This window comes from Gloeomargarita sp. SRBZ-1_bins_9 (assembly GCA_039794565.1).
Classification (GTDB): domain Bacteria; phylum Cyanobacteriota; class Cyanobacteriia; order Gloeomargaritales; family Gloeomargaritaceae; genus Gloeomargarita.
Genome location: JAUQVX010000001.1, coordinates 1 through 221,079 on the forward strand (window position 1 = coordinate 1; position 221,079 = coordinate 221,079).

The 221,079-nt window shown below is 60.4% G+C and carries 242 protein-coding genes, 4 tRNA genes, 1 pseudogene and 1 riboswitch (1 of these 248 only partly in view); of the genes and pseudogenes, 132 read left to right on the plus strand and 115 right to left on the minus strand.

Annotated elements, in window-relative coordinates; all coding sequences use genetic code 11:
* Positions 1-166: 166 nt before the first annotated feature.
* Positions 167-430 carry a hypothetical protein gene (locus Q6L55_00005; protein MEN9257099.1) on the minus strand — a complete coding sequence of 88 codons (264 nt, stop codon included), beginning with the start codon at positions 428-430 and terminating at the stop codon, positions 167-169.
* Between the two features lie 72 nt (positions 431-502).
* Here Q6L55_00005 and Q6L55_00010 point away from each other — a divergent pair, with 72 nt between their 5' ends.
* Positions 503-1,225, plus strand: a complete 723-nt coding sequence (locus Q6L55_00010; protein MEN9257100.1) for a WecB/TagA/CpsF family glycosyltransferase — start codon at positions 503-505, stop codon at positions 1,223-1,225.
* Positions 1,226-1,372: 147 nt separating this feature from the next.
* On the opposite strand, the gene Q6L55_00015 is transcribed toward Q6L55_00010, so the two are convergent.
* From Q6L55_00015 to Q6L55_00035, 5 genes are all read right to left on the minus strand, one after another.
* Positions 1,373-2,572 (minus strand): NAD(P)/FAD-dependent oxidoreductase, encoded by a 1,200-nt coding sequence (locus Q6L55_00015; GenBank protein MEN9257101.1) that lies wholly within the window; start codon positions 2,570-2,572, stop codon positions 1,373-1,375.
* Between the two features lie 39 nt (positions 2,573-2,611).
* Positions 2,612-3,211, minus strand: coding sequence for a heme-copper oxidase subunit III (locus Q6L55_00020; protein ID MEN9257102.1), 600 nt, complete (start codon positions 3,209-3,211; stop codon positions 2,612-2,614).
* Positions 3,212-3,223: 12 nt separating this feature from the next.
* A complete protein-coding gene (gene ctaD / locus Q6L55_00025) occupies positions 3,224-4,858 on the minus strand; it encodes a cytochrome c oxidase subunit I (GenBank protein ID MEN9257103.1) in 1,635 nt (544 codons plus the stop codon).
* Between the two features lie 23 nt (positions 4,859-4,881).
* Positions 4,882-5,754 carry a cytochrome c oxidase subunit II gene (locus Q6L55_00030; GenBank protein MEN9257104.1) on the minus strand — a complete coding sequence of 291 codons (873 nt, stop codon included), beginning with the start codon at positions 5,752-5,754 and terminating at the stop codon, positions 4,882-4,884.
* Between the two features lie 179 nt (positions 5,755-5,933).
* Positions 5,934-6,007: transfer RNA gene (locus Q6L55_00035), tRNA-Pro, on the minus strand.
* A gap of 101 nt (positions 6,008-6,108) precedes the next feature.
* Here Q6L55_00035 and eno point away from each other — a divergent pair.
* Positions 6,109-7,407 carry a phosphopyruvate hydratase gene (gene eno, locus Q6L55_00040; GenBank protein ID MEN9257105.1) on the plus strand — a complete coding sequence of 433 codons (1,299 nt, stop codon included), beginning with the start codon at positions 6,109-6,111 and terminating at the stop codon, positions 7,405-7,407.
* Here eno and Q6L55_00045 read toward each other — a convergent pair.
* Together Q6L55_00045 and Q6L55_00050 are read right to left on the minus strand one after the other, a co-directional pair.
* Positions 7,404-7,541 carry a photosystem II reaction center protein K gene (locus tag Q6L55_00045; GenBank protein MEN9257106.1) on the minus strand — a complete coding sequence of 46 codons (138 nt, stop codon included), beginning with the start codon at positions 7,539-7,541 and terminating at the stop codon, positions 7,404-7,406. The two genes, eno and Q6L55_00045, sit on opposite strands and share 4 nt — an antisense overlap.
* A 44-nt stretch (positions 7,542-7,585) precedes the next feature.
* Entirely contained in the window at positions 7,586-8,473 is an 888-nt protein-coding gene (locus Q6L55_00050) for a pentapeptide repeat-containing protein (protein MEN9257107.1), read from the minus strand.
* 397 nt (positions 8,474-8,870) lie between these two features.
* On the opposite strand from Q6L55_00050, the gene Q6L55_00055 reads away from it, so the two are divergent.
* On the plus strand, positions 8,871-9,998 hold the full coding sequence (locus Q6L55_00055; GenBank protein ID MEN9257108.1) for a response regulator: 1,128 nt from the start codon (positions 8,871-8,873) through the stop codon (positions 9,996-9,998).
* Here the strand turns inward: Q6L55_00055 and Q6L55_00060 are convergent.
* Complete coding sequence (locus Q6L55_00060) at positions 9,995-10,315, minus strand: phasin family protein (protein MEN9257109.1); 321 nt, start codon at positions 10,313-10,315, stop codon at positions 9,995-9,997. The two genes, Q6L55_00055 and Q6L55_00060, sit on opposite strands and share 4 nt — an antisense overlap.
* A 35-nt stretch (positions 10,316-10,350) precedes the next feature.
* Between Q6L55_00060 and Q6L55_00065 the strand changes: the two genes are divergently transcribed.
* Positions 10,351-10,818, plus strand: coding sequence for a L,D-transpeptidase (locus Q6L55_00065; protein MEN9257110.1), 468 nt, complete (start codon positions 10,351-10,353; stop codon positions 10,816-10,818).
* On the opposite strand, the gene Q6L55_00070 is transcribed toward Q6L55_00065, so the two are convergent.
* A complete protein-coding gene (locus tag Q6L55_00070) occupies positions 10,808-12,079 on the minus strand; it encodes a valine--pyruvate transaminase (GenBank protein ID MEN9257111.1) in 1,272 nt (423 codons plus the stop codon). The genes Q6L55_00065 and Q6L55_00070 overlap by 11 nt on opposite strands.
* A gap of 68 nt (positions 12,080-12,147) precedes the next feature.
* Positions 12,148-12,654, minus strand: coding sequence for a DUF2808 domain-containing protein (locus tag Q6L55_00075; protein MEN9257112.1), 507 nt, complete (start codon positions 12,652-12,654; stop codon positions 12,148-12,150).
* 165 nt (positions 12,655-12,819) lie between these two features.
* On the opposite strand from Q6L55_00075, the gene Q6L55_00080 reads away from it, so the two are divergent.
* Both Q6L55_00080 and Q6L55_00085 read left to right on the plus strand, forming a co-directional pair.
* On the plus strand, positions 12,820-14,331 hold the full coding sequence (locus tag Q6L55_00080) for a serine/threonine-protein kinase (protein ID MEN9257113.1): 1,512 nt from the start codon (positions 12,820-12,822) through the stop codon (positions 14,329-14,331).
* 61 nt (positions 14,332-14,392) lie between these two features.
* Positions 14,393-15,946 carry a TolC family protein gene (locus Q6L55_00085; GenBank protein MEN9257114.1) on the plus strand — a complete coding sequence of 518 codons (1,554 nt, stop codon included), beginning with the start codon at positions 14,393-14,395 and terminating at the stop codon, positions 15,944-15,946.
* On the opposite strand, the gene asnB is transcribed toward Q6L55_00085, so the two are convergent.
* Genes asnB through Q6L55_00115 form a run of 6 tightly spaced genes read right to left on the minus strand, consistent with a single transcriptional unit; the run spans position 15,930 to position 21,975 of the window.
* A complete protein-coding gene (asnB, locus tag Q6L55_00090; GenBank protein ID MEN9257115.1) occupies positions 15,930-17,840 on the minus strand; it encodes an asparagine synthase (glutamine-hydrolyzing) in 1,911 nt (636 codons plus the stop codon). The genes Q6L55_00085 and asnB overlap by 17 nt on opposite strands.
* Positions 17,841-19,424, minus strand: a complete 1,584-nt coding sequence (locus tag Q6L55_00095) for a glycosyltransferase family 39 protein (GenBank protein ID MEN9257116.1) — start codon at positions 19,422-19,424, stop codon at positions 17,841-17,843.
* A 7-nt stretch (positions 19,425-19,431) separates the two neighbouring features.
* The gene (gene argC, locus Q6L55_00100) at positions 19,432-20,490 is read right to left on the minus strand and encodes an N-acetyl-gamma-glutamyl-phosphate reductase (protein ID MEN9257117.1); all 1,059 of its coding nucleotides are present in this window, start codon (positions 20,488-20,490) and stop codon (positions 19,432-19,434) included.
* A gap of 54 nt (positions 20,491-20,544) precedes the next feature.
* The gene (locus Q6L55_00105; GenBank protein ID MEN9257118.1) at positions 20,545-20,937 is read right to left on the minus strand and encodes a hypothetical protein; all 393 of its coding nucleotides are present in this window, start codon (positions 20,935-20,937) and stop codon (positions 20,545-20,547) included.
* A complete protein-coding gene (locus Q6L55_00110) occupies positions 20,934-21,569 on the minus strand; it encodes a cofactor assembly of complex C subunit B (GenBank protein MEN9257119.1) in 636 nt (211 codons plus the stop codon). The genes Q6L55_00105 and Q6L55_00110 overlap by 4 nt, the downstream gene beginning before the upstream one ends.
* A 7-nt stretch (positions 21,570-21,576) precedes the next feature.
* A complete protein-coding gene (locus Q6L55_00115) occupies positions 21,577-21,975 on the minus strand; it encodes an ATP-binding protein (GenBank protein ID MEN9257120.1) in 399 nt (132 codons plus the stop codon).
* 92 nt (positions 21,976-22,067) lie between these two features.
* Between Q6L55_00115 and Q6L55_00120 the strand changes: the two genes are divergently transcribed.
* The 4 genes from Q6L55_00120 (at position 22,068) to Q6L55_00135 (ending at position 25,383) form a co-directional block, all read left to right on the plus strand.
* Positions 22,068-23,138 (plus strand): ParM/StbA family protein, encoded by a 1,071-nt coding sequence (locus tag Q6L55_00120; protein ID MEN9257121.1) that lies wholly within the window; start codon positions 22,068-22,070, stop codon positions 23,136-23,138.
* A 2-nt stretch (positions 23,139-23,140) separates the two neighbouring features.
* Complete coding sequence (locus Q6L55_00125; protein ID MEN9257122.1) at positions 23,141-23,620, plus strand: hypothetical protein; 480 nt, start codon at positions 23,141-23,143, stop codon at positions 23,618-23,620.
* Positions 23,621-23,731: 111 nt separating this feature from the next.
* Positions 23,732-24,532, plus strand: coding sequence for a phosphate ABC transporter ATP-binding protein PstB (gene pstB, locus Q6L55_00130; GenBank protein ID MEN9257123.1), 801 nt, complete (start codon positions 23,732-23,734; stop codon positions 24,530-24,532).
* Between the two features lie 38 nt (positions 24,533-24,570).
* Positions 24,571-25,383, plus strand: coding sequence for a thiazole synthase (locus Q6L55_00135; protein MEN9257124.1), 813 nt, complete (start codon positions 24,571-24,573; stop codon positions 25,381-25,383).
* Between the two features lie 419 nt (positions 25,384-25,802).
* Here the strand turns inward: Q6L55_00135 and Q6L55_00140 are convergent.
* The 3 genes from Q6L55_00140 to Q6L55_00150 form a co-directional block, all read right to left on the minus strand.
* A tRNA-Thr gene (locus Q6L55_00140) sits at positions 25,803-25,874 on the minus strand.
* Between the two features lie 13 nt (positions 25,875-25,887).
* On the minus strand, positions 25,888-26,907 hold the full coding sequence (locus tag Q6L55_00145; protein ID MEN9257125.1) for a long-chain acyl-[acyl-carrier-protein] reductase: 1,020 nt from the start codon (positions 26,905-26,907) through the stop codon (positions 25,888-25,890).
* A 54-nt stretch (positions 26,908-26,961) separates the two neighbouring features.
* A complete protein-coding gene (locus Q6L55_00150) occupies positions 26,962-27,648 on the minus strand; it encodes an aldehyde oxygenase (deformylating) (protein ID MEN9257126.1) in 687 nt (228 codons plus the stop codon).
* A 1-nt stretch (position 27,649) separates the two neighbouring features.
* Between Q6L55_00150 and Q6L55_00155 the strand changes: the two genes are divergently transcribed.
* Entirely contained in the window at positions 27,650-28,414 is a 765-nt protein-coding gene (locus tag Q6L55_00155) for a hypothetical protein (GenBank protein MEN9257127.1), read from the plus strand.
* On the opposite strand, the gene Q6L55_00160 is transcribed toward Q6L55_00155, so the two are convergent.
* The gene (locus tag Q6L55_00160) at positions 28,415-28,990 is read right to left on the minus strand and encodes a pyridoxamine 5'-phosphate oxidase family protein (protein ID MEN9257128.1); all 576 of its coding nucleotides are present in this window, start codon (positions 28,988-28,990) and stop codon (positions 28,415-28,417) included.
* Positions 28,991-29,386, minus strand: coding sequence for a cytochrome c (locus Q6L55_00165; GenBank protein ID MEN9257129.1), 396 nt, complete (start codon positions 29,384-29,386; stop codon positions 28,991-28,993).
* A gap of 199 nt (positions 29,387-29,585) precedes the next feature.
* On the opposite strand from Q6L55_00165, the gene rplI reads away from it, so the two are divergent.
* Entirely contained in the window at positions 29,586-30,056 is a 471-nt protein-coding gene (gene rplI, locus Q6L55_00170) for a 50S ribosomal protein L9 (protein ID MEN9257130.1), read from the plus strand.
* Positions 30,057-30,286: 230 nt separating this feature from the next.
* On the opposite strand, the gene Q6L55_00175 is transcribed toward rplI, so the two are convergent.
* Together Q6L55_00175 and purM are read right to left on the minus strand one after the other, a co-directional pair.
* On the minus strand, positions 30,287-31,675 hold the full coding sequence (locus Q6L55_00175) for a TldD/PmbA family protein (protein ID MEN9257131.1): 1,389 nt from the start codon (positions 31,673-31,675) through the stop codon (positions 30,287-30,289).
* Positions 31,672-32,706 carry a phosphoribosylformylglycinamidine cyclo-ligase gene (gene purM, locus Q6L55_00180; GenBank protein ID MEN9257132.1) on the minus strand — a complete coding sequence of 345 codons (1,035 nt, stop codon included), beginning with the start codon at positions 32,704-32,706 and terminating at the stop codon, positions 31,672-31,674. The genes Q6L55_00175 and purM overlap by 4 nt, the downstream gene beginning before the upstream one ends.
* 141 nt (positions 32,707-32,847) lie before the next feature.
* On the opposite strand from purM, the gene Q6L55_00185 reads away from it, so the two are divergent.
* From Q6L55_00185 to Q6L55_00195, 3 genes are read left to right on the plus strand one after another with little or no spacing between them, the layout of a single operon-like run.
* Positions 32,848-33,753, plus strand: a complete 906-nt coding sequence (locus Q6L55_00185) for a septal ring lytic transglycosylase RlpA family protein (protein ID MEN9257133.1) — start codon at positions 32,848-32,850, stop codon at positions 33,751-33,753.
* A 2-nt stretch (positions 33,754-33,755) separates the two neighbouring features.
* Positions 33,756-35,261, plus strand: a complete 1,506-nt coding sequence (locus tag Q6L55_00190; protein MEN9257134.1) for a bifunctional pantoate--beta-alanine ligase/(d)CMP kinase — start codon at positions 33,756-33,758, stop codon at positions 35,259-35,261.
* A 30-nt stretch (positions 35,262-35,291) separates the two neighbouring features.
* Positions 35,292-36,374 (plus strand): PIN/TRAM domain-containing protein, encoded by a 1,083-nt coding sequence (locus Q6L55_00195; GenBank protein ID MEN9257135.1) that lies wholly within the window; start codon positions 35,292-35,294, stop codon positions 36,372-36,374.
* Positions 36,375-36,760: 386 nt separating this feature from the next.
* Here the strand turns inward: Q6L55_00195 and Q6L55_00200 are convergent, their stop codons facing one another.
* Both Q6L55_00200 and Q6L55_00205 read right to left on the minus strand, forming a co-directional pair.
* Positions 36,761-37,057, minus strand: coding sequence for a hypothetical protein (locus tag Q6L55_00200; GenBank protein MEN9257136.1), 297 nt, complete (start codon positions 37,055-37,057; stop codon positions 36,761-36,763).
* A 5-nt stretch (positions 37,058-37,062) separates the two neighbouring features.
* Complete coding sequence (locus tag Q6L55_00205) at positions 37,063-37,659, minus strand: DUF3177 family protein (GenBank protein ID MEN9257137.1); 597 nt, start codon at positions 37,657-37,659, stop codon at positions 37,063-37,065.
* 104 nt (positions 37,660-37,763) lie between these two features.
* On the opposite strand from Q6L55_00205, the gene Q6L55_00210 reads away from it, so the two are divergent.
* Positions 37,764-38,975, plus strand: a complete 1,212-nt coding sequence (locus Q6L55_00210) for a GNAT family N-acetyltransferase (GenBank protein MEN9257138.1) — start codon at positions 37,764-37,766, stop codon at positions 38,973-38,975.
* Here Q6L55_00210 and Q6L55_00215 read toward each other — a convergent pair.
* Both Q6L55_00215 and ahcY read right to left on the minus strand, forming a co-directional pair.
* On the minus strand, positions 38,972-39,499 hold the full coding sequence (locus Q6L55_00215) for an FKBP-type peptidyl-prolyl cis-trans isomerase (protein MEN9257139.1): 528 nt from the start codon (positions 39,497-39,499) through the stop codon (positions 38,972-38,974). The two genes, Q6L55_00210 and Q6L55_00215, sit on opposite strands and share 4 nt — an antisense overlap.
* Before the next feature lie 11 nt (positions 39,500-39,510).
* Entirely contained in the window at positions 39,511-40,788 is a 1,278-nt protein-coding gene (ahcY, locus tag Q6L55_00220) for an adenosylhomocysteinase (protein MEN9257140.1), read from the minus strand.
* A gap of 79 nt (positions 40,789-40,867) precedes the next feature.
* On the opposite strand from ahcY, the gene Q6L55_00225 reads away from it, so the two are divergent.
* Positions 40,868-41,812 (plus strand): GDP-L-fucose synthase, encoded by a 945-nt coding sequence (locus tag Q6L55_00225; GenBank protein MEN9257141.1) that lies wholly within the window; start codon positions 40,868-40,870, stop codon positions 41,810-41,812.
* Positions 41,787-41,942, plus strand: a complete 156-nt coding sequence (locus tag Q6L55_00230) for a DUF2256 domain-containing protein (GenBank protein ID MEN9257142.1) — start codon at positions 41,787-41,789, stop codon at positions 41,940-41,942. Before Q6L55_00225 ends, Q6L55_00230 begins: the two co-directional genes overlap by 26 nt.
* Here the strand turns inward: Q6L55_00230 and Q6L55_00235 are convergent.
* The 3 genes from Q6L55_00235 to Q6L55_00245 form a co-directional block, all read right to left on the minus strand.
* The gene (locus tag Q6L55_00235; protein ID MEN9257143.1) at positions 41,924-42,832 is read right to left on the minus strand and encodes an ABC transporter ATP-binding protein; all 909 of its coding nucleotides are present in this window, start codon (positions 42,830-42,832) and stop codon (positions 41,924-41,926) included. The two genes, Q6L55_00230 and Q6L55_00235, sit on opposite strands and share 19 nt — an antisense overlap.
* A 4-nt stretch (positions 42,833-42,836) precedes the next feature.
* Positions 42,837-43,292, minus strand: a complete 456-nt coding sequence (locus Q6L55_00240) for a hypothetical protein (GenBank protein ID MEN9257144.1) — start codon at positions 43,290-43,292, stop codon at positions 42,837-42,839.
* 764 nt (positions 43,293-44,056) lie between these two features.
* Positions 44,057-44,136: transfer RNA gene (locus Q6L55_00245), tRNA-Leu, on the minus strand.
* A gap of 38 nt (positions 44,137-44,174) precedes the next feature.
* Between Q6L55_00245 and hisF the strand changes: the two genes are divergently transcribed.
* Together hisF and Q6L55_00255 are read left to right on the plus strand one after the other, a co-directional pair.
* Positions 44,175-44,948, plus strand: a complete 774-nt coding sequence (gene hisF, locus Q6L55_00250) for an imidazole glycerol phosphate synthase subunit HisF (GenBank protein MEN9257145.1) — start codon at positions 44,175-44,177, stop codon at positions 44,946-44,948.
* A gap of 52 nt (positions 44,949-45,000) precedes the next feature.
* The gene (locus Q6L55_00255) at positions 45,001-46,014 is read left to right on the plus strand and encodes a response regulator (GenBank protein MEN9257146.1); all 1,014 of its coding nucleotides are present in this window, start codon (positions 45,001-45,003) and stop codon (positions 46,012-46,014) included.
* Here the strand turns inward: Q6L55_00255 and Q6L55_00260 are convergent.
* On the minus strand, positions 45,977-46,834 hold the full coding sequence (locus Q6L55_00260; GenBank protein MEN9257147.1) for an ABC transporter permease: 858 nt from the start codon (positions 46,832-46,834) through the stop codon (positions 45,977-45,979). The genes Q6L55_00255 and Q6L55_00260 overlap by 38 nt on opposite strands.
* 65 nt (positions 46,835-46,899) lie before the next feature.
* Here Q6L55_00260 and Q6L55_00265 point away from each other — a divergent pair, with 65 nt between their 5' ends.
* Positions 46,900-47,079, plus strand: a complete 180-nt coding sequence (locus tag Q6L55_00265; protein MEN9257148.1) for a hypothetical protein — start codon at positions 46,900-46,902, stop codon at positions 47,077-47,079.
* Here the strand turns inward: Q6L55_00265 and Q6L55_00270 are convergent.
* The 3 genes from Q6L55_00270 to Q6L55_00280 are packed head-to-tail and all read right to left on the minus strand — an operon-like array spanning position 47,062 to position 48,674.
* Complete coding sequence (locus tag Q6L55_00270; protein ID MEN9257149.1) at positions 47,062-47,817, minus strand: 7-carboxy-7-deazaguanine synthase QueE; 756 nt, start codon at positions 47,815-47,817, stop codon at positions 47,062-47,064. The two genes, Q6L55_00265 and Q6L55_00270, sit on opposite strands and share 18 nt — an antisense overlap.
* Positions 47,814-48,104 carry a DUF3011 domain-containing protein gene (locus Q6L55_00275; protein MEN9257150.1) on the minus strand — a complete coding sequence of 97 codons (291 nt, stop codon included), beginning with the start codon at positions 48,102-48,104 and terminating at the stop codon, positions 47,814-47,816. The genes Q6L55_00270 and Q6L55_00275 overlap by 4 nt, the downstream gene beginning before the upstream one ends.
* A gap of 45 nt (positions 48,105-48,149) precedes the next feature.
* Positions 48,150-48,674, minus strand: a complete 525-nt coding sequence (locus Q6L55_00280) for a pentapeptide repeat-containing protein (protein ID MEN9257151.1) — start codon at positions 48,672-48,674, stop codon at positions 48,150-48,152.
* 91 nt (positions 48,675-48,765) lie between these two features.
* Here Q6L55_00280 and Q6L55_00285 point away from each other — a divergent pair, with 91 nt between their 5' ends.
* On the plus strand, positions 48,766-49,857 hold the full coding sequence (locus tag Q6L55_00285; GenBank protein ID MEN9257152.1) for a quinone-dependent dihydroorotate dehydrogenase: 1,092 nt from the start codon (positions 48,766-48,768) through the stop codon (positions 49,855-49,857).
* On the opposite strand, the gene Q6L55_00290 is transcribed toward Q6L55_00285, so the two are convergent.
* The 4 genes from Q6L55_00290 to psaM are packed head-to-tail and all read right to left on the minus strand — an operon-like array spanning position 49,854 to position 51,456.
* Entirely contained in the window at positions 49,854-50,180 is a 327-nt protein-coding gene (locus Q6L55_00290; GenBank protein ID MEN9257153.1) for a LapA family protein, read from the minus strand. The two genes, Q6L55_00285 and Q6L55_00290, sit on opposite strands and share 4 nt — an antisense overlap.
* A gap of 42 nt (positions 50,181-50,222) precedes the next feature.
* Positions 50,223-50,792, minus strand: coding sequence for an NUDIX hydrolase (locus tag Q6L55_00295; GenBank protein MEN9257154.1), 570 nt, complete (start codon positions 50,790-50,792; stop codon positions 50,223-50,225).
* A gap of 2 nt (positions 50,793-50,794) precedes the next feature.
* Positions 50,795-51,352 (minus strand): glutathione S-transferase family protein, encoded by a 558-nt coding sequence (locus Q6L55_00300; protein MEN9257155.1) that lies wholly within the window; start codon positions 51,350-51,352, stop codon positions 50,795-50,797.
* An 8-nt stretch (positions 51,353-51,360) separates the two neighbouring features.
* Entirely contained in the window at positions 51,361-51,456 is a 96-nt protein-coding gene (gene psaM / locus Q6L55_00305; protein MEN9257156.1) for a photosystem I reaction center subunit XII, read from the minus strand.
* Positions 51,457-51,558: 102 nt separating this feature from the next.
* Between psaM and Q6L55_00310 the strand changes: the two genes are divergently transcribed.
* Genes Q6L55_00310 through dnaB form a run of 4 tightly spaced genes read left to right on the plus strand, consistent with a single transcriptional unit; the run spans position 51,559 to position 55,205 of the window.
* Positions 51,559-52,266 carry a hypothetical protein gene (locus Q6L55_00310; GenBank protein ID MEN9257157.1) on the plus strand — a complete coding sequence of 236 codons (708 nt, stop codon included), beginning with the start codon at positions 51,559-51,561 and terminating at the stop codon, positions 52,264-52,266.
* Complete coding sequence (locus tag Q6L55_00315) at positions 52,266-53,381, plus strand: RsmB/NOP family class I SAM-dependent RNA methyltransferase (GenBank protein MEN9257158.1); 1,116 nt, start codon at positions 52,266-52,268, stop codon at positions 53,379-53,381. The genes Q6L55_00310 and Q6L55_00315 overlap by 1 nt, the downstream gene beginning before the upstream one ends.
* Positions 53,308-53,787 (plus strand): hypothetical protein, encoded by a 480-nt coding sequence (locus Q6L55_00320; GenBank protein ID MEN9257159.1) that lies wholly within the window; start codon positions 53,308-53,310, stop codon positions 53,785-53,787. Before Q6L55_00315 ends, Q6L55_00320 begins: the two co-directional genes overlap by 74 nt.
* A gap of 50 nt (positions 53,788-53,837) precedes the next feature.
* A complete protein-coding gene (gene dnaB / locus Q6L55_00325; GenBank protein MEN9257160.1) occupies positions 53,838-55,205 on the plus strand; it encodes a replicative DNA helicase in 1,368 nt (455 codons plus the stop codon).
* Here dnaB and gmk read toward each other — a convergent pair.
* From gmk to Q6L55_00350, 5 genes are read right to left on the minus strand one after another with little or no spacing between them, the layout of a single operon-like run.
* A complete protein-coding gene (gene gmk, locus Q6L55_00330) occupies positions 55,177-55,764 on the minus strand; it encodes a guanylate kinase (GenBank protein MEN9257161.1) in 588 nt (195 codons plus the stop codon). The two genes, dnaB and gmk, sit on opposite strands and share 29 nt — an antisense overlap.
* Positions 55,740-56,264, minus strand: coding sequence for a CDP-diacylglycerol--glycerol-3-phosphate 3-phosphatidyltransferase (gene pgsA, locus Q6L55_00335; protein ID MEN9257162.1), 525 nt, complete (start codon positions 56,262-56,264; stop codon positions 55,740-55,742). Before pgsA ends, gmk begins: the two co-directional genes overlap by 25 nt.
* The gene (locus Q6L55_00340; GenBank protein MEN9257163.1) at positions 56,228-56,605 is read right to left on the minus strand and encodes a hypothetical protein; all 378 of its coding nucleotides are present in this window, start codon (positions 56,603-56,605) and stop codon (positions 56,228-56,230) included. The genes pgsA and Q6L55_00340 overlap by 37 nt, the downstream gene beginning before the upstream one ends.
* A 36-nt stretch (positions 56,606-56,641) precedes the next feature.
* Positions 56,642-57,766 (minus strand): geranylgeranyl reductase family protein, encoded by a 1,125-nt coding sequence (locus tag Q6L55_00345; GenBank protein ID MEN9257164.1) that lies wholly within the window; start codon positions 57,764-57,766, stop codon positions 56,642-56,644.
* Positions 57,763-58,728, minus strand: a complete 966-nt coding sequence (locus tag Q6L55_00350) for a sirohydrochlorin chelatase (GenBank protein ID MEN9257165.1) — start codon at positions 58,726-58,728, stop codon at positions 57,763-57,765. The genes Q6L55_00345 and Q6L55_00350 overlap by 4 nt, the downstream gene beginning before the upstream one ends.
* A gap of 3 nt (positions 58,729-58,731) precedes the next feature.
* Positions 58,732-58,874: riboswitch (adenosylcobalamin (AdoCbl) riboswitch) on the minus strand.
* Between the two features lie 89 nt (positions 58,875-58,963).
* Here Q6L55_00350 and petE point away from each other — a divergent pair.
* From petE to speE, 4 genes are all read left to right on the plus strand, one after another.
* Positions 58,964-59,359, plus strand: coding sequence for a plastocyanin (gene petE, locus Q6L55_00355; protein MEN9257166.1), 396 nt, complete (start codon positions 58,964-58,966; stop codon positions 59,357-59,359).
* 5 nt (positions 59,360-59,364) lie between these two features.
* Complete coding sequence (locus tag Q6L55_00360) at positions 59,365-59,526, plus strand: hypothetical protein (GenBank protein ID MEN9257167.1); 162 nt, start codon at positions 59,365-59,367, stop codon at positions 59,524-59,526.
* 278 nt (positions 59,527-59,804) lie between these two features.
* Positions 59,805-60,197: an adenosylmethionine decarboxylase gene (gene speD, locus Q6L55_00365; GenBank protein ID MEN9257168.1), complete on the plus strand. Its 393-nt coding sequence runs from the start codon at positions 59,805-59,807 to the stop codon at positions 60,195-60,197.
* 5 nt (positions 60,198-60,202) lie between these two features.
* Entirely contained in the window at positions 60,203-61,084 is an 882-nt protein-coding gene (speE, locus tag Q6L55_00370) for a polyamine aminopropyltransferase (GenBank protein MEN9257169.1), read from the plus strand.
* Between the two features lie 287 nt (positions 61,085-61,371).
* Here the strand turns inward: speE and Q6L55_00375 are convergent, their stop codons facing one another.
* Positions 61,372-62,292, minus strand: coding sequence for a CHAD domain-containing protein (locus tag Q6L55_00375; GenBank protein ID MEN9257170.1), 921 nt, complete (start codon positions 62,290-62,292; stop codon positions 61,372-61,374).
* A 63-nt stretch (positions 62,293-62,355) separates the two neighbouring features.
* Positions 62,356-63,150 carry a phosphoadenosine phosphosulfate reductase gene (gene cysH / locus Q6L55_00380; GenBank protein ID MEN9257171.1) on the minus strand — a complete coding sequence of 265 codons (795 nt, stop codon included), beginning with the start codon at positions 63,148-63,150 and terminating at the stop codon, positions 62,356-62,358.
* 77 nt (positions 63,151-63,227) lie between these two features.
* Here cysH and Q6L55_00385 point away from each other — a divergent pair, with 77 nt between their 5' ends.
* Positions 63,228-64,967 (plus strand): NADPH-dependent assimilatory sulfite reductase hemoprotein subunit, encoded by a 1,740-nt coding sequence (locus Q6L55_00385; protein MEN9257172.1) that lies wholly within the window; start codon positions 63,228-63,230, stop codon positions 64,965-64,967.
* 142 nt (positions 64,968-65,109) lie between these two features.
* Positions 65,110-66,729 (plus strand): DUF4070 domain-containing protein, encoded by a 1,620-nt coding sequence (locus Q6L55_00390; protein MEN9257173.1) that lies wholly within the window; start codon positions 65,110-65,112, stop codon positions 66,727-66,729.
* On the opposite strand, the gene cydB is transcribed toward Q6L55_00390, so the two are convergent.
* The 8 genes from cydB to Q6L55_00430 all read right to left on the minus strand — a co-directional run bounded on the left by cydB (position 66,726) and on the right by Q6L55_00430 (position 73,962).
* Positions 66,726-67,766: a cytochrome d ubiquinol oxidase subunit II gene (gene cydB / locus Q6L55_00395; GenBank protein MEN9257174.1), complete on the minus strand. Its 1,041-nt coding sequence runs from the start codon at positions 67,764-67,766 to the stop codon at positions 66,726-66,728. The genes Q6L55_00390 and cydB overlap by 4 nt on opposite strands.
* 17 nt (positions 67,767-67,783) lie before the next feature.
* Entirely contained in the window at positions 67,784-69,223 is a 1,440-nt protein-coding gene (locus Q6L55_00400; protein ID MEN9257175.1) for a cytochrome ubiquinol oxidase subunit I, read from the minus strand.
* 85 nt (positions 69,224-69,308) lie between these two features.
* The gene (gene hemF / locus Q6L55_00405; GenBank protein ID MEN9257176.1) at positions 69,309-70,313 is read right to left on the minus strand and encodes an oxygen-dependent coproporphyrinogen oxidase; all 1,005 of its coding nucleotides are present in this window, start codon (positions 70,311-70,313) and stop codon (positions 69,309-69,311) included.
* Between the two features lie 81 nt (positions 70,314-70,394).
* The gene (bioB, locus tag Q6L55_00410; protein MEN9257177.1) at positions 70,395-71,396 is read right to left on the minus strand and encodes a biotin synthase BioB; all 1,002 of its coding nucleotides are present in this window, start codon (positions 71,394-71,396) and stop codon (positions 70,395-70,397) included.
* A gap of 72 nt (positions 71,397-71,468) precedes the next feature.
* Positions 71,469-71,984, minus strand: a complete 516-nt coding sequence (locus tag Q6L55_00415; GenBank protein ID MEN9257178.1) for a hypothetical protein — start codon at positions 71,982-71,984, stop codon at positions 71,469-71,471.
* 2 nt (positions 71,985-71,986) lie between these two features.
* Positions 71,987-72,760: a DUF4115 domain-containing protein gene (locus tag Q6L55_00420; protein MEN9257179.1), complete on the minus strand. Its 774-nt coding sequence runs from the start codon at positions 72,758-72,760 to the stop codon at positions 71,987-71,989.
* A gap of 30 nt (positions 72,761-72,790) precedes the next feature.
* Positions 72,791-73,522, minus strand: coding sequence for a pseudouridine synthase (locus Q6L55_00425; protein ID MEN9257180.1), 732 nt, complete (start codon positions 73,520-73,522; stop codon positions 72,791-72,793).
* The gene (locus tag Q6L55_00430) at positions 73,519-73,962 is read right to left on the minus strand and encodes a peroxiredoxin (GenBank protein MEN9257181.1); all 444 of its coding nucleotides are present in this window, start codon (positions 73,960-73,962) and stop codon (positions 73,519-73,521) included. Before Q6L55_00430 ends, Q6L55_00425 begins: the two co-directional genes overlap by 4 nt.
* 144 nt (positions 73,963-74,106) lie before the next feature.
* Between Q6L55_00430 and Q6L55_00435 the strand changes: the two genes are divergently transcribed.
* The 3 genes from Q6L55_00435 (at position 74,107) to Q6L55_00445 (ending at position 77,810) form a co-directional block, all read left to right on the plus strand.
* A complete protein-coding gene (locus Q6L55_00435; protein MEN9257182.1) occupies positions 74,107-74,610 on the plus strand; it encodes a tRNA (cytidine(34)-2'-O)-methyltransferase in 504 nt (167 codons plus the stop codon).
* A gap of 337 nt (positions 74,611-74,947) precedes the next feature.
* Positions 74,948-76,276, plus strand: a complete 1,329-nt coding sequence (locus tag Q6L55_00440) for a peptidoglycan DD-metalloendopeptidase family protein (GenBank protein MEN9257183.1) — start codon at positions 74,948-74,950, stop codon at positions 76,274-76,276.
* Between the two features lie 136 nt (positions 76,277-76,412).
* On the plus strand, positions 76,413-77,810 hold the full coding sequence (locus tag Q6L55_00445) for a folate/biopterin family MFS transporter (GenBank protein ID MEN9257184.1): 1,398 nt from the start codon (positions 76,413-76,415) through the stop codon (positions 77,808-77,810).
* Here the strand turns inward: Q6L55_00445 and Q6L55_00450 are convergent.
* Positions 77,807-78,046, minus strand: a complete 240-nt coding sequence (locus Q6L55_00450) for a NifU family protein (GenBank protein ID MEN9257185.1) — start codon at positions 78,044-78,046, stop codon at positions 77,807-77,809. The genes Q6L55_00445 and Q6L55_00450 overlap by 4 nt on opposite strands.
* A gap of 93 nt (positions 78,047-78,139) precedes the next feature.
* Between Q6L55_00450 and glyA the strand changes: the two genes are divergently transcribed.
* The 3 genes from glyA to Q6L55_00465 are packed head-to-tail and all read left to right on the plus strand — an operon-like array spanning position 78,140 to position 81,458.
* The gene (gene glyA / locus Q6L55_00455) at positions 78,140-79,414 is read left to right on the plus strand and encodes a serine hydroxymethyltransferase (GenBank protein ID MEN9257186.1); all 1,275 of its coding nucleotides are present in this window, start codon (positions 78,140-78,142) and stop codon (positions 79,412-79,414) included.
* Complete coding sequence (locus Q6L55_00460) at positions 79,414-80,463, plus strand: MraY family glycosyltransferase (protein MEN9257187.1); 1,050 nt, start codon at positions 79,414-79,416, stop codon at positions 80,461-80,463. The genes glyA and Q6L55_00460 overlap by 1 nt, the downstream gene beginning before the upstream one ends.
* Positions 80,433-81,458 carry a Gfo/Idh/MocA family oxidoreductase gene (locus Q6L55_00465; GenBank protein MEN9257188.1) on the plus strand — a complete coding sequence of 342 codons (1,026 nt, stop codon included), beginning with the start codon at positions 80,433-80,435 and terminating at the stop codon, positions 81,456-81,458. The genes Q6L55_00460 and Q6L55_00465 overlap by 31 nt, the downstream gene beginning before the upstream one ends.
* Here the strand turns inward: Q6L55_00465 and secG are convergent.
* Positions 81,376-81,723, minus strand: coding sequence for a preprotein translocase subunit SecG (gene secG / locus Q6L55_00470; GenBank protein MEN9257189.1), 348 nt, complete (start codon positions 81,721-81,723; stop codon positions 81,376-81,378). The genes Q6L55_00465 and secG overlap by 83 nt on opposite strands.
* Positions 81,724-81,960: 237 nt before the next feature.
* Between secG and pyk the strand changes: the two genes are divergently transcribed.
* A complete protein-coding gene (gene pyk, locus Q6L55_00475; protein MEN9257190.1) occupies positions 81,961-83,391 on the plus strand; it encodes a pyruvate kinase in 1,431 nt (476 codons plus the stop codon).
* Here the strand turns inward: pyk and Q6L55_00480 are convergent.
* Entirely contained in the window at positions 83,388-83,969 is a 582-nt protein-coding gene (locus tag Q6L55_00480; GenBank protein MEN9257191.1) for a GerMN domain-containing protein, read from the minus strand. The genes pyk and Q6L55_00480 overlap by 4 nt on opposite strands.
* A gap of 117 nt (positions 83,970-84,086) precedes the next feature.
* On the opposite strand from Q6L55_00480, the gene dapB reads away from it, so the two are divergent.
* Positions 84,087-84,905 (plus strand): 4-hydroxy-tetrahydrodipicolinate reductase, encoded by an 819-nt coding sequence (dapB, locus tag Q6L55_00485; GenBank protein ID MEN9257192.1) that lies wholly within the window; start codon positions 84,087-84,089, stop codon positions 84,903-84,905.
* Positions 84,906-84,907: 2 nt separating this feature from the next.
* Complete coding sequence (locus Q6L55_00490) at positions 84,908-85,954, plus strand: SUMF1/EgtB/PvdO family nonheme iron enzyme (GenBank protein MEN9257193.1); 1,047 nt, start codon at positions 84,908-84,910, stop codon at positions 85,952-85,954.
* On the opposite strand, the gene Q6L55_00495 is transcribed toward Q6L55_00490, so the two are convergent.
* The 4 genes from Q6L55_00495 to Q6L55_00510 all read right to left on the minus strand — a co-directional run bounded on the left by Q6L55_00495 (position 85,951) and on the right by Q6L55_00510 (position 89,993).
* Positions 85,951-87,708 (minus strand): ABC transporter substrate-binding protein, encoded by a 1,758-nt coding sequence (locus Q6L55_00495; GenBank protein ID MEN9257194.1) that lies wholly within the window; start codon positions 87,706-87,708, stop codon positions 85,951-85,953. The two genes, Q6L55_00490 and Q6L55_00495, sit on opposite strands and share 4 nt — an antisense overlap.
* Positions 87,709-87,796: 88 nt before the next feature.
* Complete coding sequence (locus tag Q6L55_00500; protein MEN9257195.1) at positions 87,797-88,129, minus strand: hypothetical protein; 333 nt, start codon at positions 88,127-88,129, stop codon at positions 87,797-87,799.
* 3 nt (positions 88,130-88,132) lie between these two features.
* Complete coding sequence (locus Q6L55_00505) at positions 88,133-89,422, minus strand: 4-vinyl reductase (GenBank protein MEN9257196.1); 1,290 nt, start codon at positions 89,420-89,422, stop codon at positions 88,133-88,135.
* The gene (locus Q6L55_00510; protein ID MEN9257197.1) at positions 89,394-89,993 is read right to left on the minus strand and encodes a hypothetical protein; all 600 of its coding nucleotides are present in this window, start codon (positions 89,991-89,993) and stop codon (positions 89,394-89,396) included. Before Q6L55_00510 ends, Q6L55_00505 begins: the two co-directional genes overlap by 29 nt.
* A 159-nt stretch (positions 89,994-90,152) precedes the next feature.
* Between Q6L55_00510 and Q6L55_00515 the strand changes: the two genes are divergently transcribed.
* The 4 genes from Q6L55_00515 (at position 90,153) to Q6L55_00530 (ending at position 92,448) form a co-directional block, all read left to right on the plus strand.
* On the plus strand, positions 90,153-90,557 hold the full coding sequence (locus tag Q6L55_00515) for a DUF2358 domain-containing protein (GenBank protein MEN9257198.1): 405 nt from the start codon (positions 90,153-90,155) through the stop codon (positions 90,555-90,557).
* Positions 90,558-90,591: 34 nt separating this feature from the next.
* A complete protein-coding gene (locus Q6L55_00520; protein MEN9257199.1) occupies positions 90,592-90,924 on the plus strand; it encodes a thioredoxin domain-containing protein in 333 nt (110 codons plus the stop codon).
* A 4-nt stretch (positions 90,925-90,928) separates the two neighbouring features.
* Positions 90,929-92,107 (plus strand): LL-diaminopimelate aminotransferase, encoded by a 1,179-nt coding sequence (locus Q6L55_00525; protein MEN9257200.1) that lies wholly within the window; start codon positions 90,929-90,931, stop codon positions 92,105-92,107.
* A gap of 77 nt (positions 92,108-92,184) precedes the next feature.
* Positions 92,185-92,448: a Uma2 family endonuclease gene (locus Q6L55_00530; GenBank protein MEN9257201.1), complete on the plus strand. Its 264-nt coding sequence runs from the start codon at positions 92,185-92,187 to the stop codon at positions 92,446-92,448.
* A 43-nt stretch (positions 92,449-92,491) separates the two neighbouring features.
* Here the strand turns inward: Q6L55_00530 and nadA are convergent, their stop codons facing one another.
* Positions 92,492-93,454 (minus strand): quinolinate synthase NadA, encoded by a 963-nt coding sequence (nadA, locus tag Q6L55_00535; protein ID MEN9257202.1) that lies wholly within the window; start codon positions 93,452-93,454, stop codon positions 92,492-92,494.
* Between the two features lie 152 nt (positions 93,455-93,606).
* Between nadA and cobA the strand changes: the two genes are divergently transcribed.
* From cobA to glmS, 6 genes are all read left to right on the plus strand, one after another.
* Positions 93,607-94,323: a uroporphyrinogen-III C-methyltransferase gene (cobA, locus tag Q6L55_00540; protein MEN9257203.1), complete on the plus strand. Its 717-nt coding sequence runs from the start codon at positions 93,607-93,609 to the stop codon at positions 94,321-94,323.
* A gap of 31 nt (positions 94,324-94,354) precedes the next feature.
* On the plus strand, positions 94,355-95,581 hold the full coding sequence (locus Q6L55_00545) for an SPFH domain-containing protein (GenBank protein ID MEN9257204.1): 1,227 nt from the start codon (positions 94,355-94,357) through the stop codon (positions 95,579-95,581).
* Positions 95,582-95,584: 3 nt separating this feature from the next.
* The gene (locus Q6L55_00550; protein MEN9257205.1) at positions 95,585-96,769 is read left to right on the plus strand and encodes an 8-amino-7-oxononanoate synthase; all 1,185 of its coding nucleotides are present in this window, start codon (positions 95,585-95,587) and stop codon (positions 96,767-96,769) included.
* Positions 96,762-97,838, plus strand: a complete 1,077-nt coding sequence (gene cbiD, locus Q6L55_00555) for a cobalt-precorrin-5B (C(1))-methyltransferase CbiD (protein ID MEN9257206.1) — start codon at positions 96,762-96,764, stop codon at positions 97,836-97,838. The genes Q6L55_00550 and cbiD overlap by 8 nt, the downstream gene beginning before the upstream one ends.
* A 30-nt stretch (positions 97,839-97,868) precedes the next feature.
* Positions 97,869-98,348 (plus strand): CBS domain-containing protein, encoded by a 480-nt coding sequence (locus Q6L55_00560; protein MEN9257207.1) that lies wholly within the window; start codon positions 97,869-97,871, stop codon positions 98,346-98,348.
* 125 nt (positions 98,349-98,473) lie between these two features.
* Complete coding sequence (gene glmS / locus Q6L55_00565; protein MEN9257208.1) at positions 98,474-100,303, plus strand: glutamine--fructose-6-phosphate transaminase (isomerizing); 1,830 nt, start codon at positions 98,474-98,476, stop codon at positions 100,301-100,303.
* Between the two features lie 254 nt (positions 100,304-100,557).
* On the opposite strand, the gene lpxD is transcribed toward glmS, so the two are convergent.
* Together lpxD and Q6L55_00575 are read right to left on the minus strand one after the other, a co-directional pair.
* Entirely contained in the window at positions 100,558-101,583 is a 1,026-nt protein-coding gene (lpxD, locus tag Q6L55_00570) for a UDP-3-O-(3-hydroxymyristoyl)glucosamine N-acyltransferase (protein MEN9257209.1), read from the minus strand.
* A gap of 17 nt (positions 101,584-101,600) precedes the next feature.
* Complete coding sequence (locus Q6L55_00575) at positions 101,601-103,367, minus strand: ARC6/PARC6 family protein (GenBank protein ID MEN9257210.1); 1,767 nt, start codon at positions 103,365-103,367, stop codon at positions 101,601-101,603.
* A gap of 215 nt (positions 103,368-103,582) precedes the next feature.
* Here Q6L55_00575 and Q6L55_00580 point away from each other — a divergent pair, with 215 nt between their 5' ends.
* The 6 genes from Q6L55_00580 to Q6L55_00605 all read left to right on the plus strand — a co-directional run bounded on the left by Q6L55_00580 (position 103,583) and on the right by Q6L55_00605 (position 107,899).
* Positions 103,583-103,762, plus strand: coding sequence for a DUF4278 domain-containing protein (locus Q6L55_00580; GenBank protein MEN9257211.1), 180 nt, complete (start codon positions 103,583-103,585; stop codon positions 103,760-103,762).
* 86 nt (positions 103,763-103,848) lie between these two features.
* Entirely contained in the window at positions 103,849-104,595 is a 747-nt protein-coding gene (locus Q6L55_00585) for an SIMPL domain-containing protein (GenBank protein ID MEN9257212.1), read from the plus strand.
* On the plus strand, positions 104,595-105,350 hold the full coding sequence (locus Q6L55_00590; GenBank protein MEN9257213.1) for a TIGR00297 family protein: 756 nt from the start codon (positions 104,595-104,597) through the stop codon (positions 105,348-105,350). The genes Q6L55_00585 and Q6L55_00590 overlap by 1 nt, the downstream gene beginning before the upstream one ends.
* 96 nt (positions 105,351-105,446) lie before the next feature.
* Positions 105,447-106,025: a class I SAM-dependent methyltransferase gene (locus Q6L55_00595; GenBank protein ID MEN9257214.1), complete on the plus strand. Its 579-nt coding sequence runs from the start codon at positions 105,447-105,449 to the stop codon at positions 106,023-106,025.
* A 66-nt stretch (positions 106,026-106,091) separates the two neighbouring features.
* Positions 106,092-107,474, plus strand: a complete 1,383-nt coding sequence (locus Q6L55_00600) for an NAD-dependent succinate-semialdehyde dehydrogenase (GenBank protein ID MEN9257215.1) — start codon at positions 106,092-106,094, stop codon at positions 107,472-107,474.
* A 245-nt stretch (positions 107,475-107,719) separates the two neighbouring features.
* Entirely contained in the window at positions 107,720-107,899 is a 180-nt protein-coding gene (locus Q6L55_00605) for a hypothetical protein (protein ID MEN9257216.1), read from the plus strand.
* A 203-nt stretch (positions 107,900-108,102) separates the two neighbouring features.
* On the opposite strand, the gene Q6L55_00610 is transcribed toward Q6L55_00605, so the two are convergent.
* The 4 genes from Q6L55_00610 to Q6L55_00625 all read right to left on the minus strand — a co-directional run bounded on the left by Q6L55_00610 (position 108,103) and on the right by Q6L55_00625 (position 111,195).
* Complete coding sequence (locus Q6L55_00610) at positions 108,103-108,885, minus strand: sigma-70 family RNA polymerase sigma factor (GenBank protein MEN9257217.1); 783 nt, start codon at positions 108,883-108,885, stop codon at positions 108,103-108,105.
* A gap of 138 nt (positions 108,886-109,023) precedes the next feature.
* Positions 109,024-109,878, minus strand: coding sequence for a photosystem II manganese-stabilizing polypeptide (locus Q6L55_00615; GenBank protein ID MEN9257218.1), 855 nt, complete (start codon positions 109,876-109,878; stop codon positions 109,024-109,026).
* Between the two features lie 27 nt (positions 109,879-109,905).
* Positions 109,906-110,676 carry a serine protease gene (locus Q6L55_00620; protein ID MEN9257219.1) on the minus strand — a complete coding sequence of 257 codons (771 nt, stop codon included), beginning with the start codon at positions 110,674-110,676 and terminating at the stop codon, positions 109,906-109,908.
* Positions 110,677-110,679: 3 nt separating this feature from the next.
* Entirely contained in the window at positions 110,680-111,195 is a 516-nt protein-coding gene (locus Q6L55_00625; GenBank protein ID MEN9257220.1) for a COP23 domain-containing protein, read from the minus strand.
* A 147-nt stretch (positions 111,196-111,342) separates the two neighbouring features.
* Between Q6L55_00625 and glgB the strand changes: the two genes are divergently transcribed.
* Together glgB and Q6L55_00635 are read left to right on the plus strand one after the other, a co-directional pair.
* A complete protein-coding gene (glgB, locus tag Q6L55_00630) occupies positions 111,343-113,634 on the plus strand; it encodes a 1,4-alpha-glucan branching enzyme (protein ID MEN9257221.1) in 2,292 nt (763 codons plus the stop codon).
* 7 nt (positions 113,635-113,641) lie between these two features.
* Complete coding sequence (locus Q6L55_00635; GenBank protein ID MEN9257222.1) at positions 113,642-113,884, plus strand: hypothetical protein; 243 nt, start codon at positions 113,642-113,644, stop codon at positions 113,882-113,884.
* On the opposite strand, the gene Q6L55_00640 is transcribed toward Q6L55_00635, so the two are convergent.
* Genes Q6L55_00640 through Q6L55_00655 form a run of 4 tightly spaced genes read right to left on the minus strand, consistent with a single transcriptional unit; the run spans position 113,832 to position 117,969 of the window.
* A complete protein-coding gene (locus Q6L55_00640) occupies positions 113,832-114,467 on the minus strand; it encodes a lysophospholipid acyltransferase family protein (protein ID MEN9257223.1) in 636 nt (211 codons plus the stop codon). The two genes, Q6L55_00635 and Q6L55_00640, sit on opposite strands and share 53 nt — an antisense overlap.
* A complete protein-coding gene (locus Q6L55_00645) occupies positions 114,467-115,039 on the minus strand; it encodes a tetratricopeptide repeat protein (protein ID MEN9257224.1) in 573 nt (190 codons plus the stop codon). The genes Q6L55_00640 and Q6L55_00645 overlap by 1 nt, the downstream gene beginning before the upstream one ends.
* 21 nt (positions 115,040-115,060) lie before the next feature.
* Positions 115,061-116,815 (minus strand): arginine--tRNA ligase, encoded by a 1,755-nt coding sequence (gene argS / locus Q6L55_00650; GenBank protein MEN9257225.1) that lies wholly within the window; start codon positions 116,813-116,815, stop codon positions 115,061-115,063.
* Positions 116,816-116,823: 8 nt separating this feature from the next.
* On the minus strand, positions 116,824-117,969 hold the full coding sequence (locus tag Q6L55_00655) for an NDP-sugar synthase (protein MEN9257226.1): 1,146 nt from the start codon (positions 117,967-117,969) through the stop codon (positions 116,824-116,826).
* 95 nt (positions 117,970-118,064) lie between these two features.
* On the opposite strand from Q6L55_00655, the gene folD reads away from it, so the two are divergent.
* The 8 genes from folD (at position 118,065) to ftsH (ending at position 128,399) form a co-directional block, all read left to right on the plus strand.
* The gene (folD, locus tag Q6L55_00660) at positions 118,065-118,961 is read left to right on the plus strand and encodes a bifunctional methylenetetrahydrofolate dehydrogenase/methenyltetrahydrofolate cyclohydrolase FolD (protein MEN9257227.1); all 897 of its coding nucleotides are present in this window, start codon (positions 118,065-118,067) and stop codon (positions 118,959-118,961) included.
* Between the two features lie 57 nt (positions 118,962-119,018).
* The gene (gene psbU, locus Q6L55_00665; protein MEN9257228.1) at positions 119,019-119,405 is read left to right on the plus strand and encodes a photosystem II complex extrinsic protein PsbU; all 387 of its coding nucleotides are present in this window, start codon (positions 119,019-119,021) and stop codon (positions 119,403-119,405) included.
* Between the two features lie 7 nt (positions 119,406-119,412).
* On the plus strand, positions 119,413-120,996 hold the full coding sequence (gene nadB, locus Q6L55_00670) for an L-aspartate oxidase (protein ID MEN9257229.1): 1,584 nt from the start codon (positions 119,413-119,415) through the stop codon (positions 120,994-120,996).
* Positions 120,997-121,068: 72 nt separating this feature from the next.
* A complete protein-coding gene (cphA, locus tag Q6L55_00675) occupies positions 121,069-123,690 on the plus strand; it encodes a cyanophycin synthetase (GenBank protein ID MEN9257230.1) in 2,622 nt (873 codons plus the stop codon).
* Positions 123,687-124,583, plus strand: coding sequence for a GTPase Era (gene era, locus Q6L55_00680; protein ID MEN9257231.1), 897 nt, complete (start codon positions 123,687-123,689; stop codon positions 124,581-124,583). Before cphA ends, era begins: the two co-directional genes overlap by 4 nt.
* 8 nt (positions 124,584-124,591) lie before the next feature.
* A complete protein-coding gene (locus Q6L55_00685; protein ID MEN9257232.1) occupies positions 124,592-125,785 on the plus strand; it encodes a dihydroorotase in 1,194 nt (397 codons plus the stop codon).
* Positions 125,786-125,855: 70 nt separating this feature from the next.
* A complete protein-coding gene (locus Q6L55_00690) occupies positions 125,856-126,521 on the plus strand; it encodes a Crp/Fnr family transcriptional regulator (protein ID MEN9257233.1) in 666 nt (221 codons plus the stop codon).
* 21 nt (positions 126,522-126,542) lie between these two features.
* Positions 126,543-128,399: an ATP-dependent zinc metalloprotease FtsH gene (gene ftsH / locus Q6L55_00695; GenBank protein ID MEN9257234.1), complete on the plus strand. Its 1,857-nt coding sequence runs from the start codon at positions 126,543-126,545 to the stop codon at positions 128,397-128,399.
* Here ftsH and Q6L55_00700 read toward each other — a convergent pair.
* Positions 128,385-129,581, minus strand: coding sequence for an aspartate aminotransferase family protein (locus tag Q6L55_00700; GenBank protein MEN9257235.1), 1,197 nt, complete (start codon positions 129,579-129,581; stop codon positions 128,385-128,387). The two genes, ftsH and Q6L55_00700, sit on opposite strands and share 15 nt — an antisense overlap.
* 98 nt (positions 129,582-129,679) lie before the next feature.
* On the opposite strand from Q6L55_00700, the gene Q6L55_00705 reads away from it, so the two are divergent.
* Positions 129,680-130,132 (plus strand): Uma2 family endonuclease, encoded by a 453-nt coding sequence (locus Q6L55_00705; GenBank protein MEN9257236.1) that lies wholly within the window; start codon positions 129,680-129,682, stop codon positions 130,130-130,132.
* 29 nt (positions 130,133-130,161) lie between these two features.
* On the opposite strand, the gene nadC is transcribed toward Q6L55_00705, so the two are convergent.
* Positions 130,162-131,034, minus strand: a complete 873-nt coding sequence (nadC, locus tag Q6L55_00710) for a carboxylating nicotinate-nucleotide diphosphorylase (protein MEN9257237.1) — start codon at positions 131,032-131,034, stop codon at positions 130,162-130,164.
* A gap of 67 nt (positions 131,035-131,101) precedes the next feature.
* Between nadC and secY the strand changes: the two genes are divergently transcribed.
* From secY to Q6L55_00770, 12 genes are all read left to right on the plus strand, one after another.
* Positions 131,102-132,406: a preprotein translocase subunit SecY gene (gene secY, locus Q6L55_00715; protein MEN9257238.1), complete on the plus strand. Its 1,305-nt coding sequence runs from the start codon at positions 131,102-131,104 to the stop codon at positions 132,404-132,406.
* A 28-nt stretch (positions 132,407-132,434) separates the two neighbouring features.
* Positions 132,435-132,998, plus strand: coding sequence for an adenylate kinase (locus Q6L55_00720; protein ID MEN9257239.1), 564 nt, complete (start codon positions 132,435-132,437; stop codon positions 132,996-132,998).
* Positions 132,999-133,044: 46 nt separating this feature from the next.
* Positions 133,045-133,269: a translation initiation factor IF-1 gene (gene infA / locus Q6L55_00725; GenBank protein MEN9257240.1), complete on the plus strand. Its 225-nt coding sequence runs from the start codon at positions 133,045-133,047 to the stop codon at positions 133,267-133,269.
* Between the two features lie 68 nt (positions 133,270-133,337).
* On the plus strand, positions 133,338-133,451 hold the full coding sequence (rpmJ, locus tag Q6L55_00730) for a 50S ribosomal protein L36 (GenBank protein MEN9257241.1): 114 nt from the start codon (positions 133,338-133,340) through the stop codon (positions 133,449-133,451).
* An 18-nt stretch (positions 133,452-133,469) separates the two neighbouring features.
* Positions 133,470-133,853 carry a 30S ribosomal protein S13 gene (rpsM, locus tag Q6L55_00735; GenBank protein ID MEN9257242.1) on the plus strand — a complete coding sequence of 128 codons (384 nt, stop codon included), beginning with the start codon at positions 133,470-133,472 and terminating at the stop codon, positions 133,851-133,853.
* A gap of 40 nt (positions 133,854-133,893) precedes the next feature.
* A complete protein-coding gene (gene rpsK / locus Q6L55_00740) occupies positions 133,894-134,283 on the plus strand; it encodes a 30S ribosomal protein S11 (GenBank protein MEN9257243.1) in 390 nt (129 codons plus the stop codon).
* A 24-nt stretch (positions 134,284-134,307) separates the two neighbouring features.
* Complete coding sequence (locus Q6L55_00745; protein MEN9257244.1) at positions 134,308-135,240, plus strand: DNA-directed RNA polymerase subunit alpha; 933 nt, start codon at positions 134,308-134,310, stop codon at positions 135,238-135,240.
* Positions 135,241-135,255: 15 nt separating this feature from the next.
* Complete coding sequence (gene rplQ / locus Q6L55_00750; protein ID MEN9257245.1) at positions 135,256-135,606, plus strand: 50S ribosomal protein L17; 351 nt, start codon at positions 135,256-135,258, stop codon at positions 135,604-135,606.
* Positions 135,607-135,608: 2 nt separating this feature from the next.
* Positions 135,609-136,433 carry a tRNA pseudouridine(38-40) synthase TruA gene (truA, locus tag Q6L55_00755; GenBank protein MEN9257246.1) on the plus strand — a complete coding sequence of 275 codons (825 nt, stop codon included), beginning with the start codon at positions 135,609-135,611 and terminating at the stop codon, positions 136,431-136,433.
* Between the two features lie 17 nt (positions 136,434-136,450).
* Complete coding sequence (gene rimP, locus Q6L55_00760) at positions 136,451-136,921, plus strand: ribosome maturation factor RimP (GenBank protein MEN9257247.1); 471 nt, start codon at positions 136,451-136,453, stop codon at positions 136,919-136,921.
* A gap of 32 nt (positions 136,922-136,953) precedes the next feature.
* Positions 136,954-138,171 (plus strand): transcription termination factor NusA, encoded by a 1,218-nt coding sequence (gene nusA, locus Q6L55_00765; protein ID MEN9257248.1) that lies wholly within the window; start codon positions 136,954-136,956, stop codon positions 138,169-138,171.
* Positions 138,172-138,179: 8 nt separating this feature from the next.
* Positions 138,180-138,533, plus strand: coding sequence for a YlxR family protein (locus Q6L55_00770; protein ID MEN9257249.1), 354 nt, complete (start codon positions 138,180-138,182; stop codon positions 138,531-138,533).
* On the opposite strand, the gene Q6L55_00775 is transcribed toward Q6L55_00770, so the two are convergent.
* Positions 138,418-139,152, minus strand: a complete 735-nt coding sequence (locus Q6L55_00775; GenBank protein ID MEN9257250.1) for a DevA family ABC transporter ATP-binding protein — start codon at positions 139,150-139,152, stop codon at positions 138,418-138,420. The genes Q6L55_00770 and Q6L55_00775 overlap by 116 nt on opposite strands.
* A gap of 120 nt (positions 139,153-139,272) precedes the next feature.
* Between Q6L55_00775 and Q6L55_00780 the strand changes: the two genes are divergently transcribed.
* The 4 genes from Q6L55_00780 to Q6L55_00795 are packed head-to-tail and all read left to right on the plus strand — an operon-like array spanning position 139,273 to position 144,115.
* Positions 139,273-140,040: an MBL fold metallo-hydrolase gene (locus Q6L55_00780; GenBank protein MEN9257251.1), complete on the plus strand. Its 768-nt coding sequence runs from the start codon at positions 139,273-139,275 to the stop codon at positions 140,038-140,040.
* Positions 140,041-140,044: 4 nt separating this feature from the next.
* Positions 140,045-141,382 (plus strand): aminopeptidase P N-terminal domain-containing protein, encoded by a 1,338-nt coding sequence (locus tag Q6L55_00785; protein MEN9257252.1) that lies wholly within the window; start codon positions 140,045-140,047, stop codon positions 141,380-141,382.
* Position 141,383: 1 nt separating this feature from the next.
* Positions 141,384-142,328, plus strand: coding sequence for a DUF3445 domain-containing protein (locus Q6L55_00790; GenBank protein MEN9257253.1), 945 nt, complete (start codon positions 141,384-141,386; stop codon positions 142,326-142,328).
* A gap of 47 nt (positions 142,329-142,375) precedes the next feature.
* Positions 142,376-144,115 carry a diflavin flavoprotein gene (locus Q6L55_00795; GenBank protein MEN9257254.1) on the plus strand — a complete coding sequence of 580 codons (1,740 nt, stop codon included), beginning with the start codon at positions 142,376-142,378 and terminating at the stop codon, positions 144,113-144,115.
* On the opposite strand, the gene Q6L55_00800 is transcribed toward Q6L55_00795, so the two are convergent.
* Genes Q6L55_00800 through Q6L55_00815 form a run of 4 tightly spaced genes read right to left on the minus strand, consistent with a single transcriptional unit; the run spans position 144,109 to position 147,819 of the window.
* Positions 144,109-145,455 carry an SPFH domain-containing protein gene (locus Q6L55_00800; GenBank protein MEN9257255.1) on the minus strand — a complete coding sequence of 449 codons (1,347 nt, stop codon included), beginning with the start codon at positions 145,453-145,455 and terminating at the stop codon, positions 144,109-144,111. The genes Q6L55_00795 and Q6L55_00800 overlap by 7 nt on opposite strands.
* A gap of 41 nt (positions 145,456-145,496) precedes the next feature.
* Positions 145,497-146,090, minus strand: coding sequence for a pentapeptide repeat-containing protein (locus Q6L55_00805; GenBank protein ID MEN9257256.1), 594 nt, complete (start codon positions 146,088-146,090; stop codon positions 145,497-145,499).
* Entirely contained in the window at positions 146,074-146,571 is a 498-nt protein-coding gene (locus Q6L55_00810) for an HNH endonuclease (protein MEN9257257.1), read from the minus strand. Before Q6L55_00810 ends, Q6L55_00805 begins: the two co-directional genes overlap by 17 nt.
* 54 nt (positions 146,572-146,625) lie before the next feature.
* Complete coding sequence (locus tag Q6L55_00815; GenBank protein ID MEN9257258.1) at positions 146,626-147,819, minus strand: MFS transporter; 1,194 nt, start codon at positions 147,817-147,819, stop codon at positions 146,626-146,628.
* A gap of 122 nt (positions 147,820-147,941) precedes the next feature.
* On the opposite strand from Q6L55_00815, the gene Q6L55_00820 reads away from it, so the two are divergent.
* The 6 genes from Q6L55_00820 to kaiC all read left to right on the plus strand — a co-directional run bounded on the left by Q6L55_00820 (position 147,942) and on the right by kaiC (position 153,801).
* Positions 147,942-149,408 (plus strand): leucyl aminopeptidase, encoded by a 1,467-nt coding sequence (locus Q6L55_00820; protein MEN9257259.1) that lies wholly within the window; start codon positions 147,942-147,944, stop codon positions 149,406-149,408.
* A 7-nt stretch (positions 149,409-149,415) separates the two neighbouring features.
* On the plus strand, positions 149,416-150,432 hold the full coding sequence (locus tag Q6L55_00825; protein ID MEN9257260.1) for a hypothetical protein: 1,017 nt from the start codon (positions 149,416-149,418) through the stop codon (positions 150,430-150,432).
* 209 nt (positions 150,433-150,641) lie between these two features.
* Positions 150,642-151,532, plus strand: coding sequence for a tRNA pseudouridine(55) synthase TruB (gene truB / locus Q6L55_00830; protein MEN9257261.1), 891 nt, complete (start codon positions 150,642-150,644; stop codon positions 151,530-151,532).
* A gap of 9 nt (positions 151,533-151,541) precedes the next feature.
* A complete protein-coding gene (locus Q6L55_00835) occupies positions 151,542-151,922 on the plus strand; it encodes a hypothetical protein (protein ID MEN9257262.1) in 381 nt (126 codons plus the stop codon).
* Positions 151,919-152,254 (plus strand): circadian clock protein KaiB, encoded by a 336-nt coding sequence (gene kaiB / locus Q6L55_00840; GenBank protein MEN9257263.1) that lies wholly within the window; start codon positions 151,919-151,921, stop codon positions 152,252-152,254. The genes Q6L55_00835 and kaiB overlap by 4 nt, the downstream gene beginning before the upstream one ends.
* A complete protein-coding gene (gene kaiC / locus Q6L55_00845) occupies positions 152,251-153,801 on the plus strand; it encodes a circadian clock protein KaiC (GenBank protein MEN9257264.1) in 1,551 nt (516 codons plus the stop codon). The genes kaiB and kaiC overlap by 4 nt, the downstream gene beginning before the upstream one ends.
* Here kaiC and cobU read toward each other — a convergent pair.
* Positions 153,761-154,342: a bifunctional adenosylcobinamide kinase/adenosylcobinamide-phosphate guanylyltransferase gene (gene cobU, locus Q6L55_00850; GenBank protein ID MEN9257265.1), complete on the minus strand. Its 582-nt coding sequence runs from the start codon at positions 154,340-154,342 to the stop codon at positions 153,761-153,763. The two genes, kaiC and cobU, sit on opposite strands and share 41 nt — an antisense overlap.
* Positions 154,332-155,852, minus strand: a complete 1,521-nt coding sequence (locus Q6L55_00855; GenBank protein MEN9257266.1) for an NAD(P)H-hydrate dehydratase — start codon at positions 155,850-155,852, stop codon at positions 154,332-154,334. The genes cobU and Q6L55_00855 overlap by 11 nt, the downstream gene beginning before the upstream one ends.
* Before the next feature lie 45 nt (positions 155,853-155,897).
* On the opposite strand from Q6L55_00855, the gene Q6L55_00860 reads away from it, so the two are divergent.
* Positions 155,898-156,437, plus strand: coding sequence for a peroxiredoxin (locus Q6L55_00860; protein MEN9257267.1), 540 nt, complete (start codon positions 155,898-155,900; stop codon positions 156,435-156,437).
* A gap of 50 nt (positions 156,438-156,487) precedes the next feature.
* Entirely contained in the window at positions 156,488-157,573 is a 1,086-nt protein-coding gene (dprA, locus tag Q6L55_00865) for a DNA-processing protein DprA (GenBank protein MEN9257268.1), read from the plus strand.
* A gap of 24 nt (positions 157,574-157,597) precedes the next feature.
* Here dprA and sufR read toward each other — a convergent pair.
* Positions 157,598-158,203: pseudogene (gene sufR, locus Q6L55_00870) on the minus strand (iron-sulfur cluster biosynthesis transcriptional regulator SufR).
* Positions 158,204-158,349: 146 nt separating this feature from the next.
* Between sufR and sufB the strand changes: the two are divergent.
* The 4 genes from sufB to Q6L55_00890 all read left to right on the plus strand — a co-directional run bounded on the left by sufB (position 158,350) and on the right by Q6L55_00890 (position 162,793).
* A complete protein-coding gene (gene sufB / locus Q6L55_00875; protein ID MEN9257269.1) occupies positions 158,350-159,804 on the plus strand; it encodes a Fe-S cluster assembly protein SufB in 1,455 nt (484 codons plus the stop codon).
* Between the two features lie 29 nt (positions 159,805-159,833).
* Positions 159,834-160,145 (plus strand): DUF3181 family protein, encoded by a 312-nt coding sequence (locus Q6L55_00880; GenBank protein ID MEN9257270.1) that lies wholly within the window; start codon positions 159,834-159,836, stop codon positions 160,143-160,145.
* A 101-nt stretch (positions 160,146-160,246) separates the two neighbouring features.
* A complete protein-coding gene (gene dnaK / locus Q6L55_00885) occupies positions 160,247-162,133 on the plus strand; it encodes a molecular chaperone DnaK (protein ID MEN9257271.1) in 1,887 nt (628 codons plus the stop codon).
* A gap of 426 nt (positions 162,134-162,559) precedes the next feature.
* Complete coding sequence (locus Q6L55_00890; protein ID MEN9257272.1) at positions 162,560-162,793, plus strand: chlorophyll a/b-binding protein; 234 nt, start codon at positions 162,560-162,562, stop codon at positions 162,791-162,793.
* A gap of 792 nt (positions 162,794-163,585) precedes the next feature.
* On the opposite strand, the gene Q6L55_00895 is transcribed toward Q6L55_00890, so the two are convergent.
* Positions 163,586-163,777, minus strand: a complete 192-nt coding sequence (locus tag Q6L55_00895) for a DUF2839 domain-containing protein (protein ID MEN9257273.1) — start codon at positions 163,775-163,777, stop codon at positions 163,586-163,588.
* Between the two features lie 111 nt (positions 163,778-163,888).
* On the opposite strand from Q6L55_00895, the gene Q6L55_00900 reads away from it, so the two are divergent.
* From Q6L55_00900 to thiL, 5 genes are read left to right on the plus strand one after another with little or no spacing between them, the layout of a single operon-like run.
* Positions 163,889-164,338, plus strand: a complete 450-nt coding sequence (locus Q6L55_00900) for a DUF3592 domain-containing protein (GenBank protein ID MEN9257274.1) — start codon at positions 163,889-163,891, stop codon at positions 164,336-164,338.
* A gap of 15 nt (positions 164,339-164,353) precedes the next feature.
* Entirely contained in the window at positions 164,354-164,836 is a 483-nt protein-coding gene (locus tag Q6L55_00905; GenBank protein MEN9257275.1) for a DUF3592 domain-containing protein, read from the plus strand.
* Positions 164,837-164,841: 5 nt separating this feature from the next.
* Positions 164,842-165,708, plus strand: coding sequence for a metal ABC transporter permease (locus Q6L55_00910; protein MEN9257276.1), 867 nt, complete (start codon positions 164,842-164,844; stop codon positions 165,706-165,708).
* On the plus strand, positions 165,687-166,283 hold the full coding sequence (hisB, locus tag Q6L55_00915; GenBank protein ID MEN9257277.1) for an imidazoleglycerol-phosphate dehydratase HisB: 597 nt from the start codon (positions 165,687-165,689) through the stop codon (positions 166,281-166,283). Before Q6L55_00910 ends, hisB begins: the two co-directional genes overlap by 22 nt.
* Positions 166,274-167,257 carry a thiamine-phosphate kinase gene (gene thiL / locus Q6L55_00920; GenBank protein MEN9257278.1) on the plus strand — a complete coding sequence of 328 codons (984 nt, stop codon included), beginning with the start codon at positions 166,274-166,276 and terminating at the stop codon, positions 167,255-167,257. The genes hisB and thiL overlap by 10 nt, the downstream gene beginning before the upstream one ends.
* On the opposite strand, the gene Q6L55_00925 is transcribed toward thiL, so the two are convergent.
* Positions 167,232-168,554, minus strand: coding sequence for a CHAT domain-containing protein (locus tag Q6L55_00925; protein MEN9257279.1), 1,323 nt, complete (start codon positions 168,552-168,554; stop codon positions 167,232-167,234). The genes thiL and Q6L55_00925 overlap by 26 nt on opposite strands.
* A gap of 114 nt (positions 168,555-168,668) precedes the next feature.
* On the opposite strand from Q6L55_00925, the gene Q6L55_00930 reads away from it, so the two are divergent.
* Positions 168,669-169,655 carry a hypothetical protein gene (locus Q6L55_00930; protein MEN9257280.1) on the plus strand — a complete coding sequence of 329 codons (987 nt, stop codon included), beginning with the start codon at positions 168,669-168,671 and terminating at the stop codon, positions 169,653-169,655.
* A 3-nt stretch (positions 169,656-169,658) separates the two neighbouring features.
* On the opposite strand, the gene Q6L55_00935 is transcribed toward Q6L55_00930, so the two are convergent.
* Positions 169,659-171,014: an Ig-like domain-containing protein gene (locus tag Q6L55_00935; GenBank protein ID MEN9257281.1), complete on the minus strand. Its 1,356-nt coding sequence runs from the start codon at positions 171,012-171,014 to the stop codon at positions 169,659-169,661.
* A 168-nt stretch (positions 171,015-171,182) separates the two neighbouring features.
* Between Q6L55_00935 and Q6L55_00940 the strand changes: the two genes are divergently transcribed.
* From Q6L55_00940 to Q6L55_00950, 3 genes are all read left to right on the plus strand, one after another.
* Positions 171,183-171,770, plus strand: a complete 588-nt coding sequence (locus Q6L55_00940; GenBank protein MEN9257282.1) for a 4Fe-4S single cluster domain-containing protein — start codon at positions 171,183-171,185, stop codon at positions 171,768-171,770.
* Between the two features lie 11 nt (positions 171,771-171,781).
* A complete protein-coding gene (locus tag Q6L55_00945; GenBank protein MEN9257283.1) occupies positions 171,782-172,132 on the plus strand; it encodes a carboxymuconolactone decarboxylase family protein in 351 nt (116 codons plus the stop codon).
* An 87-nt stretch (positions 172,133-172,219) separates the two neighbouring features.
* The gene (locus Q6L55_00950) at positions 172,220-172,756 is read left to right on the plus strand and encodes a fasciclin domain-containing protein (GenBank protein ID MEN9257284.1); all 537 of its coding nucleotides are present in this window, start codon (positions 172,220-172,222) and stop codon (positions 172,754-172,756) included.
* A 63-nt stretch (positions 172,757-172,819) separates the two neighbouring features.
* On the opposite strand, the gene Q6L55_00955 is transcribed toward Q6L55_00950, so the two are convergent.
* Positions 172,820-173,254, minus strand: coding sequence for a nucleoside deaminase (locus tag Q6L55_00955; GenBank protein MEN9257285.1), 435 nt, complete (start codon positions 173,252-173,254; stop codon positions 172,820-172,822).
* A gap of 36 nt (positions 173,255-173,290) precedes the next feature.
* On the minus strand, positions 173,291-174,178 hold the full coding sequence (gene lipA, locus Q6L55_00960; GenBank protein ID MEN9257286.1) for a lipoyl synthase: 888 nt from the start codon (positions 174,176-174,178) through the stop codon (positions 173,291-173,293).
* 60 nt (positions 174,179-174,238) lie between these two features.
* Between lipA and Q6L55_00965 the strand changes: the two genes are divergently transcribed.
* Together Q6L55_00965 and Q6L55_00970 are read left to right on the plus strand one after the other, a co-directional pair.
* Positions 174,239-174,700, plus strand: coding sequence for an EVE domain-containing protein (locus Q6L55_00965; GenBank protein ID MEN9257287.1), 462 nt, complete (start codon positions 174,239-174,241; stop codon positions 174,698-174,700).
* 54 nt (positions 174,701-174,754) lie between these two features.
* Positions 174,755-176,401: a bifunctional metallophosphatase/5'-nucleotidase gene (locus tag Q6L55_00970; GenBank protein MEN9257288.1), complete on the plus strand. Its 1,647-nt coding sequence runs from the start codon at positions 174,755-174,757 to the stop codon at positions 176,399-176,401.
* Here Q6L55_00970 and Q6L55_00975 read toward each other — a convergent pair.
* Positions 176,398-176,601 carry a TatA/E family twin arginine-targeting protein translocase gene (locus Q6L55_00975; protein ID MEN9257289.1) on the minus strand — a complete coding sequence of 68 codons (204 nt, stop codon included), beginning with the start codon at positions 176,599-176,601 and terminating at the stop codon, positions 176,398-176,400. The genes Q6L55_00970 and Q6L55_00975 overlap by 4 nt on opposite strands.
* 49 nt (positions 176,602-176,650) lie before the next feature.
* Positions 176,651-176,845 (minus strand): photosystem II reaction center protein PsbH, encoded by a 195-nt coding sequence (psbH, locus tag Q6L55_00980; GenBank protein ID MEN9257290.1) that lies wholly within the window; start codon positions 176,843-176,845, stop codon positions 176,651-176,653.
* 71 nt (positions 176,846-176,916) lie between these two features.
* On the opposite strand from psbH, the gene psbN reads away from it, so the two are divergent.
* The 3 genes from psbN to Q6L55_00995 are packed head-to-tail and all read left to right on the plus strand — an operon-like array spanning position 176,917 to position 178,717.
* Entirely contained in the window at positions 176,917-177,048 is a 132-nt protein-coding gene (psbN, locus tag Q6L55_00985) for a photosystem II reaction center protein PsbN (GenBank protein MEN9257291.1), read from the plus strand.
* A gap of 39 nt (positions 177,049-177,087) precedes the next feature.
* Positions 177,088-178,221 carry a cob(I)yrinic acid a,c-diamide adenosyltransferase gene (locus tag Q6L55_00990; GenBank protein ID MEN9257292.1) on the plus strand — a complete coding sequence of 378 codons (1,134 nt, stop codon included), beginning with the start codon at positions 177,088-177,090 and terminating at the stop codon, positions 178,219-178,221.
* Positions 178,222-178,276: 55 nt separating this feature from the next.
* Positions 178,277-178,717: a pentapeptide repeat-containing protein gene (locus Q6L55_00995; protein MEN9257293.1), complete on the plus strand. Its 441-nt coding sequence runs from the start codon at positions 178,277-178,279 to the stop codon at positions 178,715-178,717.
* Here Q6L55_00995 and Q6L55_01000 read toward each other — a convergent pair.
* Positions 178,692-179,465 carry a slipin family protein gene (locus tag Q6L55_01000; GenBank protein MEN9257294.1) on the minus strand — a complete coding sequence of 258 codons (774 nt, stop codon included), beginning with the start codon at positions 179,463-179,465 and terminating at the stop codon, positions 178,692-178,694. The two genes, Q6L55_00995 and Q6L55_01000, sit on opposite strands and share 26 nt — an antisense overlap.
* 82 nt (positions 179,466-179,547) lie before the next feature.
* Here Q6L55_01000 and xth point away from each other — a divergent pair, with 82 nt between their 5' ends.
* Positions 179,548-180,345 (plus strand): exodeoxyribonuclease III, encoded by a 798-nt coding sequence (gene xth / locus Q6L55_01005; protein MEN9257295.1) that lies wholly within the window; start codon positions 179,548-179,550, stop codon positions 180,343-180,345.
* Here the strand turns inward: xth and Q6L55_01010 are convergent.
* On the minus strand, positions 180,335-180,772 hold the full coding sequence (locus Q6L55_01010; GenBank protein MEN9257296.1) for an Rrf2 family transcriptional regulator: 438 nt from the start codon (positions 180,770-180,772) through the stop codon (positions 180,335-180,337). The two genes, xth and Q6L55_01010, sit on opposite strands and share 11 nt — an antisense overlap.
* 36 nt (positions 180,773-180,808) lie before the next feature.
* Between Q6L55_01010 and Q6L55_01015 the strand changes: the two genes are divergently transcribed.
* Positions 180,809-182,206 carry a TldD/PmbA family protein gene (locus tag Q6L55_01015; protein ID MEN9257297.1) on the plus strand — a complete coding sequence of 466 codons (1,398 nt, stop codon included), beginning with the start codon at positions 180,809-180,811 and terminating at the stop codon, positions 182,204-182,206.
* Between the two features lie 185 nt (positions 182,207-182,391).
* The gene (locus Q6L55_01020) at positions 182,392-182,652 is read left to right on the plus strand and encodes an RNA-binding protein (GenBank protein ID MEN9257298.1); all 261 of its coding nucleotides are present in this window, start codon (positions 182,392-182,394) and stop codon (positions 182,650-182,652) included.
* A gap of 4 nt (positions 182,653-182,656) precedes the next feature.
* Here the strand turns inward: Q6L55_01020 and Q6L55_01025 are convergent, their stop codons facing one another.
* The 6 genes from Q6L55_01025 to metG form a co-directional block, all read right to left on the minus strand.
* The gene (locus tag Q6L55_01025; GenBank protein MEN9257299.1) at positions 182,657-183,445 is read right to left on the minus strand and encodes a hypothetical protein; all 789 of its coding nucleotides are present in this window, start codon (positions 183,443-183,445) and stop codon (positions 182,657-182,659) included.
* A complete protein-coding gene (gene larC, locus Q6L55_01030) occupies positions 183,426-184,634 on the minus strand; it encodes a nickel pincer cofactor biosynthesis protein LarC (protein MEN9257300.1) in 1,209 nt (402 codons plus the stop codon). Before larC ends, Q6L55_01025 begins: the two co-directional genes overlap by 20 nt.
* Positions 184,634-185,308 carry a bifunctional demethylmenaquinone methyltransferase/2-methoxy-6-polyprenyl-1,4-benzoquinol methylase UbiE gene (gene ubiE, locus Q6L55_01035; protein ID MEN9257301.1) on the minus strand — a complete coding sequence of 225 codons (675 nt, stop codon included), beginning with the start codon at positions 185,306-185,308 and terminating at the stop codon, positions 184,634-184,636. The genes larC and ubiE overlap by 1 nt, the downstream gene beginning before the upstream one ends.
* On the minus strand, positions 185,305-186,180 hold the full coding sequence (gene lptC, locus Q6L55_01040) for an LPS export ABC transporter periplasmic protein LptC (GenBank protein ID MEN9257302.1): 876 nt from the start codon (positions 186,178-186,180) through the stop codon (positions 185,305-185,307). The genes ubiE and lptC overlap by 4 nt, the downstream gene beginning before the upstream one ends.
* A gap of 16 nt (positions 186,181-186,196) precedes the next feature.
* Positions 186,197-186,820 (minus strand): NYN domain-containing protein, encoded by a 624-nt coding sequence (locus Q6L55_01045; protein MEN9257303.1) that lies wholly within the window; start codon positions 186,818-186,820, stop codon positions 186,197-186,199.
* A 110-nt stretch (positions 186,821-186,930) separates the two neighbouring features.
* Positions 186,931-188,496: a methionine--tRNA ligase gene (gene metG, locus Q6L55_01050; protein ID MEN9257304.1), complete on the minus strand. Its 1,566-nt coding sequence runs from the start codon at positions 188,494-188,496 to the stop codon at positions 186,931-186,933.
* 60 nt (positions 188,497-188,556) lie between these two features.
* On the opposite strand from metG, the gene Q6L55_01055 reads away from it, so the two are divergent.
* Positions 188,557-189,675 (plus strand): histidine kinase, encoded by a 1,119-nt coding sequence (locus tag Q6L55_01055; GenBank protein MEN9257305.1) that lies wholly within the window; start codon positions 188,557-188,559, stop codon positions 189,673-189,675.
* Positions 189,676-189,726: 51 nt separating this feature from the next.
* Positions 189,727-189,799, plus strand: a tRNA-Glu gene (locus tag Q6L55_01060).
* Between the two features lie 12 nt (positions 189,800-189,811).
* Here the strand turns inward: Q6L55_01060 and aat are convergent.
* Complete coding sequence (gene aat, locus Q6L55_01065; GenBank protein MEN9257306.1) at positions 189,812-190,402, minus strand: leucyl/phenylalanyl-tRNA--protein transferase; 591 nt, start codon at positions 190,400-190,402, stop codon at positions 189,812-189,814.
* 35 nt (positions 190,403-190,437) lie between these two features.
* Here aat and Q6L55_01070 point away from each other — a divergent pair, with 35 nt between their 5' ends.
* Both Q6L55_01070 and coaBC read left to right on the plus strand, forming a co-directional pair.
* Entirely contained in the window at positions 190,438-190,824 is a 387-nt protein-coding gene (locus tag Q6L55_01070) for a DCC1-like thiol-disulfide oxidoreductase family protein (protein ID MEN9257307.1), read from the plus strand.
* Positions 190,824-192,050, plus strand: coding sequence for a bifunctional phosphopantothenoylcysteine decarboxylase/phosphopantothenate--cysteine ligase CoaBC (coaBC, locus tag Q6L55_01075; protein ID MEN9257308.1), 1,227 nt, complete (start codon positions 190,824-190,826; stop codon positions 192,048-192,050). Before Q6L55_01070 ends, coaBC begins: the two co-directional genes overlap by 1 nt.
* Here the strand turns inward: coaBC and rpmF are convergent.
* Complete coding sequence (gene rpmF / locus Q6L55_01080; protein ID MEN9257309.1) at positions 192,011-192,190, minus strand: 50S ribosomal protein L32; 180 nt, start codon at positions 192,188-192,190, stop codon at positions 192,011-192,013. The two genes, coaBC and rpmF, sit on opposite strands and share 40 nt — an antisense overlap.
* A 131-nt stretch (positions 192,191-192,321) precedes the next feature.
* On the opposite strand from rpmF, the gene Q6L55_01085 reads away from it, so the two are divergent.
* The gene (locus Q6L55_01085) at positions 192,322-192,996 is read left to right on the plus strand and encodes a PHP domain-containing protein (GenBank protein ID MEN9257310.1); all 675 of its coding nucleotides are present in this window, start codon (positions 192,322-192,324) and stop codon (positions 192,994-192,996) included.
* On the opposite strand, the gene Q6L55_01090 is transcribed toward Q6L55_01085, so the two are convergent.
* Together Q6L55_01090 and Q6L55_01095 are read right to left on the minus strand one after the other, a co-directional pair.
* A complete protein-coding gene (locus Q6L55_01090) occupies positions 192,940-194,151 on the minus strand; it encodes a class I SAM-dependent methyltransferase (protein ID MEN9257311.1) in 1,212 nt (403 codons plus the stop codon). The genes Q6L55_01085 and Q6L55_01090 overlap by 57 nt on opposite strands.
* A gap of 2 nt (positions 194,152-194,153) precedes the next feature.
* Positions 194,154-194,795 carry a pentapeptide repeat-containing protein gene (locus Q6L55_01095; GenBank protein ID MEN9257312.1) on the minus strand — a complete coding sequence of 214 codons (642 nt, stop codon included), beginning with the start codon at positions 194,793-194,795 and terminating at the stop codon, positions 194,154-194,156.
* A 308-nt stretch (positions 194,796-195,103) separates the two neighbouring features.
* On the opposite strand from Q6L55_01095, the gene Q6L55_01100 reads away from it, so the two are divergent.
* The 3 genes from Q6L55_01100 to Q6L55_01110 are packed head-to-tail and all read left to right on the plus strand — an operon-like array spanning position 195,104 to position 197,007.
* Positions 195,104-195,247 (plus strand): hypothetical protein, encoded by a 144-nt coding sequence (locus Q6L55_01100; protein ID MEN9257313.1) that lies wholly within the window; start codon positions 195,104-195,106, stop codon positions 195,245-195,247.
* A gap of 2 nt (positions 195,248-195,249) precedes the next feature.
* The gene (locus Q6L55_01105; GenBank protein ID MEN9257314.1) at positions 195,250-196,638 is read left to right on the plus strand and encodes an FAD-dependent oxidoreductase; all 1,389 of its coding nucleotides are present in this window, start codon (positions 195,250-195,252) and stop codon (positions 196,636-196,638) included.
* On the plus strand, positions 196,639-197,007 hold the full coding sequence (locus Q6L55_01110) for a 2Fe-2S iron-sulfur cluster-binding protein (protein ID MEN9257315.1): 369 nt from the start codon (positions 196,639-196,641) through the stop codon (positions 197,005-197,007).
* Positions 197,008-197,010: 3 nt separating this feature from the next.
* Here Q6L55_01110 and Q6L55_01115 read toward each other — a convergent pair whose 3' ends face one another.
* The 3 genes from Q6L55_01115 to Q6L55_01125 all read right to left on the minus strand — a co-directional run bounded on the left by Q6L55_01115 (position 197,011) and on the right by Q6L55_01125 (position 198,621).
* Positions 197,011-197,571 carry a glycoside hydrolase family protein gene (locus Q6L55_01115; protein ID MEN9257316.1) on the minus strand — a complete coding sequence of 187 codons (561 nt, stop codon included), beginning with the start codon at positions 197,569-197,571 and terminating at the stop codon, positions 197,011-197,013.
* Between the two features lie 50 nt (positions 197,572-197,621).
* On the minus strand, positions 197,622-198,107 hold the full coding sequence (gene apcD, locus Q6L55_01120) for an allophycocyanin subunit alpha-B (protein ID MEN9257317.1): 486 nt from the start codon (positions 198,105-198,107) through the stop codon (positions 197,622-197,624).
* 73 nt (positions 198,108-198,180) lie between these two features.
* Positions 198,181-198,621, minus strand: a complete 441-nt coding sequence (locus tag Q6L55_01125) for an LptA/OstA family protein (protein ID MEN9257318.1) — start codon at positions 198,619-198,621, stop codon at positions 198,181-198,183.
* A gap of 38 nt (positions 198,622-198,659) precedes the next feature.
* Between Q6L55_01125 and bioD the strand changes: the two genes are divergently transcribed.
* From bioD to chlG, 3 genes are all read left to right on the plus strand, one after another.
* The gene (gene bioD / locus Q6L55_01130) at positions 198,660-199,325 is read left to right on the plus strand and encodes a dethiobiotin synthase (GenBank protein ID MEN9257319.1); all 666 of its coding nucleotides are present in this window, start codon (positions 198,660-198,662) and stop codon (positions 199,323-199,325) included.
* A 63-nt stretch (positions 199,326-199,388) separates the two neighbouring features.
* The gene (locus Q6L55_01135; GenBank protein ID MEN9257320.1) at positions 199,389-199,928 is read left to right on the plus strand and encodes a response regulator; all 540 of its coding nucleotides are present in this window, start codon (positions 199,389-199,391) and stop codon (positions 199,926-199,928) included.
* A gap of 36 nt (positions 199,929-199,964) precedes the next feature.
* The gene (gene chlG, locus Q6L55_01140) at positions 199,965-200,921 is read left to right on the plus strand and encodes a chlorophyll synthase ChlG (GenBank protein ID MEN9257321.1); all 957 of its coding nucleotides are present in this window, start codon (positions 199,965-199,967) and stop codon (positions 200,919-200,921) included.
* 306 nt (positions 200,922-201,227) lie between these two features.
* Here chlG and Q6L55_01145 read toward each other — a convergent pair whose 3' ends face one another.
* From Q6L55_01145 to Q6L55_01165, 5 genes are all read right to left on the minus strand, one after another.
* Positions 201,228-202,478, minus strand: coding sequence for a SufS family cysteine desulfurase (locus Q6L55_01145; GenBank protein ID MEN9257322.1), 1,251 nt, complete (start codon positions 202,476-202,478; stop codon positions 201,228-201,230).
* Positions 202,475-203,707 (minus strand): Fe-S cluster assembly protein SufD, encoded by a 1,233-nt coding sequence (gene sufD / locus Q6L55_01150; GenBank protein MEN9257323.1) that lies wholly within the window; start codon positions 203,705-203,707, stop codon positions 202,475-202,477. Before sufD ends, Q6L55_01145 begins: the two co-directional genes overlap by 4 nt.
* A complete protein-coding gene (gene sufC / locus Q6L55_01155) occupies positions 203,697-204,488 on the minus strand; it encodes a Fe-S cluster assembly ATPase SufC (protein ID MEN9257324.1) in 792 nt (263 codons plus the stop codon). The genes sufD and sufC overlap by 11 nt, the downstream gene beginning before the upstream one ends.
* Positions 204,489-204,558: 70 nt before the next feature.
* Positions 204,559-205,848 carry a pitrilysin family protein gene (locus tag Q6L55_01160; GenBank protein ID MEN9257325.1) on the minus strand — a complete coding sequence of 430 codons (1,290 nt, stop codon included), beginning with the start codon at positions 205,846-205,848 and terminating at the stop codon, positions 204,559-204,561.
* Positions 205,849-205,899: 51 nt separating this feature from the next.
* Positions 205,900-206,961 carry a glycosyltransferase family 4 protein gene (locus Q6L55_01165; GenBank protein MEN9257326.1) on the minus strand — a complete coding sequence of 354 codons (1,062 nt, stop codon included), beginning with the start codon at positions 206,959-206,961 and terminating at the stop codon, positions 205,900-205,902.
* Positions 206,962-207,024: 63 nt separating this feature from the next.
* On the opposite strand from Q6L55_01165, the gene Q6L55_01170 reads away from it, so the two are divergent.
* Positions 207,025-208,872: a hypothetical protein gene (locus tag Q6L55_01170; protein MEN9257327.1), complete on the plus strand. Its 1,848-nt coding sequence runs from the start codon at positions 207,025-207,027 to the stop codon at positions 208,870-208,872.
* Between the two features lie 2 nt (positions 208,873-208,874).
* Positions 208,875-209,534, plus strand: coding sequence for a hypothetical protein (locus Q6L55_01175; GenBank protein ID MEN9257328.1), 660 nt, complete (start codon positions 208,875-208,877; stop codon positions 209,532-209,534).
* Here Q6L55_01175 and alr read toward each other — a convergent pair.
* The 3 genes from alr to Q6L55_01190 all read right to left on the minus strand — a co-directional run bounded on the left by alr (position 209,449) and on the right by Q6L55_01190 (position 213,698).
* Positions 209,449-210,576, minus strand: a complete 1,128-nt coding sequence (alr, locus tag Q6L55_01180; GenBank protein ID MEN9257329.1) for an alanine racemase — start codon at positions 210,574-210,576, stop codon at positions 209,449-209,451. The genes Q6L55_01175 and alr overlap by 86 nt on opposite strands.
* 75 nt (positions 210,577-210,651) lie before the next feature.
* Positions 210,652-211,788: a 7,8-didemethyl-8-hydroxy-5-deazariboflavin synthase subunit CofH gene (gene cofH / locus Q6L55_01185; protein MEN9257330.1), complete on the minus strand. Its 1,137-nt coding sequence runs from the start codon at positions 211,786-211,788 to the stop codon at positions 210,652-210,654.
* Positions 211,770-213,698: a serine/threonine-protein kinase gene (locus Q6L55_01190; GenBank protein MEN9257331.1), complete on the minus strand. Its 1,929-nt coding sequence runs from the start codon at positions 213,696-213,698 to the stop codon at positions 211,770-211,772. The genes cofH and Q6L55_01190 overlap by 19 nt, the downstream gene beginning before the upstream one ends.
* Positions 213,699-213,831: 133 nt before the next feature.
* Between Q6L55_01190 and Q6L55_01195 the strand changes: the two genes are divergently transcribed.
* Genes Q6L55_01195 through trpD form a run of 3 tightly spaced genes read left to right on the plus strand, consistent with a single transcriptional unit; the run spans position 213,832 to position 217,633 of the window.
* Entirely contained in the window at positions 213,832-215,841 is a 2,010-nt protein-coding gene (locus tag Q6L55_01195; GenBank protein ID MEN9257332.1) for an ABC transporter ATP-binding protein/permease, read from the plus strand.
* A 3-nt stretch (positions 215,842-215,844) separates the two neighbouring features.
* Positions 215,845-216,615 carry a 1-(5-phosphoribosyl)-5-[(5-phosphoribosylamino)methylideneamino]imidazole-4-carboxamide isomerase gene (gene hisA / locus Q6L55_01200; protein ID MEN9257333.1) on the plus strand — a complete coding sequence of 257 codons (771 nt, stop codon included), beginning with the start codon at positions 215,845-215,847 and terminating at the stop codon, positions 216,613-216,615.
* Positions 216,608-217,633 (plus strand): anthranilate phosphoribosyltransferase, encoded by a 1,026-nt coding sequence (trpD, locus tag Q6L55_01205; protein ID MEN9257334.1) that lies wholly within the window; start codon positions 216,608-216,610, stop codon positions 217,631-217,633. Before hisA ends, trpD begins: the two co-directional genes overlap by 8 nt.
* Here trpD and psaC read toward each other — a convergent pair.
* Positions 217,627-217,872 carry a photosystem I iron-sulfur center protein PsaC gene (psaC, locus tag Q6L55_01210; protein MEN9257335.1) on the minus strand — a complete coding sequence of 82 codons (246 nt, stop codon included), beginning with the start codon at positions 217,870-217,872 and terminating at the stop codon, positions 217,627-217,629. The two genes, trpD and psaC, sit on opposite strands and share 7 nt — an antisense overlap.
* 127 nt (positions 217,873-217,999) lie before the next feature.
* Here psaC and Q6L55_01215 point away from each other — a divergent pair, with 127 nt between their 5' ends.
* Positions 218,000-218,719, plus strand: coding sequence for a superoxide dismutase (locus Q6L55_01215; protein MEN9257336.1), 720 nt, complete (start codon positions 218,000-218,002; stop codon positions 218,717-218,719).
* Here Q6L55_01215 and Q6L55_01220 read toward each other — a convergent pair.
* Both Q6L55_01220 and Q6L55_01225 read right to left on the minus strand, forming a co-directional pair.
* Entirely contained in the window at positions 218,716-219,072 is a 357-nt protein-coding gene (locus tag Q6L55_01220) for a DUF3592 domain-containing protein (GenBank protein ID MEN9257337.1), read from the minus strand. The two genes, Q6L55_01215 and Q6L55_01220, sit on opposite strands and share 4 nt — an antisense overlap.
* Before the next feature lie 21 nt (positions 219,073-219,093).
* Positions 219,094-220,053 carry a hypothetical protein gene (locus Q6L55_01225; protein ID MEN9257338.1) on the minus strand — a complete coding sequence of 320 codons (960 nt, stop codon included), beginning with the start codon at positions 220,051-220,053 and terminating at the stop codon, positions 219,094-219,096.
* Between Q6L55_01225 and Q6L55_01230 the strand changes: the two genes are divergently transcribed.
* Both Q6L55_01230 and purH read left to right on the plus strand, forming a co-directional pair.
* Positions 220,052-220,729, plus strand: coding sequence for a hypothetical protein (locus tag Q6L55_01230; GenBank protein ID MEN9257339.1), 678 nt, complete (start codon positions 220,052-220,054; stop codon positions 220,727-220,729). The genes Q6L55_01225 and Q6L55_01230 overlap by 2 nt on opposite strands.
* An 8-nt stretch (positions 220,730-220,737) precedes the next feature.
* On the plus strand, positions 220,738-221,079 hold the 5' end (the start) of the coding sequence (gene purH / locus Q6L55_01235) for a bifunctional phosphoribosylaminoimidazolecarboxamide formyltransferase/IMP cyclohydrolase (GenBank protein ID MEN9257340.1). Its footprint extends 1,197 nt past the window's final position; 342 of the gene's 1,539 nt are visible here — the first part of the coding sequence; its start codon is at positions 220,738-220,740; its stop codon lies beyond the right edge, outside the window.

The window sequence follows — 221,079 nt, forward strand, 5'->3', positions numbered from 1 at the left end:
GTTGGAATGAGGCTTTAGCAAAAACCCTATCCAGGAAAGTTTCCCCCTGGGTCCTGTTAAACAGGGAAAACTTTCCTGGGTTTATTCCTGTATTCCGGGGCGACCGGCAACATGACAGAAACCCCGTCGGGAAGCCGTTTTCTTGGTAGGAAGGGGTAGGGAGGATTTAACAAAATGGAAGGTTATCTCGGAGGATGGTGAGATGGTGTTCGATCGGTCCATTTTCCGCCTGGGCTACCTGTTCTAATCGGCTGGCAATGATCTTGGCCCGCTCCTGGGCGCTCCGAACATTAGCGGGGGGCACCCGGAAGAGTTCTTGACCATCCAGAACAACGGGGGCTGTTTCTTCGGCTACAGTAGGGGTGGGACTGGACGTTTGCGCCCACGTTACCGGCGCCAGGGTGATGAGCACAGCCAGAACAAAGCCCATCCCCCAACGCCAGCATCCCATGTTCTGCCCTTTGTCAACTGCTGCTATCTTTACGCCTTTGCATTATAAGCGATGCGTAACTCCCGCCTCTCCCTGGAAGGACTCCCCATTGACCTATGCGCCGATTACGTCCAGCTTTTGTACCGCCGTTTACAGCAGGGGCAAGGCACCCATGTGGTCACCCTCAATGCGGAAATGGTCATGCAGGCTCGCCGTCAACCGGCCCTCAAAACGGTCATCCAGCGGGCGGAGTTGGTCGTACCGGATGGGGTGGGCATCACCCTGTATCTCCGGTTGCGGGGGCAGGGCACTTACCACGCACCAGGGATTGATTTAGTGGGTCAAATTCTCAGCCGGCTGCAGGGGGAAGCGGTTTTTTTTCTGGGGGGAGCGCCGGGGGTGGCCGAAAAAGCCGTCCACTACTGGCAACAACGCAATCCTCAGCTCACCATCGCCGGCTATCACCACGGTTATTTCACTCCGGACGAAGAACGGGCCATTTTGGATACGTTGATCCAAAAACAACCGCGTCTGATTCTGGTGGCCATGGGGGTACCGCGCCAGGAATTGTGGATTGCCCAGCACCGGTCCTGTTGTCCCCAGGCGGTGTGGGTCGGTGTTGGCGGCAGTTTTGACATTTGGGCCGGGCTAAAAAAACGGGCGCCTCGCTGGGTGCGGCGTTTGTACCTGGAGTGGGCCTTTCGCCTGTACCAGGAGCCCTGGCGCTGGCGGCGGATGTTGGCACTGCCCCAATTCGTCTGGCAGGTGTTGTTACCGGCTTGGTGGAGCGGTTAAAGGCAGCCTGTGATGATAAACCGGGCACGTGCGCTGACGCAGTCCACGGCTGACTACCCGCAGCGGTCCTAGGCCCTCGGCATCCGCCCGGCAGACATCACCGACCACAGCGGGCGCAAACTGCCACCCAGTTGACCGTTCCCTGTCTCAAGGACGGGTGGCCGTCACTGCCGTCAACCAATCCAGCCATGGCGCCACCAACCACTGCCAGCCCACCTGCAGGCGATGTTTAAGCGTCGGTAACCGCCACAGATACACCAACCGCCGAGCAATGTAGGCCAAAGGCCCCCGCAACTGTAATCCCAACCCCGACAGGGCCGCGTCTTCCACCCCCAGCGTCAACATTTCCCCCAAATGGAAGTAGCGAAACGGCAGGAGCGAACGCCCCGTCACCAACGCCCACAAATTCCACGCCGCGTAATCCGCCTGTTGGAATGCCGCCTGGGCCGTCCGGGGTACCGCCTGTCCCTGTTCATCCACACAGGCCGCAATATCCCCTAGCGCCAACACCTGGGGATAATCTGGCAACTGCAACGTCGGACGCACCACCAGCCGGCCCTGGTCATCGTGGAGCGTGGGCAAATCGGCAATCCACCCCGGCGTGGTCACCCCGGCCGTCCAAACCACTAGGTCCACCGGCAACACATCCAACTGGTCCTTGTAATTCAACGTAATACTCTCCTCCGTCATGGCCGTAACGGTCGTGGCCAAGTTTAACCAGATGCCCCGTCTTTCCAGGGCCGCCTGGGCCGCCTCCCGGGCAAAGGGAGAAAAAGTCTTGAGAATTTCCTGTCCCCGTTCTACGAGCCGCACCCGGCCCCGGGGTCCCAACAGGTCCGCCAGCTTACAGGCTAACTCAATCCCACTCGGCCCCGCCCCGACCACCACCACCCGCACCACCCCCTCCTGGCGCAGCAACAGCCGCAGCCGTTCCCGCAACCGCTCCGCATCCGCCAAAGTCCGAAACTCCAGGGCGTGTTCCTGCAATCCGGGAATCGGCGGCTTACGGGTTTCGGCCCCCACTGCCAGCACCAGGTAATCCCCCGTGATACTTTGGCCGTTAGCCTCCACCCGTCGCTGGAGCAAATCCACCCCCTGCACCTGGACCTGGTGGAACCGCACCGGCGTATCCGCCAGCAACTCCTCGTAGGGGGGCGCTACCTCCCAGCTTTGCATCTCCCCCGTCACCACCTCGTACAACAGGGGCGAAAACAGGAAATGCCGTTCATTGCTGAGCAAAACAATCTCCGGGCGCGTGCCGTCCGTCCAAGGAAACTGACACAGGTTCAGCGCCGTGTACAACCCACCGAACCCGCCCCCAACGATGACAATGCGACCGGCAGTCATGCCCCCGCCTGCTGACAAACCAAGGCTATCCTAGCATTCCTAGCCCAGCACCGCCAGCACGTAAATCAGCCCAAACAAAATCACCCAAATCCCATCCACAAAATGCCAGTAAATCTCCGCCAGCACCGGGCCGGTATGTTTTTGCGCCGTGTAATGCCCCGGGACATAAGACCGCCCGATCACCCCCAAAATCAACAGGATGCCCACCAGCACATGCAACCCGTGAAACCCCGTCATCACGTAAAAACAATTGGCAAAAACATTGGTGGTCAACCCATACCCCAGGTTGAGATATTCATACACCTGCCCCGCCAGGAAAATGGCCCCCATCAGCGCCGTCAGCCCGTACCACCGCCGCAAACCCGCCACATCCCCTTTTTTAATCGCCACATCCCCATAGTGGATCACCGCGCTACTCGACAGCAGAATTAGGGTGTTAATGGCGGGTACGAGTAACTCCACCTCCGTATCTTCCGGGGGCCAGGCCGGGTACTCCGACCGGAAGATCAAAAACACCGCAAATAATGCCCCAAACATCAAAGATTCCGACACCAGGAAAACCAACAACCCCATGACCCGCAAATCCGGGTGTTCGTCGTGGGCAGGCAATGCCGTTGGTGTCATCGGTGCAGTCGTCATCGCTTATCCCTCCTAAACTTCTGCCCGTTGCTTGCCGTAGTCATAGGGACCGTGGGTCAACACCGGCAACTGGTGCCAATTTTCGATCAAAGGCGGCGAATCCGTCGTCCACTCCAAAGTCAAAGCCTGCCAGGGATTGCCACCCGCTTTGGGTCCCCAGCGCCAGCTCCAAATGACGTTGATCAAAAAAGGCACCACCGAGAACGCCAAGATAAACGCCCCAATTGTGCAGATTTGGTTCAGGGTCGTGAACTGGGGATCATACATCGCCACCCGACGCGGCATCCCTTGCGTCCCCAGCACGTGCATCGGCAAAAAGGTGATATTGGCCCCGATCAACGTCAAAACAAAATGAATTTTCCCCAGGGTTTCATTCAGCATCCGGCCCGTCATTTTCGGGAACCAGTGGTAAATCCCCGCATACAGACCAAAAACCGACCCCCCAAAGAGCACGTAGTGGAAATGAGCCACCACATAGTACGTATCGTGGACATGGACATCCACCGGCGCCGTCCCCAGCGTCACCCCGCTCAAGCCACCAACAACAAACATAATTAATAAGCCGATGGCAAACAACATGGCGCTGGTGTAGCGAATCTTGCCCCCCCACAGCGTCGCCGTCCAACTAAAGATTTTCACGCCCGTCGGCACCGCCACAATCAGGGTTGAGATGGTGAAAAACATACGCATCCAGGGCGGCGTCCCGCTGGTGAACATGTGGTGCACCCAGACAAACAACCCCACAAAACAAATCACCATGCTGGAACTCAAAATCGCCCGGTAACCAAAGATCGGCTTGCGGGCATGGACCGGGATCACCTCCGACATGATCCCAAAAATGGGCAAGATCATCAGGTACACCGCTGGGTGGGAATAAAACCAGAACAGGTGCTGGTAAATAATCACATTCCCGCCCGCATCCGGCTTGTAAAACGACGTGCCGAAATTAATATCAAACAGCAACAGAATCAGACCGATTGCCAAAACTGGTGTAGAGAGCAACGTCAAAATAGAGGTTGCCAGCATGGCCCAGCAAAACAGGGGCATTTTATCCCAGGGCATGCTCGGCACCCGCAGCTTGGCCATCGTCACGATGAAATTGACCGCCCCCAGAATAGACGACGTTCCCGCCAGCACGATACTCAAGCACCACATGGACTGGGCCATCGGCGCGGTGATCAAACTCAAGGGGGGATAGGCCGTCCACCCCGCCTGCGCACCCCCAAACAGAAAACTTCCCAGTAGCAACAACCCCGCCGGGGGCAACAGCCAAAACGCCAACGCATTCAAGCGGGGAAACGCCATATCCCGCGCTCCGATCATCAAGGGCACCAAATAGTTGCCGAAGCCCCCAATCGCTGCCGGCACAATCCAGCCAAAAATCATAATCGTGCCGTGGTTGGTCAGCAGGGCGTTATACAAATTGGGGTCAATCACATCGGGGTCAGGGGTATAAAGTTCCGTGCGCATCACCACCGCCATCAGTCCCCCGATGAGATAAAACACAAAGGAAAACACCAGGTACTGGATGCCGATGACCTTGTGGTCGGTGTTGAACGTGAAGTAGTGATACCACCTCCAGGCCTTGGGATGGTTCTCCGGAACCACCGACATATCGTGCGAGATAGGAATTTGCGCTTGGGCCATGGTCTCCCCCCTTGTCACATAAACTACTGATGATCGGTGTTGACCGCCACCGTTGAAGCCATATCAGGATTTTGGGCAGCCAGATTTTCCGCCAGCCATTTTTCGTAATCCTCCTGGGTATGGACATGCACCCGCGTACGCATCGCCCCGTGATAGGCTCCACACAATTCCGCACAAACGACCGGGTAATCCCCTACCTTGGTGGCCGTAAACCGCAAGACCGTATCTTGGCCGGGGATGGCATCCTGCTTCAGACGAAACTGGGGCACCCAAAAGGAATGAATCACATCCGCCGATTTGATGTTGAGCTGCACCGTTTTATGCACCGGGATATGCAATTCACCCGACACGATGCCCTCGGGATAGTTAAAAATCCAGGCATACTGCATGCCCGTCACCGTGACCGTCACATCCGGTTCGCCACTGCCGCCAAAACCGTACTTCGGCCTTGAGGATTCCCCCTCATCGCTGACCAGGTGGGCAGTGGCAGAGTGTTGATGCCCCATCAGCAGATGATTCCCGCCACCGCCGCCCACGGCAAAACCGCCCATTTCCGTAAACACCTGCACGCTGTACACCCCCAGGACGATAACGATCACCGCCGGGATCAGCGTCCAGTAGGCCTCCAGAGCAAAATCCCCCTCTATCGGCACCCCATCCCCCTCCTCCCCTGGCCGCCGCCGGAATTGCACCGCAAAAATGAGAATGGTACCGGCCACCAGAAGAAACAGGGCCGTGGCAATCATCAACATCAGCTTGAAAAAGTCATCCACCAGGGGTGCCTGCGCAGACGCCTGCTCGGGGAAAAGGGACACGTGATTCCCCACCCAGATCGCCACCAGCGTGACCAGGACCCCGACCGTCAGCGTCCAAATCGCCGTCGGTATCCGTTGCATGGTTCAGGCCCCCACCTTGACCTCAGCACTACCGGTTGTAGCACGGTTATTTTCGCCTGCCGGAGAAATCTCCAGGTATTTTTAAGATTGTGGGTCTTACCCCGGGGATTCACGGCAACTTGAGGCCTATGACCCTCTAATCGGCAGCCCCTGCGTAGGTTCTGACAAGTATTTTTCCATCGGGATGACAGGATTTGAACCTGCGACCCTCTGCTCCCAAAGCAGATGCGCTACCAAACTGCGCTACATCCCGCTGCTCTCAATCTTAACCTAAGGATGCTTGAGATTTGGTAAAGTTCGGGTTGAAATGGGGAAATCCCTTTTAGGATGCAAATAACGCTAGGAGGAACGGGGATGGCCACAGTCGCAGCAACCCTGATTGACAGTATCCGGGCCTGGGAAATCCTGGATTCGCGGGGGCGGCCCACGCTGGCGGTGCAGGTCAATCTGGCGGATGGGGATGTGGGGGTGGCGATGGTCCCCAGTGGCGCCTCCACCGGAACCTTCGAGGCCCACGAACTCCGGGATGGGGACCCGCAGCGCTACGGGGGAGCCGGTGTGCTCAAGGCGGTCGCCAATGTGATGGAGGTCATCGAACCGGAACTCCTGGACATGGACGCCCTGGACCAGCAGGCCATTGACCAAACCCTCATTGACCTGGATGGGACGCCCAACAAGAGCCACTTGGGGGCCAATGCCATCCTCGGGGTTTCCTTAGCCGTGGCCAAAGCCGCCGCTAACGCCCTAGGGTTGCCCCTGTACCGCTATCTGGGGGGTCCCCTGAGCCACGTCCTGCCGGTGCCCCTGATGAATGTGCTCAACGGCGGCGCCCATGCCGATAACAATGTGGACATCCAGGAGTTCATGATTGTGCCGGTGGGAGCGCCCACTTTCCGGGAAGCCCTGCGCTGGGGAGCAGAAGTCTTTGCCACCCTGAAAAAAGTCCTCAAGGAGAAGAAACTCAGCACCGGCGTAGGCGATGAAGGGGGCTTTGCGCCGCATTTAGGTTCCAACCGGGAAGCCCTGGAACTCCTGGTGCAAGCCATCGAGCGGGCAGGGTACCAACCGGGAGAGCAAATCGCCCTGGCCCTGGATGTAGCCGCCAGCGAGTTTTTCCAAAACGGTCAGTACACCTACGATGGTCAACCCCATAGCCCCCAAGACCTCATGAATTACCTGGCCGAGTTGGTGCAGGACTATCCCATCGTTTCCGTGGAAGATGGCCTGGCGGAGGAGGACTGGGAACATTGGCAAATCCACACCCAGCAATTGGGGAACCGGGTGCAACTGGTGGGCGATGACTTGTTTGTGACTAATCCCACCCGCCTGCAGAAGGGGATTGACCTGGGGGTAGCTAACGCCATTCTCATCAAACTGAACCAGATCGGCACGGTGACCGAAACCCTGCACACGATGAACCTGGCCATCCGTCACGGTTACCGCTGTGTGGTTAGTCACCGGTCGGGTGAAACGGAAGACACCACCATCGCTGACCTGGCGGTAGCCACCAACGCCGGGCAGATCAAAACCGGTTCTTTGTGCCGCAGCGAACGGGTGGCCAAATACAATCGGCTCCTGGAAATCGAAGAGGAGTTGGGCAACCAGGCTGCCTATGCTCCCCGCGTTGGCCTCGGCCCCCAAGCCCGCCGTTAGCGAAAGCCCACCGCCGCCTGCCAGACAAACGCCAGGAGTAAAAACAGCACCGGGATAATCGGCAGGACATCCACGATGGGGTCAAAAATAGCGTAAGCCTCGGGTAGTTTGGCCAGCACTAGGGTCCATTCCATAAGCAACAGCCATCAGGTTCTCTTCATAGATTACCACCTGGAGGCTAGGCGCGGATCGAACCATCGGGCATCTTAGCGCCGCTCAGGTCCACCCCCGCCAGAATCGCCCGTCCCAGGTTGGCCTTGGTTAAATCCGCCCCGCTTAAATCCGCCCCGCTCAGGTTAGCCTGGGCAAGATTGGCGCCGCTAAGGTTGGCCCCCTCCAAACAGGCGCCGCTCAAATTGGCCTGGCTGAGGTTGGCCCCCGACAAATCCGCCCCCTGTAAACAAGCCCCCACAAAAATGGCATTGTTCAAAATGGCGCCGCTAATGGTCTCCCGCCGGAGGTTGGCACTGGCGTTTAACACAATCCCCCGCAGGTCAGCCCGGATGAGCACCACCCGCGTCATACAGGCTCGGGTGAGATTGGCTTCGGTGAGATTGGCGCCGCTGAGATTGGCTTCGCTGAGGAGCACCCGCGTCATACTGGCCTGGGTCAACTGGGCATCGCGCAAGTTACAACCGCTGAAATCGGCGCCGCTGAAATCCGCCCCCTGGAGATGGATCCCCCGCAAATTGGCGCTGCGCAGATTCACCCGGCTGAGGTTACAACCATCCAAAACCGGCCCGTTTAACGTAGCCTCGCTCAGGTCTGCCCCACTCAGATTGGCCCCGCTCAAGTTCGCCCAACTCAAATCAGCCCCACTTAGGTTGGCCCCGCTCAAATTGGCTTCCCGTAAATCCGCCTGGATGAGCTTGACCTTGAGGCAGTTGCTGAGACTCAAATTGGCCCCCCGGAAACAGGCCCCGCTGGCATTGCTCCACACCAAATCACACCCTTGCAGATTAATCCCGCTCAGGTCCATGTGGATTAAGACCGCTTCACTCAAGTTGAGCCGCCCGAAGTCCCGTTTACCCTGTTGGTAATGGCGCAACAGTTCCTCCGGCTCCATCAACCCCACCTCTAGCAGGCTAGCCCACTTCCATCACCCTAGCAGATTCGAAAACCGATAGCAGTGCGCCCCACCACCAAGTGGGATTACGGATTTGTGTCGCATTACGTATTTATTCACAAAATTTATAAAAAATGTTTCTTGTAGGAATTGTACTAAATTATGCATTACATCAATTCCAGTAATTTTTGGTTATAAAGCTATTTCCAGCCAAGCAATGATTAAAGCTTTTTGAGAAGTCCCGGTGATTGTAGGGGGGTTGCGGAGACGGTTTTTACGGAGATTGCGGGAGGTTGCGGTGGTGGCGAATAAATTTCTTTCGTTAAATTAAAACTACTTGCTAAATGATGTGATTCGGTAACGATTTTACGGATTCCACACAAGGAACGGTGGGGCGATGGCACAGGAACAACTACTCAAGGCACTTTTGGCGACCAAGCGGGAACAGGGCACGGGGTGTTGGGTTCTCCAGTTGGGGTCGGCGGTTTGGCAGTTTTATGTGTTTATGGGGCGATTGGTCTATGCAACAGGGGGTGTGCATCCGGTACGGCGCTGGCGACGGTTGTGGCCCCAGTACTGCCAGGAGATGCCGATGTCTCAGCTGCCAGCGGACCCGTGGCCGTGGGACTATGGGATGGTCGTCCAGGCGGTGGCAGCGGGGGCGATGACCAAGGAGCAGGCGCAAGCCTATGTGCAGGCCTGGTCCCAGGCGACATTGTTGGAGTGTTTGACCACCTGGGAGGGGCAGCCGGGGGAGGTGCAGTTGACCTGGCAGGCCGGACCAACCCTACCCCAGCGCTGGATGTTGGTGCAGGTGGATTACTGGTGGGAGGAGGTACAGCCCCAGTGGCGGCGGTGGCAGGCTGCGGGGGGTATTCGCTGGGAGCAGGCACCGGTGATTGACCGGCGGGGCCAACTGAAAAATCTGGTCTCTCCGGCGGCCTATCAGTATCTCACCCAGGTGTTGGATGGCCGTTCCACGTTCTGGGAGATTGCCCAGCGGGTGGGACGACCGGTGGAACAGGTGGCGGCGTCGTTGCGTTCTTTGATCCAGGATGGGGTAGTGATTCTCAAGGACGTGCCGGATTGGCCGCCGCCGGTGGTGCACGTAATCAAACCAGAACCGCAGCGCCCCTTGATTGCCTGTATTGACGACAGTCCGCTGGTGGCCCAGGCCCTACGCCATATCCTGGAACCCTTGGGTTACGAGGTCTGGGGGGTAACCGACCCGCTGCGTTCATTGTCCCAGTTGCTCCAGCGGCGGCCTGTGTTGATTTTTTTGGACTTGGTGATGCCGCAAACCAACGGCTACGAGGTCTGTAGCGTCCTGCGCAAGTCGGCGGCGTTTCAGCAGACGCCCATCGTCATCCTCACGGGGCAAGGGACGGTGATCGACCGGGTGCGGGCCAAACTCTGTGGTGCCAATGATTTCCTGGCCAAACCGCCGGCAGCGGAGCGGGTGGTGGAGGTGGTTCAACATCTGCTACGTCAGCCCCAGGAACCCGCCATGGCTGTTGCTAGTTAGCGCCACAGTCGGTTTTCCAAATCCCGCACTTGCCGTTCCAGGCGGTCAATCCGGCCCCGTAGCTCATCCACTTCGCTTTGGTGGGCCAGGCCCAACTCCCGGAGAATATCGCGCGTTTGCCGCCGCAGCCGGGTTTCCCAGTCCGGGCCTTGGGTCACTCGCCCCACCAATTCGTTGATCAAGGCAGTGGCCTGGTCAGGACGCAAACGCCCGCTTTGGACCCATTCGTCGCTGACTTCCCGCACCTTGTCCATCACCAGGGCCGTGGCGCCAATTCCCAAAAGCAGCAATTGCCGTAGCAGATTGTCCTGTTCCATAATTGGGGATGACGGTACGTCTCCTATTCTGACAGATGGGTTGGCGTCAGGGGATAGGGGTGCTATTGCTCCTGGGCTGGTTGGGGGGGAGCGGTCTGGCCCTGGCCCAGGAACCCCTGTGGTTGGAACTGGTGCTCAGTCAGCGGCAACTTTATGTCTGGCGGGGACGGCAACTGGTGCGGCGCTATCCGGTGGCGGTGGGCAAGCCGGGTTGGGAAACACCCCAGGGCAACTTTGTGGTGCAAACCAAGGTGAAAGACCCGGTCTGGCAAAGTTTTACGGATAACCGCCTCATCCCCGCCGGTCACCCGAAAAATCCCCTTGGGCGTCACTGGATTGGTTTTTGGAGCGATGGGGTGGATGCGATTGGGTTTCACGGCACCCCCTACCCGGAAACGATTGGCAAAGCCGTCAGCCACGGTTGCGTGCGTCTGCATCCCCACCACATCGCCGAACTGTTTGAGTGGGTGGACATCGGTACGCCGGTGCGGGTTAGACGTTGACCGGCAACCGTTGATAAACCTGGTGCACCACCTGGGCTATCCGTTCGACGCCCCGTTCGATCTCGGCCACCGTCGCCGTGAGGCTGATGCGCACACACTGGCGGGTGTGGGGCCATTCCTCCCGTAAGCCGGGGAAAAAGGTGTGTCCGGGCACCACAATGACCCCCGCCTGTTTCAGGAGCTGATACAGTTCCCAGTCGCTGATGGGCAAATCCCGCAGCCATAACCAGGCGAATACCCCCCCCTCCCCCCGGTGCAAAAACCACGGCAAATCAGGGGGCAACTCCGCCCGCAACCCCGCCGCCAGGACCGCAAACTTGTGCTGGTAGTGGGGCCGGATCACTGTTTCTGCAAGATGGGCCAGTTGACCGGAACGGATCGCCTGGGCGGCCAAGGCCTGACCGTAGCGCGAGGCATGAATACAGGCATTGGTGAGAAATCCCTCCAACACCCGCAGGACGCCCTCATCGCCGATGGCAATCCCCACCCGCTCCCCCGGTAACCCTGCCTTGGAAAGACTGATGCAGTGGACGATATTGGGGCCAAACACTGGTGTCATGGGGGTGAAATTCAAGGCAGGGTAGGGCGCAGCGTAGGCGGAATCCACAAATACCGGTACCTCCCACCGGGCCGCCAGGGCCGCTATCTGCCGCACTTCCCCTTCTGACAACACATTGCCGGTGGGATTGCAGGGGCGGGAAAAAATCACACAGCCGGTGCGCCCATCAAACTGGAGCTGCTCAAAGTCGGGGCGGTACTTGAATTCGTGGGCCTGTTCATCCACCTCCAGCGCCGGTCGCACCGCCCGCAGGGATTCTGGCACCAGACAAATCCCTCCATACCCAGTGTAGTCAGGACTCAAGGGCAAAACGATTTCCCGCCCCGCTCCCCCAAAGGCATTGGCAGCAAAAAAATACAGGGCTTGGCTACCCGGCGTCACCAGCACATTGCGGGGGGTCAAGTTTAGGCCATAGCGCTGGTTGAAATCGGCCACCACCGCCTCAATCAAAGGTTGATACCCCTGGCTGGCCCCATACCGGCAAACCACTTCGCCATAGTCCGGGCTGGCCAGCAGGTTCTGGGTACAGTCGCGCCATAGTTGCTCCACTTCCGGCAGGATCACCGGGTTGCCCGCGCTGAGATTGATCAAATCCTCCCCCGCCCGGGCCTGCAAGGTTTCCACGATGTCTTTCATAATGGCCCGTACCCCAGTTAGCCGGGTCATGGTGGCGCCAAAATCGCTCAGTCGCGGGTTGATCATGGAGCTAAAACACCAGCCAACAGGCTCAAATAATGCCTATTTTAGCGGGGGAAGGGCCTATCTGCGCCCTAGTTAGAGCTAACCATGATCACCCAGGTACCCACCGGTCGCGGCAGGGGAATATCCCCCGGACTCAACACCCGCAGGTTGAAGAAAAACATACCGATATTGCGGGGGTTGCGCACGTTGGAGAGGATGATTTCCACCGGGGTATCCGCCGGCACCGGTTCGGCCATGGCGATCCGCAGCTCACGGTTTTCCCGGTCCCAGACCACTTCGCCGATGCGGAACTTTTGTTGGGTTCGGCTGCGCAGCACCTCCACGGCCTTGGTATCAAACTCACCCCGGAAGTTCTCGGGATAGCTGATGTGGTATTCGGAGATGGCGATCCGCTGGCGGGGCACTTGCAGGTAGTAGCGGTCCCAATCACCGATCCGGCCCGAATCGGCGCTGTAACGCAATTCCTTCTTGGGGCCTCCCCAGAGGGTCCAGCCGGAACCCTGCGCCCGCCCTACTGCCGGCATCAGCAGGACGCTCCCCACCGCTATACTCGCCAAGAACCACCGTTGCCACATGGTCACTTTCCCCTAAGCAGTGCTAGTTCCCTTGATCCTAACACCCCCCTTTGGAGTTCCCGGCGGCCCTCCCTGTCTGCAACCGCTTTTCGAGAATGCTCCTGAATATGGGGCGCTGGCGGTTAGACTAGACAGAGAGATGCTATCTTGCCCCTAGGGTCTCCGGTGAGTTACTGTTTTAATCCGGCCTGTAGCCGTCCCCAAAATCCCGAAGGCGCCTTGACCTGTAGCAACTGCGGGGCCAGCTTGGTCTTGGTGCACCAGGGGCGACAATACCGGATGAAGAAATGTCTGGGGTGTGGGGGCTTTGGGGCAACGTTTTTGGGGGTGGAGGAGAGTTTGCCAGGGCGTCCCTTATGCGTGGTCAAGCAACTGCGCCCGCCGGTGGAAAACCCTAATGACCCCATCTACCAAATGGCCAAGGAGCTATTTGAGCGGGAAGCAGAAATTCTGGGGCGTTTGGGCAATCATCCCCAGTTGGCCAGCCTGCGGGATTACTTTACTGCTCCCCCTTACTTTTACATGGTGCAGGAGTTTGTGGATGGGCCGACGCTACAGGCGGAGGTGCGGGAAAAGGGTCCCTATGAAGAAGGGGCGGTAAAACAATTTCTGCGGCAAATCCTACCGGTGTTGCAGTATATCCACCAGCAGGGGGTGATCCATCGGGACATTAAACCGGCCAATATCATCCGGCGCCGGACCGACGGGGTACTGGTGTTGATTGATTTCGGTGCTGTCAAACAGGTCGGGCAAATTCCCACGGATGCTGATAACGAATTGACCCAGTTTGCGATTGGTACCGCAGGTTATGCTCCCCCTGAGCAATTGGCCATGCGCCCGGTGTATGCCAGTGACATCTACGCCTTAGGGGGGACTTGTCTTTATCTGTTGACTGGCAAATCACCGAAGGAGCTGGAAACGGACCCCCAGACGGGGGAAATTCGCTGGCGTCAGTATGTGCGGGTGAGCGATAGCTTTGCCCAGGTGCTGGACCGGATGCTGGCGGTATCCCTGAAACAGCGCTATGCCACGGCGGGGGCCGTCCTGCGGGCCTTGGACCTGGAGCCCTACTACGACAGTTTGGTCAAAGGCCGACGCGCAGCACCAGAAACGGAGACGCCCCCACCCCCACCGGCGGAGGACGGTTTAGACAGTCGCATCAGTCGTCTGGCGGCAGCCATTCGCGCCCGGAAGGCCCGCGCCCTGCAGGCGGAAGCTGGGGAGTCGGACGGCAGCAAGCTTAGCCCAGTGCGGTTGAGGGAAGCCCTGCGCCAAGGGAGAAAGGACTTTGCTGGCGCTGATTTCCGGGAGTACGATTTGCAGGGCCAGGTGATGGTGGGCTGCATTTTGACTGAGGCCGTCTTGACGAGAGCCAATTTGCGGGAGTGCATCCTGGAGGAGGCCAATTTGAGCCGGGCCAATCTCCAGGGGGCCAATTTGCAACGGGCGAACCTGCACAAGGCCTACCTGAGCTTTGCCAATTTACAGGGGGCGGATTTGCGCCATGCCGATTTGACGGAGGCTTACCTGCGTAACGCTAATTTGCGGGATGCCAATCTCTGCGGGGCGAATTTAGAGGGTGCTCTGGTGTCAGCAGAGCAGTTGGCGGTGGCCCGCACCAACTGGGCGACGAAACTGCCAGTGGGGATGCGCCGAGGCACCTGGTGGCGACTCTAGTCGGATTGTCAGGGGGGAAACGAAAGGGCTATGGTGGAAGGCGGTTGGTGTGAGGACAGACATGCCTGGAAAACCCTTGCGCTGGTGGCTGGGGAGTTTGCTGGTTGTGGGCATCAGTGGGGGTGCTTGGGGGGCAGAAACCCATGAGCCGCTCTTGCCAGGCCAGGTACCAGGGCTGCCAGATCTGCCGCCGGTGACACCGGTGCCCCCCAACTCGCCGGGCGCGCAGGACTTGCGTAACTTGCCCCCCTTATTAGCCCCCTTACTGCCGGAGGCCAACCCCCTGACGACGCCTACCCAGCCGGCAGAGTTAGAGGTGAAGATCACCCGGTCGTTGACCTTGCAGCAGGCCTTGGAGTTGGCGGCCCGCACCAACCGGGATTTACAAGCGGCTCGCGCCCAGATTGAGGCCGCCCGCGCCGGATTACGCCAAGCCCAGGCCGCCCTATTTCCCACTATCACCTTTCAATCCAATTTCCAGCGCAGTGAATCGGCCCAAGCGGAGATTGCCGACCGGGCGACCCAACAACGGGCCCAGGGTTTATTGCGTCCTGGCCGGAGTGATGGGCCTTCGACCGTTTGGGACGGTACTTTGCGCCTGACCTATAGCCTTTATGCCGGGGGACAACGGGGCGCCCGAATTCAGCAGGCTCAAGAGCAGTTGCGTCAGGCGGTGCTCAATGGGGTGCAGGTGGCCCAGGAGGTGCAACTGGCGGTGACCAACGCCTACTACGACCTGCAAAATGCCGATGCCCAGGTGGCCATTGCCCAGTCGGCGGTGCGCAATGCGGAGGTGAGCCTACGGGATGCCCAGGCGCAGTTGCGGGCGGGGGTAGGCACCCAATTTGCCGTCCTACAGGCGGAGGTGCAGTTGGCCAATGCTCGGCAACAGTTGGTCAACGCCCAGCGGGACCAGGCCGTGGCCCAGCGCCGGCTGGTGCAGCTGTTGAGCTTGGGGGAGCAGGTCAATGTCACCGCTGCCGACCCGATTGAAGTGGCCGGGACATGGCAGCTTTCTCGGGAAGAGAGCATCCTGCGGGGGTGGCAGCAGCGCCCGGAACTGCTCATTCCCCTGTCCCAGCGGCGATTCCAACAGGCGCAGCGGGAAATTGCCCTGTCTGCAATTCGCCCCAGCATTGCCCTGTTTGCCCAGACAGATTTCCTGCGGTTTTTTGAAAGCCCTACCGGCCTAGACCGGGGGGGGTTCGGTCAGGGCTACGCCTTCGGGGTGCAGTTGAGCGTTACTTTGTTTGACGGGGGGGCAGCCCTGGCGGGAGCGCGCCAAGCGGAAGCCAACATTGCCGTCGCCGACATTAACTACGCCAATGTGCGCAACCAGGTGCGGTTTCAGGTGGAGCAAGCCCTAAACGACCTGCGGGCCAACGAAGCCAATATCAAAACGGCGGCCCTGGCGCTGGAGCAGGCCAACGAGAGCTTGCGGCTGGCGCGGTTACGCTTCCAGGCGGGGGTGGGCACCCAGACGGATGTGATCAACCAGGAAAACGCCCTCACCCAGGCGCAAGGGAATCTGGTCAACGCGGTGCTGGGCTACAACCGGGCCTTGGCGGCCTTGAAGCGGGCGGTGGGGGAACCCCCTTTTAGTTTTGGGCACTGAGCCAAGCCTGAAACATCAGCACCGGCCACAGCAGGGCTTGCCAGTTGGCCCGGCCCGCCAGATGTTCCTGCCAGGTGCGTCGAATGGCCGCCACATCCCAATACCCCTGTTGCTGCAGTCGCTGGGGGTGCAAAAACGTCTCCGCCCAATCCCGCAGGGGTGGCTGGCGCAACCATTCCCCCAACGGTAAAGCGAACCCCTGTTTGGGGCGTGCCAACAGGGCCGGGGGGACATGGCGATAGAGCACCTGCCGCAGTATCCATTTGGTTTGCCCCCCCCGCACCTTGTAGTGCACCGGCAACCGCCAGGCCAGGGCCACCACCTGGGGGTCAAGATAGGGCGCCCGGGATTCCAGCCCCACCGCCATCGTCGCCCGGTCCACCTTCACCAAAATGTCATCGGGTAACTCCATCAGTGCATCCGCCAGCATCACCAGCGGCACCACTCCCCAACAAGCGGGCAATTGGGTTGCCAACTGCTCAAAAACCGTCGTTGGTTCGGTATCGGCGAGTGGTACCAGGGGCGGCGACAACCAGCGGGCCATCAAATGCCGATACAGCAGGGTGGGATGGCACTCCCGAAGGACTGCTGCCAAACGAGCTAGATTATCTGCCGGCGAGTAGTAGGGCGTCGTGAAATAGCGATCCAACCAGCGAGCCGGCAGGCGTGTGAGCACCCAGGCCAGTTGCTGCCGAACGCCCCCTGGTATGGCGGATAAAGCGCGCCAGATACGCCGGGCATACACATACTGCCGGTAGCCCCCAAACAGTTCATCGCCCCCATCCCCTGACAAACTCACCGTCACCGACCGGCGCGTCAACTCCGCCACCAGAAACGTAGGAATTTGGGAATTATCGGCCAGGGGTTCGTCGTAAATCTGGGGGAGTTTGGGAATCACGGCCATCGCCAGCGCCGGTGTGGCCATCAGTTCCGTGTGCGCCGTGCCCAGGTACTGCGCCACCCGTTTGGCCCAGGGAGCTTCGTTGTAGGCCGCTTCTGTAAACCCAATCGCAAACGTCTTGACCGGCTGGGGGGACTGCTTTTGCATCAGGGCCACGACCAACGATGAATCGATCCCCCCTGACAAAAAAGCCCCCAAGGGCACATCGGCTACCATCTGTTCCGCCACCACCTGCATTAACAGGTTCTCCAACACCTGCACCGTTTCCTGGGGGGGCAACCGCCACGGTTCTCCAGAAGTGGCCACCGCCAGCAAAGACCAGTAGGGTTGGGGTTGACAGGATTGACCGGGGTTGGGGATACGCAACCAAGTCCCCGGCGGCAATTTGTAAATGCCCTGGTAGATGCTGTGGGGGGCAGGGATGTAGCCATAGCGCAAAAGCAAATCCAACGCCTGCCGGTTAATGGCACCGGACCACCCCGGCGTACCGCGCAATGCCTTGAGTTCTGACGCAAACCCAAACCCCCAAGCCGTCCAGCCGTAATACAGGGGTTTTTCCCCCATCCGGTCCCGCGCCAGATACAGGCATTGCTCCTGGGGGCGCCACCAGGCCAGGGCAAACATCCCCCGGCAACGGGACAAACAGGTTGCCAGACCCCAATGCTCTAGCCCCACTAGCAGCACCTCCGTATCCGTCCGGCTGCGGAAGCGGTACCCTTGGGCGAGCAATTCCTGCCGTAGTTCGCCGTGGTTGTAGATTTCCCCGTTCAACACCAGCACCGACCCGGTAGGAGAGACCATCGGCTGGGTCCCCTGGGGCGAGCGGTCCAAAATGGCCAAACGCCGGTGCCCCAGCCCTACCCCTGTGCTCTCATCCACCCAAACCCCTTCCCCATCCGGTCCCCGGTGCGCCAGGGTAGCTATCATGCGCCGCACCACAGCTTCCAGACGTTCGCCCCCATCCCGGTACCATATCCCCGCGATGCCACACATTTAGGTCTCGTCCCGCACGTACACCAACCGCCAGCCCTCATAGACCGCCACCACCCGATAGGGCCGCCGGGGTTGCAGTTCCCGTCCCGGTTGCACCCAGGCCCAACTACCGGGGGGCAGGGCCGCCGCCTCGGGATACCACCGCCCTGGATAAGGCGTGTAAATACTCAGCAAAATTTGAGCTTCGTCCCCTCGGCCTTGGCGGACAAAATGCACCGTCTCTTGAGCCAAGACAGCGGCCAGCGGTTCCTGCTGCAAAAACGCCTTCACCTCCGGGCGATAGTTCCCCACCAGCCCCAGGCCCCCTAGCAACGTCAAGGTCAACCAGGGACCGGCCACCATCAACCCCAGCCAAACCCGCAGCCCCGGCCAGACCCGCCGCCAACGATAGCGCAGCAGCCAGCACAAGGGCAACAGCCCCCAACTGACCCCCAGCACCAACGCCGGCCAACGGTAGGGGGCCACCTCCGGCGCCTGTTCCACCAATCGGGGATACAGCACCGTGGTCAACAGCACCAGCGCCCCCCCCAGCACCCCTAGTCCGTAGGCCCAGGTGCGCGCCACCCAGCGGCTTTTGGCCACACCGGCGAACATCCACCCTAAGCGCACCAGCCCCAACCCCGCCCACAGGGCCAGCCAGGGCAACGCCAGCAATCCGTAATGGGGCAACCGGGTCGCCACCACACTCAACCCCCCCAGCACCACCAGCGGATACCCCAGCAGCAGACTCCGCCGCGCCGTCGGCAGCACCGGCAACCCCACCAACCCCAGCAACGGCCAAGGAAACCCCTGCACCGGCACATTCCACAGGTAATACAGGGGTCCGTTGCCCTGGCGCGTCCGCACTAAAGCCCGTCCCACGAAGCCCAGCAGCGCCTGTAGGGGTTGCCAGCCGTCCTTGACCATGACCAGCCCCAGCCAGACCAGCATAGGCAGCATGCCCAGTCCCACCCCACCCCAGAACCAGGGGTTAGGCCAATGGCCATGGCGCTTGCGTTCCCACCATAAATAGGGCAGCAGAGCCAGCAGGGGAATCAACCCCATCACACTGCGCAGGAGCAAACCCAATCCCAAACACACCCCCGCCCCCAACCGCCAGCCCTGGCTCCCCCGGGAGACTTCTTCCGCCCGCAGCAGCGCCCACACCCCCACCACCCCCAGCATCACCGTCAGAACATCTGGAGTCGCCTGCCGACTGTAGGCAAACCACAGGAAATGGAGATTCAACAGCAACGCTCCCCACCAGGCCGCCGCCGGGGCCACCAGCCGTTTCCCCAGGTCATAGAGCACCAGCGTAGTCACCAGACCCGCCAGCCGGGATGGCAGCCGCGCCGCCGTCTCACTCAACCCCCCTACCTGAAACACCCCCGCCAGCAGCCAATAGAACCCCGGCGGTTTATGGTAATGGACGGTTTCCCAGGAGCGGGGCACCAGCCAATCCCCCGAGCGCAGCATCTCCCGTGCCCGCCAGACATACAGCCCCTCGTCGTAGGGCAAAAAACTTTGCACCGGCCCCTGCCCAAACAGCAACGGCAGCACCAACAGCAGCAACGTCACATAGGGCAGCCAAACACGCCAGCGCACAGGGGCCTTAGGGATAAAAACTCAACTGCGGCAATCCCAACGTCTCCGGCCAACCCCGGGAGATATTCAGACATTGTACCGCCTGGCCCGCCTGACCCTTGAGCAGGTTGTCAATGGTGCTCATCACCACCACCCGGTCCGTATGGGAATCCAGCTCCAGACCGATATAACACATATTCGTCCCAGTTGCCCATTTAGTTTGGGGATAGACCCCCGGCGGCAGCACCCGCACCCAGGGTTTCCCCCGATAAAACGCCTGATAGATCATCAACAAATCCTCCGTCGTCAGACCCGGGTCGCGCATCTGGGCATAGACCGTCGCCAGAATTCCCCGCACCATTGGCACCAAATGGGGCGTGAATTGCACCTTGACCGGTTGCCCCGCCAGCTCCGTACACACCTGTTCAATCTCTGGGCGATGGCGATGGCGAGCCACCCCGTAGGCCGCTACCGACTGGTCCGCCTCCGCCAGCAGCAAGTGGGTTTTGGCCTGCCGCCCGCCCCCCGACGTCCCCGACTTGGCATCAATCACAATACTGTCCCACACCACCAACCCCTGGCGTAACAGGGGCGCCAACGCCAGTAAGCTTGCCGTGGGATAGCACCCCGGACAGCCCACCAACCGCGCATCCACCAACGCCTCCCGATACAGTTCCGGCAGACCGTACACCGCCTGGGCCGCCACCTCCTTATCCTGGCGCTCTATCCCATACCAGGTCTGGTAGGTCTGCAAATCCCGGAAGCGATAATCCGCCGACAGGTCAAAAACCTGACACCCCGCCGCCAACAAATCCGGCACCAGTTTGGGGGCCACCCCATTGGGCAAAGACAGGAACACCACCTCCGCCCGGCGGGCAATGGTAGCCGCATCCACCGGTTCCACTAACCGTTGCAGGCGATGGCCCAGGTGGGGGTAGATCTCGGCGTAATCTTGTCCCGCGCTAGTGTCCCCCCCCAAATACACCAACTCCACGTAGGGATGTTCCAGTAGCAGGCGCACCAGTTGCACCCCGCCGTAGCCCGAGGCCCCCACCACCGCCGCCCGCAGCTTGGCCGTCTCCGTCACCAGTGGTCCTCTCCCCTCCCCCTGCCGTTAGCCTAGCACGCCATCCGGCTTTTTTTACAGAATCAATAGCCAGTCGCTGGCCTCGCTCGGACGGGTGGGTTTACCGGTGCTCCCGACCACAAACGGCCCCCAGTAACGGCGCGACCCATCCAGGCTAAAAGCCACCAGAATATCCCCCACCTGCAGCACCAGAGGTCCCTCCGGCAAGCTCAGGAGCAATCCATCCCGTTCCCCTTCCCCCGGCGCAAAATCCCAATGCACCGGCTCCTGGTACCCCCCACCCGGTTTACGGGCCAACAACACCAACCGCAGGGGTTGTTTCGTGCGATTACTCACCCGCAGTCCCCGCCCCGACTGACTGCCCAGCAAAGTCGGCCGTGCCTGTCCCCGCGCCGCCGCTGCCAGCCCCCCTAACACCAGCCCCAGGGCCAACCCCCGTCGTTTCATGACCTCACCTCCTGGACCGCCAAGACCACCGCCAACTTATCCGCCAACGCCGCAATCCAGGTCTCCTCCTGGCGCGTGTAACAGCGGGGCCGGTTGCTACCGAGAATCAACACTCCCTGTCGCCCAATCGGCTGCACCACCACCGCCTGGGTATTGGGGGGCAAATAATCAAACTCCACCCGGCCCGGATAGAGCTTCAGGTCCACCAGATAGACCGGTTGGTGCCGGGCCAACACCCGCTGCAGAATCAATCCCGGCTGCACCTGGGCGTTCGGCCCCAGAATCCCCCGCCGCAGGTACGTCTGCCCCTCGTAATACACCACCACCGTTTTGGTGGGTGTGGTCGTCAGCAAGGTATGGGACAGCCAGGCCAATTCCCGTTGGATCGCCGGCGGCAAGTCCGGTTTCATTTCCAGTCCCACCACCCCCACCAGTTCCACCGCCTCCGCCGGTCGCGGTTGGATGTGCTGCCAGAGTAAACCCGTGAGTATCAAAACGGCGCTCAAGAGAATCCCCAGGGCATCGGCGCGGGTTTGACTGGGCGTGGGCCAGGCCGTGAGCGCCCGATTCACCAGCAGGGCCACCCCCCCCAAACTCCCCACCACCAGTGGCAACCAACGCCAATCCCCCATGGACCTGCTATCGCTGTCCTGTCGGCAAATGCTTAGTCAACTGTAAACGCTGGCGCCGGTCACACCACTCCACCCGGTCAAAAACCTGGTACAGGATATATAGGCCCCGGCCTGACTCCCAGGACCATTCCGGCCCCTCCGGCAAACAGGTGCAGTCGGTCGGGCAGCCCGGCCCCTGGTCCTCGATCACCCAGCACCAGCCATCCGTGCGCCCCTCATAATGCACCCGAATCATTTTGTGGGGGTCCAGGTTATTGCCGTGTTTGGCCGCATTCACCAGCGCCTCCTGCAACCCCAACCGTACCAAAGGCGACAGTTCCGGCGGCACATCCGCCAGCAGCAACTCCAACACCGGACTGAGATACAACGTGGACGGAAAACTCAGGGTCAGTTGCCGCGGGCGCACAGGGATTGGGTCCCATAACAACAGGGTGCTATGCTTAGCTTAGCATTCCGGCGGCTGGGTGCTATGCTTAGCTGTAAATGGGGTTTCCGTCTATGACCACCAGTCAATTCATTGGCTCCCCTTCCCTGTTGAGTGTGGACCTGGGACGCACCGCCATCAAAACCTGTATCAGCAGCGACCCAAACGAAGTCTTAGTTATTCCCGCTAACATTGCCAAACTCACTCCTGCTCAGGTGCGCCAGGGCCGGTTTGAAGGGGGCGACCCCCTGCGGGACATGTGGGTGGAATACCAGGGCCGCGCCTATGCCATCGGACACCTAGCTGCCGATTTTGGGGCCGGTTTAGGGGTGGGGCAGTCCAAGGTGGAGGACGCCCTGGTGAAAACCTTTGCCTGTATAGGCCATTTCGAGCTAACCGGGGACCTGGCCATTTCTTTGGGGTTGCCCTATCTATCCCAGGAGCAGTTCGACACGGAAAAACGCCAGTTGGTGGCCCAGTTGCAGGCGCCCCATGCCCTCTCCTACCGGGGACGCAATTTCACCGTCAATGTGGTAAAGGTTTGGGTCATGCCCGAGGGCTATGGCAGTTTGGTCTGGTGCCACAAGATTGAAAAAGAAATGCTGGAAAAGGAAAAAGCGGCCGGCAAAAAAACCGATGACAAATCCCTGGTCAACCTGCACGTGGCCGTGATTGACATCGGTCACCAGACCACCGACATGCTCAAGGTGGATAAGTTTCACTTCGCCCGGGGCACCTCCCGCAGCGAGCAGTTCGGCATGAGCCAGTTTTACGAGCAACTGGCTGCCCAGATCAAAGGGGCCGACAGCGAGGATTTGACCCTGATCGAGGCGGTCCATCGTCCTCCAGGACAGCGCTTCTATCGCCCGCGCGGGGAAAAACCCATTGACCTAGACGACATCCTGCCCCGCATCCGCGCCAACTTCGCTCGGGAACTCTGGGAACGGATTCGCCAGTGGCTGCCCAGCCAGGTGACCGACGTGATCATCACCGGCGGCGGCGGCGAATTTTTCTGGCCGGATTTGGAACCCCTGCTGCGGGAATTTGGTTTGACGCCCCACCTGGCCCAACCCACCCGCACGGCCAACGCTTTGGGACAATATATCTATGGGCAGGTGCAATTGAGTAAAGATAAAGGGGCGTAGGGTTGAGTAAACGGGTGAGCCGCTCGATTACCTTTTACCCGACCCCGGAGGACAACGAACTCCTGGAGGAACTGGACCGCCGGGCCGCAGCACAGCAAATCGCTTTTAGCGAGCTATGTAAGTTGGCCTTGCGGCAATTTGTCCAGGGACATCCCTACAGCGTCACCTTCGGCCCCGGGGAAAAGGCCCTGCAGGACCGGTTGGAGACGGAACTGGCGGCCCTGGGTATTACTTTCAGTGAGTGGGTCAAGCGCCAACTGGCTCAACCTGCCGACCTGGAACACCGTCTCCGGCGCCTAGAGCAAGCGGTGGCCGAATTGCAACAGCGTCCCTTGCCCCTCACCCAGGCGGACATCGAAGCCCTGATCCGGCAGCATGTGACCCGCACCCCCCAACCCAACCAACCCCCGCCACCCCCGCCTCCGGCGACTCCTGACCCCTTGATCGCTGAACTGGGTGCCCTGCTGGGGGATGATTTTTAACCTAAACTTAACCCAGACTTAACTATTTAGTGGGGTTGCGGGTTCTTATACTAGGAACAAGTTGTGTAGGGTTGGATCGAATCGGCGCACGCTTGTTGCAAGGAGCCAGCGATGGGAGCACAGATTGGGACGCCTGATGAAGATATTGTTCTCCATGCCAAGGTGGATGCCTTTTACTACGGTTCGTTCATGGCGCTTCGCAACATTGATTTACCGATTAAGCGTAACCGCATTACCGCCTTCATCGGACCATCGGGCTGCGGCAAGAGCACGTTGTTGCGCTGTTTCAACCGGTTGAATGATTTTATTAAAGGTACGCGTCTGGAGGGGCAGATTCTCTTCCACGGCAAAAACATTTATGACCCATCGGTGGACCCGGTGGCCCTGCGGCGGCGCATTGGCATGGTGTTCCAAAAGCCCAACCCCTTTGCCAAGAGTATTTACGAAAACATTGCCTTCGGGCCGCGCATCAACGGTTACAAGGGGGATATGGATGAACTGGTGGAGCGGTCCTTGCGGCAGGCGGCCCTGTGGGATGAGGTGAAGGATAAATTAAAGAAACCGGGGACGGCCCTGTCGGGGGGTCAGCAGCAGCGGTTGTGTATTGCCCGGGCGGTGGCGGTGCAGCCGGAGGTGATTTTGATGGACGAACCCTGCTCGGCCCTAGACCCCATTTCCACCCGGCGGATTGAGGACCTGATGCAGGAGCTACGGGACCTGTACACGATTGTGATCGTGACCCACAATATGCAGCAGGCGTCACGGGTGTCGGACTACACGGCCTTCTTTAACGTGGAAATGAAGGAGGGCAGCCGCACAGGGCAGTTGGTGGAATACGATGTGACGGCCAAAATCTTCCAGCAACCCAGCCAAGAAGCCACCCAGGCCTACGTCGGCGGTCGCTTCGGTTAAGGGGCTACAATAGAGCCATGGTTGAGGCAAGGTAGGGCATGGTCACGGCGACAGCGCCGGTGGTGGATGAGTTATGTATTGGCGGTAAATGTTTCCGGTCGCGCCTATTTACGGGTACGGGACGCTACCGCAATCTTGCCGAGATGCAGGCCAGTATTGCCGCCAGTGGCTGTGAGATGGTGACGGTGGCGGTGCGACGGGTACAGGACCAGGCGCCGGGGCATATCGGGCTGGTGGAGGCCTTGGACTGGGGGCGGTTGTGGCTGTTGCCCAATACGGCGGGGTGTCGCACGGCGGAGGAGGCGGTCCGGGTGGCGCGTTTAGGGCGAGAAATGGCCAAAGTGTTGGGGCAGGAGGACAACAATTTTGTCAAGTTGGAGGTGATCCCGGACCCCAAGTACCTGTTGCCGGACCCCATTGGCACCCTGCGGGCGGCGGAACAACTGGTCAAGGAGGGATTTACGGTGTTGCCCTACATCAACGCCGACCCGGTGCTGGCCCGCCAGTTGGAGGAAGTGGGTTGCGCCACGGTGATGCCGTTGGGGTCGCCGATCGGTTCGGGGCAGGGGCTGCGCAACGCCAGCAATATCGCTATTATTATCGAGCAGGCCCGGGTGCCGGTGGTTATTGATGCGGGCATTGGCACCCCCAGCGAAGCGGCCCAGGCCATGGAAATGGGCGCCCAAGCGGTTCTCATCAACACGGCGATTGCCCAGGCCCAGGACCCCCCCCGGATGGCCGCTGCCATGCGCTTGGCGGTGGAGGCAGGACGGTTGGCCTTTTTAGCCGGGCGCATCCCGATCCAACCCCATGCCATCCCTAGCTCGCCCTTGACCCAGCGGGTGCAGTAGTTATCCACTTGGTTCCAAAAGCAGCGGTTGAGTAACTGGGTATCCCGCAAGTTCACTGGCCGGTGTAGATCTATCCCCCAGGACGCGCTCGAGACCAAATGAAAATTCAGACGGCCCCGTGGCTGAGCTAGGAAGGCTGGCATGGCGCAAGGACGGAGATCCTATGCTACTAAGCAGGTCCAAAGTTGATGCCCTCTACATCCGTTTTCTGGAAACTACTGTCACTATCAGCACTCAACAGCGCGATTCCTATACGGATTCATCCGGTGGGCCACCCCAACTCTCCTCCCACAGCACCGGCAGGGCAGTCAGTCCCCAAAAACATCTGCCGGGACTGGGCTAAAACCGCCTACAAGCTGAACCGGCATGGCTTGCCAACGGACCTTGCGTTTTAGTCGAAGTCTTGGCAGCAGGGGCAGAGCTGGTGGACGGATTCGAACCCTCGACCGCTCGCTTACAAGGCGAGTGCTCTACCGCTGAGCTACACCAGCACCGCCCCCCATTTTAGCTCAAGAGCGGACGAAAGCCGTGCTTGCGGGAAACTGCCCCGATTTGCGCCATTTTGTCAAGGGTAATCTGGTTGCGGCCCCAGGAGAAATTGGTGTACCAGCCCTCAAACTCCAGTAACATCGCTTCGGCAAAACAGGCGTACAGATGGCGGCTGGGGTCCGTCAGGTTTGCCCACTCCATAATTCGCCAGTCAATCTCCAGCGCGTGTTCCACCATGCCCCCCTGCAACACCCGCACCCCCGGTCGCCGAATTTGGGTGTTGAGATTCTTGGGATAGCCCCCGTCAATCACCAGGCAGGGATTCTTCAGCACCGCCGGGTCAATCTCCAACCCCTTGGGCAGGCTCGCCACCCACACAATCACATCCGCCAGGGGTAACCCCTCCTCCAAAGCCATGATGCGTCCCGTCCCCAATTCCTGGCGGAAGTCCTGCAGGCGCTGTTGATTGCGGGCCACCAGCAGGAGGTCGGCGTGGGGATAGTAATGGGCCACCCACCGGCACACAGCACTGCCAATGTCCCCGCTGGCCCCACACACCAAAATCGTCGCCCGCTGCAAGTTGATGTCCATTTCCCGGGCCGCCAGTTCCATCTGCTGGGTAATGATGTAGGCCGTGTGGGTGTTGCCGGTGGTGAAGCGCCGAAAATCCAGGGAAACATTGCGCACCTCCCGGATTTGGTCCAGGTTAAAGTTTTCAAAAATGATGGAAGTAAACCCCCCCAGGGCCGTAATGTCAATGCCGTGTTTTTGGGCATGGGCCATGGCATTCAGCACCTTGCGCATGGCGGCTTTGAAGCGATTTTGGGCCAGCATTTCCGGGACAAAACAGGACTCCACATACCGCCCCTCGATCACCTGTCCCGTGACGCTGCGCACTTTGATTTCATCCAAGATATGGGGCGGCGCCATACACCAAAAATCTAACCCCTGTTCGGCATACTCGGGATAACCCAAACGGTCGGCCAGGGATTGCGCATATGCTAAGCTGGTGAGATGGCCAATCAGTCCAAACATGAGCCGGTTGTATCCAGAAAACACCCCCACCAGGATAACGAAAATGCATCGCGTCTAGGCAGTCACCAGGCCCATGGCCGTCAGTTGCATCACTTCCCGGGTGTTAAAGCCAACCTCCGCCAGGGCATCCCCGTAGGCAATCAGGAAATCCTCCACCAGGGCCGCCTTTTCCATACCCAAAGTGGCCGCATCCTGTTCCACGTCATTCAACATTTGCCAGACCAGGGGCAGATTTTGGCGATTGGCTTCCTTCAAGGCCTCCTTGACATCGGCAAAATGATCTTTCAGCCACTTTTGGCCAAAGTTCAGATGCAAATATTCGTCCTTGACTACCCCCTCTGTGATCTTGCGGGCAAAGGGGTCCGCTACAGGGATGTAAATGTTGTAAGCGGCAATGGCAAACGCCTCGATGATCAGGGCTTGAATCAACAGGCAGGCCACCACATTGCCACTCTGGAAGGCGGTTTGGAAATTGTTGTGTAACTTCTGAAAGAACCTTTGGGCAAAGGGAAAATCCGGGGTGACGTTCAGGTTGCGTCCACAGGCTTCAAAACCCTTTTTGTGGCGGCTTTCCATCTTGGCCAGGGCCACCAATTCTTCCCGATGCTCCGGCAACAGTTCGGCGATTTTGTAGTAGTTATCCGCCGCTTGCTGTTCCCCTTCGATCACAATGGCGTTGATGCGACTGTAGGCATCCCGGTAGGTGTCGCTGTGGTAATCGAGGGTCGCGGTTGCCGTCATCGTGGTTCACTCCTTTTGGCTGCTGGGTTATCGGGCATTTTTACTGTACCAGAATCCCCTGCTGCCTGCCAAACCTGGTGGTCCGTTGCCCTTACACTGGGTATGGACAGGCCGGGAGGCAACCTTGGGGGTCATCCTGCGCAGTTACGTCTATATTGATAGCTTGCAACCCCAGTACGCGGCTTACCTGGGGACGGTGCTGTCGGGCTTCCTGCCCCTGCCGGGGGACGCGTCCCTGTGGGTGGAAATTTCGCCGGGGATTGAAATCAACCGCATTACCGATGTGGCCCTCAAGTCCAATCTGGTGCGGCCCGGGGTGCAGGTGGTCGAGCGGTTGTACGGGCTGCTGGAAATCCACGCCAGTCGCCAAGGGGAAGTGCGGGCAGCCGGGCAGGCCATTTTGGCGGCGCTGGGGGTGAAGGAACAGGAACGGCTCAAACCCCGGGTGGTCTCCAGCCAGGTGATCCGCAACATTGACCCCCACCAGGCCCAACTCATCAACCGCATGCGCCGGGGTCAGATGATTTTGGCGGGGCAAACCCTGTACATTCTGGAGGTGGAGCCGGCAGCCTATGCGCCCCTAGCGGCCAACGAAGCGGAAAAAGCGGCCCTCATCAACATCTTGGAGGTGCAACCCTTCGGCAGCTTTGGGCGGGTGTACCTCGGCGGCCAAGAGCGGGACATCCTGGCGGGGTCGCGGGCAGCCCTGGCGGCGATTGAGCAATTACAGGGCGTTGTCACCCCTACCGTTGAGCGGCGGGAGTAGCTAGGGGTTGACTGCCACCACCATCCAATCCCCGGGTGAGGTTTGCCAATAGCGATAGCGGTTCTGGGGCTGACCGCGCAATTCCAGGTGGTCCACTTGCCAGGGATGCAACCACAGCACACAAAACTCAGCGGGTGGTTCAGGGGGGACAGGGATGTTCACCGGCAGGTCACCCGTGCGGGGTTGGCCGGGATGGGGCCAGAGAAATTGCTGCCGTCCCGCATCCGACAGAGCCTGCCACCGTTCGCGGCGTTCGGCTTGGGCCAAGGGGTCAGGGTGGTCCCCATCCACCAATTCCAGCACCCCCGCCAGGCGAAACTGCTCCCGCGTTTGGGGAAAATACCAGCACAACTCACCCCAGGGTTGATGGTGGAGATGTTGCACCTTTTCGCTACGCCGGTCGGTGACAAAGGCCAAGGTATCCCGGTCCTGGGAAAAACCGCGAAACACCACCGTGCGGTTGTGGGGACGGCCCTGGGCATCCACCGTGGCCAGTTGGACGTAACGGCTGTAGGCCAGGGACCGGTTCCGGTGCAACGCCCGCGCCAAGGGCAGCCGCCAAGGGGCCAGGGCCATCTAGGAGGAAGGCAATTCTTCCAAGTAACGCAATAGGTCGGCCATCGCCTGGGGACTGGGTTGAAACTGGGGCATCGGTGGTGTTTTCCCCTCGATCACTTGGGCGATGATGCGTCTGGCCGACCGCCGTTTGACCACCCCCTGCAAGGAAGGTCCCACATGACCCGACCCTTCCACCCCGTGACAACTGGCGCAGTTTTGTAGAAAAATATCTCGCCCCCGCACTGGGTCGCCCACCAGACTGAGAACCGCTTGCACGTAAGGGTCGGGCGTAGACAGGCGCACCGCAACCCAACTGACCCCTACCAAACACAGGATCAACCCTAGACCCACCAGTACCGATGGCCACCGGAAGCGATCGGTCGAGGTTAAAGGCTTCGATTGCACCGTCTCCACTGGAGCCCCTTCTCAAAGAGATTTTGGTTAATGACTAGACCCTTGGGTGGGTCCCCACCAGTTGTTAAAAACGCTATTCCTTAAGGAGTTTTGGAACATATTGTAACAATAACCACTCCCTTTGTGTACCGAAGACACTGCTTGTGCTAGCCCTTGTCGTTACGCTATATTTATTTTTTGTCCTAAAAGTGCTTCAGTTATGGCCAAACGGGTGCAAGTGGTGTTGACAACCGCCGTGCCGAAGTTGGGGGTAGCCGGGGACGTGGTGGAGGTGGCGCCGGGATATGCCCGTAATTATCTAATCCCCCAGGGGAAAGCGGTCGCGGCCACAGCCAGTGTTTTGCGGCAGGTGGAACAGCAGCGGGAACGGGAACGGCAGCGTCAGCTACGGGAAAAAGAAGAGGCCCTGGCCCGTAAAACCGCCCTGGAGGTCATTGGTCTATTGACGTTGCCCATGACGGTGGGGGAAAAGGACCAGTTGTTCGGGCGGGTGACGGAGCAGGATGTGGCGGAGATGATCCAAGCCGGTACCGGTCAGGTGGTGGACCGCCGCGATATTACCATTCCCGATATTCGCAAGCTGGGGACCTACGAAGCCCAGGTGCGCCTCCATCCCGAGGTGATGGCTACGGTGCGGTTCAAGGTGGTACCGGCCAAGGGGTCTGCCTAACCGGGGGTTATCGGCTATGCACCGCCTGGGCGGCCCTTTGCCCCAAGACCATACCGGTGCAGGCCTTGTCTTCAATGCACCTGAGGGTGGCTGCCGGCTCCGCAAAACCCGTATTTCCTCTGACGGCCGCTAGATTGGCCATCCAGGTCAGGGAACTGACCACACCCTAGCGGAAGGTGCCGATGGTCCGCTCCGGTGCAACCCCAGCCACCACAGCACCCCCGCCCAGCCTAATCCCCGCCGATGACCACATCCCGGATGAGCAAGCTGGGTCCCCCGCACCCGACCGGCAGCCCGTTTTGGCCCCCCTTGCCGCAGCCGCCCGATTCGTCCCAGACCAAGTCGTTGCCAATCCCCTCGATTTGGGCCAGGGTGTGGAATACATTACCCGTCAAGGTCACGTCCCGCACCGGTTCGGCTAACTGTCCCTTGCGCACCCGCCAGGCCTCCCCCGCCGTAAAGGTGAACATTTCCCCGTTGGTCATGCCCCCCAGCCAGTTACGGGCGTAAATCCCCTCCCCCAGAGCCGCCAACAAATCCGTCAGAGAAGCGTTCCCCGGCCCAATCCAGGTGTTGGTCATGCGCACCAGGGGGGGATGGTGATAGTTCAGGCAGCGGGCATTGCCGGTGGGTCGTTCCCCCAACTTCCCCGCCGTTTCCCGGGAGTGGAGCCGCGCCGTTAAAACCCCATCCGTGATCAGTTGGGTGATGGTGGCCGGTACCCCCTCATCGTCATAGCCATAACTCCCCCGGTGCCCCGGCAGCGCCGCCCCGTCAAAAATCTGTAACTCCGGTGGCCCAAAGCGCCGCCCCAGCGTCATCACCTCCAGCATGTCCGGGTTTTCGTAGAGCATGTCCGCCTCCGACAGGTGCCCAAAGGCCTCATGCACAAACAACCCGGTCAGGATGGGGTCAATCACCACCCGGTACACGCCCCCTTTGACCTTGGGCAGGGTCAACGCCTGAACCGCTCGTTCCGCCGCCCCCCGCACCTGGGCCTCCAGCCCCTGCAAATCCCGCCAATCTCGCCGCGAACCGGTGGTTTCCCGCCCCACCTGCACCAGCCCATCTCCCGTCGCCGTCGCACTGAAACGCATTTCCATATCCACCCAGGACTGGTCAATCCAGGTGCCCTCAGAGGTGGCCAGGATCACCCGGTGGGCCGCATCCCCGTAGCGCACGGTTGTGGTGCTGATCTGGTCCGAAACCGACCGCAGGACATCCCGGTAATGTTCACACAGGGCCTTTTTGTCCGCCAGGGGCACCGTGCGGGGGTCCACACCGCTAAGCAAGGGACCGCATCGGGCCTGCACCGGTTCAACGGGCGCCAGTTGAGTGGTTTCCGTGCCGACCATCCGCGCCGCGCTGACGGCATAGGCCACCTGGTCCGCCAGGGTGTCCAGGGCGTCAAAGCTGACAAACCCCCAGCCTCCCCGATAACAGGCCCGCACCTGCCCGCCAATGGCCAAACGTTCCCCCAAGGCTTCGATACGCTCGTTGCGCAGGACGATGTCGGTGCTTTCGATGGCCTCTAGGCGGATGCTCAAGAAATCCACCTGTCCCCGGTAGCGCTGAAGTGCCTCCGTTACATGGGAGCAATAACTGTCCAGGTCCATCATGGCGAGGACGTCTTCGGTGTCACTTCCCCAATGATAAAAGTCGGTATCCCTAAGCCTGCCAGCACGGTTTGCGCCGAGGTCACCTGGTCCGGCGGCACCACCACCACATAGCCAATGCCCAAATTGAAGGTTTCCCGCATGGCCGCTTCCGTCACCTGGCCCTGCCGCGCGATCCACTGAAAAATGCCCGGCCAAGACCAGTTCTGCCACTGAATGTCAATATGTTGACCGGGACCCAAGCAGCGGGGCAGGTTTTCCGGCAAGCCACCGCCGGTGATGTGGGCCATGCCGTGGATGGGAATCCCCTGTTCCCGCAGGGTATTCACGGCCGGTGCGTAGATGACCGTCGGCGTAAGTAGCACCTCCCCCAAACTTTTTCCGGCCAATTCCGGGGGGGTTTGGGCCAGGATATCAGGGATGTGGGCTTCGTCCCCCGCCAGATAGGCCAAAATACGCCGCACCAGACTGTAACCGTTGCTGTGCACCCCGCTGCTGGCCAGCCCCAGGGCCACATCCCCCACTTGCACCTGGGTGCCGTCGAGGAGGTCCTGCCGTTCCACCACCCCGACGCAAAATCCCGCCAAATCGTAAACTCCCGGGGCATAAAAGCCCGGCATTTCTGCCGTTTCTCCTCCCAGGAGCGCACAGCCGCTTTGCCGACAACCCTCGGCTATCCCCTGCACCACAGTGGTTAAGGTGGCGGCCTCCAGTTTACCGGTGGCGATGTAGTCCAGGAAAAACAGGGGACGGGCGTTGCTGGTGAGGACATCGTTGACGCACATGGCCACCAGGTCAATGCCGATGGTGTCGTGGCGGTTCAGCCATTGGGCCAGTTGGAGTTTGGTGCCCACCCCATCGGTCCCCGCCACCAGCACCGGTTCTCGGTACCCCGCCGGCAGTTGAAAATAACCCCCAAAACCGCCAATACCCCCCAAGACACCGGGGATACGGGTGCGGTCAACCGCTGGACGAATGGCCTCGATAAATGCCCGCGCCCCTGCCAAATCCACGCCAGCGCTGCGGTAATCCATGGTGCGGTCTTGTGCCGGTCAGACGGAATCTGCTACAGTTCGGTGGGGATTAACCCGTTTTTTCACTCTGCCACGAACTGTCCCTAACGCCAAGGGCATTTCTGGCCGCACTCTAGTTTTGTGGGTTGTGAGGAGTGAACCATGCCCAACACACCTAAAGCTCAGGTTCTGCAAATGGCAACGTTGACCTCCCTGGTAACGAGTGTTCTGTGGAGTGTTCCTGCCTTACCGGGCCGGGCTGAGGTGGTTAAGGTCGGTGAGCGCACCCCTGCGATTGTCCCTACCCTGCGGGTGTATCCCCACACCCTCAACGGTCAACCGGCGGCTACCGTCTTAGTGCGGGACATTCCGGTTTTAACGTTCCTGGGGCGGACCTCGGGGGTGGTGGCCGATGGGGGGATGAAGATGGCCCAGGCTGCCCTGCGCGCCGATGACCCCCTGGTGCCGGCGACCCAATTTATTGCCCGTTTGCACCGCTTGACCCAACAGCGCTGGGATGCCCGGGATTTGCAGGTGGTGGTGGATGATCGCCAGCAGCTCTGGTTGCAGTACCGGAACGAACGCCTGCTGCGCTTCGATGGCTCGGTGACCTTTGACGGGGCAACCCCCGATGCGGTGCAAAATGCCCTACAGATGACCAATCGCCTGCGCCTGCGTTTGGGCAATGCCCCCCCCTTGACGGCGGTGGTGAACCTGGCGGGGCAACCCTCCCTAGCGCAACGGGTCCTATCGGCGGCGGTGGGGTCGGTGCGGGCGGTTTTACAGGGATGGGCCTCCTGGTATGGAGCAGAGTTTCGGGGACAGCGCACGGCCAGCGGTGAACCCTTTAATCCCCAGGACTTGACGGCGGCCCATCGCACGTTGCCTTTTGGTACGCGGGTGCGAGTGACCAACTTGCGCAACGGTCGTTCGGTGGTGGTGCGGATCAACGACCGGGGTCCCCACTTGCCGGGCCGGGTGATTGATATTTCCGCAGCGGCGGCCCAGGCGCTAGGGTTGATCCAGATGGGAACAGCACCGGTGCGTTTGGAGGTATTAGGGCCGTAAAGGTGCGTCTGGTACGAACCCGAGCGGGCTTGCAAACGGCACTGGCAAACCGGCAGGATGTGGGTTTTGTGCCGACGATGGGGGCGTTGCACCCGGGCCATGCCGCCTTGATCCGGGCAGCCCGCCAGGAACACACCACGACGGTGGTGAGTATTTTTGTCAACCCTTTGCAATTCGGCCCCCAGGAGGATTACCAGCGCTACCCGCGCACCCTAGAGGCGGATGTGGCCCTGTGTGCTTCCCTGGGGGTGGATGTGGTGTTTGCCCCGGAGGTGGCGGAGTTGTTGGGCGCGGGGGAAATAACCCAGGTGGTGCCCCCAGCGAGTCTGACTCAGCATTTGTGTGCGCCCCATCGCCCTGGTCATTTCACGGGGGTGGCCACCATCGTAACCCTGCTGCTGCAACTGGTGCGCCCCCGGACGCTCTACCTGGGGCAAAAGGACGCCCAACAGGTGGTGATCCTGCAGCGGGTGCTCCGGGACTTGGAATTGGGGGTGCAGGTGCGGGTGGTGCCGACGGTCCGGGAGCCGGATGGGCTGGCCTACAGTTCCCGCAATGCCTACCTGAATGGGGCGGCGCGCCAGCGGGCGGGGTGTATTTATCGGGCGCTCCAACAGGCAGAGATACTGTTTCGCCAGGGGGAACGGCAGGCGGGAGCACTCCTAGCCGCAGTCCAGGCGGTATTAGCCCAAGAACCGGCCTTGAGGGTCCAATACCTGGAGTTGGTGGATGCCGTTACCCTCCAGCCGGTGACGGTGGTAGAAACGGAAGCTATCTTGGCGGTGGCGGCCTTTTTAGACGGGGTGCGGCTGATAGATAACCTGTGGCTGCGGTGCCGCGCACCGATCCTGGCGATTGATGGACCGGCCGGGGCGGGTAAATCCACGGTCTCGCGGCTGGTGGCCCAACGGTTGGGGTTAACCTACTTGGATACGGGGGCCTTGTACCGGGCGGTGACCTGGGCTGTCTTGCAAGGGGGGATCGACCCGACCGACCGGGTAGCCGTGGCGGAGCTGGTGGCCCGACTGCACCTGGAATTGCGTTGGCAGCCGGAGTTGCGGGTGTATGTCAACGGGGTGGATGTCACCGACGTGATCCGTACCCCGGAGGTCACCCAGGTGGTGTCGCAGATTGCCGCGCAGCCGGCAGTTCGCCAGGTATTGCTGGCCCTGCAGCGGCAGTACGGGCAGCGGGGGGGGATCGTCATGGAGGGGCGGGACATTGGTACGACGGTGTTTCCCGAAGCCGAGGTGAAGATTTTTCTGACTGCCTCGGTGCAGGAACGGGCCCAGCGGCGCTGGCGGGAGTTGCAACAGCAAGGGGTCACGGATGTAGAAGTAGGGACCATTGCCGAGGCGATAGCGGCCCGGGATGCCCAGGACAGTCAACGGGCGGTTTCCCCCCTGCGGCAGGCGGCGGATGCGGTGGTGATTGATTCCGATGGGCTGACGATTCAAGAGGTGGTGGACCGGATTGTGGCGGTCTGGCACAAAACGGTGGGGCTATAATGGAGGATGAGCTACCCCAGCTCTGGCCCTATGCTTGATGTAGTGATTATTGTCTCGTTGCTGGTAATTGCCGGGGCGCTGGGCTTTCAAAGTGTGGAATGGTTACCCCCAGAGACCTTGGCGCCGGTGCAGAACGTGACGGGTTTACGGTGGGTGCTGAGTGGGTTTGCCGCCCTGATTGTGGGGCTGCCTTTAGGGCTGATAGTCCAGGGGGCTTACCGCCGTCTGGAACGGCAGTTGCGGCAATGGCCCATTGAGGTGGTGTTGACCCGGGCGGTGGGCTTGGTTTTGGGGTTGCTGGTGGCCAATTTGCTCCTGGCGCCTTTGTTTGTCCTGCCGATTCCGGGGGGATTGGGTTGGCTCAAGCCCCTGGCGGCGGTGGTGACCAGCTTGGCGTTGGCATACGTGGGTATGTCAACGGCGGATACCCACGGCCCGGCCCTGTTGCGCTTGATCAGCCCGAACACGGTGCAACCGATGCTCCTGGCGGAGGGGACGTTGCAACCGGCAGCCAGCAAAATTTTGGACAGTAGTGTCATCATTGACGGGCGCATTGAACCCATCCTGGCTACTCAGTTTCTGGAGGGTCAGCTCATCGTACCCCGTTTTGTCCTGGCGGAGTTGCAGGGCCTAGCTGATAGCAGTAATGACCAGCGGCGCCAACGGGGACGTAAGGGATTGGAGTTGCTCAGGCGCTTGCAGCAGACCTATCCCCAACGCCTGGTGATCCACAGCGCCGATTACCCGGACCTGGGCACGGTGGATGCCAAGTTGGTGCGCTTGGCCCAAGAACTCAACGCTATGCTGCTGACGAACGATTACGGGCTGAACCAGGTGGCGACGGTGCAGGGGGTGCGAGTGTTGAATTTGAATGACCTGGCCCAGGCGCTGCGGGCGATGTACCAGCCGGGCGACACGTTAGATTTGAAGATTCTCAAGGAGGGTAAGGAACCCAGCCAGGGCGTCGGCTATCTGGAGGACGGTACGATGGTAGTCGTCGAACAGGGCCGCGACTACATTGGGGGCCAACTGCCGGTGGTGGTCACGGGGGCGTTGCAAACCAGTGCCGGTCGTATGATTTTTGCCCGTCCCAAGGCCTCCCTGAAGACCTGAGCACCCGTGGATCTGGCCCGGCCAAGGATGGCGTTGGGTGCTGGGGCAATCGGGTTGGCCTCTGCTGTTAGTTATTGGTCCGAACCCCAGTCGCGCTACGCCTAGCCAAGGGGACCCCACTTTAATAGAGGTCGCCCGGATCAGTCGGCAGGTGGGATTTAACGGGTTGGTCCTGGTCAACCTATGCCCCCTGTGCGCTCATCCCCGCAACCTGCCCCCCGCTTGGCCACGGAAATGGCAACAGGAGAACTGGGAGCTGAAGAGTTGCCAAGTCCTGGGGTCTGCCCTTGACCACCTGAGGGTTCCCTGACCCACCGGGAGCATCCTCGCCATGGGTTACGGCCAGCGCTTGGTCCCCTTGGACATCACCCGCCACACCCAGGGACTCAAAACCCCAGCCGGTCCAGACGTTGGGCGAACTCGTCCCAGGGGATGTGCTGTTCCAGGTAGCGGGGGTTTTGGGGGTCATAGGGAGCGGACAGCCGATCCACCCAGAGAATCTGTGCTTGCGGCGACAGCACCGGCACATCGGGGTCAAAGGCGGTTGGCGACGTCAAGGAGCTGCTAAACCCCTTGTACACCAGCACTTCACCCGTTTCGTCCCCCTCCCACACCGTCAACCGCAACACCTCGCGGGGGTGAAAACGGCTGTAGTTTTCTAAGCGTTCGATGGGCGTGGGCATGGCTTTTAGGGGGACAGGGCCGTCCGACCCTGTTTAGCCAGGCGCACCAGCAGGAAATAGGCCAGGGCCAGACCGTACACCACCAACCCCAGCACCCCCCAGAACCCCAAATCGGTCGTGGGTACGTTGCGGTGGAAGAGTTCCCGGTAACCCCAGGGGGCCTCCAGCCAAACCCGGCACTGGCCATCCGCCACTAGAGCCGCCGAAGACAAAAAGCCGCAGCGCAAAAACGGCAGCATCGCCAATGCCCCCAAACTGGCCGCCCAGGTGACAATCCAGCGCCAGACCCGGATCGCCCAAGCTAAAGGCCCCGGTCGCTCGGCAATTTCCTCGTTCAGGTCCACCCAAAACCACAGGCAGACCGGCAATAGGATTTGGGCCAGCAACGACACCGGAAACCCAATCGGCAAGGCCCCGATCATCAAGTACACCGTGATCATCAGCAAGCTGGACACCTGCCAGTAAATACCCAATAGGGTGACGATGGCCCGTGCCCGCTGCACCCAGGCCCAGACCAACAGTCCCAACGGCACCAGCACGTAAAACAACACCGCCACCCGGTAGTAGGTCCACACTAAGGTCGTCAGCCACACCTGGGGCATCGTTTCTCGCTCTAACCACCAACCCGGCCACCCCTAGTCTAACACCCCGCCCCGAACGCGATAGGATGAAAAAGTGTAAACATTAAGAAAATATAAAAAATGCTATGGGCGGTTATACCCTGCGGTGGGTCAAGGGGGTAGGGGAGGTGCCGGCGGCCCAGTGGAATGCCCTGGCGTTGCCCTTGAAGACGCCTTTTTTGGAGTGGGAGTGGCTCAACCACCTGGAAAGTTCCGGCAGCGCTATCCCCCACACCGGCTGGCTCCCCCGGCATTTAACCCTCTGGCGTGGAGAAGTCCTCATCGCCGCTGCCCCCCTCTATCTAAAAGGCCACAGTTACGGCGAGTTTGTGTTTGACCACCAGTGGGCGGAATTGGCCTATCGCCTGGGCGAACCCTATTACCCCAAGTTGGTGGGCATGATTCCTTTTACGCCGGCGGTGGGCTACCGGTTTTTGGTGGCGCCGGGGGAAACGGGGGTGAATGAGTTATTTGCCCAGGCAATTGACCAATTTTGTCGGCAGGAGAGGATTTCCAGTTGCCATTTCCTATTTGTGGACCCGGACTGGGGCGAGGCCATGACCCGCCTGGGATACCACCGCTGGCTACATCACCACTATCTCTGGCAGAACCGGCATTACCGCTCCTTCGACGACTACCTGGCCCAATTCAACGCCAACCAGCGCCGCAACATCAAGCGGGAGCGCCAAACGGTGCACAAAGCCGGTATCCAGATGCAGGTGCTTACGGGCGCCGCCATTCCCGAACCCTTTTTCAACCTGATGTACGACCTGTACAGCCACACCTGCAACCGGTTTTTATGGGGCAGCAAATACCTGACGCGGGCCTTTTTCCGGGGGTTGGCACGGGATTACCGGCACCGGGTGGTGTTCAGCGTGGCCTGTAGCGAGCAGGGGTTAGCTGAACCGGTGGGCATGGCTTTTTGCATCGTCAAGGACCAGCAACTCTATGGCCGCTACTGGGGGGCCTGGCAGGAAATTGACTGTCTGCACTTTGAGACCTGTTACTACACGCCGATTGCCTGGGCCATCGAACAGGGCATTCAGGCCTTTGACCCCGGCGCGGGTGGGCGACATAAGAAACGGCGGGGCTTTTGGGCCACTCCCAACTTCAGCCTGCATCGCTTCTACACCCCACGCCTGGGGGCCATCCTACCCGAGTACATCCACCAGACCAATGCCTACACCGCCCAGGAAATCCAGGCCATCAACGAAAACATCCCCCTGAAGTGCGACCCGCCCGTGACCCAAATCGCCGGCCTGACCCTGTCGCTACCCCACGAAACCGACGAAGCCTAGGGCTGAATCGCCAACAACTCCACATCAAAATACAGCGTGGCGTTGGGGGGAATCAGGCCGGCCACCCCTTGGTCCCCATAGCCCAACTCCGGGGGAATTTCCAAACGTCGTTGGCCGCCGACCCGCATCGTCGCCACCCCTTCATCCCAGCCTTTAATCACCTGGCCCACCCCCACCCGGAAACGGAAGGGTTGGTTGCGCTCATAGGAACTGTCAAACACCTGCCCATCCGCCAACTTGCCCACGTAATGCACCACTGCCGTTTGGCCCCGCTGGGGACTGGCCCCCTTGCCCGGACGCAACTCCTGATACCGCAGCCCCGATGGCGTGATGACCCAGTCGTCTAGGGTGGTGCTGGGGCGTTGGGGGGCAGGGGTTTCCGCAGCGACTGTCTCGGTTGGCAATTCTGGCGTGGCCGCCGCCGGTGGCGCTTGCAGGGCTGCCTTCACCTGGGCGCCGATGAGCACCAGCGCACTGAGCACAAACACCACCAGACTCACCAGAATAGCCGGGAGATGGTCCATCGGTCCTCCCTTTAGGTGCCCGTCGTCCAACTGCGCAGGTATTCCTCCTGCACCGGGGTCAGCGTATCAATCTCAATCCCCATCGCTTTTAATTTTAGGTGGGCAATCTCCCGGTCGAGTTTAGCCGGCACAGGGTAAATGCCCGGCGCCAGTTGTCCTTGGTGCTTGACCAGGTATTCGCAGGCCAGCGCCTGGTTGGCAAAACTCATGTCCATCACACTGGCGGGGTGGCCTTCTGCAGCCGCCAGATTGATCAAGCGTCCCTCCCCCAGCACCACAATCCCCTTACCCGACTGCAGGCGGTATTCTTGGACAAAGGGGCGCACCTGGACCACTTCCCGGCTCATGGCCGCCAGGGCTTGCAGGTCAATTTCAATATCAAAATGGCCGGCATTGGCCACCATCGCCCCCGGTTTCATCAGTTCAAAATGCTCCCGCCGGATCACGTGTTTGTTACCAGTGACGGTGATGAAAATGTCCCCGATCATGGCCGCCTGGTGCATGGGCATCACCTGAAACCCATCCATGGCCGCCTCCAGGGCACGCACCGGGTCCACTTCCGTCACCACCACCCGTGCCCCCAGTCCCCGCGCCCGCATGGCCGTTCCCTTGCCGCACCAGCCGTAACCCGCCACCACCACCGTCTTGCCGGCAATAAGTACGTTAGTCGCGCGCAAAATCCCATCCAGGGTGGACTGGCCCGTGCCGTAGCGGTTGTCGAAAAAGTGTTTCGTTTCCGCGTCGTTGACATTCACCGCCGGAAAAGGGAGCGCCCCTGCTGCCAGCATCGCCCGCAGGCGAATCACCCCGGTAGTGGTCTCCTCCGTCGTGCCAATGATTTCCGGAATCTGGTGGGGCCGTTCCTGAACCAGTGTCGCTACCACATCACCCCCGTCGTCAATGATCAGCTGGGGATGGTGGTCCAGTGCTCGGCGCACATGGCGTTGATACGTCGCCGTGTCTTCCCCCTTGATGGCAAACACGGGAATCCGGTGGTGCACCACCAAGCAAGCCGCCACATCATCCTGGGTCGAAAGGGGGTTACTGGCGATCAACAGGGCATCGGCGCCCCCTGCCTTTAGGGTCAAGGCCAAATTGGCCGTTTCTGTCGTCACGTGGCAACAGGCCACCAGGCGAATCCCCTGCAGGGGTTTTTCCTGGGCAAAGCGCTCGCGAATTTGGGCCAGGACCGGCATTTCCCGCGCCGCCCACTCGATCCGTTGCCGACCCAGGGGCGCCAAGCCCAAATCCTTGACCTCGCAATCCACCCAGGCGCCCATTGCCGTCATACAACCAACCTCCCTAACCCGTGTTTTCTTAGCCTACACCATCGTCCTAGGATCAAAGCAATGGCACGGGAGACGGCCCATGCAGCCACACAGCCGGATTTATGTAGCCGGGCATCGGGGATTAGTCGGTTCAGCGCTATGCCGGCAATTGCACCGGCGGGGGTATACGCATCTACTAACCGCTACCCGCCAGGAATTGGACCTCCGGGATGAGCGGGCCGTCGGGCGTTGGTTTGACCAGCACCGGCCGGAATACGTGTTTTTAGCAGCGGCCAAAGTCGGGGGCATTCTGGCTAATGCCACCTATCCGGTGGACTTTCTCCAGGACAACCTTCAAATTCAAACCAACGTCATTGCCCACAGTTTCCGCACTAGCGTCAAGAAACTGTTGTTTTTGGGGTCATCCTGCATCTATCCCAAATTCGCCCCCCAACCCATCAAAGAAGAGTACCTGTTAACCGGTGCTTTAGAACCCACCAACCAATGGTATGCCGTGGCCAAAATTGCCGGGATCAAACTTTGCCAGGCCTACCGGCAGCAGTACGGCTGGTCCGCAATCTGCGCCATGCCCACCAATCTCTACGGCCCCGGCGACAACTTTGACCTGGCAACCTCCCATGTGTTACCGGCCTTGCTGCGCAAATTCCATGAAGCCAAGGTCAAGGGAGAACCCCAGGTGGTGGTGTGGGGAACAGGAACCCCGCGCCGGGAATTCCTCTACGTGGATGACCTGGCCGATGCCTGTATTTTTCTGATGCAGCACTACGACGCAGCGGACATCATCAATGTGGGCACTGGCGAAGACATCAGCATCCGGGAACTGGCAGCCCTGGTGCAACACATCGTGGGTTACCAAGGGGACATCGTGTACGACACCAGCAAACCCGATGGCACCCCCCGGAAATTGCTGGACGTCTCCCGGTTGCGGGCGCTGGGATGGCAGGCGCAAACCCCCTTAGCAGTCGGCATTGAAAAAACCTACGCCTGGTACCTACAGCATGCCCAAGGGTGTCTCCAAACGTGATCTCCCCCAGAAGGTGTGTCCGGTCTGCGGTCGGCCCTTTAGCTGGCGCAAAAAGTGGGCGGATTGCTGGGACGCGGTGAAGTACTGCTCAGAGCGCTGTCGGCGGCGGCGTCATTCGGCCAGTTCGTGACCCGTTAGCCGTAAAAACACATCCTCCAAATTGGCCCGGCGACGGCTCAGGCGGGTGCTATCCAGGTGTTCTAGGGCCTGCCAAAGCGCCGAGTCGTGGGCCGGCAAGCTCATGACATAGCCCTGGCCCAGGGGGCGCCACCAAACCCCCGCCCGTTCCGCCAACTCCTGCACCACCGCCGCCGGTACCCCCTCAATTTCCGCCACTTCGGTGCCGATGATGCGTTGGATGAGCGCTTCCGGCGGTCCCTGGTCCACCACCACCCCCTGTTGCAACAGCAGCAGCCGGTCACACAACCGTTGCGCCTCGTCCATGTAGTGGGTGGTCAACAGTACCCCACAGCTCTCCTGCTTAAGTTGGGCAATGCGGCGCCAGAAGGCCTGGCGGGCATCCGGGTCCAGACCGGTGGTTGGTTCATCCAAAAAGATGATCTTGGGTCGGTGAATAAGAGCGCGGGCCAGTACCAGCCGTCGTTTGAGTCCCCCCGACAGGACATCCACCCGCTGGTGGGCGTAATCCGTCAGCCCCATATCCGCCAACAATTCCCAAGCCCGTTGGCGCGCCGGTCGCCCTGTGATCCGGTAGTGGTGGGCAAAAAACACCAAATTTTCCCAGACCGTGAAATCCGGGTCCAGATTGTCCTCTTGGGTGACCACACCCAGGAATTGCCGCGCCTGACGTCCTTGCCGTTGCACGTTGTAGGGACCCACCTGCACCAACCCACGCTGGGGAATCACAGCGCCGTAGAGCATCCCAAACGTCGTGGTTTTGCCTGCCCCATTTGGCCCCAGTAGCCCCAGGATTTCACCGGGTTGTAGTTGTAGGCTCACCCCTTGCACCACCGCCCGCTGCCCGTAATACTTCCACAAATCCTGGGCCATTAACTCCATCGGTTTAGCGGGGGGGATCACAAATGAGCAAGCTCATGCTGCTGCGTACCGGTTCCAGGGTCAAGCGGGGCCGACCAGCCCTGGTTTGGGTGTACTCCCGCAGGACCCGTTGCGCTTGGGCATAAGGCACCGACAACACCAGCGCCTCCAATTGACCTTGGGGGCAAGCGCGGGCCTTGGGGTCTCGGTCCAACCAGGCCTGACCACAGATACCTGCCCAGACCTCCGCCACCGGCAACCCGCGATAACTCCCCTGGGCAGCAAACACTGCAATACCTTGAATTTCCGGGTCGAGACGGGTCGGACGTTGGCGCGCCAAAGAGCGAAACAGGGCACTGCTGCGGCAACGCTCGAAACCCTGGAGAACCCGGTCATTCACCAGAACCGTCCCAGTCGCCCCCAGCAGAGCTAAGCTGCCAATAAGGCCAGCAAGAACAGCACCGACTCGCCACTTTGCCATCAGCCCTCTCTCCAGCTCTCCAGTCACCCAACCCATACTAGCAGGACAGGTATTTGAGTTGGTCTGCTCGTCACAGCGGCAAACGCCCGGTCGTTTACCAAAGGGTGGTGGGTTCCAAAACCGCATAACCGCTGGTGACAATCAACAGGAGAGGCACTAGGCCCCAGCTTTTTTAGTCCCAGGAGAAAAACACCAGCATCAATACCCCGGCCATCCGGACCAAAAAGCTCCCATCGCGGCTACCCCCCCCCACCAGACAAGAGAGGATGGCTAAGTGGTAAAGAGAAAAAGAAAATACTTTATCCTAATTGCAGGTGCCATTGCCCAGCATCGCTCCCTCTTTTGTCAGCGCCCTGTACCGGGCCAATTACCAAGGGTTTATTCGGGGGTGCGATCCCTGGATGGAAAATGTCACCTTTTCCGGTCTTTTTTATGTTGTGACTAGTATACTCTCGACTCTTTCGCCCGACTGTTCCAGATGGATTTTGATGCTCCGTTCTGGACGATGTTTATTCATCAGGGAGTATTTTCCTTTTAGCTGGACCCAGACAGTGGTTATGCCCTTGGCCAACCTGTGTCTAGTTTTTCGGCAATGGTGGGATAGCGAGGGGGACATACGGTTTACCATCGAACTGCCCACCCCGCAAAAGACCTACGAAATCTATGAGTCTGGAGGCGCAGAAAAGGCAGAGCAGCACTGGCAGCAGGACCCTTTGGTACAGGCCCTCAAGCGCTTAGTCCGCACCCAGGAAATCCGCCCCTCATGCGGACGCAGAGACTCGAACTCTGACCCGTAAGGACTGGAACCTAAATCCAGCGCGTCTACCAATTCCGCCACGTCCGCAGGCAACTTTTATTATAGCCCTTGCTATAGTAGGGCTTATGTTGGCCAAGCGCATTATCCCCTGCCTAGATGTCCACGCCGGCCGGGTGGTCAAGGGGGTCAACTTTGTCAACCTGCGGGATGCGGGGGACCCGGTGGCCCTAGCCCAGCACTACAATCAGGCGGGAGCCGATGAACTGGTGTTTTTGGACATCAGCGCTACCCACGAGGGCCGCCATGTGTTGTTGGACGTCATTGAACGCACGGCTAGTCAGGTGTTTATCCCCCTGACAGTTGGAGGTGGCATCGGCGACCTGGACACCATTAAGGCCATCCTGCGGGCGGGCGCAGATAAGGTGAGCCTGAATTCGGCGGCGGTGCGCAACCCGGATTTGATTAACCAGTCCAGCGAGCGCTTTGGCCGCCAGTGCATTGTCATTGCCATTGATGCCCGGTGGGTGGGGGACCGCTGGACGGTGTGGGTGCGGGGGGGACGGGAGGATACAGGCAAAGACGCCATCGCCTGGGCAGAGGAGGCGGTGCAGCGGGGGGCAGGGGAACTCCTGGTCACCAGCATGGATGCTGATGGGACTAAAGCGGGGTATGACCTGTGCTTAATCCGGGCGATTGCCCAACGGGTGCCCGTACCGGTGATTGCCTCCGGGGGTGCCGGGAATTGCCAACACGTTGCCGATGCTTTTGTCCAGGGGGGGGCAGCAGCTGCGTTGCTGGCTTCATTGCTGCACTACGGTGAATTGACCATCGCCGACATCAAGACTTACTTGGCTCAGCAGGGAATACCGGTGCGTCAGTGTGGTCAGGATAACCCCTGAGGCGAAAAATCTCTGGTACAACTAAGGCAGGAGTCATCTAGGGGGGGTCCTCATGGTCAAGTACAAGATTTTGGTCATTGACGACAGTTTTCTGATCCGCAAGTCCCTGGTAGAACAGCTTTCCGGGGACCGCTTTGAGGTGTACGAAGCCCAGGATGGTCCTTCCGGTTTGGCCAAGGCGGAAGAGGTCAACCCCGATGTCATCCTACTGGATTTCATCATGCCAGGGATGAACGGCTATGAGGTGTACCAGGCCTTGCGCGCCAACCCCAAATTCGCCAATACGCCGGTGATCATCATTTCCAGTAGCTATGACGAGGTGGTGAGTAAATTTGGCTACCCGTTTGTGGGGTTTGATTTTCTGGCCAAACAGTTTACCAAAGAGCAACTGGAGGAGCGCATCAACGCCGTTTTGCCCATGATTGCTGCCACGCCGGAGCATGTTGGGGTGGGCGTCACCGAAAAACCGCCGGTGGACCACTGGCAGCGGCTGGAAACCCTCCTAGGCGAGTTGGGGCAGCAACTGCAACAAAAACCCACCTGGGTCAACGAATTACCGACCCCCCCGGACCTCACCCCCCTACTGGTGCAACTGCAAACCCTGGAAGGACGCCTGCAGGAGCTATATCACCGCCCACCCGCCCCCCACTTGCAGGAAATGACCGCCGCCTTGACCCATTTGCAGCAGAGCTTGTCCCTGGAGCCTTTGCATCAGCAACTGCAAGCCCTGCAGGAACAGGTCAAGACCCTGCAATCCCAATTACAGACCCACCAGTTGACCCAAGCCACTCTCGAGCAACTGACCAGCAGCATGCAGAGTTTGAACCAGGGCATTGCCCATCTACCACGCACCGATGCGATACTCGAGCAACTGAAATCCCTGGAGGAAAAAATTGACCGAAGCCGGCAACCAACCCCAAACTTTCTCCTGGGATTTGTTGCTGTCACAGTCGGGGCATTAGTTGGCGCGTTTATTGGCGCTAGCGTCGTTGCCGGTCAACGTCAGTCCCCACTACCGACCACCCCCACTAGCTCAATTTCCGCTGGAGCAACCCACGGATGCTAAGAACAACCGCCGCATCGCAGATCGCCAGAATCGCCACTGCTGTTCCCAGGGTTGTTTCACCCCAAGGTGCACTCAGGACCACATCCGACCAATGCCAGTGGGGGTGCAAATACACGTGGCGAATCGGCTCAATGGCATAGCTCAGGGGATTGAGACTGGCAATTACCTGCAACCAGCGGGGCATGAAATGCAACGGGGCCAAGGCCGTACTGGCAAACAGCAAGGGTAAATTCACCACAAAGATCACCGCCAGCAATTCCACGTGCCCCGGCAGGGCGAAGGTCAATCCCAAACTCAAGGCCGTCATGCCCAACACCAGCAACAGGACAACTGCCACCAGCAGGGCAAAACCGCTGGCACCCGGTAAACCACCCCCCAGCAGATAGCTGGTTAACAGCACCGCCACCGTCTGCACCAAACTCAGCAGCGTGATAAAAATGGTCGAGGCTAGGACGATAGAAAAGCGGGAGACCAGAGGGGCGACCAAAAAACGATTCAAAAAGCCAAACTCCCGGTCAAACATCACCGGTAAGCCCGCATTTAAGGCCCCCGAAAAAACCGTAAACACGATGATTCCGGCGCTCAAAAACTGGGCATAGTTGACCCCCTCCCCCAAAAACCCCGCCGGTGCATTCTGAAACAAGGCCCCGAACAAAATCAACCACATCAGGGGCTGGATAATCCCGGCAATCAGGGTCGCGGGCCGCCGCCGCAGTTGGATGAGCAAACGCCGCGTCAGGGCCGTTGTTTCTTGCACCAGCTCAGCTAGCGGATGACTACCCGATGTCACCGGTGGGGCAGAAGTCACCGTTGCAGCCATAGCCACTCCCAGCACACAACCACTGCTAGGATCAGGCTAACGCAGGAACACCATTTTGACCAGCAATGCACCTGGCCCTGGTAAATATCACCCTGGACTGGAAGGGGTCCCTAACGGAGTTGATTCCCCAGATTCACGCCCACCTGCAGACCTACGGCACTCCTGTGCGCTGGGCCATCACGGCGGTTCAGGACCGGACCCTCACCCTAGAGGCGGTAGTGGTGACGTCACAGTTGCCCCAGTAAGGGATGGGTTTGGGGAATCACCCGCACCCGCTCCACGTACTCCTGGGCTAACCGTTGCCAGTTCAGAACTTGCTCCGGCGTGGGGGCCGCACTGGTCAACCGGGGGGTCACGGGCTGTAACACCACCAGAACCCGGGGGTCCACCGCCCGAATCATGGTTAAGGCGTCCACCAACTCGGGGGTTTGGGTGTGCCGGTCCACCACGATCTTGACAAACACCTCCACCCCCGCCTGTACCGCCAGGGTCAGGAATTGGTGGTGCGCTTCGTGGTGCTGCTCGCCGCTGACACTGGGGAGTTTGTAGTCCATGGCGATAGTACGGATCCAGGGCAACACCCACGCCAATTCCTGGGGTCGGTGTCCCCCCGTTTCCAGGTAAACCGGCAGAGGGATGGTTCGGGTCAATTCGGGCAGGAATTCTGCTAGGAAGTCGGCCTGCAGCAGGGGTTCTCCCCCGGTGAGGCTGATGGCGGTGTGTTTCCCCCCCTGATAGTGCCTTTCCAGCCAAGCCAACACCTGTTGGACGGTGACGGGATTGGCCACCCTTTGAAAATCGCGCATCCCCGGCGTCATTTCCACCCGTCCCTGGGGTGCGGGCCGCCACGTATGCCTACTATCGCAGAACCGGCAACGCAGGTCACAGCCGCCCAGCCGCAGGAAAACCTGACGGTCCCCGACGTAAGGTCCCTCCCCCTGAATAGCCGAGAAAATTTCCACCAGATTAGCGGTTGTCTTCATCGCCAGATGAGAAATTCCCCTTCGCAACCCTGATCCACCCAGATGCCCTGGCGGTCGTAGCCCCAGGTGCGCCCCTCGATACAACGGCGATTGCTCAACTGACGCTCCAAACGCACACCTCCGTGATTCCCCACCGGACAGGTCCTGTAGCGCCCGTTGATGGATTCACAGGTCATCCTTACTGGTTTCGCCGCCGGGAACCCACCTGTCTTGGGCTTGCGCCGCCACCTGTGCCAACCCCCTGAATGCAACCTCAACAGCGTTAGTTGACCGAGATGTCTGCCCACCCCTGAGGGCAATGCACCCTTATTTCTAATTCTGTCAGTTTTGCCCTAGTTGCGCAGGGAACCGTCCACCCAGCGGGTGCTCTGGTAGGTCACTTCCGCAATGAAGGCCCGTTGCAAGGTGGCGCCCGTGAGATTGGCATGACTCAGGTTGGTATTGACCAGCACCGCCCCCGTCAAATCAGCCCCGCTGAGATTAGCGCCCGTTAAGTTGGAGCCGATCAAACTGGCGCCGGCCAGATTGGCCCCCGTGAGGTTGGCTCCACTGAGATTGGCCCCGTCAAGGCTGGTGTTGCGCAGATCGGCACCTTGGAGATTGCTATTGCTCAAATTGGCGCGGCTTAGGGCAGTGCGGTTTAGCTCTTGAACCGCTGTTCCCAGGCGCGCCCCCTGGAGATTGGCCCCTGTTAAGTTCACCCCGATTAAATTCAAACCCCGCAAATCCGCCCCTTGCAGGTTGCAATTCACACATTCCCGATTGTTCTTCAAGCGTTGCACCGCCTCCAGTTGCGCCCCCACCGGTAGGCTAAAACTTAGCAGTAGTAAGCTAAGACCAATCCACACTTGGCGCATGGTCAGAACCTACCTGTCGTTCCCCCCGTTACTTTAACACGGGTTAGGGGGAGTTGGTTAGAATGGACGGGCGTGGTCAACCCTGGCAGCCATGGGCCTTTACGAGTCTTGGGTCCGGCCTTGGATCTTTACCCTAGACCCGGAATGGGCGCATCAAACTTTCATCCAGACCCTGCACCGGCTACCCCCCCAGCCCAACCATTGGTTGCATGCCCTGGCGCGGCGACACTTCACCTACAACCACCTTGCCCTGCATCAACAGGTATGGGGCCTGCATTTTCCCAATCCCCTGGGTTTAGCCGCCGGCTTTGACAAAGATGGCTGGGGCATCCCCTGGTGGGCCGATTTGGGTTTTGGTTTTGCCGAGCTGGGAACCGTGACCCCCCAGGCCCAACCCGGTCAACCGCCACCCCGCCTGTTTCGCCTCCCCGCCGATCAAGCCCTCATCAACCGCCTGGGGTTCAACAACCGGGGGGTATGGCAGTTACAGGAGCAGTTGCAGCGGGCATGGGCCATCGGCAAACCGGCTATTCCCATCGGCATCAATCTGGGTAAAGGCAAGGACACCCCCTTGGAGCAGGCCTGGCAGGACTATCTCTACAGCTTTCAACGGTTGAAAAACTGGGGGGACTATTTTGTGGTGAATGTCAGTTCCCCGAATACGCCGGGTTTGCGGGAGTTACAGGCCCGGTCGTTCCTGGCCCCCATTTGCGACGCCCTGCAACAGGCCAACCCCCAGGGGAAACCCCTTTTGCTGAAAATCAGCCCCGACCTAACCGAGGACCAGGTGCTAGCCGTGCTGGAACTGGTGCGCATTTATGGTTTAGCCGGGGTGATTGCCACCAATACCACCACCGCCCGCCCGTCCTTGCGCAGTCGCCACCGTCAGCAAGCGGGGGGATTGAGCGGTAAGCCCCTCGCCCCACGCTCTACCCAATTCATCCACTTCATTTACCGCCAGACCCAGGGGCAATTACCTATTATCGGGGTGGGGGGGATTTTCGATGCCCATGACGCCTGGGAAAAAATCACCGCCGGTGCCTGTTTACTGCAACTGTACACGGGCTGGGTATATCGGGGGCCGGGGGTCGTGCGCCGCATTTTGACTGGACTAGTGGAAAAGCTCAGCCAGCAGGGCTTGACGTGCCTATCCCAAGCGGTGGGGCGCCAACACCGGCTTTAAGAGCGGGCTGTTTCCTCCACCGAACTAGGTAAGGACAGTTGCTGCCGGTACTGTTCGATGTCCCGCTCCAAGGAGGCAATTTTCTGGTCGCGCCGCCACAGTTCCCGCCGGGCAATCAGCCAGCGTTGAAACTGATTCCAGATACCAAAGAGCCAAGCCAGGACAGCCCCCACCCCCATCGCCATGATCAATTCCACCGCCAAGGGATAGTTCACCGTGTAGGAACCGAGCAGATGCACCGTGACCGGCTCCATGTTCTGGAGGCTGAAAAGCACTAACGCCAGGCAAAACGCAAAAATCAAGACGGCGTTGATCTGCACCATAAAATTTCACCTCGGACGCTCACGATTTATAGGGTATCAGGCTTACGGCCCCGGCTCCCCATTTTCAACCTTCCTTAAATAACGCCGCGCCAGAAAGAAACCGACGATGGTTTTGGCATCCACGGCTACCCCCCGGTCAATGGCCTTGGTCAGTTCCGCCGGCGTCAACAACACCACCTCCAAGTCCTCATCCGGGTCCCGTGGGGGCGGCTGGGCCAGGGGTACCACATCCGTCGCCAGGTAGGCATAAATAATCTCATCAGAATAACCGGGCGCCAGGAAAAACTCTCCCAGGGATTGCCAGGTGCGGGCGTAGTAACCCGTTTCCTCCGGCAATTCCCGCTGGATGGTTTGGAGAGGGCTTTCACCCTTTTCGACCGTCCCCGCCGGAAACTCCAACAGCCGCCCCTGGGCCGTAAACCGGTACTGCCGCACCAGCACCAACTGGCCCTCCGGCGTCACTGGCACCGCTAACGCTCCCCCCGGATGGCGCACACACTCCCACTCCCCTTCTGCCCCATTGGGCAACCGCAGGCGATTCACCTCGTAGCGAAATTTCCGCCCCTGATGCCAAAACCGCTTCGCCAAGAGCGCCGGGGGTTCGTTGCCCATGGCTAGCCGGGGGTCATGGCCTTTTGAAACGCCGCCCGATGCTGACAGCGCTGGAGATAGGCCGCTATAGCCGGGTAAGGGCTGACCTCCAGGCCGAACATCTGGGTAGCAAAGAACAAAATGGACGCCAGGGCCACATCCGCCACCGTCAACTGAGAACCCGTCAAGTAGTCCCGGTCGCTCAGGATTTGCTGCAACGGCGGCAGGAGTTTCCCCAGTTCCTGCTCCCGTTTTTCCGGCGGTTGCGCCAGGGCCTGGACCAGCGTGGAATTGCTAAACAACACCCATTGATAAAGCTCCGCCCGTTTGGCTGGGGTTGGCGGCAGTTGCCCGTATTTATCCGCCAGGTACAGCAGGATCGCCCCTGACTCCCATACCACCACGTCCCCATCCACCAGCGCCGGCACCTTGCCCATGGGGTTAATGGCTAAGTACGCCGGTTGCCGATGGTCACCCGCCCCCATGTCCAACCGCACAAACTCGTAGGGAACCTGTAGCTCTTCGAGGTACCAGGCCACAATGGCCGCCCGGGAGCGGGCTCCCCCGTACAGTTTCAGCATAACAACGGCTATTTGTACAGCGCCAGCCCCAACCGTACCGCCATCACCAACGGCAACAGGGCCACCACCAGCGCCACAAACACCTGCGTATCCGACAGTCCCATCGCTTGCGCTCCACACACAACTCCCTAGATTACTGTGCCGGAAATGGGCGTCCGTTGCACCGATCTGTTACATTATGAAATACTGTGCGTCCCACCCCCAGGATGGAACCACTCCTTGACCGGCTGATTGAGGTCCCCCAGCACTTTGGTCCCCAGACCCTAATCATCATCGGGATTTTGGTTCTTTTGGAAGCCGTTTTATCGGCGGATAATGCCATTGCCCTGGCGGCGATTGTCCAGAATTTGCACGACCCCAAATTAGAACAGCGGGCCTTGAACTGGGGCCTGGCCTTGGCCTTTATTCTGCGGGTGGTTTTAATCTTAACCGCCACCTGGGTCCTGCGATTTCCCATTGTTTCCGTCATGGGGGGGTTGTATTTGTTGTGGCTGGTCTGGAATTATTTACGCCATCGCCACCGGGAAGAGGACCCCCAGGAAATGCCCATCCCTCTGGACCCGGCGGCCTCCTTTTGGCAAGTGATTCCGGCGTTGGCCTTGACGGATTTGGCCTTTTCTTTAGACAGCATTACGACGGCCATTGCGGTGGCGGAAGAAACCTGGCTGGTGCTGTTGGGGGGTGTAATGGGTATTGTGGCCCTGCGCTGTTTAGCGGGTCTGTTCATCCGCTGGTTGGAAATCTATACCCATTTGCAGGATGCGGGTTATGCGACGGTGGCTTTGGTGGGGCTGCGCCTGTTGATCAAGGCATTTCGACCGGACCTGCTGCCGCCGGAATGGTTGACCACCACGGTGATCGTGGGTTTGTTTGTGTGGGGGTTTTCCCAGAAAAATCCCGATACTTCCCCCTGATGGTGGTGGCGACACCGCGCTTTTTGGCCAAATTAGCCGCCCAGTTGTGGCCCAGTGACACCGAGCAGCAAAACCGCTTTGTCCAGGTGCTGCTGTCCCCAACACCGCTGCCGACCGGGATAGCCTGGTGTCGTCCTCGCCCCGAGCCGTTGCCCTTTCCGGTGCTGCCACCCCTGGCTTGGCAACCGCCTTGGGTGGATCGGGTGGCGCCAGAGGTGCAACCAGGCCGGCATCCCCTGCACAACCGGGGCTATTACTACTGTCTGGACATGTCGTCGGTGTTTGCGGGGGCGGTACTGGGGGCGATTCCGGTGACCCAACCGGTGGTAATTGACCTGTGTGCCGCGCCGGGGGGTAAGAGTGTGCTGGCCTGGCGGTATTTGCACCCTTCCCTGCTGATTGCCAACGAACCCATCGGCAAACGGGTGCGCACCCTGTTGAGCAACTGGCGGCGCTGTCGTATCCCGGGCGTGGTGGTGCAGCAGGACCCGGCAACGCTGGCGCAGCACCTGGCCCAGACCGCCGATGTGGTGATTGTGGATGCGCCCTGCTCGGGGCAATCCCTCCTGGCCAAGGGCATGAAAAATCCCGGCTGTTTTCACCCCCGCACCGTCCAGTTCAATCGTCAGCGCCAGCGCCGGATTTTGGCCCAGGCCCAGCAACTGCTCAAACCGGGGGGGTATCTGGCCTACATGACCTGCACCTACAGCCCCGAAGAGAACGAGGAGAACTGTCAATGGTTGATGACCCATTTCCCCGAGCTGCAACCGGTAGGGGTGCCGGCCCTGGCAGCGGCTCAATCCCACTTGGTCGCGTTTCCCTGCTATCGTCTGTGGCCCCAGGGGGGAGAGGGCGCCGGTGCATTTACCTGTCTCTGGCAATGGTTGCGGGAGGGGACTGGGGCGGCGGTGGATAGGGACTGGTTACGGCAGGTGCAGGTATCGCCAGCGCGCCGGGCAATGCAAATAAATGGCAATGAAAAGGGGGTGGGGGACGGGGAGCGTGATAAGTTCAAGGATGTGCCTCTCAATGGTGACGATTATGAGCGAAACTCCGACGATTTCTCCCCGGCAGATGAATCTCCTGCGGGTGGTGGCGGCCCTGTCTTGGAGTGATGGCGAATTGTCCCCCGCCGAACGCAACTTGATCCTGGACCGATTTTCCCAACTGTTTGCCCAGGACCCGGCCCAACAGGCCCGCCTGCGCCAGGAATTGCAGGACTACGTCACCCAAAACATTCCCCTGGAGGAACTGGTGCCCAAGTTGGCGACGGAAACGGAAAAGTTGCTGGTGTTACAACTGGGCTATGCCGTGATCAAAGCCAGTCGCCGCCGGCCCGACGAACCCCTGATTAACCCGGAAGAACAGGCCGCCTACACCAAACTCATCCAGCTTCTCCAAATTCCCCCAGAACAGGTGCAGATTTTGGAAGCGGAAATGGAGGCGCAACTGCAACAGCGGCCCAGCCTGGTGGAGGCCGTGGTGGACAAGGTCAACCGGTACATCCAGACCTCCCCGTGAGACTGGAGCAGGCAGGGTCGGCTAGAATAGGGCCAAGGGATGGCCTGCCTATGGTATCTGATGCCCCAAACCGTTCGTTGACCTCAGAATTCAGTTTTTCGCCCCATCAGCTCCCCCCTCAAAATGTAGCGGCGGAGGAGGCCATCTTGGGGGGGATTTTGCTGGATCCCGATGCTATGGGGCGCATCAGTCACCTCCTCAAACCGGAGTTTTTCTATATCCAGGCCCACCAGGAAATTTACCGAGCGGCCCTGAGTTTGCATTTGCAGGGCAAACCCACGGATATGACAGCGGTGGCCACCTGGTTGCAAGACCAGGGACTGCTGGAAAAGGTAGGCGGCCCGGCCAAGTTGGTGCAATTGGTGGATCAGGTGGTCAGCGCAGTCAACATTGACCAGTACGCAGCCCTGGTGGCGGATAAATACCTGCGGCGCCAACTGATCCAAGCGGGCCAGGCTATCCTGCGTTTGGGTTACGAAACCACCCTGCCCATTGAACAAGTCCTGGACCAGGCGGAACAACAGATTTTTGCCGTTTGCCAAAATCAACCCCGGCAGGAACTGGTCTCCACGGCGGAAATGGTGAGCACCATTTGGCACGAAATCGAACAGCGCTCCGAAGACATGCTGCCGCCGGGGATCACCAGTGGGTTCTATGACCTGGACGCCCTCACCCAGGGGTTTCAACGGTCGGATTTGATCATCGTCGCTGGACGGCCCTCCATGGGTAAGACCTCCTTTTGCCTGAACATCGCCCGCAATATCGCCGCCACCCACCGGTTGCCCGTGGCCCTGTTTAGTTTGGAGATGTCTAAGGAGCAACTGGTGTACCGGCTGCTGGCCAGCGAAGCCCGTATCGAAAGCACCCGCCTGCGCACCGGTCGCATCGCCGAGCATGAATGGCCTCAGCTCAACCAGGCCATCAGCACCCTGGCGCAACTGCCCATTTTTATAGACGATTCCGCCAGTGCGACGGTGATGGAGATTCGCTCTAAGTGCCGGCGGCTGCTAGCGGAGCAGGGTAACCTGGGGCTGGTGCTGATTGACTATTTGCAATTGATGGACAGCGGCGGCAGCGGCAGCGAAAACCGGGTGCTGGAACTGTCCCGCATGACTCGGGGCTTAAAGACCCTGGCGCGGGAGTTGCAGGTGCCGGTGATCGTGCTGTCCCAGTTGAGCCGGGGGGTGGAACACCGCACCAACAAGCGCCCCATGCTGTCGGACCTGCGGGAAAGCGGCAGTATCGAGCAGGACGCGGATGTGGTAATTATGTTGTACCGCGATGAGTATTACCATCCCGACACACCGGAGCGGGGGATCGCCGAAGCCATCATTGCCAAGCACCGCAACGGGCCGACGGGGGTGGCCAAGTTGCTCTTCGACGCCCACCTCACCCAGTTCCGCAATTTGAAACACTGACCGGCAGCCCCAAGTACCGTTCCAACTCCTGCACCGCCCGGTCCAGGTCATCGTTGACGATACAGGCGTCAAATTCGGGGGTGGCCTGCAGCTCCTCCCTGGCGTGGGCGAGGCGTTTTTGCATGGCCGTTTCTGAGTCCTGACCCCGCTGGCGCAGGCGTTGCTCCAGGGTTTGCCAATCGGGCGGGCAGATAAAAACCAGGGTGGCCTGGGGAAAGGACCGCCGGATTTGCCGGGCACCCTGCAGCTCGATTTCCAAAATCACCCACTGGCCCCGTTGCAGCGCCTGTTCCACGGGCTGGCGGGGGGTGCCGTAGTAATTGCCCGCGTATTCCGCCCACTCCAGGAGAGCGCCGGCGGCGATGGCGGCCTCAAACTCCTCACGACTGACAAAGATATAGGACTGGCCGGGGATTTCTCCAGGACGGGGGGGTCGCGTTGTCAGGGAAACCGATACCTGCAATTGGGGATGGCGCTGGCAAAGCCGTTTGAGCAGCGTGCCCTTGCCCACCCCACTCGGTCCAGTCAGCACAATCAAGCGCCCGCTTGTCTCGGCCATAGGTACATTATCCCCGACAACCACGTCAGCACCACGGCCAGGCCAAACAACCCCAAGCTCACGTTGCCCGGCCACAGCAGCAGGGCCACCACCGCCCCCACCTGGCTGACCGTTTTCGCCTTGCCCCAGCCATGGGCGCCCATCACCTGGGGTAACCGCCCCCGCCAAGCCGTGATGGTCAACTCCCGGGCCAAGAGCAGAAACACTCCCCAGGCCGGTAGGTCCCCCGTTTCCACCAGGGCCAGCAGGGGCGCCATCACCAACAACTTGTCCACCAGGGGGTCCAGCCACTTGCCCAGGTCGCTCACCTGCTGCCAGCGCCGCGCCACATAACCGTCTAGGGCATCCGTCGTTGCCCCCAGCAGAAACAGGCCCGCCGCCCAACCCCGCGCCCCCAGGGCCAGCGCCACAAACAGCCCCGGAATCACCAGCAACCGGCTGAGGGTCAACCAGGAGGCCACCGTCATGACCGCCGCCGTAGATAATCCCGCAATCGCCACAACTGCCAGACCTGCCCCACTTCCAAGGGCAAAACCGACACGGCCGCCAGGTCCACCTGCACCCAGCCGTCCCCCCAATGCCAGGCTTGCACCCCGTCCACGGCCCCGCTAAATTGCCACTGCAACGCCTCGGCGGCCACCCGTTGCACCCGCGCCCGGAAGGGGATGACGCCTCCCCAACGCAATTCCACCGACCGACCCGACGCCACCGGCATCCCCAGGGGCCAGCCCGCAAACCACCACTGCCGCAGTGCTGCCGGTTCTAGGATCGCCTGGCGAATCTGGTCCCGGTTGGCCGTCAATTCAATGCGCAGCGTCGTGTGCTGAAAAGAACCAAACATCCTTACTGCCGGTTGCCTAACCCCCATCGTACTGCATTACCAGGGGAGTGCCTGCTGCAACCGTTGCCAAGCCAGATGGGCCACCGCCTCATAGTGGGTTTTCCCCGTAAACAACTCGGCAAACTTACGGGTCGCCCCAGGGCGTTTGACCCCTACCCGGTAGGCCAACCCCGGCCAGCGATAAAACACCTGGGCCAGCCGTTTTGCCCAGACCATGTCCCGGCCCCAGGTGTTCTGCACCGTTGCGGTGTAACGCGCTAGGGCATCCCTATCCCCCGCGAGGGCCTGATCCAGGGCTAGGGCCGCCTGCCACCCCGTCCACAGGGAAGGCCGAATCCCCTCGGCGGTAAACGGGTCCACCACACAGGCTGCTTCCCCCACCAACAGGGCGTTTTCGGTATGCAGGGGTTGGGGCGCGTCCCACAGGCATAGGGGATGACCGTACTGGCGCGCCTGGGCCACATCCACCTGGAAATGGGCGGCATAGGTCTGGAGAATCCGGCGCAAGTCCTGGGAAATGCCCCCGCCGGCCAAGGTCCCCACCCCCAGGGAAAACCCGTCCCGTTTGGGGAAGTTCCAGGCGTAGCCGTTATGCACCAGGCCGAATTCAAAGCAGATACGGGGCCGGGGGTTTTCTAGCAAGGGTACCTCCGCCTCCAGGGCACCCGCCAGTCGCCGCCGCTGGCGAAACCCCAGCCAACCCGCCAACTTCCCTTTGGCCCCATCAGCCGCCACCAGATAGCGCCCCCGGTAGGGTTCACCCGTCGTCTGCACCTGCCAGCCGTCCCCCTGCCAGGCAATGCCAGTAACCGCCGTGCCGTCTTGCACCTGCGCCCCCTGCCTTTGCGCCTGTTGCACCAGGAAATGGTCAAACACGTCCCGCCGCACCATCCAGATGGGGTCTAGGTCCGTCAGTTCCACCGTCACCGGGTCCCCCAACTGCCAGGTGTAGTGAATCCGGCAGCTGAGGCAGGAGATAGCCGGGGTGAAATCAAAATCAAACCATTCCTGCACCTGGGGCGAGACGCCACCCCCACAGGGCTTGTAGCGGGGCAAGGACGCCTGTTCCAGCAGCAGCACCGACCGCCCCCGTTTCGCCAGATGGTAGGCCGCACTGCCGCCGCCGGGTCCCGCCCCGACCACAATCACGTCATACCTCATCGCCAGATGCGCCGGTGGTACTCGGTAATATCCCGATAGGGGTCCCGGTAAGAGTGATGATGATGGTGTTCGTGGGGGTCATGGGGATGGTCGTGGGAATGATCATGGGAATTCCCATTAACCACCTGGAGGCGGAATTTGCACACATCGCAGTTCATGGGGGTGATGCTGCCGAAGGTTTCCCGTTCCCGCTGGCGCAGAAGGGCCAACACCGCCGGATGCCGCCCCAGTTCCGGCAAACAGGTAATCGGGACCTCCGGGTGTTCCCGTTGCATCTGGGCGGCCATGGCTTGAATTTTCTGCACCAGGACGCCGGTGAACAAAAAGTGGGGCGCCACGATCACCCGCCGGGGTTGATGCAGCCAGACCCGCCGCCAGCCCTCCTCCAACCGGGGATGGGTAATGCCCACAAAACAGGTTTCCACCGTCAAGTAGCCGCTCCCTTCCCAGAGCAAGCGCGCCAGCTTAAAGGCATCACTATTGGCGTCTGGATCGCTCGCCCCTCGACCCACCAGCAACACCACCGTTTCGGCCCGGGGAATCGTCGGGTGGTCGGCTTGGGCCAATCGTTCCTGCCACAGGGCCAAAATCTCCGGCGCCAGGCCCAGATGCCGCCCGTAGTGAATCTGTAAACCCGGATACTGCGCCCGTGCCCGGTCCAACTCCCGGGTGATGTCCAACTTCAGATGCCGCGCCGCCAGCAACAACAGGGGCACCACGGAAAGCTCCCGCCATCCGGCTGCAACGCAAGTAGCAATGCCTTCAGCAATCAGGGGTTCCGTTAGCTCTAGGAAACAGGGCACTACTGGGCGCGAGGGGTCCAGCGCGGCGTACTCCTGGGCAAAGCGTAAAAAATCAGCCCGGCCTTGGGCATCCCGGCTACCGTGGCCCACCAGCAACAAAGGCCGGGGATAGGGCAATGCTGGGAAATCAAACCTTCGTTCCGTCTGTACAGCAACCATCTTCTACTCCTTCCACCCGTGCGACGCAGGTGGGTGCAGGACCAACCGACCCTGGGGCATTCAGGCTGAGGGCAAAGCCCATCACTGCTGCGGCACAGCGCCGGATTCGCACCGGACTTTCCCCCAGGGCCAGCGTTACCATCATAGCGACCCAAGGACCCCCCAACCAATTTGCTAAATTATGAAATGTCTTAAATAAATCTAAACATTCGGTCGAGTTGGGAGTGTTGCGGTGATGGGTAAGGCATGGGTACGTTGGGGATGGGTGCTGCTGATAGCCTGTTTCTTCTGGTGGAGCGGGACCGGGTCGGCTTGGGCGGCAACCTATCAGATCAAAATGGGGGCCGACAACGGACTGCTGGCGTTTCAACCGGCCCAGTTGACCATCCAACCGGGGGACACGGTGGAGTGGCTCAACAACAAACTCCCGCCCCATAACGTGGTGTTTAGCTCAGTGCCCAACGGGGATGAGGCCCTGGCGGAAAAGCTTTCCCACCAAGCCCTGGTCTATAAACCCGGCGATAGTTTTCGCATTACCTTTGGTTCCGACTTGCCCCCCGGCACCTACACCTACTACTGCACACCCCACCGGGGCGCCGGTATGGTGGGCAAGATCATCCTGCAGGGTTAGGGCGGATGACGACGGAAGGGGTGCTGCTGGGCCTGTTTGGTCTGGCCTTACTGCTCCTGGGGAGTGTGACCGTGGGGGTGGGCTATCTCACCTGGGTGGAGTGGCGCGACCGGCGGCGACAGCAACAACAACGTCTCGGGTCCCGGTCTCGGTCGAAGGGCTTTTAGGGACTACGGGGATTGCCTTGACCGGTCCATTTTTTGTAAATTAGAAAAGCTTGCCTCTGGGGTCATGGCAGGTCCCGGAGTCAAGTAGCGCTAGCGGCTGGTGGATCGATTCTCGGGGATGTGATCAAAAGCGTTTGATTCTAAACGTCTTCCGGCATCCCCCTACCCTTCATCCACCAGGGCTGCGGTTGTGTGGGTGGTGATTCCCTGGATCACCAAGACATACAATGTTCATCCTCGTCAGCGATGGCGGGGGGTGCGGCACAAGGAGGGTAGCCATGCAAGCACTCGGAAGACAAATCCTGGTCGAGTTCTACCAATGCGACCCCCAAGTCCTCAACGATGAGGCGCGTATCGCCCAAATTCTCCTGGAGGGGGTCCGGCGGTCTAGAGCGACGATCATTACGGATTTGTTCCACTCCTTTAGTCCCCATGGCGTCAGCGGTGTGGTGGTCATTGCCGAATCCCACGTGGCCATTCACACCTGGCCGGAGTATGGCTATGCCGCGGTGGACATTTTCACCTGTGGGGAAACCATTGACCCCTGGGTGATCCAGCAGTACCTGCAGGAGCAGTTCCAGGCCCGGAGCTATTCCAGTATGGAACTCAAGCGGGGGCTGTTCCCAACGCCGGTGCGCCATAAACCGGTGGCGGTGGCCCAGGTGGGGTAGGCCCTATGGACACCAGTAAATTTCACCAAATCCAGTTCACCGAGTTCTGGGAGGGACGCACGGGCCAAACCTTCGGCGTGGAGGATTTGCTTTATAGCCGGCGCAGCCCCTATCAGCAGGTGCAGGTCTGGCAGACGGATGCCTTCGGTCGCCTGCTGACCCTGGATGGCCTGGTCATGTGTACCGAGCGGGATGAATTTATTTATCACGAAATGATCAGCCATCCGGCCCTGTGCCTGGTCAATCAACCCCGGCGGGTGCTGGTGGTCGGCGGCGGCGATGGGGGTACGGTGCGGGAGGTGTTGCGCCACCCCAATCTGGAACAGGTGGACCTGGTGGAAATTGACGCCCTGGTGGTGGAGGTGGCCCAAACCTACTTCCCCACTATGGCCAGCGGCTTCCAAGACCCCCGCCTGCATCTCCACATTGCCGATGGGGTCGCCTTCGTCCAAGGGGTGCCTGACGGGACCTATGACGTGGTGATCGTGGATTCCACGGACCCGGTGGACATGGCGGAGGGGTTGTTCGGCTTGGATTTCTACCGGCAGGTGGCCCGGATTCTCCAACCGGCGGGGGTCCTGGTCTTCCAGAGCGAATCCCCCTTTGACCGGCTGTTTCAAGAGACGATCCGGGCAGCCCACCACAGCCTGCGGCAGCTTTTTCCCATCGTGACGATGTATTTGGCGTTTATTCCCTCCTACCCGACGGGCATGTGGTCATTTACCCTGGCCAGCAAGCAATATCATCCGGTGCGGGATTTTGACCCCCAGCGTGCCCAGGCGCAAATTAGCGCTTTTGCTTCCCAGTTACGCTATTACAACCCGGAGGTGCATGTGGCGGCCTTTGCCCTGCCTACCTTTGTGCGCCAGCAATTGGAGGAGAATTAATCCGCCCATTGTCTGCTTTGCTGAAGGGGACAACCCTCCATGGCGCCCAGGCCCGTACCGACCCCTAAGTATGGGGGCGCTCCCCCGAGCCTGTGGGAAGGGGTCGCCGCTGTGGGACGTTCAAGGGTTGGACCCGACGGCCACTACAAATCTGGCAGGAAGCCGACTGTAGAGGCAGTTGCCACCACCTTTTGCCCCGGCGGATGGCTTCGTTCTCCTGGAGGAAAGTACAGTGATCTGGAACCCCATGCGGGGGCTGGGGGTGAGGAAGTTGCGTCTGGCGGTCCTCATCCAAGGGGAACTGCGGCGAGACGCTCGGTTTCGACCGTTGGCGCCGGAGTAACAGGGCTGCCACAACGACTGCCAAGGATACGATAGACCTGCTGGTGATGTTCGCTGCTTTGCAGTTGCGCCCGCAGGTGTTGCCATTGTCGCCAGAGTTCGGCCCGGTCCTGGATTAACCGTTCCTCCAGCACAGGACAATCCACGGTCAACTGGGCCACCAGGACAAACCCATCCTGGAGTTGCCCCAGCACCTCCTGGGACTCCCGTAGCCACCCCAAGGACGCCCGCAGGTCTTCCCCCAGCCAGTCCTCGGCAAATTCCCACAGGTAACGGGTGCGTTTGATGGCTTTGCGCAGGTCGTGTAGACAATCTGGGTTTTCAGAAACCGTGTTCACGGCCCACCCCGGATACAGGAACAACTCCGCCCAGCTCCTGATCAAAACGTGGGGCAGGGTTTCCGCCAGGGGACGGTCCCCCAGGGGATGCCAGCGGGGCCGGTCGATCCAATCGCGCCAGACCTTATACACCCGTTCATAGGTTGCCGAGTGCAGGAGGGCTACCAATTCCCGCTGTTGCTCCCGTCGCTGCTGTTGCAATTGCCGCACCCAGCCCTGCACCACCTTCTGCTCCTGAGGGGGCAGCGCCGGTAAATAATGGTTTTGCAACCGCTCCAGCATCACATCCGCATCCCGGGCCTGCCCCAACACCCGGCTGATCATCCCCACCTTGCGGGCCACCCGCGGCACGTCCAACACCCCCTCGAAGGTCGTCAGCAACGAGCGCAAGCGCCGCATGGCCACCCGCATCTGGTGGATGGCTTCCGGGTCTTTTCCCTCCTTGACCCCCTCCTCCTGCTTGCTCCACTTGCGAAAGGCCTTCCCGAGATGCTGATGGATCCACCACCCCAGGGTCGTCGCTGCCATAGCCGTTTCCCCCCAAGGTTAAGACGAGGTTAATCAGAAATAACTCTAGTATAACCCGAGGAGCTAAAGATGGATCCCGCACTCGGTTTTGCCGGTGCCCCGCCAGCGGCCAGCCCGTTCGTCCTCCCCTTCGGCAATCGGCGTAGTCAGCGGTTCATCCCCAATACTGGCGTAGCCCCGGTCGTGCAGGGGGTTGTAGGGGACTGTGTGTTCCATGACGTAGGCCCAGCTTTGTTTGCGGGTCCAGTAGGCCAGGGGATTGATTTTGAGGCGCTGGCGCTTGTCCCACTCCAGCACTGGCATATCGGCCCGGGTGGTCGCTTGGTCCCGCCGCCGTCCCGTAATCCAGGCCACCGCCCCCAGTTCCTGCAACCCCCGTTGCAAGGGTTCAATTTTGGTGAGGTAGTGAAATTGCTCAATATCCGTCTCCCAGAGTTTTTCCCCGTAGCGCTGGGCAAAGGCCTCCCGGGAATTCACCGTCTGGATGCGGTAGATTTTCAGGTTCAAGTCGTAGTGGGCCGTGGCTTGGGCCACCAGCTCCAGAGTCTCCGGGAAATGGTGCAGGGTATCCAAAAACAACACCGGCACGGGATGGGGGGGCTTGAGGTCCCGGTAAAGCAGGTCGGTGATCACCATGTCCTCCACGTTAAAGGCACTGGCCTGCACCAACCCCTCCAGCAACAGGTCCACCGCCCAGGCCAGGATGTCCCGCGGGGTGGCCGTCGCTAACTCCCGGTTCAGGGTTGCCAGGTCAAGCTGGCGCACCTTCTGCCACAGCTCTGGATGCACAGTCGTTTCCGTCAACACAGGACTTGTTTTTTCACCATAGGGGGTCTGGGCACCAACTGGCTGATTCATTTAGCTTCCCTTAAGAGTGTCACACCACCATCCATGCTACAGTAAAAAAGAACCTATTCCGATCGGAATTAGCGACAATGACCACAGTATCTGGAGGGGAGGGGCGGTTGCCCCGGCACGAGGCGGTCAAAATCCACAGCCATTACCTCAAGGACCCCTTGGCGGCGGAGATGGCCCAACCGACCAGCCACATCAGCGAGGCGGCCGCCCAGATTCTCAAGTTTCACGGCTCTTACCAGCAGGACGACCGGGACCAGCGGCAGGTCCTGCGGCAACAGGGGTTGGAGCGGGCCTACTCCTTCATGCTGCGCACCCGCCAACCGGGGGGACACGTGCCGCCATTGCTTTATCGCACCCTGGACGACCTGGCTGACCGCTACGGCAACGGCACCCTGCGGATAACCACGCGTCAAACCTTTCAACTGCATGGGGTCCTCAAGGCCAACCTGCCAACGGTGATCCAAGAAATCGTGCGGCAGATGGGGAGCACCCTGGCGACTTGCGGGGACATCAACCGCAACCTCATGGCCCCTCCGGCCCCTTTTCGCCACCGGCCCAGTTATCGCTACGCCCAGGAGTACGCCCGCCGCTTGTCCGATTTATTACTGCCCCGCACCCGCAGCTACTACGAACTCTGGATTGACGACGAAGAAATCCCGATTCCTGAACTCCCCGACTTAGCCAAACTGCCCCGTATTCACCTGGACGACCCGGTGGAACCCCTCTATGGCAACCAGTATTTACCCCGCAAGTTCAAATGCGCCATCACCGTCCCCGACGACAACACGGTGGATATTTACTCCCAGGACATCGGGTTGATTGTCATTACCGACGCCAAGGGCCAACTGCGGGGATTCAATATCTTGGTGGGGGGGGGCATGGGGCGCACCCACAACAACGACACCACGTTTCCCCTGTTAGGCCAGCGACTGGGGTTTGCGCCGGCGGAGACCATTGAGACGGTCATCCAGGCCATCTTAGCCGTCCAGCGGGACTACGGCAACCGCCACGACCGCAAGCACGCCCGCCTGAAGTACCTAGTGCACCAGTGGGGGATACGCAAGTTCCGGCAGGTGATGCAGGAATACGCCGGCCTGAAGCTGAAACCCTGGCATCCCCTGCCGCCCTTTCCAGCGGGAGTAAATTACCTGGGCTGGCAACCCCAAGGGGACGGCAAGTTATTTTTGGGGTTATCCATCCCCACCGGGCGGATTCGGGACACGGCCACCTGTCGTCTGAAAACGGCCCTACGGCGCATCAACGAAGAATTTTGCCTGCCGATACAACTGTGTCCCACCCAGGACCTGATCCTCACCGACATTGACCCGGCCTGGCGACGACCCATCACCCAAATTTTGCGGGAGCACGGGGTACCCTTGCCCGAGGACCTTTCCCCCCTGCGGCAACTGGGGATGGCCTGCCCGGCGCTGCCCACCTGCGGTTTGGCGATCACCGAATCCGAACGGGTCTTTCCTGAGGTCCTGACGCAAATCGAGACCGTTTGGCAAGAGCTGGGGTTGGGCGACACCCCCCTAATTGTGCGCATGACCGGCTGCCCCAACGGTTGCGCCCGTCCCTACCTGGCGGAGGTGGGTCTGGTGGGAACTTCAGCGGGGTATTACCAAGTCTGGGTAGGTGCCAGCCCCAACGGCGACCGCCTGGCCCAGGTCCTGTGGGAGAAGGTGGCCTTGGATGAGGTCGCCCCCACCCTCAAACCCCTGTTTGCCTTCTACAAACAGGAACGCTACACGGGAGAGCGGTTCGGGGACTTCTGCCACCGGGTCGGGCTGGCGCGCCTTCAGGAAATCGCCCCCTGATACATCCTCCTTTTGTATAAACACTGTTTGTACGGTTATCGGGGGATCTAAAGTCGAAAAATCCGTTAAGAATGGGGTTAACGGCTTGTCAGGGGGTGGTGAATCTTCCTAAACTAGGGGCACGTGTCACGCGGCAAGACCCATGGTTGAAGCAACTGGAACCTCCCGGCGCACCCCTTACCGGCCTCAGCACCGGCGGCGCATTTTGTGTGTGTTTCCCCGCTACAGCCCCGCCTTTGGGACGTTTCACCATGCCTACGAACTGATGCCGGGGGTGAAGGCCTTTATGCCGCCCCAGGGGTTGCTGGTGGTAGCGGCCTACATGCCTGAAAGCTGGGAGGTGCGTCTGGTGGACGAGAACATTCGACCTGTGCGCCGGTGGGAGTATCGGTGGGCGGATGCGGTGATCATCAGCGGCATGCACATCCAAAGGCCCCAGATTTTAGCCATCAATCGCCAGGCCCATCGCTGGGGCAAGATTACGGTTTTGGGGGGACCATCGGTGTCGGCCTGCCCGGAGTACTACCCGGAGGTGGACATTTTGCACCTGGGGGAGCTGGGGGATGCCACCGATGCGGTGATTGCCTACTTGGACCAACACACCACCCGCCCGGAAAAACAGCTCATTTTTCGTACCCAAGAACGGGTGCCCCTGCACGAATTCCCCATTCCCGCTTACCACAAATTGCCCCTGGACCGGTATTTCATCGGCAGCATTCAGTTTTCCAGCGGTTGTCCCTACCACTGCGAGTTTTGTGACATTCCTGCCCTGTATGGCAACCACCCCCGTCTGAAAACGCCCCAGCAAATCCTCGAGGAGCTAGACGCCATCCTGGCAGCGGGGAATCCGGGGGCCATTTACTTTGTAGACGACAATTTTGTGGGCAATCGCAAGGCGGTGATGCAACTGCTGCCCCATCTGATTGAGTGGCAAAAAAAGCGGGGGTATCCGGTGCAGTTTGCCTGCGAAGCCACCCTAAACCTGGCCCAAAGCCCCAAAATTTTGGCCATGATGCGGGAGGCCTATTTCTGCACCGTGTTTTGCGGGATTGAAACCCCCGAGCCGGAAGCCCTGCGGTCCATTGCCAAAGACCACAACCTGAGCCTGCCTATTTTGGAGGCGGTGAAAATTCTCAACAGTTACGGCCTCGAGGTGGTCTCCGGGATCATTATGGGTCTGGACACGGACACCCCCGACACCGCCGACCGGATTCTGGAATTTATTCGCCTATCGAACATTCCCATGTTGACCATCAACCTGTTGTATGCCCTACCCAAAACCCCCCTGTGGACGCGGCTGGAAAAGGAAGGGCGCTTGATTTTTGATGAAAACCGCGAATCCAACGTGGATTTCCGGCTGCCCTACGAGCAGGTGGTGGCCATGTGGCGCTACTGCATTACCCAAGCCTACACTCCGGAATTCCTCTACCGGCGTTTTGCCTACAACCTGAAGCACACCTATCCCAACCGCATCCAGCCCCCTAACAGTCCCGCCCGCACCAACTGGAAAAACCTACTCAAGGGCTTGCGGCTCATGGCCAATATATTGGTCAAGGTGGGGCTGTTGAGCGACTACCGGGATGTGTTCTGGAAGTTCGCCCTTCCCGCCCTCAAAGAGGGGCAAATCGAATACGTCATCAGCGCCGCCCTGGTGGCCCATCACCTGATTAAATTCGCCCGGGAGTGCGGCCAGGGGCACCAGTCGGCCTCCTTCTACTCCCAAAAAATCCGCCACCCCGTGGCCGTCAGCACCACCTATTAATGACCCGCTGCTTGGGGTTTCCCCGGCCCCCCAATCTTGCCCCGGAAGACCACGTAGTTGTAGATGTTATAGCCCAGGACGATGGGGATCAAAAAGCCCACAAACGTCAGCATAAACACCAACGTACTGGGGGCCGCCGCTGCCTGGTAAATGGTGATGCTGGGGGGAATGATGTGGGGAAAAATCAAAAACCCCAACCCGATAAACGACAGGGCAAAGATCAAAAAGGTGTACACAATGGGGGCCACCTCCTGACGTAACTGCAAACTGCGCAACAAAGCCGCCACCAGCCCTAACCCCAGCACAGGAATCGCCGCAAAAACATACACCAAAGGCCGCGAGAACAACAACTCCCGCGCGTGTTCCGACAGCAGGGGGGTGCTCACGGTGATGTAAATCGCCCCCGCCAGGGTCGTCCAGGTGGCAATCGTTGCCGTGCGGTAGTAAGTCTGCTGCAACTCGCCGGTGGTCTTCAGGATCAGGTAGGTGGAACCGATGAGCACATAGCCCTGGATCAAAGTCAAGGCCACCACCACCGTCCGCCAGGTCAACCAATCCCAGGGGGTGCCCACAAAATGCCCCGCCGCATCCACCTTGATCCCTTCAAACACCGTTCCCAGGGCAAACCCCTGCCCCAGGGCGGCAATGAAACTCCCCACCCCAAAGGCCACGTTCCACACCATCTTGTTCTCAGCATTTTCCCGGAACTCAAAGGATACCGCCCGCAGGATCAGCCCCACCACCATGATCACCAGGGGGATGTACAGGGCCTGCAGAATCGTGGCGTAAGCTAGGGGAAAGGCCCCAAACAACGACCCCCCCATCAGTACCAGCCACGTTTCGTTGGCGTCCCAGACATTCCCCAGACTGGTCATCAAAATCGTGCGCCGTTCCTCTCCCTTGGCCGTCAGGGACAAAATCCCCACCCCCAGGTCAAATCCATCCAGCAACACATACAGGAATAAAAACAGCCCCAAGATGAAAAACCAGACCTGGGGCAGAAAATGGGCCAGGGGGTCCAGGGATGTGGACGGCATAGGGCACCTCCTCAATCCTAAAACTGGGCTTCCGCTGGACGTTGGTCCGGTAAATGCTGGGCCGGTTCGATGACCGGTTGTACAGCCGCCCGGGGTGCTGGCAGGGACAAATTCGGCCCCTTGAGAATAATCTTGCGCCCGAAGTACAGGGCCATGACAAAGAACACGGCATACAGCAGCATCAGCCCCGTCAAGGAAAACAGCACCAACTGGGGCGGCAAATCGGAGGCCGACTCCACCGTACGCAACTGCCCATAGACCAGCCAAGGTTGACGGCCCACGCAGCGCACCATCCAGCCCGCCTCCACGGCGATATACCCCAGCGGCCCCGCGTACACCCAGGCCCAGAGTAGCCACCGATTTTCACTAATCCTTTCTGGAAGAAATTGCCCCCGCCACCACTGCACCAGGGACACCACCATCAACCCCGCGAAAAACAGCCCGATAGCAATCATGAGGCGGAACGAATAGTACACCAAGCCCACCAATTGGGGCCGGTCCTGGGGCGCCCATTCCTTCAACCCCAAAATCGGCGTCTCCAAGGCCGGTTTGAACTCCAGCAGGTAGCTCAACAAACCAGGAATCTTCAGCTCCCAGGTGTTAGTCTGCAACTGGTTATTGGGCAGGGCCAGCAGACTCCAATCCGCCGGGGTATGGGCCGGCACCGTTTCCCACAGGGCCTCCATCGCCGCCAGCTTGGTGGGCTGGTAATGGTACACCTGTTCCGCGCTCCAGTGTCCCACCAGGATTTGCAGCGGCGCCACCAGCACCAACATCACCAGGGCAATCTTCAACGAACGGCTGAAAAACGCTGTCTCCCGCCGCTGTAGGATATACCAGGCGCTAATCCCCCCAATCACCAACAGCGACGTTTCCAAGGTGGCAAAAAACATGTGCAGAAAACTGTGGAGCATATAGGGGTTGCCAATGGCCTGAAAAAAGTCCTGCACCACGAACTTGCCATTGACAAACACTCCCCCGGCGGGCGTCTGCAACCAGGAATTAGCCGTCAAGATCCAAAACGTAGACAGGTTGGCCCCAATCGCCACACAAATCGTGGAAATGAGATGGATCACCGGCGGCACCCGCTCCCAGCCAAAGACCATAATCCCCAGGAAGCTGGCCTCCAGCATAAACGCCATCGTGCCTTCAAAGCCCAACAGGGTCCCAAAAAAGTCTCCTACCGCTTCCGAAAACGGCGCCCAATTCAGCCCAAACTGAAACGCCATCGGTAACCCCGACGCCACCCCAATCCCAAAATTCAGCAAATACAACTTCGACCAAAACCGGGCGTGGTGGTAGTAGGCCAGGTCGCGGGTCTTCAGCCACAGGGCCTCGACGATCACCAGATAAATCGCCATCCCCGTGGTTAGCACTGGCCAGAGCATATGAAAAATGGCCGTCAGGGCAAACTGCCAGCGGGACAGGGTCACCGTATCCAACCAAGACTCCAGCATAAATCCTTACTTGAGCATTGTGGGGACACTCCTGTTATAGGACCCGACCGGTGGCTGCCCCGACGGATTACAGATTTTTTTCACCCTACACCGTGGCCAGGGCCAGCCAGTCCTGGGGCTTGAGGAACTCCTGGGTCAGTTGCGCCTCGGGACTCCCCGGCTCCGGCGTGTAGCAGTACTCCCAGCGGGCCAGCGGCGGCATAGACATCAGGATAGATTCAGTGCGCCCGTTGGTTTGTAACCCAAAGATCGTTCCCCGGTCGTAGATGAGATTGAACTCCACGTAGCGCCCCCGCCGGTAAAGCTGGAACTGCCGCTCCCGGTCCCCATAGACCATATCCCGGCGCCGTTCCACGATGGGCAAATAGGCCGGCAAGAACGCCTGGGCGCAACTTTGCACCATGCGGAACACTTCCTCCCAACAACGGGGGGGCAATTCCCCTACTTTGTTGCTGTAGATGGCCGCATTGCCCTGGGAGTGGTTGCCCCGGTACAGGGGACCAACCCCGTCTTGGTAATCAAAGAAAATCCCACCCACCCCGCGGGTTTCCTGCCGGTGCTTCAAATAGAAGTATTCATCACACCAGCGTTTGAACACCGGATAGTATTCGGGGTGATGGGCATCCAGCGCTTCCTTGTGGACCCGGTGAAAATGCACCGCATCCTCCCGGAAGGGGTAGTAGGGCGTCAAATCCGCGCCCCCGCCAAACCACCACACCGGCCCCGCCTCAAAATAACGATAGTTTAAATGCACCGTGGGGACGTAGGGATTGCGGGGATGCAATACCAACGACGTTCCTGTGGCGTAAAAAGGATGCCCCTTGGCCTCGGGACGCTGTTCCACAATCGAGGGGGGAAGCTGCTGCCCCCAAACCTCAGAGAAATTCACCCCCCCCCGCTCCAGGAGTGCGCCACCCTCCATCACCCGTGAGCGACCGCCACCCCCCTCGGGCCGTTCCCAGGTGTCCTCCCGGAACTTGGCCTGACCGTCAGCCGCCTCCAAGGCCTGACAAATCTCATCCTGCAACTGCCGCAAAAATTGACTCACCCGTTGCCGGGCATCACTCGGCGGTAACCCTGCTACTGCCATCAGTTCCCCTCCTCGTCAAACCTGTTCCCTACTATACCAAGCCCTCGCCAGCTATTGTCAACAAGTCTGAATTATTAACAATCAACAAGTTGTTTTATTGCCAATGCGGGGTGGGCGGCTGACGAGTCCCAGTTGCGCCAGGAGAGCCTGGTCCTGTTGGTAGCTGGGGCAGGGGGTGGTGCGGGTGAGCATCTGGCCGTCGTCGCTGGAAAAAATCGAGTTCACGCCCGCCAGGAAGCACAGGGCCTGTTCCGCCGGACTCAGGTGGGCCCGCCCTGCCGCCAGGCGCAAATCGCTTTTGGGCATGAGAATCCGGGCGGTGGCCAGCACCCGCAGCACATCCCACAGGGGCACCGGTTCCTGGTTCGCCAGGGGGGTTCCTGGTACCCGGGACAGGATATTAATGGGCACCGATTCCGGGTGGGGTTGCAGGCGCGCCAGGGTGGTCAGCAGGTCAATCCGGTCTTGATGGGTTTCCCCCAGCCCCAAAATCCCTCCGCAACACACGGTGATGGGCGTCTGGCGCACGTGGGCAATGGTGTGGAGACGGTCGTCGTAGGTGCGGGTGGTGATCACCTGGGGGTAATAGCGGCGGGAGGTATCCAGGTTGTGGTTGTAGGCGTACAGTCCTGCTTCGCTCAACTGGCGGGCTTGCTCAGATGTCAGCATCCCCAAGGTGCAGCACACCTCCAACCCCAGGGCCGTCACCCGGCGGATCATTTCCAGCACCTGGTCAAACTGCCGTCCCGGTCGCACCTCCCGCCAGGCCGCCCCTAGACACAACCGGCTCACCCCCTGGGCTTTGGCCCGCTCGGCAATGGCCACCACCTGTTCCACATCCATCAGGGGCTGGGGCGTAATGCCCGTCTGGTAGTGGGCCGACTGGGCGCAATAGGCACAATCTTCGGGGCAACCGCCGGTTTTCACAGACACCAGCTTGCACACCTGCACCTCGCGGGGGGAATGGTAGCGCCGGTGGATCTGTGCCGCCTGGAGGATCAGTTCCAGTAGGGGTTGCTCGTAAATCGCCTGGACCTCCTCCGGTTGCCAGTCGTAGCGACAGTCGGGTGCCGTAACCGTCATTGTCAATCGCTCGCTTCCATGATTTGGTTATTACTTTGCCCGTAAACGTATCCCACCGCAACTATCAGACCGTCAGCGGGGTTTCTTCCTCAGCACCTCCTGGCACTCCACCGTCTGCCCATCCCGACTCCGCAGCCAGTAGCACAGGGGCCTTTCCTCCCGGATTTGCCAGGGCAAGGCCGCCATTTGCCCCTGCAGCAACAGCCACTCCAGGCAATCCCGGTCCAGACAGACCAGGCGGATTCGTCCCCCCTCACCGGCCTTAGCCCCGCCGATTAGGTGCAATTGAGCGCGCCGCCGCAGTTGATACCAAAACCCCGCCGGTGGCATCCCCCCTGGCCGGTGCAGAGAAATCAGCGGGTCGGTTAACCCCAGGGCCTGTTCGTAGTGGGCGTAGTAATGCAGGGGAGTTTCGGCCCGTTCCAGCCCCAGGTCCTCCTCCAGGAATCGCCGCGTCGCCTCCAGGTCCGAGGTCATGACGGTGTACACCTTGGGGGAACGGCGCAGGAATAGCCACAGGGCCGTCCCGTAGCCCACCAGCAGCAACACCATTACCCCCTGGGGGGAAAGCAGTCCTTCCGGCGCCATCGCTATCGCACCGGCTGGGGTGTCAGGGTGGGGTTGTCCACGGTCAATTTCACTTCCTTCACCTCGCCCTTGGCGCCCAGGGGTTGGGCCGGCCCGTCATTGATCCGCACCTGCACTTCCCCGGCATTACCCGCCGCCAGCACCAAGGTTTCCCGCGCCGTCCAGGTTTGGGTCATCCCCCCACTCAAAATCCCTTCAAACACCACCTGCCCATCGGCCACCACCTGCAGCCAGGATTGGCCCGTCAACTCCACCTGCACCCGCAGTTCCCCAGCCGGTGAGGGTGAAGCGGCCACAGGGGACGGGGATGTCGGGGCCTGGGGCGATGGCTCCGTTGTCTGGGGCGTTGAATCGGGACTTGTTGGGGATGGGGGTGTTGGACGCAATAGATAGGACAGCAGCCCAATCGCCCCCAGGATCAACAGGAAGTACGTTAGGTACAAATGCCAAGGCCGCAGAGCCGGACCGCTAGGAGGGCGGGACGTGGGCAGGGGCGTGACCGTCATCACCGGCTCCAAGGGGCTCAAGTCCAAATCTTGAATCTGTAAAAGTTGGGCGTACTGGCGCAGAAAGCCCCGCACATACACGGGTTCCGGTAACTGGTGCACGTCTCCTTCCTCCAGGGCACGCAACATGCGGGTTTGGATGTGGGTGCGCGCCGCCACGTCCGCCAGGGTGAGATTTTTCTCCTCCCGCACCTGACGCAAATACTGGCCGATTTCCCGTAAACGCGCCGCTTGTGTAGGGGTGTAGGGACTCACCTTCATACCATCCATGCACAACCAGACCGGCGGTTTTGCTCTATCTTACAAGTTTACTTGCGCCCGCACCGCCCGGCAAAAGGCCAATTCCGGCTCTGTCAAGGGACGGATCTTCCCCACCGGCAAGTTCCCCAAATCAATGGCACCGATGGCCTGTCGATGCAACCGGACCACTGGATAGCCCAACTGGGCTGCCACCCGCCGGATTTGTCGGTTGCGTCCCTCCCGCAGGCGCACCTCCAACAGGGTTTGTTGAGGGAAGGTCCGCAACACCCGCACCTGGGCCGGCAAGGTGGGTCGTCCGTCCAGTTCCACCCCCTGCCGCCACCGTTCGAGAACCCGCGCCGAGGGATGCCCCGCCACCCACACCCAGTACACCTTCCACACGGGATGGCGGGGATGGGTCAAGGCCAGGGTTAATTCCCCATCGTTGGTGAGCAACAAGGCCCCTGTAGTGTCCACATCCAAACGGCCCACGGGATACAACGGCGGCAGGCCCGGCGGCAAAAAATCCCGTACAGTTCGGCGTCCTTGGGGGTCATAGCAGGTGCTGACCACCCCCAGGGGTTTGTGCAGCAGGTAGTAGTACCGGCGGGGGGCCGGGGGTAAAGGCCGACCTTGTACCGTGATCTGATCCACCTGGGGGTCACACCTTTGCCCCAACTGGGCCGGTCGTCCGTTGACCCACACCTGTCCTGCCCGGATGAGCGCTTCTGCCTGCCGCCGCGCCGCCACCCCTCGTTGGGCCAGAATTTTCTGTAACCGCTGGATTGTCATCCGGCTAAACCCAAGTCCGCCAAGATATCGCTGGCATGGGTGGCCGTGTTGACCGTGGTATAGACACGACTGATTTTGCCCTGGGGGTCAATGACATAGGTCACCCGTTTGCTGTACCCACCCCCGTCGACGTCGTAGGCCCGGCTGATGGCCCCATCCGTATCCACCAGCAGGGGAAAGGGTAGGTTGTACTTCTGGGTAAAGGCCTGGTGCGATGCCTGGTCGTCTCGACTGACCCCCAACACCACTACATTGTGCTGCTGGTAGGTGGCATAGTGGTCCCGGAACCCACAGGCTTCCTTGGTGCAACCGGGGGTGTCGTCCTTGGGATAGAAATACAGCACCACGGTTTTACCCGCAAAATCGGCCAACGATACGGGGCGACCCTGGGTGTCCACCGTGCGAAAATCAGGCGCCTGCATCCCTACAGCCAGAGCCATAACCATCCTCCACGCATCGGTCAAGGCTATTGTATCGTCTGGAACCGGTAAACCCCCATAACACCGGCGTAAAAGCCAATTCATCCCCCGCAGGTAGTGATTACAATTCCTAATAGGCCACCGAAAATTAAAATAAATTTAAAGATGCTAATCGAAGGAATGTACAGCTTTTGTGATACGGATTTCCCCTTGCATGTTGTTTTGGTCCAGCCGCAGATTCCCCCTAATACTGGCAATATCGCCCGCACCTGTGCGGCAACACGCACACCTTTACATCTCATTGGACCCCTAGGATTTGAACTAAGCGACCGCTATTTGAAACGGGCTGGTCTGGACTACTGGCCCTATGTCCGCTACCGGGTTTATCCTGATTGGCCCAGTTTTGTCAGTACATGTACCCCAGTGAATGGACGCTGGCTGGCCTTTACTCCCCAGGCGGAAACCTGCTTTTGGGACTACCGATTTCGCTGGGGCGACTGGCTGTTTTTTGGCAGCGAAACCACGGGCTTACCGCAGATTTGCCTGCAGGCTTGTCATGCACATTTACATATCCCCATGGTGGAACCGGGCGTGCGCAGCCTCAACCTATCGGTAAGCGTGGCCGTGGCCCTGTTTGAAGCCCGCCGCCAGCTTTATCACGAGAAATGACATATGGTATGTGATCCAAAGCACATATAACATTTGTTTAATCTTTAGGGGTAGGTCCGGACGGGAACATCGGCCTTGCCAGGGATAAGGATTTATCATCGGGGGTTTACGGCTGCTGGGTGTCACCCACTAAATAACAGGACTAGAGCGATGGGACGATGTTCCCAGTGGTGGAGGGGTGAATCGGGTGTTGGGTCCAACCGACACGCGGGTAGCCCTGAGCAGGTTCGCTCCTTGAGTGGTTGTTTTCCTCACACCCGTTTTTAGGAGGTGACCCATGCCGCAGCATGACTGCCGCCATTTTGACTGGCAACCTCTGCAAGTTTTTCCTGAATCTATGGCCTCGATCCCGAGCGATACGCCGGCACGCTCTCTGGCTACTTCGTCGGTGTTGACGGGCCTGGTGGCTGTGGGTGCTCTGGTGGGGCAGGGAGTGGTCTGGGCCCAGGAGCCGGTGTTAACAGCGGAGGTGCCATCTCAGCAGCAGGAAGCCGGTGGAGCCGTGGCGCCGGAGGAACTCCTGTTGGAGCACCGGGTGCGGGCGGGCGAAACCCTCTGGCAGTTGTCTTACTTGTATCAGGTGTCGGTGGAAGAACTGGCCCGCTTTAACGGCCTGCAACCGAATCAGGTGCTGGCGGTGGGTCAAGTGCTGCGAATTCCTCCCCGTTCGACGGCGCCTAATCGCACGGAAACCCTGCTGGAGCGGGTACGGCGACAGGCCTTGGCCCGACAGGGACGTTTACCGGCCCAGGCCACGACGCTAATGGAAGCACCCCGGCTGGTGGCGCATAGTGCCCAGGAGGTCTCACCCAAGTACCTGGGGACCTATCGGGTGCAACCGGGAGATACCTTGAGCGAGATTGCCCGCCGTTATCAGGTTTCGTTGCCGGAATTGGTGCGCTGGAATCGCCTGAGAAATCCTGACCTGCTCTATCCGGGTCAAGTGTTGCGCATCCCCAGTCCGGCCTTGCTGCCCCCGGCTACGGCCCAACGGCCTGTGCCCCAGGTGTTGGCCAATTTGCGTGCGCCCCGGTTGGCCACGCCCTCAGCGCCGACACCACGGCCCAGTACACCGCCGGTCAATCCCCTCCAGGGAACGGATGCCCTGGGTGAGCTGAATACGGATAACCTACGGCGGCAACCAGCGGTTCAGGACCTATCGGCCATCCTGCCGCCTGTGTTTCCGCCCCTGCCATCGGAAGGCACTGCGGATGACCGGCAAGCTTTGACGTTGCCCCCATTGGAAAACATTGACCGGTTTCTCCCCAAAGACCCCAGCTTCTTCCGGAGCTATATCTGGCCGACGCGGGGCATTATCACTTCGGGTTTTGGACCGCGTTGGGGGCGGATGCACCAGGGGATTGATATTGCCGGGCCGGTAGGGACGCCGATTGTGGCCGCTGCGCCGGGGACGGTCATCTTTGCCGGTTGGAATTCGGGCGGTTACGGCAATCTGGTGAAAATCCAGCATGACAACGGCAGCGTCACCTACTATGCCCACAACCATCGTCTGTTGGTGCGGCCCAACCAACGGGTGGAACAGGGGCAGTTGATTGCGGAGATGGGCAGCACTGGCTTTAGCACCGGGCCACACCTGCACTTTGAAATCCGCAAGCCGGGCCGGGGGCCGGTGAATCCCATAGCCTTCTTGCCGCCCCGTCGGTAACGGTTTGCCCAGTTGGTTTGTAGGGGGTGTGGGGTCATGGGAGGTCCTGTGGCCCCTTATTGATTGCCGGGTGGGGGAACCCCAGGCTTTGTGAAAAAACCTATACAATTTTGAAAAGTTTACCTAGGGTTTACCGATGGAAACACTTGGGCAACGTTGCTCTGCCTGGCTACAGCGGCGTTTGTTGCTGGGGTGGGAGCCAACGCCGGAGTTGCTGGTGATTCTACTGGTGTATTTTGTGCAGGGGGTCATTGGTCTGGCCCGGCTGGCGGTGAGTTTTTTTCTCAAGGACGAGCTGGGACTGACGCCGGCGACGGTGGCGGCTTTGACGGGAATTGCGGCGTTGCCCTGGATGGTGAAACCGCTGCTGGGGCTGGTGGCGGATGGACTACCCCTGGCAGGTTACCGGCGACGCTCCTATTTGATGCTCTCGGGGGTCCTGGGGGCCACGGCTTGGGGGTTGCTGGCGACGTGGGTGCAGCGACCTGGGCAGGCGGTGGCGGCCATTACCTTGGCGTCTTTGGCCACGGCGCTGGGGGATGTGATTGCCGATTCGTTGGTGGTGGAACGGGTGCGGGGGGCGGGCCAGAGCCATACGGGGTCGCTGCAATCCTTGTGTTGGGGAACCAGTGCCCTGGGGGGGGTGCTCACGGCCTATTTCAGCGGAGCCTTGCTGGAGCATTTGGGGACGCGGGCGGTGTTTGCCCTTACGGCCTTGTTCCCGGTGCTGGTGACCCTAGGGGCTTGGTGGGTGCAGGAACGACCCCAGCCCCGTACCCAGCAGATGGTGCGACAGATGGGGCACCAGGTGCGGCAACTGTGGCAGGCAGTACGCCAACCCAGTATTTTCCTGCCGACGGCGTTTTTGTTTCTCTGGCAGGCGACACCCACGTCCGACAGCGCGTTTTTCTTTTTTGTGACCAATGAGTTGCACTTTCCGCCGGAGTTTTTGGGCCGGGTGCGGCTGGTGACCAGTGTGGCGGCCCTGGTGGGGGTGTGGATTTTCCAACGCTATTTGCGGGAGGTGCCAATTCGTCGCCTGTTGTTCTGGACGACGGTGCTCTCGAGCGCCCTGGGGATGACCACCCTACTTTTGGTCACCCACACCAACCGGTGGCTGGGGATTCCTGACCGCTGGTTTAGTTTGGGCGATAGCGCCATCTTAACGGTGATGGGGGAAATCGGGTTTATGCCGGTGCTGGTGCTGGCGGCGCGCTTGTGTCCCCCGGGGATTGAGGCCAGCCTGTTTGCCCTGTTGATGTCGGTGCTGAATTTGGCGGGGGGGGTGGCCCATGAGTTGGGGGCGCTGTTGACCCACCTGCTGGGCATTACGGAAACCCGGTTCGACCGGCTGTGGCTGTTGATCACCATTACCAATCTCAGCAGCCTGTTGCCCCTACCGCTGTTGGGTTGGCTCCCCGATGAGAAGGCGGCGCCCAAATCAGAATTGCCCCCGGCGGTGGTGGCCGATACGGTGGTGCTGGGGGAGGTGGCGCCGGGGTTGCATTTCGAGGCGGTGGAGGTGGAGTCCTAAAAGACTTGCTCGACTTCGGCGATTTCTGGGATAAATTCCTTGAGGCGCCGTTCGATGCCCATACGCAGGGTCATGGTGGAACTGGGGCAGGCACCACAGGCTCCCTGTAACCGCAGCCGCACAATGGGGCCGTCAATTTCCACCAACTCCACGTTGCCCCCATCGGCCATTAGGTAGGGGCGCATTTCGTCCAGGACTTTTTCCACGTTTTCCACGGTCAACGGCAAGGTCTCCATAGGCTTCCCCCAATCAGGCTATGATGGGACAGGGATACGGCGGTAAACGCTCATCCTTAAGTGTAACGTGGAAGTTCAGTTGGGGGGAAAACGGTGACGGATATTGCCCTAGCGCAGTTGGCGGCAACCGACCCGGTGGTGGCGGATTTGTTGGCCCAGGAGTTGCAACGGCAGCGGGACCACCTGGAGTTGATCGCCAGTGAAAATTTTGCGTCGCCGGCGGTGATGGCGGCCCAGGGGTCGGTGCTGACCAATAAGTACGCGGAAGGTCTGCCGGGGAAGCGCTACTACGGTGGGTGTGAGGTGATTGACGCGGTTGAGCAGTTGGCCATTGACCGGGCGAAGGCCCTGTTTGGGGCGGCCCACGCCAACGTGCAACCCCATTCCGGCGCCCAGGCGAACCAGGCGGTGTTTCTGGCGCTGCTACAACCGGGGGACACGATTCTCAGCATGGATTTGAGCCACGGGGGACATTTGACCCACGGTTCGCCGGTGAATTTGTCGGGGATGTGGTTCCGGGCGGTGCATTACGGGGTGCATCCCCAAACCCACCGGCTGGACTATGACCAGATTCGCGACCTGGCGCGGCAACATCGGCCTAAGTTGATCATCTGCGGCTATTCGGCCTATCCCCGCCAGATTGATTTCGTGGCTTTCCGGGCGATTGCTGACGAGGTGGGGGCCTATTTGCTGGCGGATATAGCCCATATTGCGGGGTTGGTGGCAGCAGGGGTGCATCCTAGTCCCTTGCCCCATTGCCATGTGGTGACGACGACGACCCATAAAACGTTGCGGGGACCCCGGGGGGGGCTGATTCTCACCAATGACCCAGAACTGGGCAAGAAACTGGACAAGGCGGTGTTTCCGGGGGTTCAGGGGGGGCCGCTGGAGCATGTGATTGCGGCGAAGGCGGTGGCCTTTGGGGAGGCGTTGCGCCCGGATTTTCGCACCTACATCCAGCAGGTGGTGCGCAATGCCCAGGTGCTGGCCCAGGGGTTGCAGGAACGGGGGTTGCCGGTAATCAGCGGCGGTACGGATAACCACCTGGTGCTGGTGGATGTGCGACCCACGGGCTTGACGGGGAAAGCGGCGGATGCCCTGCTGGGGGCAATTAATGTGACGGTGAACAAAAACACGATTCCCTTTGACCCGCAACCGCCATTTGTGACTAGTGGGATTCGCTTGGGGACGCCGGCGATGACGACCCGGGGATTTGCTGAGGCGGAGTTTGCCGAAGTGGCAGCGATCATTGCTCACCGGTTGTATCACCCGGGGGATACGTCGGGACGGGAGCGAGTGGCGGCCCTGTGTCGGCGGTTTCCCCTGTATAGCCATTTGCCCCAGCGCGAGGTGGTGCCGGTGTCGTGATGCCCTACCATCTGCTGGCGTTTCTGCTGGCTGCAGGGGTGGTGCTGGGGGTCACCCCCTGGGTAAAGCGGTGGGGGTTGCAGGTGGGGTCGGTGGACCTGCCCAATGAGCGCAAAATTCACCGGCAACCGATGGTGCGCATCGGGGGGGTGGCCATTTTTGTCGGTTACGTGCTGGCGCTGCTGGTGGTGTGGTGGGCGGGGGGGTTTGTGGATGCCCAGGGTCAACCGCTGCGGGCGCAGGCAGATGCGCAAATTTGGGCGACAACGGTGGGGGGGCTGGGGTTTTTCCTGATCGGGTTGGTGGATGATCTGTTTTCCCTGTCGCCGGGGGTGCGGCTGGTGCTGCAAATGGTGGTGGCGGGGGCGGTGTGGGCCTGGGGGGTACGGATTGATTTTGTGACGCTGCCGGGGCTGGGGCTGGTGTCGGTGGGGAGCTGGAGTTTGCCCTTGACGTTGCTGTGGCTGGTGGGGATGGCCAACGCTATCAATATGGTGGATGGGGTGGATGGGTTGGCGGCGGGGGTCTCAGGGATTGCGGCGGTGGTGCTCCTGGTGGTGACGCAGTTTCTGGGGCAACCGGCGGCAGCGTTGTTGGCGGCAGCCCTGGCGGGGGCATGCTTGGGCTTTTTGCGCTATAACTTCAACCCGGCGCAGATTTTTATGGGGGATGGGGGGGCCTATTTCATGGGCTTTACCCTGGCGGCGATGGGGGTCATTGGTCTGGTAAAGCGGGTGACGACGGCGGCGGTGGTGTTGCCCTACATCATCCTGGCCGTGCCCCTGCTGGATATGACCTGGGTGGTGATTGACCGGCTGCGGCGGGGTAAATCCCCTTTTTTCCCAGATCAACGCCATTTACACCACCGGCTGCTGCGGGCGGGGCTGTCCCAGCGGGAAACGGTGACGGTGATCTATAGCTTGACCCTGTGGGCCGGTAGCGTGGCCCTGGCGCTGGCGGAGCTTCCCGGGTCGGCGGTGTATGTTACCGTGGCGACTCTGTTGCTGGGGTTTGTGGGTTGGCGGGTCTGGCAGCGGCGGCGGTCATGACGATTGGGTTTGGTCTGATTGGCACGGGGTATGCGGCCAGCCGGCGGGCGGAATATCTGGCCCAGGACCCACGGGGGCGGTTGGTGGCGGTGGCCGGGCACACCTGGGAAAGGGTGCAGCAGTTTATCGGCCGGTATCCGGCGGCAGCCTGCGGCGACTGGCAAGAGGTGATCCAGCACCCCCAGGTGGACGTTGTCATCGTGGCGACGGTGAATGGGTTGCATGGGGAGATCGTGGGCCAGGCGGTGGCGGCGGGTAAAGGGGTGGTGGTGGAGTATCCCTTGGCGCTGGATTACGGGCAGGCGGCGCAACTGGTGCAACAGGCCCGGGCGCAGGGGGTGTTTTTGCATGTGGAGCACATTGAGTTGCTCAGCCCCATTCACCAGGCGCTGCAGGAGGTGCTGCCTAAGCTGGGGACGGTGACCTACGGACGGTCGGTGAACCTGGTGGCCCAGTATCCGGCGCCCCGCAAGTGGACCTATCACCATCAGTGGTTTGGTTTTCCCCTGGTGGCGGGTCTGGCGCGGGTGAATCGGCTGTTGGATTTGCTGGGGCCGGTGGCCTGGGTGTTCTGCGAGGCGGCCTTTGCCGATACGCAAGACGGTTACTACCGCAGTTGCCGGTGCAGTGCCCTATTGGGTTTTGTGGGGGGGGCGCTGGTGGAATTGACCTACGGCAAGGGGGAAACCATCTGGGAGGACCAGCGGCATTTCAGCTTGCACGGCACCCAGGGGGGCGTCCTTTTTGAGGGAGACCAGGGGGAGTGGGTCACACCAACGCAGCGCCAGACCCTGACCTTACCGGGGCGACAGGGGTTGTTTCACCAGGACATGCGCCAGGTGCTGGACCATCTGACTCGGGGAACGCCCCTGTACACTACGCCGGAAAAGAGTCTGGCAGCTCTGCGGGTGGCTACGGCGTTACAGGCGTCGGCACAGAGGGGCCAGCGGGTAGTTCTGGCGGAATGGGCACCGCCGGGGTCTGGGGTGGCGTAGAGGTTTCGGCGGGTTTGGGGGCGGGAAGGGTGCTACCGGGGAGCCAACCGGCCGAAAGGATCACAGTGGTACTCATGAACACCACCGCCAGACTCCAGGTGACGCGGTTGAGGGTGGTTTCGGCGCTGCGGGTGCTGCTGAATAGCTGGGCCTGACCCCCAATGGCGGCAATCCCTTCCCCTTTGGGACTGTGCAAGAGAATGAGCACGATCAAGGCAACGGCGCTGAATAGCCAAATGGCTTCCACCAGGGTCACAATGCTCATGGGTCTGTCCGGTCAACAGCACTCTACATATCTTACCGTAAGAATTTGGCTCGCCTTGCCTACCAAAACTATCGCAATGCCAGGGGTGCTCGTCCCATGGTTGTCGCCGCTACGTTTTAACCGAGATTTAACGGGGATTGGCCGGCCAATTTTTAGATTTTCTTTGCCCTAAACCGGCTGCCATGGCGCAAAAGCTGTGTTAGTTTAGCAGTGAATTGGCCCCCCCTGGAGCTAGCGATGGAACCCATCAGGCCTTTACTTCACCACACCAAAATCGTCGCTACGATGGGTCCGGCGAGCAATTCCCCGGAAATGATCCGTCAGTTGCTCCAGGCAGGGATGAATGTGGCCCGATTGAATTTCTCCCACGGGACCTACGAGGACCACGCCCGTTGCATCGAACATTTGCGAGCAGCGGCAGCGGAATTAGATTTGCCTTTGATGCTGCTTCAGGACCTGCAGGGGCCGAAAATTCGGGTGGGGGACCTGCCGTCGGAGGGGCTGCCGCTGACGGAGGGGATGCCGTTGACGCTGGTGCCGGTCGGGACGCAGGACGGCCAACCCCAGACGGTGGGCATTGATTATCCCCACGTGGCGGAGGAGGTGACGCCGGGAACGCCAGTGCTGCTCGATGACGGGTTGTTGGAGCTGCGGGTGGAACGGGTGGAGGGCCAGCGGGTGCACTGCACGGTCGTTAAGGGGGGGACGCTGCACCGCCACAAGGGGGTGAATTTCCCCACGCTGAACCTGCGGCTGCCGGCCCTGACGGAAAAGGACAAGCGGGATTTGGAGTTCGGCTTGGCCCACGGGGTAGATTGCGTCTCCTTGAGTTTTGTGCGGCGGCCAGAGGATGTGCGGGAGTTGCGGCAACTGCTCCAGGAGCGGGGGGCCCATGTGCCGGTGCTGGCCAAGATCGAAAAACCCCAGGCGGTGGCCAATATTGAGGCCATCATTGCCGAGTGCGACGCCGTGATGGTGGCCCGGGGGGATTTGGGGGTGGAAATGAGTCCAGAAAAGGTGCCCCTGATCCAAAAGCGCATCATTCACCTGTGCAACCAAAGGGGCGTGCCAGTGATTACAGCTACTCAAATGCTGGAGAGTATGATCCACCACCCCCGGCCCACCCGGGCGGAAGCCAGCGATGTGGCCAATGCTATCCTGGACGGGACGGATGCGGTGATGTTGTCGGGGGAATCGGCGGTGGGGCGCTATCCGGTGGAGGCGGTGCGCATGCTGGCCCGGATTGCTATGGAGGTGGAGCCGGCGACCCGCTTTGCCAACTATCCGGCCAACCAAAGTGAGGATGTGGACGCCATTACCGAAGCTATGCACGCCATCGAGGACACGTTGGATTTGCGCTGCATTGTGGTGTTTACCAACTCCGGTCGCACGGCCCGGTTGGCGTCTGCTGAACGGCCCCGCAAACCCATCGTGGCCTACACGCCCCACAAGCATATCTACAACCAACTCAGCCTGTACTGGGGGGTCCGCCCGGTGCTGACCCGCTGGTTTACGGACAACGTGATGGAGGTGCTCCGGGAGATGGAACGGGATTTGCTCCAGCGGCGGTATGTGATTCCTGGGGACAAGGTGCTGGTAATGGCGGGGATTCCCTTCGGTCAGGCCCAGACCACCAACTTTCTCAAAATCCACACCATCCAGGGCTAGAGCAAGGGCAGCCCGGCGTCTTGGGCAAACTGGCGGCGGGTGGTGGGGTAATCCACAACCAGACCTTCGCCACCGATGGGGGGGGCTGGCTGACCTTCGATTTGCAGGTAGATAGGGGCCTGGGGATTCAAACTGCTGGCGGTGTAGATGACCTGGGCCACCCGATAGATGACGGAATAACTGCCGCCGCCGCTGGTGAACTCCCGGGAGAGATTCACGTACACCGCCCCATTTTTAATCTCCAGTCCCAGCAGCCGGGTGCCGGGGGGAATGGCGCTAACTCGGTCGCCGCTGGGGGTACTCAGCAACAGGTTCAGAGCTTGGCGCAGGGCCGCTGCCGGGTCGTTTTTGGGGGCGTTGGGCAGGGGGTCGCTTACCAACATCTCTTGCCCCTGTCGCACCTGCAGCCAGTACAGCCGGGGTTGCTCCGCCGTGACCACAAAGGGTTTTGTTTCTGGGCGACGGGCCTGCTGGAACCACCAGAGACTACCCCCCCCCACCCCGCCGACCAACACCGAAGCAGCCAGCACCCAGGGCCACCACCGCCGCTTTTTCCCCGCTTGCACCGAGCGCCTCATCGTTTGGTAACTCCCGTTTTTCTTCCATTGTGCCCTAACCACCCCTGACGACGTTTTCCCCTGGCTCCAGGTGCCTTTACAATAGCCCAGAGGGGGGAAGGGGAAAGCAGATAAGTTATGAATGAGCGCATTCCGGTGATTGTGACTGGCGCGGCAGGGCGCATGGGACGTCAGGTGGTGCAGGCAGTGGCCGCCAGTTCGGACATGGTGCTTGTGGGGGCGGTGGACCACCAGCGGGTGGGGGAAGATGTAGGAGTGGTCGCCGGAATCGGAGAACTGGAAGTGCCCATTACGTCCGATTTGCAGTCCCTGTGCGCCCTGGTGGCCCAGGAAAAACAGCCGGGCGTGATGGTGGACTTTACCCATCCCCGCAGCGTGTATGACAATGTGCGGGCGGCCATTGCCTACGGGGTCTATCCGGTGGTGGGCACAACGGGCCTGAGCGCCGAGCAAATCCAGGACTTGGCCGAGTTTTGCGACAAAGCCAGCATCGGTTGCATTATTGCTCCTAATTTTTCCATCGGCATGGTGCTGTTGCAACAGGCGGCGATCCAGGCCTCCCGTTACTTTGAACACGTGGAAATCATCGAGCTGCACCACAACCAGAAAGCTGACGCCCCCAGCGGTACGGCCTTGAAAACGGCGGAAATGCTGGCCGAGATGGGCAAAACCTACAACCCCCCCCAAGTTGAAGAAACGGAAACCCTTGCTGGTGTACGCGGGGGTATCGGTCCAGAAAACATCCGCATCCACAGCGTGCGCTTACCGGGGTTGCTGGCCCATCAGGCAGTTATGTTTGGGGCGCCCGGCGAAATCTACACCCTGCGCCATGACGTTACGGACCGCCGCTGTTACATGCCCGGTGTTTTGCTGGCCATCCGCAAGGTACGCCAACTCAAGCAACTGGTCTACGGCCTGGAAAAAATCCTGGATTAGGCATGGTGGCTGTTGAGCAACTGCGGCAACTCTACACCGACTGCCGGGAAAAAACCCTAGCTTTGATTGCCCCCCTGACGGATGCCCAGTGGGTCCAGCAGGTGCACCCGGATTTCAGTCCCATCGGCTGGCATGTGGGCCATATCGCCTACACGGAAGCCCTGTGGTTATTGGGTGAGCCTTTACCCTATCCGGAGTTGGCCCCCCTGTTTCGGGCAGATGGTTACCCCAAAGCCGAACGCAGCCGCCTTTTGCCCCCCCGCCATGTTCTCCTGACCTATGTCCAGACCATCCGGGAGAAGGTCCTGGCCCAGCTCACCCACGTCACGCCAGACAACCGGCGCCTGTGGTACTGGGTGGTGCAGCACGAAATGCAACACCAGGAAACCATTTGCCTGCTGCGGGCGCTCCAGGGCAATTTACCGCCACCATTGCCGGAGATCGACGCATGTTCGACGCCCTGGGAGCTGGACTGTCAGTCGGTTACCGTAGGCAGTGACGACATCGCCGCCTTGGACAATGAACGTCCCCCCCACACCCAAACCGTGGGTCCCTTGCGCATCAGCGCCCACCCCGTGACCCAGGAGGAATTTCAGGCCTTTATCAAAGCGGGTGGCTATCGGGAAAAACGCTGGTGGTCGGAGGCGGGCTGGGCGTGGCTGCAACAGGAGCAAGTAACCCGGCCTGTGTACGAGCAACCGGCATCGCCCCGGCAACCGGTCTGCGGCGTGAGCTATTACGAAGCGGAGGCCTATTGTCGCTTTATCAGCAAACGGTTGCCGACGGAATGGGAGTGGGAAACGGCGGCACGCCAGGGGTTGCCCTACCGGGGGTTGGTTTGGGAATGGACCTGCTCCCCCTTTGCCCCCTATCCCCATTTCGCCCCCTATCCCTACCAGGGCTACTCGGCGGCCTATTTCGATGGACATCATTACGTGCTGCGGGGGGGCAGTTGGGCTACCCATCCCTACCTAAAACGGCCTAGTTTTCGCAACTGGTATTTACCGGGAGTGCGCCAGATTTTTGCCGGATTCCGTTGGGCCGACTAGTCCTCGAGTTGCAGGTGGGGCAGGTTCCAAAAGGGGCCGCTCAGGGCCGAAAACGCAATCCCTTTGACCCGATTGCGAATCGCCTGCAAGCTCAAGTTATTCACCAGATAGATAAACGGCAATTCCTCTTGCACCAGTTGTTGGAATTCGGCATAGATGGCCCGGCGTTTATCTTCATCCATTTCCTGGGAACCCCGCACCATCAGGTCGTCAATTCGCAGCTCCCAATCGCTGGGGGACCAATCCTTCAAGGGGGGTTGTCCCGGCAAGGGGCCTTGATTAAAGGTGTGCAAGCTCCCCCGACTGTACCAGATATTAAAGCCGCTGTGGGGGTCAATGCCACCGCCCCCAAATCCCCCCAAATAACACTCCCAATCCCGGGTTTTGTTCAACCGTTCCACATAGGCATTAAAGCTCATGGTTTGGATATCCACCTGCATCCCCAGTTGGGCTAAATCCTGTTTGATCTGGGCAGCCATGGCCGGACGAACTCGGCGTTCGATATTGGTCAGCAACGTGAAACGCACCGCATTGCCCTGGTCATCCCGCAACCGCCCCTGGACGTCCCAGGAAAAACCTGCCGCCTGGAGCAACTCCCGCGCCTTTTGGGGATTGTAGGTGTAGCGCTTGACGCCCTGGTAGTAGTAGGGACTGGCCGGGTGAATGGGGGAATCCTGCAGCACCCCTAGCCCCCGAAAAATGGTGTTTTTCATGCGCTCTCGGTTGATCCCATAGGCCACCGCCTGGCGAAAGTTGCGATTGTTAAACCAGCGGGATTTCACCGGGTCTACTAGCGGTACTCCCTGGGCGTTGCGGGCGCGGTTTAGGTTAAAGGCAATGAAGGTGCTCAGGGTTTCCGGACCGGCATTGTAGACCGTAAAATTACGGCGTTTTTCTTCTTTTTTAAGCAGTTGGAAGGCCTCAGGAGCCACTTCAACCGCGTCCAACTCCTGGGACATAAAACGCAGCAGCTGTGTGTCGGTGGATTCAATGATTTGCCAGATGATGCGTTCGATGTAAGGTAGGGGCTGGCCCTGGGCATCTTTTTGCCAGTAGTAGGGATTGCGGCGAAAGACCACCCGTTGCCCCGGCGTAAAGCGCTCCATGACGTAGGGACCATTACCCACAATTTGCTCAACCGGGGTGTCAATGCCCCACATGGACAAAAACCGGGGATTGCCCTGGGCGTCTACGGTTTCAATGCCGGGTCGCAACAGGTGGGCCGGTAGGATGGCAATACCCCCCACAAACCGCAAAAACGGGGCGAAAGGTTCGGGGATGCGAAATTCCACCTGCCGGTTGTTGAGGGCACGTACCGTTGGAAAGGCCCGGCTTTGGCCAATGCGCAAAATGTCCTGAATACCAGAAGGAATCTGGGGGTTGAGATAGACATCGCGGAAGGAAAACACCACGTCCTCAACGGTCAAAGGCGCCCCATCCGACCAACGCAGGTTCTCCCGCAGGGTAAACACAATGCGCTTTTTGTCAGGACTGATGTCCCAGGACTCAGCCAAGCCGGGGTCCAACGCCAAGGTGAGGCCATTGGTTTGCAACAGTCCTTCGTAAATGAACCCAAATACGCTGTAGAAGGAGGTGTTCAATGGGTAGTTAAAGGTGGCCGGTCCAGCGGGCGTAGCTAGGACCAACTGGGGTACCCGCGCCGTAGGTTGCCGCAGGCTGCAACCGGTAAGCCCAACAGCAATGGGCAGACTTCCTAGCCGCGTCATTAACCACCGGCGTGACAGCCCAACCATCCCCTGGTTCAGAAGTCTTGGTGTGGGGACATGGTAGCACGGGCACGGCACCGGTGTAGGCCATAGCTGTAGGCATCAAGGCCCATACCTAAAGAACCGAATTGCCCGGAGAGACGCTGGAGGCGGCGAGGGCTGCTGGGGCCAGGTCCCCAACGGACGTCTCGGTTGGCAGGGTCTGGAGATAGCTGAGCACGACATCCTGTCCCCGGCGCAGGCGTAAGGTCAAACGCGGAGCCACAGTCGAAGCCACTAGCCGTCCCTGCGGCAGGTCCATCCACACCAAGGTGCCAAACACCCGACAGGTGCCCTGCCCGATCGTTGCCAGGGTGACCAGTTCCGCCAGGGTCAGGGGACGGGGTAAAACCACATCCATCGCCCACCCTCCCCCACACTCCCGTCGTTGGAGCAGGTGTAGTTGCATGGCTCAGTTGGCTGTGGCAATGAATTCACACCAGGGGTCACCCTTTTCCCGGGCGCGCACCTCCTGGCCCCGGAAACAGTTGCCCCGCCGGAAGAGATTGTTGTAAAGCGTTTCGTCCAGGGTCGGTTTTTGGGCAATGTGACCCCGATAGACCAGGTTCATCAGGGCCGGTACGGCACCCTGGGCAAAGAAACAGGCCCCCGTTGCGCTCTGGGGATAGGTAGCCAGGAAGTAGTTGGTCTCGTAGTTGCCGTCAATGACCACCCGACAGGACTGGTCACTGGCAATTTCTACCAGTTCCCAGCGGCCCCACCCCAGACTGCTGGCGACCGCATAGCCCCCGTGAATCCAGTCTGTGTCGTTTTGGATCAGGGGCTGCACCAGGCTTTCCCACTCTACCGACGCCATGATGTTGCCGAAGGTATAAAACACGCACACGTGGCCGGATTCCCGCAGCAGTTCGCAGCCGACTTCCTCCAGGGCAGGATTCACGGCCCGTAGGGCATCCAGAAACCGGTACTGAATGCGGTTGTAGTAATTCGCCGGCATCCGGGTTAGCAGTACATTAAACGCCCGAATCTGCCCCTGCTCATCCCCCGCCAACGGTAAGCCCCACAAGGTTTCATTCAGGGCTTCGTAGTCTACCGAGGTCTTGGCCCGGGCAATGGACGCCGGTTGGTCAATGATGCGTCCCATACCCGGACTGGGGGTCAGGGGGCGGCGGGTCGCAACCGGTTGCACCCGAATCACACAGTGGTCCCCCCGGGTCACCGCCTGGCACTGGGTTTCTTCGGCCTGGTAATCTCCCAGGGACCCATAAATGGCATCTAAGGCCGCTGCAGCATAGCCCACCGCCACGTGGTCAATGGGTTTGTGCCGCTGAAGGGTTGCCCCATACTTGCCCAGCCACCCTTGCGCGTAGTGGGAATGGCGCAGTTCAATGTCGGCCCCCTGGGGAGAAATGTCCCCGTCTATTTGCCCAAATCCCAAGAAACTAAACAGTTGCCGGGCCACCTGCCAACGTTGGACCGCCTGGGTGACCCCTAGCTTCCCAAAGGCCCCCTGCAACAGGCTGAAAAATATCTCCTGGGCTGACTGGCGTAGGATCGTCACCCCGTCGATCCAGGCCGGGTCTTCAATCGTTTGCTGCAAAAAGAGGTTGTAGTGGTGGCAGTGGAAAATCACCGGTTCGCCAAACAAACCCACCAACTTGCGGGAACGGTCCACAATCAGTTGCTCGAGCATGGGTTTCCCTCCTGCCGACTTATTCAACGGCAATAGGCAGCCGTTCAACCCCCAGTAACTCCTTGACCCCCTGGCTCAGAAGACGTACCTCATTGGCCGTTAAATGTCCCTTGGCCAACTTGTCCGGGTGCAAACCGGTCTTGAGGGACAAACGCAACAGGACAAAGTTAGGGTCGGGGGCATAGCGCCGGGCGTAGTCCAACAATAACTGGGCCCTGGACTTGACCTGGTCGGTGGGGTCCGGCAATAGGGGTTGCGCGTCGATCAGGATGGCTTTTAACCGCTCGGTCACCAGCTTCAGTTCCGTAGTCGCCCGGGTCATCATCAGGACAAAGTAGGGCGACCGGGGAAACGCTCTCACCAGTAGGCGAATCCGTCCGGACCCCGCCAGGATGTAGTCGGCGGTCGTCTGGGGGTCAAATAGTTGACAAAACCGTGCATTAGTCCGCACCAGGTCACTGGCATAAGCCCCTAGGGAATGGATATCCGCCACCGCCTCCGGGTCGTAATTGATTTCGGCTAGGGTCCGGTCATCGGTTGTGCGCCCGATCAATACCGCCAGCAGCCCCGGTAACCCCGCTACATGCTGTTGCAACACGCTCTCTAAACTGCGAGCCATTCCCTACCTCCGCAACTGCAACAAATACGAAATTTGAATCTATAAGGTTGTAGTAAAGGAAAGGTCAATAGGGGCCGGGCTATAGCCTGGTTTTTTAAGGTTCTCTTAACCTTAGCGGCGGTGTGCTAGAGTAGGGGTTGGGATAGCGCTGCTAAAGCCATGGACGTGCTGGCGACGTTGCGGGAGGATTACGCCCGGTTTCCCCGCGACCAAACCTACGACATTTACGCGGAAGACCTGGTTTTTGCTGATCCCGTGATGCGGGTGCGGGGGCGGGAGCAGTTTCGCGGGATGATTGCCTTTTTGGCGACCTGGTTTCGGGATATTGAGCTGGTGTTGCACGACATCTGGCAGGAGGGACCGGTGATCCACACCCGTTGGACGATGCGGTGGACGGCGCCTTTGCCCTGGCAACCCCGGGTGAGCGTTACCGGCCGCAGCGAACTGACCCTGAATGAGCAGGGGTTAATTGGGCAACAAATTGACTACTGGGATTGCTCCCGTTGGGACCTGGTGCGCCAACATTGGCCGTTTGCATCCCAGCGCCCCCATCGCCGACAATAACATTTAGGACGGTTGGTGATGTGGGTAACGGTTTATGACGGCAGGGCCGGTGGCAATTCGGGAGGAGGCCTTTACGGCAGAGGTCCAGCAGGCGACAGAACCGGTGTTGGTCTATGTGTGGGCGGACTGGTGTGGCCCTTGCCGCTTGATGACCCAAATCCTGACTGAGATGGCCCCCCAGTGGCAGGGACGACTAAAAATGGTGAAGATGCACGCGGATGAGAACCCGGCAACGGTCAGGCAATACCAGGTGACGGGCATTCCCACCCTGTTGCTGTTTCGCCGGGGGGAGGTGGTCTGGCGCCACGAGGGGGTGCTCAATCCAGCCAAGTTGACCCAGGCGTTGACCCAGCATCTGGCGGAGTAGGTCCATGGTACGACTGGCGGAGCGACTGGCGCCCCTGACGCGCAATGTGTTTGCCGATATGGACCAGGCCAAGGCCCAGGCGGCGGCCCAGGGAATGGATGTGATTGACCTGTCGCTAGGGTCATCGGATTTGCCCACCCCCCCAGACATCCTGGCGGTGATTGCCGAGGCCCTGCAGGATACCCGCACCCATGGGTACTTGCTGTTTCATGGCACGCGGGAGTTTCGCCGGGCAGCAGCCACCTGGTATGAGCGGCGCTATGGGGTGCCAGTGGACCCGGAAACGGAGGTCTTGCCCCTAATTGGCTCCCAGGAGGGGACAGCCCATTTGCCCTTGGCGGTCCTCAATCCGGGGGATTACGCCATTTTGCTGGACCCGGGTTATCCGTCCCATGCGGGGGGAGTGGCCCTGGCGGGGGGGCAGGTGTACCCGTTGCGTTTGCGGGCAGACCAGGGGTTTTTGCCGGATTTGGGTCAAGTTCCTGAGGCGGTATGGCGTCGGGCGCGGCTGCTGGTGTTGTCCTATCCCCATAACCCCACAACGGCAATGGCGGACCTGGCGGTGTTTGAGGCGGCGGTGGACGTTTGCCGGCACTATGACCTGGTGCTCTGCCATGACTTTCCCTATGCGGATTTGGTGTTCGGGGAACAGTTGCCCCCGTCGGTGTTGCAGGCGGACCGGGACAAGCGGGTGAGTATCGAGTTTTTTAGTCTCTCCAAGTCCTACAACATGGGGGGGTTTCGCCTGGGCTATGCCATCGGCAATCGAGAGCTGATCCTGGCGCTGCGGCGGGTCAAGGCAGTGATTGATTTCAACCAGTACGCGGGGATTTTGCGGGCGGGGGCGCAGGCGCTGCTGGGGGACCAAACGGGGGTGCGGAAGATGGTGCAGACGTTCCGGGAACGGCGGGATGCCTTTGTGGCGGCGTTGCAACGCATGGGCTGGCAGGTGCCGGTTCCCCAGGCGACGATGTATATCTGGGCGCCGTTGCCCCCGGCCTGGGCGGAACGGTCGTTAGAGTTTTGTCAGCACTTGGTGCAGAAAACGGGAGTGGCGGCGTCGCCGGGAGCCGGGTTCGGTCCGGGGGGGGAGGGCTATGTGCGCTTTGCATTGGTGCATCCCCCGGCGCGGTTGCAAGAAGCAGTGGACCGCATGGCGCATTGGTTGGGGATGGGGGCATGAGGGCTTCCCTGGCTTGGTGCAGCGCGGACCTGGCCTACTTGCCGTGAAATGGGGAGTTGCTGGTGACCCGCGCACCCATGGGCAACACGCAGCGGGTCACTGGCGGGGAGCGCCGGATTGGGTGGAGGAGGTGCTGTCGCGACCGTCAGGTGAAATTAAAACTTTATTCATCCCGTGGGGTGCTGGCGTACTGGATTGTGGACTGGCTAAGCCGACAGGTGAGTGTTTATCGCCGCACTGAACGGACCTGGCAGTTGACCGTGACCCTGTACCCCCAGGACAGGCTCCCATCGCCCCTGTTGCCGGGTTTCGCCTGTCCCGTCACCGAGCTGCTTGTCTAGGGATGGCGCATCTCCCAGCTGGCCGAACGCCTAGTCCCGTTCCCTAGCCAATGCCGGTACTCATGGCCAGCATGCGTTCCAGGGGCACGAGCGCGTTTTGGCGGATGTCTTCCGGGACGGTGATTTCCGGTTGCCCATCCCGCAGGGCCAGATAGACCTTCTCCAGGGTGTTCAAGCGCATGTAGGGGCACTGGTTGCAGGCGCAGCCGTTGTTGGCAGGGGCAGGGATAAAGACCTTGTCCGGGGCGGCTTTTTGCATCTGGTGGATGATGCCGGGTTCGGTGACCACGATGAATTCCCGGGCGTCGCTGCGCTGGACGTACTTGAGTAACCCGGTGGTCGAAGCAATATAGTCGGCCATCTCCAGCACCGGCGCTTCGCATTCCGGGTGGGCAATGACCAGGGCCTGGGGATGGCGCACCTTCAACTTCACCAATTCCTGATAAGAAAACGTTTCATGGACGATGCAACTGCCCGGCCAGAGCACCATCTCCCGCCCCGTTTGCTTCATCACATAGCGCCCCAGGTTTTGGTCCGGCGCAAACAGAATCGGCTGGTCTGGGGGAATCTGCTGCACGATGGCCACGGCATTAGAACTGGTGCAGATAATGTCGCTCATGGCCTTGATGGCCGCCGAACAATTGATGTAGGAAATCACCAGGTGGTCGGGATACTGGGCCTTAAACGCCGCAAATTGGTCTGGGGGACAACTGTCGGCTAAAGAACACCCTGCCGCCAAATCCGGCAATAACACTCGCTTGTCGGGGTTGAGAATTTTGGCCGTCTCCGCCATGAAATGCACCCCGGCAAACAGAATCACATCGGCCTTGGTCTGGGCCGCCTGCCGCGATAACCCCAAGGAATCCCCCACATAGTCGGCCACGTCCTGTACCTGGGAGTCCTGATAGTAATGGGCTAAAATGACGGCGTTTAACTCCCGCTTCAAGGCCTGAATCGCCCCCACTAGGTCCTGGGGCAATGCCGTCTCCTGCACCGGCAAAAACATGGGCCGACTCCTGTATCGTTTGTAACGCTTTGTTGCATTATAGTTGATCTTACCAAAATGGGAGCGCGGGTGACAGAAATCTAAAAAAAAAAGTCGCAAATGTCGGTCGGGATATAGTACATTTGAAAAATCCGGGTTGGGGTTGAGGTGGCATGACCGGTCGGGTGTATTTGGTGGGGGCGGGTCCGGGGGACCCCGGTTTACTGACGCTCAAGGGGAAGACGCTGTTGGAGTTGGCGGATGTGGTGATTTATGATGCCCTGGTCAGTCCCCCCATCCTGGCGATGATCAATCCCCGGGCGGAGCGAATTTTTGTGGGTAAGTACCGGGGTTGGCACAGTTGGTCCCAAGGGGAAATTAACCGGTTGCTGATGACCAAGGCACAGCAGTACGAGCGGGTGGTGCGGCTCAAAGCCGGGGACCCGTTTATTTTTGGGCGGGGAGGCGAAGAGGTGGCGGCGCTGCACCAGGCGGGGATTCCGGTGGAGGTGGTGCCCGGCATTACTGCGGGGTTGGCTCTGGGGTTGCCCTTGACCCATCGGCAGTACAGCTCCAGTGTGGCCCTGGTGACCGGTCACGAGGCGGTGGACAAGACGCGCCCGCCGGTCAATTGGACGGCTTTGGCCCAGGGGGCGGATACGTTGGTGATTTACATGGGGATGCACCATTTGGGGGAGATTGTTCAGGAGTTGATGGCGGCTGGCCGAGATGGGCAAACGCCGGTGCAGGTGGTGCAGTGGGGGACTTGGCCCCAGGAGCGGCGGGTGCGGGGAACCCTGGCGACGATTGGGGAGGTGGTGGCCCAGGCGGGGGTGGGAGCGCCGGCGGTGATCGTAGTCGGAGAAGCGGCTGCCGCCGAACCGCTATGATCAGGACAACCGACCGGTTGGGAAGGGAGCTATGGAGTTTTTAGTCATCCTGGCGATTGCCCTGGTGATTGTGGTGGCGGCGGTGCGCAATCTCTACTACATCTGCCAGCCTAACGAGGTGTTGATTTTTGCCGGAACCACGCGCTGGGTGCCCTCTTTGCGGCGACGGGTGGGCTACCGGTTGGTCAAAGGCGGCAGCAGCCTACGTATGCCCTTGTTTGAGCGGGTGTTGCGCCTGGATTTGACCAATTTGATTATTGAGCTGAAGGTGGTGGGGGCTTATTCCAAGGGGGGGATTCCCCTGCGGGTTGAGGGGGTGGCCAATATCAAAATTGCCGGCGAGGAACCCATCATCCACAACGCCATCGAACGACTGCTGGGCAAAACGCGGGAGGAAATTAAACGCATCGCCAAGGAAACCCTGGAGGGGAATTTGCGGGGGGTGCTAGCGAGTCTGACGCCCCAGCAGGTCAACGAGGATAAGTTGGCCTTTGTGCGCAGCCTGCAGGATGAGGCGGAGGAGGATTTGGGGAAGTTGGGGCTGGTGCTGGACACGCTCCAGATTCAAAACATTTCCGACGATGTGGGGTATTTGGACTCGATAGGGCGCAAGCAGCGGGCGGAATTGTTGCGGGATGCCCGGATTGCTGAAGCCCAGGCCCAGGCCCAGGCGGCTATCCAAGCGGCGGAAAATGCCCGTCTGACGGTCTTTGCCCAATTGGACGCCGAGATGCAGATCGTGGAGGCGGAGGTGCAACGGCGGATTCGCGATGCCCTGACCCGGCGGGAGGCCCTGGTGGCGGAGGTGCAGGCGGAAGTGGGGGCGCAGATTGCCCGGGCGCAGGCGGATTTGGCGGTACAGCGGGAGCGAATTGCCCAGGTGCGCCAACAACTCCAAGCGGATGTGGTGGCTCCAGCCGCGGCCCAATGTCAACAGGCGATGGAGGCGGCGCAAGCGGCAGCGGCCCAGATTGTGGAGGAGGGCAAGGCCCTGGTGGAAGGGATGCGGCAGTTGGCGACCACCTGGCGACAGGCGGGGGATCAGGCGCGGCAGATTTTCCTGCTCCAAAAGCTCGAACCCCTGCTCCAGGCCCTGGCGGCGACGGTTCCCCAGGTGCAGGTGGACCGGATGACGGTGTTGGACCCGGCAACGGCCACAAGTACGGCAGCCTGGTGGGAGCAGGTGCGGGCGGCCACGGGGATTGATGTCCAGCGCTTGTTACCTAAAATGGCTCCACCGGCGGAGGAGACGACCTGAGGGATGGCGGTTGTCCAAAGTCACCCCTATCGCTGGCTAGAAGAAGCCCTGGCCACGATTCGGCGGGCGCACTGGCAACGAACGCTCAAACCGGTGACGGGTCCTCCAGGGCCGGTGGTGCAGATGGAGCATCGCGCCGTTTTGAACTTCGCCAGCAATGACTATCTGGGGTTGGCGGGGGACCCCCGGTTGGTGGCGGCAGCAACCCAGGCTATGGCGCGCTATGGGGTGGGGACGACGGGTTCGCGGCTGTTGAGCGGTCAGCGGGAGTTGCACCGGGAGCTGGAAACGGCCCTAGCTCGCTGGAAAGGTACAGAGGACGCCCTGGTTTTTAGCAGTGGTTATGCAGCCTGTTTGGGGACGGTGGTGGCGTTGGTGGGCAAACCGGATGCCGTTTTCCAAGACGCCTACAACCACAGTTGTCTGCAACAGGGAGCGAAGTTAAGCCAGGCCCAGGTGTACACCTATCGCCACAACGACCTGGCCCACCTTGAACAATTGCTGGCTACCCATCGCCGGCACCATCGCCGCGCCCTGATTGCCACCGAAAGCCTGTTCAGTATGGATGGGGACACCTGTCCGTTGCCGGCGCTGCTGGACCTGGCGGATGCCTACGACTGCATGGTGCTGGTGGATGAGGCCCACGGCAATGGAGTGTTTGGGGCGCAGGGGGCCGGTTGGGTGGTGGCGACGGGTTGTCAAGGGCGGCCCCTAATCCAGGTAGGCAATTGCAGCAAGGCCCTGGGGAGCATGGGGGGCTATGTGGCTGGCGGTGCGGCGTTAATCGCCTATCTGCGGCACCGGGCACCCACCTGGGTCTACAGCACCGGGCTTTCGGTTCCCGATACAGCAGCCGCGTTGGCAGCCATTGCCATTGTTCAGCAGGAACCCCAACGACAGGCCCAGCTCTGGCGCAATGTCCACCACCTGCGGGAGGCGTTAACCCAGGCGGGATTGCCCCTGCTGTCGTCGGTTCCATCCCCCATCGTTTGCCTGCCCCTGCGGGATACGGCCACGGCGGCCCGGTTGGAACCGGAACTGCTCCGGGCGGGGGTGTTGGCCGGGGTGGTGCGTCCCCCTACTGTGCCCACCAGTCGGTTGCGCCTGTCGGTGATGAGCAGCCATACACCGGAGCACATTGCCCAGTTGGTGGCGGTTTTGAGCCAATTTCCTGGGGTCTATGGCTAAGGCGGGTTACACCTTGCCGGTGTTTGCCTGTGCCAGCGCGGTGGCGGCTTTGCACTTCCTACGCACCCAGGAGGTGCTTGACCAGGTGGAGTTGGATTTGCTCAACCCCCCAACCAAGGCGACGGTTCCCATTGAGCAGGTGGTGCCCTTGTCCACCGGGGCGGTGCTGGCCATGACCCGCTCCCAGCCGGGGGATAATTTGGACCTGACCCGCGATACGCCGGTTTGGGCGCTGGTGTCCTGGGGGGAGCCGTCGGCAGAACCCTTGACCCTGGTGGGGGGTTATGGGGTGGGGTGGCATCGGGAAACGGGACAGGCCGCCATTTATCGCTATGCCCGCCAGCTTTTGGCCCATCACCTGACCAGCGAACGACCCCTACGGGTGGAAATCATCCTGCCCCAGGGGCGGCGCTTAGCTGAACGAACGTCTAACGCGGCCTTTGGGGTGGTGGAGGGGTTGGCGCTATTGGGCACCAGCGGGATAGCCCATCCAGTGAGTGCGCCGGAACAGCTGGAACAGTTTCGGGAGGAGTTGCGCCGCAAAGCTCCCCAGGGCGACCTGGTGTTTTGTGTGGGGGAAAACGGGTTGGATTTGGCGCGCGCCTGGGGGGTTCCCGAATCCGTCTTGGTGAAAACGGGGAATTGGTTGGGACCACTGTTGGTGGAGGCGGCGTGGCTCGGGCTGCGGAGCGTCACTTTGCTGGGCTATTACGGGAAGGTGATCAAATTGGCGGGGGGGATTTTTCACACCCATCACCATGTGGCGGACGGGCGCTTGGAAATCCTGGTGGCCTGTGGGGTGCGGGTGGGGTTGCCCCTGCCGGTGTTGCAAAAGCTGCTCGACCAACCGACGGTGGAGGCGGCCATGCAGTACTTGCACCAGGTGCAGCCCCTGCAGGTGCGACCCCTGTACGACCTGATCCTGGACCACATCCGGCACCGCACCCGGCAGTATCTCCAGGCCCACGGCGGTCAACCCCTGGAATTGGAGGTGATGTTGTTCAATCGGGAGCGGCAGATGGTCGCCCAAACCCCCGGCGCTCAACGCTGGTTGCCGTCCCTGCGCTAAGATGCTGATGACGAGCACGGAGCGCCATCCATGACCAAGACCGTTGCCCAGGCGATGACCCCCGACCCGGTGGTGGTCTATCCCCGGACACCCATTGAGGAGGCGATTCAAATCCTGGCGGAGCGGGGGTTTAGCGGTTTACCAGTGGTCAATGAGCGGCATCAGTTGGTGGGGGTGTTATCCACGCTGGATATTCTTCACCGGCAAGAGGGTTTGCGTCCGCCTTTATATTTCTGGTTCATGGATGCGGTGATCTGGCTGGAAAACCCGCACCATTACCGGCAGGAATTGCACAAGGTGCTCGGACCGACCGTAGCCGATGTCATGACTCCCCATCCCATCAGCATTCATCCCGAGGCATCCTTGACCGTTGCCGCCCACAAAATGCACCAGCACAACGTGCGGCGCTTGCCGGTGGTGAATTCAGAAAACCGGGTGGTGGGCATTTTGACCCGGGGGGATATTGTACGGGCGTTGGCGGAGGACATGGCCCAACCGACGGAATCCTAGGGGACTAGACGACCTATTCATCCTAACCCACAAGCCAATCAGCCGGTATTGTTGCCGGGGAAAGGGTCGCGTTTGAGGTGCAGCGCGCTATACTATCGGCTTAACAGTGGGTGGGGGTGCGTGCCATGTGCGGCATTGTGGGGTATGTGGGGTTGCAACCGGCCTTGGGGATTCTCATGGAGGGTCTGCGCCGCCTGGAATACCGGGGCTACGACTCGGCGGGCATCGCTTGGCTCGGCGACGGCGAAATTCACGTACTGCGGGCGGCCGGGAAATTGCACAACCTACAAGCGCAACTGCCTTCGGTGTCAGCCCATGTCGGCATTGGCCATACCCGCTGGGCCACCCACGGCAAACCGGAGGAGCGCAACGCCCATCCCCACACCGATAACCACCGGCGGGTGGCTGTGGTACAAAACGGCATTATCGAGAACTACCGCGTCCTGCGGGAGGAACTGACGGCCCAGGGGTGCCTATTCACCTCGGATACGGATACGGAGGTGATTCCCCATCTAGTGGGCTGTTACCTGCGCCAGGGTCACTCCTTTTTGGAGGCGATGCGGTTGACCGTGTCCCGTTTACAGGGGGCCTTTGCCATTGCCGCCATCAGCGCCGATGCCCCCGATGAAATTGTCCTAGCTCGCCAGCAAGCGCCCCTGGTGGTGGGTTTAGGGCAGGGGGAATTTTTTTGCGCGTCGGATACGGCGGCGTTGATCAGCCATACCCAGGCGTTTTTGCCCCTGGAAAACGGGGAACTGGCCCGCCTGACGCCTTTGGGGGTAGAAGTTTATACCTTCGCTGGGCAACGAGTGCAGCGTTATCCCCAGCGGTTGACCTGGAGTCCCCTGGCGGTGGAAAAGGGCGGCTTCAAGCACTACATGCTCAAGGAAATCCACGAGCAGCCAGCCGTGTTGCGCCAGGGGTTGGAGTCCCACTTACTGGAGGGGAACATTGCGCTAGGGCCAGTGCAGGAGTTATACGGGCAGGTGGAGCAAATTCACATTGTCGCCTGCGGCACCAGTTGGCACGCCAGTCTGGTGGGGAAATATCTGCTAGAGCAGGTCGCGCAGATACCCACCCATGTGTACTATGCCTCCGAATTTCGCTATGCTCCGCCCCCCTACACGCCCCGTACCCTGACCATCGGTGTTACCCAATCGGGAGAAACGGCGGACACCCTAGCGGCCCTTTCGTTGGTTGCCGGTCGCACCCTGACCGGTACGCCCTGGTTGCTGGGGATTACCAACCGGCCTGATAGCACCCTGGGGCGATTGGTGCCCTATTTGATTGACACCCGGGCAGGGATTGAGATTGGAGTGGCGGCCACCAAAACCTTTTCCGCGCAAATACTGGCGTTTTACCTACTGGCGCTGGACATGGCCCACCAGCGGGGTTTGATGGATCAGGACAAGCAAGAACTGTATCTTACCAACTTACAGCAAATCCCCAACCATGTGGAGTGGATATTAGAGAGCCAGATGCCGGTGATTGAGCAGGTAGCGCATCAATTTCAGGACGTGCAACATGTGATTTATTTGGGGCGGGGGATCAATTTTCCCATTGCGTTAGAAGGGGCATTGAAATTGAAAGAAATCAGCTATATTCATGCCGAGGGCTATCCCGCCGGCGAAATGAAACACGGTCCCATTGCTCTGTTAGATAGGAATGTACCGGTGGTGGCGATTGCCATGCCCGGGAGCGTTTATGAAAAGACGATTAGTAATGTGCAGGAGGCCCGAGCGCGGGAAGCGCAAATTATCGGTGTGGGCACCGCTGCCAACCTGGAGATTCCCGATCTGTTTCAGGTCAATCTGACCGTTCCCAATGTGCCGGAGTTGCTCTCACCGTTTGTCACCGTTGTCCCGCTGCAACTTCTGGCCTATACCATTGCGGCTCAGAAGGGCTTAGATGTGGACCAACCCCGCAACCTGGCCAAGTCCGTGACGGTGGAATAAGCGGAATAATCATTTTGTTGTTTCCACAGACTTCCGTAGCAAGTGGGGACAGACAGCGGGAGCGTTTGACGCGTCAGCGCCAGTTGTCAGCGATTGGAGATTTGTACTGCTTTTGTAGTGGACGCAAATCTTTACACATTGACGCGCCGGTGACCCATCAAACAGGGGTGATGGACTACGGCCCCATGCTTAAACCCAGTCAGCGTTGCTGGCAGAGGGTTAACTTTTTCGGGAAACAACTGGCAAGAAACGAGCTATCCCTTCATTTCCCGTTTCAGCTGCCGCCAGGTCTGATAGATGTCGGGTAACCGCTGGACCACGGCCATGGCCTTGCGCCACAGGGGCAACGGAATCGCCGGATAACCCGCGACGGCACTCCCTGCCGGTACATCCTGATGCAAACCGCTTTTGGCTGCCACCTGCGCCCGTTCCCCCACCCGCAGTTGGTTGGCCGCCCCCACCTGTCCCCCCAACACCACCCAGTCCTCCAGGATGACGCCGCCAGCTAAGCCTACTTGGGCTGCCAGGGCACAGTGCTTCCCCAGCCGGCACCCATGGCCGATGTGCACCAAATTATCCAGCTTGCTTCCCTGGCCAATGCGAGTTTCGCCGACAGCAGGCCGGTCAATGCAGGTGTTAGCGCCGATTTCCACCCCCGCTTCAATCACCACCCGTCCCGACTGGTGCATCTTTACCCACCCGGCAGGCGTCGGCACAAACCCAAAGCCATCGCTGCCAATGACCGCCCCGCTGTGGATGATGCAATCCGGCCCAATTTCCGTGCGCTCATACACGGTGCAGTTGGCGTATAGGATACTGCGGGCGCCGATGCGCACCTGGGGTCCCACCACCACCCCCGGCCCGATTTGCACGTCTTCCTCCACCACCGCTCCTGCCTGGATCACCGCCTGGGGACCTACCCGGACACCTGGGGCCAGTTGCGCCGTCGGGTCAATCACCGCCGTGGGATGGATACCCGGGGGCAAAGACGCCGGTTGGTAAAAACAACTAATGGTCCGGGCGAAGGCCAAACGTGGGTCAGGCACGGCTACCCAGGCCAACCCCCGCTGTTCCGCAATAGCCTGCAATTCTGGGTCTAGGGGCAAAATAACAGCTGATGCCTGGGTCTGTTGCAGTTGAGGTAACCAGCGCCGGTCCTCCACAAAGGTCAATTCCCCGGCTTTGGCTTCAGCAACACTGGCTATACCCGTAAGGATGGGATTACCACCCCCTTGGGCGCTGCCGGGTAACTGGGCCAGGACATCCTGAAAAGTCAACATGTTTTGTATCTTAGCGTTCAGCGCAGCAGGGAAATGCGGCGAATGCGCCAGCCAGAGTCCCCTTTGACCAACTCGTAACGGGCGCGATAGGTGCTGCGGCCCATGTCCTGCCCTTGCACCTGCACCTGGTCTTCGATCCGTGCCTCCACGACCATTTCCTTCGGTTTGCCCATCTGCAGGTGCTCGATTTCCAGCCGTTTGAGAGTGTGGGTTTCCACAATGCCTTCTGCTTGCAGTTGCTGCGCCCGTTGCCGCCACTGGCTTAAGGCCGGGTCCATCAGGATATGGCCAAGCTGGTCAATCGCCCGTTGCGCCCCCAACGCCTGGGCCTTGATGCGCTGCCAGGTGGTCAAGGTTTCTAATGCCGCTGCTCGTAGGTCCACCGTGGGCGGCGTAGGACGCGGATGCGGGGTAGGTATGGGCACCGGCGGTTGCTCGAGCGTAATGAGTAATCGGGGCGGTTGGGACGCACGCAGCCACCACACCAGACCCACCGCCGTGGTCACCGCCACCACACCACTGGTAACCAGCCAAGGGGACTGCCGGGACCGAGGCCGGGAACGGAAAGGGCTGCTGGCTAAGGAGGGGGTAGGAGGCGGCGCAGTTGTTGCGGGAGTTTGCCAGCACTCTAGCACTGCTGTCACCTGGGGGTCATCAAAGTAACGCTGGATAGCGAGCGCTGCCGCCGTTACTCCCCGAGCAAAAGGGAGAATTTCCCGGTGGAGCCAGCGCTGGGCATAGCGGTACAGGGCAACCAGCTCGTCGGGAGCTGCCCGGCGCACCTCCTGCACTGGGGGTTCCACGTTCCCACCGGCAATGTACTGCTCCCAAAAGGTCAGCGCGGTTTCCGTTTGGCCCAACAGTAGGGTAGTCACGGCCAACTCCAAGGGCACGGGTTGGGTCCGGTGCAGAAACCGCAGCCAATTTTCTGCCTCCTGTATCCGCTGAGGTTGATGCTGGACCACCCCCAAGCCCAGGGCCGCCTGCGCCGCCAGATAAGCCCCCACCGCTGAAGGTCGCCGTGCCTCCCGCCCAAAATACTCATACTGCTCCGCCAGGGTCATGTAGGGCCGCAACTGTTGCAGAAACCGAATCCCCTCCTCCACCCCCAGGCCTGCTGCCGCATCACCCGTGCCTTCGATGCCCCCCCGTTCATCCAACATCTGTTGTAAAAGGGCCAACCCTGCCCGTCGGCCTGGCTCGTCTTCCAACGGCAAAGCCACCAGTTCCAAAATGCGGTAGGGTCGCAGCCGCGCCAGGTCCACCTGCAACTCCTGCAACAGATGGGGAAACAACCCCCCTGTACGCTGTAACAATGCCAAGCCCTGCTCCAGATACACCCCGGCGCGCTGGTAATTCTGTCGCTGCCATTGCTCCCGCCCCAGTTCCAAATAGGCCAACACCATAGTCAGCACCGTATCGCCGTAAATGCTGGGGGGAATGCCGTTTTGACAAGCCGCCTGACCGGTTTTGAGAATCTGCTCGTACTCCCCCCACTCCAACCACAAGGCCAAGGCCCCCGGCAATTCCTCCCCCTCCACCCACACCACCGGCGCGACCGGCATCTCCGTATTTTCCCCGGATTGATCCCCTGCCGTGCTCGCCTCTAAGATAATCCGATAAGCTTGCTCGATGACTCGACGGCGGGCGGCGGTCGCCAGGGGAGAATAGTCAGGCCGTACCGCCGACTGTAATCGCTGAGCCAGCACAGGATGGATTTGCTCCACCGCCGTTTGCGCCGGAACACCTAGGACCCGATAGCAATCCAAGGCAACTCGTACCACCGCCAGCGTTGCTCTCGCCCAGCCCTTGGGGAGTCTAGCACGACTTTAGAGTAGGTCCTGCTCGTTCAGCAAGTACCAGCATCACACCCGCTCGTTCACAAAAATTAACCACCCGCAACCCCACCAGAGCATATTTTTTCGGAATAAACAGTATAATTAGATACAGAAAGACAGCTGTCTGGACAGGAGTTGGGTTGAGCAGGAGGGCAGAGGCCATGCAATACCATTTCCACGGTGCGGTGTATGAGCACGACCCGTCGGTGGTGCCGGTGAGCGAAGGGGAAGTCGGTGGAAAATACCGGGGGGCGACCTGGAAAACCCACCGGGTGCAGGTGCCATTACCCCAGCGGACGCCGCAGCAGTTCCGTTATCGGGGGGCGACCTATTCCCATTAAGCCCATAAGTTCGTAAAGTTTTGCGGAACCCTCGGCTTTGTACCGGGGGTTTATTTTATGCTGGAAGGTGGCGGGGTTAACTATCTATGCAGACCAAGGAACAGGGCAAACCGCTTCCCCAGGTGCTGGTGGGGCTAGTGTCTCTATCGGTAGCCTTCGTCATCAGTAGTGTGGTTGCGGCCGAGGCGGTGCAGGGGTTGCAGCGGGGTAACCAGGTGATGCGGGTGACCGGTTCAGCGCGGCGGGCGATCACATCTGATTACATTGTCTGGCAGTTTCGGGTGGAAAGCCAGGACCCTTCCCTGCAAACGGCTTACCGACAGGTGACGACCTACACCGAGCGCATCCGGCGTTTTTTGCAACAGGAGGGAGTGCCGGAAGAGGAGGTGGTGTTTGCGGCTTTGGAAAACACCCCCCTCCAGGAGAACATCAACGGGCGGGACACGGGCCGTATCCTGGCTTACCGGCTGGTGCAGCGGGTGAAGGTGAGTTCGGCAGCGATGGACAAAATTACGGCGCTGGTCAATCGAGCCAATAATTTGATTAATGAGGGGATCCCCATCATTGCTGACCCCCCCCAGTACCTCTACAGGGATTTGGCGAAGCTGCGGGTGGAGATGGTGGCGGAGGCGGTGCGGGATGCCCAAAATCGCGCCCAGAGTATTGCCAGAGCAACGGGCAGCCGCGTGGGCCGAGTCCGTAATGTGGATACGGGGGTGTTTCAAATTACGTCCCGCTATTCCACCGAGGTGAGCGATTACGGGATTTACGACACCTCCTCTAAAGAAAAAGACATTACGGCGGTGGTCTCGGTCAGTTTTGGGTTAGATTGATGCCGCTGTCTTGGTTGGGGAGCCACGCCTGGGCGCAGGCCGTTCTGTTGAACACGGTGCTGGTTGCCCCCTGGTTGTTCCTGCCGCCGACGGTGTTGACCCGCTGGGGCTGGGTGCATGCCTGGATGCTGGGGGTGCTGTTGTGGGGGACCTTGAGCTGGCGGGGTTATCTGGTGGTTTTGGTGTATTTTGGGGTGGGGTCGGTGGTCACCAAGGTCGGCTACGGGCACAAAGCGGCGGCCGGCATCGCGGAAAAACGGGGGGGGGCGCGGGGACCCGAAAATGTTTGGGGTTCAGCGGCGGTCGGCACCCTGTGTGCCTTGGCTACCCTGGTGTTTCCGGCCTGGAGAGGGCTATGGCAGTTGGGGTTTGTGGGGAGTTTTGCCGCTAAGTTGGCCGACACGGTTTCTAGTGAAATCGGCAAGGCCTATGGACGCACGACAATTCTGTTGACCACGCTGCAACCGGTGCCCAGGGGAACGGAAGGGGCGGTGAGTTTAGAGGGAACGCTGGCGGGTCTGGCGGCCGGTCTGGTGATGGCGTTGGTGGGCTATGGCCTGGGTCTGACGGCTGGGGCGGGCGTCCCCATTTGCACCCTGGCGGCCCTGGTTGCCAACTTGTTGGAAAGCTGGGTGGGGGCGACCTGGCAAACCCGTTACCCCTGGCTGACCAATGAATGGGTAAATGTGCTCAATACCCTGGCGGCGGCCTTGCTCAGCATGGGGTTGGGGCTGGCCTGGGACAGATTGATGTAACCGCGACCTTAGGGCAACCATGGCCTCACCCCTGATAACCCCCTGTATGCCACAATTGAACAGACCCCGCGAAACTGACCGGTCCCTAGGTTCCCGATGGCCTTCAAATTCCCGGAGACCAATTGGCAAGCCCTATTAAGTCCTGAACGGGCAACCTGGCAGAGCCTGGATGTCTTTTTCCAGGTGGCCCAACCCCGGGCGCAGGAGGTTTGGGCGGACATAGGTTGTGGGCCAGGCTATTTCACCCTGCCGTTGGCGGAGCGGGTGCACAAGGTTTATGCCCTCGATAGCTCCCCCTGGATGCTGGAGAGATGCCGCGAACGAGCTGTCGCCCAGGGTTATGGCAATGTGGAAACGCGCCCATGTGAGGAGACGGCGATCCCCCTGCCCGACAAAAGTGTGGATGTGAGTTTGCTCGCCAACCTGGTGCATGAGTTGCTTCAGCCCCAGGCGTTTCTGGCTGCGGTGGGCCGCATCACCCGGGCGCGCGTGCATGTGATCGATTGGCATCCGGTTCCCTCCCCGGCGGGTCCTCCCCTGGTCGACCGGCTACCCAAAGACCAGGTGATCGACCTCCTGACCGGCTTGGGGTTTGTCCTGGTCCAGGATGCCCCCGTTTATCCCTACCACTATTTCCTGACCTTTCGGCCCCCCGCCAGCGTTACACCCGGTTAAAAAAGGGCCTGGTCTGGGGAGCGGGCAAGGTATAGTAAAACCCAACGACGATGAGCAATTGCCACCGTGACCATTGCCAGCATTAACCCCTACGACGGCCGCGTTTTGCAGACCTTCACCCCCTTGGGCGAGGCAGAACTGGAAACCAAGCTGGCTCTGGCCGTGACAGGGTTTGCCACCTATCGCCGCTGGTCCCTGGCGGAACGGGCTGCCGGTTTACACCGCTTGGCCGGTGCCCTGACCCAGGGACGGGAGCAATGGGCGCGGTTGATGACCCTGGAGATGGGCAAACCCATTCAGGCGGCCCGGGCCGAAGTGGATAAATGCGCCTGGGTCTGCCGGTACTACGCAGAGCAGGGAGCTGTTTTCCTCCAGGACCAGGCTGGACCGTTAGAGCGTTTACCCGACGGCACCGTCGCCCAAACCTGGATTCGCCGCCAACCCCTGGGGCCGATTCTAGCCGTCATGCCCTGGAATTTCCCCTTCTGGCAGGTGTTTCGCTGTCTGGCGCCGGCGTTGATGGCGGGCAACGTGGTCCTGCTCAAACACGCCTCCAATGTGCCCCAGTGCGCCCTGGCCATTGAACAGTTGGTTACCCAAGCCGGTTTTCCCCCCGGTGTGCTGCAAACCCTACTCATCCCCAGTGACCGGGTGGCTGCCCTGGTGGCCGACCCCCGCATCCGTGCCGCTACTCTGACCGGCAGTGAACCAGCGGGGAGGTCTTTGGCCATGGCGGCCGGACGCGCCCTGAAAAAAACCGTCCTCGAACTGGGGGGCAGCGACCCGTTGATCATCCTACCCAGCGCCGACCTGGAAGCAGCGCTGACCACCGCCGTCACCGCCCGCTTGCTCAACAACGGCCAATCCTGCATTGCCGCCAAACGTTTAATCCTTCACGCCGACATTGCCCCCCTGGTCCTGCCCCGGTTGGTGGAGCGCTTTCAAGCCGTCAAAATGGGTGACCCCCTCGACCCCACCACCGAACTGGGACCCCTAGCCACCCAGGCCCAGCGGGAGGAATTGCACCGTCACGTGACCCAGATGATCCAAGCCGGGGCCAAATGCTGGTGCGGCGGTCAGATACCCCCTGGCCCCGGTTTCTTTTACCCCCCTACCCTCTTGAGTGATTTGCCCCCCAGTGCCCGGGACATCGAATTTTTTGGCCCCGTTTTCCTGGTGTACACCGTCCCGGACCTGGACGCCGCCATTCAACTGGCCAACGATTCCCCCTTCGGTTTAGGTGCCAGCGCCTGGACCCGCGACCCCCAGGAACAAGCCCGGCTGATCGACGAACTGGAATGCGGTTCCGTGTTTATCAACGGCCTGGTCAAATCCGACCCCCGTTTACCCTTCGGCGGCCTCAAACAATCCGGCTACGGTCGGGAACTCGGGGAAGCCGGCCTGCTCGAGTTCGTCAATCTGAAAACGATCTGGGTGAAAACATCCTGAGAAAACCCGTTAAAAAATATGACAAAAATCAGCGCCAAACGCCTCTGCTTCCTCCTTTGGACCCTATTTTTTTAGGTATAAATGCCCAGGATAAAGTGATTTCACTTGCAGCCTTGTTACAAACGGGGTTTTAGGTTTGATAATGGGTCAAATTTTTTTAGAAAACTTTATTCCTCAGACCGGATGGGGGATGCTAACCTTAATTTCACATTCTTCTACTACGATGCAAACGCTGGAGGTGTGATATGATTGGCAAGACGGTACAGGTCAAACCGGGGACTCGCAATCACAAGGGTTTTTTTGTAGATGAAGCCCCCTATACCCTGGTGAATATCAATGCCGCCGGCTGGGCCGTGATCTGTATTGATGATGCCATTTGTCACTTTGTGGACCCGGACGACTTAGAAATCCCCAGTGACAGCTAAGTCCCCCTGACCAACGCCGCAGCCCCCGGCAAACCGGCGCCTGAAATCAGTTGGCAGCGTCAAGGTTAACGGTGGCGATCGGGTGGGCCCAATTAGGCCTGACCCCGTTAATGTTGTTTCCCCCACCTGCTGCACGGTCATCCCGGGGGTTGCTGCCAGGGAAACAAGCCACCATTTAGCCTGGCCACCCTACATCCCCATTATCAATCCGCCTCGGACAGCAATTCCCGTAGGCGCCTCAATCCTTTTTTCAGATGGCGCGAGACGGTCACCACACTCACCTTCAGGCAATCCGCCACTTCTTTTTGGGTGAACTCATGGAAAAAGATGAATTCCAGGATTTCCCGGGTGCGGCTTTCCAGGTGAACCAAACACTGTTCTAGGCGAATACGGTCCTCCTGGGCCAACTGGAAACTGCGGTATTCCGGGTCACACACCTGATCCCCCAGGAATAGGGGCCGACCCTCTTCCTCGCCGACGCACATATCCAGGCTAACCAGGGACTGATTGCGCCAGGCCAATTGGGCTTCCTGCCACTCCTGCAAGGTAATGCCCAACTGTTGGGCCAATTCCGCCGCCGTGGGTTCCCGCCCCTGGGCCTGCCGCCACTGCTCTATCACCTGGGCCGCCCGTTGCTGGAGTTCCACCCACCGCCGGGGCAAACGGACCAACGAGCTTTGGTCCCGTAAATAGTGTTGAATCGCTCCCCGCACATAGGGCAAGGCAAAACTGCTAAAGGCCACCCCCCGCTCCACATCAAAGCGCTCAATCGCCTGGATTAACCCCAGTACACCCACCTGGATCAGGTCTTCTAAGGGTTCTTGACACCATCGGTGAAAGCGGTGGGCCTCCCGCCTCACCAAACCCATATTGGCCTGCACCAGCCGATTCCGTAATTCTACCGATTGGGTAGCCCGATACGCTTTCAGCCAAGCCAGGGATTGGGCCTTGCTGTTAACATCGTCCTGTTCCGATGTAACCGGCATTGTAGGGGGTATCCATTGGCCTAGGGGAAGCCCAGGGGTCGCAATCAAGCAACCTCCAGCTCTTTCAGACTAGCAAAGTCCTCCTCCCCAGACAAGGGTGATTTTACGAAGAGGGCGGTGGGGTATCCGCACAAGCCCCTAGGCCGCTGGCCGGACGCGAGCGTAAAAGACGCCCCGCACTTTCACATCGTGGGGTTCGTGGGCGCCGAATTCCGTATCCGACGGTTGCTCACTTTCAAAGGTGCCAGCAATTTCGCCCGTGGAACCATCTACCTGAGCCACCTGTAGGGAGATATGTCCCTCCGCCACTTCCGCAATCTTGACGTTGGCCTTGCTGAACTCCGGAGCATCGGGGCTGGCCGGCACCCCCACGGCGGTTTCATAGCCCGTCGCCACCCCCCGGCCCTTGGGGTCCTGGAACAGAGCCGAGCGGTAGGGAGGAACCTTAAACGTGCCCTCGAAATCGGTGGAGGTATTGATCACCGTCGCACCCGGTTGCGTTTGGGCGACCAACTCCTTAATCGTGAAGAGGAAGGGTACCCGCTCGCCGCCTGGCAGTTGGACGGTAATCGGTTGAAAATCCAATCCTTCTTTTTCCTTAAGGGTCAACACCCCATCGGGACTCACCTGTAAATCTGCCTCCACGGCATCAATCGAGGAGGTGGCCCGGGTCAATAGCTTGGCCGGAACAAAGGTAGGTTCCTTGCGTTTCGTGGTCGTTTCCTCCTTCACAAAGAAGCTGGTGGGTTCTAAACACAAGTCCGTCACCCGGTAGGTCTTGCCGGGTTCGAGGGCCAGGGAACCCCGCGCAAAATCGCTCAGCTGGGGACATTTGTTGGCCAGACCGGTTCCTTTGACCTGTTCATAGGTCAGACTTTTAATTTGTTCGTAGGTCAACCCTTCGGTGGTCGTCCCCACTGCTGCCGTCGAACAGGCCGAGACCAGTATCAAGCAGCACATCAGCAATACGGATAACAGCGCGCGATACCCCATAGCCAACCTCCACAACAGCCGTGGCCTTTATTTTACCGTGAAAGGGGGTCTTTCTAGGCAAGACGGGGTCAGTTCGGTTACCCATAGCCAGATGGCGGTTATGGGGATACCCCAGTTCAGCTCGGCCAGTTGGCTCTGCAGGTGGGGGGCTGGTGTTTCCCCACTGAGGTAACGGTCAAGGCTGCCCCACAGGGGTTGGTGCATGCCATTGAGGGCCACCAATCGCCCCTGTTGATCGAGCACCGGCCCGCCGCTCATGCCCTTGGCAATGGGGTTGGTATAGCCGAGGCGATAGCCGCCCTCCAGGGGTTGGGGCAGGATGAGGCGCACGTGGCCAGTTGTCATAACAAAACCCGGGTCGGGGTGTTCCTCAGTCGGGAAAGGAAAACCCGCAGCGAAAACCGGGTCGCCGACCTGAGGCAGACGGGGTTGGGGACAGGCCAGGCTATAGGACTGGGCACTGGTGAACTCCAGCAGGGCCACATCGGTGGTGGTAGGTATAGGGGGCCGGGCGCGGACGCTATGCCATTGACCATCGGGGGTGCGCACCGAATAGCGGGTGGCCTGGGGGTCACTATCGAGCACGTGTTGATTGGTCACCACGGTATAAATCTGGTCGCGGCGGGCCAGCAAAACCCCCGAACCCCCACTGGCGCCAACTCGCACCTGGACCGTAATCTCCCGGGCCTGCTGGGTAAGGGTGTCCAGCGGGGAGGAGGAGGCTGAACGGTGCCATTGCCAGAGTCCCCCGCCCAGCAACAGGGCCAACCATCCTAACCACCAATAACGGACCTTCAAGGTTTAGGGGGTCAGTTCAGTTCCTTCGACCTGTTGGAGCAATTCCTGGAAATCCACGTAGGGCCGAGCCGTGGTTTCGTTCAAGGGACCGGAGGCGCGGGTGCGGATATTGAACAGTTGGTTGATCACCCGGGTCGGATTGACCCCTGGTCTGAGGGTGAACAACAACCCCGCGCAGGGACCCCCATGGCTGCGGGCGACACAAATGACATTCTGGCCGTTCATCCGCCCGGTGGTGATAAAACTCAGGGTGCCGTCGTCGTAATAGGTCTGGAAGCGTTGGGACACCTCCCGGCAGCGCCGCTCGTTGGAATAGCCGCTCTCGGCAAAGGTGTTCGAGGTCCAGCGGATGATGGGAACCACTCGATTGCCGGAGCGCACCAGGGTCGCCGGTGCTCCCTGACTAGTACCGCAGTAAAAGGTAATGCGCTTGGGATTCCCTTGGACCGCCGATTGAGGAACAAGCATCCCCAGGGACACCAGCGCCAGCAGCATACCGCCACCCCGTAGATAAAACATAAGTCTTACTCCCCCCTTGCTACCTGAGCCTATTCTAAGGCCGACGGGTGAACTTCCCATGGCACCGACGCAGGGGATTTGATACCATTCTCCAAGTTTCTTTAGATTTAGGATTAAACCGAGTCGTTGTGAGGCCCGTGTTTTGGCATGACTATGTTACCCCCGCTACCCCAAGACCAAGTGGAATTGCTGGTGCGCAACCAACACCACGACCCCTTTGCGGTGCTTGGACCCCATCCGGTGACCATTGACGGCCAGACTCGATGGCACATCCGCGCCTATTTGCCCCATGCGGAGGCGGCCTGGGTGCGCTGCCCGACCCTGCGCCAGGAATTTCCCATGACCACCCGGCAGGACCCTCACCTGTTTGAGTGCCTGCTGCCCTTTGCCGAGTTGCCCAACTACCAGTTGCGGGTCATCGAAAGGGGCCATGAGCGGGTTTTTTACGACCCCTACAGCTTCAAAACCCCGAAGCTCACCGACTTTGACCTGCACCTGTTTGCTGAGGGCAACCACCATCGCATTTACGAGAAACTGGGGAGCCACATCACGGAAATTGACGGCGTTCAGGGGGTGTATTTTGCCGTGTGGGCGCCCAATGCCCGTAATGTCTCGGTCATCGGCGATTTCAATAACTGGGATGGGCGCTGGCACCAGATGCGCAAGGGTCATACCGGCGTTTGGGAGCTGTTTATTCCGGGGCTGGGGGAAGGTACCAAATATAAATACGAGGTCAAAAACTGGGAAGGGCACATTTACGAAAAATCGGACCCCTACAGTTTTCGCCAGGAGGTGCGCCCGAAAACGGCATCTATTGTCACCAACCTGGATACCTACGAGTGGCAGGACCAGGAGTGGATGGAACGGCGCCGCCACACGGACCCTCTGACGCAACCCATCGCGGTTTACGAGGTGCATTTGGGGTCCTGGTTACACCGGGCTTTTGAGGTGCCGACGCCCAACGGGGAAGAACCGGTGGCGGTTTCCGAGTGGAATCCGGGTGCCCGCTATTTGACCTACCGGGAGTTGGCCCACGAGCTGATTCCCTACGTCAAGGAAATGGGGTTTACCCATATCGAATTGCTCCCGGTGGCGGACCACCCCTACGACGGGTCTTGGGGCTACCAGGTGGTGAGTTATTACGCGGCGACTTCCCGCTACGGCCCGCCCCAAGATTTTATGTACTTTGTGGACCAGTGCCACCAAAACGGTATCGGCGTGATCATTGACTGGGTGCCGGGGCATTTCCCCAAGGATGGGCACGGTTTGGCCTATTTTGACGGCACGCATCTGTACGAATACGGCGACCCGCGCAAGGGGGAACACAAGGAATGGGGTACGCTGGTGTTTGATTACGGGCGTCCCGAGGTGCGCAATTTCCTGGTGGCCAACGCCCTGTTTTGGTTCGACAAGTACCACATTGACGGGATTCGGGTGGATGCGGTGGCCTCGATGCTGTATTTGGATTACGGGCGCCGGGATGGGGAGTGGGTACCCAACCAGTACGGTGGGCGGGAGCACTTGGAAGCGGTGGACTTTTTGCGCCAGGTGAATCAGGTAATCTTCAGTTACTTTCCTGGCATTCTATCCATCGCCGAAGAATCCACCGCCTGGCCGATGGTCTCCTGGCCGACTTACGTGGGGGGGTTGGGTTTCAACCTGAAGTGGAACATGGGGTGGATGCACGATACCCTGGACTATTTCCGCATGGACCCCTGGTTCCGCCAGTTCCACCAAAACAACATCACCTTTAGCATCTGGTATGCCTTTAGCGAGAACTTCATGCTGGCTTTATCCCACGACGAGGTGGTGCACGGCAAGGCCAGTTTGATGTCCAAAATGCCGGGGGATGAGTGGCAGAAATTTGCCAACATGCGGGCCTTGTTTGCCTATATGTTCACCCATCCAGGCAAGAAAACCCTGTTTATGGGGATGGAGTTTGGCCAGTGGCAGGAGTGGAATGTCTGGACAGACCTGGAATGGCACTTGCTGCAGTACGAACGCCACCAGGTGCTCAAGCATTATCTGGCAACCCTCATTCATCTTTACCGCAGCGAGCCGGCCCTTTATACCCAGGACTTCACCCTGGAGGGGTTTGAGTGGATTGATTGTTCGGATAACCGCCACAGCGTGGTGTCCTATATCCGCTACGACAAGGACCGGAGCAATTACATCGTGGTGGTGTGCAATTTCACGCCCCAGCCTCATTCCCACTACCGGATTGGTGTGCCGGAGCCGGGCTTTTACCGGGAAATTTTCAACAGCGATGCCCGGGAATTCGGCGGCACCAATATGGGGAATTTGGGGGGCAAATGGACGGAGGACTGGGGTTACCACAACCGACCCTATTCCTTGGATTTGTGCCTGCCCCCCTTGGCGGTGTTGATGTTTAAGTTGGACCGGGAAAAAACGGCGGCCGTGTTGGGCGATGCGTCCTAGTTGGACAATGTTGCTGCTGTTGGATGTGGCGGTGGTGCTGCTGGGGTTTGCCTGGTGGATGGTGGCGGTGTTGGGGCAAGGGGTATGGCCGGGGCTGGGGCGTACCTGGCTGCAGCTCTGGCAACCCCTGTGGCAACCAGCGATTGGTCTGCTGGTCCTGGGGGCTATCGGGACGGGGGTGATGAACTGGTGGCGCACTAGCGGCCCCGGGCGTGCAGGTCGTTCAAAATCTGACAACAGTCCCCAGTGACTTGCTCCAGGGTTTCCCGCCGCGTGTCCGGGGGTGGGGGCAGCAGGGGGGCAATCCGCACGGTGACGGGGGTAGGGCGAGGCCAGCCTTTCCCACCAGGGCGAATCGCATGGGTGCCCCAAAGCATCACCGGCAACAGGGGGACTTGGGCCTTGGCGGCGATCAGGGCGGCCCCTAGCTTGGGTTCCGTCACGCGGCCATCGGGGGTGCGGGTTCCCGACAGAAAAATGCCGACGGCCCAGCCCCGGGCGAGGGCATCCAAAGCAGCCTGAACGGCTTGGCGGTCAGAGGTGCCCCGTCGTACCGGAAAGGCCCCGTACCAGCGGATCAGGGTCCCCAGCAGCGGTACCCGGAACAGTTCCTCCTTGGCCATGTAAGCCACCGGTCGCCCCAGGGCACAGGACACCAAGGGTGGGTCAAAATCGCTAGCGTGGTTGCACACCGCCACAAAGGGTCCCCGGCGCGGTACATGCTCAAATCCCTCCACCCGCCCCTGGAAATAGCCCCAAAAAGCGGGGGCCACCGCCGACCACTTGAACAGGTGATATAAAACCAGGGCCGACCAGGGTTCCCGTTCCGCCATCACTTAGCCGGTTGGGTAGGCTGAGGCGCCCGTTGTTCCAAAGCTTGGATAAACGCCTGCATGTCCTTGACCCCTTCTGTGTCACCCCGTTCCTGGTAGAGTTGGGCCGCCTGGCGAAAATCCCGCAGCGCCTGGGCCACGTCGTTGTTGTCCGAATGCAGCGCCCCCCGGAAGGCATACAAATCCGGCGCCTTGCCGTCCAACTTGATGGCCTCGTTCAAATCCGCCAACGCCCCCGGCAAGTCCATCATCTGCCGCCGCACCACCCCCCGGTAGGCATAGGCCGCTGCTGCCCTAGGGTCCAGTTGGATGGCCTTAGTAAAATCCTCTAGCGCCTGCTTGGCATTCCCCAGATTGGTATAGGCCACCCCCCGCAGGATAAAGGCCGTCGCGTTATTAGGGGCCAGTTTCAACACCTGGTTCAGCTCCAAAATGGCCGCCTCGAAATCCCCCCTTTGCCCCCGCTCCACTGCCCGCTTCAACAACGCCTCCACATTGACCGTTTGGGTCAACCCCGCCGGCGCCAAGGCCAAGGCCCATACCACACCCCACACCACTACCCAGCGCTTCATGATACCAACCTCCTTCCGGTGCTACATGCGCTCGACCACGCGAATCCCCAGGAGCGACAACCCTAACCTCAAAATTTTAGCAGTGAGATAGGCCAGGCCCAAACGGGACGAACGCTCCGGTTCCGGGGCCGCCAACACCGGGCATTGGTCGTAAAACTGGTTGAACTTTTGACTCAGTTCAAACAGGTACTGGCACAGGCGATGGGGGAACAAATCCACCGCCAATTGGGCAATCACATCGGGAAAGGCGAGCAAATGTTTGGCCAAGGTCCATTCGACCGCCTCCGTGAGCGCCCATTCCGGCACAAAGTGGGTGAAATCAACACCTCCCTTGCGGGCAATCCCCTGCACCCGCACGTAGGCATAGAGCAGGTAGGGTGCCGTATTGCCCTGTAGGGCCAACATCTTGTCGTAACTAAACACATAATTGCTCAGGCGATTTTGGCTCAAATCGGCGTATTTGACGGCGCTGATGCCGATGACCCGCGCCAAATTTTGGATGTATTCCGGCGATTCCTGGCGTTGTTCGGCGGCCCAACGCGCTTCGATATCCTGTTGCGCCCGCCGGATGGCCTCTTCTAGCAAATCCTTCAGCCGGACCGTTTCCCCCGACCGGGTGCGGAATTTTTTGCCGTCTTCCCCCAGCACCAACCCAAAGGGCACATGGAGGCATTGCACCCCCGGCGGAATCCAGCCCGCTTTTTGGGCCGTGGCAAAGACTTGGGCAAAGTGCTGGCTCTGGCCGATGTCGGTTACGTAGAGAATGCGCTGTGCCCCGTCCTGTTGCACCCGGTAGCGCAAAGCCGCCAGGTCTGTCGTGGCGTAGTTATAACCCCCATCGGATTTTTGGATAATCAGGGGTAGGGGGCTGCCGTCGGCATTGGTAAATCCCTCCAAAAACACACACCAGGCCCCCTGGTCCAGAACCGCCAAGCCCTTAGCCTTTAATTCCTCCACCACCTCCGCCAGAAAGGGGTTATAGAAAGACTCGCCCCGCTCCTGCAGTTCCACCTCCAGTAGGTCATAGATTTGCTGGAACTCCCGGCGCGACAGTTCACACAGAAATTTCCAGGCGGCCATCAGCTCCGGGTCCCCTGCCTGCAACTGCACCACCACCTGTCGGGCCCGGTTCTGGAAGGCCTCATCGCTATCAAAACGCTGTTTAGCCTGGCGATAAAAGGTCACCAAATCCCCCAAATCCACCGCTTTTTTTTGCGTAAAAAATTCTGGGTGAACCTCCTGGAGATAAGCAATCAACATGCCAAATTGGGTGCCCCAATCCCCCACGTGATTGAGCCGCAGCACCCGGTGCCCCAAAAACTCAAACAAGCGGGCCAGGCAATCCCCAATGATGGTAGAGCGCAAATGGCCCACGTGCATTTCCTTGGCAATGTTGGGGCTGGAGAAATCCACAATCACCGTCTCCGGCTGGGCCGCTAGGGGAACACCGCAGCGGGGGTCTTGCATCTGCTGCTGCAGCCAGGCCGTGACGGTGCTGGGTTTCAGGCGGAAGTTGATAAACCCCGGCCCCGCGATTTCCGGTCGTTCATAGGGCGTCTCGGTGGGCAATTGGGCCACAATCGCCGTTGCCAGGTCCCGGGGTTTCTGCTGCAAGGGTTTAGCCAGGGTCAGGGCAATGTTGGACTGGAAATCGCCGAATTCGGGACGACTGGCGGGGACCACCAAGGGTTCTGTCGGCGACCAATCGGGCTGGTGCAGGAGTTGGCGAATAGCTGCTGTTAGTTGTTGCTCTAGGGTGGCAAGGGGGGTAAGCATGGTCAACCTCAGACATCCAGTCGGCTGGGGACCAAGGGGGCGGGTTCTTCACAGCGGGCGTCGGTAATCAACCAATCCAGCGCCGCCTTTTGCAGGTCAATCGTCGCCCCGCTTTTATCCACACAGTAGCGCCCAAACACCAACTTGTCCTTCAGGTGTACCCCCTCCCCCAAGCGCGAGTACTCAAAAATAATACTCCGTTCCACGCAGGCGTTGCGACAGATGCGGCAGTTGGGGCCAATCATCGCCGGGCCGATAATGGTTACCCCCGGTTCAATGCGGGTCATACCCCCGATGTACACCGGTCCCTGGATATGCACCTTCGACCAGTCCACCGCCACATTTAACCCCGTATAAATCCCGGGACGAATTTCCTGGCCGGGAATCGGCACGTGGGGGACCTGCCCTTGCAGCACCATTTGCACCGTGCGCCAGTAGTCGGGAACCCGGCCAATATCAATCCATTCGAACTCCATGGGCAGGGCGTAAAAGGGGGCGTTAATTTCCACCAGGTGGGGGAACAATTGGCTACCCAAATCGTACACCTGGTTACTGGGGATGTGGTCGAATATTTCCGGCTCAAAAATGTAAATCCCCGTGTTGATCTGGTTGCTGCGCGCCTGGTCGGGGGCCGGTTTTTCCTGAAAAAGACAAATGCGCTGGTCGGTGTCGGTGACCACCACCCCATAGTTGGATACCTCTTCCCAAGGGACGGGTTTAGTGATGAGGGTGGCCAAGGCTCCCTTTTGCCGGTGCCAGCGAATGGCCGCCGTCAAATCCAGATCAATCAGGGCATCCCCGCACAGCACGACAAAGGTGTCATCAAAAAAGGGGTTGAATTCCTGGATACGTTTCATGCCCCCTGCCGACCCCAGGGCCTCCCCAATGAGTTCTCCTTCCACGATGCGCCCCTCAAAGGAGTAGGCAATCTGCACCCCAAACCGCTGCCCATCCCGGAAATAGTTTTCGATCTGGTGGGCCAGGTGACTGACATTCACCATGATCTGGGTAATGCCGTGTCGCCGCAACAGGTCCACCAAAAACTCCATCACTGGCCGCTCCAGAATGGGAATCATGGGCTTGGGAATGGTATAAGTAATCGGCCGGACGCGGGTGCCCTTGCCGGCGGCCAGAATCATGCCTTTGTAGGCCATGGCGTGTGCGGTGCGAATCTCTCCTTATGCTAAGCTGGCAGCGCCTGGTTCGCTAGCCATGATAACTTGATCCAAACTGCAAGGTGCGATTCCAGATGGCGGCCCAACTCCTGGACGGTAAAACCTTAGCCCAAGCGATCAAGGCCCAGTTGCAAAGTTGGCTGGCGGCGGTAACCCCCCAGGTGGGCCGTCCCCCCGGCTTAGCGGTACTCTGGGTGGGGGAAAACCCGGCCAGCGCCGCCTACGTGGGACAGAAACAAAAAGCCTGCACCCAGGTGGGGATGGCGACGTTTGGGGGGCATTTCCCGGCGGAGACCTCCCAGGCAGAGTTACTGGCCCTGATTGACCAATTGAACCGGGACGAGCGGGTTGACGGGATTTTGGTGCAATTACCCCTGCCGGACCACTTAGACGGTAGCCAATTGCTGCGGGCAATCAACCCGGATAAGGACGTGGATGGCTTACATCCGGTGAATTTGGGCAAGCTGTTGCGGGGGGAACCAGGGCTGCCAAGTTGTACACCGGCGGGGGTGATGCGGCTGTTGCACCACTACCGGATTCCCCTGGCGGGCCAACGGGCGGTGGTGGTCGGACGCAGTACGTTGGTGGGTAAACCCCTAGGGCTGTTGCTCCTGGCGGCGGATGCCACAGTGACCCTGGCCCACTCCCGCACGACGGACTTGCCCCTGCTGACCCGTCAGGCCGACATCTTGGTGAGTGCAGTAGGACGGGTGGGACTCATTACCCCGGCGATGGTCAAACCTGGGGCGGTGGTGGTGGATGTGGGCATTAACCGCACCGATCAGGGCCTGGTGGGGGATGTGGATTTTGCCGGTGTGCAACAGGTGGCTGGTTGGCTGACACCGGTGCCGGGGGGGGTGGGACCCATGACCGTGGCCCAGTTGTTGCTCAATACCGCCCAAAGTTACGCCCAGCGCCAGGGGTTAGACTTGCCGCCCTGGTTCCGTTCAACCCCCCCCGCCCCATTCTAAGATGGAGATAAAGTTTTTTTATTCAGCAGGCGTAATTGTGTTGGGAGGTGGCTGGCGATGAAAGCGTTGTGGCGTGGTCTGTGCTGGTTAGGGGTGGCCCTGGCCCTGTGGTGGGGTTTACAGCAGCCGGTCTGGGCAGGGACGGAGGGTGTCCGCCCGGGTCTCAACAACGTGGAGGCCAAACTGGCAACCGCCTACGGTAAGAAGATTGACCTCAACAACACCAACATCACGGCCTTCAAGAAGTTGCGGGGCATGTACCCGACGATTGCCAAGTTGATCGTGGCGAACGCCCCCTACGAAAAGGTGGAGGACGTGCTGAATATCCCCGGCCTGACGGATCAGCAGAAGGAAATTCTCCGGTCCCATCTGGATGCCTTTACCGTCACGGAACCGGAGGCGGCCCTGGTGATTGACCGGATCAATAACGGGATTTACCGCTAAGGACCAGATGACCGTGCCACCAGCAGATTGGGATGTCCTAGTCATCGGCGGTGGCGCGGCGGGTTTGTACGGGGCGCTATCTCTGCCGAAAGACCTGCGGGTGGGACTGCTGACCAAGGACCCCCTGGAGTTGTCGGCCAGCGGTTGGGCGCAGGGGGGGATTGCGGCGGTCACGGACCCGGAGGATTCCTACGCGTTGCACGTGCAGGATACGTTGCAGGCGGGGGCGGGGTTGTGTGACCTCCCAGCGGTGGAATTTTTAGTTTCCCAGGGGGCGGCCTGTATCCAGCGGCTGTTGGCATTGGGGGTGGCCTTTGACCGCTATGGGGAGGGGTTGGCCTTGGCGCTGGAGGCGGCCCACTCCCGGCCCCGGATTCTCCATGCTGCCGATAGTACGGGGCGGGAACTGGTGAGTACCCTGACGGAGCAGGTCCTGCAGCAACCCCACATCCAGGTGCTGGAACGGGCGCTGGCGGTGGATCTGTGGGTGGAGGCGGATCGGTGTGGAGGGGTGTGGGTGTGGTACCAGGGCCGGTGGCAGACCTGGCGAGGGCGAGCGGTGGTGTTGGCCACCGGTGGGGGGGGACAGTTGTTTACACCAACGACTAATCCGCCGGCCAGTACGGGGGACGGGGTGGCCATGGCCTGGCGGGCGGGGGCGACGCTGCGGGATGTGGAGTTTGTCCAGTTTCACCCCACGGCCCTGGCAATTCCTGGAGCGCCGGCCTTGCTTATTTCCGAAGCGGTACGGGGGGAAGGGGCCTATTTGCTGAATGACCAGGGGGAGCGGTTTATGCTGCGCTATCACCCCCAGGGGGAATTGGCCCCCCGCTACATTGTCAGCCGCGCCATTTTCCAGGAGTTGCAGCGCACCGGCCAAAACCATGTCTGGTTGGATATGCGCCCCATTGACCCGGACCGGCTGGCCCACCGGTTTCCCCATATCCTGAACACCTGCCGCCAATGGGGTTTGGACCCCCGCAAGGAGTTGATCCCGGTGGCACCGGCGGCCCACTACTGGATGGGAGGCGTATGGACGGATTTGCAAGCCCGCACCAGCTTGCCCGGTCTGTACGCCATTGGGGAAGTGGCCAGCACAGGGGTCCACGGGGCCAATCGCCTGGCCAGCAATTCCCTGCTGGAGTGCCTGGTGTTCGGGGGGCAATTGGCCGCCATCGAGTTGGGCACCTGGCCGTCAGGGGAACCTCCAGCTCTGGTCACTGGTGCGGTGGATAGGGCGTGGTTAGAGACCGTGCGGCAGCAATTGCCCCGGTTGATGGGCCGGCGGGCGGGGATCGCGCGAGACGAGGAAGGACTCAGCCTGGCGCTGCAACAGGTGCAGGCGTGGCGACGGGCGTTCCCGGCATTGGCCCCCGCCAGTGAGGACTTTGCCCTGGTGCGCCTCTGGAGCGAGACCCGCAATCTCTTGGACTGTGCCTATTTGGTGTTACAGAGCGCCCTGCGGCGGCGGGAATCCCGGGGGAGCCACTACCGTCTGGACTATCCCGAACCGTCGCCAGCGTTCCAGGTCCACACCCTGATCCAGGGGGACCGGTGGCAGTGGGCGCCCATAGCCCAAGTGGCTGCCTGAAACCGTAGCCGAGATAGCCAAGTCCCCTGGGGCTGCCTGCGTACAATGGGGACAAAGCCTAGGGGGACGGCGATGCGCATCCTACAGATGTTGATCCTGCGGGGGCCGAATTACTGGAGTATCCGGCGGCACCGGCTGATCGTGTTGCGGCTAGACCTGGAGGACTGGGAGGACCGCTATACGGACCAACTGCGCGGCTTCTACGCGGACCTGGTGGACCTGTTGCCGTCCCTGGAGGAACATGCCTGCTCGCCGGGCTGCCGGGGGGGATTCCTCCAACGGGTGCGGGAGGGGACGTTGCTGGGCCATGTGGTGGAACATGTGGCCCTGGAATTGCAGACCTTGGCGGGGATGCCCGTAAGTTTTGGCCGCACCCGGGAGACGTCCACCCCTGGGGTCTATAACGTGGTGTATGAGTACCAGTATGAACGAGCGGGACGTTACGCTGGCCGGGCAGCAGTGCGCATTTGCGATACGTTGGCGGCGGGACGGCGTTACCCCCGGCGGGAGCTGGAGGCCGACCTGGCCGAACTGCGGGACTTGCGGCAGGCCGCTTCCCTAGGCATCACCACCGACGCCCTGGTGCAGGAGGCGGAACGCCGGGGGATTCCCTGGGTGTGCCTGCCGGCGTGGGACATCGTGCAACTGGGCTATGGCATCCATCAACGCCGGCTCCAGGCTGCCCAAACGGACCGGACGAGCATTTTGGGGGTGGAATTGGCCGGGGACAAAGCCAGCACCAAACGGCTGCTCCAGGCGGCAGGGATGCCGGTGCCCAAGGGAGAGGTCATTCGACGGCGGGATGACCTGGCGGAGGCCATTGACATCGCTGGCGGCTTTCCGGTGGTGATCAAACCCCTAGACGGCAACCATGGCCGGGGGGTTACGTTGAACATCCGTACCTACTCGGACGCGGAGCAGGCTTACAACCGGGCCAAGGCCGAATCCAAAAGCGGCGCGGTGATGGTAGAACGCTATCACCCAGGCAACGATTACCGGGTACTGGTGGTGGGGGGACAGGTGGTGGCGGTGGCCCAGCGCCTTCCAGCCCATGTGGTGGGGGATGGGCGCTCCACGATTCGAGAACTGGTGGACCAATTAAACCGGGACCCGTGCCGAGGGGAAGGCCATGCTAACGTACTGACCCGCATCGAATTAGACGAGGCCAGCGAGTGGGTGTTGCGCCAGCAGGGATATCACCTAGATACCATCCTGCGCCTTGGGGAAATCGCCTACCTGAAAAACACGGCCAATCTGAGCACCGGCGGCATGGCGGTGGACTGTACCGACCAGATACACCCGGAAAACCGTTGGCTGTGTGAACGGGCAGCCCGCTGGGTGGGTTTGGACATTGCGGGAATCGATGTGATCACCCCCGATATCGGTCAGCCCTTGCGCCAAGTAGACGGGGTCATCGTGGAGGTCAACGCCGCCCCGGGTTTGCGGATGCACCTACAACCCAGCGCCGGTACTCCCCGCAATGTCTGCGCCCCGATTCTGGATTTGCTATTTCCCCAAGGGCAAACGGGGGAGATTCCCATCATCGCCATCACGGGTACCAACGGCAAAACCACCACCACCCGCTTGACAGCGTACCTGTGTCAGCAGACGGGCCGCGTGGTGGGCTATACGACGACCGACGGCACCTACATCGGCCCCCATTTGGTGGAACCGGGCGATAACACGGGTCCCCAGAGCGCTCGCCTGATTCTCAACGACCCCACAGTGGAGATTGCCGTTTTGGAAAGTGCCCGGGGAGGCATTCTCCGGTCGGGGTTGGCCTTTAGCCGTTGCCAGGTGGGGGTGGTGCTCAATGTGGCCGACGACCACCTGGGCAGCTACGACATTGACACCCTAGAGCAAATGGCCATGGTCAAAAGCGTGGTGGCGGAGGTGGTGCGACCGGAGGGGCTGGCAGTGCTCAACGCCGAGGATGAACTGGTGGCGGCCATGGCCCGGCGGGTGAAAAGTCGGGTGGCCTACTTTAGTCTCAACCCAGACCATCCGGTGTTGCGCCAGCACCAGCAGCAGGGGGGTCTAGGGGCCACGGTGCGGGACGGGGATATCCTCCTGGTGGAGGGGGAACGCTACACCCCGCTGTTGCCGGTTCAGGAGGTACCCTTGACCCTGGGAGGGACGGTGCGGTTTATGGTGGCCAATGCCCTGGCGGCGACCCTGGCAGCCTATGGGGTGGGGGTGTCCCTGGAGCAGATTCGCCAGGGGTTGCGCAGTTTCCAGGCGTCGGTGGAGCAAACCCCAGGCCGCATGAATCTGTTGCCGGTCCGGGACTTCTTTGTCCTGATTGACTACGCCCACAATGCCCACGGCTACCGGGCGGTGGGGGACTTTGTTCGCACCTGGCGTAAAGGAGAGCGCATCGGTGTCATCGGGGCGCCTGGGGACCGGCGGGATGAGGACCTGCGGGAAATCGGGCGGGTGGCGGCGCACCTGTTTGACCAGCTGATTGTCAAGGAGGACGACGATACCCGAGGCCGCCGGCGGGGAGAGGCTGCAGATTGGATAGCCAGGGGGGTGCAGGAACGACGGGACAACCCCGTGATGCAGGTTATCCTCGATGAAACTGAGGCGATACAAACGGCGCTCCGCCAGGCCCGCAGCGGTGATCTGGTGGTGATTTTCCCCGAAAGCGTTCGTCGCGCCCTGGACCTGGTGTGCCAAGCCCAACAGCCGTGAGTGAGGATTTTCGCTCTGGGTTTGTGGCCCTGATTGGCCGCCCTAACGTGGGGAAATCCACCCTGCTCAATCGTCTGGTGGGGCAAAAAGTGGCCATCACATCACCGGTGGCCCAGACCACCCGCAACCGGCTGCGCGGCATTCTCACCCTTGCTCAGGGCCAGATCATCCTGGTAGATACACCGGGCATTCACAAGCCCCACCACCGTTTGGGAGAAATCCTGGTGCAAAACGCCCAAGGGGTGGTCAAAGCCGTGGACCTGGTGCTGTTTCTGGTGGATGGCAGTCAACCGGCAGGGGCCGGGGACCAGTTCATCGCCCACTGGCTGGCCACCCAGAAAACCCCGGTGGTGCTTGGCCTGAACAAATGTGACGCCCAACCCCCAAACCAGGCGGCGGCCATCATCCAGAGCTACCAGCAACTGTTGCCGGAGGCGCCCTTGCTGACGTTTTCGGCCTTGACGGGGGAGGGGATTCCCACTTTGCAGGAGCGGTTGTTACAGATGCTGCCCCCCGGCCCCTGTTACTACCCCCCCGACCTGGTCACTGACCAGCCCGAGCGTTTCCTGATGGCAGAACTCATCCGGGAACAGATTTTACATTTAACTCGCGAGGAAGTGCCCCATTCGGTGGCGGTCACCATTGACCAGGTGGAAGAGCTGCCCAAGGTTACCCGCATCCTCGCCACCATCATCGTGGAGCGGCCGTCCCAAAAAGCCATCATCATCGGCCACCAGGGGCAAATGCTCAAAACCATTGGCAGCCGCGCCCGCGCCGAGATGCAAAAATTGGTGGATGGTCCGGTGTACCTGGAACTGTTTGTCAAGGTGGAACCCAAATGGCGGGAAACACCCCATCTACTGCGGGACTTGGGCTACCGCCCGGAGCCTTAAAGGGGGAGGTGCTGCTGCGACAGGTGCGTCGGCTGGACCCCCTGACCCAGCGGGAGGAAGTCACCGATGTCTGGCTCCGGCAGGGGAAAATCCACGCTGTTGGCCCTCATCTTCCCCTGACAGAAGGGGTGGCGGAGTATCCGGCCCAAGGGTGCTGGCTGGGACCGGGACTGGTGGACCTCTACAGCCAGAGCAGCGAACCGGGTTACGAAGGGCGCGAGACCCTGGCCCAGCTAATACACCAGGCTCTGACGGGGGGCTTTACCCAAGTCGCGCTACTGCCCCACACCCAGCCCGTCCTGGACAATGCCGCGGCAGTCACCTGGTGGCAGGAGCAACAAAGCCGGTGCCCGGTACACCTACATCTGTGGGGGGCCTTGACCCAGGAGACCAAGGGCGAACAGATGGCACAACTGCGGGAATTGGCCCAGGCGGGGGTGGTGGGGTTTGGGGAAGCCCGACCCTGTGTGCGCTGGGACCTGCTTCAACAAATCCTGCTTTATGTCCGACCCCTGGGCAAACCCCTGCTACTGTGGCCCCGGGCGGAAGTGAGTCATGGCGTAGCCCGGCCCGGGGTGTGGAGCGTTACGCTGGGGTTGCCGGAGATGCCGGTGGCGGCCGAAAGTGCTGTGTTAGCCGGCATTCTGGAGTGGGTGCGGTTGTATCCAACGCCGGTGCACCTAATGCGCCTTTCGACTGCCCGTGCCGTCGCCCTGGTAGCCCAAGCCAAGGATGCGGGTTTGCCGGTGACCGCCAGTACCCCTTGGACCCACCTGCTGTGGGATAGCAGCCACTTGAGCGGCTATAACCCCTATCTACGCTTCGACCCACCCTTGGGGAACCCCGACGACCGGCAGGCCCTGATTCGGGGAGTGAAAACCGGTGTGATTGACGCCATTGCCGTTGACCATCAAGCCTACACCTATGAGGAGAAAATGGTACCCTTGGCCCTGGCGCCCCCAGGCATTCCCGGCTTCGGCGTCGCCTTGCCCTATCTCTGGGCGGGCTTGGTGGTCACTGGCGCCTTGACTCCCCTAGAACTCTGGTCGGCTTTGAGCGTCAAACCTCTGACCTGCTTAGGCCTGTCGCCGGACCCTTCTCCCACTCCGGTTCTGTTCGCTCCCCAGGAACCAGTCACTCAGACGCTACCTTTGCCCGGCGCGCCCCAAGGACGGGTGTACACCCCCTTAACCCTGGATTAACGTTTTCATTACATGGTGTTGATGTTGAGGGGCTAAGGTAAAGGCCAGCCGGCGTGTAGGGAAAGCAGTCATGACCATAGCGGCGCGACCAGCCCCAGGAGCGAGTTGGCGTGAATGGGTGGCAACGGCGCTGGAGTTAGCGGGTAAGGCGCGCTGCGAACGTTTTTTTGGCCGCTTAGCGTATCTTCCCCTGACCGGGGACGGCCTGTGGCAAGTGCGCCAGGGGGTCGTGCAGTTGACCGTGACCCAGGCGAGCGGTGATGAGGTGTTGGTGGGGCTGGCGGGGCCGGGGATGCCGGTGGGATTGCCTTTGACGGGTCTGCCGACCCACCAGGCGCAGGCGTTGACCGACGTGTACGCGGTGTGGTTGACCCTGGCGGACCTGGAGCGTTCGGGTACCTTGGCCCAGGCGCTGCTGTTTCCCCTGATGCGGCGGTTGCGCCAGACGGAACATCTACTGGTGATCACGGCAGGCCAGCGTCGGGTGCAGGAGCGGTTACGGCATTTGCTGCTGCTGTTGATGCAGGAAGTGGGGCAGCCGGTGGAGCAGGGGGTGCGCCTGGAGGTGCGCTTGACCCATCAGAGCCTGGCCAACGCCATCGGCACCAGTCGCGTGACCTGCACCCGCCTGCTGGGACGATTTCAGGACTGGGGCTGGATTACCTGGGGCCCCGACCGCCATCTGGTGATTCTGCCGGCCATGCCCCGAACCGGAGACGGTAGGATAGAAGGGTAGGGGTTTGTCGGTTGAGGAGCTATGGCCGTACCGCAACAGGTCCTGCCCAAACAGCGGTGGTGGTGGGCGGTGATGCTGGGTTTAACCCTGACCACGGCTACGCCCGGGCAAGCCCAGGTGCGGCCAACGGGACAATTGCAACTGAGCTACAGCGAACTGCTGCAAAAAATTCGCCAGAATCAGGTAGCGGAAATGGCCATTCTCCGGCAGCGGCAGGTGGCGCGGGTGCGGCTGAAGGACCGACCGGCCCAGGACCCTCCCCTGGAGGTGCAACTGTTTGACCAGAACCCGGAACTGCTGCGGCAGGTGCGCCAAGCGGGGGTGAAGTTGACGGTGGTGGACCAGCCCGCCAACGATGCCCTGATGGGACTCCTGGCCAACCTGCTGGTGGGTTTGATCCTGCTGGTGCTGGTGGTGGCCCTACTGCGGCGCCTGAGCAATGCACCGGGGGGACCGGGTCAGGCCTTGAGCTTTGGGCAAACGCGGGCGCGGTTTCAGGTGGCGGCCAAAACCGGTGTGAAGTTTGATGACGTGGCCGGCATTGAAGAGGCCAAGGAGGAACTCCAGGAAATCGTCACGTTTTTGAAGTATCCCGACCGGTTTACAGCGGTGGGGGCGCGGATTCCCCGGGGGGTGTTGCTGATTGGCCCACCGGGTACGGGGAAAACGCTGCTGGCCAAGGCTATTGCCGGCGAAGCAGGGGTGCCTTTTTTGAGCATTTCTGGCTCGGAATTTGTGGAGTTGTTTGTGGGGGTAGGGGCATCGCGGGTGCGGGATTTGTTCCGCAAGGCCAAAGAACAGGCCCCCTGCATTGTCTTTATTGACGAAATCGATGCGGTGGGGCGGCAGCGGGGCATCGGCATTGGCGGCGGTAACGACGAGCGGGAGCAAACCCTCAACCAACTGCTGACGGAAATGGACGGGTTTGAGGGCAATACTGGCGTAATCGTCATTGCCGCTACCAACCGGCCCGATGTCCTCGACGGTGCGCTGCTGCGACCGGGGCGCTTTGACCGGCAGGTGTTTGTGGATTTACCCACGTTCCAAGGACGACTGGCCATCCTGCGGGTCCATGCCCGGGACAAAAAACTGGCGCCGGAGGTTTCCCTGGAAACCATTGCCCGACGCACACCGGGGTTTTCGGGAGCGGCCTTAGCCAATTTGCTCAATGAGGCGGCGATCCTGACGGCACGGCGGCGCAAGGAGGCCATTACCCCTGCTGAAATCGAGGACGCCATTGACCGCATCACCATCGGCCTGACCCTAAACCCCCTGATGGACGGCAAGAAAAAGCGCCTGATTGCCTACCACGAAATCGGCCATGCCCTATTGATTGCCCTATTGCCCCATACCGACCCCTTGAACAAAGTCACCATCATTCCCCGCTCTGGCGGTGTAGGGGGCTTTAGCCAGCAAATTTTCAACGAAGAGCGCGTGGACAGTGGGCTATACACCCGGGCTTGGTTGTACAGCCAAATGGTGGCAACCCTGGGGGGACGGGCAGCAGAAGCGGAGGTGTTCGGCGAAAGCGAGGTCACCGTAGGAGCCAGCAACGACCTCCAGACCGTCACCCAGCTGGCCCGGGAGATGGTCACCCGCTACGGCATGTCGGAGTTGGGTCTGGTGGCCCTGGACGAACCGACCGACTGGTGGCAACGGCCCAACTACTCCGATGAACTGGCCCACCAAGTGGACGAGCTGGTGCGGGCCATGATCCAAAAGGCCTACCAACAGGCCCGGGAACTCCTGCGCGCCCATCGGCCCCTGATGGACCAGTTGGTGGAACGATTGCTCGAACAAGAGACCATCGAAGGGGAAGAGTTTTACCGGATCGTGCGGGACTACCAAGCCCAGCACCAGCCTTTACCCGTGGGCTAAGGCCACCTCTAGACGCTCCAGGGCTTCGGCCACTTCCGCCGCGCTGACAATCAGGGGGGGGACAAAGCGCACCACCTGGGGACCCGCCGGGACCAACAATAACCCTTGCACCAGCGCCCGGCGAACGACCTCTAGCGCCTGCCAAGGGCCATCCGGCTGCAGCACCAGCCCTTGAATCAATCCCCAGCCCCGTACCCCTTGGCATATCTCCGGGTAACGGTCCACCAAGGCGGCCAATCCCCGGCGCAACTGCTCCCCCCGCTGCCGGACGTTGGTGAGCAAATTCTCTTCTTCGATGACCTGGCACACGGTCAAGGCAGCCCGGCAGGCCAGGGGATTACCGCCGTAGGTACTGGCGTGGTCACCCGGCTGAAAAACGCTGTAGGGTTCTTTGCACAGCACCGCACCGATGGGAATCCCCCCCCCTAGGCCCTTCGCTGACGTGAAAATATCAGGTTCAATGCCCAGGTGTTCGTAGGCCCACCAGTGGCCCGTGCGTCCCATCCCCGTTTGCACCTCATCCAGGATGAGCAAAATCCCCCGTTCATCACACAGGCGGCGCACCCCTTGGAAGTAATCCCGTTCCCCTGGACGCACCCCCCCTTCCCCCTGCACCGGCTCCAGCAAAATTGCCGCCACCTCCTCCAGCTCCAGCACCGTGCGGGTCAGGGCCGCCAGGTCGTTGTAAGGCACATAGACAAAGCCCGGCACCAGCGGGTCAAAGTGCTGCTGGTACTTCGCTTGTCCCGTAGCCGTCAGAGCCGCCAGGGTGCGTCCGTGAAAACTCCCCTGGGCCGTGATGATCACCGGCTGAGTGTAGCCCTTGACCACATGGGCATATTTGCGCGCCAGTTTGATGGCCCCCTCGTTGGCCTCCGCCCCTGAATTGGCCAAAAACACCCGGTCGGCGCAGGAATGCCGGGTCAACACCGCCGCCAGCTCCTCCTGCTCCGGGATGTGGTAGAGGTTGGAGACGTGGTGGAGTTGCTGGATTTGTTCGCTAATAGCCTGCACCAGGCGTGGGTGGGCATGCCCCAACGTACAGGTGGCAATCCCGGCCACGAAGTCTAGATATTCCCGGCCCTGGTCATCCCATACCCGACAACCCTGCCCCCGCACCAGCCGCACCGGCAAACGGCTGTAGGTCTTCATCAAAGCGGGCGACTCCAACAGGGTGGTCATGGGCCTACCAGGTGACACAACGACAGTTATGGTAACAGAGAGCGGCTGGGGGAGTAGTTTGCGATGGAACACAGCAGTCCCTGCTGCACCCAGTATGGTTGCTCCTGTACCGGTTTATCTCCCCCCCACAGTGGCGTTTTGGCGTCGAGCAATTTCAGGAGCTAGTGCGGGCTAATCCCGAGTTACGCCTAACCGGCAGGCAAAACGCCCGTTTCCTCAGTCGCCTGGAGTGGTGGAACGAGCAAACCCAACTGGGCATGGTCTTTTCCACAGGCTTTCCTCTGTCCAATGGCGCGATTCGTTCACCCGATGTGGCCTGGGTGCCCAAAGCAAGCTGGGACGCCTTAACCCCTGCCGAAAAAGCCGGCTTTGCCCCCTTGTGTCCCGACTTCGTCATCGAGCGGGTCTCCCCGTCCGACGATACAGCCCTGGTGCAGACCAAGATGCAGGAGTACCGCGATAATGGTTGCCGCCTGGGATGGCTTATCCTGCCTGCCAACAGCACCGTAGTCATTTACCACGCCAGTCAGGTCCTTGCCGCTCCAGGGTGAAGACGTACTCCCCGGACTGGTCCTGGACCTCAGGACAACGTTGGCCCCCCCTTAAGACGCATACTCAGGTCCAGCCAGCGGGCTTGGGTGATGGGGGCGCTGGTGGCCAAGTAGTCCACTCCCGTCTGGGCAAAGGCCGCCAAATTCTCCAGGGTGATATTCCCTGATGCCTCGATCTTGACGTGGGGGTGGCTTTGGCGAATCTGGCGCACCGCCTGCTGGATTTGTTCCGGCGTCATGTTGTCCAGCAAAATCCGCTGGGGTTCACAGGCCAGGGCCTCAGGAATTTGCTCAAGCCGTTCCACCTCAATTTCCAAACCCAACGGATGGGGGGTATGCTGACGGATAGCTGCCACCGCCTGACGAATTCCCCCTGCTGCGGCAATGTGGTTCTCCTTGACCAGCACCGCGTCATCCAGGCCCAGCCGGTGATTCATCCCCCCCCCCACCCGAATCGCATACTTCTCCAGCAGGCGCAACCCAGGCGTCGTTTTGCGCGTGTCCACCACCTGCACCCCCGTGCCCTGCAACTGCTCCACGTACTGCCGAGTCAAGGTGGCAATCCCACTCAGGCGCATCACGATATTCAGGGCCACCCGTTCCCCCATCAGCAAAGCGTTAATCGGTCCCCGCACCCACGCCACCACCTGTCCCGGCGTCACCGGCCTACCCTCCTCCACCTGGGGCAGAAATTCCACCCTCGGGTCTAGCCAGTAAAACAACCGCGCCGCCACCGGCAAGCCGGCCATGACCCCTGCCGCCTTAGCCTGCCAGAACCCCTCTGCTTCCCCCTGCAGCCCCAACCCCAACGTCGTTTGGTCCCCCCGGCCCACATCCTCCCGCAACCAGGACTGTAACGTTTCATCCAACAAAAACCAGGGCAAACCCGCCAGGGAGTCCATTCGTCGTCACGACCGCTGCCGTTTTCCGATAGAATTGTAACCTAGTATTTCCGGGAAAAACGGGCGTATGGATATTACACGGGGACGCACCCCTACGGCGCAGGAAACCTTTGCCCAGATGGCCCAGGCGGCGGGGCTGCGCGGACGACTGCTGCTCACCATCGGCATTCTCATCGTGGCCCGGCTAGGTATCTTTATCCCCGTCCCGGGCATTGACCGTCAGGCCTTTGCCGAGAGCATCGCCCGCAATCCGGTCATCGGCTTTTTGGACATCTTTGCCGGGGGGGGGTTGTCCACCCTGGGGATTTTTGCCCTGGGGATTTTGCCCTATATCAACGCCTCCATCATCCTGCAAATATTGGCGGCGGCCATCCCGGCCCTGGAGCGCTTGCAAAAAGAAGAAGGGGAAGCAGGGCGCCGCAAAATTTCCCAGATTACCCGTTACGTGGCGCTGGGGTGGGCCATCTTGCAAAGCACCCTTTTAGCTAGCACCTGGGTCCGTCCCTTTGCCTATAACTTTGGCCCGGCCTTTGTGCTCAAAACGGCCCTAGTGCTCACAGCCGGCTCCCTATTCGTCATGTGGCTATCAGAGGTGATTACCGAGCGGGGCATCGGCAACGGGGCATCCCTGCTGATTTTTGTGAGTATCGTCTCTGGGTTGCCGGTTTCCATCAACCGCACGATTGAGTGGGTCAAAAGCGGCGGCAACATCGGCAGTGTGATTGTGCTGGTGCTGGCCTTTTTGGCCATGATTGTGGGGATTGTGTTTGTCCAGGAAGGGGTGCGGCGCATTCCCATCGTTTCGGCACGACGGCAGGTGGGCCGTAAATTCTATCGGGAGCAGCAAAGCTACTTGCCCCTACGGCTGAACCAGGGGAACGTGATGCCCATTATCTTTGCCTCGGCCATGTTGGTGCTGCCGGCATCTTTAGCCCAATTTACAGGCAACCCGGTGCTGGTGCAAATTGCTACCTATCTATCCCCTACCGGACCTGCCCCCTATCTGTATGTTCTGTTTTATCTGGCGCTCATTTTGATGTTTAGCTACTTCTACACCAGTTTGATTCTCAACCCGGTGGACATGGCCCAGAACCTAAAAAAAATGGGTTCGACGATTCCGGGTATTCGTCCCGGGAAGGCCACCAGTGAATACCTGGAAAAGGTACTCAACCGGTTGACGTTTTTGGGGGCGATTTTCTTGGGCTTGGTGGCCATCCTGCCGACGGCGGTGGAAAGCGCCACCCGGGTCACCACGTTTCAGGGATTTGGGGCCACGTCGCTGCTGATCATCGTGGGGGTGGCCATTGATACGGCCAAGCAGATTCAAACCTTTGTCATCTCCCAGCGCTACGAGGGGATGATGAAGCAGTAGTTTTGTTTTATTGCGCGAGGAAGGATTCATGCCACGGGTGATTTTGATGGGGCCGCCGGGGTCCGGCAAAGGCACACAAGGGGAGATTTTGGCCCAGATGTGGGGGGTGCCGCGCCTGGCGCCGGGGGACATTTTCCGGGACCACATCCGTCGGGGAACGCCCCTGGGCCAGGAGGTGAAAAGTTACAGCGACGCCGGCAAGTTGGTGCCCGATGAGGTGGTGATCCGGGTGATGGCGGAACGTTTGACGGCGGCCGATGCCCAGACCGGTTGGATTCTGGACGGGTTTCCCCGCACCGTGCCCCAGGCGGAGGCCCTGGAGGAACTCCTAGCACAATTGGGCCAACCCTGCGATGCCATCATCAACCTGGAGGTGCCGGAGGAGGTGCTGCTGCCCCGGTTGCTGCAACGGGCCAAGGAGCAAAACCGGGCGGATGACACCCCGGAGGTGATCCACCAGCGGCTCCAGGAGTACTACAGCAAAACCCAGCCCCTGTTGGATTTTTACCGCCAGCGGGTGATTCGTATTGACGGTACTCAGCCCATTCCCCAGGTGACCGCCCAGATCCAGGCACATCTGGCGGCAACTTGATAGTCTATAGATGTAGGTAATTCTTGCAGAGGGAGGGTGAGACAGCTTGTCTAAGCAAGACCTGATTGAGATGGAAGGCACCGTGACCGAGTCCCTACCCAACGCCATGTTCCGGGTGGACTTGGATAATGGGTTCAATGTCCTGGCCCACATTTCGGGCAAAATCCGGCGCAACTACATCAAAATCCTACCGGGCGACCGGGTGAAGGTGGAGTTGACCCCCTACGACCTGACCAAAGGCCGCATCACCTTCCGGCTAAAGAAAAAATAAATCCTATTGACAGGAACACCTCTTGCCGGTAGGATAATGATTTTGCTGTGGCTTTTGGGTAAGGGGTCATGAAAGTGCGGGCTTCGGTACGGCGGATGTGCGAAAAGTGCCGGGTCATTCGCCGGAAGGGGCGGGTGATGGTCATTTGCGTGAACCCCAAGCACAAGCAACGGCAAGGTTAATGCATTTGTGAGGGGCAGGTGGCACGGATTGCTGGTGTAGATATTCCCCGGGACAAGCGGGTCGAGGTTGCGCTGACTTACATTTACGGGATTGGGTTAACCCGGTCACGGCAGGTCCTAGCGGCGACGGGGGTCAACCCGGATACGCGGGTGAAGGACCTGACCGACCAGGAGGTGGCCGCCCTGCGGGAGTACATCGAGCAGAATTACCAGGTGGAGGGGGACCTGCGCCGGATCGAGGCGATGAACATCAAACGCCTGATGGATATCGGCTGCTACCGGGGACGACGCCATCGGTTGGGGTTACCGGTACGGGGGCAACGGACCCGCACCAACGCCCGCACCCGCAAGGGGGTTCGCAAGACAGTGGCCGGTAAGAAGAAGGCGACGGCGAAGAAGTAAGTAATCCAGTTCTCCACGCATTGCTTTGGGGGTTGTACCTATGGCACCGCAGAAGAAAGGGGGCGCGCGCAAACAGAAAAAGAACGTACCCAACGGCATTGCCCACATCCAGTCCACGTTCAACAACACCATCGTGACGATTACCGACCCCAAAGGGGATGTGATTGCCTGGTCCTCGGCGGGGGCCAGCGGCTTTAAGGGGGCCAAAAAGGGAACTCCCTTTGCGGCTCAGATGGCCAGTGAGAATGCGGCGCGGCAGGCCATGGAGCACGGGATGCGCCAGGTGGAGGTGATGGTGTCGGGACCGGGTTCAGGGCGAGAAACGGCGATCCGGGCGTTGCAGGCTGCGGGTTTGGAAATTACGCTCATCCGGGATGTGACGCCCATTCCCCATAACGGGTGTCGTCCCCCCAAGCGGCGGCGGGTATAACGTTGAACCCATCGGGAGGGTGCTATGGCGCAGTTTAAGGTAGAGGTGGTGGAAACGTCGGGCCAACAGCAGTATGGGCGCTTTATTTTAGAACCGCTGCACCAGGGTCAGGGCACAACGGTAGGGAATGCCCTGCGGCGCGTGTTGCTTGGCGATCTGGAAGGGGCGGCCATCACGGCGGTGCATATCGAAGGGGTGACCCACGAGTTCTCCACGGTGCCGGGGCTGCGGGAGGATGTACTGGAACTGATGCTGAATTTGAAGGAGGTGGTGCTGCGCAGCCACAGCCCGGAACGGCAACTGGGACGGCTCGAGCGGGTGCAGGGACCAATGATTATTACGGCGGGCCATTTGAAGCTACCCCCTGAGGTGGAGGTGGTGCATCCAACCCAGTACATTGCCACCCTGGCGGAGGGCTATACCCTGGAGATGGAGTTTTACGTGGAGCGGGGCCGGGGCTATCGCCTGCTGGATGGCAGCCATAGAGATGGCACGTCGGTGGATTTTCTCCAGATCGATGCGGTGTTTATGCCGGTACGCAAGGTGAACTGGCAGGTGGAGGAGTTCCGGGGTGAAGACGGTACCCTGAAGGACCGCCTGATTCTGGAGGTGACCACCGATGGGAGTATCAGCCCCAAGGAAGCGGTGAGTCAGGCGGCCCACATCCTGGTGGATTTGTTCTCGCCTTTGCGGACGATTACGGGTCTGGAGCCGACAGATAGCAGCCAAACCTCCGAGGAGGATAAGATTGGCCAGATTCCCATCGAGGAGTTGCAACTGTCGGTGCGGGCCTACAACTGCCTGAAGCGGGCGCAAATCCACACGGTGGCCGACCTGCTTAACTACAGCCAGGAGGAGCTGCTGGAGATCAAAAACTTCGGCCAGAAGTCGGCGGAAGAGGTGATCGAGGCGTTGCAAAACCGGCTGGGTATTGTGTTACCGAAGGAAAAGGCCTAGGGAGGGGGCGAGACGATGCGGCACGGCAAACGGATTCCCCGGCTGAGTAAACCGGCCGACCAGCGTAAGGCGCTGTTGCGGGCTTTGACGACAGCGCTGTTGCGTTATGGGCGCATTAGGACCACGAAGGCGCGGGCCAAGGCGGTGCGGGCGGAGGTGGACCGGATGATTACCTTGGCTAAAGATGGGTCTTTGGCGGCGCGGCGACGGGCGCTGGGGTACATCTACGACAAGCAGTTAGTGCATGCCCTGTTTGCCGAAGCCCCGGCGCGCTATGGCAACCGGTCGGGGGGCTATACCCGTATCATCCGCACGGTTCCCCGCCGGGGGGATAACGCGGAGATGGCGATCATCGAGTTGGTCTAGCCTTGCCCAGGGTTGCGCTGCTGTTGCAGTACATCGGCACCCATTTCCACGGCTGGCAGTCCCAACCGGGTCAGCGGACGGTCCAGGGGGTACTCCAGGAGGCGATTGCCCAGGTGTTGGGACAGCCGGTGACGGTGGTGGGGGCAGGGCGCACGGATACGGGGGTGCACGCAGCAGGGCAGGTGGCCCACTTTGATGCGCCGGAGACGATTCCTCCGGAGCGGTGGACGGCGATTCTGAATGGGCGATTACCCCCGGATGTGCTGGTGCGGGCGAGCGTGGCGGTGCCGCCGGATTGGCATGCTCGCTTTTCTGCCCGCTGGCGTCGCTATCGCTATTGCCTGTATACGGAAAAACAGAATAATCTGTTTTGTGCGCCCTTTTGCTGGCACTATTACTACGCGCCGCTGGATGTGGAGCGGATGCGGGCGGCGTTGGCACCCTTGGTGGGGCATTGGGAATTGCGGGCGTTTCACCGCAGTAACTCGGGGCGGGAGCACTCCTGGGTGCAGGTGCAGGAGGTGGCCTGTTGGCGACAAGGGGGCTGGGTGTATATTGAGGTGCAGGCTAATGCGTTTTTGTACGGGATGATGCGCCTCCTGGTGGGGATGCTGGTGGAGGTGGGGCGGGGCTGGCGCTCGGTGGGGGAATTTACGGCCCTGTGGCAGCAGCAACGGCGGGAGGAGGTGAAATATGCGGCACCGGCGCGGGGGTTGACCCTGCTGCGGGTTGGGTATGATGAGCCCTATTTGTTTCCCCTGCCTTTGGTGGAAATGGCCATGCCCCTCTGGGAGACCCAGCCCCAGGTTGCCCAGGCCGTGTTATGATGGATAGAGACTGTGCTATGACCCATCCGGTTATCCCGCAGGTTTTGGCGCTGGCCCGGCCCATCGGGGAATCTCTGGGTTTAGAGGTGGTGGGGGCTTCCTTCCATAGGGACCAGGTACCGCCGGTTTTGCGGATTGATATTCGCCATCCCCATCGGGATACGGGTTTGGAGGATTGTGAGCGCATGAGCCAAGCCCTGTCGCCGGCCCTGGACGCGGTGGATTGGTTTCCCGATGCCTATGTCCTGGAGGTGTCTAGCCCTGGTGTGGGGGAGGAACTGGTGACCGACCGGGACTTCCAGATTTTTCAGGGGTTTGCCGTGCGGGTGGAGTTGCATACGCCCTACCGGGGACGCCAGGAGTGGCAGGGTCGTCTCCTGTGCCGGGATGAGGAAGCGGTGGTGCTCAATCGGCGGGGCCGCACAGTGCGTCTTTTGCGGGCATGGGTGGCGCGGGTAGTCCTGACCACCGATGACCAGCCCGACTGAAACCTCAAACTACAACCAACTGAATAGGGCCTATGTCCATCATTGCTTTGCCGAATCTGAAGGAACTGATTGACGAGATCAGCCGCACCCACAACCTGCCGAAGGCGGAATTGCAAGAGGCGCTCCGGGAGGCGTTGCTGAAGGGCTACGAAAAGCACCGGCGGGCTAAGGAGTTGCATGTCCGGGAATTTAGCGATGATTATTTCCGCAACTTTGACGTGGAGCTGGACCTGGAGGAGGGGGGCTTCCGCATCCTGGCGGAGAAAACCATCGTGGAGGAGGTGAAGGACCCGGACCATGAGGTGGCCTTGGCGGAGGTGAAACCCTTTATCCCGGAGGCCCAGGTGGGGGGCACGGTGGTATTGGATGTGTCCCCCGAGGACCGGCGGGAACTGGGGCGCATGGCGGCGATGCAGACCAAACAGGTGTTCCACCAGTTGCTGCGGGAACTGAAGCGCCGCTTGATCCAAGAGGAGTTCCAGGACCTGGAGGGGACGGTGCTCACCGGGCGGATTCTCCGGTTTGAGCGGGGGTCCTGGATCGTTGGGGTCACCAGCGGCTACAACCAGACGGAGGTGGAGGCCGAGCTGCCCAAGAAAGAGCAACTGCCCAACGACAATTACCGGCCCGGCGCGACCTACAAGTTCTACCTGAAGCATGTCTACAGTGGTCCGCACCGGGGTCCGCAATTGGTGGTCTCGCGAGCGGATGCGGGGCTGGTGGTGTACCTGTTTGCCAACGAAGTGCCGGAGATGGAGGACGAGATTGTGCGGATTGTAGCGGTGGCCCGGGAAGCCAATCCCCCCACCCGCAACGTGGGGCCGCGCACCAAGATTGCCGTGGATACCCTGGACCGGGATGTGGACCCGGTGGGGGCTTGTATCGGGGCGCGGGGGTCCCGTATCCAGGCGGTGGTCAACGAGCTGCGGGGGGAAAAAATTGATGTGGTGCGCTGGTCCCCAGACCCGGCGACTTACATTGCCAATGCCCTGAGTCCGGCCCAGGTGGAAGCGGTGCGACTCGTGGACCCGGATGGTCGCCAAGCCCATGTACTGGTGGATGAAAAACAACTGAGCTTGGCAATTGGCAAGGAGGGGCAAAACGTTCGCTTAGCGGCCCGCTTGACGGGTTGGAAGATTGACATCAAGGACAAGAATAAGTACGACGCGGCAGCGGAAGACGCCCGGATTCAGGAAATCATCGCTGAACGGGAGCGGCAAAAGGCACAAGCGGATGCCCAGGAGGAATAAATCGGACCATGCCCCCGGGCTGGCGTCGCTGCATCAGTTGCCGGACGGTAGGGCCGCGGGAGCAGTTCTGGCGGGTGGTGCGGCTGCATCCTTCCCATCGGGTGGTGTTGGACCAGGGGATGGGCCGCTCGGCTTACCTGTGCCCTAAACGGGAATGTCTGCAGCAGGCCCAACGGAAAAATCGCCTCGGTAAGGCCCTCAAGGCCCCCGTGCCCCCCGAAATCTATGCGGCTTTGTGGGCGCGACTCAACGCCCTTGGTCCAGCACCAGATGACCGTCCTCCAGATGCACAATCCGGTCGGCAATGTCCAGAATCCGGTGGTCGTGGGTCACCAGGAGAATCGCCGCCCCCCGCTCCTTAGCCAGGTGCTGCATCAGGTCCACCACCTCGCGCCCGGCTTTGCTGTCTAAGGAGGCGGTGGGTTCGTCGGCCAAAATGAGCCGGGGTTGGGCTACCAGCGCCCGGGCAATGGCCACCCGCTGTTTCTGCCCGCCGGATAGGTCGTGGGGGTAGCTGTTGCACTTGTCCGCCAGACCCACGCGCGCCAGCATGGCTTCGGCCATCGCCTTCGCCTTGGCGGGGGGGATGTGGGGGTGGAGTTCGAGGGCCATCTGCACGTTCTGGCGGGCGGTGAGAAATTGCAACAGGTTGTGGGCCTGAAAGATATAACCAATCCGCCGCCGCAACTGAATCAGGGTGTTTTTGCCGGCCCCGTGTAGTTCCTGCCCCAGCACCTTAAGGCTGCCTTCCTGCACTGACCGCAAGCAACCAATCAACGTGAGCAGGGTGGTTTTCCCAGAACCGGACGGCCCGGTGAGAATGACAATTTCCCCTTCGCGAATCGTCAGGTTGATGTCAAACAAAATCTGCTTGCGCAAGGCCCCGTGACCATAGGCGTGGTTCAGGTGGGCAATGTCCACTACCGCTTCCCCGGCGGCTGTCGCCCTTGTGGCGGGGGCAATTTGGGTGGCAGTCGTCATAGGCGTTCACAAGTTTTTACCAATTTTAACAATCCCGGCCTGGGAGACGGGAACGCTGCCCGGGGTGAAGACTTCTGAAAAGTGCGGTAGGCTGTAGGGCGATGTGCACGGGAAATGGGCATGAAACGACGGGCGATGTTGGTAGGTGCCGGGGCGTTGTGGGCTAGTGGGCGGGTGTTGGCCCAAGGGGCGCCGGCGGGTGTAACTATCCAGTTTTTGGGGCACATGTGTTTTCTGTTTACAGGGGGGGGGCTGCGGTTGCTGGTGAATCCGTTTCGGCCCAGCGGTTGTACCCAAGGCTACCGGCCCCCTCGGGTGGCAGCGGATTTGGTCCTGGTCAGCAGTCTGCTCCTGGATACGGGCTATGTGGCGGATTTGCCGGGAGACCCGCGGGTGTTGGCCACGCCGGGGGATTACGAACTGCCTAACAATTTCCAGGTCTCCGGCTTCCAGACCTTTAGCGACCGGATGGGGGGGCGGCGCTTCGGGGCCAATATCTGCTGGCGCTGGACCCAGGGGGGGATTCGCTTTTTGCACCTGGGGGGGATTGCCACGCCTATTAGCGTCGAGCAGCGGATTTTGTTCGGCAACCCGGATGTGCTGTTTGTGCCGGTGGGGGGGCGGGATAAGGCCTATAACCCCCAGGAGGCGGCGGAGGCGGTGCAGGCCCTGAATCCCAAAATCGTTGTCCCTACCCATTTCCGCACCCAGGCCGCCGATGAGCAATGCGACCTATTCCCGGTGGAGGACTTCCTGGCCTTGATGGGCAAGATGACGGTGCGGCGGTTGGGGGACCAGGTGACGATTCGACCGGGGGACTTGCCCAAACAGGGGTCCTTGATTCATCTGTTTAGCTACAATTTCTCTACACCCAAACCCCGTGCCTGAAGCCATGGTCACCACACCGGTTGGTCTGTATCCGCCTGTGCCTGCCAGCGAGTATGCCGAGCGCCGCCGCCGGTTTTTGCAGGTCTTGGGACAGGGGGTGGCCATTCTCCCCAGCGCCCCTTTGGCCTATTTGCACAACGATGTGGAGGCCACCTACCGACAAGACGGCAATCTGTTTTACCTGACGGGGTTGAACGAGCCGGGGGCGGTAGCGGTGTTTGCCCCCCACCATCCGGAACATCAATTTATCCTGTTTGTCCAGCCCAAGGATTGGGAAAAGGAGGTCTGGACGGGTTACCGAGTGGGGCCAGAGGCGGCCAAGGAACTCTATGGCTGCGATGTGGCTTTTTCCCTGGAGGAACTGGACCAAAAACTGCCGGAGTACGTGGAGGGGGCCGATTGTCTCTACTACCACCCGGGCCGGGATGAGGACATGAATCGGCGGGTGTATCGGCTCTGGCAAAAAATGCTGCACCTGCGCCAGCGCAAGGGGTACGGGCCGACGATGCTGGCGGATGTCCATCCCCTGTTGCACCCGCTGCGCATGGTCAAAAGTCCCCTGGAGATTGAGCGCATCAAGCAGGCAGTGGCCATTGCCGTCCAGGCCCACCAGTACGCCCAGGACATTGTGCGCCCCGGGATGTACGAGTACGAACTCCAGGCAGCTATCGAGCGGGTGTTTCAGGAGCAGGGGGGACGCCCGGCCTATCCCTCCATCGTGGCCTCGGGACCCAACGCCTGTATCCTCCACTACGGAGACAACACGCGCCAAATGCAAGCGGGGGATTTGGTGCTGGTGGATGCGGGGTGCGCCTGGGGCTGCTATAACTCGGACATTACCCGCACGTTTCCGGTCAACGGCCAGATGACCCCGCCCCAAAAAGCTATCTACGAGGTGGTGTTGCGGGCGCAGCAGGCGGCTATCGGGGTGGTAAAACCGGGGGTGCCCTACGACCAGGTCCATAAAACGGCGGTACGGGTGTTGGTGGAAGGGTTACTGGACCTGGGGTTGCTCCAGGGGGACCCGGAGGCAATCGCCAACGAAACGGACGAGAAAAAGCAGGCCTACCGGCCCTACTACATGCACCGCACGGGTCACTGGTTGGGGTTGGATGTACACGATGCGGGCATCTACTACCAGGCCAAGGAGCAGGCCACCCTGCTGGTCCCCGGACAGGTGTTTACGGTGGAGCCGGGACTCTACATCGGTCCCCACACCCAGCCAGTGGAAGGTCAACCCCCCATTCCCGACGAATTCCGGGGCATCGGGGTGCGCATTGAGGACGATGTGCTGGTGACGGAAACGGGCTGCGAGGTGTTGACGGCGGCAGTACCCAAGTGATATGCCTGCTTGTCCGGTGGAACAGCTACCCGACGCGCCCCGCTACTTTCCCCTGGCCAAGGGCCGCTATGAGGTGAAACCCGGTCTGTATCCCTTGGGGACGGATTTCGGCCAGGGGGAACGGGACCGGCAGGTGTTTCACCTAGACAGCGACTTTCCCCATTACCGTCAGGTAAAACAGGCAGCCCGCCAGGAGGACTTGGCGAAATACGTGCAGACCTGCAACTTGACCCCCCCGGTGGAACAGGCGGCGGTGGCCTTCATCGCCCAGCGATTGCCCCAGGAATATCCCCAGTGGTTTCGGCTGGAGGACCACACCGCTGGTTGGCGCTTGCATTGCTACCTAACCGGTGAGGTGCTGGACTTTGACCGGGATTTTGGCTGCCGGGGGACGGCCTACCTCTCGGGCCTGGATGCCCTGGCGATGCAAATCCAGGAGGACCTGTGTGTGGTCAGCCGCACCGGGGACCGGCACTGGGTGAGCGTTATCCACCTGTGTTTCCCCAACCACTGGGCGGCCCAGGACAAGATTGGCCGGAGCTTTGCCGAGATCCATGCGCCGGTGCCGGGGATGGAACCTCTGAACCGGCGGGGGGCAGCGCTGGTGCAGGCCATGATTGCCGGTCCACCCATGGTGCGGTTCGCCTGGGGGTTGAGCACGGACACGGAGCTGAACCATCATCCCGACCGGCCAGGGGGACGCACCTTTGACCCCCAATGTCCCTGCCTGTACCTGCGTCTCGAACGTCAGGTGATCTGGGGGCTACCGGCGGTGGAGGCGGCCCTGTTTTTTATCCGCACCTACTTCCGGGATGTGAGTTGCCTGCGCCAGGACCCCATGCACCATACCGCGCTGCGGTCGGCGATCCAGTCCATGTCTCCGGCGGCGTTGACCTATAAAGGATTGGCGCCCCATCTCCGGGAAATCCTGGCCTGGTTGGGGTGAGTCCGGCACAATGAAATAAAGTAAAGATTTTTGGGGGTTTTGGTTGCATGGTGACTACGCCGCCCCGGGATGTGCAGGTTTTGCCCATCGCCACCGACACCTGGGTGTTGCGCTCTCGCAGTTGGCAACGGTTGCGCTTTGAGATGGAATACGCCCTGGAGCGGGGCACGACGGCCAACAGCTACCTGATTCAGGGTGAGCGCATCGCCCTGATCGACCCGCCGGGGGAAACCTTTACGGACCTATTTCTGACGGAATTGCAGCGCCATGTGGCCCTGGACCAGATTGACTACGTGATTCTGGGGCACATTAACCCCAACCGGGCGGCCACCTTGGCACGGTTGTGGCAATTGGCTCCCCAGGTCACCTTCGTCTGCTCTAATCCGGGCGAGCAAACCCTGCGGTCGTTGTTGGCCCAGCGGTTGTCGGATCAGATGGCGCAGCAACCCCTACAAACGCGGGTCATCCGGGGGGAAGACAGCCTAGACCTGGGCCGAGGACACACCCTGGAGTTCATCCCCATTCCCACCCCCCGTTTTCCCAACGGTTTGGCCACCTTTGACCCCAGCACGGGCCTGCTGTTTTGCGGCAAGTTCTTTAGTGCCCACCGCTGTAGCGACCAGGTGTTTGACGAGGGCTGGGAGGCCCTGCTGGAGGACTACCGCTACTATTTCGACTGCATCCACGCGCCCCAGGTGCGCCAAGTCGAACAGGTGCTGGAGCGGTTGCGCCGCTGGCCGGCCACCTGCTATGCCAATGGGCATGGGTCCCTGGTGCGCTATCACCTACCCGAATTGACATACCTGTACCGGCTGTGGTGCGAACGGCAAAGCGGCTGTGAGGTGACAGTGGCCCTGCTTTATGCGTCGGCCTACGGCAACACCGCTATCCTAGCCCAGGCCATCGGGCGCGGCTTGACCAAAGGAGGTGTGCGGGTGGAATCCCTGAACTGTGAATTCGCCAGTCCGGAGGACATCCGCCAGGTGGTCAGCCAGGCCCAGGGCATTATCTTGGGGTCGCCGACGCTGGGGGGGCACGCCCCGACCCAAATGCAAACCGCCCTGGGGATTGTGCTGGAGCAAGCGCCGCGTACAACCCTGGTGGGGGTGTTTGGGTCCTATGGCTGGAGCGGCGAGGCGGTGGACCTGCTGGCGGGCCGACTGCGAGATGCCGGGTTTCCCTTCGGCTTTGCACCCATCCGCGTCAAATTCGCCCCCACCGACGCCGACTTACAGCGCTGCGAACAAACGGGCACCGACTTTGCCCAGGCCCTGCGCCAGAAACAACGGCGACAGGTGGCTCGCCCTACGGATGCCCAGGCAGCCCGGGCTGAACAGGCCATGGGGCGGATTGTGGGTCCGTTGTGTGTCCTAGCGGCTCGGCGGGGTGAACTCACCAGCGGCATGCTGGCCAGTTGGGTCTCCCAGGCCACCTTCAACCCTCCCGGCATCACCGTAGCGGTGGCTAAAGACCGAGCGGTGGAATCCTTGCTTCATGTCGGGGACCGCTTTGTGCTGAACATCCTGCCGGAGGGCAGTAGCCTGATACGCCATTTCCTCAAACCCTTTGGGCCGGGGGAGGACCGGTTTGATGGGGTGGCGACGACAACGACTGCGGACGGTTGTCCGATCCTCACCGAGGCCCTAGCTTACCTGCACTGCCAGGTGGCCCAGCGGATGGAATGCGGCGACCACTGGGTGGTCTATGCCGTAGTGGATGAGGGGAAAGTCCTGGACCCCCACGCCGTCACCGCCGTGCACCACCGCAAATCCGGCAACCACTACTGAGACGGCGGCGTTGAGGGAAAGACACTGGTCAAGTTCAACCCCAGTGTTTGGTCCGCCTGGTGCAAAAACTGCCGAACTAAATCGGGATAGGCCCGCATCAGCGCGCTCAAGGTCTGGCCCTGGCCGCCGTCAATCACCTGCACCTGGCCCACCCGCAATTTCTGGGGCACCTGCGCCGCCGTCTGGAGAAGCGTTTCCAGTTGCTGGATGATCAAGATGGCATTGGCGTCCTGACCGTATTCCTGCCACAGGGCCTGGAGCATCTCGGCGACGGCGGCGGTGGCCTTAGCATTGGCGGCTAGGTGCGCTGCTTCCCCCCGGGCCAACAATTCCTGGGCTTGGCGCTGGGCTTGGGCCGGGAGCACCACATCCGCCTCTAGCCGTAACCGTTCCAGTTCCGCCCGTATCGCCTGTAATTCCTGTTCGGCCCGGGCGCGAGTTTCTTGGGCAATGGCTTCTGTGCGCTCCTCTTCCGCGCGGGCTTGCAGCTCTAACTCTGCCTTGCGCTTGCGGTGCTCGTTTTGCTTTTGCTGAATGGCCGCTTGGGCTTCCTTTTGGGCGACCTCAGCCGCGCGACGACTGGCAGCCACCGCCGCTTCCGCCTCCCGTTCCGCGTTCGACTCGGCAATCTGGGCATCCCGCAACATCTCAGCAATTTGCCGCCGCCCAATGGAGTTCAGGTAGTCCACCTCGTCCGAGACGCTTTGAATTTTCAAGGTGTCCAGTTGCAGCCCTAACTTGGCCAAATCCCGTTCCACGAAGCGGGAAATCCGGTCGGCAAACTGCAGGCGGTCCTCATTCACCTGCTCCGGCGTCAGGGTCGCCACCACCCCCCGCAAATTCCCCTCCAGGGTTTCTTTGGCCACCCGGATGATTTCCTCCCGCTTGCGCCCCAAAAACCGCTCGATGGCGTTCCCCACAATCTCCGGGTCGCTGGAGACCTTGATATTGGCAATAGCCTGAATTTGCAACGGAATACCCCCGGCGGAATAGGCGTTTTTCACCTCCACCTGCACCGGCATGGTAGTCAGGTCCATGCGGTCCACGCTCTCCAGGATGGGAATGCGAATCGCCGCCCCGCCAAAGACCACCCGGTAGCCCACCTTCTGGCCACTGCTGAGGCGATGCTCCCGCCCGGAAAAAATCAGGATTTCGTTGGGGTTGCAGATGTAAACGATCTGACTTAGGAGAATTAAGGCTATCACCAGTACGAAAACCGTAATCAACGCCAGAGTCAGGACGCCAAGAACCCCATTACCCGCAGCCGCCGTTTGCGCCCGGACCGGCAGCGCCAGCACCAACCCCAACACACTCAACCCTAGCAGCCCATACCGTCCCATGTTGCCACCCCCCTTGCGTTTGTCTTTTAGGCTACCACGGGCTAGGGATGGAGCGTGCCATCCGGCATCACCGCCCCCGTCAGATTCGCCCCTGTCAGATTGGCCCCCCGCATACTAGCCCCCGCCAGATTCGCCCCCGCCAGATTCGCCCCCGTCAAATTGACCCCCCTGAGGATCGCCACCACCAGAAACGCCCCCGTCAGGTCCGCCCCCGCCAAGTTGGCCGAATGGAGATTCGCCTCCGTAAGATTGCTGTGGGCCAAATTACACCCCTGGAACTGGGCCTTTAGGGCGTCCACCCCCCGCAGGTAAGCCCCTTGCAAATCCGCCCCCTGCAGTTGCGCCTCCCCCAGATTGGCAAAAATCAAATCCGCCTCCCGCAGCCCCGCCCGTTGTAGCCGCGCCCGCACCAGGTTGCAGCGACAGAGAATCGCCCCTGTCAGATTCGCCTCCGTCAAATCCGCCTCAAACAGGTCCGCCCGGTACAAATTGGCCCGCTCCAGGACAATCCCCGGCAAGGCCAGCCCATGCAAATCCACCCGGTTCAGGTCCACCCGTCGGAAATGCCGCTCCCCCTGGCGATAACGCTCCTGCAACTGCTCCGCCGTCAGTTGCCACTCATAGCCCGATGACATACTTGCGCCACTCCTGGTGGGAGCCGTTGCGCAGGTGCTTACTCACCTCAAAGTACAGACTGCGATGGGGGCGACGGGGCCGTTGGCGCAGCATCAATCCCGCCTCCTCCGGCGTGCGGTTCCCCTTTTTAATATTGCAGCGCACACAGGCCGTGACAATGTTTTCCCAGGAATCATCCCCTCCCCGGGACTTGGGAACCACATGGTCCAGGGTCAAATCCTCCCCCGTATAGCCGCAGTACTGACAGGTATGGCCATCCCGGTGCAGAACATTCCGGCGCGTTAGGGGAATTTCCTTGTGGGGAATATTGACGTACTGGCGCAGGCGAATCACCGTCGGCAGGGGGAAATTGGGGTAAATCACCTTGCCATTGTGCTCCAGTTGCTCCGCCTTACCCTTGAGTAACAACACAGCCGCCCGCTTCCAGGTGGTGATGTTCAGCGGCTCATAGGACGCATTGAGCACCAGAACTTTCCCCATGACGGCCCTAGCGGCGGGTTCGTAAAGATATTAACACAAAACCATTAAGGCCGTTTAAGAAACGCGGTACGCATCCGGGCCGTTGGCCAAGGCAAACGCCAGGGAATCCCGGGGGTTTTTCCCCATCCCCACCAGATGCACCGTCAACGCCGCCAGGGCAATCCCCAGCAGCACCGTTGTCACCCCCGGCAGCCCCAGCACCTGCAAGCCCCGGCCCACCAAGGGTCCCGCCAGCCCAATCCCCAAATCAAATCCCCCCAGACACAGGCCAAAACTGCGGCCCCGCTCCTGAGCTGGGGAACGATCGGCAATCAACGCGGCCATCCCCGGAATCAACAGCCCCGCCCCTATCCCCTCAAACACCCCCGCCAGCAACAGCCCCGGCACCCCCGGGCGACTCCCCAACGTCAGCATCGCCAGGCAGTAACTACCCAAACTCACCGTAATCAGTTGCCCCCGGCCCCAGCGGTCCGCCACCCGTCCCAGCAGCAAACGCATAGAAAAACTGGCCACCGCCACCGCCGTATAGAACAACCCCGGATTCAAGGGCAACCCCTGGCGCTTGATAAACAGAGGAATAAAAATCTGCAACCCCCCAAACAACAACCCCACCAGCAAAAACACCAACGCCGGCGTGCGCAAGGGAGGCGTCAGCAGCAACCCCCAGGACAAAGATGGCCCCGTCTCAACCCGGCGGCGAGGCGGTTCCTGCACTCCCCAGGTACACAACCCCCAACTGAGCGTCCCCAGCAGCGCCGACAGGGCAAAGATCAGCGGATACTGCCCCTGGTCCGCCAGATACCCCCCAATTGCCGGTCCCAGAGCCACCCCCACTGGTTGCGCCAACGTCATATACCCCAAAATCCGTCCCCGACGCACCGGCGGCGCCAAATCCGTCACCAACGCCAAATAGGCCGTAGCAAAAGCCGCCACACTCAACCCGTGATACACCCGCAGCGCCACCAACAACGGGATTTGCCGCCACCAGAGATACCCCCAGGGCGCCGTCGCCAACACCAGCAGCCCCAGTTGAATCCCCCGCTTACGGCCCTGGGTATCCGTCCAGCGCCCCACCGGCTCCCGAAACAACAGCATCCCCAAGGCAAACGCCCCCACCACCCAGCCAATCTGCCCATCGCTGGCCCCGACCACCTCCGCCAAATACAAGGGCAACGTCGGCAGCAGCAGCGTCAACCCCGACCAAAACAACAAAGCCGACCCAAACAGCCGTCCCCAGACGCCCGGCACACCCCTACTCCCGTCGTCACCCAACTGTAAACAATTGTATCGGGTTTGGCAAAACCAGTACGACTTCGACCTGCTCGGCCCAGGGACTAGAATGGGAAATGTGTGCTCGGGATGGGAAAACAATGGAACTGGTGACGGTGGCGACGCAGCCCCAGGACTGGACGGGGGACCTGCTATGTATCGGTTTTTGGCAAGACAACGTAGCCTTGACGGGGGACCTGGCCGCCCTTGACGAACGCCTAGGGGGTGCCCTGCAGGACCTGCTGAACGAAACCGAATTCAAGGGCAAACCCGGCAGCCTACAAGTGACCCGTCTCCCCAGCGGCAGTCCGGTGAAAAAATTGGCCCTGGTGGGTCTAGGAAAACCCAACGGCCTAGAACCCTATCGCCAGGCCGCCGCCGCCAGCGCCAAAGCCGCCAAAGCCCAAAAGGCCCGGCACATGGCCCTCTATGTCCCCCCCAGCGACCAACCCCCTGACGCCCTAGCGGCTGCCCTCACCGAAGGCATCCTACTGGCCCTGCACCAGGACAACCGCTTCAAATCCGACCCGGAAGACAAACCCCCGGTGCTAGAGCACATAGCGTTTTTGGCCATGGCCGACGGGCAAGCAGGGATCGAGCGGGCGCAAAAAGTCATCTCCGGCGTAATCCTGGCGCGGGAGTTGGTCAACGCCCCTGCCAGCCTGGTCACCCCCACCACCCTAGCAGAAACCGCCCTTTCTCTGGCCCAGACCTACGGCTTTAACGTCACCATCCTGGAGCGGGAAGACTGCCAGCGCCTAGGCATGGGGGCCTTTCTCGGCGTGGCCCAGGGGTCCGACACCCCCCCCAAATTCATCCATCTCACCTACACCCCCCCCGTCACCCCCCAAAAACGCCTGGCCATCATCGGCAAGGGACTCACCTTTGACTCCGGCGGCCTGAATCTCAAAACCCAGGGGGGCATCGAAACCATGAAAATGGACATGGCCGGGGCCGCCGCCGTACTGGGTTGTTTCAAAGTCCTGGGGCAATTGCAGCCGCCGGTGCAGGTACACGGGATCATTGCCGCCACCGAAAACATGATCAACGGCCATGCCCTGCATCCGGGGGACATCCTCACCGCCAGCAACGGCAAAACCATCGAAGTAAACAACACCGACGCCGAAGGCCGCCTCACCCTGGCCGACGCCCTGGTCTATGCCGAAAAGCTGGAAGTCGATGCCATCGTGGACCTGGCCACCCTAACCGGCGCCTGCATCGTAGCCCTAGGGGACGACATCGCCGGTTTGTGGAGCACCAGCGACGAGCTAGCCAACGAACTGCTCCAGGCCTCCCAGGCCAGCGGCGAAAAAATCTGGCGGATGCCCCTGGAAGAAAAATACTTTGAGAGCCTGAAATCCCCCATTGCCGACATGAAAAATGCCGGGGGACGCAGCGCCGGTTCCATCACCGGGGCCTTATTTTTGAAGCAATTTGTGCAGAAAACCCCTTGGGCGCATTTAGACGTCGCCGGACCGGTGTGGAGCGAAAAGGGCAACAGCTACAGCGGGCCGGGGGCCACGGGATTTGGGGTGCGCCTGCTGGTGCAATGGCTGTTGAACCAGTAGGTGGGTCATGCCCTGTGACGGCGCCATTATCGAGTTACACCCCAGCCCCGGGCGCAACCGTCTTATTCTGCACATCAACGGGGTGACCTCCACCGCCGACAAGCAACAGCGGGACATCCAGGCCCTCCAGCGCATGGCCCCCGATGCCCACGTACGGGGCGTGCACAACGCCAGCCAGGACTGGCAAAGCGACCTGCTTGAGAGCATTCTTGGACGTTCGGAACTCTGGCAGTACCAGCAGCCAAATGCCGCCGCCGCCCAACGCCTAGCCACCTACAGCCGCCTATTGCAGCAACTGCTCAACCAACCGGCCCTCCCCCCAGACGCCAACCTGCGGGACTATCTCCCAGAGGCTACCACCGGCAGCGGGCTTTTAGACGGAGACCTGTTGCGGCAGTTACCCTTCATCGCCCAACTCACCTGGCCCGACTTTTTGCAGTATCTCTACGGCGACTACCCGGCGGGGGCTTCCTGCGCGACCCTGCGACTGGCCTACGAACTGGCCCAGGGGATTCACGCCGGCGTACCGATTCTGGTGACCGCCCACAGCCAGGGGCTGATCATCACCGGCCTGGCCACCCACATCCTCACCCGCTTTTTTGGCGACTACACCCGCTGGCAGGAGCAGATTCACATCCTGGGCTACGGCCCCGTCATCTTGCTCGAGGAACTCCCTGCAGGGCTGCGGGGGCAAACCATCCTGATCCAGGACCGGCACGACCTGGTGGCCGAGACCTTCAGCAACATGCGCTACACGGATGTTTGGCACCTACTGCAAACCCAGGTTTGGCGCACCATCCAGCGTCTGCATCAACTGCCCCAACTGGCCCGCCCCGACAGCCACCACAGCGCCGGTTACTACCTGGGACTCCTAGACACCCCCGCCAGTCGCCGCGCCGGCCAACTCATGCAGTATTTCGTCAGTCAAGAATGGCATAGCAATCCCGTCATCCAGCGGTTTAGGGGGATTCGTTTTATCCTGGAGGATTTGGTTCCCGGTGGAGCACTGGCGGTGAAAAATTAGCCAAATTGCGGGATAACCGCCCTAAACGGTGTTTAGTTTTAGAAATTTTTATCAATCTCCCTGGTGACAAGTCCGGCAGGGCTTGGTATATTAAAGTCAGTGTGTGTGAGGAGCGAACCAGGAAAGGCACCGAGACGAAACACGGCCAGTCGTCGGTGTCTTTTCTGCTTTTATTGGTGGGTCCATCAGCGCGCGCATGGCACCCTTAGATGGACGGTTTTCTGAATCTTTATAAACCGGCGGGTTGGACGTCCCACGACTGTGTGGCGAAAGTGCGACGGCTGTTGGGGGAGCGGCGGGTGGGGCATGGTGGCACCCTCGACCCTTGGGCGATGGGTGTGCTGCCAATTGCTATAGGGCGAGCGACGCGACTGGTGAATTTTCTGCCGCCGGAGAAGCGTTACCGGGCGCGGATCCGCTTTGGGGTGCAGACCACTACCGATGATTTGGCGGGAGAAATCGTAACGCAGCGGCCCGTGCCCGACCTGACCTTGGCGATGGTCCAGGGGATACTGCCGGAATTTGTGGGCGTGATTACCCAGAAACCCCCGGCCTTCAGTGCAGTTCACATCCAAGGGCAACGGGCCTATGACCTAGCGCGCCAAGGACAGGCGGTGGAAATGCCAGATCGCCGTGTCGAGATTTACGACCTCACCGTGCGGGATTGGCAGCCGGGCGAATTTCCCGAGCTGACTCTGGAGGTCCACTGCGGCCGGGGTACCTATGTCCGGTCTCTGGCCAGGGACATTGGTCAGCGGCTTGGTCTACCGGCGACCTTGAGTGCCTTGGAGCGTACCGCCAGTGGTGGGATGGAGCTGCAAGAGAGCCTGACCCTGGAGCAATGGTACACCCACCTGCAAACCCGTACCTGGCAGCCAGACCCCCCTGACCGCTACCTCCAGCACCTACCAACCCTAACCTTAACCGGTCGCCAGGCGCGATTATGGTGCCACGGGCAAGCCCAGGACGGTCCCGTGCAAGCATCCCCCTGGTGGCGGGTGTACGATGAACAAGGGCGTTTTTTAGGCATTGGTCAACAGATGGGCCCCGGGATGCTCAAGCCCCAGGTTGTTTTGGTCAATCCGGCGGCCAAATGCTAACTTGAACCTATGGATACTGCTCCCCTCCCCTGTCGGAACCCGCAACAGTTTTGGGGACGTCTTTCGCAGGACCAACGGCAATACTGGCTGGACCGGCTCCGGTCATTGTATCACCAAATCATCCTGCTGTATTTTCGGGACGGCCCCCACCTAGCCGAGTGCATCGCCGAATTTACCCACCTGGCCTATGTCCTAAACCTACCGGTGGCGGAAATTGTGGGCATTCATGTGCAATTTATGGATGAGATCACCAAACAGTTAAAATTAGAGGGGCGCAGCGAGGAATTGGTGTTAGACTACCGGTTGACTCTGATTGATGTCATCGCCCACCTATGCGAGCGCTATCGCCAGGCCATGAATGCAACGCCGTCTGGGGGAGAAACCCGATGAACCGCCGCACCAAGAAGGTTTATATTCTCAAGCTCTATGTGGCCGGCAACACACCCAACTCGGTGCGAGCGCTCGCCACGTTGCGGGACATTTTAGCCACGGAATTTAAGGGGGTTTATACCCTGAAGGTCATTGACATCTTAGCCAACCCCCGTTTAGCGGAAGAAGATAAGATTTTGGCCACCCCCACCCTGGCGCGGATTTTGCCACCCCCCGTGCGGCGGATCATTGGCGACCTGTCCGACCGGGAAAAAGTTTTGATCGGCCTAGACCTCTTGTATGATGAATTGGTGGAAGAAGAGGAAGCGTCGGACCAGACAGGATCACTATGACAGACAGCAGAACGACCCCGGTGGGGGTGCAAAAAATTCGCACGTTAATTGAGGGATTTGATGAGGTCAGTCACGGGGGATTACCGGCCGGGCGCTGCACCATCGTCAGTGGCACCTCCGGTACCGGAAAAACCATCTTCGCCCTGCAATTTCTCTACAACGGCATCATTCACTTTGATGAGCCGGGGATTTTTGTCACCTTTGAGGAGTCTCCGGAAGACATTATCAAAAATGCCCTCAGTTTTGGCTGGAACCTCCAGGCGTTGATCGATCAGGGGAAACTGTTTATCCTGGATGCTTCCCCGGAACCGGAAGGGCAACAAATCATTGGTGAATTTGACTTATCCGGTTTAATTGCCCGCATTGAATACGCCGTGGAAAAATTCAAGGCCAAACGGGTTTCGATAGATTCGGTAACGGCTATTTTCCAGCAATTTAGCGCCAATAATGGGGCCTCGTTGATCCGTAATCAGTTGTTTATCCTGGTCTCGCGCTTGAAAAAACTGCAAGTGACTACCGTCATGACCACGGAGCGGATTGATGAATACGGTCCGATTGCCCGCTTTGATGTGGAGGAATTTGTCTCGGACAATGTGGTGATTCTGCGCAATGTGCTGGAGATGGAACGGCGTCACCGCACGATTGAAATCCTCAAATTGCGCGGCACGACCCACATGAAGGGGGAATATCCGTTTACGATTACTAACGATGGGTTGAGTATTTTCCCGCTGGGGGCGATGCAGTTGACCCAACGGTCCTCCAATGTGCGGGTGTCGTCTGGCATTCCCAAGCTGGACGAAATGTGCGGCGGTGGCTTTTTCAAAGACTCTATCATCCTGGCGACGGGGGCCACGGGTACGGGCAAGACGTTGCTGGTGAGCCGTTTTTTGGAACATGCCTGTCAGCGGGGGGAACGGGCGTTGCTGTTTGCCTATGAGGAATCCCGCTCCCAACTGGCCCGCAATGCCTCCTCCTGGGGGGTGGATTTTGAGCGCTACGAACGCCAGGGGTTACTGAAAATCATCTGTGCCTATCCGGAATCCACCGGGCTGGAGGACCACTTGCAGATCATTCGCTCGGAAATTGCCAGTTTTCGCCCCTCCTGCTTTGCCATTGATTCCCTGTCGGCCCTGGCGCGGGGGGTGAGCAACAATGCTTTCCGCCAATTTGTGATCGGGGTGACGGGGTTTGCCAAACAGCAGGAAATTACAGGGTTTTTCACCAACACCCTGGACCAATTCCTGGGTTTGCATTCCATTACCGAGTCCCATATCTCCACCATCACGGATACCATCCTGTTGCTGCAATATGTGGAGATTCGCGGGGAAATTTCCCGGGCGATCAATGTGTTTAAGATGCGGGGGTCCTGGCATGACAAGGGCATCCGGGAGTACGTGATTACGGACAAAGGGCCGGAAATCCGGGATTCCTTCCGCAACCTGGAGCGGATCATCAGCGGGTCGCCGACGCGGGTGGCGGTAGATGAAAAGGCGGAACTGTCACGCATCATGCGGGGGATGCAAAATCCGGAGAACCCGAGTCATTAGGCAGAGGTTGCCCCAGTTGGGCCAGGTTGACCACCCAGCCGCCGGTGACCAGGTAAACCTGCCCGGCGATGGCGCCGATGGTCTGTACCAGTTCCCCCAGCCGGTCCCGGAATAGACGTCCTGCGGCAGAGGCGGGCACCACCCCCCACCCGACTTCTTCGGCCACCAGAATGGTGGGGTTGGGCAGGCGGGCCAGTGCAGCCACTAGGGTCTGTTGTTGCTGTTGCCATTGGGGGTCGGGGTGCTCCAGCAACTGCGCCACCCAGGTGCCTAGGGAGTCCACCAGCAAGCAGGTGTGGGCCGGGGGATGGGCACACAGGGCGGGCAGGTCCAGGGGAGGTTCGCGGGTTTGCCAATGGGAAGGGCGGCGCTGCCGATGGGCCTGAAGTCGGGCTTGCCATTCCGGGTCGGTGGGGTCGGGCCAGGCAGTCGCCACGTACAGCACCGGTAACCCGGATTGGGCGGCCAAATGTTCTGCCCAGCGGCTCTTGCCGGAACGGGTGGGGCCGGTCACTAAAGTCAGTTGCGGGTTACGGGCCATGCCGGAGTATTTCCCCTAAGACCACGCCCAAATGTTGCGCCAACGGCTGGGGATGAACGCTGAGTTCGCCATAGCGTTGGGCCAGCCATAACCCCGTTTGTGCGTGCCACCAGACTCCCACCTCCGTCAGCGCCGCTAAATCCCGCTGCTGTTTCACCCCCTGGGCCAGCAGTCCCCCCAGCAGTCCGGTCAACACATCGCCACTGCCACCCCGCGCCAATCCGGGAGTGCTTTCGGCGTTGATGGCCACCGTGCCGTTAGGTCTGGCGATCAAGGTCTTGGCCCCCTTGAGCACAACGGTCGCCTGGGCCATCTGGGCTGCCTGACGCACCGCCCCGAGTCGGTCGGCTACGTCCAGGGCGGGAAACAAACGTTGAAATTCGCCGGCATGGGGTGTTAGCACTGTCCAAGGGGAGCGGGTTTGGGACCAGGGTGCCAGGGCATTGAGGGCATCGGCATCCAGTAACAGGGGTTTGTCGCTGGACCACAGGTACGTCACCACCGGTTTGGCTGCCAAAGTCAGCCCTGGCCCCACCGCCACCAGGTCATAGCGGTCCAGGTCCACCGGCAATTGGGCGATGGCTCCCTGGTCGGTTTCGGGGCAAGGGATGACCAATGCTTCTGGCACCTGGGACGTGATGAGCCACTGCAGCGACTGGGGGACGGCTACGCTCAACAGGCCCACGCCGCTGGCCCGCGCCCCCAAAGCTGCCAGTACCGCTGCGCCCCCGTAGGTCCGGGACCCGACCACCAACAGCAGGTGACCGCACTGGTACTTGTGGGTGGTGATGGGCCTGGGAAGGGGAAGGGCCTGCCGCATCGCCGGAGCCGTCAGCCGATATAGCGCCGGAGTGTCCCCAATTACTGCCGCGATGGTCGCCGGGGGAATGTCCAGGTCTAGGCGCACAAGGGTCCCCACGTAGGGTTGCGCCGGTTCCAAAAACAACCCCACTTTCCCCAGCCCCAGACAGAGGGTGTGCGTCGCTTGGATGGCCACCGGTTGCGGTTGTCCGGTGTCCGTGTGCAACCCCGACGGCAGATCAATGCTGATGACGGACTTTTGCCAGGTGTTGACCGTGGTGATCAGGTCCACTAGTTCCGGCGCCAGGGCTTTTTCCCAGCCAAAACCCAACAGGCCATCGAGCAGCACATCGCAGTCTGCCAGGGCCTGCAGGTTGTCCACGAAAGGAATGCCTAAGTAGTGGGCGTACTTTTTGTGGGCGAGCGTCAACTCCTTAGCCCGCTCAAAGGGGTGATAAATGCGCACTGGATAGCCCTTGAGCCAGAGTTCCCGGCCAATGGCCAAGGTATCTGCGCCGTTGTGCCCGGGTCCTACCAGCAAGCCGACGGTTTGTCCCGGGGAGAGCCTGGCCAATAGGTGTTGGGTGACCCGAGCCACCACCTTTTCCATCAGGGCCGCCACCGGTAACCCCTGGTCAAACAGGGTCTGTTCGATGGCCCGCATCTGGGCTGCCGTCACCAGTACCGATTCCGCCTGGGCCGGGGACATGGCCGATCCGTTAGAATAAAACCGGTCATTTTCAAGGTATCACCGATGCAACGGCGGACGCTGCTGGGGGGTTTGGCCATTTCGTTGGCGGGTTATTTGGTCTGGGGACAACCGGCCTGGGCGTTAGGGGGCACGATGCCAGAAGTCGGCCAACCGGCACCTGATTTTTCCCTCCCCAGTCTGGACAACCAACGGGTGTCCCTCTCGGATTACCGGGGCCGCTGGGTGGTGCTGTATTTCTACCCCAGGGATTTCACGTCCGGGTGCACCCTGGAGGCGCGGCGGTTTCAAGCGGACTGGCCGGAGTACCAAAAACGGGGGGTGCAGATTTTGGGGGTGAGTGCGGATTCGGTGGATACCCATCGGCAATTTTGCGACCAGGAAGGTCTTACGTTCCCCCTGCTGGCGGATACCGATGGTGCTGTGAGCCGGGCCTATGGGTCGTGGCTGGGTTTTATTTCCCTACGTCACACGTTTCTCATTGACCCTGACGGCATCATTCGGGCGCGGTTTGTGAAGGTGAACCCGGCCACCCACAGCCAGGAGGTATTGGCAACGCTGGATAGTTTGGGGGTTGTAGGTTAAGGTTAAAATCCACTGCTATAGTAGTCGGCCAATTCAGCGGCAGCAGGCACTTGGCGAAGGAAGCGGCCTATTGGTTGGCATGGGACCGGATTCCTGGGATGGGACCGGTTTTGCTGCAACGGCTCCACCAGCAATTCGGGAGTTTGGCTCAAGCCTGGCAGGCATCGGCATCGGACCTCTTAACGGTTCCCGGTCTGGGCCACCAGTTGGTCCAGCGGATTGTCACCACCCGCCCCACCCTAGATCCCCAGGCGCTGTACGACCAATGCCGCGCCCAGAATCCCCATTTTTGGACGCCCGCCGACCCGGATTACCCTCGCTTACTGCGGGAAATTCCCGACCCGCCGCCGGTGCTGTATTACCAGGGCCATCCCCAACCAGCGGAACTGGAGGGCACTACGCCCCTGCTGGCGGTGGTGGGTACGCGCAAACCATCCCCCTACGGACGCAAATGGACCGAGAAACTGGTACAGGCGGTGGTGCACCAGGGCTGGGGGGTGGTCTCCGGGCTGGCCTACGGCATTGACACCACGGCCCACAGGACTTGTCTGGCGGCGGGTGGCCGGACCTGGGCGGTGCTAGGGACAGGGGTGGACCGGGTTTATCCCCCGGAAAATCGCTGGCTACAGCAGGAGATCGCCCGCCAGGGACTTTTGCTCAGTGAATATCCCGCCGGTACGGGACCGGATCGGGTGCATTTCCCCCGCCGCAACCGCCTGATTGCCGGGTTGTGCCGCGCTGTGCTGATCACGGAAGCCCCAGCGGGGTCGGGCGCGCTGATTACCGCCCACTTCGCCTGCCAATACAACCGGGATGTATATGTCCTGCCTGGTTCCCTGGACAATCCGGCGGCCTTGGGGTGTCTGCAGCTGGTGCAACAAGGCGCCCAGATGGTCCTAGGGGTAGAGGCATTTTTGGAGGCTCTGGGCGCTATACCGACGTCATCCCCCACTGTGCCCCTGCTGCCTCCCGAATGGGCCGCTATTTGGGCGCTGCTTCCCCCCGAACCCATCGCCTTCGACGTCATCGTCGCTACCAGTGGACAACCCGCCTCCACCGTTGCCCATGTCCTGCTGGAGCTGGAACTCCGGGGCTATGTCACCCAACTGCCGGGGCTGCGGTATCAGCGCTGCTAGTTTTTTGGGGCGAATGAGATAAGCGCACTGGTGCTGGCCGTTGACCAACCACTGAACGCGCTCTACCGTACAGTCGGGCAACGCCGTGGCGAATAACTCCAACTCGTGCTTGCACACCCGGGGGAAATTCTCCGCTACCTGGGCAATGGCGCAAATGTGCTCCGTGACCAGAAAACCCTGGGGAATGACCTGGAACTCGGCCATGTACCCCTCGGAGCGGCGCAACTGCACCAACCGTTGAATGCGGGTTTCCAGGTCCCCTTCCCCCATGGCCTGACGATAGGCTTCCGCCTTGGCCTGCCACTGCTGCGCCAAAATCCGCCCGACCGCCTCCTGCCCCAAGGTCTGGTGCAACGTGGTCAACAAATCCACCGCAAACTCCCCGTAGCGATGGGGGAACTGCGCCCGACCCTTGCGACTGAGGGTGTACAGATGCTGGGGCCGCCCCATGCCACCGCTTTGGGTAACGTACTGAATCAACCCCTCCTGCTCCAGGTCCTTCAAATGCCGCCGGATCGCCTGGGGCGTAATGTGTAACTGGGCCGCCAACTCCTGGGCCGTGGCTTGCCCCCGCCGCAATAAATGAGCTAAGATATCCTGCTTAGTGGACGCTTGTTCCGTCGGTGCCACGAGTCGACTCCCCAGCAACGTGACGAGAATCCGCAGATTTTATTCCTATTCTAAAGGAACTTTGACAAGGCGCAAATTGCTTAATTATCCTATAATCAGAACTAAAGCAACACCTGCGTTGCGAAACTCCTGAGGGAAGAGGGTCTATGGTAGCCACACCGACGAAAACGTCCACGCTGGAGCACTTGGTCAGCCGTCCGTACCCGTACGGTTTTGTTACCCTGATTGAGGCGGAGGTCATCCCCAAGGGGTTGAACGAGGACATTATTCGGATGATTTCGGCCAAGAAACGGGAGCCGGACTTCATGCTGGAGTTTCGCTTACGGGCCTACCGGCACTGGTTGACCATGCCTGTTCCTACCTGGGCGCAGGTGAGCTATCCCCCCATTGACTACCAAAACATCGTTTACTACTCGGCGCCGAAAACCAAGGAAAAGCTGAATAGCCTAGAGGAGGTGGACCCAGAACTCCTGGAGACGTTTGAAAAGCTGGGGATTCCCCTGTCGGAGCAAAAGCGTCTGGCCAATGTGGCGGTGGATGCTATTTTCGATAGTGTGTCCATTGCCACGACCTATAAGAAAGACCTGGCCAAGCTGGGGATCATCTTCTGTTCCCTATCGGAGGCGATTCAGGAGTATCCGGAGCTGGTGAAGAAATACCTGGGTTCGGTGGTGCCGATCGGGGATAACTACTACGCGGCCCTGAACTCGGCGGTGTTTAGCGACGGGTCGTTTGTGTACATTCCCAAGGGGGTGCGGTGCCCGTTGGAGTTGTCCACCTATTTCCGCATCAACAATGGGGAGGTGGGCCAGTTTGAACGCACCCTGATCATCGCCGATGAGGGCAGTTACGTGAGTTATCTGGAGGGGTGTACGGCCCCCATGTACGACACCAACCAACTGCATGCGGCGGTGGTGGAACTGGTGGCCCTAGACAACGCTGAAATTAAATACTCCACGGTACAGAATTGGTATGCGGGGGACAAGGACGGTAAGGGGGGCATTTACAACTTTGTCACCAAGCGGGGCCTGTGCCAGGGGGTGAACTCCAAGATTTCCTGGACCCAGGTGGAAACGGGGTCGGCGATTACCTGGAAATACCCCAGTTGTGTGCTGGTGGGGGACTACTCGGTGGGTGAGTTTTATTCGGTGGCCCTGACCAACCATCACCAGCAGGCGGATACGGGGACAAAGATGGTCCATGTGGGGCGGCATACCCGCTCGCGCATTGTCTCGAAGGGGATTTCGGCGGGGCAGTCGCGCAATACCTACCGGGGTCTGGTGCGGGTGAATCCCAAGGCGGAGTACGCCCGTAATTACACCCAGTGCGATTCCCTGCTGATCGGGTCGCGCTCCCAGGCCAACACGGTGCCGGTGATCCAGGTACACAACCCCACGGCGCGGGTGGAACACGAGGCGTCCACGTCGAAAATCGGCGAGGAGCAGTTGTTCTATTGCCAGCAACGGGGCATGGACCCGGAGGCGGCGGTGGCGTTGATGATCAGCGGTTTTTGCCGGGATGTCTTCAACCAACTGCCGATGGAGTTTGCAGTGGAGGCAGACAAGCTGCTGTCCCTGAAGCTGGAGGGCACGGTCGGCTAAACTAGAGCCGTAGCCGAGGGGGACACCCCATGAGCGACCCAGAGGTCACACGTATCATTGAGGGTCTGGCGGCGGAGTTGGGCGACCGGGTGTACATGGACATCGCCCACTGGCACCTGTATTTGCGGGAAGCCAAGTTGGATAAACCCCTGGCGCAGCGGATTTACGAGCAGGTGCAAAAGGGTCCTCTACGGGAGGAGCAGGCCCTGGCCCTGTTGCGGGAGATGCCGGTGGAGATTGGGGGGGGGCGACGGCAAATTCCTCTTTTAGACCTGGTGCCCCTGGCAGGCCAGTTGGCCTATATGGACATCGTGGAGGAATTTCAAAAACGCTACACCTGAGTTCGGAAACCCCACCTTTGCAGGCTTCTCCCCAGCGCCCATCATAGAAAGTACGGGAATCATCCCAGAGGAACATGTTTTTTTAGGAGTGCGAGGGATTCATGGCTAAAGTTGTCGGTATTGATTTGGGCACGACCAACTCGGTGGTGGCGGTGATGGAAGGGGGCCAGCCGGTAGTGATTGCCAATGCCGAGGGGTTTCGGACGACGCCGTCGGTGGTGGCCTACACCAAAAATGGGGACCGGCTGGTGGGACAAATTGCCAAGCGTCAGGCGGTGATTAACCCGGAAAACACATTTTATTCGGTGAAGCGGTTTATCGGGCGCAAGTACGACGAGGTCACCGAGGAAGCCAAGCAGGTGTCCTACAAGGTCCTGCGGGATGCTAACGGCAACGTGAAGCTGGATTGCCCGGTTTTGGGGAAGCAATTTGCGCCGGAGGAAATTTCCGCTCAGGTGCTGCGTAAATTGGTGGATGACGCCAGTAAGTATTTGGGAGAACCGGTGACCCAGGCGGTGATCACGGTGCCGGCCTATTTCAACGACTCCCAGCGCCAGGCCACCAAGGATGCCGGTCGGATTGCCGGGCTGGAGGTCCTGCGGATCATCAACGAACCGACGGCAGCGTCCTTGGCCTACGGGCTGGATAAAAAGGCCAACGAAACCATCCTGGTGTTTGACCTAGGGGGTGGGACGTTTGACGTGTCCATCCTGGAGGTGGGCGATGGGGTGTTCGAGGTGCTGGCCACCGCTGGGGATACCCACCTGGGGGGTGATGACTTTGACAAGAAGATTGTGGACTGGATGGCCCAGGACTTCCTGGCGAAAGAGGGGATTGACCTGCGCAAGGACAAGCAGGCCTTACAACGGCTAACGGAAGCGGCGGAAAAGGCCAAGATCGAACTCTCGAGCGTCACTCAAACGGACATCAACCTGCCCTTTATCACAGCGACCCAAGATGGGCCGAAGCACCTGGAGATGACCTTGACACGGGCCAAGTTCGAGCAGTTGTGCGCCGATTTGATCGACCGGTGTCGGGGTCCGGTGGAACAGGCCCTACGGGACGCCAAGTTGGACAAGAGCAAGATTGACGAGGTGGTGCTGGTAGGGGGTTCGACCCGCATCCCGGCGATCCAGCAACTGGTGCGGCAGATGCTGGGGAAGGAACCCAACCAGAGCGTCAACCCGGATGAGGTGGTGGCGGTGGGGGCGGCCATCCAAGCCGGGGTGCTGGCGGGTGAAGTGAAGGACATCCTGCTGCTGGACGTGACGCCTCTGTCGTTGGGGGTGGAAACCCTGGGCGGCGTGATGACCAAAATCATTCCCCGCAACACCACTATCCCCACCAAGAAGACGGAGGTGTTCTCGACGGCGGTGGACAACCAGACCAACGTGGAAATCCACGTGCTGCAAGGGGAGCGGGAGATGGCCCGGGACAACAAGAGCTTGGGGACCTTCCGGTTGGATGGCATTCCGCCGGCGCCCCGGGGTGTGCCCCAAATCGAGGTCACCTTCGACATTGACGCCAACGGGATTTTGAGCGTGACGGCGCGGGACAAGGCCACTGGTAAATCCCAGTCCATCACCATCACGGGGGCTTCCACCCTACCCAAGGAGGAAGTGGAGCGGATGATCCGGGAGGCGGAGTTGAACGCCGCTGCCGACCGGGAGAAACGGGAAAAGGTGGACCTGAAAAACCAGGCCGATTCCTTGGCCTACCAAGCGGAGCGACAACTCAAAGACATCGGCGACAAGATTCCGGCGGCGGACAAAACCAAGCTGGAAAACCTGGTCAAGGACCTGCGGGAGGCCATCAACCAGGAAAACTACGACCGCATCAAGACCCTGAAAAACGACCTGGAGCAAACCCTCTACGCGGTCAGCACCAATTTGTACCAGCAGGCCGGGAGCACCAGCAGCGGCGGCGGGTCCACCAGTAGCGCCAGCGAAGGGGATGTAATTGACGCCGACTTCTCGGAAGGCAAATAGCCCCGCCGGGTAGCCATGAATCCAAGGGCCAGTGGGTTGTGCACCTGCTGGCTTTTTTCGTGCCCTGGCGTTGGCAAATAACCAACTGTTGTCAATCGCGGCGGTCAAGAAAAAGGCCAACGCTCCCCAGTAACCGCCCGGGCCATCAGGTTGAAGCCTTCTCGGGCCATTTCGTTTTGGAGGGCTGAACGGAAGTAGCATCAAAGCTCCTGGCACCCCCAGACCCACCCCGGCAGACCCGAAAGCCACCCGCCCATCGGGATGGATACGTCGCCGCTCACTGCAAAATCCCGGCACTTGAAACGGCTCAGGCACCGAGGGGTCCATGGTCTTGCCAAACGCCAGACAAGCAGCCATCCCTCAACCCCTTTACAAAAGTTAACATTCGCGTTAAAATTATAGAATAATGTTTTTAGGAGAGGTAGCATGACGCAGCAGGACGTGACACGGACGCGGGGTTACACCGTCGAAAGTGGGGGCCGGTTGAACAACTTTGCCATTGAACCCCGGATGTATGTGGACGAGGTGGCGCGGGTGGGCTTTACGGAGTATGCCGAGCGGTTGAACGGGCGATTAGCGATGATTGGGTTTGTGGCGCTGATTATTTTAGAACTGTTGACCGGCAAGGGGTTGATCGGGTTATTGAAGGCCTTGGGTTAACGGGGACGGGCTTGGATGGTTTGATGGACCAGTTGTATCAGACTGTCCCGGTCTGCATTACGGGCGCTGAGGGTGTAGGGGGCGTTGCTACCAACCCAGTGCATCGGGGCCGTGCAATAGGCGCCGCAACTGTTCACCAATTGCCCTGGGCTAGCTGCACCTTCTGGTGAGTATCGCCTTGACCAGAGGTGAACAATCGGTTTTCTAGTTGACTGCTGTAGGACTCAACCGTCCAGGCCCCGGCCCAGCAACCCGGAAAGGTGTATAGGACCAGGTCGCACGAGGTTGGTGGGGGAGGACAGTGGGGACAAAAAAACAACTGCATTTCCCCGAAGCGCAACGGTTCATGGGGTAACCGAATTGGAATGTTTACCTAAGGTGCGCCTGATTTGTGAGATTTGGCCTGGGCCATTGACCAAGGGGCGGAATGTTTCCGTGACATCCAGTCAGGCAGTCACCTGTTCACCCGTGATGGGGATTGTTGGCCTACCTGAATCGCCGGGGTTTGCCTAGAACCCGCCCCCAACTGACCTTGCATCAGGGCAGCCATCTTACAGGGGATGCGCAATTTCCCCAATCGAACCCTACACCTGGGGAAACCGGTGACACAAGCCTGCCGTCGCGGTAAGCATATGGGCAACATGCCAGTCGTAGATGGGTAATGGGCGCCCAAGTGTGGTGTCAGTTTCTTAGGCGATCAGGTGGGCATGGGACCAGGGCTAGGGGTTCCCGGCAAACGCACAATAGGGATGGCCAGGGAGGGATTGCATCAGCAGGAACGCCAGACTCCCCTTATTCACCGGCCAACTGCCACCAGCCCAAGCCGGGTCCGATAAAGCGCACTGTTACCCAGATGACCACCAGTAATCCAATTCCCACCCATGTGCCGCGCGTGGTAATTTGCAGAAATTGCTGCCATCGCTGCGCCAGCGCATGGGTTTTGGGGGCTTGCGCCTGGGTTCGGCGGCGTTTGGCTTCGCCCATGGACTATTAAAGGGGGTAGGACTTGACCAGCATTATAGGCGGTCTCGGGGAAGGAAAACAACCGGCTAGGGTTATACTAAGTCCTGTTTGTTAGGGCAGGGAGGTATCAGTATGGCGAGGCCGCCGTCACCGGAGTTGGTTTGGGTGGTCGGCAGTATTTTTGCAGGATTGGGTGGTCTATTCCTCGTCATCAGCTTGGGATTTACTTATCACACCCGTAACTTTGTGGCCAGGGCCGAGACCGCAACTGGTCAGGTGGTGGCACTGGAGTATCGGCGCTCTAGGGATACCCATGATGGTTCTACCTCCTACCTTTACTACCCGGTCGTGGAATTTGCGTTGGCCGATGGGCAGCAAATCCGTTTTGAAAGCCAAGTGGGCAGTAGCTGGCCTCGGTTTCGGGTGGGGCAAACGGTCGAGGTTTTGTATGACCCACGAAATCCCCAGAAGGCCCAGATTAACCGCTTTTGGGAACTGTGGCTTTTCCCGGTCGTGTTCGGGGGATTGGGAGCTGTATTTTTCCTGATTGGCGCCGGGTCATTGCTGATGGGAGTCCGCTGAGGCGGTGGGGTTGGGATGGCAGCGTTCATGTTCCGGCTCGTCTTTTGCTTGATTGGTCTGGCGATGTTGGGGTTTGCGGGGTGGGATGCCCATCGCACTTGGCAGTTTGTACAAGTCGCCGCTAAAACGACAGGCGAAGTTGTAGACCTGGAGCGCCAAAGGCTAGCCGATGAAGACTATGATGACCACTACGCCTATCGGAGATACCGCTATTCTGGGCGCATTGGGCACCGGAGGTCGGTGAGCTACTATCCTGTCGTGGTCTACACCCTGCCCGATGGCCGCCGGTTAGAAGTGGTGGCCCGGACAGGGAGTACACCGCCTCGTTACCGCATTGGCCAGCGTGTGGAGGTGCTCTACGACCCCCAAAACCCCAGCCGGGCGCGCATCAACGATTTCTTCGAACTGTGGCTGTTGCCCCTGTTTTTCGGCGGGTTCGGCCTGTTTTTTACCATCGGTGGCTTGGTGGCTCCTGTCAGTTCTAACACGGTGAGATAACCCCTATGTGGGACGTTTTGACAGCTCCCTTGCAGTTGACTTTCATGCAACGGGCACTGGTGATGGGCCTGCTGACGGGGGCCTTGTGTCCGGTGGTGGGCAGTTTTCTGGTGGTGCAGCGGATGGCGCTGTTGGCGGATGTGATGGCCCATGCGGTGTTGCCGGGGGTGGCGGTATCCCTGGCGCTGGGGATGGATGGGGGGTGGGGGGCTTTGGTCTCCGGCCTGCTCAGTACAGGGGTGATGCACTGGCTGCAACAGCAAACCCGTATCAAGGCGGATGGGGCCATGGCTTTTACCTTTGCCAGTTTCTTTGCCCTGGGGGTTTTGCTAATTAGCTGGCTGCGCCCGACTCGGGATTTGGAACACATCCTGTTTGGCAATTTGCTGAGCGTGACGGGGGCAGACATCGGCAAAACGGTGGCCCTGGCCGGGGTCCTGGGGGTGTTACTGGTGCGTTTTTATCGGTCCCTGCTGTTTGTCACCTTTGACCCGGTGGGGGCGCAGGCGCTGGGGTTGCCGGTGCGCTGGTTGCACTGGGGACTGCTGGTGGCGGTGACCCTGACCATCATTGTCAGTATGCAGGCGGTGGGGGTGATTTTGGTGATGGCGTTGATGGTGGGACCGGCGCTGGTGGGCTATGTGCTGGCTCGGGACCTGTGGGGCATGATGGCTGTCGGGGCGGGGGTAGGGGTGCTCAGCAGCGCTTTGGGGGTCTATAGCAGTTATTACCTGAACCTGCCGCCGGGGCCGTTGATTGTCCTGGGTAATACGGCGATTCTGGTGCTGGTGGTGCTAGGACGGGGGTGGCACTGGCGTAAGATGGAAAAAGACACCGGGACCGATTCGTCATGCAGCGCATCGCCACGGTAACCCGCCAGACCCGCGAGACCTCTGTGCAGGTGACCTGGAACCTAGACGGCCAGGGGGACTGTGAAGCCAATACGGGCATCCCGTTTTTAGACCACATGTTGCACCAGTTGGCGACCCATGGGTTGTTTGACCTCAGGGTGCAAGCCCAAGGGGATGTCCATATTGACGACCACCACACCAATGAGGACGTGGGGATTACCTTGGGGCAGGCGTTGGCCCAGGCATTGGGCGATAAAAAGGGGATTCACCGGTTTGGTCATTTCCTGGCCCCGTTGGATGAGGCGTTGATTCAGGTGGCGTTGGACTGCTCGGGACGACCCCATTTGAGCTATGGGTTGGCCATCCCTACTCAGCGCGTCGGCACCTATGACACCCAGTTGGTGCGGGAGTTTTTTGTCGCCCTGGTCAACCACAGCGCCATTACCCTGCACATCCGGCAACTGGCGGGGATCAATTCCCACCACATCATTGAGGCCACGTTCAAGGCCTTTGCCCGGGCGTTGCGCCAGGCTGTGGACTATGACCCCCGGCGGTTAGGGCACATTCCCAGTTCCAAGGGTTCCCTGTGCGGCTAGGGGACATCGGCGAAGGGGGACTGTTGCAGCGTTTACATCCCTTTTGCCCGGCAGAGGTCATTGGGGACGACGCCGCCTGGTTTCGCCCACCGCCGGGGAAAGAACTGGTGATCACCACCGATGTGCTGGTGGAAGGGGTGCATTTCAGCAGCAGTCCCCTGAGTCCCCTGGCTGGCCTGACCATGACGGCGGCGGATGTGGGCTGGCGGGCGGTGGCGGCTAACTACTCCGACCTGGCGGCCATGGGGGCCCAACCGTTGGGGATCACGGTGGGGCTGGGGTTGCCGCCGGAGTTGCCAGTCGCCTGGGTGGAGGCGCTCTATCGGGGGATGCAGGAGGTGCTGGGGGTCTATGGCGGGGTGATTTGGGGGGGGGATGTGGTGCGCTCGCCGGTGGTGTCTATTGGCATTACGGCGGTGGGGTGGCTGGAGCAGCTGCGTATCCAACGGTCAACGGCCCGAGTGGGGGACTGGCTGGTGGCCACCGGCTATCACGGACTGTCCCAGGCAGGCTTAGTGCTTCTCACCAAGGGCGAGTCGTCCCCGGAAACCGCTGTTTTGCTCACCGCCCACCGCCGACCCCGGCCCCGTTTGGATGTGGTGCGTGTGCTCCAGCAATTGGGTCTCCAGCGGGTGGCGGGAATGGATACCAGTGATGGGCTGGCGGACGCGGTTTGGCAGATTTGTCGCGCCAGTGGGGTAGGAGCTAAATTGCGCCCTGAGGTTCCCGTGCACCCCCTGTTGGCCCAACGTTTTCCCCAACAGGCCTGGGAATGGCTCTGGTACGGGGGTGAGGATTTTGAATTGGTGTTGGCGTTGGAACCGCCGGCGGCCCAAGCGTTAGTTAGCCAATTAGGCCCACCGGCTCACATTCTCGGAGAGATCATCCCCGGTGACCAGGTGTGGCTAGGGGAAGAGCCGTTGCCAGCAGTGGGCGGATTTCAGCATTTCACCAGGGATTGCCGATCAGGTTAAAGGCCGCCCAGTAGTAGGGATGGGTGAAATCGGGGTTATGACCACGGGCCATGCTGATTTGGGCTTGCCGCAGGGCTTCTGCAGGGGGGATGGTTTCGCCATGGACCTGCAAACGGTGGTAAAAGTCATACATCAACGCCAGAGTTGGTTCATCCTCTACGCGCCAGAGGGAAGCGACAACCCGTTTGGCCCCCAACCGCACCGCTAACCCCGCAAAACCCAACTCCGCCTGGACATCCCCTATAGCCGTGCGACAGGCGCTCAAAACCACCAACTCCGCTGGATTGGCCCGCAGGTGTTGCTGTAGGGCGCTAAACTCCAGGGGCTGGTCGTAGAACTCGAGGTAGCTGCGGGTCGGCAAAAACTCAGCGTGGGTGGCCACATGAAAGGCAAAACCCGGATGCTGTTGCCAGGCCGCCAGAAAATTACTCGCCGTGAAGTCCTGGTTCAGGTACTGGCGCCCCTGGGTCAGCTTGGCGATTTGTTCGACTTCTACCCGGACTCCTGGCAAGAGGGGTTGGCGGCCCCCAAACTCTTCGCTGCCCATGACCACCGTTCGCCCACCCATCTTTTGCCCAGTCAAGTCGAGATTCACCAGATTAATGCTGGGGATCTGGCTGAGGCGATAGCGTTCCACCAGATGTTCCTGGCCGGTCCACAACGCCCGGTAGGGAAGGCTCCGCAGGTGTTCGTCCGGCACGATGAGGAGGGCTTGCACCTGATGCCTTGCAAGGATTGGCTCGAGGGGAGCAATCAACCAGTGATAGAGCCTTTGCCCCGGTACACGGTAGTTGGTGTTGGAACGGTGGCGCGGGTCCTGGAGGAAACGGATAAACCGCTCAACCGTTTGTTGCACCTCCCGGGCATTCAGACTGACGGTTTGCAAGAAGGTGGTTTGCTCGGCGACTTTGCGAGGGAGCACCAGGGCCACGGTCAAATTTCCATCCCGCAACCACCAGTACACCAGGGCTGTGCGCCCCCGCCCCCGTTCCTCCGCTTGTTGGAGCACCCCTTGTATCTCGGCTAGGGAAAGCCGATTTTCTGGCTCCAGACCCGTCAGGCCAAAACGCAGGCGAAAATCTGTATCTATAGCTGCAATCTGTTCGCTTGGGGTTAGCCCAGGCGCCATCGGCAGGGGTAACCAGGGCCGCCGTTGCAGGAGGTCGCGTTGGGGGTCCAGATTGGGTTTGGGCTTTGGGCTAGGAGGATTAAAGGGACCTTGGAACTGCGCCAGGGCAACGGACGACTCTAGCAGGACAAAAGCCAAGGTTAGGAAAGCCAAAAGACGGTGCCCCATGGGACCCCCTTCGCTATTTCATCTCCCATCCTAGACGGGGATAGCCTTCCCCAAGTTGCCAGGGGGGAACGGGGGTTTTATCCTAAGAACGATGCACTAATGCACACGACGGCCATGACGGAACCTTTGGCGTTAGGAATTTTGGGATACGGCGGTTTGGGCCAGGCAATGGGGCAGTTGGTGTCCCGGCGACAACAGGTGCGTTGGGTGGCGGTGGCCGACCGCAAGGGCTATGCCCTGAATCCGGCAGGTTTATCCCCGGCCCACTGCCAAAAGGTCTATCGCGAGCGGGGGTCAGTGGGCTACCTGGAGCCGGGGGGCGTGATCAGCGAAGATAGTCTCGGCGATCTGATGGCCCAACCCGGTGTTCAAGCCTACTTTCTCGCCCTGCCCAATTTGCCCAACACCTTTATGGCCGAGGTGGTGCGGCGGTTTTTGGCCCAAGGGTGGCGGGGGGTCCTGGTGGATGCCCTCAAACGCACCCGTGCGGTGGAATACCTGCGCCAATTGCACAAGGATTTACAAGCCGGGGGTATTACCTACTTAACGGGTTGTGGTGCCACACCAGGGTTATTAACCGCAGCGGCAGCTTTGGCGGCCCACAGCTATGAAGAAATCCTGGCGGTGGACATTCGCTTCGGGGTGGGCATTGCCAACTGGGAAGCCTATCGGGCCACCATTCGTGAGGACATTGCCCATTTACCCGGCTACGACGTGGCCAAAGCCCAGGCCATGACCGACGCGGAAATCAACGCCCTGCTGGACCAAACCGACGGTAAGTTGCACCTGGAAAATATGGAGCACGCCGATGATGTGATCCTGGAATGGGCCGGCATCTGCCCCCGGGAGCGGGTAACCGTCGGTGGCATTGTGGATACCCGCAACCCCCGCAAGCCCATCAGCACTCACGTGAAGATCACGGGCCGCACGTTTGAGGGGAAAATCTCTACCCACACCTTCACCCTAGGGGACGAAACCAGCATGGCCGCCAATGTCTGCGGTCCGGCGTTGGGTTACCTCCAGGCGGGTTGGCAGCTCCACCAACAGGGACATTACGGGTTGTTCACCTGCGCCGAGGTCATGCCCCGCTGGGTGCGCTAGTTCTCAGGGCAACCAATGCGGCTGGCGTCCCCATAGCCCCAAGTCCTCCGGTTTTTGCCCCACCGGGTGGTCCCCCAGGGCTAACCGCCACAGGCGTCCGTTGGTTTCCAGCAACAGACTACGTCCATCTGGGGCCAGGGCCATGGAGGGCGGTGCCGGGTCTGCAAACTGCACCAGCGTCTGGATTTGTTTGGTCGGGAGCACAATCGCCGCCAGGTAAGGTAACTCCTGGAAATGGGTGACCTCGCCTGCTTCGGTGGCCAGCACATACACCCAAGGCCGCCGGGGGTCAAAACAGGCGCTCAAAATCGAACCCCGTAACCGCAACAACTCCTGCTCACCCCTTTCCCCCACCACGAACAACGACCGGGTGAAATCGCTGTTGAACTTCACCATCAGCGCCTGCGTACCGCGCTGGTCAAACTCCAATAACTGACCGAATTTGGGCAAAAACTCCAACGGCTCCGCCTCCGGTTGCAATGGCAGTAGGGCCAAACCCTCCCCCTTAGCCATCACCAGGTTTTGGCCATCCGGCGTCACCCGAAAATCACCCCCCAAATCCACCTGCAAGGCCCGTCGTTGTCCCCGCAAATTCACCTGCCACAATCCCGACTGGGCGGAATTGGATAAACTGGCCCGGGCCACCACCAATTTTTGACCATCGGGGGATACATCAAATTTCAGATTTTGAAACCCCTCACTGGGCAACAGGAGGGCCACCTGACCGGCCTCGCGGCGGGGGGGCGTACCCTCCGGGGTGGCATACTGCAAACCCGTGGTCACCGTATAAATTTCCACCGCCGGGTCATCCCGTCTTTGGGCGCTGAACACCACCCGGTCCGCCTGGGGCAAGGGTTGGGCATCCAACACCACCAAATCCGGCGGCGTCAATACCCGGTGGGTGCCCTGGCTCAAGTTATGCAACACCAGACGTCCCGTCTCCTCCCCTTGGGTCCCCACATAGATAAATGCCTGGTCCCGCGTGCGAAACCGTCCGGTAAAGGGTTCCATCACCCGCCCGCGGCCATACTTATCCTTCGCACCTCGGACCTCCAGCCGGTATTCCTGCCCATAGGGTGCCGGTTCCACCAGTGTGTAGGCCATACGCCGTCCCGCCCAACTCACCTTGCCCCGCAGCGTCGGCGTGATCCGTATCCCCTGTTCCACCGTGCGGGTATCCATCGGGCGATTAAACGTCACAATAAAGGCCTGGTCCTGCGCCCCCACCACCCGTTCCTGCCAAGAAAACTGCTGCACCCGGGGTCGGGACCGATCGCCTCCCCCCAAAAGCACCAGGGTCACCAGGGCCAGGAGGACCAAAACCGTCACCACCGCCCGGTCCAAAGGCTGTTTGAGCATGACTAGCGTCCCGATCGGCTTTTCTGGTGGATCACTCTAACATTCCCGCCCCTGGGGATGAGCAAGGTAGCATCTGCCTCTGCCGTTAGGCATTAAGCAATCGTCAAGAACACAGCGACTGGCTGGGTGGGGTTGCTAGGGTGGAAAGGAACGAGTACGGCCAAAACGATGGACATCCCCGCAGGTTACGTCAATCTCATGGGGCGGGTGCACGGTTCCGAGGTCAACGGGCCGGGCCGCCGGGCAGTGGTTTGGGTACAGGGGTGCTACCGGGCTTGCCCAGGCTGCTTTAACCCCCAATCCTGGGCGTGGGAAATGCGGGAACTGGTACCGATTCCGGAGCTGGTGGACTGGATTCTGGCGGACCCGGACGAGGAGGGAGTGACCTTTTCTGGGGGCGAGCCGTTTCTCCAGGCGGTGGCCCTGGCGGCAGTGGCGCGGGCGGTGAAGGCAGCCGGGCGCAATGTCATGTCCTTTAGCGGCTACACCCTGGCGGAGTTGCAGGGTCCCCAGGCCCCGGCTGGCTCAGCAGATTTACTGGCCCAATTGGATATTTTGGTGGACGGTCCCTACGTGGCGTCCCTGGCGGTGAACGACCCCCATTCCCTGGTCTCCTCCCGCAACCAACGGGTGCACGTATTCAATCCGGCGCTACGGGACCGGCTGAACTGGGCCAGTAACCAAGCGGAAGTGCATATCCTCAAGGACGGTACCCGCATTTTCACCGGCTTTTTGGGCCAATTCCTAGAAACCTAATGGAGGGAGCTATGGGTACGTTTCAGCAGGAAATGGACCGCATTAAACAGGGCACGGCGCAACTGTCCCAGGCGATTCCCGACACCATGAAGGGCTTTTACGCCCTGAGCCGGGCAGCCACCACCCCCGGCGCTCTAGACACCAAAACCAAGGAACTGATTGCCCTGGCCATTGCCGTGGCGTTGCGCTGCGATGGTTGCATCGGCTTCCACACCCGCGCCGTTTTACAGGCTGGAGCAACCCCCCAAGAAATCATGGAAGCCCTGGGGGTAGCCGTACTGATGGGGGGCGGACCGGCGCTGATGTATGCGGCCCACGCCCTAGACGCCCTGGCGGAATTGCAACCCCCGTCCCCCACTTGACTACTGGCCCCAAACCACCACCTCCCCAAGGCCGTAATAAAACTAGACGAATCTACACATTCGTTAACAGCGTGGGAGGTACCATTGATGGTGAAGTCATCTGCTTGGTTAGGGGTTGTGCTGGGGTTGGCGTTGGGACCGGTGGCGCCGGTGATGGCCAGGGGGACCTGTGGACCTCGCTTGGCCGCGGGAACGCCGGGACAGCAGGCGGCCACCCAAGGCAACATCGTGCAGGTAGCCCAGCAGGCGGGTCAGTTCAAGACCTTGGTGCAGGCGGTGCAGGCCGCAGGACTGGTGGATGTCTTGTCCGGTCCGGGGCCGTTTACGGTGTTTGCGCCCACGGATGACGCCTTTGCCGCCCTGCCGCCGGGAACCCTAGAAAACCTGCTCAAGCCGGAAAACCGGGAAAAACTGCGGGCAGTCTTGACCTATCACGTGGTGCCGGGCCGGGTCACCTCTAAGGACCTGAAGGCGGGTCCCCTGAAAACCGTGCAGGGACAATCCCTTACAGTAAGTCTCACGGAGCAGCCCCAGGTGGACAACGCCCGTATTCTCCAGGCGGATATCCCGGCCAGTAATGGGGTGATTCACGTGATTGACCAGGTGGTGCTGCCGAAAAACTAACCGCGGTTGCTTGGGCAAGGGCAGGTCTTGGCGACTCTCGCTATTCCTGGGCCTGTCCTGCCTTTACAACTGCCCGATGTCTTCGTACCACAGGTCAGGGTGACGTTGGATAAATTCCTGGAGCAAATGCCGGCACTCGGCCAGGTCCAGATCAATCACTTCTACGCCGTGCTGTTCCATCCATTCCCTTGCCCCAGGAAATGTGCGGGATTCCCCCACAATTACCCGGCGAATGCCAAACTGCACCACCGCCCCGGCGCATAAGTAGCAGGGCATGAGGGTTGAGTACAAAGTCGTATCCCGATAGGAACCGATGCGACCAGCCCGCCGTAGACAATCAATTTCCGCATGGGTAATGGGGTCATTGTCCTGGACCCGCCGGTTACGCCCCGCACCTACGATTTGTCCGGCCTTGACCAATACCGACCCGATGGGAATCCCCCCTTCGGCCAAACCCAAGCGCGCCTGTTCAATAGCTGCCTGCATGAATGCGTCCATAGCCCCTCTTGGACCTGTCCCCGGCATTATACCCAGCTAGCGGGGATAACGCTGCATCAGGTGCTGCACTTCAGCGGCATGGTAAGAACTGCGGGTCAAGGGGGAGGCCACCACCTGCAAAAAGCCCATTTGTTCCCCAATGCGCCGCCATTCAGCAAATTCCTCCGGATGGACATAGCGGGCCACCGGTAAATGCTTAGGACTCGGTTGCAGGTATTGCCCCAGGGTGAGAATGTCGCAGTCCACCTCCCGTAAATCCTGCATCACCTGAAGGACCTCCTCCCAAGTTTCCCCCAACCCCACCATCAGACCCGACTTGGTGTAAACGCGGGGGTGCAGTTGTCGGGCGTGGCGCAACAGCATCAGACTACGGTGGTAATCCCCCTGGGGACGCACACGCCGGTAAAGACGGGGCACCGTTTCCGTGTTGTGGTTGAGCACCTCCGGTTGGGCCGCCAGGATCACCGCCAGGGCCTCCCAGTTGCCACATAAATCGGGAATAAGCACTTCAATGGTCGTACCGGGGCAGACTTCCCGAACCTTGTGAATGCAGTTGGCAAATTGTTGGGCGCCCCCATCCGGTAGGTCGTCCCGGTTTACCGAGGTAATCACCACATGGCGCAGGCCCAATCGCCGCACCGCTTCCGCCAGCCGAGCCGGTTCCTCCGGGTCCGGGGGTGGGGGTTTTTTCACAAACTCAATATCACAGTAGGGACAGGCGCGGGTGCAGGCCGGACCCAGGATCAAAAACGTCGCCGTGCCCTGGCTAAAACATTCGCCGATATTGGGGCAGGAGGCTTCTTCACAGACCGTATTGAGCCGCAAATCCCGCAGCAGATGTTTGACCTGACCAAAGACCGGTCCCTGTCCCAGGGGCGTGCGCAGCCAATCGGGTTTGCGGGGGCGTGTAGGGGTTTGGGTCATGGATTCCACTGTAGCAAAGGATAAGCTAGGGGTGTGAGGGCCACAGGACAGGCATCCCCCATGAGGTATTGGTTGCTGAAATCCGAACCCCAGGTGTACAGCATTGCTGATTTGGCGCGGGAGCAACGCACGCTCTGGGATGGGGTGCGCAATTACCAGGCCCGCAATTTTCTACGCCAGATGCAGGTGGGGGAACGAGCCTTTTTCTATCATTCCAACGCCCATCCGCCGGCCATCGTTGGGCTGATGGAAATTACGCAAACTCATGTGGTGGACCCCAGCCAATTTGACCCCCACAGCCCCTATTACGACCCCCAGGCCTCCCCTGACCATCCCCGCTGGTGGACCGTGGAGGTGCAATATCTGCAAACCTGTGTCACCCCCTTGACCCTGGCGCAATTGCGTGTGCTCTATAACCCCCAGGAATTTCTCCTCCTGCGCCCGGGTAACCGGTTATCGGTGCTGCCGGTCCCTTCCCCCATCGCCCAGGACATCGCCGCCCGCACAGGATTGCGTTTATAGTCCTGTTTCCCTAAGATATGGGTGGTGGTGGGGGGGGAGCAGAGCAAGGGACCAATGGGTCGTTGGCTGCGGTTGATACTGCTGGCGGTGGCCGTTGCGGTGGTGGCCCACCTGGGGTTTATCCCGGCCTTGGCCCAGAGACCAACCGTCACGGTGCAGCTCATCGCCATCAACGATTTCCACGGGCGTCTGGAGCCAGACGGTTTAACCCTCGCTTTAGCCGATGGGCAACGGCTACCGGCGGGGGGCGCAGCCTATCTAGCTACCCATGTCCGGCGCTGGCGACAGGGGCACCGGCACACCCTTTTTGTCTCCGCCGGGGATAACATCGGCGCCACCCCCTTGTTATCGGCCCTGTTCCATGACGAACCGACGATTGAAGCCCTCAACGCCATGGGATTGGACGCTAGCGCCGTGGGCAATCACGAATTCGACCGGGGGGTGGCGGAGCTGTTGCGCCTGCAAAAAGGGGGGTGTCATCCCGGCGAGGGCTGCCCCACTGGTGAGACCTTTCCGGGTGCGCGATTTTCCTACCTGGCCGCCAATGTGATCGATGCGACCACCGGGCGCCCCCTGCTGCCCCCCTACCGGATTTACCAGTTTGCCGGGGTAAAGGTGGCCTTGGTGGGTCTGGTGCTCAAGGGCACACCCCAGATCGTTGCTCCCCAAAACGTGGCCGGATTGGAGTTTCGCGACGAAGCCGACACCCTCAATGCCCTGGTGCCGGTGCTGCGTAGGCAGGGTGTACGGGCCATCCTAGCCCTGGTCCATGAGGGCGGCTTCACCACCGGCGGCCATAACGAGTGCCCAAATCTCACCGGCCCCATTGTGGACATCGTGCGCCGTACCGACCGGGAAGTAGACGTTTTTATCACCGGGCACACCCATCGCGCCTACAACTGCCTGGTGGATGGACGGGTGGTCACTAGCGCCGACGCCTTTGGCCGGCTATTGACAGCGATAGAACTGCAACTGGACCGACGCAGCGGCGATGTCCGTTCCGTCCAGGCCCAGAACCATATCGTCACCCGCGACGTTCCCCCGGCGCCTGCCTTGACCCGTTTGATCGACAAGTACCGAGTCATTGCCGAACCCCTGGCCAACCGGGTGATTGGGCAGATCACCGCCGATATTCTGCGCCGCCCCAGCCCTAGCGGGGAAATGCCTTTAGGCAACCTCATCGCCGATGCCCAACTGGCCGCCACCCAAGGCCCTGACCAGGGAGGAGCCGTCATCGCCCTGATGAATCCGGGGGGCATCCGCGCCGATTTACTCTACGGGGAAGGGGGCCAGGTCACCTATGGTCAAGCCTTTAATGTACAGCCCTTTGGTAATTACCTGGTGACCCTGACCCTCACCGGGGCGCAAATCAAAACCCTACTGGAGCAGCAGTTCGACAACCCATCGCCGGGGCAAAACCGCATACTCCAGGTCTCCCAGGGCTTGCGTTACCGCTGGCGACCGGACGCCCCCCCCGGCCAGCGCGTGGTGGACCTCACCCTGCACGGCCAGCCCCTGGAACCAACCCAAACCTACCGAGTGACCGTCAACAGCTTTTTGGCCGACGGCGGCGATGGATTTAGCATCCTACGACAGGGGCAGGACCGAGTCGTGGGCATCCAGGACCTGGCCGCTTTGGAGGCCTATTTCCGCACCCACTCCCCCGTCAGTCCCCCGGCCCTAGGCCGTATCACCAACTAACCGCTTTTATCCTCACCGCTTTCCAAGGCGCTGGCTTCCCGTTTGAACTCCTCTTCAAATTCCCGGGCGGCCTGCTGAAAGCTCTTGACCGTCTTGCCCAAGCTACGACCGATTTCCGGCAGCTTGCGGGGGCCAAAGATGAGCAAAGCCACAATCGCAATCACCCCCAGCTCCGGCAACCCCATCCCAAAGATGTTCATCGTTACGCCTCCAGGGGGGGTCAGCGCCCCTGCCAACCCCCATCAACGCTTAACCGGCCCAATCCACCTTGAAGCTATCCAGCAGAATGGAGGAGTTATAAATCTGCAGGATGATCAGCAAAAACAGGAAAAACAACAGCATAAACACTGCCATCAAAGGCGTGGTTCCCCAACCCGGTGCTACCTTCCCGTACTCCGAATTGAGCGGGCGCAACAAGTCCCCCAACCAAGTCCGCATTGCCATAGGATTGACCCGTCCATCGTTAATCTCCTGTAACATTATAGGAGCACCTTTTGCTAGACGGATCGCCTTCTATGGAATCTGCAACAGTTTTTATCACTTCCCTGGCGGCGCTGGTGATCGGCATTACGGCCTACGCGATTTATGTGGCCTTTGGGCCGCCGTCGCGGGTGCTGGACGACCCCTTTGAGGACCACGAGGACTAGCCCCCTACAATAGAAGTGACCCCCCTGGGGGAAATGGTCATGGGACGCACGGGGATAGGCATCGTCACGGCCCAGCGGCGGCAGGAACGACCCGTTGGCCAAATTCACGTTTATGACGGTCTCGGCAAGGGCAAGTCCCAGGCGGCCTTGGGGGTGGTCCTGCGCTCGATTGGTTTGGGCATCAACACGGGCAAGCAGAACCGGGTGCTGCTGTTGCGCTTTCTCAAAGGGCCAGGGCGAGTCTATGACGAGGATGGGGCCATCGAGGCGCTGGAGCAGGCCTTTCCCCACCTGATTGACCAGGTGCGCACGGGGCGGGCGGAATACTTTGGTCCCGATGAGATTACGCCCTTTGACCGGTTGGAGGCGGAACGGGGCTGGCACATCGCCAAGGGGGCCATTCTTTCTGAGTTGTACTCGGTAATCGTGCTGGATGAAATCAATCCGGTGCTGGATTTGGGTTTGCTGCCGGTTGAGGAGGTGGTGGAAACCCTGGCCAAAAAACCGGAACCTCTAGAGATCATTGCCACGGGCCGGGCCGCCCCCAAGGAGTTGCTTGAAATTGCCGATCTGCACTCGGAAATGCGGCCCCACCATCACCCCACCGCCGAAAAGTACGGCATTACCGGGATCGAGATTTATACGGGCTCGGGCAAGGGGAAATCCACCAGCGCCCTGGGAAAAGCTCTGCAGGCCATTGGGCGGGGGATTCGCTTGGACTTGTCCCACCGGGTGTTGATCCTGCAATGGCTCAAGGGGGGCACCGGTTACACGGAGGACGCAGCGATTCAGGCCCTACAGCACAGCTATCCCAATCTGGTGGACCACCAACGCTGTGGCCGGGATGCCATTGTTTGGTGGAAGGACCGGCAAGAGTTGGATTACGTAGAGGCGGAACGGGGCTGGGAAATTGCCCAGGCGGCGATTCTTTCCGGGCTGTACAAAACCATCATCCTAGATGAGCTGAACCCGACGGTGGACTTGGAACTCCTGCCCCAGGAACCCATCATCCAGACCCTGTTGCGCAAACCCCAGCATACGGAGGTGATCATCACCGGGCGTTGTCGGCAATTGCCCCGCTACTTTGACTTAGCCAGCGTCCATTCGGAGATGGTCAACCACAAGCATTACGCCGACCGGGGGGTGGATTTGAAACGGGGGGTGGACTACTAGCGATACAGATCACAGCGGCGGGGCGCTTTTTGCCAAAAAATAGAGGAATGGAGTTGTGGCGTTTGTCCAGGAGTTTTTTATGAAGTTCCTCAATGGCCTCTTGGTGGCGGCGGTGGTCGGGCTGGTCACGGTACCGGTTCAGGCGGAGGATGCGGTCCAGGTACGGCAGTTATTGAACACCAAAACCTGTACGAACTGTGACCTGCGGGGGGCGGATTTGCGGGGAGCGCGGCTGAACAATGCCAACCTGCAGGGGTCGGATTTGACGCGGGCAAACCTCCGGGGTGCGGAACTGGTGGGGGCGGATTTGCGGAACACGGACCTGCGGAACGCGGATTTGCGAGGGGCCAATTTGAGCTACGCCAATCTGGAGGGGGCGGACTTGCGGGGGGCCAATTTAGAGGGAGCCAACCTGCGGGGGACGGAACTGGAAGGGCGCCGGGGACGCGGGAGTGCTACCCTACGGCAAATTACGGTGCCCCTACCTCGGCGTTAGGCGGTGAATTGACCCAGCGCTGGGCCAGGTTCACCCAATCCGACGGCACCATGATGATGGTAGTGGTATTGTTTTCGGCGCCGATTTCTGTGAGCATTTGTAGGCGGCGCAGTTCGAGGGCAGCCGGGTTTTGAGCAATTTCCTTGGCGGCGCTAGCCAGTTGTAAAGACGCTTCCTGTTCGGCGGCGGCCTTGATCAACCGGGCGCGTTTTTCCCGTACCGCTTCGGCTTCCTTGGCCATGGCCCGCTGCATGGAGGGGGGAATTTCCACGTCCCGCATTTCCACCCGTTCGATGTCGATGCCCCAGGGTGCGGTGATCTCGTCTACAATCTCCCGGATGCGCAGGTTCACCTGGTCCCGGTTTTTCAGTACGTCGTCGAGCAGGTTTTGGCCGACTACGTTGCGCAGGGTGGTTTGGGCGGCCAGATACACGGCCTGGTGGTAGTCCTCGACGCGGTTGATGGCCTTGGCGGGGTCAATCACCCGGTAGTAGAGCACGGCGTTGACCCGAATGGTGACGCTGTCGGCGGTGACGGTCTCTTGGGGTTGAACGTCCACGGTGCGGGTGCGCATATCCACCTGGACTTTTTGCTCCAAAAAGGGGATGGTCCAGTACAACCCCGGCCCGCGAATGCTGTGCAGGCGTCCTAGGCGAAAAATCACCCCCCGTTGGTACTCCCGGTCTAGTTTGAAGCCCGATAACAGGAGGGCGAGGATGACCAAAACGACCGTTGCGCCCCAGGGCATGGCTATCTCCTGGCAGTAACCCGGCACTTCTAGTTTAATTGCCCCTTGCTATACTACGGCTGGTCCGGGCAGGGTGAGGTCTATGCGGATCGCCACTTGGAATGTCAATTCGGTGCGCACCCGTTTGCCCCATATCCAAAGTTGGTTGGCCCGACATCCGGTGGAGGTGCTGTGTTTGCAGGAGACCAAGGTCCCGGATGACCAGTTTCCCAGGGAGGCGTTTCCGGGGTATACCTGCGTGGTGGCCGGGCAAAAGGCCTATAACGGGGTGGCGGTCCTGACCCGCATTCCTCCAGAGCGGGTTTCGGTGGGTTTTGCGCCCCTGTTGGGTCCAGAATGGGTTGGCCAGTTGGATGAACAAAAACGGTTCCTGCATGTGCAGATTCAGGGCTTAGAGATTGTGAATGTCTATGTGCCCAATGGCCAGAGTGTGGGCAGCGATAAGTACGACTACAAGTTGCGTTGGCTGGCGGCCCTGCACCAGTATTTACAGCGGTTGTTGCTGCGCACGTCCCAGGTGTGCGTATGCGGGGATTGGAACGTGGCCCCCACCGATCTGGATATTTACGACCCCCGGGACAAGCAGGAGCACATCATGGCTTCACCGGCGGAACGGGCGGCCTTTCAGCAAGTGTTGGCCTTGAGTTTCCAGGACAGTTTTCGGTTGTTTTGGCCAGAGGGGGGGCATTTTACCTGGTGGGACTACCGGGCCGGGGCCTTTCGCCGCAACCAGGGCTGGCGGATTGACCACATCTTGATCAGCCAAACCCTGCGTCCCTGGGCGAAAAATTGTTGGATTGACCGGGAACCCCGCACCTGGCAGCAACCCAGCGACCACACGCCGGTGATCCTGGAACTGGACTGGCCCCCTACACGATGAACTGATAGGGTTCGCTGTCGCTGGCCATGCGGCTGCGCACATCGTAGTACAAGTCGGCCAGGGTGCATTGGGCCAGGGCCTGCTGGCATTGCTCGCTCAGGCGTCGCCAGAGGCTGCGGGTCACCCAGTCGGTGGGTTGGTGGGCCGGGAATTCCGGGGTGCTTAGGGGCTCGCCGACGGCCGCCAGAATCTGCTGCACACGAATCGTCTCCGGCGGCTGGGCTAACCGGTATCCCCCCTGCGCTCCCCGCTGGGCCACCACTAAGCCAGCGCGCCGCAGCTCCAGGAGTAACTTTTCCAAAAAGGGGGCGGGAATCCCCTGGCGCCGGGCGATGGTGCGCACGGACACGGGTTGCCGGGAGGCCGCCAACGTCAATTCCAGCATCGCCTTCAGGGCGTATTGTCCCCGCACGGACAGGCGAAACATCGTTACACTAAGAAATACGCTCTCTTTTTTCCCATCATGGCAAGGACGCTAACCCCGCCGCGCATCCAAGACCAGTTACAGGACACGGTGGCCCGCTACAGTTCCCGCGTGGATTATCTGGACATCCGCCTGGAACAGAGTGAATCCCTGCGGTTAGGGTTCCGGGGGCCCCGTTTTGACGCCGTGGACCGGGCGCTGTCCTTGGCGGGGGGCATTCGGGCCTGTTATCGGGGGGGGTGGAGTTTTGTGACATTCAACGGCCTGGAGGAACTGGCGGATCGGGTGGAGGAGGCCGTCGAACAGGCCCGGTTGATCGGTCATGAACAAACCCAACTGGCCCCGGTCCCACCGGTGGTGGATTATGTCAGGGCGGAAATAGCCCGCGACCCCCGCACCGTACCCCTAGCGGAAAAACGGGACTTGCTCCGGCACTACAACGACCTGCTGCTGAGCTATGACCCCCGCATCCAAACCACCAGCGTCAGCTACCGGGAGCGGTTTGGGGTGACCTATTTGGTGACATCCACCGGTACCAACCTGGCTCAGGAACGTCTAGATGTGTCGGGGATGTTTGGCGTGGTGGCCCGGGGGGAGGGACTGGTGGTGCGCCAGGGCTACGAATCGGTCCATTCCCGCGCGGATTACCGGGTGATGATGGGCCTGGACGAGCAGGTGCGGGCAGCGGCCCAACGGGCGATCCGACAACTGGAGGCGCAACCGGTCAGGGGTGGACAGTACACGGTGATCCTCGACCCTTACCTGGCGGGGGTATTTATCCACGAGGCGTTTGGGCATCTCTCGGAGGCGGATTTCGTCTATGAAAATCCCCGCTTGCAGGAGCTGTTACAACTGGGGCGGCCGGTGGCCATTCCCGAGTTGAACGTGGTGGACGACGCTACCTTGCCTGGGTTGCCGGGTTCCCTGAAGTACGATGATGAGGGGGTGCCGGGGCAACGGAAATACCTCATCCGCGAGGGGGTACTGACCCAACGGCTCCATTCCCGGGAGACGGCGGGAAAGATGGCCGAGCAACCCACCGGCAACGCTCGGGCCTTGTCGGCGACCTATCCCCCCATCGTGCGCATGACCAACACAGGGATCGAGCCAGGGCGCTATACCTTGGCCGAGATGATGCAGGACATTGACCTGGGGGTGTACTGTGTGCGGATGCTGGGGGGCCAGACCAACGGGGAACTGTTTACCTTTACCGCCGCCGAAGGGTTTATGATCCGCAAGGGGCAACTGGCGGAACCCGTGAGCGATGTCACCCTGAGCGGCAACGTCTTTCAAACCCTGAAGGACATCGAAGCCATCGGCAACGACACGGTTTACCGCAACGGCGGCTGTGGCAAGGCGGGGCAGTCCCCCCTACCGGTGAGCGTGGGCGGTCCCCATGTGCGCATCAAAAATGTGGTCATTGGCGGGCGTTCGTGATGGAGCGACCCTATCCACCCCCACCAGTGTTGACCGCCGGCAACCGTAACGAAATATCTAAGGACACCCCCCTGACAGACTTGACAAGACCGGTTATGATGGACTTGGTTCCGCCCCCTGGGATTTAGCTCTGCTTAATTCCATTGCGGCAACGGAGCGTTGTGCATTGGCGTTGGATTTGGGTTATGACTATTTACGTGGGCAATTTATCCTTCAAGGCCACCGAACAGGACCTGAGGGAAGTTTTCTCGGAATACGGACCAGTCAAGCGGGTCACGTTACCGATGGATCGGGAAACGGGTCGGATGCGGGGGTTTGCCTTCGTGGAAATGATGGAGGACGACCACGAAGAAAAGGCGATCAATGCCCTCGACGGCGCGGAGTGGATGGGGCGGCAGTTGCGGGTTAATAAAGCCCGGCCCCGGGACGATAACCGGCGTTTCTAAAACCCTAGCCCCGTAACCGTTTTTGCACATCCCGGGGGAGAATGATCACCCGGCGGCCGTCGGGCAAGGTCTCAATTCGCCCCCCGGCTTCTAAAATTTTTTGAATGGCAATGGCTTGGATGCGCTTGGTTGGTGCGTAACTGAGGATGGTCAGCCAGCCAATGACTTTAGCAATGCGACTGTTGGCATCCTCCCGCAGAAACTGGGCTGACTGGGTTGCCCGCCGAACCACTGCTTGACTCTCTGGCGTATCCCACCGGCTGGCCCACCGGGCGGCGGTCTCGAAGGAACGAATGGCCGCGGGACCGTCCCCTAAAAACAACATCTCATCAATGCCCCGGTACATCCAGGGGTAGTAGGACCCCGGCACCTCCGGCGTCAAAGACTGCATGGCCCGGCTGGCAATTTGAATGCTCCGCTCCGGTTCCCCGGCGTAGAGGGACCCCGCCGTGGATAGAAATAAATAAGCTCGGATAAAACGCGGATCATGTCGTAGGATGACTTCAAAAAAATCGGGCACCAATCCATAGGCCAAGGCCCTGCGGGCTTCCTCATCGCCAAAGTAAATATTGAACTGAATCAGCCACCAATTGGCTATCATGTTGTCGAACCCCAAACCGGGCATTTGTCGCCATAAACGCAACTGGGCCTGGGTCAGGGCTTCCTGCTGTTGCCACAGGGGAAGATTGTTTTGTTGCTGGGCAGTCAACCAGGCCTGGCGTTGCATTTGTAACCCCACCACCCCCCCAAAGGTCACCAGCCCGATCAACACATTAACCAGGGTTTTGATCATCTTGGTTCCCCCCCGCCTGCCAAAACTGATGGAGGACCTGTTGATGCACCTGCTTCCAGGGTAGTCCATGGGCGCGGGCGATCCGGGCGCAATCCTCGTACTCCGGTTGTACGTTAACCAGCCGACCGTTGATTTCCGCCACTTTGACGGCCACCTCTCCCCAGGGTGTTGCCAGTCGCACCAGGCGCCGGGGTAAAACCTTCCGTTCCTGCCACTGATACCGGACACCCAAGGTGGTCGTTTCCTCAAACAGGATAGCGCTACAGCGGTCTGCTTGCTCGGGCGAGCACAGGACCTGCACCAGGACCCCCTGCCGTCCTTTCTTCATGGTGATCGCCTGAGTCCACACATCTAACGCCCCAGCGGCCAGTAACCGTTCACAGGCGTAGGTCAGTCCCTGGGGCGACATGTCGTCAATTTGGGTCTCCAACACCACCACAGGTTCCGTCATGCGGGTCCCTGGAGCTGACCCTAACCACAACCGCAATACGTTAGCAATGGCCAAATCCCGGCTACCGGCACCCCAACCTACCCGCTCCAGAGACATCCGCGGTGGCCCCCCAAACCCCTGGGCCAGGGTGGTCACAATGGCTGCCCCCGTCGGCGTGACCAGTTCCCCAGTGAGGCCGTTGTCATATACTGGGACCCGTTTGGCCTGGCATAGGTACAGGACCGCCGGCGTGGGGACTGCCATAGACCCATGGGCCGTTTCCACATACCCCGACCCCAGGGGCAAAGCGGAGCAGTACACCTGCGTCACCCCCAGGACATGCAAACCCAGGCAGGTGCCCACCACATCCACCAGGGCATCCCATGCCCCCACCTCGTGGAAATGCACCCGCTCCGGCGGCACCCCATGCACGGCCCCTTCCGCGATGGCCAGGCTCTGGAAAATCGCTAAACTCCCCTGCTTGACCGGATCGGGCAAGGAGGCCTCAGTCAGGAGCCGGCGAATGTCTCCCCAATTCCGATAGGGCGGTTGTTCCCCCACCGGCTGGACGTGCAGGTAGGTCGCCCGCTGGCCCCGCCGTTGCACCGACTGCACCATCAGGCTCACCGACTCGGCTATCCCCAACCCCTGTAGGACCTGTTGTAAGACCTCAACCGGCAAACCGGCATCCACCAAGGCCCCCAGGCACATATCGCCCGCAACCCCCGTCGGGCAATCAAAGTAGGCCAGGCGTCCCATCAAGAGCGCTGTAGCACCAACACCCCCATTAAACCATGGGCAATCGGGTAGTGGCCGGCCTGAAACCCGCAATCTTGGGCCCACTGCACCTGCCGGTCGCCGGGGGGAAAATTTTGCAAGCTCGGCCAGATATAGGCGTATTCATCCCCCAACCCCAACCACTGGGCCACCGGCACCACCACCCGTTGCAAATACCACCTTTGCCAAGCTCGCAGCCAGGGGTCCTCGGGGTGGTGAAAATCCAAAATGGCCGCCCGTCCCCCCGGTCGCAACACCCGGTAGATTTCCCGCAAACACCGCTGTCGGTCCTGGACATTGCGTAACCCGTACCCCATGGTCACCACATCCACCGTGTTGTCCCCAAAGGGCAATTGCAAGACATCCCCCTGGTGCCAGTGAATGGGTTGGTGAGCGTATCGCGCGCGGGCAATGGCCAGCATCGCCGGGGCAAAGTCAATCCCCCACACCTGACCCCTCCCCCCTATTTTCCGCGCCAGCAGCCCCGTCAAATCCCCCGTGCCACAGCACAAATCCACCGCCGTTTCCCCCGGTTGCGGGTCCACCCAGCCGATGACCATGTGTTTCCAGACCCAATGCTGCCCCCAGCTCAGCCAGTTGTTGAGGGCGTCGTAATGGCGGGCAATCCGGTTAAACAGGGCCTGTGTATCGGTCATTCCGGGAACACCTGCGTCCGCGCCTGCACCACCCGAATCTGCCGGGTCGCCAAATTCCCTTCTGCCTGCGCCCCCGTGACCGTGATGGGGGGGTCGTTTTGGGTGTAAAACACATTGCCGCTGGCCGTGACCTCCTGCCGGTCTATCCGCCACTCCACCGTCTGGGCGCGCAACCGCCCCCGGGGATGTACCGCCTCCACCCCCTGGCGTAACCGCAACACCTGCCGGGCAAAGTCCATCTGCCCGCCCCCCGCCTTGACCACCAGTTGCTCCGGCGTATAGACGATCTGCACCGGTTTTAGCGCCTGCGCCAGCCCCTCCCGCCATCGCCAGTCCAGGGCCTCCCCCGTGATCCGCAGCGCTGGCTTTTGGTTAGTCACCTGCACCTGTTGCCGCAGGGACAGCCGATTCTCCCGCAAACGAATCGTGGCCTCCTGCCCCTTGACATACATCCGATTCGGCTGGCGAAATTCCGGGTTGCCCCTCAACAGGATTTCCTTCTGGGCCGGACGCCACATCAGGAAACGGGCCTTGATCACCATTTTGTCCTGCACATCCTCCGCGGTGATGTCCCCCTCGACGGTCAACGTTTCCTGGGCCTCCTGCACCGTCGCCTGGGTCGCCTTGACCCGATAACGGGGTTTCCCCTGGGCATAAATATCCCCCACCACCTGCCGGGCCGTCACCCGCCGGGTTTGGACATCTGCTATCGCCTGGTCCGCCTGCAACTTCCACACCGTCTGGCCCCCCTTATCCGCCTGGTGCAGTTTGAGGGATTCAAAGGTCAATTGCTGGGACGCCTCTGGGTTGGCCTCCGGTTCGAGGGGACGTTCCGGCACCTGACAACCGGCCAACAGGCAGCCCAGGACCACCCCCCAGGCCCATCGCCTAATTACGGGACGGATTGGCGTTGTCATTCGCGTTGTTGTTGGCATTGTTGACCATCTCCGCCACCGAGCGGTAGGGGGTGGGACGATTGGCCTTGCGGATCTCATCCCGAATCGTCTCTAAATCAATATAACGGTCGGCCACATTAATCAAATTATCGCTGGTCATGGAGCGCAGACTCACTACCTCTACCCGTACCCCTCGGTAGCTCACCGCATCCACTGCATAGGCCAAGTCCCCGTCGCCGCTGACTAAAATGGCCGTATCGTAGGACCCCACCAGGGATAACATATCCACCGCAATTTCCACATCCAGATTGGCCTTTTTCGACCCGTCCGGTAACTGAACCAGCTCCTTACACACCACCCGATAACCGTTGCGGCGCATCCAGAGTAAAAACCCCTGCTGTTTTTCATTGGTTGGGTCCACGCCCGTGTAGAAAAAAGCCCGCAGCAGACGGGAACCCGCCGTCAAATAACACAACAACTTACTGTAGTCAATTTCAATCCCCAACTGGAGAGCAGCATAAAACAGGTTAGAACCATCAATAAAGATGGCAATCCGACCCCGGTTTTCCAAGACCTGTTGGGGAGTAAATAAACCCACGTTATCCATGCCAGACATCGGTTTAATCCCAGGTTAATAAAAAATATGAATGTTTTGTAAGTCCCGCCCACCCATCCGGTACGGTACTTAATACCTTAGCAAACAACCCTGGTCTGCCCCACAAAACGTTAGGATTTTATCGGTTTTGCCAGTTCCAAGCGGCCAAAAACCGGCTCCGGCGGGGCGAGGACCTGACCGGCGGGTAAAACTCCCCAACGGCTGTGGTCCGCGAAAGCCAGGGATACCTCGCCGTCAAAATCCACTCCGTAGCCCAACTGCTGGTAAATCCGGGTGCTGGTTTGGGGAACGACCGGGCTCAGCAAGTAGGCCGCCAACCGCACCGCCTCCAGCAAGCTATACAGTACGCCTTCTAAAGTGGTCTGGTCCCCGGTTTTCGCCAACTGCCAGGGCGCCTGTTCGTCAATCCACTGGTTGGCCCGTTGCACCAGCGCCAGCGTCAACCCACAGGCCCGGTGAATCGCCAATGCCTGGTAGGCCTGGGCCACCTGTGCCCCCAAATCCCGGCCCATCGTCACCAAGGGATTATTCGGTAAGGCCACCGGCGTCGGCACCCGTCCGCCGCAATACTTGTGGACGAGCTTAGACGTGCGGTTCAGCAAATTCCCCAACCCATTCGCCAAATCGGCATTCACAATCTGCACAAATCGTTCCTCGTTAAAATCCCCATCCTTCCCCAGTTCAATCTCCTTCAAAAAGTAATAGCGCAGGGCGTCACTCCCGTAGGTCTCCACCAGGGCAAAGGGGTCCACCACATTCCCCAGGGATTTGCTCATCTTTTGGCCGTCCTTGGTGAGAAAACCGTGGGCAAAAACCCGCTTGGGCAAGGGCAACCCCGCTGACATCAACATCGCCGGCCAATACACCGCATGGAACCGCAAAATGTCCTTGCCAATGAGATGTAAGTCCACCGGCCACCAGGTGCGGACCGCCGCCGCCAAACTGGGGGGTTCGTCGGGTTCTAACAACGCTGTGATGTAACCCAACAGGGCATCAAACCAAACATAAATCACCTGCTGGGGGTCCACCGGCACCGGAAAGCCCCAGTCCAGATGTCGGCGGGAAATGGAAAAATCATTTAGCCCCTGGGCCACAAATTTCATCACCTCATTGCGGCGGGTTTCCGGCTGGATAAAGTCCGGCTGGTCCCGGTACAGCCGTTCGAGCGGTTCTTGATAGCGAGACAACCGGAAAAAGTAGTTGGGTTCATCGCGCCACTCCACCGGCAAGGTGGGATGCAACGGGCAGTATCCCCCCGGTAATAATTCCCGTTCATCCTTGAACTCCTCACAGGCCACGCAATACCACCCCTGTTGCTGATGCAAGTAAATATCCCCCCGCTCCCACACCCGCAGGAAAAATTCCTTGACGATCACCCCATGGCGCGGGTCGGTGGTGCGACTGAAGCGGTGCCATTGGATGTGCAACTTCCGCCACAAGTCTTGAAATTCCGCCGCCATGCGGTCACAATGTTCCTGGGGGGGTAATCCCTGCTCCTGGGCGGTGCGTTGAATTTTCTGCCCGTGTTCATCCGTGCCGGTCACCAGCAGCACCGCATCCCCCCGCAACCGGGCAAACCGGGCCAGGGCATCCGCCACCATAGTGGTGTAGGCGCTGCCGATATGGGGCCGGGCGTTGACGTAGTACAAAGGGGTCGTTAGGCTGAAACGGGCCATAGGGGACCAGTAGAGACAGGGTTTTTCTCCATCATAGAGGGATTTGCTCGGCGGTTTGGCGTGTCCGTCCTCTATGCTGGTAAATGGAATTGTAATTCCCAGCACAATCGCTACGCCATGTCCAGGGTTCAGGTTTACTTGTTCACCAGCAAGACCACCCATCGAGACCAGATCAAACAGTTGCAACAACGGTTAGAGGCCCTGGGTTGTCCGGCGGAGGCCTTACAAATTGTGGACGTAATCGAGCAACCCTATCTGGCGGAACGGCTACGGGTGGTGGCCACGCCGGCTTTGGTCAAGGCCTATCCCGAACCCCGGCAAGTCTTGGCCGGCAGTGATTTGCTGGAACAGGTGGATTACTGGTGGCCCCGCTGGCAAACGGAAGCCGCCGCCGACAACCAATCCCCACCCGCCGTTAGCAGCCCCGATGTGGTCCGTTTGGAGGAGGAACTGGCCCGCGCCCAACTCACCATCCGTCAACTGACCGCCCAGGTGGACTTCCGCAATCAAGTGATCGAGATGCTGGCCCATGACCTGCGCAATCCCCTGACGGCGGTGAGCATTGCCCTGGAAACCCTGGAGATGGCCCCGCAGCGGCACGAACTGGCGCCCCAACTGATTCAACAGGCCCGCAACCAGGTAAAGACCTTGGACCGGTTGATCACCAGCATCCTCCAGGTCAGCCGCAACCAACAAAAAGTTCTGCACCTCAATCCCCAGGCGGTGCAATTGCCGGAGATCATCCACCAGGTGGCCCAAAGTTTCCAAGCCCTCCTGGAGAGCCGCCAACACACCCTACGGGTGGATATTGCCGAACCTTGCCCGCCGGTTTTTGCCGACCCTGACGCCCTGAGACGCGTGTTGAACAACCTGCTGGATAATGCCTGCAAATACACCCCTCCGGGCGGGCAGATCAGCATCAGCACCTTGCACAGCACTACCTTGAAAGTGCAGGTGACGGTGGCCGATAATGGGCCGGGGATTCCCCTGGCGGACCAGGAACGGATTTTTGACCCCAGCACCCGCCTGGCTAACCATGACCAGGAAGCCAATGGCTACGGACTGGGCCTGGCCGTCTGCCGGCAGATTATCCAGGCGCACTACGGGCGGATTTGGGTGGAGTCGGAGCCGGGCCGGGGGAGTCGCTTCCATTTCACCCTACCGGTATACCGCCCCTGAGTTGACAACGCCCCGACCCGTTCGCTAAAGTAATAGATACGTTGAACGCGTGCCCCCATCGTCTAGTGGTCTAGGACACCTCCCTTTCACGGAGGTAACAGGGATTCGAATTCCCTTGGGGGTATTGATGTTGCCGTTACGAATTCAGGTGGAACGGTCGCGCGGGTTGCTGTACGGCCTGGGCGAGTAACTGCCTGTATTCCTGGTCAGAGACGGTGTAGGCGCCGAAGCGGGTCAGGTGGGGGTTGATTACCTGGGCATCGAACAGCCAAAATCCCCGGCGGCGCAGGTGGTCCACCAGGGTAACCAGGGCCACTTTGGAGGCATCCGTGACCCGGTAAAACATGGACTCCCCGATGAAGGCGGCGCCGATGACTAGGCCCAGTACCCCTCCGGCCAGGGTATCCCCGTCCCAGGTTTCCCAACTGTGGGCATAGCCGGCCCGGTGCAAGCGTTGGTAGAGCTGCTGGAGTTCTTCGGAAATCCAGGTCTGGGGACGGTCAGCGCAACCGGCAACGACCCCGGCGAAATCCCGATTCACGTGCACCTGAAACCGGTGGAGTTTGCGTCGGAGAGAACGGGGGCAATGGAAGCGCTCATCCAGGGGAATCAGGGCGCGTTGTCGGCTGCGATACCAAGCCAAGGTGCCGGTGCCCTCATCTGCCATTAAGAAATACCCCTGACGGTACCCCTCAAGGACCCAGGCCACATCCCTATCCATCACCATCGCTACAATAGAGAGGGCAAGATTGATGAATCCCTGTGTCGCGCTATTTGATCATCTATGATGGGCGCTGTCAACTCTGTAGTGGTTGGGTGGCGGCGCTGTATAAGCTGGAGGGGGGCCGGTGGTTGAGCTACCTCCCCATGCAGGATGAAGCGGCCCTAGCCCAATGGGGAATTACACCAGCGACCTGTCAGCAGGGCGTCATTCTCATTGACCAAAATCGGCCGGAACGCCGCTGGCAAGGTACGGCGGCCCTCGAACAACTGGCGAGTTTCCTCCCCGGGGTGGCACCGGTGGTGGCTGCCTATCAACGCTTGCCGGGGTTGAAGGCCATTGGCGATGCCTGTTACGTCCAAATTCGCGACCATCGCTACGAGTGGTTTGGCGAACGGTCGGAGGTGTATCGCGTGCCGTCGTCCTAATGGGCCGGATTCTGGTAGGCATCGGGGGGGGAATTGCCGCCTACAAGGTTTGCGAGCTGGTTTCCCAGTGGGTGCAGCAGGGCCACCAGGTGCGGGTGATCTTGACTTCTACGGCGACCCGGTTTGTCACCCCCTTGACCCTGAGCACCCTCAGTCGCCACTGCGCTTACACCGACGGAGATTTTTGGCAACCCACTGGCCGTCCGTTGCACATCGAGTTGGGGGAATGGGCTGATGTGCTGGTGATTGCCCCCGCCACGGCAGATTTACTGGCGAAAATGGCCCAGGGCTTGGCGGACGACCTGCTCACCAACACCCTGCTGGCCAGCACAGCACCGGTTGTGGTGGCCCCGGCCATGAACAGCACCATGTGGCAGCAGGTCTCGGTCCAGCACAATTACCAAACTCTACAGCAATGGCCCCGTTGCCACAGTGTGGGGGTGCGGGCAGGGTTGCTGGCCTGTGATGCCGTGGGTCCGGGGCGGATGGCCGAACCCTGGGAAATCGACGCCTGGGTCAACTCCCTGCTCATCACTGGTGGCCGCCGGGATCTGCAGGGCTACAACGTTCTGGTCACCGCAGGGGGTACCCGCGAACACCTGGACCCGGTACGGTTTTTGGGGAATCCAGCCAGTGGCGCCATGGGAATCGCCCTAGCCCAGGCCGCCCTTAGCCGTGGCGCGAGAGTAACCTTGATTCATGGTCCCCTCACCCACCCAACGCCTGCGGTCGATCACGTGATCAGCGTTACCAGTGCCCAGGAGATGTATGCTGCCGTGTTAGCCGTTTTTCCCGAACAGCACTGGTGTCTGCTGGCCGCTGCGGTAAGCGATGTACAACCGGGAACGCGCCATGCCACCAAACTGCCCAAACAGGCCCTACCCGACTGCTTACCCCTGCAACCCGCCCCCGATATCGCCCAACACCTGGGGAACATCAAGCACCCGGAGCAATTACTCATCGGATTTGCCGCCCAAACCGGTGATATTGAGGCCCCCGCCCGGGACAAACTGCGTGCCAAAAACTTAGACGCCATCGTGGCCAACCCGATTGATGTACCCGGTGTCGGTTTCGGCAGTGAATATAACGAGGCTGTCTGGTTAGACCGACGGGGACAACGGCGGGTGTGGTCACGGACCACTAAACTCCACCTAGCCCACCAGATTCTGGATGCTGCTCGGGAGCTTTACGATTCCTCGTCGGTTTCCTCCTCGTCCGTGGGGTAGTAGAAGCTGCGGGATCGCCCTGTCAAGATGGATTTCGCCAAGGATAAGGCTTTTTGGGCCTCAAACAGAGCTTGCCGTTTCCACACCGCCTTACGCTGCCGCTTGCGAGCCTTCGAGGTTTTCTTCTTGGGGACTGCCATAAGCCGGGCCAAAGAATCGCAAAACATATTTCAATATAGCATTGACGGGGGAACAGCGCTCCATCCCCGGGCGGGCGTGTTATGCTATAGGAGTCCCAGTCTTAACAAAGGTTTACGTTTTAGGGGTGGGGATGACGGCAACGGTAGCGGTCCAGCGGCCAACGGTCAAGGAACTCAAGGAGGCTTGGGCGGGACTTCACGCGCGTAGTTGCCCAGATGTCTATAACTTTCACCTGCATACGGTGCATTCAGACGGGCGCCTAGAGCCGGAGGAGGTGATTGACCAGGCCTTGACCTATGGGGTGCAGGGGTTGGCTATTACCGACCATCACCGGGTGAGCGGCTACGAACAGGCCTACCGCTATTTACAGCGCCTGCCCGGTTACCGCAAGCCGCAACTGTGGTCGGGGATTGAAATCAGTTGCGACCTGCTGGGCGTTGAGGTGCATATTCTCGGCTATGGCTTTGACCCGGACCATGCCCTGATGGCTCCCTACATCCAGGGCACGACCCCCTTGGGGGATGACTACGCAGCGGCAGCGGTGATTCAAGCGATCCAGGGAGCCGGGGGTCTAGCCGTTCTCGCCCACCCGGAGCGCTACAAAAAACCGGCCAGTGAACTAATCCCGGCGGCCAGCGCCCTGGGCATTGACGGGGTAGAAGCCTATTACGCCTACAACAACCCGGACCCCTGGCGCCCCAGCCCGCAGCAAACGGCCCATGTGCTGCACCTGAGTCGGGTGTACGGGCTATGGGTCACCTGCGGCACTGACACCCATGGGCGCAGCATCCGCTCCCGCCTGTAACCACAGCAATTGCCGCCGTTGCAGGTCCTGAAGGTGGTCTGGCGTGGCGCCCGGCACCTGGTTGAGTAACTCGGCCACCGTCAGCTCGCCCGTTGCCCAGCAGAGGATGTCGTATTCCAGGGGCGTTAAATCCACCGGTTGGTAGTCGTAGTCCAACAGGGAACGCCCCGGCCACCCCATCATACAGGTCGAGCGCACCGGTCGGGCCTGTTGCCAGTCGGGCAATCCCCGCTGCAAGGGTGGACGTCCCAAAAAGAACTCAAAATGGGTCAGTTCTGGGTCCAGGGCTTCCACCAACTCGTACTGCTGCTGGGGGGGCAAGGCGCGGGCGGTTGTCAGTAGGTCCGGCGTCGCACCCAATAGCCGTTCCAACTGCCAGTAACGGGGATTGGAAAAGCCCAAAAACTCCAGACCCGTATTGGCAATCAGGGCAAACAGGGTCTCCACCGTGTAGTCCATCTCCTGGGGGTGCACGTACATATCGGCAAAGGTGGCGTCGTGGACGTTGTCTAAGGCCCAGCGTTCCCGTTCCCGCCGCACCAGCCGGTTATCCGCCGGTAAATGGGCCAGTAACTGTCGCCCAATGGCCACCCCTGTGCGGTAATCTCCCCCGGGCGGTTGCAGCAGACGAATCGCCTTTTGCAGCAGCCGGATTTCCCAACGGCCCCAGTAGGCGTACACAAACACGTGCATCAATCCCCCCGGCGCCAAGACTTCCGCCAAGGCCCGCAAACCCGCTTTGGGGTCCGGCAGGTGGTGCAACACCCCCACGCAGTTGATGTAGTGAAAGGTCTGGGATAGGCGGCCTACCTCCAGCAGGTTGAGGTGATGCAGGTGCACCCGATGGGCCACCCCTGAGCGCTGGAGTCGCTGCTGGGCAATGGCTAAGGCCGCCTCGCTCAGGTCAATGGCCACCACCGTCGCCGTGGGATTCAGATGGGCTAAGTAATCGGTGCCCACCCCTGTCCCACACCCGGCGTCCAGAATGCGTAGCGACGGCCACTCCCGCGGTATCCAACCCAGGGCAAAGTGATGGGCTGCCGGCACCGACCACCGCCAGTTGTAGCCCGGAGGGGGACCATCCGTCACCGGGTCGGGCGGAAAAGGATAGGTGTTGTACAGTTGCCGAACGGCTTGGGTAATGGCGTCGGTCATCGCTAGTCCCAAGGGAAAAGATTGGACCAGAACTGGTAAGGCCGACCGTTGGGCAGGATGGCCCCTTGACAGCGCACCCCCAGAAGATACATGCCTCCTAGATGTGCGCCCGTGAGATTGGCTCCCCGCAGGTCCGCCCCCCGCAAATCCGCCGCCGTGGGACTCCGCCACCGCATCAACAGGCCATTGCCCAGCAGCAGGAGCGCCAACCCCAGGAAGCCGGCTCCCCAGCGCCCCGTGATGCCCAGTACCACGACCAACAGCAACGCCAGGCCATTGCTCCCCAGCACCAGCAGTCGGGACAAATGGGGACGGGGTTGGTCGAAGACGGCGCCCTGGAGGTCGCAGCCCTGCAAATTCGCCCCCCGCAGGTTACTCCCCACCAAAGAACACTGGCTGAGGTCGCTATCCCGCAGGTCGGCCCGCCGGAGATCGGCCAGTGTCAAACAAGCACCCCGCAAGTTGGCCTTCTGAATCCGGCAACGACTGAGGTTGGCCCCGTGGAAATTCGCTCGGCGGAAATCGCTCTCCCGTAAATCCGCCCCCGCCAACACCACGCCGCTCAAATCCATCCCTGCGCCATCTAGACGGCGAAAATCTGTCTCCCCCTGGGTATAGCGCTGGATCAGGACCGACCGCAACACCCAACCTACTCAAGCCCGACTAGCACCATCATCCCACTGCGCCGTTCCCCCTGGCAACCTTAGGGGCCGAGGCGGTCTTAAGATGCTTTACTAAAGGTCCGGTTGGTTAAGTGGGGAAGCGACGGAACTTCTCCCGGCCAAGGTTGTAACATGGGCTATAGATGGCCCTCAGCCCTACTTCTCCTGGCCGTTGGTTGGTGATGTCCATGAAAAAGCATGAAGCCCCTCCTCCTGCCTCTCGCGCGACGGCGGACACCCGCCCCCAGTCTATGTCGTCAAAAGCTCCGTTCCCACCAGAAGTACGCGAATTGATTGCCAGCCTGAAGTTCCATTTTCGCCAGACCCTGACGGCAATGCCCCTGGAGATAGCCCTACTGGCGATGCGGGAGGCCTGGAAAGCCTGTAACCAGGAGCAGGATGTGCCACCGCCGCCCCCCTCGTTGTTGCGTTGACCATGGCCCTATCGCCGGCTCAGGTGGCTGACTTGCCCCTGGTGGCGGAGGTGGATATTTTGGTGGTGGGGGGAGGGACGGCCGGTGCTGTAGCGGGGATTGCGGCAGGACGCACGGGCTATCGGACCTTGGTAGTGGAACAGTTGGGGTATTTGGGGGGCACGCAAACGGGAGCGCTGGTGACACCCATGATGCCCAATCAATTGCAGGGGGTGCCCCTCAACGGTGGGATTGACGCCGAGATTAACCAGCACCTCAACGCCTGGTCGGAATCGGGGGTCTGGCGGGATGGCAACCGGGGCTGGTTTAACCCGGAGGCCCTGAAGTGGGTGCTGGAGGACCTACTGCTGGCTAGCGGCGCCCAGGTCTTGTACTACACGTTGTTTGAGGAGGTGGTAGTGGCCGACGGGCAGGTGTTGGGGGTGGTGGTGACCAATAAGGCCGGACGGGGGGTGATCTGGGCCAAGCGCACCATTGATGCCACGGGGGATGGAGATGTGGCCTACCGGGCGGGGGTGCCTTTCCAAAGCGGGGACCCGGAAACGGGGGTGAATCAGCCCTTGGCGGTGCGGTTTCTCCTGGGCAATGTGGACCTGAACCGTTTTGCCGATTTTTTGCGGGGTTTGGGGCGGCACGAAATTCTGGAGAATGCTGAGGGATCCCAGGTGCCCTTGATCCACACGGCGATGGTCTGGGGACGCCACTGGCCCTTGGAACCCCTGTTTCGCCAGGCGGTGGCGGATGGAGTACTCTTGCCGGAGGATGGGGAGTATTTTCAGGTCTTCACCATGGCGGGGCGACCGGGGGAGTTGGCGTTTAACTGTCCCCGCATCAGTGACCAGGTCGACGGCACCAACCCCTGGCATTTGACCCAGGCGCAAATCCGGGGCCGGCGGGCGATCCGGCGTTACTGGCAGTTTTGTCGCCGCTATTTGCCGGGGTGCGAGCGGTCCTACGTGGTGATGGGGGCAGCGCTGGTGGGGGTGCGGGAGTCGCGGCGGATGGTGGGGGAATATCTCCTGACCGAAACCGATGTCCTGCAAGCCCGCAAATTTCCGGATGCCATCGCCCGCAACAATTACCCGATTGACATCCATCGCCCCACCAAGGACCGGCGACCAGGGTTGACCCATCTGCCCCCGGGGGAATACCACGAAATTCCCTACCGCTGCCTGGTGCCGCTGGGGGTGGAGCAATTGTTGGTGGCGGGCCGGTGCCTATCAGCGACCTTTGCAGCCCAGGGGTCGGTGCGGGTGCAGTCCAATTGCCGGGCCATGGGGGAGGCGGCGGCGGTGGCCATGGCCATGTCTCTGGAGGCGGGTATTCCCCCCCGGCAGGTGGATGGGGTACAGTTACGCCAGCGACTGGTGGCCCAAGGAGCGAGGTTGTAGATGACGCGTTACTATCAGGTTACGGTTCACGACCGGCAACGGGGACAGGTGTATCAGGCCCAGGTGCCCGACGACCAGTACATCCTCACCAGCCTGGAGGCCCAGGGCATCGGTCTGCCTTTTGCCTGCCGCAATGGCTGTTGTACCACCTGTGGGGTACGGGTCCTGCGGGGGGAGGTGTTCCAGCCGGAGGCCTTGGGCTTATCGGCAGCTTTGCGCTCCCAGGGCTACGCCCTGCTGTGTGTCAGCTATGCCCGCTCTGACCTGGAATTGGCCACCCAGGACGAGGACGAACTCTACGAGTTGCAATTTGGGCGTTACTTCGGCAAAGGGCGGGTGCGCCGGGGATTGCCCCTGGAGGAGGATTGACATTCAGCGCCGGGTGCGGGCCAATTCCTCCTGGAGGACCTGCTGGTAAATCCAGGGCAACAGGGGGGTCCAGCGGTTGGATTCGGAACCGTAGCCCAAGCTGGTCCAAGTGCCGGACAGTTCCCGCAACACAGCCCTGAGCTGACCTTGGCGCAAGGCAGCCGCAATATCCAAGCCCCAAGCCTGGGGGTCGCTCAGCCAGCGATAGACCACCTGGTCCTGAAACAGGGGCGCAAATTCCGCTGCCTGGGGGTGGGGATGGTAGCGCCGGGCTTTTTCGTACCAGGTTGTTGAGAGCAGTTGGTAACGGCCGGCGGCAGTGGAACACCAACCGGGACGAATCACCACACAGCGGTCAGGGTGCTGCCGCAGATCAGCCGTGTACTCTCCCCCATACAAACGGTGGTAGGCGCGGGGGCCTCGGGCTTCACTGACGGTAATAGTGCGCATCAAGGCCCGGATGTAGGGGTCGCCGCCCGGCATGACCAACGGGGGAGCCAACCAGCGGAGCCACAGGGTCGGTTGCCACCAGGGCCAACTGCCTACCCCTATTCCCAGGACCAAACCAGCCCAAAAGCGATAGTCTCTGGGCAAGAGGAGGTGCCCCACACCCGTCAGGACATGGCCTGGATGACGTAATCGAAGTAATCGGCAGCGAGGGCGGTGTCGTCCTCATCCAGGAGGGCCAGGGCGGCGGCCTTCAGACAGCGAATGGCATCGGCCATCCCCACCACCGGCACCCCCAGGGAGTTGTACATTTCCCGCACGCCGATCAGACCAATGCTCTCAATGGGTTCTTTGTCGCCGGCGACGATGCCGTAGGTGATCAACCGCAGGTACCAGCCGTAGTCCCGCAAGCACAAGGCCCGCTGCCGTTGCCCATAGGCATTACCCCCCGGGAGGATGTAGTCCGGATGGAGTTGCCACAGTTGTTGTGCAGCTTTGTCTATGATCTTCTTCTCGTTCTCAGCCAGGATACTGGCAATGCGGAGCCGCTGTTCCCCGGTTGCGCAAAAATCCCGAATCGCCTGCAACTCGCCACTAGTCGGGTAGCGCAGTTCCTCATCAGCGTTGGCAATCACCTGCGCGACTAAAGCCATAAACCGCCACCTCGTTTGCCGAATAGGTCCACCTGTTCCACTTTAGGAATGAATCGTCCCCGGTGGCAAGGGGTTAGGGGGAGGCGGGGGTCGGCGTAATCTGGGGGGCCGGCTTTTCCGGGTCTTCTTTGATCACATAAACCGACTGCACCTGTTTCTGGGGGGCCGGCAGGGCTTCAATTTTGCCGGTGTTGATGTTGTAGGTCACCACTTCCGCCCGCAGGGTGTTGTTCTCCTGTTGGATAAACACATTCCCCCGCAGGGTAATAATCCGCCGCCGCGTGTCGTATTCGGCCATCTCCGCTACAGCGTCCACCTGGCGGCTGGGATAGACCATGCGGACATTGCCCCGGGCAATCACAATACCGGTGCGGGCGTTGGCCTCCTGAACATCGGAAGTGATGGTTAACGGTCCCCCCCGGGGCGCTGTGGGACCCGGTTGCGCTACAAGAGGGAACGCTATTACCGTTGCCAACCCCAAACTGCCCACCCCGGCGAGTATCGATCCCTTCATAATGATGATCGCAACGCTACTGCCTATGATAATGGACGATGACCTGGCCTAATTCGTGCCTACTGGTGAGCGCCAGTGATACCGGTTGCGGGAAAACCATCGTGACGGCCGGATTGGCTCTAGCCCTAGGCCAGGTGGGCGTCATCAAGCTGGTGCAGGCCGGCGTGGGGGACCGGGAGTACTACCAGCGGGTGTTGCCCCTGGACCAGACGCCGGAGGAGCTCAATCCCCTTTATTTCGCTGCGCCCTTGGCACCCCCTTTGGCGGCCCAGCAGGAGGGCAAAACCATTGACCTGGCCCGGGTTTGGCAACAGTTGACCCACCTGCGGCAGCGTTACCCCCGGGTGCTGGTGGAGGGGGTGGGGGGGTTGGGGTCGCCGGTGACCTGGGAATGGACGGTGGCGGATTTGGCGGCTCAGTGGCGTTTGCCGACGCTGGTGGTGGTGCCGGTGCAATTGGGGGCGATCGGGCAGGCGGTGGCCCAGGTGGCCTTGGCCCGTCAAAGGGGGGTGCAGGTGGTGGGCCTGGTCCTGAATGAGCGGGAACCCGTCACCCCCCAACAGCGGCAGGATTGGGCGCCGGTGGAGCTGCTCCAGCGGTTCACGGGGGTCCGGGTGTGGGGGTATTTTCCCTATGTGGCCGATATTTATGACCGCAACGGTCTGAAGCAGGCGGCCCTGGCCTTGGATGCCCACTGGATGTAACCCAAGTTGCACCCCTGCGCAAATGTGGTTAAATCGAAAGTGAACGCCAAGCCGCGGGGCGCTATGACAAACACACCTAAAAAGGTTTTGGTGATTGACGATAGCCGGGTTATTCGCATGCGGGTGCGGGAGATGATGCCCCAGGAAGGATTGGAACTGTTGGAGGCTCGGGATGGCATTGAGGGGATGACCCTCATCCGCCAACATCACCCCAATCTGGTCCTGCTGGATTTTATCCTCCCCAAGATGGGCGGTTGGGAAGTTTTCCAAAAGATTCAACAGGATGCCAGTTTGCAAACGATGGCCCTAGTGGTCATGTCGGGGCGCAAAGAGGAAGTGGTGGAGAAAGTACCAGAACCCTTTGATTACTTCGCCTTTGTTGCTAAGCCCTTTGAAAAAAGTGAGTTGTTTGAAGCCATTCGCCAAGCCACCCGTCTGGCGGCGGAACGGGCCAAACGTCAACAGATCAGCGCTGTGCCCAGACCGGTTAGCGCCGATGTGGAAGCCCGGGTGCGGACGTTGGAAATGGAAGTGGCCCAACTCAAGCAGGAATTACAGGCATTACGGACTTGGGTGCAGGACCGTTTATCCCAAGCGCCGTAGGTTATAATTATCGGGTCGTTAGCCCCAAAGCCGGTAATGAGTGAGACGCCCAGCCAGGCCCAGGTGCGACAGATGTTGGGGATGAAAGGGGCCCAGGTCCAAAATGTCCCCAAGTGGCGCCTGCGGCTGCAATTGATGAAACCCATTACCTGGATTCCCTTGATGTGGGGGGTTCTGTGTGGGGCGGCTTCATCTGGGGGATTTCACTGGCGGGCGGAAGATGTCCTGAAGGTTTTAACCTGTATGCTGTTGTCGGGGCCGGTGATGACCGGTTACACCCAGACCCTGAATGACTTTTTTGACCGGGAAATTGACGCCATTAATGAACCCTACCGGCCTATTCCTTCTGGGGCAATTTCCCTACAGGAAGTCATAGCTCAGATTGGGTTGTTACTGTTCGTGGGTTTAGGGCTAGCCTGGTTTTTAGACTGGTGGGCCGGGCATAGGTGGCCGGTGATCACTACTATTGCTCTGATTGGAGCCGTTTTGGCCTATATCTACTCGGCGCCACCCTTGAAACTAAAGCAAAACGGTTGGTTAGGCAATTATGCCCTGGGGGCGAGTTACATTGCCTTGCCCTGGTGCGCCGGTCACGCCCTGTTCGGCACCTTGAACCCCACTATTGTGGCCCTCACTTTGTTCTACAGTTTGGCGGGTTTGGGCATTGCCGTTGTCAACGATTTCAAAAGCATCGAGGGTGACCGGGCGCTGGGGCTGGCCTCATTGCCGGTGCAGTTTGGGGTGAAAACGGCGGCTTGGATCAGCGTGTTGATGATTGACCTGTTTCAAATGGGGGTGGCCGCCTATCTGATTGCCATCGGTCAACAACTGTATGCCACGATATTGCTGTTGCTGGTCATTCCTCAAATCACCTTTCAGGACATGTACTTTTTGCGGGACCCCCTGAAGAATGATGTGAAGTACCAAGCCAGTGCCCAACCCTTTTTTGTCCTGGGGATGTTGGTGGTGGGATTGGCACTAGGGCGGACCTAAAACTGCTGGAGTACCAGGGGATAGGTCGAGCAATTTGTAGGCAATTCTTCGAGACCTTTACCCGGAGGACGGTAACCCACGCCCCCCCCTTGTCAGGGGCTCAAATACCGTACATCCCGCTCACCGTTTCATGGTTGATCAGTACCAGTGGATGACCGGCTGGAGTTAATTGTTTAATTGTTATCGCCACGCCGCCGTTGCTGACCGCTTGACCTATCTACTGGAGGTCTATCGCCCGGGAACAACCCAGGTATTGCAACCGGACCAAAACGTATCTCCCCTAGCCTTCCCCGAGCGGGTGCCCCATCAGCCGTTGACCTCCCGGAAAAAGGCCACCGCATCCTTGAGCACAGCGATAAACCGGTCAATTTCCGCGGGGGTGTTGTAGAAGTACAAGCTGGCCCGGGCGCTGGCGGAAATCTGGAAATAGCGGTGCAACGGCTGGGTGCAGTGGTGACCGGCACGAATGGCAATGCCCGCCTCGTCCAACAGCATAGACAGGTCGTGGGGATGGACATCCGGCAAGGTAAAGGTCACTAAACCAGCCCGGTGGGGGGGCGGCGGACCAAACAAACGTATCCCCGGAATCCCCTGCAACTGCTGCCACAAGTAGCCCACCAAGTCCTGCTCATAGGCGTGGATATGGTCCAGGCCCAGATGCTGCAAATAATCTACGGCGGCCCCCAGGGCAATCACCTCGGCAATCGCCGGCGTCCCCGCCTCAAACTTGTGGGGCAAATCCGCGTAGGTGCTGTACTGCTCAAAGACCTCGCTGATCATTTCCCCACCGCCCAAAAAGGGGGGCATCTGGCGCAACAGTTCCGCCTTGCCGTAGAGAAAACCGGCCCCCGTCGGCCCACACATCTTATGCCCCGACGCCACCAGCCAATCGCAATCTAGAGCCTGCACATCCACCGGCAGATGGGGCACCGCCTGGCAGGCATCCAGCAACACCTTCGCCCCCCAATGATGGGCCAGCCGAATGATCTCCTCCACCGGATTAATACACCCCAGCATGTTGGAGACATAGGCGCAGGCCACCAACTGGGTGCGGTCAGACAGTAGCGAGCGGTAGTGCTCCAGGTCAAAGGTCTCCTCCGGAGTCAGCCGCACAAACCGTAGCACCGCCCCCATCCGCTGAGCCACCCACTGCCAGGGCACCAGATTGCTGTGGTGTTCCATCACCGTCAGGACAATCTCATCCCCCGCCTGCAGTTGGGTCATCCCCCAGCTATAGGCCACCAGATTGATGGCTTCAGTGGCGTTGCGGGTAAACACAATGGTTTCCGGCGCCGGTGCGTGAATCAGAGCGGCACACTTGGCCCGCGCCTCCTCATAGGCCTGGGTCGCCCGATTACTCAAGGTATGCACACCCCGGTGGACATTGGCGTTGTCCCACTCGTAGTAGTGCTGTAAGCAGGCCAAAACCTGCCGGGGCTTTTGGGACGTGGCCGCATTGTCGAAGTAGATCAGGGGGTGGCCATTGATCTCCTGATGCAGGATGGGAAAATCGGCCCGGGTTGCCGCCGCCAACGACCGCACCGTTTGCTGACTCATGGACGTTCCTCACTACGCAGCAAATGACGCATTCCCGCCTCACCGACCTGGCGTAGGGTGGGAAAGGGAATGTCTCGCAGTAACTCCTGAACAAAGCCCTCCACCAGCAACAGCCGCGCCGCCGGCCTGTCCAACCCCCGGCTTTGCAGATAGAACAGGGCCTCCGGGTCCAAATCACTCACCGTCGCCCCGTGGGTGCATTGCACATCGTCCGCCTGGATTTCCAACTGGGGGCGCGTATCCACCCGGGCCTGGGGGGACAGCAACAAATTCAAGTTCAACTGGCCCGCATCCGTCAACTGGGCCGCTGCCGCCACCCGGATATTGCCGTGAAACACCGCCTGGCCCTGCTGCGCCACCACGCATTTGTGCAATTGGCGACTCATCCCCTGGGGATGGTCATGGCAAATCCGGCTATGCACGTCCTGGTGCTGACGTCCCCCCACCAGACTCAACCCCCGCAGATAGGTCGTTGTCCCCGGTCCCTCCTGGTAAACCGACGGCTCGTAGCGACTCCAAAACGCCCCTATCCCCACACTGCGTAACCTGTAGTGACTGTCCCGGGCCTGGTGCACCACCGTTCGCACCAAATGGGCCGCCTGCTCTCCCTCCCGCTGCACCAGGTAATGCTCCAGGCGACTCCCTGGCCCCAGAAAAATCTCCGCCACCCCATTGGTCCAGGTTACCCCCGTGCTGGTGTAGTCCTCCACCCAGGTCAACTGCGCCCCCGCCTCCAGTACCAGCACATAGCGGGGACAGGCCAACACCGGCGTTTCCGTCGCCACCGCCTGATGCCGCCAATAGACCGGTTCCGTCACCAGCTCCTTGACCCGCACCACCAGCACCTGCGGCGTCGTCGCCTGATTCAACGCTGTAAACCCATCCGTTGGCAGACCCGTCCCCACACGTTCCCGCTCCCCCGGCGACAAGTCCGCCCATTCCCCCAGGACCACCCCCGCCGGTAGCCCCCCGTAGTCCACCACTCGACCGTTCACCACGCCGATCCAGGCCGAGAGTTCCGGTAGCGGCTCCAACGCCGTCCCAGGAAAAGTCGTCGCCAGATGCCAAGGCCTTTCCAGCAGGGGTCGCCAATCCGTCGCCCGCCAGGCCTCCCGGTCCACTTGGGGCCAATCCGGGGACTGCACCGTCGTCAGCGCCCCGTCCCGCCAGCTCAAAAACGCCCCATCCCCCTCGGTCAGCCGTCCGGCCAGTAGAGTTTCAGTCCCCATCGCCCCCCTCGCGCAGCCAGTCATAACCCCGCGCCTCCAGCTCCTGGGCCAGCTCCGGTCCCCCCGTGCGCACGATCCGCCCCCCCTCCATCACATGCACAAACTGGGGCGTGATATAGTTGAGCAATCGCTGGTAGTGGGTAATCAGCACCACCCCATTCTGGGGGCCAATCAACCGGTTAATCCCCTGGGCCACAATGCGCAGGGCATCAATATCCAACCCCGAATCCGTCTCATCCAAAATTGCCAATTCCGGCTCCAGCAGGGCCATCTGCAAAATCTCGTTGCGTTTTTTTTCCCCCCCGGAAAACCCCTCATTCACACTGCGGGCTAAAAAGGCGCTGTCCATCTGCACCAACTGCAACTTCTCTTGGATGAAATCCTCAAAATCCAACGGGTCCAGTTCCGGCAATCCCCGGGCCTGCCGTCGGCTGTTGCAAGCCAGGCGCAAAAACTCCACATTGGTCACCCCCGGAATCTCCAAGGGATACTGGAACCCCAAAAACAAACCCAACCGTGCCCGTTCCTCCGGCGCCAGCTCCAACAAATTCTGCCCCCGGTACCACACCTGTCCACCGGTCACCGTGTAATCCGGGTGTCCCGCCAAGACTTTGGCCAGCGTACTTTTCCCCGAACCGTTTGGCCCCATAATGGCATGGACCTCGCCCGGCTTGACCGTCAAATTGACCCCCTTGAGAATAGGGATGCCATCAATTTCCGCCCACAAGTCGTGGATGGTCAACAGGGCTTGGGTGGTGATTTCCGGCGCGGCAACTGTCATCGAACTATCCCAAATCCCGCAGCAATTACTCTTTTTTAAGCTAACACCGCCGGGGGTGGGCTGCAAGGAATCAACGGCGGGGACGCATCACCACACAACCTAGGCGCTCCGACGTGAGATAGGTTTGCGCCACCTGCTGCAAGGTTTTTGCCTGCAAACTGGCCACCGTACCCGGATACCCCAAACCCGGACTGATGTCCCCCAAAACCGTCTGGTAATAGCCATAGAGTCCCGCCCGTTCCGCCGGCGTTTCGTTGGCAAAAACAAACCGGCTGGTTACCCGCCGCCGCAACAGAGCCAATTCTTCTCCGCTAATGGGTTCACTGGCCAAGCGGGCCAAATGCTCCCGCATCACCTCCATCACTGCCGGTAAGTGGGCGACCGGTGCTTGCACCCCAATCCAAAACAGCCCCCCGTGGAGAAAACTCATATTCTGCACCGTCACGCCCGTGACCCAGCCCCGCTGGTGGCGCAACTCCCAGACCAAACGTGACGTCCGCCCTTGACCCAACACCATCGCCAGGGCATCCAGGGCGCACACCGTCGGGAAATCCGTCAGTCCCGGCACCGGCCAAGACCAAACCAAGCGCGCCTGCTCGACTTCATCCACCATGTCCTCCCAGTAGGGCAGCGGGCAAACCGAGGATGGAAAAACACATTGAGGCGCCGGCTGGAAACTTTCCCAGGCAGTCAAGCAGGGCACCACCGTCTCCAGCAACTGCTCCACCGTCAAATCGCCCACCACCACCGCCGTGACCCGCTCCGGGCCGTACCACTGCTGATGAAACCGGCGCATAGCCTCCGGCGTCAGTTGGGTCACCGTCTCCGTCGTACCCAGCACCGGACGGGCGTAGGGCAACCCGGCAAATCCTAAACTCATAACCCGCTGCATCAACCGCCGTTGGGGGATGTCCTGGGCGCGGCGAATTTCCTCCAGTACCACCTGTCGTTCCCGGTCGAATTCCGCAGTTGGCAATCCCGGTGCCCGCACCAAATCCACCAGCAAGGGGGCCACTTCGGGAAAATCCTGGGGCGCTGTGGTGACGAAAAATTGGGTGTACTCGTGGCTGGTGGCGGCGTTGGTGATGCCCCCGACCCGCTCGACCCGCTGCTCCAAATGCCCCAGGGGAACCCGGTCGTTGCCCTTAAAGACCATGTGTTCCAGAAAGTGGGCTAAGCCGTTTTGGTCCTCCGTTTCGTTTTGGGCGCCACACCCGACCCACAGGGCAAAATTGACCGTGGCTCCGGGCAAGCGCTGGGCAATCACCGTTATGCCATTGTCTAAAACCTGAATCGTGGGGGGCTGGGTTAGGGTAAACGACTGACTCTGCTGGACAAGGGACTCGCTGGGTGCAAACATGCCAACCCTCACGTATTACTTTTTTCATCATAACCCGTTGTCGGCGGGCGATTAAGTGATAGACCGGTTCTGTAGCAGCCATTGTTCCAACCGCTGACCAAAAGCCGCCAGGGAAAATTCCTGTTCCGCCTGCTGCCGACACCGCCGCCGGTCAATGGCCTGGATACGGCCCACCGCCTGCACCATGGCCGACACCTGTCCTGGCGGCACCAGCCAGCCCGTTTCCTCAGAACGCACCAGTTCCCCCGGTCCCCCTGTGGCGTAGGCGATCACGGGCACCCCGCAGGCCAAGGCCTCCATCACCACATTGCCAAAGGCCTCTACCCAGTGGGGGGTCACCAGCAGTGCCAAACAGGTCCGCAACCGAGCCTGCAATTGGTCCGTGGGCAAAAACCCCTGGTAGTAGGCCGCTGCTTCGGGAAATTGCCGGCATACTTGCTGCCAGTAGTCCCGGTCAGCCATGGCACCCATAATCCGCAGGGGATAGCCGGTCTGCCGGGCCACCTCCAGGGCATCGGTCAGGCCCTTTTCCGGGGCAATGCGGCCCACCCAGGCCAGGACCGGCTCCGGTTCCCCACAAAAGTGATACTGGTCCAGGTCCAGTCCATTGCCGACAACGGTGACCCGCCGGGCGATGGCCTCCCCAAAAGTAGCGGCCTGGGCGCGGGTGTGCATGGCCACACTGTGGGGGCGTAGCGCCAGCAGTTCCGCCAAGACCCCATCCAGGTAATCCACTAGGGATCCCATGCTGAGCAAATGCACCACCGGCCGGTCGAAAAAGGGGGTGAGATACAAGGGCAGCCAGTCGTAGGCCAAGTTGATGGCCACATCCCAAGGTTGCTCTCGCACCACCCACCACATCCGTCCCAACACAGGGTCAGCCGGTAGGGTGATGGCTGCATCGCGGGGCTGGTTTTGCGCCAAGGGCTGGCCAACGCCAGAAACGGGGATCACCGGCGCTTCGGGAAACACCGACCCCTGGGGCGCAATTACCTGGAGGGTGTGGCCCCGTTGTTGCAACGCCCGTACCAGATGGCGCAGGGTGAGTTCCACACCGCCCCCCAAACCGGACCCTAACGGCCCCACCGGTGTAGATACACACAGCAGGCGCATGGTGCAAATCCCGCAATTGCTGTCAGAATTAAATTTATAAAGTAAATGCGCTGGGGCAACCCCATGACGCCCACCCCTGACCCAGAGTTGATAACCCCAGAAACCCAACCGGTGGCGGCTGAACCGGTGACTAGCTCCTGGCTGGACCGCTGGCCCTGGTTGGTGGTGGGGACGGCCGTGGTCTCGGGATTGGTGGGTTTTGGGGCAGTGGTGTTGTTGTTGCGCATCCCCAGCTTTCCCAAGTGTAATCGCTTGTTTCTGCCCACGGCGTCCGTCGCCAGTCGGTTGTACTGCGCCCAGGAAGCCGCCCGCAGTAGGGATGTGGCAGGACTGGAGCGGGCCATTCGTCTGCTGGCGGATTTACCGGCAGATCACCCCCAACGTGCCGAGATAGACCGGTTTCTTAATAGCTGGGCGATGGATTTGCTGGCCCTGGCCAACGAACAGGTGCAGGCGGGCAACCTAGAAGCTGCTTTAGAGATTGCCCAAAAAATTCCCCCCGGCACGGCGGCGGCCCGACTGGCCCAAGAGGAACTGCGCAAGTGGCAAATGGGCTGGACGGAGGTGACGCGCATCTATGAAGAAGCGGAAGCAGCCCTACGCAAAGGCGATTGGCGCACCGCCATGGCCCAGGCCAGCTTACTGCCCACCATCAACGAATCCTATGCCCGGACGGAGCGCTACCAGGCCTTGATCGGCAAAATCCTGCGCACCCGCCAGGAAGCCACCTTGCTGGAGCAGGCGGAGCAACTGGCGCAACAGGGACAAGTGACGGCCCTGCTGGAGGCGATGGCTAAGGCCAAACAGATTCCCCAGGACAGTTATCTCTACGACCAGGCCCAGGCGAAATACCAACGTTGGGCGCGGGATATTTTGGAGGTGGCGGCGGTGCGGCAATTGCGGGCGCGGAACTTGGCGGGGGCCTTGGCGGCAGCGCGTAGCGTTCCTCCGGAGGCCAATCTCCAGGAGGAAGTGGCCGACTTTATGGTGCTGGCGGAAGCGGAAGCCCAGACCTGGAGCGATACGGTGGCGGGTTACCAGGCGGCTATTGCCAAGGCCAAAACCCTGGACCCCAGCCGTCCTTTGTATAACCAGGCGCAAATCCAAATTGAGACCTGGCAGCAGACCATTGCGGCGATGAACGTGCTCAATCAGGCGCGGCAGGTGGCCCAAGCCCGGACGGTGGCAGCCTGGAACCAAGCCATTGCCCTGGCGCAGCAAATTCCCAGTAACAACCCCCTATGGAACCGGGCACAGGCAGAAATCGCGGCTTGGACCAACCAGGTGCAGATTGCCGAAGACAGCCCTATACTGGCGCGGGCAGAGAGCTTCGCCACGGCGGGAACTATTGCTGCTTTGACCAGTGCCATTGCTGAGGCCCAACAAATTCGCCCTAACCGTGCCCTGTATGCCCGTGCCCAGGAACGGATGCGGGAATGGCGGGTGCGCTTGGAAACCCTCCAGGACCAGCCCTATCTGGAGGCAGCCCGGCAAGCGGCTGAGCGGGGGGACTGGCGGACGGCAATTACCGAAGCGCAGCGGATTGGCGCCGGTCGCGCGCTGTACCAACAGGCCCAGGCGCAAATCAAACAGTGGCAGGGACGGTTACAATTGCAAGAGGCGGAAAAGCAAGCAGCTTTGAACACCCCCCAAGGTTGGACGCAAGCCATCCAACTGGCTCTGCCCCTACGCCAGCAGCCTGACCTGCGCCCCCAGGTGGAACAACTCCTCAACCAGGTGAGCAACAAATTGCTGGAGCAAGCGCGGCAACAGGAGACCCAAAACCCAGGGCAAGCCCTGACCCTAGCCCGGCAGATTCCCCCTGGCACTACGGCCCATGCCGCGGCCCAGGAACTGATTCGCAAGTTGGCCCCTCCATCGCCTGCACCCAGTCCTAGTCCAACGCCCTAGCGGTGTTCACCACGGTTGTCTGTAGCCTCTCCGGCGTTTTGTGGCATGACCAACCCGTGCGGGAGCGGGTGTTGCAGGAGCTGCTGTTGCAGGAAAATCTCTCGCCCCGGCGTCGGCATCCCTGGTATCTAGGGGGGTCAGACCGGGCGTTTTTACGACAGGTGTGGGACAGTTATGGCCGTTCCCTGACTGACGACTATCTCACGCACCTAGTGCAGCGCTTTCAGCAGCAATATTTCCAAGCCATGCAAGCCTTACCCCAGTTGCCCTGGCGGCCCGACGCCCTGGCCTTTCTCCAACAGGCTCAGCAGCGGGGGCATCACCTCGGGTGGCAAACCGACTGTCTGCCGGTTCTGGGGTTGGTTCAGCAGATAGGGATTTGGGGTTTTCATATCCCCCACGACCAGGCCCTAACCGACCCGGACCGGACGCTGGTGGTGGAAAGTAGCCGGCAGGGCCTTTTGCAAGCAAAAGCAAGGGGCGCTTGGGTCTTGGGGGTGGCCAGCCAAATGCCTTTCCACTGGGTGCAGCGCCATGCCCACTGGGTAGTGGACACCTTAGCCGATTGGGACTGGACTAGGCTACCTGGGCTAAGGGCGCCGGCAGTCCCCCCAGCACTCGCGGCAGCCGATGCCGAAACCCGCACAGAACTTCCCAGATAATCGTATCCAGTGCCCCGGCCCAGTCTGCCGCCGTAATGCGCTGGTCGCCGTCGCTGCCAATCAAGGTCACCACCTGACCCACCTGTACCTGGGGCACATCGGTCACATCCAGCATGAGTTGGTCCATGGTGATCATCCCCACCTGAGGCACTCGTTGTCCCGCCACCAGGGCCGTCAACCGCTGCGAGAGCGCTCGGGGCACCCCATCGGCATAGCCAATCGCTACCGTTGCCAAGCGTGTAGGCCGTTGCGCCACAAACCGCTGCCCGTAACTCACCCCTGTCCCTGGGGCAATGTCTTTAAGCTGGGTAATGCGCGCCCGCACCTGCAACACCGGCTGCAAGGGCAATCGGTTCGCCAAATGGGGCGCCGGGGCATAGCCGTACAACGCCAACCCCACCCGCACCAGGTCATAGTGCAAGCGCCGGTCCAGCAACATCCCCGCCGAATTGGCTAGGTGCAGCTTAGGCAGGGGTAATCCCCAACGCCGCAGTTGCTGAATCACCTGCTCAAAACGCTGCTGCTGCACATACACGAAATGGGGGTCGGGGTCATCAGCGGTCGCCAGGTGGGAATAAAGACTCGCCAGTCGTAATCCCGGCGTTTGATAGACCAGACGCACCCACTCGGCGGCCTGGGACCAGGGAATCCCCAGCCGTGACATGCCCGTATCCACATCCACATGCACCGGTAATGTTTGGCCAAGGGCGCAGGCCACCTGGGCAAACAGGGGCACCTGTTCCCCCATGGCTAAAGTAGGTTCCACCTGCCAGTACAGCAGCGCCTCCACTTCTGCCGCTGTGTGCACCGTCCCCAATAACAAAATAGGAGCTGTAATGCCTGCCCGCCGCAGTTGGATGGCCTCAGATAAAGTCGCCACCCCCAGCCAGGTTGCCCCGTGGGCCAGGGCAATTTCCGCCACCGTGACCGCCCCATGCCCATAGGCGTCAGCTTTAATCACCGCTAACAGTTCCGTTTGGGGGTCTAGATATTGGCGAATCGCTTGGGTATTGGCAGCCAATGCTTGTGCATCAATTTCCACCCACGCCCTTGCCTGCGGGTCAGGGTAACATTCCCCGGCTATCCCCATTGCTTTCCGTCCTCACACCCCTTAGAGTCACCCTACCAGGTTTGCCGGTTGGACACAAGGCTGATACAGGGTGGTGCGCTGCCAGTAAGGACGGCCCAGGCTCTGGATAGCCGCTTGCAGTTCGGCCACCGTTTTGCTCGTACCCCCCTTGGCCCCTGCCATCGTGGTGATGTGTTCCTCCATCAAGGTCCCACCGATGTCATCGCACCCCCACTGCAGGGCCTGCAGCGCCCCCTCGAGTCCCAACTTCACCCAACTGGGCTGGTGATGGCGCACCCAGGCCCCCAGAAACAACCGCGCCACTGCCGTCAGTTTTAAGGTGGCTAATAAATCTGGCTGGTCCCGCCCGACCCGCCGTCGCAAGGGAGCCGGCGCCTGTGCCCCCACAAACGGCAACAGGATAAATTCCGTCAAACCCCCCGTTTCCTGCTGCAACGCCCGTAACCGGGTCAAATGTTCTACCTGATGGGCCGGGGTCTCGATATGGCCACAGAGCATGGTACTGGTGGTGGGAATTCCCATCCGGTGGGCGGTTTTCACGATCCCCAGCCAGGTTTCCGTGTCAATTTTTTCCGGGCAAAGGAGGCGCCGGACATCGTCTGCCAGGATTTCGGCGGCGGTGCCAGGCAGGGAATCCACGCCCGCATCCTGGAGCGCCCGCAGCACGTAGTCAATGGGCAACCCATCCTGACGGCTGATGAATTGGACCTCTTGGGGGGAAAAGGCGTGCAGGTGGACCTGGGGGGCCGTGGTTTTGACCAGGGTGGCCAGATGCTGGTAGTAGCCCAAGGTGGTGCCCTGCCGTCGCGCCTGGGGATTCAACCCCCCTTGCATACAGATTTCCGTCGCCCCCTGGGCTACTGCTTCCTGGACTTTGGCCACGATCAGGTCGTCGCTAAGCCAGAAGCTTTCCGGTTGCCCAGCATCCCGGCGAAAGGCGCAAAAACTGCAGTGCTGTTCACAGAGATTGGTGAAGTTAATGTTGCGGTTGACCACATAGCTGACGGCGTCCCCCACCAATTGCCGACGCAGGGCATCCGCCGCTTGCTGCAACTCAGATAGGGGATAGTCGGCGGTCAAGAGTGCGTAAGCTTCCGCCGGGGTCAGGGTCGCCCCTTGACTGGCCCGCTCGAGAATCGGCCCGATCATGACTGTGGTTGCCAAATGCGCACCGAATTGTCCCGACTCCCCGACAGCAGAAAGTGGCCGTCCGGGGTAAAGGCCAGGCTGGTGATGGCTTTGCTATGGCCCTTGAGGGTAGCGCGCTGCTGACGCAACCCCATATCCCAAAGATGAATCAACCCGTCCCGGTTGCCGCTGACCAGCAGATGGCCCTGGGGGGAAAAGGTCAAGGCAGTCACGGCACTTTTTTGCTCCGGAAAAGTAAACACCGGTTCTTCCCGGTTCACATCCCACAGACGCAGCAGACAGTTCTCGTTGCCGGTGACCAGCCATTGATTATCCGCGCTGAGGGCCAGGGCGTTAAACCCATTATCCCCAAAGCGAAAGGGCTCACTTAGGGTGCGCAGGCAACGACCGCTGACCGGCTCCCAAATCACCACTGTATTGTCCCAACCGCCGCTAACCAGAAAGAAACTATCGGCTGTAAATTGCAAAGCCCGGACGTGACTGCTGTGCCCCGTTAAGGTGGAGAGACATTTGCCGCTAGCCAATTCCCAAACCCGGATGGTTTTGTCCTCGCTGCCGCTGGCCACTAGCCGACCATCAGGACTGACCGCTACAGCACAGATGGGGCGGCTGTGTTTACTGAATAACCCACCCAAGGTTTGGACAATCTTACCCTTGTTGATGTCCCACACTCGCAGCGCCCGGTCTTCACACCCACCCACCAAGTATTGCCCATCAGGGGTCCACTGCACCGCCAGGATGGGAGCGGTATAGGTATAGGACCACAGGGGCGTCACCAGCAACGGGGCATGCCCATGCCATTGCCACACCCGCAGGATGCCATCTTTGCCGGCTGCGGCGATGACGGTGCCCAGACCTGCCCCTTGCGCCGTGCTCACCGAGGTCACCCAATTGCTACAGGGACCCAGTGTACAGACGCATTCCCCGGTGGCCGCTGTGGCTGATGTCAGGGCCGCCCGCTGGGGGTTGAGCTTGACCGGCACACGCTTGGGAAGGGGCGTAGCGGGCTGGGGAATCACCTGGGTGGGTGTTGTCGAGTGGGGCGCAAGGAATTCCAAATCCCGTCGGACTTCCGCCGCCGATGGATAGCGCTTGCGGGTGGCCCGTTCCAACAGCCGGTTGAGTATGCGGGCGAAACCTTCACTAACCGGTTCGGCGACGTAGTTTTGCCAAATCCAGCCGTCGTGGGCCATGTCGTAGAGTTCCAGGGGGGACCGCCCAGTCATCAGATGCACGCCGGTGGCCCCCAAGCTATACAAATCACTGACAAATTCCGCCTTGCCCACCATCTGTTCGGGGGCGGTAAACCCGGCGCTGCTGATAATGGTGCGCAGGCTGGTCATGGAGCTGCTGGGAGCAAACTTGGCGGCCCCGAAATCCACCAAATACAACTTGCCGTTGGCGGCGCTGCGAATCAGGTTTTCCGGCTTGATGTCCCGGTGGATGACCTGGCGCGCGTGGATGAATTCCAGCACGGGGATGATGTCCTGCAATAACTGGTGGGCCTTAGTTTCATTGAAAGGTCCGTAAATGTGCAGTTCCTGGGCCAGGTTCAAACCGTCAATGTATTCCTGGACGATGTACTGGCGCTGGTCCTGCTCAAAGTAGGCGTAGAGATCGGGGATTTGGGGATGATGCCCCAGCTCATCCAGGCGCACGGCTTCCCCCTGGAACAATTCCGAGACCTTGGCGTAGGATTGGGCGTCCGTGACCATGGGCAAAAACTGCTTGACCACGCCGTAGGGCTTGGAGGGTTTGTCTTCGTCAACGGCCAGGAAGGTGCGCCCAAAGCCCCCCTGCCCCAAAGGACGGATGGCTCGATAACGACTTTGCAAAAGGAGGGGACTGCCGCAGGCTTGGCAAACAGGGGCATCGGGGGAGTTATGACCGGGGCGAGGACAGTCGGGGTTGAGGCAATAACTCATGGAACAGAGGTGTGGCCGACCAGGTGGCTGCCCCTATTTTAAGCCCGCTGCCCGAAGAAGGTTGGCAATAGCCCTTGGGTCGTTAACAGTTTGCGCTATACTCATCGGGTTAGGATGGGGGAGCAATGCCGTTGTGACCAGCCAGGTACCTGCCGCTGAAAGCTTTAATTTTGACCGCCGTCTCTGGCGCCGTTTTATCACCATTGCCCAGCCCTATTTCTATCCCCTGGAGCCACGCTTGAGTTTTTGGGGGTTTGTGGGTCTGTTGGGGGCGCTGCTGATAGCGGTAATCTGCGTGGCGTTTTTTGTGGTGGTGGGGGGAACCTTGGCGGCCCATGCCCTGGCACCGGAATTTGTCAATAAGTATGCGGGGGGGTTGGTCAAACAGGTGCAGGGGCTGCTGCGTTCCCCGGCGCTGGGCTGGGCGGTGGGGGGATTGGTGTTGAGTGGTCTTTGCTTTGGATTGGCGCACCGGGCGGTGGTCCCCCGCTGGCGGCAGTGGGCGCTGTTGGGGCTGTTGCTGTTTCTTTCTTTTGCGGTTAACGGGGCCAATGTGTCCTTGAGTTATATCTTTCGCTTTATTGATACGGCCCTGGGGGCGAAGGATGAGCCGACCTTTTGGCTGAATTTGACCCTGTATGGGGCGCTCATCGTGGCGGCTATTCCCATCCTGGTGGGGTATCGCTATATCCGTCTGAAGTTGGGGCTTTACTGGCGGGAGTGGCTGACGGAGCATTTTCTCCAGGAGTACCTGAGCCACCGGTCCTACTATGAACTGGACTCCAATTCGGCCCACACGGAAATTGACAACCCGGACCAGCGGATTGCCGAGGACATCCGCTCGTTTACGTCGGTGACGTTGTCGTTTTTGCTGGATGTGTTGGACACTATCTTGACCCTGGTGTCGTTTACGGCGATTTTGTATAGCATCTCGCGGCCGTTGACCTGGGGGCTGGTGGTTTACGCCACCGTTGGGACGGTCATTGCGGTGCTGGCGGGACGGCGGTTGATCAAGATCAATTACGACCAACTGCGCTACGAGGCGGATTTCCGCTATGGGCTGGTGCATGTGCGGGACAATGCCGAATCCATTGCTTTTTACCGGGGTGAACCCCAGGAATGGCAACAAATCAAACGGCGGTTTGACCAGGTGGTGCGCAATTTCAACCTGTTGATTCTTTGGCAGGCGCTGATCGATCTGTTCCAGTATGGCTACAATTACTTCACGCGGCTGGTGCCCTATATCATCGTGGCCCCCTTGTACTTTGCGGGGGAGCGGGACTTGGGGACGATTACCCAGGCCTATGTGGCGTTTATGCAGGTGCTGGGGGCGCTGTCGTTGGTGACCAATCAGATTCAACAGATTTCTAGCTTTGCGGCGGGGGTGAATCGTTTGGGGGCGTTTGAGGAGGTGCTTACCCAGCATCAGCGCCTGGCGGACAAACCCAGCGTCAACGGTTTTATCCAAACCCAGGAGGCGAATCAATTGCACCTGCACAAGTTGACGTTGCTCACCCCCAACGCGGAGCAGGAATTGGTGCGGGATTTGACGGTGCATCTGTCGCCGGAGGAACGGCTGTTGATTGTAGGAGCCAGCGGGGTGGGCAAAAGTTCTATTCTCCGGGCGGTGGCGGGCCTGTGGACCCGGGGAAGTGGGGTGATTGTGCGTCCCCCCTTAGAGGAGATGCTGTTTTTGCCCCAGCGGCCCTATATGGTGTTGGGGACGTTGCGGGAGCAGTTGCTCTACCCGAACACCGACCCGACCATCACCGATGCCCAGTTGCAACAGGTACTGGAGCAGGTGAATTTGGGGTACTTGACGGCGCGCTTTGATTGGGATGAGATGCTGGATTGGCCGACGGTGCTTTCGCTGGGGGAACAGCAGCGGTTGGCCTTTGCCCGCCTGTTGCTCTATCGCCCGCGCTATGCCATGTTGGATGAGGCAACCAGTGCTCTGGATGTGGCCAACGAACGGCATCTGTACCAGCAGTTGCAGGCAACCCAGGTGGTGTATTTGAGTGTGGGTCACCGCCCAACCTTGGTGGACTACCACCAAAAGGTGCTGGAGTTGCAGGGGGGCGGCCGCTGGCAGGTCTGGAGCGCCGAGGCGTATCGCATGAAATGGCGGCAAACGGTGGGGTAGGGGATGGAGGTCATTCCAGCGATTGACCTGTGGCAGGGACAGTGCGTGCGGCTGACCCAAGGGGATTTTGCCCGTTCCCAGGTGTTCAGCGCCGACCCGGTGCAGGTGGCCCGGCAATGGGTGCAACAGGGGGCCACGCGGCTGCATGTGGTGGACCTGGCGGGGGCAAAAACGGGTACCCCCCAACACCTGGCGGTCATCGGCGCGATTGTCCGGGCGGTGGACGTGCCGGTGCAGGTGGGGGGTGGGATTCGTCAGGGGGCTACCGTTGCCCAATTGTTGGCGCTGGGGGTGGACCGGGTCATTTTGGGGACGGCGGCGGTGCAACAACCGGCGCGGGTACAGGCCTGGTGCGAAGAGTTCCCCGGCCGGATTTGGGTGAGTCTGGATGGACGCCGAGGGCAGGTGGCGGTGGCGGGATGGCAGGAAACCACAGGCGTCGGAGTCGTTTCTCTAGCGCAGGAGTTGGCCCACAGGGGGGTCGCGGGATTCATTTACACGGACATCGAGCGGGATGGGACGCTGACGGGACCGGATGTGGAGGGGTTGCGGGCGCTGCTGGAGAGGGTGGCGGTGCCGGTGCTGGCGTCCGGGGGGGTGGGGTCCATGACGGATTTGTTGGCCCTGCTGGCGCTGGAACCCCTGGGGTTGGCGGGGGTGATCCTGGGCAAGGCGCTCTATACAGGAGCAATCGACTTGAAACAGGCGCTGCGGGCGGTGGGGCCGGGGCGGTGGCAGGATGTACCCCTGGAGGAGGGACCGTTCTATGCCTGAGGTGGGACCGCCTTTGTTGCAACAGTTGCTCAACCGGGAACCCCTGACCGCGGAGCAGGCGGAGGCTCTGATGCAGGCGTGGCTCACCGGGGAAATGGCGCCGGAGTTGGCCGCGGGTATTCTGGTGGCCCTGCAGGCTAAAGGGGTGACGGCGACGGAATTGGCGGCGATGGCCCAGGTGGTGCAACGGCAGGCGGTGGTGCCCCCTAGCGATAACTGGCCGGCTTGTCTGGATACCTGCGGGACGGGGGGGGATGGGGCCGGCACGTTTAACATTTCCACGGCGGTGGCCTTCGTGGCGGCAGCAGCAGGGGTGCCGGTGGCCAAACACGGCAATCGCTCGGCGTCGAGTCGGGTGGGGTCCGCCGATGTGCTCGAAGCGCTGGGGTTGCGGTTGCAGGGGCCGGTGGAACAGGCGGTGGCGGCGCTACGGCAAGTCGGCGTTACCTTTCTTTTTGCCCCCGGTTGGCATCCGGCACTAAAGGCGGTGGCGCCCCTGCGTCAGGCCCTGAAAATTCGCACAGTCTTTAACCTGATCGGCCCCCTGGTGAATCCCCTGCGTCCCCAGTACCAGGTGTTGGGAGTTTATCAACCGGCGTTACTTCCTGTCATGGCAGAAGCACTCCACCAGCTAGGGCGCCGGCGGGCAGTGGTGCTCCATGGCCGGGAGGGTCTTGACGAGGCGGGTCTGGCCGCTCCCACCGATTACCACCACTGGACGGACCCCCATCCCATCCAAGCGGACGTGCTGGACCCGCAAACCTACGGGTTGACCCCTGCCCCTACCACTGCCCTGGCTGGGGGAAATGTTCAGGAGAATGCCGACATCCTAAGACAGGTACTTCAGGGCCGCGGCACACCAGCCCAGCAGGATGTCGTGGTGCTCAACAGCGCCCTGGCCCTCTGGGTGGCCGAACGGGTAGAAAGTCTAGTTGCCGGTATCGCACTCGCTCAAGAGATATTGCAAAGCGGCGCCGCCTGGGACAAATTGCAGGCCTTGGTGCGGTTTGGTCAATAGGCCAGGCCCATACTGCGGGTGGTTTCGGCGCCCAAGTACACCCGAATGCTCAAAAAGTCCGTGGGGCAGGCGGTCTCACAACGTTTGCAGCCAACGCAATCTTCCGTGCGGGGAGCGGAAGCAATTTGGCCCGCTTTGCAGCCATCCCAGGGCACCATTTCCAGCACATCGCAGGGGCAAGCCCGCACACACTGGGTGCAACCGATGCAGGTGTCGTAAATCTTGACGGTATGGGACATAAAGGCACTGCTCCGCAATCAGGTGTGTCGCCCCCCAGTTTACCGCAGCCGGTGGGACGCGCTGGATATTCCGTCAGGAATCTTCAAGGAATTTAATACAATGGGGGGTGGTGCGTTGAGCGGGCCTATGGTGCAGCGACGGCAGGTTCTGGTGGGGGGTTTAGCGCTTTTGGGGATGGGGATGAAACCGGCTTGGGCGGACACCCAGCGGCTAGAGCTGACCGCAGGTTTTACGGTTCCCCCGCTGCCCTATGCCTACAACGCCCTGGAGCCGGTGATTGACGAACGCACCATGCGCTTTCACCACGACAAGCACCATGCTGCCTACGTCCAAGCCCTCAATGCTGCCCTGGCTCAGCACCCAGAACTCATAGGCCAGTCGGTGGAACAGTTACTCCGCAACCTGGAGGCGATTCCCGCTGACATCCGCACAGCAGTACGCAACCACGGCGGCGGTCATTACAACCACAGCCTGTTTTGGGAGAGCATGCGCCCGCCCCAGCCCCGCAACCAACCCACGGGGACCTTAGCAACGGTTTTGCAGCAAAAATTCGGGGATTTTGCCAACTTCCAGGAGGCGTTTGAGGAGGCCGGCTTGAGGGTGTTTGGCAGCGGCTGGGTGTGGCTGGTGGGGCAACCAAATGGGCAACTGGCGATCATGACCACCCCTAACCAGGACAGCCCCATTAGCGTGGGTGCGACTCCCCTGTTGGGCAACGACCTGTGGGAGCACGCCTACTACCTGCAATACCAAAATCGCCGGGGGGATTACCTGCAGGCCTGGTGGCAGGTGGTGAACTGGCCGGTGGTGGAACAGCGGTACGCCGCCTGGGTGAAAAGCCTTTAACGGCGTAGAGCCTGACGCGCCCGGTCTACCACCGCCTTAGTGTTGCTGAGATGGGGACGGCTGGCGGAATATACCACAGCGATCCGGTCGCCCACTTGGTAGTTGTGGTATTCGGAGCGGAAGAGGTCCAAGTGGTTACGATGCACCTGCCCCCTTTGGTCGGTGTACTCATAGACCAGCCGATGAAACCGGCGGCGGCCCCGGCGGGGTGTTTTGTCAACAATCACCGCTTCGGTTTCGATGCCATCAGCCAGGACCTGGAGAAAATTGGCGATTAGGCGCACGTAGTTGGCAGCGATCAGACCGATGATGAGCAACGGCATGACCAACCATAAAACCGTCCAAAATGCCATAAACCTTCTCCGGGTCATGGGCTATCCCTTGATGGTATCACCCTGGGGTCCTGTGGCCTGGTGTTGATACAGGCGCATCCAGGTGACCTCCCACACCAGTTGGGGCTGTACGTGGCTCAATAGGGCCTGGCGGGCTTGCTCCCACAGCTGCACCAGCTCCGGTTGTCGGTAGCGCCGCCAATAGGCCATTTGCCAATAGTCGGTCAGCCAGAGTTGAGTGGCCGGTTCCAGGGTTTGCGTCAGCCGTCGCGCCCACTCCAGGGCCTGGGCCAGACTCCGGGGCTTGTCGGCTAACCGAGAGCGCACCTCCGGGGGTAGGGCTTGCCATTGCTGCCAATGCTGGATTGCGGCGCCGGGGGAACCCTGGGCTAAAGCCAGTAATTCCGGCTGTTGTTGTATTTCTCCATAGCCCTTTTCCGCCAAGATGGCCAGCACATCTGCAGTTGGCAGGCGATAGAACGGAATGATTTGACAGCGGGAGCGGATGGTAGCCAGTAAGGCATCGGGTCGGTCCACCAACAAAAGCAAATGACTGTGACCCGGTTCTTCCAAGGTCTTGAGCAGGGCATCCTGGGCGGCTTCGGTCAAGGATTGGGCCGCTTCAATCACCACCCAAGAGTGGTCGCTTTGCCAGGGGGTGCGGCTGACAAAGGCGCTGATGTCCCGCACCTGTTCGATGCGAATTTGGGGGGGCTGGAAACGGCCGGTTTCCTGGGGCTGTACCCACAACAGATCGGGATGGCTGTCGGCTGACCCCAAGACTGCCTGCAAAAAGCAGCGGGCCGTTAAGGCTTTGCCTACACCGGCTGGCCCCTGAAACCAATAGGCTGGTGCCAGACACTGTTGGGATAACGCCCGCGTCAACAATTGAATCGCCAGGGATTGCCCCCGCACCGGCTGAAAAAACTGCTGCACGGCTACTGCAAAGGTCACCTGACCACCCATAATAAAAATATGGACAAACCGGCAAGGGGGGCGCATGACCACCAAAATTTCTTTTGCGCCGACGGAGGAGGAATACCAGCGGCTGAGTGAACTCAAGTCCCAACTGGGGGGTTCCTGGAACGACGTATTGAGTTTTTTGCTGACCAAGCTGGAGGACCCGAGCGCACAACCGATTCACCAAGGGGTGGCAGAATTGGCCCAAACGTTGAACTTATCGCCGGCGCAGGTGATTGATTTATTGGTGGCCAGTTATCAGCAGTCCCAGGCGCAAAAGGGGGGTGAACTGTCCCTGGAGGCGCTGGATCTGAGTCCCGAGGACCGGGCGGCCCTGGAGCAGTTGATGGCCACCACCGGCAAAAGTCTGCGGGAGCTGATTCGCTACGGGTTGATGCTGCAAATTCACCCGGATAAGGCCCCATCGCCCCATGTCCTGACGGTGGAACAGGCGTTTAATATGCTCACGGCCTACAACGACCAGGTGGAGGACCCCAACCACCGCATTTACATTGATATTGCGGTGTTGGAAATGCAGGCCCAATGCGACCGGCGCACGGCCCAGGATTGGTATGTGGCAAATCTCGAGCGGGTGAAGGCCCACCACCGGAAATATGGCCTGTCGGAGGTGAATAATCGGTTGCGCTATCGGTTGCTGGGGCACCCGTTCCGGGGGGTGGAGCTGGTCAACGGGGTGTACCGGGAGCGGCAGGGTTAAGGGTCCGGATGCGCAAAAAAGCCCTGTTGAGTGTCAGCGATAAGACGGGACTGGTGGAACTGGCCCAGGCCCTGGTGCGGGAATGGGACTACGAACTGCTCAGCAGCGGTGGTACGGCCCAGGTCTTGCAGGCGGCGGGGTTGCCGGTGACGCAGGTGTCGGATTACACGGGGTCGCCGGAGATATTGGGGGGGCGGGTGAAAACGTTGCATCCCAAGATTCACGGGGGAATCCTGGCCCGGCGAAACGTGCCCCAGGACCAGGAGGATCTACAACGGCTCGGTATTGCCCCCATTGACCTGGTGGTGGTGAATCTGTACCCCTTTGCCCAGACGGCCCAACAACCGGGG

Bases quoted from the DNA above. Each gene is read 5' to 3' on its own strand.
- Q6L55_00490 (MEN9257193.1), top strand. From the start codon at position 84,908: ATGGTGGCTGTTGAGCAACTGCGGCAACTCTACACCGACTGCCGGGAA.
- Q6L55_00810 (MEN9257257.1), bottom strand. From the start codon at position 146,571: ATGGGGAAAGTTCTGGTGCTCAATGCGTCCTATGAGCCGCTGAACATC.
- Q6L55_01110 (MEN9257315.1), top strand. From the start codon at position 196,639: ATGACGCGTTACTATCAGGTTACGGTTCACGACCGGCAACGGGGACAG.
- Q6L55_00635 (MEN9257222.1), top strand. From the start codon at position 113,642: ATGTTGCTGCTGTTGGATGTGGCGGTGGTGCTGCTGGGGTTTGCCTGG.
- rpmF (MEN9257309.1), bottom strand. From the start codon at position 192,190: ATGGCAGTCCCCAAGAAGAAAACCTCGAAGGCTCGCAAGCGGCAGCGT.
- nadC (MEN9257237.1), bottom strand. From the start codon at position 131,034: ATGGACTCCCTGGCGGGTTTGCCCTGGTTTTTGTTGGATGAAACGTTA.
- Q6L55_01145 (MEN9257322.1), bottom strand. From the start codon at position 202,478: ATGAGTCAGCAAACGGTGCGGTCGTTGGCGGCGGCAACCCGGGCCGAT.
- Q6L55_00835 (MEN9257262.1), top strand. From the start codon at position 151,542: ATGGATACTGCTCCCCTCCCCTGTCGGAACCCGCAACAGTTTTGGGGA.
- lpxD (MEN9257209.1), bottom strand. From the start codon at position 101,583: ATGTTGACTTTTCAGGATGTCCTGGCCCAGTTACCCGGCAGCGCCCAA.
- rpmJ (MEN9257241.1), top strand. From the start codon at position 133,338: ATGAAAGTGCGGGCTTCGGTACGGCGGATGTGCGAAAAGTGCCGGGTC.
- glgB (MEN9257221.1), top strand. From the start codon at position 111,343: ATGACTATGTTACCCCCGCTACCCCAAGACCAAGTGGAATTGCTGGTG.
- Q6L55_00020 (MEN9257102.1), bottom strand. From the start codon at position 3,211: ATGACGACTGCACCGATGACACCAACGGCATTGCCTGCCCACGACGAA.
- nadA (MEN9257202.1), bottom strand. From the start codon at position 93,454: ATGTTTTTGCCGGTGCAGGAGACGGCATTGCCCCAGGACCTAGTGGGG.
- Q6L55_01165 (MEN9257326.1), bottom strand. From the start codon at position 206,961: ATGCGCCTGCTGTGTGTATCTACACCGGTGGGGCCGTTAGGGTCCGGT.
- Q6L55_00775 (MEN9257250.1), bottom strand. From the start codon at position 139,152: ATGACGACTGCCACCCAAATTGCCCCCGCCACAAGGGCGACAGCCGCC.
- eno (MEN9257105.1), top strand. From the start codon at position 6,109: ATGGCCACAGTCGCAGCAACCCTGATTGACAGTATCCGGGCCTGGGAA.
- Q6L55_00530 (MEN9257201.1), top strand. From the start codon at position 92,185: ATGGGCAACACGCAGCGGGTCACTGGCGGGGAGCGCCGGATTGGGTGG.
- Q6L55_00935 (MEN9257281.1), bottom strand. From the start codon at position 171,014: ATGCTCAAACAGCCTTTGGACCGGGCGGTGGTGACGGTTTTGGTCCTC.
- argS (MEN9257225.1), bottom strand. From the start codon at position 116,815: ATGCTTACCCCCCTTGCCACCCTAGAGCAACAACTAACAGCAGCTATT.
- bioB (MEN9257177.1), bottom strand. From the start codon at position 71,396: ATGACGGTTACGGCACCCGACTGTCGCTACGACTGGCAACCGGAGGAG.
- Q6L55_00975 (MEN9257289.1), bottom strand. From the start codon at position 176,601: ATGAACATCTTTGGGATGGGGTTGCCGGAGCTGGGGGTGATTGCGATT.
- Q6L55_00910 (MEN9257276.1), top strand. From the start codon at position 164,842: ATGTGGGACGTTTTGACAGCTCCCTTGCAGTTGACTTTCATGCAACGG.
- Q6L55_00510 (MEN9257197.1), bottom strand. From the start codon at position 89,993: ATGGCTCGCAGTTTAGAGAGCGTGTTGCAACAGCATGTAGCGGGGTTA.
- hisB (MEN9257277.1), top strand. From the start codon at position 165,687: ATGCAGCGCATCGCCACGGTAACCCGCCAGACCCGCGAGACCTCTGTG.
- Q6L55_00270 (MEN9257149.1), bottom strand. From the start codon at position 47,817: ATGAAGACAACCGCTAATCTGGTGGAAATTTTCTCGGCTATTCAGGGG.
- Q6L55_01025 (MEN9257299.1), bottom strand. From the start codon at position 183,445: ATGATCAAAACCCTGGTTAATGTGTTGATCGGGCTGGTGACCTTTGGG.
- Q6L55_01000 (MEN9257294.1), bottom strand. From the start codon at position 179,465: ATGCCCTGGGGCGCAACGGTCGTTTTGGTCATCCTCGCCCTCCTGTTA.
- Q6L55_00790 (MEN9257253.1), top strand. From the start codon at position 141,384: ATGCCTGCTTGTCCGGTGGAACAGCTACCCGACGCGCCCCGCTACTTT.
- Q6L55_00145 (MEN9257125.1), bottom strand. From the start codon at position 26,907: ATGTTTGGACTGATTGGCCATCTCACCAGCTTAGCATATGCGCAATCC.
- Q6L55_00895 (MEN9257273.1), bottom strand. From the start codon at position 163,777: ATGGGCGAAGCCAAACGCCGCCGAACCCAGGCGCAAGCCCCCAAAACC.
- Q6L55_01225 (MEN9257338.1), bottom strand. From the start codon at position 220,053: ATGCGCCCCCCTTGCCGGTTTGTCCATATTTTTATTATGGGTGGTCAG.
- Q6L55_00560 (MEN9257207.1), top strand. From the start codon at position 97,869: ATGACCAAGACCGTTGCCCAGGCGATGACCCCCGACCCGGTGGTGGTC.
- Q6L55_00340 (MEN9257163.1), bottom strand. From the start codon at position 56,605: ATGTTTGGTTCTTTTCAGCACACGACGCTGCGCATTGAATTGACGGCC.
- Q6L55_00545 (MEN9257204.1), top strand. From the start codon at position 94,355: ATGGAGTTTTTAGTCATCCTGGCGATTGCCCTGGTGATTGTGGTGGCG.
- Q6L55_00415 (MEN9257178.1), bottom strand. From the start codon at position 71,984: ATGGCGCCGGAAGGACTGCTTTCCCCCCAGGGGGTAATGGTGTTGCTG.
- cysH (MEN9257171.1), bottom strand. From the start codon at position 63,150: ATGAATCAGCCAGTTGGTGCCCAGACCCCCTATGGTGAAAAAACAAGT.
- psbH (MEN9257290.1), bottom strand. From the start codon at position 176,845: ATGGCAATGCGGACTTGGTTGGGGGACTTGTTGCGCCCGCTCAATTCG.
- Q6L55_00990 (MEN9257292.1), top strand. From the start codon at position 177,088: ATGGGACGCACGGGGATAGGCATCGTCACGGCCCAGCGGCGGCAGGAA.
- dnaK (MEN9257271.1), top strand. From the start codon at position 160,247: ATGGCTAAAGTTGTCGGTATTGATTTGGGCACGACCAACTCGGTGGTG.
- Q6L55_00105 (MEN9257118.1), bottom strand. From the start codon at position 20,937: ATGAAACGACGGGGGTTGGCCCTGGGGCTGGTGTTAGGGGGGCTGGCA.
- Q6L55_00605 (MEN9257216.1), top strand. From the start codon at position 107,720: ATGATTGGCAAGACGGTACAGGTCAAACCGGGGACTCGCAATCACAAG.
- Q6L55_00550 (MEN9257205.1), top strand. From the start codon at position 95,585: ATGGCGGTTGTCCAAAGTCACCCCTATCGCTGGCTAGAAGAAGCCCTG.
- kaiC (MEN9257264.1), top strand. From the start codon at position 152,251: ATGACAGACAGCAGAACGACCCCGGTGGGGGTGCAAAAAATTCGCACG.
- Q6L55_00195 (MEN9257135.1), top strand. From the start codon at position 35,292: ATGCTTGATGTAGTGATTATTGTCTCGTTGCTGGTAATTGCCGGGGCG.
- Q6L55_00050 (MEN9257107.1), bottom strand. From the start codon at position 8,473: ATGGAGCCGGAGGAACTGTTGCGCCATTACCAACAGGGTAAACGGGAC.
- Q6L55_00240 (MEN9257144.1), bottom strand. From the start codon at position 43,292: ATGGCAAAGTGGCGAGTCGGTGCTGTTCTTGCTGGCCTTATTGGCAGC.
- Q6L55_00075 (MEN9257112.1), bottom strand. From the start codon at position 12,654: ATGTGGCAACGGTGGTTCTTGGCGAGTATAGCGGTGGGGAGCGTCCTG.
- Q6L55_00905 (MEN9257275.1), top strand. From the start codon at position 164,354: ATGGCAGCGTTCATGTTCCGGCTCGTCTTTTGCTTGATTGGTCTGGCG.
- psbU (MEN9257228.1), top strand. From the start codon at position 119,019: ATGAAAGCGTTGTGGCGTGGTCTGTGCTGGTTAGGGGTGGCCCTGGCC.
- pstB (MEN9257123.1), top strand. From the start codon at position 23,732: ATGGGAGCACAGATTGGGACGCCTGATGAAGATATTGTTCTCCATGCC.
- Q6L55_00175 (MEN9257131.1), bottom strand. From the start codon at position 31,675: ATGATGGACCTGGACAGTTATTGCTCCCATGTAACGGAGGCACTTCAG.
- Q6L55_00225 (MEN9257141.1), top strand. From the start codon at position 40,868: ATGCAGCCACACAGCCGGATTTATGTAGCCGGGCATCGGGGATTAGTC.
- Q6L55_00595 (MEN9257214.1), top strand. From the start codon at position 105,447: ATGGCCTTCAAATTCCCGGAGACCAATTGGCAAGCCCTATTAAGTCCT.
- Q6L55_00940 (MEN9257282.1), top strand. From the start codon at position 171,183: ATGGACATCCCCGCAGGTTACGTCAATCTCATGGGGCGGGTGCACGGT.
- apcD (MEN9257317.1), bottom strand. From the start codon at position 198,107: ATGGCTTTAGTCGCGCAGGTGATTGCCAACGCTGATGAGGAACTGCGC.
- Q6L55_00150 (MEN9257126.1), bottom strand. From the start codon at position 27,648: ATGACGGCAACCGCGACCCTCGATTACCACAGCGACACCTACCGGGAT.
- Q6L55_00615 (MEN9257218.1), bottom strand. From the start codon at position 109,878: ATGGGGTATCGCGCGCTGTTATCCGTATTGCTGATGTGCTGCTTGATA.
- Q6L55_00970 (MEN9257288.1), top strand. From the start codon at position 174,755: ATGGGTCGTTGGCTGCGGTTGATACTGCTGGCGGTGGCCGTTGCGGTG.
- Q6L55_00955 (MEN9257285.1), bottom strand. From the start codon at position 173,254: ATGGACGCATTCATGCAGGCAGCTATTGAACAGGCGCGCTTGGGTTTG.
- hisA (MEN9257333.1), top strand. From the start codon at position 215,845: ATGGAGGTCATTCCAGCGATTGACCTGTGGCAGGGACAGTGCGTGCGG.
- Q6L55_01105 (MEN9257314.1), top strand. From the start codon at position 195,250: ATGGCCCTATCGCCGGCTCAGGTGGCTGACTTGCCCCTGGTGGCGGAG.
- Q6L55_00965 (MEN9257287.1), top strand. From the start codon at position 174,239: ATGAGGTATTGGTTGCTGAAATCCGAACCCCAGGTGTACAGCATTGCT.
- Q6L55_01230 (MEN9257339.1), top strand. From the start codon at position 220,052: ATGACCACCAAAATTTCTTTTGCGCCGACGGAGGAGGAATACCAGCGG.
- Q6L55_00820 (MEN9257259.1), top strand. From the start codon at position 147,942: ATGGAACTGGTGACGGTGGCGACGCAGCCCCAGGACTGGACGGGGGAC.
- Q6L55_00520 (MEN9257199.1), top strand. From the start codon at position 90,592: ATGACGGCAGGGCCGGTGGCAATTCGGGAGGAGGCCTTTACGGCAGAG.
- Q6L55_00260 (MEN9257147.1), bottom strand. From the start codon at position 46,834: ATGGCTGCAACGGTGACTTCTGCCCCACCGGTGACATCGGGTAGTCAT.
- dnaB (MEN9257160.1), top strand. From the start codon at position 53,838: ATGGTATCTGATGCCCCAAACCGTTCGTTGACCTCAGAATTCAGTTTT.
- Q6L55_00285 (MEN9257152.1), top strand. From the start codon at position 48,766: ATGGGCCTTTACGAGTCTTGGGTCCGGCCTTGGATCTTTACCCTAGAC.
- dapB (MEN9257192.1), top strand. From the start codon at position 84,087: ATGAATGAGCGCATTCCGGTGATTGTGACTGGCGCGGCAGGGCGCATG.
- Q6L55_00525 (MEN9257200.1), top strand. From the start codon at position 90,929: ATGGTACGACTGGCGGAGCGACTGGCGCCCCTGACGCGCAATGTGTTT.
- folD (MEN9257227.1), top strand. From the start codon at position 118,065: ATGGCGGCCCAACTCCTGGACGGTAAAACCTTAGCCCAAGCGATCAAG.
- Q6L55_00010 (MEN9257100.1), top strand. From the start codon at position 503: ATGCGTAACTCCCGCCTCTCCCTGGAAGGACTCCCCATTGACCTATGC.
- rimP (MEN9257247.1), top strand. From the start codon at position 136,451: ATGACCCATCCGGTTATCCCGCAGGTTTTGGCGCTGGCCCGGCCCATC.
- gmk (MEN9257161.1), bottom strand. From the start codon at position 55,764: ATGGCCGAGACAAGCGGGCGCTTGATTGTGCTGACTGGACCGAGTGGG.
- Q6L55_00720 (MEN9257239.1), top strand. From the start codon at position 132,435: ATGCCACGGGTGATTTTGATGGGGCCGCCGGGGTCCGGCAAAGGCACA.
- Q6L55_00495 (MEN9257194.1), bottom strand. From the start codon at position 87,708: ATGGTTGGGCTGTCACGCCGGTGGTTAATGACGCGGCTAGGAAGTCTG.
- psbN (MEN9257291.1), top strand. From the start codon at position 176,917: ATGGAATCTGCAACAGTTTTTATCACTTCCCTGGCGGCGCTGGTGATC.
- Q6L55_01170 (MEN9257327.1), top strand. From the start codon at position 207,025: ATGACGCCCACCCCTGACCCAGAGTTGATAACCCCAGAAACCCAACCG.
- Q6L55_01135 (MEN9257320.1), top strand. From the start codon at position 199,389: ATGACAAACACACCTAAAAAGGTTTTGGTGATTGACGATAGCCGGGTT.
- secG (MEN9257189.1), bottom strand. From the start codon at position 81,723: ATGAGCATTGTGACCCTGGTGGAAGCCATTTGGCTATTCAGCGCCGTT.
- hisF (MEN9257145.1), top strand. From the start codon at position 44,175: ATGTTGGCCAAGCGCATTATCCCCTGCCTAGATGTCCACGCCGGCCGG.
- Q6L55_00390 (MEN9257173.1), top strand. From the start codon at position 65,110: ATGGTTGAAGCAACTGGAACCTCCCGGCGCACCCCTTACCGGCCTCAG.
- Q6L55_00780 (MEN9257251.1), top strand. From the start codon at position 139,273: ATGAAACGACGGGCGATGTTGGTAGGTGCCGGGGCGTTGTGGGCTAGT.
- sufC (MEN9257324.1), bottom strand. From the start codon at position 204,488: ATGACAGTTGCCGCGCCGGAAATCACCACCCAAGCCCTGTTGACCATC.
- Q6L55_00290 (MEN9257153.1), bottom strand. From the start codon at position 50,180: ATGGTGCAGATCAACGCCGTCTTGATTTTTGCGTTTTGCCTGGCGTTA.
- Q6L55_00055 (MEN9257108.1), top strand. From the start codon at position 8,871: ATGGCACAGGAACAACTACTCAAGGCACTTTTGGCGACCAAGCGGGAA.
- Q6L55_00345 (MEN9257164.1), bottom strand. From the start codon at position 57,766: ATGAGGTATGACGTGATTGTGGTCGGGGCGGGACCCGGCGGCGGCAGT.
- Q6L55_00315 (MEN9257158.1), top strand. From the start codon at position 52,266: ATGGTGGTGGCGACACCGCGCTTTTTGGCCAAATTAGCCGCCCAGTTG.
- Q6L55_00065 (MEN9257110.1), top strand. From the start codon at position 10,351: ATGGGTTGGCGTCAGGGGATAGGGGTGCTATTGCTCCTGGGCTGGTTG.
- Q6L55_01215 (MEN9257336.1), top strand. From the start codon at position 218,000: ATGGTGCAGCGACGGCAGGTTCTGGTGGGGGGTTTAGCGCTTTTGGGG.
- cobA (MEN9257203.1), top strand. From the start codon at position 93,607: ATGACCGGTCGGGTGTATTTGGTGGGGGCGGGTCCGGGGGACCCCGGT.
- Q6L55_00690 (MEN9257233.1), top strand. From the start codon at position 125,856: ATGACCATAGCGGCGCGACCAGCCCCAGGAGCGAGTTGGCGTGAATGG.
- Q6L55_00005 (MEN9257099.1), bottom strand. From the start codon at position 430: ATGGGCTTTGTTCTGGCTGTGCTCATCACCCTGGCGCCGGTAACGTGG.
- Q6L55_01125 (MEN9257318.1), bottom strand. From the start codon at position 198,621: ATGAAGGGATCGATACTCGCCGGGGTGGGCAGTTTGGGGTTGGCAACG.
- Q6L55_00450 (MEN9257185.1), bottom strand. From the start codon at position 78,046: ATGGAGACCTTGCCGTTGACCGTGGAAAACGTGGAAAAAGTCCTGGAC.
- Q6L55_00215 (MEN9257139.1), bottom strand. From the start codon at position 39,499: ATGGACCATCTCCCGGCTATTCTGGTGAGTCTGGTGGTGTTTGTGCTC.
- Q6L55_00015 (MEN9257101.1), bottom strand. From the start codon at position 2,572: ATGACTGCCGGTCGCATTGTCATCGTTGGGGGCGGGTTCGGTGGGTTG.
- Q6L55_00480 (MEN9257191.1), bottom strand. From the start codon at position 83,969: ATGAGGCGCTCGGTGCAAGCGGGGAAAAAGCGGCGGTGGTGGCCCTGG.
- Q6L55_00795 (MEN9257254.1), top strand. From the start codon at position 142,376: ATGGTGACTACGCCGCCCCGGGATGTGCAGGTTTTGCCCATCGCCACC.
- glmS (MEN9257208.1), top strand. From the start codon at position 98,474: ATGTGCGGCATTGTGGGGTATGTGGGGTTGCAACCGGCCTTGGGGATT.
- Q6L55_00230 (MEN9257142.1), top strand. From the start codon at position 41,787: ATGCCCAAGGGTGTCTCCAAACGTGATCTCCCCCAGAAGGTGTGTCCG.
- Q6L55_00800 (MEN9257255.1), bottom strand. From the start codon at position 145,455: ATGGGACGGTATGGGCTGCTAGGGTTGAGTGTGTTGGGGTTGGTGCTG.
- Q6L55_00430 (MEN9257181.1), bottom strand. From the start codon at position 73,962: ATGGCTCTGGCTGTAGGGATGCAGGCGCCTGATTTTCGCACGGTGGAC.
- Q6L55_01160 (MEN9257325.1), bottom strand. From the start codon at position 205,848: ATGTTTGCACCCAGCGAGTCCCTTGTCCAGCAGAGTCAGTCGTTTACC.
- Q6L55_00625 (MEN9257220.1), bottom strand. From the start codon at position 111,195: ATGTTTTATCTACGGGGTGGCGGTATGCTGCTGGCGCTGGTGTCCCTG.
- nadB (MEN9257229.1), top strand. From the start codon at position 119,413: ATGACCGTGCCACCAGCAGATTGGGATGTCCTAGTCATCGGCGGTGGC.
- Q6L55_00030 (MEN9257104.1), bottom strand. From the start codon at position 5,754: ATGCAACGGATACCGACGGCGATTTGGACGCTGACGGTCGGGGTCCTG.
- Q6L55_00425 (MEN9257180.1), bottom strand. From the start codon at position 73,522: ATGACAATCCAGCGGTTACAGAAAATTCTGGCCCAACGAGGGGTGGCG.
- Q6L55_00060 (MEN9257109.1), bottom strand. From the start codon at position 10,315: ATGGAACAGGACAATCTGCTACGGCAATTGCTGCTTTTGGGAATTGGC.
- Q6L55_00385 (MEN9257172.1), top strand. From the start codon at position 63,228: ATGACCACAGTATCTGGAGGGGAGGGGCGGTTGCCCCGGCACGAGGCG.
- Q6L55_00070 (MEN9257111.1), bottom strand. From the start codon at position 12,079: ATGATCAACCCGCGACTGAGCGATTTTGGCGCCACCATGACCCGGCTA.
- larC (MEN9257300.1), bottom strand. From the start codon at position 184,634: ATGGGACGCCTGGCCTACTTTGATTGCCCGACGGGGGTTGCGGGCGAT.
- Q6L55_00645 (MEN9257224.1), bottom strand. From the start codon at position 115,039: ATGAAGCGCTGGGTAGTGGTGTGGGGTGTGGTATGGGCCTTGGCCTTG.
- Q6L55_00255 (MEN9257146.1), top strand. From the start codon at position 45,001: ATGGTCAAGTACAAGATTTTGGTCATTGACGACAGTTTTCTGATCCGC.
- purM (MEN9257132.1), bottom strand. From the start codon at position 32,706: ATGGATTACCGCAGCGCTGGCGTGGATTTGGCAGGGGCGCGGGCATTT.
- Q6L55_00160 (MEN9257128.1), bottom strand. From the start codon at position 28,990: ATGGCCCTGGCCCCTTGGCGGCTGCCCTTGGCGCGGGCGTTGCACCGG.
- lipA (MEN9257286.1), bottom strand. From the start codon at position 174,178: ATGACCCAAACCCCTACACGCCCCCGCAAACCCGATTGGCTGCGCACG.
- Q6L55_00310 (MEN9257157.1), top strand. From the start codon at position 51,559: ATGGAACCACTCCTTGACCGGCTGATTGAGGTCCCCCAGCACTTTGGT.
- ctaD (MEN9257103.1), bottom strand. From the start codon at position 4,858: ATGGCCCAAGCGCAAATTCCTATCTCGCACGATATGTCGGTGGTTCCG.
- Q6L55_00745 (MEN9257244.1), top strand. From the start codon at position 134,308: ATGGCGCAGTTTAAGGTAGAGGTGGTGGAAACGTCGGGCCAACAGCAG.
- Q6L55_00045 (MEN9257106.1), bottom strand. From the start codon at position 7,541: ATGGAATGGACCCTAGTGCTGGCCAAACTACCCGAGGCTTACGCTATT.
- speD (MEN9257168.1), top strand. From the start codon at position 59,805: ATGCAAGCACTCGGAAGACAAATCCTGGTCGAGTTCTACCAATGCGAC.
- Q6L55_00855 (MEN9257266.1), bottom strand. From the start codon at position 155,852: ATGTCCCCGGCCCAGGCGGAATCGGTACTGGTGACGGCAGCCCAGATG.
- Q6L55_00295 (MEN9257154.1), bottom strand. From the start codon at position 50,792: ATGGGCAACGAACCCCCGGCGCTCTTGGCGAAGCGGTTTTGGCATCAG.
- cphA (MEN9257230.1), top strand. From the start codon at position 121,069: ATGCGCATCCTACAGATGTTGATCCTGCGGGGGCCGAATTACTGGAGT.
- Q6L55_00360 (MEN9257167.1), top strand. From the start codon at position 59,365: ATGACGACGGAAGGGGTGCTGCTGGGCCTGTTTGGTCTGGCCTTACTG.
- Q6L55_00400 (MEN9257175.1), bottom strand. From the start codon at position 69,223: ATGCTGGAGTCTTGGTTGGATACGGTGACCCTGTCCCGCTGGCAGTTT.
- Q6L55_00640 (MEN9257223.1), bottom strand. From the start codon at position 114,467: ATGGCGGAACGGGAACCCTGGTCGGCCCTGGTTTTATATCACCTGTTC.
- Q6L55_00460 (MEN9257187.1), top strand. From the start codon at position 79,414: ATGCCCTACCATCTGCTGGCGTTTCTGCTGGCTGCAGGGGTGGTGCTG.
- sufB (MEN9257269.1), top strand. From the start codon at position 158,350: ATGGTAGCCACACCGACGAAAACGTCCACGCTGGAGCACTTGGTCAGC.
- Q6L55_01010 (MEN9257296.1), bottom strand. From the start codon at position 180,772: ATGTTTCGCCTGTCCGTGCGGGGACAATACGCCCTGAAGGCGATGCTG.
- Q6L55_00435 (MEN9257182.1), top strand. From the start codon at position 74,107: ATGCTAATCGAAGGAATGTACAGCTTTTGTGATACGGATTTCCCCTTG.
- cydB (MEN9257174.1), bottom strand. From the start codon at position 67,766: ATGCCGTCCACATCCCTGGACCCCCTGGCCCATTTTCTGCCCCAGGTC.
- Q6L55_00925 (MEN9257279.1), bottom strand. From the start codon at position 168,554: ATGGGGCACCGTCTTTTGGCTTTCCTAACCTTGGCTTTTGTCCTGCTA.
- Q6L55_00785 (MEN9257252.1), top strand. From the start codon at position 140,045: ATGGTCACCACACCGGTTGGTCTGTATCCGCCTGTGCCTGCCAGCGAG.
- Q6L55_01015 (MEN9257297.1), top strand. From the start codon at position 180,809: ATGGCAAGGACGCTAACCCCGCCGCGCATCCAAGACCAGTTACAGGAC.
- Q6L55_00770 (MEN9257249.1), top strand. From the start codon at position 138,180: ATGCCCCCGGGCTGGCGTCGCTGCATCAGTTGCCGGACGGTAGGGCCG.
- psaC (MEN9257335.1), bottom strand. From the start codon at position 217,872: ATGTCCCATACCGTCAAGATTTACGACACCTGCATCGGTTGCACCCAG.
- Q6L55_00110 (MEN9257119.1), bottom strand. From the start codon at position 21,569: ATGGGGGATTGGCGTTGGTTGCCACTGGTGGTGGGGAGTTTGGGGGGG.
- secY (MEN9257238.1), top strand. From the start codon at position 131,102: ATGGATATTACACGGGGACGCACCCCTACGGCGCAGGAAACCTTTGCC.
- Q6L55_00700 (MEN9257235.1), bottom strand. From the start codon at position 129,581: ATGACCACCCTGTTGGAGTCGCCCGCTTTGATGAAGACCTACAGCCGT.
- aat (MEN9257306.1), bottom strand. From the start codon at position 190,402: ATGGTGATGGATAGGGATGTGGCCTGGGTCCTTGAGGGGTACCGTCAG.
- sufD (MEN9257323.1), bottom strand. From the start codon at position 203,707: ATGGGGACTGAAACTCTACTGGCCGGACGGCTGACCGAGGGGGATGGG.
- cobU (MEN9257265.1), bottom strand. From the start codon at position 154,342: ATGGCCCGTAACCCGCAACTGACTTTAGTGACCGGCCCCACCCGTTCC.
- Q6L55_01045 (MEN9257303.1), bottom strand. From the start codon at position 186,820: ATGTCTGGCATGGATAACGTGGGTTTATTTACTCCCCAACAGGTCTTG.
- Q6L55_00185 (MEN9257133.1), top strand. From the start codon at position 32,848: ATGCCCAACACACCTAAAGCTCAGGTTCTGCAAATGGCAACGTTGACC.
- petE (MEN9257166.1), top strand. From the start codon at position 58,964: ATGGGTAAGGCATGGGTACGTTGGGGATGGGTGCTGCTGATAGCCTGT.
- Q6L55_00860 (MEN9257267.1), top strand. From the start codon at position 155,898: ATGCAACGGCGGACGCTGCTGGGGGGTTTGGCCATTTCGTTGGCGGGT.
- rpsK (MEN9257243.1), top strand. From the start codon at position 133,894: ATGGCACCGCAGAAGAAAGGGGGCGCGCGCAAACAGAAAAAGAACGTA.
- Q6L55_00375 (MEN9257170.1), bottom strand. From the start codon at position 62,292: ATGGCAGCGACGACCCTGGGGTGGTGGATCCATCAGCATCTCGGGAAG.
- Q6L55_00580 (MEN9257211.1), top strand. From the start codon at position 103,583: ATGCAATACCATTTCCACGGTGCGGTGTATGAGCACGACCCGTCGGTG.
- truB (MEN9257261.1), top strand. From the start codon at position 150,642: ATGGACGGTTTTCTGAATCTTTATAAACCGGCGGGTTGGACGTCCCAC.
- Q6L55_00445 (MEN9257184.1), top strand. From the start codon at position 76,413: ATGGAAACACTTGGGCAACGTTGCTCTGCCTGGCTACAGCGGCGTTTG.
- Q6L55_01090 (MEN9257311.1), bottom strand. From the start codon at position 194,151: ATGACCGACGCCATTACCCAAGCCGTTCGGCAACTGTACAACACCTAT.
- Q6L55_00590 (MEN9257213.1), top strand. From the start codon at position 104,595: ATGCCGCTGTCTTGGTTGGGGAGCCACGCCTGGGCGCAGGCCGTTCTG.
- Q6L55_01085 (MEN9257310.1), top strand. From the start codon at position 192,322: ATGACGGCAACGGTAGCGGTCCAGCGGCCAACGGTCAAGGAACTCAAG.
- bioD (MEN9257319.1), top strand. From the start codon at position 198,660: ATGACCTGGCCTAATTCGTGCCTACTGGTGAGCGCCAGTGATACCGGT.
- Q6L55_00300 (MEN9257155.1), bottom strand. From the start codon at position 51,352: ATGCTGAAACTGTACGGGGGAGCCCGCTCCCGGGCGGCCATTGTGGCC.
- xth (MEN9257295.1), top strand. From the start codon at position 179,548: ATGCGGATCGCCACTTGGAATGTCAATTCGGTGCGCACCCGTTTGCCC.
- chlG (MEN9257321.1), top strand. From the start codon at position 199,965: ATGAGTGAGACGCCCAGCCAGGCCCAGGTGCGACAGATGTTGGGGATG.
- asnB (MEN9257115.1), bottom strand. From the start codon at position 17,840: ATGTGTGGCATCGCGGGGATATGGTACCGGGATGGGGGCGAACGTCTG.
- Q6L55_01020 (MEN9257298.1), top strand. From the start codon at position 182,392: ATGACTATTTACGTGGGCAATTTATCCTTCAAGGCCACCGAACAGGAC.
- Q6L55_00200 (MEN9257136.1), bottom strand. From the start codon at position 37,057: ATGCCCACGCCCATCGAACGCTTAGAAAACTACAGCCGTTTTCACCCC.
- Q6L55_00320 (MEN9257159.1), top strand. From the start codon at position 53,308: ATGAGCGAAACTCCGACGATTTCTCCCCGGCAGATGAATCTCCTGCGG.
- psaM (MEN9257156.1), bottom strand. From the start codon at position 51,456: ATGGGACTGTCGGATACGCAGGTGTTTGTGGCGCTGGTGGTGGCCCTG.
- Q6L55_00280 (MEN9257151.1), bottom strand. From the start codon at position 48,674: ATGCGCCAAGTGTGGATTGGTCTTAGCTTACTACTGCTAAGTTTTAGC.
- Q6L55_00205 (MEN9257137.1), bottom strand. From the start codon at position 37,659: ATGCCCCAGGTGTGGCTGACGACCTTAGTGTGGACCTACTACCGGGTG.
- ftsH (MEN9257234.1), top strand. From the start codon at position 126,543: ATGGCCGTACCGCAACAGGTCCTGCCCAAACAGCGGTGGTGGTGGGCG.
- Q6L55_00515 (MEN9257198.1), top strand. From the start codon at position 90,153: ATGGACGTGCTGGCGACGTTGCGGGAGGATTACGCCCGGTTTCCCCGC.
- hemF (MEN9257176.1), bottom strand. From the start codon at position 70,313: ATGGCAGTAGCAGGGTTACCGCCGAGTGATGCCCGGCAACGGGTGAGT.
- Q6L55_00880 (MEN9257270.1), top strand. From the start codon at position 159,834: ATGAGCGACCCAGAGGTCACACGTATCATTGAGGGTCTGGCGGCGGAG.
- Q6L55_00890 (MEN9257272.1), top strand. From the start codon at position 162,560: ATGACGCAGCAGGACGTGACACGGACGCGGGGTTACACCGTCGAAAGT.
- Q6L55_00500 (MEN9257195.1), bottom strand. From the start codon at position 88,129: ATGCAACTACACCTGCTCCAACGACGGGAGTGTGGGGGAGGGTGGGCG.
- Q6L55_00930 (MEN9257280.1), top strand. From the start codon at position 168,669: ATGACGGAACCTTTGGCGTTAGGAATTTTGGGATACGGCGGTTTGGGC.
- Q6L55_00420 (MEN9257179.1), bottom strand. From the start codon at position 72,760: ATGGATGGTATGAAGGTGAGTCCCTACACCCCTACACAAGCGGCGCGT.
- coaBC (MEN9257308.1), top strand. From the start codon at position 190,824: ATGGGCCGGATTCTGGTAGGCATCGGGGGGGGAATTGCCGCCTACAAG.
- Q6L55_00350 (MEN9257165.1), bottom strand. From the start codon at position 58,728: ATGGTTGCTGTACAGACGGAACGAAGGTTTGATTTCCCAGCATTGCCC.
- ahcY (MEN9257140.1), bottom strand. From the start codon at position 40,788: ATGACGGCAATGGGCGCCTGGGTGGATTGCGAGGTCAAGGATTTGGGC.
- Q6L55_00265 (MEN9257148.1), top strand. From the start codon at position 46,900: ATGCACCTGGCCCTGGTAAATATCACCCTGGACTGGAAGGGGTCCCTA.
- kaiB (MEN9257263.1), top strand. From the start codon at position 151,919: ATGAACCGCCGCACCAAGAAGGTTTATATTCTCAAGCTCTATGTGGCC.
- trpD (MEN9257334.1), top strand. From the start codon at position 216,608: ATGCCTGAGGTGGGACCGCCTTTGTTGCAACAGTTGCTCAACCGGGAA.
- rplI (MEN9257130.1), top strand. From the start codon at position 29,586: ATGGCCAAACGGGTGCAAGTGGTGTTGACAACCGCCGTGCCGAAGTTG.
- Q6L55_00655 (MEN9257226.1), bottom strand. From the start codon at position 117,969: ATGGCCTACAAAGGCATGATTCTGGCCGCCGGCAAGGGCACCCGCGTC.
- Q6L55_00440 (MEN9257183.1), top strand. From the start codon at position 74,948: ATGGCCTCGATCCCGAGCGATACGCCGGCACGCTCTCTGGCTACTTCG.
- Q6L55_00900 (MEN9257274.1), top strand. From the start codon at position 163,889: ATGGCGAGGCCGCCGTCACCGGAGTTGGTTTGGGTGGTCGGCAGTATT.
- Q6L55_01190 (MEN9257331.1), bottom strand. From the start codon at position 213,698: ATGAGTTATTGCCTCAACCCCGACTGTCCTCGCCCCGGTCATAACTCC.
- Q6L55_00235 (MEN9257143.1), bottom strand. From the start codon at position 42,832: ATGGAGTTAATGGCCCAGGATTTGTGGAAGTATTACGGGCAGCGGGCG.
- speE (MEN9257169.1), top strand. From the start codon at position 60,203: ATGGACACCAGTAAATTTCACCAAATCCAGTTCACCGAGTTCTGGGAG.
- Q6L55_00825 (MEN9257260.1), top strand. From the start codon at position 149,416: ATGCCCTGTGACGGCGCCATTATCGAGTTACACCCCAGCCCCGGGCGC.
- Q6L55_00950 (MEN9257284.1), top strand. From the start codon at position 172,220: ATGGTGAAGTCATCTGCTTGGTTAGGGGTTGTGCTGGGGTTGGCGTTG.
- Q6L55_00805 (MEN9257256.1), bottom strand. From the start codon at position 146,090: ATGTCATCGGGCTATGAGTGGCAACTGACGGCGGAGCAGTTGCAGGAG.
- ubiE (MEN9257301.1), bottom strand. From the start codon at position 185,308: ATGACCGATACACAGGCCCTGTTTAACCGGATTGCCCGCCATTACGAC.
- Q6L55_00585 (MEN9257212.1), top strand. From the start codon at position 103,849: ATGCAGACCAAGGAACAGGGCAAACCGCTTCCCCAGGTGCTGGTGGGG.
- pyk (MEN9257190.1), top strand. From the start codon at position 81,961: ATGGAACCCATCAGGCCTTTACTTCACCACACCAAAATCGTCGCTACG.
- Q6L55_00135 (MEN9257124.1), top strand. From the start codon at position 24,571: ATGGTCACGGCGACAGCGCCGGTGGTGGATGAGTTATGTATTGGCGGT.
- metG (MEN9257304.1), bottom strand. From the start codon at position 188,496: ATGGCCCGTTTCAGCCTAACGACCCCTTTGTACTACGTCAACGCCCGG.
- rplQ (MEN9257245.1), top strand. From the start codon at position 135,256: ATGCGGCACGGCAAACGGATTCCCCGGCTGAGTAAACCGGCCGACCAG.
- Q6L55_00120 (MEN9257121.1), top strand. From the start codon at position 22,068: ATGACCACCAGTCAATTCATTGGCTCCCCTTCCCTGTTGAGTGTGGAC.
- Q6L55_00610 (MEN9257217.1), bottom strand. From the start codon at position 108,885: ATGCCGGTTACATCGGAACAGGACGATGTTAACAGCAAGGCCCAATCC.
- Q6L55_00945 (MEN9257283.1), top strand. From the start codon at position 171,782: ATGGGTACGTTTCAGCAGGAAATGGACCGCATTAAACAGGGCACGGCG.
- Q6L55_00210 (MEN9257138.1), top strand. From the start codon at position 37,764: ATGGGCGGTTATACCCTGCGGTGGGTCAAGGGGGTAGGGGAGGTGCCG.
- Q6L55_01220 (MEN9257337.1), bottom strand. From the start codon at position 219,072: ATGGCATTTTGGACGGTTTTATGGTTGGTCATGCCGTTGCTCATCATC.
- cbiD (MEN9257206.1), top strand. From the start codon at position 96,762: ATGGCTAAGGCGGGTTACACCTTGCCGGTGTTTGCCTGTGCCAGCGCG.
- nusA (MEN9257248.1), top strand. From the start codon at position 136,954: ATGTCCATCATTGCTTTGCCGAATCTGAAGGAACTGATTGACGAGATC.
- Q6L55_00085 (MEN9257114.1), top strand. From the start codon at position 14,393: ATGCCTGGAAAACCCTTGCGCTGGTGGCTGGGGAGTTTGCTGGTTGTG.